At 68.6% G+C, this 170995-nt stretch carries 146 protein-coding genes and 1 pseudogene; 78 read left to right on the forward strand and 69 right to left on the reverse strand.

What is annotated here, in order from left to right; translation table 11 throughout:
• From E4A53_RS08180 to E4A53_RS08210, 7 genes are all read left to right on the forward strand, one after another.
• On the forward strand, nucleotides 1-302 hold a 302-nt coding region (locus E4A53_RS08180), incomplete at its 5' end, for an SPOR domain-containing protein (RefSeq protein ID WP_136162614.1).
• Between the two features lie 7 nt (nucleotides 303-309).
• Nucleotides 310-1317 (forward strand): beta-N-acetylhexosaminidase, encoded by a 1008-nt coding sequence (gene nagZ / locus E4A53_RS08185; protein ID WP_136162615.1) that lies wholly within the window; start codon nucleotides 310-312, stop codon nucleotides 1315-1317.
• 372 nt (nucleotides 1318-1689) lie between these two features.
• Nucleotides 1690-3087 (forward strand): TolC family protein, encoded by a 1398-nt coding sequence (locus E4A53_RS08190; protein WP_136162616.1) that lies wholly within the window; start codon nucleotides 1690-1692, stop codon nucleotides 3085-3087.
• Complete coding sequence (locus E4A53_RS08195) at nucleotides 3084-5186, forward strand: ATP-binding cassette domain-containing protein (RefSeq protein WP_136162617.1); 2103 nt, start codon at nucleotides 3084-3086, stop codon at nucleotides 5184-5186. The genes E4A53_RS08190 and E4A53_RS08195 overlap by 4 nt, the downstream gene beginning before the upstream one ends.
• A gap of 3 nt (nucleotides 5187-5189) precedes the next feature.
• The gene (locus tag E4A53_RS08200; RefSeq protein WP_136162618.1) at nucleotides 5190-6350 is read left to right on the forward strand and encodes an HlyD family type I secretion periplasmic adaptor subunit; all 1161 of its coding nucleotides are present in this window, start codon (nucleotides 5190-5192) and stop codon (nucleotides 6348-6350) included.
• A 265-nt stretch (nucleotides 6351-6615) separates the two neighbouring features.
• Nucleotides 6616-6864 carry a hypothetical protein gene (locus E4A53_RS08205; RefSeq protein ID WP_136162619.1) on the forward strand — a complete coding sequence of 83 codons (249 nt, stop codon included), beginning with the start codon at nucleotides 6616-6618 and terminating at the stop codon, nucleotides 6862-6864.
• 520 nt (nucleotides 6865-7384) lie between these two features.
• Nucleotides 7385-8284, forward strand: coding sequence for an HNH endonuclease (locus E4A53_RS08210; RefSeq protein WP_136162620.1), 900 nt, complete (start codon nucleotides 7385-7387; stop codon nucleotides 8282-8284).
• Between the two features lie 55 nt (nucleotides 8285-8339).
• Here the strand turns inward: E4A53_RS08210 and E4A53_RS08215 are convergent, their stop codons facing one another.
• Together E4A53_RS08215 and E4A53_RS08220 are read right to left on the reverse strand one after the other, a co-directional pair.
• Nucleotides 8340-8612 (reverse strand): hypothetical protein, encoded by a 273-nt coding sequence (locus E4A53_RS08215; protein ID WP_136162621.1) that lies wholly within the window; start codon nucleotides 8610-8612, stop codon nucleotides 8340-8342.
• 73 nt (nucleotides 8613-8685) lie between these two features.
• Nucleotides 8686-8964, reverse strand: a complete 279-nt coding sequence (locus E4A53_RS08220) for a hypothetical protein (protein ID WP_136162622.1) — start codon at nucleotides 8962-8964, stop codon at nucleotides 8686-8688.
• 170 nt (nucleotides 8965-9134) lie between these two features.
• Here E4A53_RS08220 and E4A53_RS08225 point away from each other — a divergent pair, with 170 nt between their 5' ends.
• From E4A53_RS08225 to E4A53_RS08255, 7 genes are all read left to right on the forward strand, one after another.
• Nucleotides 9135-10088, forward strand: a complete 954-nt coding sequence (locus tag E4A53_RS08225; protein WP_136162738.1) for an ArsR/SmtB family transcription factor — start codon at nucleotides 9135-9137, stop codon at nucleotides 10086-10088.
• A complete protein-coding gene (gene metF / locus E4A53_RS08230; protein WP_136162623.1) occupies nucleotides 10085-11026 on the forward strand; it encodes a methylenetetrahydrofolate reductase [NAD(P)H] in 942 nt (313 codons plus the stop codon). Before E4A53_RS08225 ends, metF begins: the two co-directional genes overlap by 4 nt.
• 34 nt (nucleotides 11027-11060) lie before the next feature.
• Nucleotides 11061-12119 (forward strand): homocysteine S-methyltransferase family protein, encoded by a 1059-nt coding sequence (locus E4A53_RS08235; RefSeq protein WP_136162624.1) that lies wholly within the window; start codon nucleotides 11061-11063, stop codon nucleotides 12117-12119.
• 37 nt (nucleotides 12120-12156) lie between these two features.
• Complete coding sequence (gene metH, locus E4A53_RS08240; protein ID WP_136162625.1) at nucleotides 12157-14775, forward strand: methionine synthase; 2619 nt, start codon at nucleotides 12157-12159, stop codon at nucleotides 14773-14775.
• 87 nt (nucleotides 14776-14862) lie between these two features.
• Nucleotides 14863-15816: a right-handed parallel beta-helix repeat-containing protein gene (locus E4A53_RS08245; RefSeq protein ID WP_136162626.1), complete on the forward strand. Its 954-nt coding sequence runs from the start codon at nucleotides 14863-14865 to the stop codon at nucleotides 15814-15816.
• Nucleotides 15817-15946: 130 nt separating this feature from the next.
• Nucleotides 15947-17977 (forward strand): protein-disulfide reductase DsbD family protein, encoded by a 2031-nt coding sequence (locus tag E4A53_RS08250; protein ID WP_239018216.1) that lies wholly within the window; start codon nucleotides 15947-15949, stop codon nucleotides 17975-17977.
• A gap of 35 nt (nucleotides 17978-18012) precedes the next feature.
• The gene (locus E4A53_RS08255) at nucleotides 18013-18627 is read left to right on the forward strand and encodes a redoxin domain-containing protein (RefSeq protein WP_136162628.1); all 615 of its coding nucleotides are present in this window, start codon (nucleotides 18013-18015) and stop codon (nucleotides 18625-18627) included.
• A gap of 51 nt (nucleotides 18628-18678) precedes the next feature.
• On the opposite strand, the gene E4A53_RS08260 is transcribed toward E4A53_RS08255, so the two are convergent.
• From E4A53_RS08260 to E4A53_RS08270, 3 genes are read right to left on the reverse strand one after another with little or no spacing between them, the layout of a single operon-like run.
• The gene (locus tag E4A53_RS08260) at nucleotides 18679-19527 is read right to left on the reverse strand and encodes a copper resistance protein NlpE N-terminal domain-containing protein (RefSeq protein ID WP_136162629.1); all 849 of its coding nucleotides are present in this window, start codon (nucleotides 19525-19527) and stop codon (nucleotides 18679-18681) included.
• Nucleotides 19514-21166 carry an amidohydrolase gene (locus tag E4A53_RS08265; RefSeq protein ID WP_136162630.1) on the reverse strand — a complete coding sequence of 551 codons (1653 nt, stop codon included), beginning with the start codon at nucleotides 21164-21166 and terminating at the stop codon, nucleotides 19514-19516. The genes E4A53_RS08260 and E4A53_RS08265 overlap by 14 nt, the downstream gene beginning before the upstream one ends.
• Nucleotides 21163-22029, reverse strand: a complete 867-nt coding sequence (locus tag E4A53_RS08270; RefSeq protein ID WP_136162631.1) for an NAD(P)-dependent oxidoreductase — start codon at nucleotides 22027-22029, stop codon at nucleotides 21163-21165. Before E4A53_RS08270 ends, E4A53_RS08265 begins: the two co-directional genes overlap by 4 nt.
• A 54-nt stretch (nucleotides 22030-22083) precedes the next feature.
• Here E4A53_RS08270 and E4A53_RS08275 point away from each other — a divergent pair, with 54 nt between their 5' ends.
• From E4A53_RS08275 to E4A53_RS08290, 4 genes are all read left to right on the forward strand, one after another.
• On the forward strand, nucleotides 22084-23325 hold the full coding sequence (locus E4A53_RS08275; RefSeq protein ID WP_136162632.1) for a threonine ammonia-lyase: 1242 nt from the start codon (nucleotides 22084-22086) through the stop codon (nucleotides 23323-23325).
• Nucleotides 23326-23444: 119 nt separating this feature from the next.
• Nucleotides 23445-24188 (forward strand): arginyltransferase, encoded by a 744-nt coding sequence (locus E4A53_RS08280; protein ID WP_136162633.1) that lies wholly within the window; start codon nucleotides 23445-23447, stop codon nucleotides 24186-24188.
• Between the two features lie 74 nt (nucleotides 24189-24262).
• Complete coding sequence (locus tag E4A53_RS08285) at nucleotides 24263-26584, forward strand: glycosyltransferase family 4 protein (protein ID WP_136162634.1); 2322 nt, start codon at nucleotides 24263-24265, stop codon at nucleotides 26582-26584.
• The gene (locus E4A53_RS08290; protein WP_136162635.1) at nucleotides 26584-27858 is read left to right on the forward strand and encodes a glycoside hydrolase family 130 protein; all 1275 of its coding nucleotides are present in this window, start codon (nucleotides 26584-26586) and stop codon (nucleotides 27856-27858) included. Before E4A53_RS08285 ends, E4A53_RS08290 begins: the two co-directional genes overlap by 1 nt.
• Before the next feature lie 4 nt (nucleotides 27859-27862).
• Here E4A53_RS08290 and mltG read toward each other — a convergent pair whose 3' ends face one another.
• The 5 genes from mltG to fabD form a co-directional block, all read right to left on the reverse strand.
• Nucleotides 27863-28825, reverse strand: coding sequence for an endolytic transglycosylase MltG (gene mltG / locus E4A53_RS08295; RefSeq protein WP_136162636.1), 963 nt, complete (start codon nucleotides 28823-28825; stop codon nucleotides 27863-27865).
• Between the two features lie 17 nt (nucleotides 28826-28842).
• Complete coding sequence (gene fabF, locus E4A53_RS08300; protein ID WP_136162637.1) at nucleotides 28843-30102, reverse strand: beta-ketoacyl-ACP synthase II; 1260 nt, start codon at nucleotides 30100-30102, stop codon at nucleotides 28843-28845.
• Nucleotides 30103-30226: 124 nt separating this feature from the next.
• Nucleotides 30227-30463, reverse strand: a complete 237-nt coding sequence (locus tag E4A53_RS08305) for an acyl carrier protein (RefSeq protein ID WP_136162638.1) — start codon at nucleotides 30461-30463, stop codon at nucleotides 30227-30229.
• Nucleotides 30464-30558: 95 nt separating this feature from the next.
• On the reverse strand, nucleotides 30559-31299 hold the full coding sequence (fabG, locus tag E4A53_RS08310; protein ID WP_136162639.1) for a 3-oxoacyl-[acyl-carrier-protein] reductase: 741 nt from the start codon (nucleotides 31297-31299) through the stop codon (nucleotides 30559-30561).
• Nucleotides 31300-31323: 24 nt separating this feature from the next.
• Nucleotides 31324-32262: an ACP S-malonyltransferase gene (gene fabD / locus E4A53_RS08315; RefSeq protein WP_136162640.1), complete on the reverse strand. Its 939-nt coding sequence runs from the start codon at nucleotides 32260-32262 to the stop codon at nucleotides 31324-31326.
• Between the two features lie 80 nt (nucleotides 32263-32342).
• Here fabD and E4A53_RS08320 point away from each other — a divergent pair, with 80 nt between their 5' ends.
• The 6 genes from E4A53_RS08320 to cysN all read left to right on the forward strand — a co-directional run bounded on the left by E4A53_RS08320 (nucleotide 32343) and on the right by cysN (nucleotide 37532).
• On the forward strand, nucleotides 32343-33125 hold the full coding sequence (locus E4A53_RS08320) for an acid phosphatase (RefSeq protein ID WP_136162641.1): 783 nt from the start codon (nucleotides 32343-32345) through the stop codon (nucleotides 33123-33125).
• A 185-nt stretch (nucleotides 33126-33310) separates the two neighbouring features.
• Nucleotides 33311-33703 (forward strand): 30S ribosomal protein S6, encoded by a 393-nt coding sequence (gene rpsF / locus E4A53_RS08325; RefSeq protein WP_136162642.1) that lies wholly within the window; start codon nucleotides 33311-33313, stop codon nucleotides 33701-33703.
• Nucleotides 33704-33717: 14 nt separating this feature from the next.
• A complete protein-coding gene (rpsR, locus tag E4A53_RS08330) occupies nucleotides 33718-33942 on the forward strand; it encodes a 30S ribosomal protein S18 (RefSeq protein WP_010125005.1) in 225 nt (74 codons plus the stop codon).
• Between the two features lie 12 nt (nucleotides 33943-33954).
• On the forward strand, nucleotides 33955-34569 hold the full coding sequence (gene rplI, locus E4A53_RS08335) for a 50S ribosomal protein L9 (protein ID WP_136162643.1): 615 nt from the start codon (nucleotides 33955-33957) through the stop codon (nucleotides 34567-34569).
• 147 nt (nucleotides 34570-34716) lie between these two features.
• The gene (cysD, locus tag E4A53_RS08340; RefSeq protein WP_136162644.1) at nucleotides 34717-35616 is read left to right on the forward strand and encodes a sulfate adenylyltransferase subunit CysD; all 900 of its coding nucleotides are present in this window, start codon (nucleotides 34717-34719) and stop codon (nucleotides 35614-35616) included.
• Entirely contained in the window at nucleotides 35616-37532 is a 1917-nt protein-coding gene (gene cysN / locus E4A53_RS08345; RefSeq protein ID WP_136162645.1) for a sulfate adenylyltransferase subunit CysN, read from the forward strand. Before cysD ends, cysN begins: the two co-directional genes overlap by 1 nt.
• 63 nt (nucleotides 37533-37595) lie before the next feature.
• Here the strand turns inward: cysN and E4A53_RS08350 are convergent, their stop codons facing one another.
• Genes E4A53_RS08350 through E4A53_RS08365 form a run of 4 tightly spaced genes read right to left on the reverse strand, consistent with a single transcriptional unit; the run spans nucleotide 37596 to nucleotide 41065 of the window.
• Nucleotides 37596-38192, reverse strand: a complete 597-nt coding sequence (locus tag E4A53_RS08350) for an ABC-type transport auxiliary lipoprotein family protein (RefSeq protein WP_136162646.1) — start codon at nucleotides 38190-38192, stop codon at nucleotides 37596-37598.
• A complete protein-coding gene (locus E4A53_RS08355) occupies nucleotides 38189-39139 on the reverse strand; it encodes an MlaD family protein (protein WP_136162647.1) in 951 nt (316 codons plus the stop codon). The genes E4A53_RS08350 and E4A53_RS08355 overlap by 4 nt, the downstream gene beginning before the upstream one ends.
• 7 nt (nucleotides 39140-39146) lie before the next feature.
• Nucleotides 39147-39959, reverse strand: coding sequence for an ABC transporter ATP-binding protein (locus E4A53_RS08360; protein ID WP_136162648.1), 813 nt, complete (start codon nucleotides 39957-39959; stop codon nucleotides 39147-39149).
• Nucleotides 39956-41065, reverse strand: a complete 1110-nt coding sequence (locus E4A53_RS08365; RefSeq protein ID WP_136162649.1) for an ABC transporter permease — start codon at nucleotides 41063-41065, stop codon at nucleotides 39956-39958. The genes E4A53_RS08360 and E4A53_RS08365 overlap by 4 nt, the downstream gene beginning before the upstream one ends.
• Nucleotides 41066-41179: 114 nt before the next feature.
• Between E4A53_RS08365 and E4A53_RS08370 the strand changes: the two genes are divergently transcribed.
• On the forward strand, nucleotides 41180-41851 hold the full coding sequence (locus E4A53_RS08370) for an HAD family hydrolase (RefSeq protein ID WP_136162650.1): 672 nt from the start codon (nucleotides 41180-41182) through the stop codon (nucleotides 41849-41851).
• 112 nt (nucleotides 41852-41963) lie between these two features.
• The gene (locus E4A53_RS08375; protein WP_136162651.1) at nucleotides 41964-43238 is read left to right on the forward strand and encodes an MFS transporter; all 1275 of its coding nucleotides are present in this window, start codon (nucleotides 41964-41966) and stop codon (nucleotides 43236-43238) included.
• A 1-nt stretch (nucleotide 43239) separates the two neighbouring features.
• Here E4A53_RS08375 and E4A53_RS08380 read toward each other — a convergent pair whose 3' ends face one another.
• On the reverse strand, nucleotides 43240-44553 hold the full coding sequence (locus E4A53_RS08380) for a spinster family MFS transporter (protein WP_206366278.1): 1314 nt from the start codon (nucleotides 44551-44553) through the stop codon (nucleotides 43240-43242).
• 234 nt (nucleotides 44554-44787) lie between these two features.
• Between E4A53_RS08380 and E4A53_RS08385 the strand changes: the two genes are divergently transcribed.
• Both E4A53_RS08385 and E4A53_RS08390 read left to right on the forward strand, forming a co-directional pair.
• On the forward strand, nucleotides 44788-46461 hold the full coding sequence (locus E4A53_RS08385; RefSeq protein WP_206366284.1) for a GMC oxidoreductase: 1674 nt from the start codon (nucleotides 44788-44790) through the stop codon (nucleotides 46459-46461).
• Nucleotides 46461-47081, forward strand: coding sequence for a gluconate 2-dehydrogenase subunit 3 family protein (locus tag E4A53_RS08390; RefSeq protein ID WP_239018200.1), 621 nt, complete (start codon nucleotides 46461-46463; stop codon nucleotides 47079-47081). The genes E4A53_RS08385 and E4A53_RS08390 overlap by 1 nt, the downstream gene beginning before the upstream one ends.
• A 7-nt stretch (nucleotides 47082-47088) precedes the next feature.
• On the opposite strand, the gene E4A53_RS08395 is transcribed toward E4A53_RS08390, so the two are convergent.
• The 7 genes from E4A53_RS08395 to E4A53_RS08425 are packed head-to-tail and all read right to left on the reverse strand — an operon-like array spanning nucleotide 47089 to nucleotide 55297.
• Nucleotides 47089-48009, reverse strand: coding sequence for a sugar phosphate isomerase/epimerase family protein (locus tag E4A53_RS08395; RefSeq protein WP_136162653.1), 921 nt, complete (start codon nucleotides 48007-48009; stop codon nucleotides 47089-47091).
• Between the two features lie 40 nt (nucleotides 48010-48049).
• Nucleotides 48050-48967 (reverse strand): sugar phosphate isomerase/epimerase family protein, encoded by a 918-nt coding sequence (locus E4A53_RS08400; protein WP_136162654.1) that lies wholly within the window; start codon nucleotides 48965-48967, stop codon nucleotides 48050-48052.
• A gap of 36 nt (nucleotides 48968-49003) precedes the next feature.
• A complete protein-coding gene (locus E4A53_RS08405) occupies nucleotides 49004-50212 on the reverse strand; it encodes a Gfo/Idh/MocA family protein (protein ID WP_136162655.1) in 1209 nt (402 codons plus the stop codon).
• 29 nt (nucleotides 50213-50241) lie between these two features.
• On the reverse strand, nucleotides 50242-51627 hold the full coding sequence (locus tag E4A53_RS08410) for an MFS transporter (protein WP_239018201.1): 1386 nt from the start codon (nucleotides 51625-51627) through the stop codon (nucleotides 50242-50244).
• A 38-nt stretch (nucleotides 51628-51665) separates the two neighbouring features.
• Nucleotides 51666-53114 carry a mannitol dehydrogenase family protein gene (locus E4A53_RS08415; protein WP_239018202.1) on the reverse strand — a complete coding sequence of 483 codons (1449 nt, stop codon included), beginning with the start codon at nucleotides 53112-53114 and terminating at the stop codon, nucleotides 51666-51668.
• A complete protein-coding gene (gene uxaC, locus E4A53_RS08420) occupies nucleotides 53111-54514 on the reverse strand; it encodes a glucuronate isomerase (protein ID WP_136162656.1) in 1404 nt (467 codons plus the stop codon). The genes E4A53_RS08415 and uxaC overlap by 4 nt, the downstream gene beginning before the upstream one ends.
• Entirely contained in the window at nucleotides 54515-55297 is a 783-nt protein-coding gene (locus E4A53_RS08425; protein WP_275401800.1) for a FadR/GntR family transcriptional regulator, read from the reverse strand.
• Nucleotides 55298-55408: 111 nt separating this feature from the next.
• Between E4A53_RS08425 and manD the strand changes: the two genes are divergently transcribed.
• The 7 genes from manD to E4A53_RS08460 all read left to right on the forward strand — a co-directional run bounded on the left by manD (nucleotide 55409) and on the right by E4A53_RS08460 (nucleotide 63643).
• On the forward strand, nucleotides 55409-56617 hold the full coding sequence (gene manD / locus E4A53_RS08430; RefSeq protein ID WP_136162658.1) for a D-mannonate dehydratase ManD: 1209 nt from the start codon (nucleotides 55409-55411) through the stop codon (nucleotides 56615-56617).
• Nucleotides 56614-56919 (forward strand): c-type cytochrome, encoded by a 306-nt coding sequence (locus E4A53_RS08435; protein ID WP_136162659.1) that lies wholly within the window; start codon nucleotides 56614-56616, stop codon nucleotides 56917-56919. Before manD ends, E4A53_RS08435 begins: the two co-directional genes overlap by 4 nt.
• Before the next feature lie 121 nt (nucleotides 56920-57040).
• On the forward strand, nucleotides 57041-59242 hold the full coding sequence (locus E4A53_RS08440; protein ID WP_136162660.1) for a TonB-dependent receptor: 2202 nt from the start codon (nucleotides 57041-57043) through the stop codon (nucleotides 59240-59242).
• A complete protein-coding gene (locus E4A53_RS08445; RefSeq protein WP_239018203.1) occupies nucleotides 59242-60141 on the forward strand; it encodes a sugar phosphate isomerase/epimerase family protein in 900 nt (299 codons plus the stop codon). Before E4A53_RS08440 ends, E4A53_RS08445 begins: the two co-directional genes overlap by 1 nt.
• Before the next feature lie 4 nt (nucleotides 60142-60145).
• A complete protein-coding gene (locus E4A53_RS08450; RefSeq protein ID WP_136162661.1) occupies nucleotides 60146-60643 on the forward strand; it encodes an ASCH domain-containing protein in 498 nt (165 codons plus the stop codon).
• The gene (locus E4A53_RS08455; protein WP_239018204.1) at nucleotides 60640-62544 is read left to right on the forward strand and encodes a pyrroloquinoline quinone-dependent dehydrogenase; all 1905 of its coding nucleotides are present in this window, start codon (nucleotides 60640-60642) and stop codon (nucleotides 62542-62544) included. Before E4A53_RS08450 ends, E4A53_RS08455 begins: the two co-directional genes overlap by 4 nt.
• A 25-nt stretch (nucleotides 62545-62569) precedes the next feature.
• Complete coding sequence (locus E4A53_RS08460; RefSeq protein ID WP_136162662.1) at nucleotides 62570-63643, forward strand: sugar phosphate isomerase/epimerase family protein; 1074 nt, start codon at nucleotides 62570-62572, stop codon at nucleotides 63641-63643.
• A gap of 153 nt (nucleotides 63644-63796) precedes the next feature.
• Here the strand turns inward: E4A53_RS08460 and E4A53_RS08465 are convergent, their stop codons facing one another.
• The gene (locus E4A53_RS08465; RefSeq protein WP_136162663.1) at nucleotides 63797-64288 is read right to left on the reverse strand and encodes a MarR family winged helix-turn-helix transcriptional regulator; all 492 of its coding nucleotides are present in this window, start codon (nucleotides 64286-64288) and stop codon (nucleotides 63797-63799) included.
• 222 nt (nucleotides 64289-64510) lie between these two features.
• Between E4A53_RS08465 and E4A53_RS08470 the strand changes: the two genes are divergently transcribed.
• The 5 genes from E4A53_RS08470 to E4A53_RS08490 all read left to right on the forward strand — a co-directional run bounded on the left by E4A53_RS08470 (nucleotide 64511) and on the right by E4A53_RS08490 (nucleotide 69042).
• Nucleotides 64511-65659 carry an amidase gene (locus E4A53_RS08470; RefSeq protein ID WP_239018205.1) on the forward strand — a complete coding sequence of 383 codons (1149 nt, stop codon included), beginning with the start codon at nucleotides 64511-64513 and terminating at the stop codon, nucleotides 65657-65659.
• The gene (locus E4A53_RS08475) at nucleotides 65656-66813 is read left to right on the forward strand and encodes an acyl-CoA dehydrogenase family protein (protein ID WP_136162664.1); all 1158 of its coding nucleotides are present in this window, start codon (nucleotides 65656-65658) and stop codon (nucleotides 66811-66813) included. Before E4A53_RS08470 ends, E4A53_RS08475 begins: the two co-directional genes overlap by 4 nt.
• Nucleotides 66814-66834: 21 nt before the next feature.
• Nucleotides 66835-67197, forward strand: coding sequence for a hypothetical protein (locus E4A53_RS08480; protein ID WP_136162665.1), 363 nt, complete (start codon nucleotides 66835-66837; stop codon nucleotides 67195-67197).
• On the forward strand, nucleotides 67194-67940 hold the full coding sequence (locus E4A53_RS08485) for an SDR family NAD(P)-dependent oxidoreductase (RefSeq protein ID WP_136162666.1): 747 nt from the start codon (nucleotides 67194-67196) through the stop codon (nucleotides 67938-67940). The genes E4A53_RS08480 and E4A53_RS08485 overlap by 4 nt, the downstream gene beginning before the upstream one ends.
• Nucleotides 67941-68034: 94 nt before the next feature.
• Nucleotides 68035-69042 carry a PfkB family carbohydrate kinase gene (locus E4A53_RS08490; protein ID WP_136162667.1) on the forward strand — a complete coding sequence of 336 codons (1008 nt, stop codon included), beginning with the start codon at nucleotides 68035-68037 and terminating at the stop codon, nucleotides 69040-69042.
• A 45-nt stretch (nucleotides 69043-69087) separates the two neighbouring features.
• Here the strand turns inward: E4A53_RS08490 and E4A53_RS08495 are convergent, their stop codons facing one another.
• A complete protein-coding gene (locus E4A53_RS08495; protein WP_136162668.1) occupies nucleotides 69088-71172 on the reverse strand; it encodes a S9 family peptidase in 2085 nt (694 codons plus the stop codon).
• Nucleotides 71173-71376: 204 nt separating this feature from the next.
• Between E4A53_RS08495 and E4A53_RS08500 the strand changes: the two genes are divergently transcribed.
• The 6 genes from E4A53_RS08500 to E4A53_RS08525 all read left to right on the forward strand — a co-directional run bounded on the left by E4A53_RS08500 (nucleotide 71377) and on the right by E4A53_RS08525 (nucleotide 78204).
• Nucleotides 71377-72027: a GntR family transcriptional regulator gene (locus tag E4A53_RS08500; protein WP_136162669.1), complete on the forward strand. Its 651-nt coding sequence runs from the start codon at nucleotides 71377-71379 to the stop codon at nucleotides 72025-72027.
• Nucleotides 72028-72079: 52 nt separating this feature from the next.
• Complete coding sequence (locus E4A53_RS08505; protein WP_239018206.1) at nucleotides 72080-74350, forward strand: S9 family peptidase; 2271 nt, start codon at nucleotides 72080-72082, stop codon at nucleotides 74348-74350.
• A 12-nt stretch (nucleotides 74351-74362) separates the two neighbouring features.
• Nucleotides 74363-76066, forward strand: a complete 1704-nt coding sequence (locus E4A53_RS08510; RefSeq protein WP_206366279.1) for a DUF885 family protein — start codon at nucleotides 74363-74365, stop codon at nucleotides 76064-76066.
• 269 nt (nucleotides 76067-76335) lie between these two features.
• Nucleotides 76336-76545: a cold-shock protein gene (locus E4A53_RS08515; RefSeq protein ID WP_136162670.1), complete on the forward strand. Its 210-nt coding sequence runs from the start codon at nucleotides 76336-76338 to the stop codon at nucleotides 76543-76545.
• A 331-nt stretch (nucleotides 76546-76876) separates the two neighbouring features.
• Entirely contained in the window at nucleotides 76877-77077 is a 201-nt protein-coding gene (locus E4A53_RS08520; protein WP_136162671.1) for a hypothetical protein, read from the forward strand.
• A gap of 278 nt (nucleotides 77078-77355) precedes the next feature.
• Entirely contained in the window at nucleotides 77356-78204 is an 849-nt protein-coding gene (locus E4A53_RS08525; protein WP_239018207.1) for an OmpA family protein, read from the forward strand.
• Nucleotides 78205-78254: 50 nt separating this feature from the next.
• Here the strand turns inward: E4A53_RS08525 and E4A53_RS08530 are convergent, their stop codons facing one another.
• The 8 genes from E4A53_RS08530 to E4A53_RS08565 all read right to left on the reverse strand — a co-directional run bounded on the left by E4A53_RS08530 (nucleotide 78255) and on the right by E4A53_RS08565 (nucleotide 86200).
• A complete protein-coding gene (locus E4A53_RS08530) occupies nucleotides 78255-79832 on the reverse strand; it encodes a phytoene desaturase family protein (RefSeq protein ID WP_136162673.1) in 1578 nt (525 codons plus the stop codon).
• Nucleotides 79829-80635, reverse strand: a complete 807-nt coding sequence (locus tag E4A53_RS08535) for an SDR family oxidoreductase (RefSeq protein WP_136162674.1) — start codon at nucleotides 80633-80635, stop codon at nucleotides 79829-79831. The genes E4A53_RS08530 and E4A53_RS08535 overlap by 4 nt, the downstream gene beginning before the upstream one ends.
• Nucleotides 80632-81225 carry a cysteine hydrolase family protein gene (locus tag E4A53_RS08540; protein ID WP_136162675.1) on the reverse strand — a complete coding sequence of 198 codons (594 nt, stop codon included), beginning with the start codon at nucleotides 81223-81225 and terminating at the stop codon, nucleotides 80632-80634. The genes E4A53_RS08535 and E4A53_RS08540 overlap by 4 nt, the downstream gene beginning before the upstream one ends.
• Nucleotides 81222-81725 carry an aromatic-ring-hydroxylating dioxygenase subunit beta gene (locus E4A53_RS08545; protein WP_239018208.1) on the reverse strand — a complete coding sequence of 168 codons (504 nt, stop codon included), beginning with the start codon at nucleotides 81723-81725 and terminating at the stop codon, nucleotides 81222-81224. Before E4A53_RS08545 ends, E4A53_RS08540 begins: the two co-directional genes overlap by 4 nt.
• 1 nt (nucleotide 81726) lies before the next feature.
• Nucleotides 81727-83058: an aromatic ring-hydroxylating dioxygenase subunit alpha gene (locus E4A53_RS08550; protein ID WP_239018209.1), complete on the reverse strand. Its 1332-nt coding sequence runs from the start codon at nucleotides 83056-83058 to the stop codon at nucleotides 81727-81729.
• Nucleotides 83051-83980, reverse strand: coding sequence for a PDR/VanB family oxidoreductase (locus tag E4A53_RS08555; protein WP_206366280.1), 930 nt, complete (start codon nucleotides 83978-83980; stop codon nucleotides 83051-83053). Before E4A53_RS08555 ends, E4A53_RS08550 begins: the two co-directional genes overlap by 8 nt.
• Nucleotides 83981-84150: 170 nt before the next feature.
• Nucleotides 84151-85152 carry an AraC family transcriptional regulator gene (locus tag E4A53_RS08560; RefSeq protein ID WP_168694336.1) on the reverse strand — a complete coding sequence of 334 codons (1002 nt, stop codon included), beginning with the start codon at nucleotides 85150-85152 and terminating at the stop codon, nucleotides 84151-84153.
• 130 nt (nucleotides 85153-85282) lie between these two features.
• On the reverse strand, nucleotides 85283-86200 hold the full coding sequence (locus E4A53_RS08565; RefSeq protein ID WP_206366281.1) for a helix-turn-helix domain-containing protein: 918 nt from the start codon (nucleotides 86198-86200) through the stop codon (nucleotides 85283-85285).
• Between the two features lie 281 nt (nucleotides 86201-86481).
• Between E4A53_RS08565 and E4A53_RS08570 the strand changes: the two genes are divergently transcribed.
• The 9 genes from E4A53_RS08570 to E4A53_RS08610 all read left to right on the forward strand — a co-directional run bounded on the left by E4A53_RS08570 (nucleotide 86482) and on the right by E4A53_RS08610 (nucleotide 95976).
• On the forward strand, nucleotides 86482-88734 hold the full coding sequence (locus E4A53_RS08570; protein ID WP_239018210.1) for a TonB-dependent receptor: 2253 nt from the start codon (nucleotides 86482-86484) through the stop codon (nucleotides 88732-88734).
• 22 nt (nucleotides 88735-88756) lie between these two features.
• Nucleotides 88757-89881, forward strand: a complete 1125-nt coding sequence (locus E4A53_RS08575) for a class II histone deacetylase (RefSeq protein ID WP_136162678.1) — start codon at nucleotides 88757-88759, stop codon at nucleotides 89879-89881.
• Between the two features lie 120 nt (nucleotides 89882-90001).
• Complete coding sequence (locus E4A53_RS08580) at nucleotides 90002-92212, forward strand: TonB-dependent receptor (RefSeq protein WP_136162679.1); 2211 nt, start codon at nucleotides 90002-90004, stop codon at nucleotides 92210-92212.
• A 45-nt stretch (nucleotides 92213-92257) separates the two neighbouring features.
• Nucleotides 92258-92647, forward strand: a complete 390-nt coding sequence (locus tag E4A53_RS08585) for a c-type cytochrome (protein WP_136162680.1) — start codon at nucleotides 92258-92260, stop codon at nucleotides 92645-92647.
• A gap of 31 nt (nucleotides 92648-92678) precedes the next feature.
• Nucleotides 92679-93839, forward strand: a complete 1161-nt coding sequence (locus E4A53_RS08590) for an amine dehydrogenase large subunit (protein ID WP_136162681.1) — start codon at nucleotides 92679-92681, stop codon at nucleotides 93837-93839.
• 7 nt (nucleotides 93840-93846) lie between these two features.
• Nucleotides 93847-94383: a MauE/DoxX family redox-associated membrane protein gene (locus tag E4A53_RS08595; RefSeq protein WP_136162682.1), complete on the forward strand. Its 537-nt coding sequence runs from the start codon at nucleotides 93847-93849 to the stop codon at nucleotides 94381-94383.
• Nucleotides 94383-95012, forward strand: coding sequence for a methylamine dehydrogenase accessory protein MauD (gene mauD, locus E4A53_RS08600; protein ID WP_136162683.1), 630 nt, complete (start codon nucleotides 94383-94385; stop codon nucleotides 95010-95012). The genes E4A53_RS08595 and mauD overlap by 1 nt, the downstream gene beginning before the upstream one ends.
• Nucleotides 95009-95527, forward strand: coding sequence for a methylamine dehydrogenase light chain (locus E4A53_RS08605; protein WP_136162684.1), 519 nt, complete (start codon nucleotides 95009-95011; stop codon nucleotides 95525-95527). Before mauD ends, E4A53_RS08605 begins: the two co-directional genes overlap by 4 nt.
• A gap of 5 nt (nucleotides 95528-95532) precedes the next feature.
• On the forward strand, nucleotides 95533-95976 hold the full coding sequence (locus E4A53_RS08610; RefSeq protein WP_136162685.1) for a c-type cytochrome: 444 nt from the start codon (nucleotides 95533-95535) through the stop codon (nucleotides 95974-95976).
• Between the two features lie 2 nt (nucleotides 95977-95978).
• Here the strand turns inward: E4A53_RS08610 and E4A53_RS08615 are convergent, their stop codons facing one another.
• The gene (locus E4A53_RS08615; RefSeq protein ID WP_136162686.1) at nucleotides 95979-96782 is read right to left on the reverse strand and encodes an SDR family NAD(P)-dependent oxidoreductase; all 804 of its coding nucleotides are present in this window, start codon (nucleotides 96780-96782) and stop codon (nucleotides 95979-95981) included.
• 132 nt (nucleotides 96783-96914) lie between these two features.
• Here E4A53_RS08615 and E4A53_RS08620 point away from each other — a divergent pair, with 132 nt between their 5' ends.
• From E4A53_RS08620 to E4A53_RS08640, 5 genes are read left to right on the forward strand one after another with little or no spacing between them, the layout of a single operon-like run.
• On the forward strand, nucleotides 96915-98051 hold the full coding sequence (locus E4A53_RS08620; protein WP_136162687.1) for an MFS transporter: 1137 nt from the start codon (nucleotides 96915-96917) through the stop codon (nucleotides 98049-98051).
• Entirely contained in the window at nucleotides 98048-99388 is a 1341-nt protein-coding gene (locus tag E4A53_RS08625; protein WP_136162688.1) for an amino acid permease, read from the forward strand. The genes E4A53_RS08620 and E4A53_RS08625 overlap by 4 nt, the downstream gene beginning before the upstream one ends.
• Nucleotides 99381-100664, forward strand: coding sequence for an aspartate aminotransferase family protein (locus E4A53_RS08630; protein WP_136162689.1), 1284 nt, complete (start codon nucleotides 99381-99383; stop codon nucleotides 100662-100664). Before E4A53_RS08625 ends, E4A53_RS08630 begins: the two co-directional genes overlap by 8 nt.
• A gap of 11 nt (nucleotides 100665-100675) precedes the next feature.
• Nucleotides 100676-101713 carry a phosphotransferase enzyme family protein gene (locus E4A53_RS08635; protein ID WP_136162690.1) on the forward strand — a complete coding sequence of 346 codons (1038 nt, stop codon included), beginning with the start codon at nucleotides 100676-100678 and terminating at the stop codon, nucleotides 101711-101713.
• 10 nt (nucleotides 101714-101723) lie between these two features.
• Nucleotides 101724-102341 carry a TetR/AcrR family transcriptional regulator gene (locus E4A53_RS08640; RefSeq protein WP_136162691.1) on the forward strand — a complete coding sequence of 206 codons (618 nt, stop codon included), beginning with the start codon at nucleotides 101724-101726 and terminating at the stop codon, nucleotides 102339-102341.
• 12 nt (nucleotides 102342-102353) lie between these two features.
• On the opposite strand, the gene E4A53_RS08645 is transcribed toward E4A53_RS08640, so the two are convergent.
• The 6 genes from E4A53_RS08645 to E4A53_RS08670 form a co-directional block, all read right to left on the reverse strand.
• Nucleotides 102354-102968: an isochorismatase family protein gene (locus E4A53_RS08645; RefSeq protein WP_136162692.1), complete on the reverse strand. Its 615-nt coding sequence runs from the start codon at nucleotides 102966-102968 to the stop codon at nucleotides 102354-102356.
• Between the two features lie 2 nt (nucleotides 102969-102970).
• The gene (locus E4A53_RS08650; protein WP_136162752.1) at nucleotides 102971-104167 is read right to left on the reverse strand and encodes a CaiB/BaiF CoA transferase family protein; all 1197 of its coding nucleotides are present in this window, start codon (nucleotides 104165-104167) and stop codon (nucleotides 102971-102973) included.
• A gap of 8 nt (nucleotides 104168-104175) precedes the next feature.
• On the reverse strand, nucleotides 104176-106053 hold the full coding sequence (locus E4A53_RS08655) for a hydantoinase B/oxoprolinase family protein (RefSeq protein WP_136162693.1): 1878 nt from the start codon (nucleotides 106051-106053) through the stop codon (nucleotides 104176-104178).
• A gap of 13 nt (nucleotides 106054-106066) precedes the next feature.
• On the reverse strand, nucleotides 106067-108115 hold the full coding sequence (locus E4A53_RS08660; protein ID WP_136162694.1) for a hydantoinase/oxoprolinase family protein: 2049 nt from the start codon (nucleotides 108113-108115) through the stop codon (nucleotides 106067-106069).
• A 17-nt stretch (nucleotides 108116-108132) separates the two neighbouring features.
• Complete coding sequence (locus tag E4A53_RS08665) at nucleotides 108133-109059, reverse strand: hydroxymethylglutaryl-CoA lyase (protein WP_136162695.1); 927 nt, start codon at nucleotides 109057-109059, stop codon at nucleotides 108133-108135.
• 87 nt (nucleotides 109060-109146) lie between these two features.
• On the reverse strand, nucleotides 109147-109803 hold the full coding sequence (locus E4A53_RS08670; RefSeq protein WP_136162696.1) for a GntR family transcriptional regulator: 657 nt from the start codon (nucleotides 109801-109803) through the stop codon (nucleotides 109147-109149).
• A 149-nt stretch (nucleotides 109804-109952) separates the two neighbouring features.
• On the opposite strand from E4A53_RS08670, the gene E4A53_RS08675 reads away from it, so the two are divergent.
• Nucleotides 109953-112445, forward strand: coding sequence for a TonB-dependent receptor (locus E4A53_RS08675; protein ID WP_136162753.1), 2493 nt, complete (start codon nucleotides 109953-109955; stop codon nucleotides 112443-112445).
• 98 nt (nucleotides 112446-112543) lie between these two features.
• Here the strand turns inward: E4A53_RS08675 and E4A53_RS08680 are convergent, their stop codons facing one another.
• The 8 genes and pseudogenes from E4A53_RS08680 to E4A53_RS08715 all read right to left on the reverse strand — a co-directional run bounded on the left by E4A53_RS08680 (nucleotide 112544) and on the right by E4A53_RS08715 (nucleotide 121693).
• Entirely contained in the window at nucleotides 112544-114433 is a 1890-nt protein-coding gene (locus E4A53_RS08680) for a toll/interleukin-1 receptor domain-containing protein (protein ID WP_136162697.1), read from the reverse strand.
• A gap of 9 nt (nucleotides 114434-114442) precedes the next feature.
• A pseudogene (locus tag E4A53_RS15095) lies at nucleotides 114443-114550 on the reverse strand (PEPxxWA-CTERM sorting domain-containing protein); the annotation flags it as partial.
• 1136 nt (nucleotides 114551-115686) lie between these two features.
• Nucleotides 115687-116061, reverse strand: a complete 375-nt coding sequence (mnhG, locus tag E4A53_RS08690; protein WP_136162698.1) for a monovalent cation/H(+) antiporter subunit G — start codon at nucleotides 116059-116061, stop codon at nucleotides 115687-115689.
• On the reverse strand, nucleotides 116058-116339 hold the full coding sequence (locus E4A53_RS08695) for a K+/H+ antiporter subunit F (protein WP_136162699.1): 282 nt from the start codon (nucleotides 116337-116339) through the stop codon (nucleotides 116058-116060). Before E4A53_RS08695 ends, mnhG begins: the two co-directional genes overlap by 4 nt.
• Nucleotides 116336-116824: a Na+/H+ antiporter subunit E gene (locus E4A53_RS08700; protein ID WP_136162700.1), complete on the reverse strand. Its 489-nt coding sequence runs from the start codon at nucleotides 116822-116824 to the stop codon at nucleotides 116336-116338. The genes E4A53_RS08695 and E4A53_RS08700 overlap by 4 nt, the downstream gene beginning before the upstream one ends.
• On the reverse strand, nucleotides 116821-118440 hold the full coding sequence (locus E4A53_RS08705) for a monovalent cation/H+ antiporter subunit D (RefSeq protein ID WP_136162701.1): 1620 nt from the start codon (nucleotides 118438-118440) through the stop codon (nucleotides 116821-116823). The genes E4A53_RS08700 and E4A53_RS08705 overlap by 4 nt, the downstream gene beginning before the upstream one ends.
• Nucleotides 118437-118781: a Na+/H+ antiporter subunit C gene (locus E4A53_RS08710; protein ID WP_136162702.1), complete on the reverse strand. Its 345-nt coding sequence runs from the start codon at nucleotides 118779-118781 to the stop codon at nucleotides 118437-118439. The genes E4A53_RS08705 and E4A53_RS08710 overlap by 4 nt, the downstream gene beginning before the upstream one ends.
• Nucleotides 118781-121693, reverse strand: coding sequence for a monovalent cation/H+ antiporter subunit A (locus E4A53_RS08715; protein WP_136162703.1), 2913 nt, complete (start codon nucleotides 121691-121693; stop codon nucleotides 118781-118783). The genes E4A53_RS08710 and E4A53_RS08715 overlap by 1 nt, the downstream gene beginning before the upstream one ends.
• A gap of 99 nt (nucleotides 121694-121792) precedes the next feature.
• On the opposite strand from E4A53_RS08715, the gene E4A53_RS08720 reads away from it, so the two are divergent.
• Nucleotides 121793-122062 carry a helix-turn-helix domain-containing protein gene (locus E4A53_RS08720; RefSeq protein WP_136162704.1) on the forward strand — a complete coding sequence of 90 codons (270 nt, stop codon included), beginning with the start codon at nucleotides 121793-121795 and terminating at the stop codon, nucleotides 122060-122062.
• 22 nt (nucleotides 122063-122084) lie between these two features.
• On the opposite strand, the gene E4A53_RS08725 is transcribed toward E4A53_RS08720, so the two are convergent.
• Both E4A53_RS08725 and E4A53_RS08730 read right to left on the reverse strand, forming a co-directional pair.
• Entirely contained in the window at nucleotides 122085-124478 is a 2394-nt protein-coding gene (locus E4A53_RS08725; protein WP_136162705.1) for a serine/threonine-protein kinase, read from the reverse strand.
• Nucleotides 124471-125031 carry an ECF-type sigma factor gene (locus E4A53_RS08730; protein WP_239018213.1) on the reverse strand — a complete coding sequence of 187 codons (561 nt, stop codon included), beginning with the start codon at nucleotides 125029-125031 and terminating at the stop codon, nucleotides 124471-124473. The genes E4A53_RS08725 and E4A53_RS08730 overlap by 8 nt, the downstream gene beginning before the upstream one ends.
• A 199-nt stretch (nucleotides 125032-125230) precedes the next feature.
• Between E4A53_RS08730 and E4A53_RS08735 the strand changes: the two genes are divergently transcribed.
• Together E4A53_RS08735 and E4A53_RS08740 are read left to right on the forward strand one after the other, a co-directional pair.
• A complete protein-coding gene (locus tag E4A53_RS08735; RefSeq protein ID WP_239018214.1) occupies nucleotides 125231-126088 on the forward strand; it encodes an SMP-30/gluconolactonase/LRE family protein in 858 nt (285 codons plus the stop codon).
• A gap of 151 nt (nucleotides 126089-126239) precedes the next feature.
• A complete protein-coding gene (locus tag E4A53_RS08740) occupies nucleotides 126240-126980 on the forward strand; it encodes a FadR/GntR family transcriptional regulator (protein ID WP_136162707.1) in 741 nt (246 codons plus the stop codon).
• 17 nt (nucleotides 126981-126997) lie between these two features.
• Here the strand turns inward: E4A53_RS08740 and E4A53_RS08745 are convergent, their stop codons facing one another.
• Nucleotides 126998-128803, reverse strand: a complete 1806-nt coding sequence (locus tag E4A53_RS08745; RefSeq protein ID WP_136162708.1) for an IlvD/Edd family dehydratase — start codon at nucleotides 128801-128803, stop codon at nucleotides 126998-127000.
• Nucleotides 128804-128830: 27 nt separating this feature from the next.
• Nucleotides 128831-129955: an aldose epimerase family protein gene (locus E4A53_RS08750; protein ID WP_239018215.1), complete on the reverse strand. Its 1125-nt coding sequence runs from the start codon at nucleotides 129953-129955 to the stop codon at nucleotides 128831-128833.
• A gap of 172 nt (nucleotides 129956-130127) precedes the next feature.
• On the opposite strand from E4A53_RS08750, the gene E4A53_RS08755 reads away from it, so the two are divergent.
• Nucleotides 130128-131405, forward strand: a complete 1278-nt coding sequence (locus tag E4A53_RS08755) for a sugar MFS transporter (RefSeq protein ID WP_136162710.1) — start codon at nucleotides 130128-130130, stop codon at nucleotides 131403-131405.
• Nucleotides 131402-134104: a DUF5695 domain-containing protein gene (locus E4A53_RS08760; protein ID WP_136162711.1), complete on the forward strand. Its 2703-nt coding sequence runs from the start codon at nucleotides 131402-131404 to the stop codon at nucleotides 134102-134104. Before E4A53_RS08755 ends, E4A53_RS08760 begins: the two co-directional genes overlap by 4 nt.
• Before the next feature lie 47 nt (nucleotides 134105-134151).
• On the opposite strand, the gene E4A53_RS08765 is transcribed toward E4A53_RS08760, so the two are convergent.
• The gene (locus E4A53_RS08765; RefSeq protein ID WP_136162712.1) at nucleotides 134152-136539 is read right to left on the reverse strand and encodes a glycoside hydrolase family 127 protein; all 2388 of its coding nucleotides are present in this window, start codon (nucleotides 136537-136539) and stop codon (nucleotides 134152-134154) included.
• Between the two features lie 157 nt (nucleotides 136540-136696).
• Between E4A53_RS08765 and E4A53_RS08770 the strand changes: the two genes are divergently transcribed.
• Complete coding sequence (locus E4A53_RS08770; protein WP_136162756.1) at nucleotides 136697-137365, forward strand: GntR family transcriptional regulator; 669 nt, start codon at nucleotides 136697-136699, stop codon at nucleotides 137363-137365.
• A gap of 55 nt (nucleotides 137366-137420) precedes the next feature.
• On the opposite strand, the gene E4A53_RS14780 is transcribed toward E4A53_RS08770, so the two are convergent.
• Both E4A53_RS14780 and araD1 read right to left on the reverse strand, forming a co-directional pair.
• The gene (locus E4A53_RS14780) at nucleotides 137421-138350 is read right to left on the reverse strand and encodes a Gfo/Idh/MocA family protein (protein WP_136162713.1); all 930 of its coding nucleotides are present in this window, start codon (nucleotides 138348-138350) and stop codon (nucleotides 137421-137423) included.
• Nucleotides 138347-139333, reverse strand: a complete 987-nt coding sequence (gene araD1 / locus E4A53_RS14785) for an AraD1 family protein (RefSeq protein WP_136162714.1) — start codon at nucleotides 139331-139333, stop codon at nucleotides 138347-138349. Before araD1 ends, E4A53_RS14780 begins: the two co-directional genes overlap by 4 nt.
• Before the next feature lie 387 nt (nucleotides 139334-139720).
• Between araD1 and E4A53_RS08785 the strand changes: the two genes are divergently transcribed.
• Both E4A53_RS08785 and E4A53_RS08790 read left to right on the forward strand, forming a co-directional pair.
• On the forward strand, nucleotides 139721-142654 hold the full coding sequence (locus E4A53_RS08785) for a TonB-dependent receptor domain-containing protein (RefSeq protein WP_168694338.1): 2934 nt from the start codon (nucleotides 139721-139723) through the stop codon (nucleotides 142652-142654).
• 73 nt (nucleotides 142655-142727) lie between these two features.
• Nucleotides 142728-144257, forward strand: coding sequence for a glycoside hydrolase family 27 protein (locus E4A53_RS08790; protein WP_206366282.1), 1530 nt, complete (start codon nucleotides 142728-142730; stop codon nucleotides 144255-144257).
• 6 nt (nucleotides 144258-144263) lie between these two features.
• On the opposite strand, the gene E4A53_RS08795 is transcribed toward E4A53_RS08790, so the two are convergent.
• The 6 genes from E4A53_RS08795 to E4A53_RS08820 form a co-directional block, all read right to left on the reverse strand.
• On the reverse strand, nucleotides 144264-146042 hold the full coding sequence (locus E4A53_RS08795; protein WP_136162717.1) for a DUF4231 domain-containing protein: 1779 nt from the start codon (nucleotides 146040-146042) through the stop codon (nucleotides 144264-144266).
• A 78-nt stretch (nucleotides 146043-146120) separates the two neighbouring features.
• Nucleotides 146121-146864 (reverse strand): DUF72 domain-containing protein, encoded by a 744-nt coding sequence (locus tag E4A53_RS08800; protein ID WP_136162718.1) that lies wholly within the window; start codon nucleotides 146862-146864, stop codon nucleotides 146121-146123.
• Nucleotides 146865-146873: 9 nt separating this feature from the next.
• Entirely contained in the window at nucleotides 146874-147095 is a 222-nt protein-coding gene (locus E4A53_RS08805; protein ID WP_136162719.1) for a hypothetical protein, read from the reverse strand.
• A 75-nt stretch (nucleotides 147096-147170) separates the two neighbouring features.
• Nucleotides 147171-148415, reverse strand: a complete 1245-nt coding sequence (locus E4A53_RS08810; RefSeq protein WP_136162720.1) for an N-succinylarginine dihydrolase — start codon at nucleotides 148413-148415, stop codon at nucleotides 147171-147173.
• The gene (locus tag E4A53_RS08815) at nucleotides 148415-149431 is read right to left on the reverse strand and encodes an arginine N-succinyltransferase (RefSeq protein ID WP_136162721.1); all 1017 of its coding nucleotides are present in this window, start codon (nucleotides 149429-149431) and stop codon (nucleotides 148415-148417) included. Before E4A53_RS08815 ends, E4A53_RS08810 begins: the two co-directional genes overlap by 1 nt.
• Complete coding sequence (locus E4A53_RS08820) at nucleotides 149428-150636, reverse strand: hydrolase (RefSeq protein WP_136162722.1); 1209 nt, start codon at nucleotides 150634-150636, stop codon at nucleotides 149428-149430. The genes E4A53_RS08815 and E4A53_RS08820 overlap by 4 nt, the downstream gene beginning before the upstream one ends.
• A 141-nt stretch (nucleotides 150637-150777) precedes the next feature.
• Between E4A53_RS08820 and E4A53_RS08825 the strand changes: the two genes are divergently transcribed.
• Complete coding sequence (locus E4A53_RS08825; RefSeq protein ID WP_136162723.1) at nucleotides 150778-152916, forward strand: malate synthase G; 2139 nt, start codon at nucleotides 150778-150780, stop codon at nucleotides 152914-152916.
• 54 nt (nucleotides 152917-152970) lie between these two features.
• Here the strand turns inward: E4A53_RS08825 and E4A53_RS08830 are convergent, their stop codons facing one another.
• The gene (locus E4A53_RS08830) at nucleotides 152971-153147 is read right to left on the reverse strand and encodes a YegP family protein (protein WP_136162724.1); all 177 of its coding nucleotides are present in this window, start codon (nucleotides 153145-153147) and stop codon (nucleotides 152971-152973) included.
• Nucleotides 153148-153239: 92 nt separating this feature from the next.
• Here E4A53_RS08830 and E4A53_RS08835 point away from each other — a divergent pair, with 92 nt between their 5' ends.
• From E4A53_RS08835 to E4A53_RS08850, 4 genes are all read left to right on the forward strand, one after another.
• Complete coding sequence (locus E4A53_RS08835) at nucleotides 153240-154028, forward strand: thioesterase family protein (protein WP_168694339.1); 789 nt, start codon at nucleotides 153240-153242, stop codon at nucleotides 154026-154028.
• A gap of 123 nt (nucleotides 154029-154151) precedes the next feature.
• Nucleotides 154152-154676 (forward strand): superoxide dismutase family protein, encoded by a 525-nt coding sequence (locus E4A53_RS08840; protein ID WP_136162726.1) that lies wholly within the window; start codon nucleotides 154152-154154, stop codon nucleotides 154674-154676.
• 105 nt (nucleotides 154677-154781) lie between these two features.
• The gene (locus E4A53_RS08845) at nucleotides 154782-155051 is read left to right on the forward strand and encodes a helix-turn-helix domain-containing protein (protein WP_136162727.1); all 270 of its coding nucleotides are present in this window, start codon (nucleotides 154782-154784) and stop codon (nucleotides 155049-155051) included.
• A 49-nt stretch (nucleotides 155052-155100) separates the two neighbouring features.
• Complete coding sequence (locus E4A53_RS08850; RefSeq protein WP_136162728.1) at nucleotides 155101-156816, forward strand: SulP family inorganic anion transporter; 1716 nt, start codon at nucleotides 155101-155103, stop codon at nucleotides 156814-156816.
• Here E4A53_RS08850 and E4A53_RS08855 read toward each other — a convergent pair.
• A complete protein-coding gene (locus E4A53_RS08855; RefSeq protein ID WP_206366283.1) occupies nucleotides 156778-158334 on the reverse strand; it encodes an MFS transporter in 1557 nt (518 codons plus the stop codon). The genes E4A53_RS08850 and E4A53_RS08855 overlap by 39 nt on opposite strands.
• A 75-nt stretch (nucleotides 158335-158409) precedes the next feature.
• On the opposite strand from E4A53_RS08855, the gene E4A53_RS08860 reads away from it, so the two are divergent.
• The gene (locus E4A53_RS08860; RefSeq protein WP_136162757.1) at nucleotides 158410-158877 is read left to right on the forward strand and encodes a low molecular weight protein-tyrosine-phosphatase; all 468 of its coding nucleotides are present in this window, start codon (nucleotides 158410-158412) and stop codon (nucleotides 158875-158877) included.
• On the opposite strand, the gene thpR is transcribed toward E4A53_RS08860, so the two are convergent.
• Nucleotides 158862-159395: an RNA 2',3'-cyclic phosphodiesterase gene (thpR, locus tag E4A53_RS08865; protein ID WP_136162730.1), complete on the reverse strand. Its 534-nt coding sequence runs from the start codon at nucleotides 159393-159395 to the stop codon at nucleotides 158862-158864. The two genes, E4A53_RS08860 and thpR, sit on opposite strands and share 16 nt — an antisense overlap.
• A 113-nt stretch (nucleotides 159396-159508) precedes the next feature.
• Here thpR and E4A53_RS08870 point away from each other — a divergent pair, with 113 nt between their 5' ends.
• Nucleotides 159509-160249 carry a Bax inhibitor-1/YccA family protein gene (locus tag E4A53_RS08870; RefSeq protein ID WP_136162731.1) on the forward strand — a complete coding sequence of 247 codons (741 nt, stop codon included), beginning with the start codon at nucleotides 159509-159511 and terminating at the stop codon, nucleotides 160247-160249.
• Nucleotides 160250-160351: 102 nt separating this feature from the next.
• Here the strand turns inward: E4A53_RS08870 and E4A53_RS08875 are convergent, their stop codons facing one another.
• The 6 genes from E4A53_RS08875 to E4A53_RS08900 form a co-directional block, all read right to left on the reverse strand.
• Nucleotides 160352-160966 (reverse strand): glutathione S-transferase family protein, encoded by a 615-nt coding sequence (locus E4A53_RS08875; RefSeq protein ID WP_136162732.1) that lies wholly within the window; start codon nucleotides 160964-160966, stop codon nucleotides 160352-160354.
• 46 nt (nucleotides 160967-161012) lie between these two features.
• Entirely contained in the window at nucleotides 161013-161882 is an 870-nt protein-coding gene (locus tag E4A53_RS08880) for a dienelactone hydrolase family protein (RefSeq protein ID WP_136162733.1), read from the reverse strand.
• 181 nt (nucleotides 161883-162063) lie between these two features.
• A complete protein-coding gene (locus E4A53_RS08885) occupies nucleotides 162064-164127 on the reverse strand; it encodes an alpha/beta hydrolase family protein (protein WP_136162734.1) in 2064 nt (687 codons plus the stop codon).
• Between the two features lie 96 nt (nucleotides 164128-164223).
• On the reverse strand, nucleotides 164224-164982 hold the full coding sequence (locus E4A53_RS08890; RefSeq protein WP_168694340.1) for an MBL fold metallo-hydrolase: 759 nt from the start codon (nucleotides 164980-164982) through the stop codon (nucleotides 164224-164226).
• A 91-nt stretch (nucleotides 164983-165073) separates the two neighbouring features.
• Nucleotides 165074-167392 (reverse strand): ATP-dependent Clp protease ATP-binding subunit ClpA, encoded by a 2319-nt coding sequence (clpA, locus tag E4A53_RS08895; protein ID WP_136162736.1) that lies wholly within the window; start codon nucleotides 167390-167392, stop codon nucleotides 165074-165076.
• A gap of 87 nt (nucleotides 167393-167479) precedes the next feature.
• Nucleotides 167480-167677, reverse strand: coding sequence for a DUF1192 domain-containing protein (locus E4A53_RS08900; RefSeq protein ID WP_136162758.1), 198 nt, complete (start codon nucleotides 167675-167677; stop codon nucleotides 167480-167482).
• Between the two features lie 88 nt (nucleotides 167678-167765).
• Here E4A53_RS08900 and E4A53_RS08905 point away from each other — a divergent pair, with 88 nt between their 5' ends.
• A complete protein-coding gene (locus E4A53_RS08905) occupies nucleotides 167766-168746 on the forward strand; it encodes an NAD(P)H-quinone oxidoreductase (protein ID WP_136162737.1) in 981 nt (326 codons plus the stop codon).
• 27 nt (nucleotides 168747-168773) lie between these two features.
• Nucleotides 168774-170995, forward strand: a 2222-nt coding sequence (locus E4A53_RS14635) for a TonB-dependent receptor (protein ID WP_168694341.1), incomplete at its 3' end; no start/stop codon positions are given.

A 170995-nucleotide genomic window follows, 5' to 3' on the forward strand; every position in this document is an offset into this window, starting at 1 on the left:
CCGCCACCCCGGCCAGACGGGCGGCGCCGGCCCCGGCGCCCGCCGCCACGCCGGCGGCGACGCGCGGCGGCGGATCGACCGTGCAGCTGGGCGCCTTCGGATCCGAAGCAATCGCCAACGCCGCGTGGAAGCGGATGGCGGCGCGCTTCGCCTTCCTCGCGCCGCTGACCCCGAACGTCACCCAAGCGACGGTCAACGGCAAGGTCTATTACCGGTTGCAGGCCAGCGCGCCGGGGCAGGCGCGCGACATTTGCGGGCGGCTGAAGGTCGCCGGGGAAAGCTGCATCGTCGTCGGCAATTGAGCGGGCAATGACCCCGGCCATCTTCGGCATTGCCGGCGAGGCGCTGTCCGCCGACGAGCGCGCCTTCTTCCGCGATGCCGACCCGGCCGGCTACATCCTGTTCGGGCGCAACACCGTGGCGCGGGACCAGCTGCGCGCGCTGACCGACGACCTGCGCGCGCTGTCCGGCCGCGAGCGCCTGCCGATCCTGATCGACCAGGAAGGGGGGCGGGTGGCGCGGATGAAGCCGCCGGAATGGCCGGCCTTTCCGGCCGCCGGGCGGTTCGACGCGTTGTACGAGGTCGCGCCGATCTCCGCGATCGAGGCGGCGCGCGCCAACGCCCGTGCGCTGGGCCTGATGCTGGCGGAGGCGGGGATCAGCGTCGACTGCCTGCCGCTGCTCGACGTCCGCCAGCCCGGCGCGTCCGACGTGATCGGCGACCGGGCGTTCGGCGCCGACCCGATGCGGGTGGCGGCACTGGGCCGCGCGACGCTGGACGGGCTGGCCGACGCGGGCATTGTCGGCGTCGTCAAGCACATGCCGGGGCATGGCCGCGCGCTGGTCGACAGCCATCACCTGCTGCCGGTGGTCGACGCCGATGCCGAGGCGCTTGAGAGCGACCTGGAGCCGTTCATCCGGCTGGCCGACGCGCCGATGGCGATGACCGCGCATGTCGTCTACCGCGCCTGGGACGCCGAGCGGCCGGCGACGCTGTCGCCGCGCGTGATCGGCGAAATCATCCGCGAGCGGATCGGTTTCGACGGGCTGCTGATGTCCGACGACGTCGACATGAAGGCGCTGTCCGGATCGCCGGCGGAAAACGGCGCGACGGCGGTGGCGGCCGGATGCGACGTTGTGCTCAATTGCTGGGCGCGGATGGACGACATGATCGCGACGGCCCGGCTGCTGCCGGCGATGACGGAAGCCGCCGCCCGGCGGCTGGAGCAAGCGATGGCGGTGCCGGCGCCGTCGGTCGCGCCCGCCGATCGCCCGGCGCTGATCGCCCAGCGCGACGCCCTGCTGGCGCTGGTCTGAGCGCCGTTTCGGACCGACGCCGCCGCGCGCGTGCCACAAGGCGCGCCGAGATTCGGACGAGGCCCGCGCCCGGTGCTGGCGCGGGCGATGGAATCGGGTTAACCACGATGCCGATCGGGATGCGTTCGACGATGAATCACCAGCAGGTCGCCAGGTTCACCGGACCGCCGAGGGGCGTGAGCATGAAGGGCGAGCCTATGGAACCAGCGGGGATCAACGGCGGTCGGGTGGAAGCCCGCTGAGCGCATTGGCGATGGGTGCGATCTTGACGTGTCGGCAAGGGTTGCCGGCTATGCGGGACCGGTGCCTGGCCGGGCGGCGGGTGATGGAGTTGCGAGTGTGGCGAGCGTGATCGGGGCGTTCGGACGGGCCGTGGGCGCGGGGGGAACCCGGCGCCTGGCCGCCGCATGCTGCCTGGCCGCGATCGTCTGGGCCGGGGCGCCGGCGATGGCGCAGGACGTGCCGGTCGCGCCGGCGCAACCGTCCGACCCCAAGCCGGCGATGGCGCCGCCGGCGCCGCCGATCCTTTACGGCCCGGTAGTTCCGGGCGAGGAGGGCGTGGCGGCGACGCCGCTGGCGCGGCCGCCGGCGATCAGCCCGGAGCTGGCCGCCGCTGCCGATGTCGCCGTCGACACCTATCCGTCGATCGCCGCCGCCAAGGCGCAGATCCGCGCCGCGCGCAGCGACATACGTGGCGCCAAGTGGCTGCAGTTCCCCAGCGTTTCGGTCGAGGTGCTCGGCTTCACCGGCGGGCGGCGGGCGATCACCGGCGACCGCGACATCACGTCCAACCTGGTCGTCGACCAGCCGATCTGGGCCGGAGGGCGGATTTCCGGCGGGATCCGCAAGGCGGAGGCGGAAAAGCTGGTTGCCGACGCGCGGCTGCTGGAGACGGTGCAGGACATCGAGCTGCGCGTGATCGACGCCTATTTCGCGATCGCCGGCGCGGCGCGCGAGGCGGCGATCCTGTCCGACAGCCTGGACGAGCATAACCGGCTGGTCGAATCGATCGCGCGGCGGGTGCAACAGGAGGTCAGCCCCAGCGCCGATCTGGACCTGGCCCGGTCACGCACCGCCCAGCTTGAGCAGGAACTGGCGACGGCGGAGGCGCGGCGGCAGGCGGCGCTGACCCAGTTCCGCGCGCTGGTCAGCGACCCGGGGTTCAACCTGGGCAACGTGCCCGCATATGACCCGATCGCCCATCACCCGGACCCGGCGCAGGCGGCGGAGCAGGCGCTGACCTGCAGCCCGACGCGGCAGCGCAGGCTGGCCGAGGCGCAGGTGGCCAAGGCCGACATAGACGTGGCGCGCGGCCAGTTGATGCCGCAGCTTAGCGCCGAATATTCGCGCAACGAGATTACCGGCGACCGCGTCGGCCTGGTGCTGCGCGCGCAGACCAGCGGCGGCTTTTCCGGCGTGTCCGCGCTGGACAGCGCGCGCCTCCGCCGGGATTCGGCGGACCTGGAGGTCGGCGCCGCCGAGCGGGCGCTGCGCGACGCGATCGGCGTCGACCTGGTCGAGAACGCATCGACGCGGGGGCGGATCGCCAGCGCCGGCACGGCGGCGCGCAATGCCCGGATCGTCACCGAATCGTACAAGCGCCAGTTCAACGCCGGGCGCCGTACCTGGCTCGACGTGATGAACGCGGTGCGCGAGGCGTCGTCGCTGGAGCTGGCCGAGGCGGCGGCGGAAGTCTCGGCGATGCAGACGGCGGCGCGGATATTGCTGCGCACCTGCCGCTGGCAGCCGGACGGCAGCGGCGGGCAATGAGCGGGCTGATCCACCTGATCCCGATGCTGGCACGGCAGCGCGGCATCGACCTGGACCCCGACTGGCACGGCGGGCTGGCCGACGAGGAGGGCGGGCTGGACGGCCGCGACGGGCTGCGCCGGCTGGCGACCCATGCGCGCTGGCCGGCGCCGCGCGCGCTGACCGGCCGGCCGAAGGCGGAGGCGTTTCCGCTGCTCGTCTACACCACCGCGCTCGGCTGGGCGATTGCCGAGCAGTGGGAGAATGAGGGCGAGATCCGCATCGCCACCGAGCGCGGCAGCGCGACGATGGGCTGGGACGACGACGCGACCTTCTTCGCCGTAGAGCTGCCCGATCCGGTGCGGCGCGGGGCGACGCCGAAGGCGATCGACATCTTCTGGCGCGCGATCCTGAGCCGCAGGGGGGTGCTGGGCAGCGCGGCGCTCGCCACCGTCGTCGCCAACATCATCGCGCTCGCCACCTCGCTCTATTCGATGCAGGTCTATGACCGGGTGATCCCGCGCGGCAATTTCGCGACGCTGTGGGTGCTGACCGTCGGCGTCGTCATCGCGCTGGCGATCGATTTCGCGCTGCGTTCCGTTCGGGCGCTGATGATCGAACGCGAGGCGGCGCTGATCGACACCGAGGTGTCCGAATTCTTCTTCGCCCGGTCGCAGGCGGTGCGGCTCGACGCGCGGCCGCCCGGCGTCGGCACGATGGCGAGCCAGCTGCGCGGGCTGGAGCAGGTGCGCGCGCTGATGTCGTCCGGCTCGCTGTTCCTGGTCGCCGACCTGCCGTTCGCGCTGCTGTTCCTGCTGGTCATCGCCGCGATCGGCGGAGTGATCGTCGTCGTGCCGCTGGTCACCTTCCCGATCGCGCTGCTGCTCGGCTGGCTGTTCGCCTGGGCGATCAAGAACGATACCGACAAGGCGCAGGTCAGCGGCAACCGCAAGAACGGCCTGCTCGTCGAATCGCTCGATTCCGCCGAGACGGTGAAGGCCAATCGCGGCCAGTGGCAGATGCTGGGGCGGTGGAACCGGCTGATGGACGAGGTCCATCATTACGAGGACCCGGTGAAGCGCTGGTCGTCGATGGCGGGCACGATCTTCAGCACGATGCAGCAGGGCGCCTATGTCGCGATCATCGCGTTCGGCGCGGTCGAGGTGGCGGCCGGCAACCTGACGATGGGCGGGCTGATCGCCTGCGCGATCATCGCCGGGCGGGTGAACGGGCCGCTGGTGACGATGCTGCCGGGCTTCATCGTGCAATGGGGCTACGCGCGGTCGTCGCTGCAGGCACTGGACGGGGTGCTTGCCCTGCCGATGGACGATGCGGCGGGGACGATCAGCCTGCGGCCGGAGCGGCTGAGCGGGCCGCTTCGGCTGGAGGGAGTGAAGTTCGCCTATCCCGGTACGCGCGACACGATCGACGTGCCGCGGCTGGAAATCCGCGATGGCGAGAAGCTGGCGATCATCGGCGGTGTCGGGTCCGGCAAGTCGACGCTGCTGCGGCTGATCGCCGGCCTCTATGCGCCGCAGGACGGGCGGGTGCTGATCGGCGGGCTGGACATGGGCCAGATCGCCACCGACGTCGTGCGCCGCCACATCGGCTATCTGCCGCAGGACTTCCGGCTGGTGAACGGCACGCTGCGCGACAACCTGCTGCTCGGCCTGTCCAACCCGGGCGACGACCGGGTGATGGAGGTGGCGCGGCAGAGCGGTTTCGCCCGCATGGTCGCCGCCCATCCACGCGGGCTGGACCTGCCGATATCGGAGGGGGGCAGGGGGCTTTCCGGCGGGCAGCGGGCGCTGACCGGGCTGACCCGGCTGCTGCTCGCCCAGCCACCGATGATGCTGCTCGACGAGCCGAGCGCCAATCTGGACCAGGCGACCGAAAGCGCGGTGTTCGAAGCGATCAAGGATCAGCTCGGCCAGCGCGGCACGATGGTGCTGGTCACCCACAAGCTGCAACTGCTGGCGCTGGTCGACCGGGTGGTGGTGATGGCCGGCGGCCGGATCGTCCTCGACGGGACGACCAGCGACGTGATCGCCCGGCTGGCGCCGCTGGCGCCGGCGCAGGTCGAGGGCGACGCCGCGCCATCGCTGACGGAGCAGGCCTGAGCCATGGATTACGCGCAGAGCCGCCGGGCCTCCACCTGGATCATCGTCCTCGCCGCGCTGGCGGTCGGCGGGTTCATCCTGTGGTCGCTGTGGGCGGAACTCGACCAGATCGCCCGCGCCCGTGGCACCGTGATCCCGACCGGCCGGGTGCAGGTGATCCAGAGCGCCGACGGCGGCGTCATCACCCGCATCCGGGTGCGCGAAGGCGACGCGGTGCGCAAGGGGCAACTGCTCGTTTCGCTCGACAAGGTGAAGCTGGGCGCGTCGGTCGACGAGGCGCGGGCGCGGGTGGCGGCACTGAAAAGCGCGATGGCGCGCATCCAGGCGGAGCTGTTCGGCCGGCCGCTGGCCTTTCCGGACGACGTGCAGGCCTATCCCGAATTCGTCGCCAACCAGCGCCAGCTCTACGCCCAGCGGCGGGCGTCGCTGGGCGCCGATATCGCCGCGCTGCAATCGCAGGGGCGGCTGATCCGCGAGGAACTGAACCTCAACATGCCGCTGGTCAGGAGCGGCGACGTCGCCCGGTCCGAGATCATCCGCATGCAGCGCAACGCCGCCGATGTCGACGGGCAGGTCGCCAGCCGCCGCGCCCGCTATCTGCAGGACCTGCAGGCCGAATATGCCAAGACGCAGGAGGACCTGGTCACCGCCGAGCAGTTGCTGACCCAGCGCGCCGACGCGCTGGGCAACGCCGACCTGCTGTCGCCGGCCGACGGCGTGGTCAAGAACGTGCGGGTGACGACGGTGGGTGGAGTGCTGCGCCCCGGCGACGAGATGCTGACGATCGTGCCGACCGGCGACGCGCTGATCGTCGAGGCGAAGGTGGCGCCGGCCGATATCGCCTTCGTCCGCGTCGGCCAGACGGCGTCGGTCAAGTTCGACGCCTATGACAACTCGGTCTACGGCGTCGGCACGGGGCGGGTGACCTTTATTTCGCCCGACACGCTGGTCGAGGAGCGGCCGGGCGCGCCCGCCGATACATATTACCGCGTCCATCTGGCCGTCGACACGGCGGCGATGCGGGCGCGGCGCGCCGGTGAGACGATCGCGATCCAGCCGGGCATGACCGCCACCGTCGAGATAAAGACCGGTGAGAGCACGGTTTTCCGCTACCTGACCAAGCCGATCACCAAGACGACGGCGGAGGCGCTGGGCGAGCGCTGACACTGATGCAGCCGGGCGGAGCGACTCCGGTGCCGCCGGGCGGACCGGGCGGCTGGCGCGTCAATCATTCGTTCACGATTTTCGGTGCATGGATGAAGTACCGCATTTTCCATGTGTCGCATCGGGGATACAGTTCGTCCCTAAACAGCGGCGCGGATACTATGCCGGTGGCAGAGTGGGCTCTTAAGGGGGTTGAATCGACGAGGATTCAATGCCACAGGCGGCCCGAAGTATTTTTGGATCGGGCCAAAAAGGGAGTTGTGTGATGATCAAGAAGACTGTGATGGCCACCGCGGCCATTCTGTCGATGGCGGTGATGCCGGCGTCGGCGATCGCCCAGTCGGCCTCGGCCGCTCGTCTTTCGGTTTCCAACGCGCGCGTCGCGGCGGCCACTGAGAACAAGAGCGAGCTGGCTGGCGGCGGCATCCTGATCGCTGCCATCGCGGCCGCCGCCGTGATCGCCGCGATCGTCATCGCCGCGGACAACAAGGATGACAAGCCCGCGAGCGCCTGAGCGCCCGGCTTCTCGTTTCAAACGAGATCAGGGAGTCGCCCATGCGGGGCGGCTCCCTTTTCTTTTGGGCGGTGGTCTTAGGCGGAGCGGTCGGCGGGCGTGAATGGCCGAGGGCGATCTCGATCACGATAACATAGCCTTGACCATCATCGACCGCCCTCTGTCCTCCATAACCACATTCTCGGTACCGAGTTGGCTCGCACACCACGGAACCTATGTGCAGAGAGCCAGTCCGCTCTTGAAAAATATTCCAGAGATGAATGAGGCGATCGTCCTGCCATAGCTTCGCGATCTTAGTCGTTGAGCATACGGGAAACCTCAGTGCGCTTTCAAAGCGACCGCGAGCTCCATACGTACGTGGCACCTGCCGACGCTTAATTCCAACAATGCGAGTCCGAGTAGCTGGTTTCTCATCCTGCATCCACAAGATGCGACGTATGTCCGTATTTGCGCAAACTGAAACCGTCGTTGGACATAAAAACCATTCCCAGCCAACCCGCCTTCGCACTATCAGTCTCGCATGGCGTTCGGCATTTTCATCCACCGGTCTGACTCGATTTACGACGATACGCCAGCCGAGCGTTATCAGTTTCCAAAGCAGTATCTTGAGCGAGCGCGGACGTGTGTCGGCGACTGGATTGTCTATTACGAACCGCGGAAGATTGCGGCCACTAAAGGCTATTACGCGATGGCTAAGGTGGAGCGCGTTATTACCGATCCATCAACTCCGCACATGTACCTCGCGCTGATTGAGCCTGGCAGTTACCTTGATTTCGTAACACCGGTCCCATTTTCTGATGTGAATGGGCCGATCGAGCGAGGTGTGCTCAACGAGGCTGGGCGTATTTCTGGGCGGGCCCAGGCGGCCGTTCGAGGTTTATCACCGAGTGACTTCGCCCGGATTGTTGCAGCCGGTTTGGCGGACGAAAATCCGCTTCTGCCACGAACGGACTTCGCGGTCGTCGAACCAGTTCTTCGTGAAGAGCAAGCTCCCTTTGTTTTCGATGAAGCGCGGGAGCGGGTTTCCGCGATTGTGTCGCGCGTTGTGCGCGATCGCGTGTTCCGACGGGTTATTTTGCGGGCCTATGATGAGCGCTGTGCGGTTACCGGGTTGAAGCTCATCAATGGTGGCGGGAGGGCTGAAGTAGAGGCGGCTCACATCCGTCCCGTCGAAGCTAACGGACCCGACATCGTGAGCAACGGCTTAGCACTTTCTGGAACTGCGCATTGGATGTTCGATCGCGGTTTGATTGGGTTGGAGGACGACATGCGAATCATTATTTCGCGGCAGGCCAATGACCCCGGCAGCATCCGATCGGTCATCAATGCCAGCGGCCGGATATTGATGCCGCAGAGAGAGGCGGATCGGCCGCATCCGCAGTTCGTTCGGTGGCATCGTGAGCATTGCTTCAAACATTGAGTTGGCCGTTTTTTGGCGGGAGTTATTATTAACCATTCGGTTTCGTAAGCGGCGGTTATTTTACCGGTAACCCCCTATGCCTGTCGGGCAAGCGTTCCGCGTGTCGGATGTGCGTGTTTCCGAGGACAGATTCAGCGATGGGCCGCCGGGCTGCGGTGTTGTCGGTGGCCGGCGTCGCGGTCTGTTCGTCGAGGGCGGCGGCGGCTTCGTCGAGGGCGCGGGCTTCGCCTACGGTGACGCCGCCGGGGCCGGGGGCGTTGTCCTGCTGTCCGCAGGCAGCGAGGCAGAGCGGCGCGAGGATGGCGAGCAGCGGCGGATGGCGGATCATCGCCGGTCTCCGGCAAAGGAAAGGGCCGCGACCCGGGTGGATCGCGGCCCTTATGAAATAAGGCGCTTGGCGCTTACTTCTTCAGCGCCTCACCGGCGTTGACCAGCGCGTTGCCGGCCGCATCGGCGGTCGCGTCGGCGGCGGCGCCGGCGTTGTCAGCCGCGTTGTCGATCGCCGAGAGGGCGTTGTCGGTCGCATTGTCGATGCTGCCCAGCGCGGCGTCGGTGGTGTTGGCGACATCGCTCGCGATGGCGTTGGCGGCTTCGGCGCTTTCGTTCTGCGCGCTGTTGGTGCAGGCGGCGAGGCCGAAGGTGGCGGCAGCGATCAGCGACGCGATAGCAATCTTCTTCATGGGCGAGTTCCCTCCCTGTTCAAAATCCTGCCCCTCGGAAGGCTCCCCGAGATAGCCTCATTTCTCTAGCGTCGTGGTTGTGCATTCGCAATCCCCCAGTTTCATTGCTTCCGCAGCCGAATTTCAGCTTCGTTGACGACATATAAAGAATTCTTTATATGATGGCCGCGATGGTTCCGCTGCTCGACATATTCCGCGCGATCGCCGATCCGACCCGCCTGCGCATCTTCGCGCTGCTGCGGGCGATGGACCTGTCTGTCGGCGAGCTGGCGCAAGTGCTGGGCCAGAGCCAGCCGCGCGTGTCGCGCCACGTCCGCATCCTGGCGGATGCCGGGCTGATCGTGCGGCGCAAGGAGGGTAGCTGGGTGTTCCTGAGCCTGGCGGAAGGGGCGGCGATGGCGCCGCTCGCCGCGCTGCTCGACAGCGACGCCGAGCGCGCGGGCGATGGGGCGGCGGCACAGGACGCCGAGCGGCTGGCCGCGGTCAAGGCCGATCGGGCGGCGGCGGCGGAGCGGTATTTCGCCGCCCATGCCGACGACTGGGACGCGATCCGGTCGCTGCATGTCGCCGAAAGCGCGGTCGAGGCGGCGATGGTCGCGCTGATCGGCCAGCGGCCGATCGGCCGGCTGGTCGACGTCGGCACCGGCACCGGGCGGATGCTGGAGCTGTTCGCCGGGCGGGCGAGTCGCGCGCTGGGCGTCGACCGCAGCCCGGAGATGCTGCGCCTGGCGCGTGCCAAGCTGAGCGAGCGGGCGATCGCCGGCGCCGAACTGCGCCAGGGCGACATGTATGCGCTGCCGCTGGACGACGGCAGCGCCGACACTGTCATTCTGCATCAGGTGCTGCATTACGCCCACCAGCCGGGCGTCGCGATCGCCGAGGCGGCGCGGCTGCTGGCGGCCGGCGGACGGGTGCTGATCGTCGATTTCGCCAGCCATGACCGCGAGGAGCTGCGCGCCCGCGACGCGCATGTCCGGCTGGGCTTCGACGACGCGCAGGTCGGCGGCTGGTTCACCGCCGCCGGGCTGGCGCCGGTACGAACGGAAACGCTGGAGGGTGGCGAGTTGACGGTGAAATTGTGGCTGGGCGAGCGCCCCGGCCGGTTGGAGGAGAAGGCGGCGTGACCCTGTCGATCGAGCAGCTTGCCGAGGCGCGGCGCGCGCTGGACGGCCCGCTCTTCGCCGATCTTTCCGGCGACGCGCAGGTGTCGTTCGAATTCTTCCCACCCAAGAGCGAGAAGATGGAGCAGCAACTGTGGGAGGCGATCGAGACGCTGGCGCCGCTGGCGCCGCGCTTCGTGTCCGTCACCTATGGCGCCGGCGGGTCGACGCGCGAGCGGACCCACGCGACGGTGGCGCGGATCGCCCGCGAGACCGGGCTGGCCGCCGCCGCGCACCTGACCTGCGTAGAGGCGTCGAAGGCGGAGATCGCCGAGGTGGCCGAGGCTTACTGGGCGGCGGGGGTGCGCCATATCGTCGCGCTGCGCGGCGACCCGCCGGTGATGGGCAGCCGTTTCGCCCCGCACCCGGAAGGCTATGAGAGTGCGGCGGCGCTGGTCGAGGGGCTGCGGCGGCTGCATCCGTTCGAGATTTCGGTTGCGGCCTATCCCGAATGCCACCCGGAGGCGACCAGCCTCGCGAGCGACATCGACAATCTGAAGCGCAAGCTGGATGCCGGCGCCGTTCGCGCGATCAGCCAGTTCTTCTTTTCCGCCGACGCCTTCTTCCGCTTCCGCGACGCGGCGGCGGCGGCGGGGATCGACACGGAGATCGTGCCCGGTATCCTGCCAGTGTCGAACGTCGCCCAGACCCGCAAATTCGCGGCGATGTGCGGCGCCAGCATCCCGCCGTGGATGGACCGGCTGTTCGAGGGGCTGGACGACCGCCCGGCGGCGCGCCAGCTTGTCGCGGCGACGCTGGCGGCGGAACTGGCCCGGCGGCTCTATGCCGGCGGGGTCAGGCATTTCCATTTCTATACGCTGAACCGCGCCGAGCTCGGCTACGCGATCTGCCACCTGCTTGGGCTGCGGCCGAAGCCGGCGGCGCGGGTCAAGGCGGCGTGAGGCCGCGGTACAGCCAGTCACCGGAGAGAAGAGCATGACCGAGACATCCGCCGCAGCCGCCCGGCTGCGCGCCGAAGCCGCCAAGCGCGTGCTGGTCACCGACGGCGCGTTCGGGACGATGATCCAGGGCTATCGCCTGACCGAGGCCGATTATCGCGGCGGCATCGACCTGAGCCGTGACCAGAAGGGCAACAACGACCTGCTGGCGATCAGCCGGCCGCATGTGATTGCCGAGATCACCGAAGCCTATCTGGCGGCGGGTTCCGACATCGTGTCGACCAACACGTTCAACGCCAACACGATCAGCCAGGCCGATTACGGCGCTGAACACCTCGTCCGCGACATCAACCTGGCCGCCGCGCAGATCGCCTGCAACGCGGCGCGCAACGCCGAGGCGGCGGACGGGCGGCCGCGCTTCGTCGCCGGGGCGATCGGCCCGACCAACAAGACGCTGTCGCTGTCGCCCGATGTCAACGACCCCGGCTATCGCGCGATCAGCTTCGACGAACTGCGCGACGTCTATCGCGAGCAGATGGACGCGTTGCTCGACGGCGGTGTCGACTTCATCCTGATCGAGACGATCTTCGACACGCTCAATTGCAAGGCGGGGATCGTCGCGGCGATCGAGGCCGGGCAGGCGCGCGGCGTCGAAGTGCCGCTGATGATCAGCTTCACCGTCACCGACATGTCCGGGCGCAATCTGTCCGGCCATACCGTCGACAGTTTCTGGGCGAGCATCCGCCACGCCAAACCGCTGACCGTCGGGCTGAACTGCTCGTTCGGGGCGCCGCAATTGCGGCCGCATGTCGTCTCGCTGGCGGCGATCGCCGACACGCTGATCATGGTCTACCCCAATGCCGGTCTGCCCAACGAGCTGGGCCAGTATGACGAGGCGCCGGAGACGACGGGCGGCTTCATCGGCCAGTGGGCGGACCAGGGGTTGGTCAACGTCGTCGGCGGCTGCTGCGGCACGACGCCCGAGCACATTCGCGAGATCGCCAAGGCGGTGACCGGCAAGCCGCCGCGCGCGGTGCCGAAGCCGCCGGTCCGTACTCTGCTGTCCGGGCTGGACCCGATGACCATCGCCGCTTGACCTTTTCTATCCCCGCATTGCCCGCAAGAAAGCCAAAATGACCCAGTCGACCGCCTCCTTCGTCAATATCGGTGAACGCACCAACGTGACCGGCTCCGCCGCGTTCAAGCGGCTGATCATGGCCGGTGATTACGTGAAGGCGGTGGAGGTCGCGCGCCAGCAGGTGGAAAACGGCGCCCAGATCATCGACGTCAACATGGACGAAGGGCTGCTCGATTCCGAGCTGGCGATGACCACGTTCCTGAAACTGATCGCTGCCGAGCCGGATATCGCCCGGGTGCCGGTGATGATCGACAGTTCGAAATGGAGCGTGATCGAGGCCGGGCTGAAATGCGTGTCGGGCAAGCCGATCGTCAACTCGATCAGCATGAAGGAGGGCGAGGAAGCCTTTCTGGAGCAGGCGCGCAAGGTAAGGGCCTATGGCGCCGCCGTCGTCGTCATGGCGTTCGACACCATCGGCCAGGCGGACACCAAGGCGCGCAAGGTCGAGATCTGCGGCCGCGCCTACGACCTGCTGACCGGCATCGGCTTTCCGCCGGAAGACATTATCTTCGACCCCAACATCTTCGCGATCGCGACCGGGATCGACGAGCACCGCCGCTATGCGATCGACTTCATCGAGGCGGTGAGCGAGATCAAGGCGCGCTGCCCGCACTGCCACATCTCCGGCGGCGTATCGAACCTGTCCTTCTCGTTCCGTGGCAACGAGCCGGTGCGCAGGGCGATGCACAGCGTGTTCCTGTACCACGCGATCAGCGCCGGCATGGACATGGGCATCGTCAACGCCGGGCAGCTTGACGTCTACGACACGATCGACGCCGAGCTGCGCGAGGCGTGCGAGGACGTGATCTGGGACAAGCGCGAGGACGCGACGGAGCGGATGATCGCGCTTGCCGAGCGCTATCGCGGCACCGACGCGGCGGCCGAGAAGCAGGCCGAGGAATGGCGCGGCTGGGAGGTCGCCAAGCGGCTGGAATATGCGCTGGTCAAGGGGCTGGACCAGCATGTCGTCGCCGACACCGAGGAGGCACGGCAGAACTACGCGCGGCCGATCGAGGTGATCGAGGGGCCGCTGATGGACGGGATGAACGTCGTCGGCGACCTGTTCGGATCCGGCAAGATGTTCCTGCCGCAGGTCGTCAAGTCGGCGCGAGTGATGAAGAAGGCGGTCGCCCACCTGCTGCCGTTCATCGAGGCGGAGAAGGACGAGAACCAGCGCGCGAAGGGCCGGATCGTGATGGCGACGGTCAAGGGCGACGTCCACGATATCGGCAAGAATATCGTCGGCGTCGTGTTGCAGTGCAACGGCTTCGAGGTGATCGACCTGGGCGTGATGGTGCCGTGGAACGAGATCCTGAAGACCGCCAACGAGAATGACGCCGACATGATCGGGCTGAGCGGCCTGATCACCCCGTCGCTGGACGAGATGGTGACCGTCGCCGAGGAGATGAAGCAGGCCGGCTTCACCATGCCGCTGCTGATCGGCGGGGCGACGACGTCGCGCGTCCACACCGCGCTGCGCATCGCCCCCGCCTATGACGGGCCGGTGATCCACGTCCTCGACGCCAGTCGCGCGGTCGGCGTCGCGTCGACGCTGGTCAGCGACACCAACAAGACGAAGTTCGTCACCGACACCGCCGCCGAATATGAGGCGATCCGGGTGTCGCGCGAGAACAAGGGGCAGAACGCGCTGATGGCGCTGGAGGACGCGCGCGCCAACCGCTTCGTCGCCGACTTCGCACTGAAGCCGCCGGCGCCGAAGCGGCCGGGCACCCATGTCTTCGACGACTGGGACCTGAACGACCTGCGCGACTATATCGACTGGACGCCGTTCTTTCGTGCCTGGGAACTGGCGGGCACCTATCCGGCCATCCTCGACGACGAGATCGTCGGGGAGAGCGCGCGCAACCTGTTTGCCGACGCGCAGGCGATGCTCGACACGGTCATCGCCGAGAAATGGCTGACCGCACGCGGCATCGCGGCGCTGTGGCCCTGCCGGGCCGAGGGCGACGACGTGCTGATCCGCACCGGGCCGGGCGGCGAGGGGCCGGAGGTACGCGTGCCGTTCCTGCGCCAGCAGATCGCCAAGCGGGAAGGCCGGGCGTCGATGTGCCTGGCGGACTTCATCGATCCCGAAGGCGACTGGATCGGCGGCTTCGCGGTCGCCGCCGGCCATGGCATCGAGCCGCATCTGGCGCGGTTCAAGGCGGAGAACGACGATTATTCGGCGATCCTGCTGAAGGCGCTGGCCGACCGCTTCGCCGAGGCGTTCGCCGAGCGGCTGCACGCTCATGTCCGCACCGAGTTGTGGGGCTATGCGGCGGGCGAGCAGCTCACCAACGAGGCGCTGATCCGCGAGCAATATCGCGGCATCCGCCCGGCGCCCGGCTACCCCGCCTGCCCGGACCACAGCCAGAAGGCGCTGCTGTTCCCGATGCTGGGCGGCACCGAGCGCGGCGGCCCGGCCGGGATCACCGTGACCGACCATTTTGCGATGGTGCCGACCGCCGCCGTTTCCGGCTTCTATTTCGGGCATGAGCAATGCGCCTATTTCGGCGTCGCCCGGATCGGCCAGGACCAGCTGGAGGATTACGCCCCCCGGCGCGGCGTCAGCCTGGAGCAGGCGGAGAAGTGGCTGCGGCCGAACCTGCGCTGAGCGGGCGGGGGCGCATTAACCCCGATTGTCCGGGGCGTTAGCCATATTGGCGCTCGACCGGTGCCGGTGGCGGGCGCAGAGCGGGCCATGGCCATTCGCTACCCACCGCTTGCCGTGGTCGTCCTGGGCGTTACCGTCGCCTTCCTCGGATCGCCGCTGGTCGCGCAGCGGAGCGGGCCGTTCACTATAGTCGAGAGCGGGCAGGGCTTCGCCCGGCTGGCCGATGCGGTGGCGGCGATCGGCGCGGGGACCGGCACGATCCTGATCGCGCCGGGCAGCTACCGCCAATGCGCGGTGCAGGAGGCGGGGCGGATCACCTATCGCGCGGCGACGTCCGGCACGGCGGTGTTCGAACGGACGGCGTGCGAGGACAAGGCGGCGCTGGTGCTGCGCGGCCGGGCGGCGACGGTCGACGGCATCGTGTTTCGCGGCATCCGCGTGCCCGATGCCAACGGCGCCGGCATCCGCATCGAAACCGGCGCGCTGAGCGTCGTCAACAGCATGTTCCTGGACAGCGAGCAGGGCATATTGTCCGCCGACGACCCGGCGGCGGCGATCAGCGTCGACCGATCGACCTTTGCCGGCCTGGGCCGCTGCGACCGGGGGCTGAGCTGCGCGCACGGCATCTATGTCGGCCATTACGGCGCGCTGAGCGTCACCCGGTCCCGCTTCGAGCGCGGCAATGGCGGCCATTACGTCAAGAGCCGCGCGCCGCGCATCGCCGTCACCGACAGCAGCTTCGACGACAGCGCCGGGCATGCGACCAACTACATGATCGACCTGCCGGCCGGCGCGACCGGTACGATCACCGGCAACACCTTCGTCCAGGGGCGGGACAAGGAGAATTACTCTGCGTTCATCGCGGTGGCGGCGGAAGCGCGCGAGCAGGTGTCTGCCGGGCTACTGATCGTCGGAAACAGCGCGTCGATCGTCCCTGGCGTCGCCCGGCGGACGACCTTCGTCGTCGATTGGAGCCATGAGGCGCTGCGGATCGAGGACAATCGGCTGGGCGCCGGGGTGGCAGCGTTCGCGACGCGGTAGGCGTGGCTGGGAGGATGGCGCCGGAAGCGCGGATTTGCGGCCTTTCATCCGGTTTGTGGGATTGACCTGCCGGCGGATTCGCGACACTCGGGGATGGATGCGGACAGGCTGCCCCCCCGGACCGTTGGCGATGTTGCTCGCCCTGCTCTTCGCGCTGATGCCGGCATCGCTGGCGGCGCAGGCCGACGGCCCGCACATTGCCGCGTCGCTGATCGCCGAGAGCGACACGCCCGCCGCCGGCCAGCCGGTGACGCTGGCGCTGGCGATGAAGCCGGAGCCGGGCTGGCATGGGTATTGGAAGAACCCGGGCGATGCCGGGGTGGAGACCAGGCTGGACTGGACCCTGCCGGCCGGGGTGACGGCGGGAGAATTGCGCTATCCCGTGCCGGGGCAACTGCTGCTCGCCGGGCTGATGCAGTATGTCTACGAGGCCGACTATGCCCAGCTCGTCGAGCTGACTATTCCGGCCGGGCTGGCGGCGGGGACGAAACTGCCGGTCAAGGTCGCGGTCGACTGGCTGGAATGCACCAACGAAGTCTGCGTGCCGGCGCGCGCCGACCTGGCGCTGACCCTGACCGTCGGCGACGGGCGGGTCGACCCGGCGCGGCAGACGCAGTTCGACGGCTGGCGCGCCAGGTTGCCGCGTCCGCTGGGCGCCGAAGCGCATTTCGCCCGTGTCGGCGACACGGTGCGGATCGCGGTGCCGCTGCCGGCGGCGGCGGGGGCCGACAAGCCCTATTTCTACCCGCTGACCGCCGACGCGATCGACTATGCCGCGCCGCAGACGGTGACGCGGTCCGGCGACACGCTGATCGTCGAGGCGAAGGCGGCGGCAGGCGCCGCCCACCCGGAACGGATCGCCGGGGTGCTGGCGATCGGCGACGGGCAGGGACTGGCGCTGGAGGCGACGCCGGGGGCGGTGCCTGCATCGGGCGAGGCGATAGGCGCGGAACGCCGGGCGACGGGCGGATTGGCGACGATCCTGCTGGCGCTGGGCGGGGCGCTGCTCGGCGGGTTGCTGCTCAACATCATGCCGTGCGTGTTCCCGATCCTGAGCCTGAAGGCGCTGTCGCTGGCCAAGGCCGGGGTCGATGAGGGCGCGGCGAAGCGCGAAGGGCTGGCCTATACCGCCGGCGTCGTCCTCGTCTGCCTGGCGCTGGGCGGGATATTGCTTGGCCTGCGGGCGGGCGGGGTCGCCGCCGGCTGGGCGTTCCAGTTGCAGGACCCGCGCGTCATCACCCTGCTGCTGCTGCTGGTCGCGGCGATCGCGTTCAACCTGGCCGGGCTGTTCGAACTGGGGACGATCGGCGTCGGCGGCGGGTTGGCCGAAAAAGGCGGTGCCGTCGGGGCGTTCTGGACCGGGGCGCTGGCTGCGTTCATCGCGACGCCGTGCACCGGGCCGTTCATGGGCGCCGCGCTGGGCGCCGCGCTGGTGCTGCCGACCGCCGCCGCGCTGGCGATCTTCGCCGGCCTCGGCCTTGGCCTCGCGCTGCCGTTCCTGCTGCTCGGCTTCGTGCCGGCGCTGCGCCGGATGCTGCCGAAGCCGGGGGCGTGGATGGGCACGTTCCGCCACATACTCGCGGTGCCGATGTTCCTGACCGCGCTTGGCCTGGCATGGATATTGGGGCGGCAGGCGGGCGTGAACGCGATGACCGTCGGGCTGCTCGCGGTGCTGGTCGCCGGGCTTGGCCTGTGGGCGGCCGGGCGGCGGCAGGCACGGGGCAGGGCGGTGTGGCCGGTGCTGGTGCCGGTGCTGGCGATCGGCGTCGCGATCGCCGCGTTCGTGCCGCGCGACGCGCCGGCGGCGGCGCAGGCCGCCAGCGCGGAGGGCGTCGAGCCGTTCAGCGAGGCGCGGCTGGCGGCGCTGACCGGCGAGGGGCGGCCGGTGTTCGTCTATTTCACCGCCGATTGGTGCCTGACCTGCAAGGTCAACGAGAAGGCGGCGATCGAGCGCGACGAGGTGCGCCGCGCCTTTGCCGGCGGCAAGGTGGCGGTGCTGGTCGGCGACTGGACCGACGGCGATCCGGCGATCGGCCGCTTCCTGGAACGGCACGGCCGCTCCGGCGTACCGCTCTATCTGTTCTACCGGCCGGGCACGGCGGCGCCGGAAGTGCTGCCGCAGGTGCTGACGCCGGAACGGCTGACCGGGTTGGTCGGTTAGACCATGGTTTGATGTCCCCAGCGGAGGAGAGGACTATGCGGATCGGGATGAGTGTTGCGGCGGTGGCCGCATTCATGATGGCGGTGCCGCTTGCGGCGCAGCAGACCACGGGCGCCCCTGCGCGCGATTTCAAGCTGACCAACGCCAACGGGCAGGTCGTGCAGCTTTCCAACTATCGCGGCAAGACGGTGGTGCTGGAATGGCACAACCCCGGCTGCCCGTTCGTGCAGAAGCACTATGACGCCGGCAATATGCAGAAAACGCAGGCGGCCGCGCATCGCGACGGGGCGGTGTGGCTGACGATCAATTCCGGCGCACCGGGCAAGCAGGGCCATATGACCGGGGCGGCAGCGAAGGCGCTAATCGCCAAGGAGAAGGCGCAGCCGACCGAATATCTGATCGACGAGCGCGGCGTGGTCGGCAAGACCTATGCCGCCAAGACCACGCCGCACATGTACATCATCGATGGCGACGGCAAGCTGGTCTACCAGGGCGGGATCGACGACAAGCCGACGACCGACAAGGCCGACATCGCCACCGCGCGGAACCATGTGCTGGCGGCGCTGGGCGAAATGAAGGCCGGCAAGGCGATCTCCGTCGCGGAGAGCCGCCCCTATGGCTGCGCGGTCAAGTATCCGGACGCCGACTGAGGACCGGAACGGGCCGGGTTCCGAGCGGGTGCCTGGCCCCGGCCCTGACTTTCAGGGCTGGCGGCTGAGCGGATAGGCGCGCAGCGTGTCGCTGGGCTTGTTGTCGCTGGTGCGGAACGCCCATTCGTCGGCGCCGGCCTGCTCGATGTAGAGGACAGGCGCGTCGGCGGCGTCGGGCTGCAGGCGCAGGACCCGGCCGGTGGCATCGGTGACCGTCGCCAGCCCGTCCGTCGTCGACGAACCGCGGCCGCGAAAGGCCTGGATCAGCCGGTAGCGGCCGGGGCCGGGCTCTGCCGCAAACGTCAGGGTGACGTCGATCGCCTCGCAATCGGGACAGGGGGTGCTGCCCGCGAAGGTCGCGCCGGCGGGAATGGGCGCCTGCGGCCCGCGGCAGGCATCGAGCACACGGCGGATCGCATGGCCACCCGGGGCTTCGACCGCGTCGCCGCCGGCGGAGACGGTGACGCGCGCGCCGGGCGCCGCGATCCGGTCGAGCAGCGGGTCGGCGAGCGGAATGCGTGCTTCCGCCCGGCCGCCGGCATTGCGGCCGGCATAGGTCTGGCCGGCGCCGCCGCTATCGATGCGAACGGCGTTGCCGGGCCCCTGCCGCAGGACGATAAGCGCGGCGCCGCGTGCATCGCATCGCACGGCAAGCGCGACATCCTTGTCGGATGCACCGTAGAGTGCGGCGGCGGCGGTGCCGTCGACCCGCGTCGTCCACGCCATCGGCGCTGGCGCCGGTTCGGCAGCATTGCCGTAATCGATCTCGACGACCGCATTGCCGCCGATCGTCTTGACCGCGCCGGCCCGCGCTTCCGGCGTCGCCTGCGGCTCGCGGTCGCAGCCGGCGAGCAGGGCGAGCGGCAGCGTGGCCAGCGCTGCCAGTCTATTTGCGGACATAGACACGCTGCCCTCCGATCCAGGTTTCGTCGACGCGCAGCGCCCGCAATTTTGCCGGCGGCAGGTCGAGCGGGTTGGCGTCGAGCAGCAGGAAGTCGGCGCGCTTGCCCGGCTCCAGACTGCCCAGCCGGTCGTCGGCGAAGCCGGCATAGGCGGCCTCGATGGTGAATCCGGCCAGCGCCGTTTCGCGGCTGACTCGTTCCTGCGGCTGCCAGCCGCCGATCGGTTCGCCGTTCGCGTCCTCGCGGGTGATCGCCACCGCCAGGCCGGGGAAGGGGTTGGCGGATTCAACCGGCGTATCCGAGCCGAAAGCAAGATGGGCACCGGTCTTGCGGATCGACGCCCAGGCATAGGCGCCGGAGAGGCGCGCCGGCCCCAGCCGTGCTTCCGCCATCAGCCGGTCCGACGTCTGGTGCACCGGCTGCATCGACGCGACGATGCCGTGCCGGCCGAAACGGGCAATGTCGGCGGGGTCGACGATCTGGGCATGTTCGATCCGCCAGCGCCGGTCGCCCTTGTAGGTTTCGGACAGCTCATCGATCGCATCGAGCAGTTGCGCGTTGGCGGCGTCGCCGATCGCGTGGACCGCGACCTGGAAATGGTCCATCGCCGCCCGGCTCATCAGGTTGCGTAGCCGCGCGTCGTCGAGAAAGCCAAGGCCGCGTTCGCCAGGCGCATCGGCATAGGGTTGTTTCAGCCAGGCGCCGCGCGAACCGAGCGCGCCGTCGGAGTAGAGTTTCACCCCGACCAGCCGCAGCCGATCGTCATAGAGCCAAGGCGTCGGTTCCGGCCCGGCGATGGTCTGCATCGTGTCGGTGCCATGGGCGTAGGCGATGATCCTGACCTTCAGCCGGCCGACGTCGCCGGCGCGGCGATAGGTCATCCAGTCGTCGAGCGTGGTGCCCATGTCGGCGATGCCGGTGATGCCGAAGCCGAGCAGGATCTCCTGCGCCTTGACGAGCGCCAGATCGCGGTCGCGCGGGTTTGGCGGCGGCACGACCTTGTCGACAAGCGCGCGGGCGGAGTCGACGAAAACGCCGGACGGCATAGCGCCGGCCTTTTCGATGCGGCCGCCGGCCGGCGAAACGGTTTTGGCGGTGATGCCGGCGGCTTTCATCGCCGCGCTGTTCGCCCAGCCGGCATGGCCGTCGACCCGGGCGAGCCACACCGGCCTGTCGGCGATGACCGCGTCGATGTCGGCGGCGGTCGGGAAGCGGCCGAGGCCCCATTTCTCCTGGTTCCAGCCGGTGCCGAGAATCCACGGCCGCGCCGGATTGGCGGCGGCGTAGGCGGCGATCTTCGCCTTCGCCTCGTCCAGCGAGCGGGTGTCAGACAGGTCGAGGGTCAGCGCGCTGAACCCGAGGTCCATGACATGGCCGTGCGCGTCAATCAGCCCGGGGATCAACGCCTTGCCCTTGCCGTCAAGGCGGAAATCCAGCTTGTCGGGTCGCTTGTCGTAGCGGTCGAGCAGCTTTGCGACCTTGCCGTCGGCGGTGATGAGCAGGCCGTTGAAGCGGACGAGCTTGCCTTCGGCGGTCAGCGTCGCGCCGTCGACATTGTCGATCAGGCCGTCGGCCAGCGCCGGCGCGGCGAACGCCGCCAGCGCCAGCAGCAGCGCCGCCTTCACGCCGGCGTTCATCCGCCGAGTCGCCGGATCAGCGCGCTGGTATCCTGCCGTCCGCCGCCCATCTTCTGCACTTCGGCATAGAACTGGTCGACCAGCGCGGCGACGGGGAGGGTGGCGCCGTTGGCCCGCGCCTCTTCCAGCGCCAGGCCGAGATCCTTGCGCATCCAGTCGATCGCGAAGCCGAAGTCGAAGCGATCCTCCGCCATGGTTTCCCAGCGGTTGACCATCTGCCAGCTCGACGCGGCGCCGCCGGAGACAGCCTCAAACACCCGGTCGAGGGCGAGGTTGGATGCCTGCGCGAAGCGCAGCGCTTCCGCCAGCCCCTGGATGACCCCGGCGATCGCGATCTGGTTGACCATCTTGGTGGTCTGGCCGGCCCCGGCCGGGCCGACATGGACGAGCCGCGCGGCATAGGCGGCGATCAGCGGGCGGGCGGCGTCGAGCGCGGCGTCGCTGCCGCCGCACATCACCGACAGCGCGCCCTTTTCGGCGCCCGCCTGCCCGCCGGAGACCGGCGCGTCGACGCAGAGCAGGCCGCGCGCCTCACCTTCCTTCGCCAGCCGCCGGGCGATGTGGGCGGAAACCGTGGTGTGGTCGACGAACAGCGCGCCGGCCCGCATCGCGCCGAACGCGCCGTCCGGCCCCAGCGTCACCGCCGCCAGATCATCATCGTTGCCGACGCAGGTGAACACCGCCGCCGCACCGGTCGCCGCCGCCGCCGGGGTCGGCGCCGCCCGGCCGCCGTGACGCGCGACCCACGCCGCCGCCTTTTCGGCGGTGCGGTTATAGACGGTGACGGAATGGCCCTTTGCGGCCAGATGCCCGGCCATGGGCGCGCCCATGACGCCGAGGCCGATGAATGCGATGTCGGTCATGAAAGGCGATTAACCCGTGTTTCCCCGGAGCGCCAGATGCGCTACGCGCGCCGCATGGCTACTGCATTAGAAACCCGCGAAACCCTTCCCGTGACCCTCGACGACGTGCATGGTGCGGCGGAGCGGATTATGGGCGCGGTGGTCCGCACCCCGACATTGCACAGCCAGACCCTGTCGCAGCTGACCGGCGCCGAAGTGTGGGTCAAGTTCGAAAACCACCAGTTTACCGCCGCGTACAAGGAACGTGGCGCGCTGAACACGCTGCTCCAGATGCCGGCGGAGCGGCGCGCCCATGGCGTGATCGCCGCATCGGCCGGCAACCATGCCCAGGGCCTGGCCTATCACGGCAGCCGGCTGGGCATTCCGGTGACGATCGTCATGCCGCGCCCGACTCCGACGGTGAAGGTGACCCAGACCGAGGGCCATGGCGCGACCGTCATCCTCCACGGCGAGACGTTCGACGCCGCCAATGCCCATGCCCGCGAGCTGGAGGTGGAACGCGGCCTGACCTTCGTGCCGCCGTTCGACCACCCGCACATCATCGCCGGGCAGGGGACGGTGGCGTTGGAGATGATGGCCGATGCGCCGGGCCTCGATACGCTGATCATCCCGATCGGCGGCGGCGGCCTGTTTTCCGGCATGGGCACGGCGGCGCGCGGGCTGAACCCCGCGATCGGCCTGATCGGCGTTCAGGCGGAGCTTTATCCGTCGATGTATGCGCGGGTGAAGCATGTCGACCTGCCGTGCGAGGGCGACACGCTGGCCGAGGGCATCGCCGTAAAGCAGCCGGGAGCAATAACCTCCCGCTTCGTCGAGCAATTAGCCGACGACATCGTGCTGGTCGGCGAACGCCATCTGGAAAAGGCGGTCGCGCTACTCCTGCAGATCGAGAAGACGGTGGTCGAGGGCGCCGGCGCCGCCGGGCTGGCCGCGCTACTCGCCTATCCGGACCGCTTTGCCGGGCAGAAGGTCGGCATCGTGCTGTGCGGCGGCAATATCGACACGCGGCTGCTCGCCAACGTGCTGCTGCGCGACCTGGCCCGTTCCGGCCGGCTGGCCCGGCTGCGGGTGCGGTTGCAGGACCGCCCCGGCGCGCTGTTTCACGTCGCCCGCATTTTCGACGAACAGCAGGTCAACATCATCGAGGTCTACCATCAGCGGGTGTTCACCACCCTGCCGGCGAAAGGGCTGATCACCGACATCGAATGCGAAACCCGCGACCGGGCGCATCTGGAACGGCTGATGGCCGCGCTCGGCACCGCCGGCTACGAGGTGAGCCAGGTCGAGCTGGCGTGAGCGGCGGAAGCCGGTTCTTAACCGTCTTTGATGGTAAACCGGCTTTTCAACTTTACGGGCGGTAAGGCATAGCGCAGCCAGATAGCGCGTATCACATTGCCCAGGGGTCGATCAGTCCGGTGACCGCACCGTTCCGCTTTCCGCGATTCTTCGTGACCAGCCCGGCGCCGTGCCCGTACCTGCCCGGGCGCAGCGAGCGCAAGGTGTTCACCGAGCTGAGCGGGCCGCATGCGGCGGAGATGAACGATGCGCTGAGCCGCATCGGCTTCCGCCGCAGCCAGGGGGTCGCCTACCGTCCGAGCTGCATCGACTGCCAGGCCTGCGTGTCCGTCAGGGTGGTTGTCGACGAGTTCCGCCCGAACGCGACCCAGCGCAAGCTGCTGCGCCGCGACGCCGACCTGGAAGTTACCGCCTGCCGCCCCTGGTCGACAGAGGAGCAGTTCGCGCTGCTCCGCCGCTACCTGACCGCGCGCCACCCCGGCGGCGGCATGGCCGGGATGGATGAGGCGGATTACGCCGACATGGTCGAGCAGACGCCGGTCGATTCCTATGTGATGGAGTATCGGGCGCCGGGGACGGACGGGAAACCGGGCCGGCTGGTCGGCGCCTGCCTGACCGACTATCAGGCTGACGGACTGTCGATGGTCTACAGCTTCTTCGAGCCGGAGGACGGTGTTTATCCCGGTCTCGGCAACCTGATCATCATGGACCATATCTTCCGCGCCCGCCGTGCCGGGCTGCCCTATGTCTATCTGGGCTACTGGGTCGCGGGAGCCAGGCAGATGCGCTACAAGACGCGGTTCCAGCCGATCGAGCGGCTTGGTCCGGCCGGCTGGGAACGCTTCACCCCGCCCCAGGACTGAGCCGACCGGCGGAACTTTCCGCCCGATCCGGCACTTACCCTTCGGGGGTGGCTGTCGGCTTGGGATCGGACTCTATGAAGATGGATTGGACGCACGACCAGTCGGTTGTGGTCGCGCAGCGCGCCATCGCGCGGGTTGCGCTGATCGGCAATTTCCCGCCGCGCAAATGCGGGATCGCGACCTTCACCGAGGGCGTGTACGATGCGCTGACCGCGGCGTTCCCGGATTGTGCGGTCGACGTGGTGGCGATGGTCGACCCCGGCGCCGCCTATGCCTTTCCCGACGCCGTCGGCATGACGGTCGCGCAGGACGATCCGGACGCCTATCGCCGCGCCGCCGACTGGCTGCGCGGGCGCGGGCCCGACGTCGTCTGCGTCCAGCATGAATTCGGCATCTACGGCGGGCCGGCTGGCGCCTGGCTGCTCGACCTGCTCGAGCGGATCGACGCGCCGGTCGTCACCACCCTCCACACCGTGCTGACCGACCCGAGCGCCGACCAGCGGCGGGTGATGATGGCGCTGGCTCGCCGCTCCGCCCGGCTGGTAGTGATGGCGGAGCGCGGGCTGGCGATCCTGCGCGACGTCTATGGCGTGCCGATCCACAAGATCATGGTCGTGCCGCACGGCGTGCCGGACGTGCCGCTCAGCCCGCCGGATGCGTTCAAGGCGGAGTTCGGGCTGGCGGGTAGGGAGGTGCTGTTCACCTTCGGCCTGCTGTCGCCCAACAAGGGGATCGAGCACATGATCGCCGCGATGCCGCGGATCGTCGCGGCGCGGCCTGATGCCGTCTACGTTGTGCTGGGCGCCACCCATCCGCACCTCATCGCGCGCGAGGGCGAGGCCTATCGCGAGCGGCTGGCCGCGCTGGCTGCGGCGCGGGGCGTCGGCGACCACGTGCGGCTGATCAACCGCTATGCCGACGACGCGGCACTGCTGCGCTATCTGGCCGCCGCCGACATCTATGTGACGCCCTACCTGAACATCGCGCAGATCACGTCGGGCACGCTCAGCTACGCGGTCGCGCTGGGCAAGCCGGTGGTATCGACGCCCTATTGGCATGCGGAGGAACTGCTCGGTGACGGCTGCGGTGTGCTTGTTCCCGTCGGCGATGCCGATGCGCTGGCCGATGCGGCGATCACCCTGTTGTCCGACGATGCGCGGCGCGCCGCGATCGGCCGCCGCGCCTATGCGGCCGGGCGGACGATGCTGTGGAGCCGCTTCGCCCATCGCTATATGCGGATGTTCCGCATGGTCGCGCACAAGCCGGACACGCTGGTGAAGCTGCGCCACGCGCCGGCGCCCGACCTGCCGCGCCCGGCGCTGGACGGGATGCTGCGGCTGACCGACGACTGCGGTATCGCCCAGCACGGCGTCTTCGCGCTGCCGGACCGCAACCACGGCTACTGCCTGGACGACAACGCCCGGGCGCTGATGGCGGTGGCGGATCTGTCGGTGCTGCCAGCGCCGGACGAGCGGTTGCCGCGGCTGGCGCGGACCTACGCCGCCTTCATCCATCATGCGTGGAACGAGGCGGCGGGGACGTATCGCAACTTCATGGGCTATGATCGCCGTTGGCTGGAGGCGGAAGGGTCCGAGGATTCGATCGGCCGTGGCTTCTGGGCGGTGGCGACGGCGGCCGGGGCGCGGTTGCCCGCCGATGTCACGCAATGGGCGAGATGGCAGACCCGCCGCGCCTTGCCCCGTGCCGCGCGGCTCGGCGCGCCACGCGCGCGCGCCTTCGCCCTGCTTGGGCTGAGCGCGCTGATCGCCGGGGGTGGTGGCGACGAGGCGGTGGTCGCCGCCGCCCGCGCGCACGCGGACGCGCTGGCGGCGCTGCTGCCTGCCGGCGGCGCTGAATGGCGGTGGTTCGAGGACGGTTTGAGTTACGACAACGCCCGGCTGGCGGAGGCTTTGATCCGGGCCGGGCTGGCGTTGTCGGCGCCGGGCTATGGCGATGCCGGGCTGGCGGCGCTCGACTGGCTCTGCCGGGTGCAGACCGGGCGTGACGGCGTGTTCCGCCCGGCCGGGTCTGACGGGTTCGGGCGCCGGCGGGAGATGCCGCTGCCGTTCGACCAGCAACCGCTGGAGGCGGCGGCGACCGTCGACGCCTGCGTCGCCGGCTTCTCCGCCAGCGGCGCCTGGCAATGGGTGGTCGAGGCGCGGCGGGCCTATGACTGGTTTCTGGGTGCCAATGACCACGACCTGGCGGTGGCGATCCCGTCGGAAGGCGATTGCCATGACGGGCTGACGCCGGACGGGCTCAACCTGAACCGGGGCGCGGAATCGGTGCTCGCATTCGTCCGCGCCACCTGCGCGATGCACGGCTTGCGCCATGTCGAGCGGCCGGCGCCGCCGGCGCATGCCAACGAGGAGAGAGAGCGGCTGGGGGTCGCCTGATGCCGCAGTTGCGCTACCTGCCGTTGCGGCTGCAGCCGGATGCGGCCCGCGTGGTCATCCGCCCGTTCCACGTCGCTGTCGAGCCGCGCGGGCTGAACCCGTCGCAGCGCGGCCGCGCGCAGCGGATCGTGGACAGCGTGCTGGCGATGGACGCGCGCAGTTGCCTTGCCGAACTGGGGCTGGTCTACCAGGACTTCGGCGAGCGGCACCGCGACATCACCGAGATATTCGAGCGGCGCTACCGCCAGATGGCGGCGGAACTGGACATGCCGGCGACGCTGCACGCGCCGTGCCGGGCGCTGATCGGCGCCTATTTCTGCCACGAATACTCCTATGCTGCCGCCGCGCTGATGAACCCGAGCATCGTGCCGCACCCCAACCAGTCCGGGCTGGCGGAGGGGGCGATGCGCTTCGTCCTGTCGCTGCGCGCGGTGGGGGAGGGGCATATCTCCTCGGTCGAGTTCCGCGAGGGTGTCGTCCACGCCGACGGCAATTTCGAGCTGGTGCCGCTGCCGCTGGTCGCGATGGCGGTGGAAGGCCAGGTGGAGCAGGACGTGGCGAGGCTGATGCGGGAACGCCGGACCGCGTTGTCGGGAACGGTGCTGTTCCCGGTGACCGCCGCCCAGCGCAACGGGCTGGAGGACCTGCGGCTGGTCCGCTTCGTCGAGGAGGACGGGCAGGCGACCTATTACGGCACCTATACCGCCTATTCCGGCACGGCGATTGCGTCGGAGCTGCTGACCACGGCGGATTTCAACATGCTGTCGCTGCGGCCGTTGAGCGGCGATGCCGCGCGCAACAAGGGCATGGCGCTGTTTCCGCGACGGATCGATGGGCGCTATGCGATGATCGGCCGGCAGGACGGCGAAAGCCTGTATTTCCTCCAGTCCGACGACCTGCTGCGCTGGGACGGCGGCGACTGGTTCGCCGGGCCGCTGCATCCGTGGGAACTGGTCCAGATCGGCAATTGCGGGTCGCCGATCGAACTGGACGAAGGCTGGCTGCTGCTGACCCACGGCGTCGGCCCGGTCCGCAAATACGCGATCGGCGCGATGCTGTTGGCCAAGGACGACCCGCGCAAGGTGCTGGCGCGCAGCGCGGTGCCGATCCTGTCCCCCGCCGACGACGACCGCGAGGGTTATGTGCCCAATGTCGTCTACACCTGCGGCGCAATGGCGCTGGGGCGGCGGCTGTTCCTGCCCTATGGCATCGCCGATTCGATGGTCGGATTCTGCTGGCTCGACATCGACGAACTGCTCGCCGAGCTGGTCTGAGCCGTCACATCTCGCCGCGGGCGCGGCGCAGCGCGTACCATTTGCGCACGTTCGCCTCGTGCTGGGCAAGCGTATCGGCAAAGACGTGGCCGCCGCTGCCGTCGGCGACGAAATAGAGCGCCGAGGTCTGCGCCGGATCGAGCACCGCGGCGATCGAGGCGCGGCCGGGATTGGCGATCGGCCCTTTTGGCAGCCCCGGTTCGGCATAGGTGTTGTAGCCGTTCTTCGCCGCCAGTTCCGAACGCAGGATGCGCCGGCCGAGCGGGCGGCCGAGGGTGACCGGGTAGATGACCGTCGGGTCGGCCTGCAGCGGCATGCCACGTTTCAGCCGGTTGGTGTAGACGCCGGCGACCATCCGCCGTTCCGACGGCTTGCTGGTTTCCTTTTCGACGATCGAGGCGAGGATCACCGTTTCCTCCAGCGTCGCGACGGCGATGCCGGGCTTGCGCGTGGCCCACAGCTCCTTCAGCGTCCGGTCCATCGCCGCCTGCATGCGCTTCATGACCGTCGCGCGCGCCTCACCGCGCTGGAAGCCGTAGCTGTCGGGTAGGATCGACCCTTCGGCCGGGATCGCGACCGGGCCGGTCAGCAGTTTCTGGTCGCGCAACCGCTCCGCCACCAGCACCGACGGCATGCCTTCGGGAATGGTGATCAGGCGCAGCACCGGCTTGCCGTGCTGGAGAATGTCGAGCGCGCCGGCGCCGCTGATCCCGGCGGGGAAGGCGAAGTCGCCAGCCTGGATCGGATCGTTTGAGCCGAGCAGCCGCGCCATCCGGTAGAATCCGTCGGCGGAGCGGACGATGCCGGCCTTTTCCAGCGCAGCGGCGGCGGTACGCAGCCGCGCGCCTTCGACAATCGTCACCTCCGCCGGCTTTGCCGAAGGGCCCGGCCCAAGCCAGCCGCGCCAGACGATGCCCCCGCCCGCCAGCAGCACCAGCAGGGCGGCGATCAGGATCAGGCGGCGCATGGCACCCCGCAGGTCGGCTAGAGCGCCTTCAGCACCAGGCTGGCATTGGTGCCGCCGAAGCCGAAGCTGTTGTTGAGGATCGCCTTGACCGACCGCTGCCTGGCAACGTGCGGAACGAGGTCAACGCCGGCGACGCCCTCGCTCGGATTGTCGAGATTGAGGGTCGGCGGCACGATCTGGTCGCGCATCGCCAGGATGCAGAAGATCGTCTCCACCGCGCCGGCGCCGCCGAGCAGATGGCCGATCGCCGATTTGGTCGACGACATCGACAGGCCGCCGATGTCGTTGCCGAACAGGCGGCGGACGGCGCCCAGTTCCAGCTCGTCGCCCAGCGGGGTCGAAGTGCCGTGGGCGTTGATATAGTCGATGTCGGACAAGGCGAGGCCGGATTTACGCATCGCCATTTCCATCGACCGGTAGGCGCCGGAGCCTTCCGGGTGGGGGGCGGTGACGTGATAGGCGTCGCCCGAAAGGCCGTAGCCGACGACCTCTGCATAGATTTTCGCGCCGCGCGCCTTGGCCCGCTCGTATTCCTCGAGCACGACGACGCCGGCGCCTTCGCCCATGACGAAGCCGTCGCGGTCACGGTCATAGGGGCGGCTGGCCTTTTCCGGTGTGTCGTTGAAGCCGGTGGACAGCGCGCGCGCCTGGGCGAAGCCGGCGATGCCGATCGGGCAGATCGCCCCTTCGGCGCCGCCCGCCAGCATCACGTCGGCATCGTCGAGCGCGATCATCCGCGCCGCGTCGCCGATCGAGTGGGCGCCGGTGGAGCAGGCGGTGACGACCGCGTGATTCGGCCCCATCAGCCCGTATTTGATGCTGACCTGACCGGAGATCAGGTTGATCAGCCGGCCGTGGACGAAGTGCGGCGAGACGCGGCGCGGTCCTTTCTCGGCGAGGACGAGCGATTCGCTCTCTATCCCCGGCAGGCCGCCGATGCCGGCGCCGATCGAGCAGCCGGCGCGCAGCCGGTCGGCCTCCGCCATGTCGGTCAGCCCGGCATCTTCGATCGCCTGGCCGGCGGCGTCGATGCCGTAGATGATGAACGGATCGACCTGGCGCTGGACTTTGTGGTCGACTCGCAGATTCGGGTCGAATCCATAGGGGTGGTCGGCTGGCTTCACCTCGCAGGCGATGCGGCAGGCATAGTCGCTGGCATCGAAGCGGGTGATGGTGCCCGCGCCGGATTTCGACGCGAGGATGTTCTTCCACGCGGTCTCGACATCGGCGCCGAGCGGCGTGACGAGACCGAGTCCAGTGACGACGACACGACGCATGGCTGGCACTCTCTCCGGTTTGACCTAAAGCGAAACGGCTCCCCGGCCCTGTGTTGTCCCGGGTCGGGGAGCCGTTTCTCGCGGGTTTCAGCGCGATCCGCGCGGTCGGCGGATGCCGCCGCGCTTAGCCCTTGTTGCTGTCGATATAGTTGATCGCGTCCTTGACGGTCGCGATCTTTTCGGCGGCATCATCGGGAATCTCGACCCCGAATTCCTCCTCGAACGCCATCACCAGTTCGACGATGTCGAGGCTGTCCGCACCCAGATCGTCGATGAAGCTCGCGTCCTCGGTGACCTTGTCCGCTTCGACGCCGAGATGCTCGACGACGATCTTCTTCACCCGGTCGGCGGTCTCGCTCATGGGAAGTCCTTCTGCTTGAAATGTCGTGTGTCGACCTAGTGCCGGGTCAGGACGCTGGCAAGCCCCGCTGCGTTCATCCGGCGTTCAGCGGCGGGTCAAAGCATTGCCATCCCGCCGTTTACGTGAAGAGTCTGGCCGGTGACATAGGCCGCCTCACGGCTGGCGACATAGGCGACGGCTGCCGCCACGTCCAGACCCTCGCCGAGTCTCCCCGCCGGAATCCGGCCGAGCAGCGCCTCTTTCTGGGCTTCCGGCAGCACGTCGGTCATCGCCGAATGGATGAAACCGGGGGCGACGCAGTTGACGGTGATTCCACGGCTCGCCAGTTCCTGCGCCAGCGCCTTGGTCATCGCGGTGAGCCCGCCCTTCGACGCGGCGTAGTTGGCCTGGCCGGGATTGCCGGTGGCGCCGACGACCGAGGTGATCGAGATGATTCGGCCGAAACGCGCCTTCATCATCGGCCGCGCGGCGGCGCGGGCGAGGCGGAAAGCCGCTTCCAGGTTGACGCGGATCACCTGATCCCATTCCTCGTCCTTCATCCGCAGAATCAGGTTGTCGCGGGTGACGCCGGCATTGTTGACCAGAATGTCGAGCGTGCCGCCGAGCGCCTCGATCGCGCGCGGCACCAGCCCGTCGACGGCGGCGCCGTCGGCCAGGTTGCAGGGCAGGATCGGCATGTTGCCGCCGCTGCCGGCCGCCACCGCGTTCAGCGCGTCCTCACGGGTGCCGGACAGCGCGACGCGGGCGCCCTGCGTGGCAAGCGCGGCGGCGATCGCCGAGCCTATGCCGCCCGATGCGCCGGTGACCAGCGCGGTCATGCCTGAGAGATCGAACATGCTGATTCCTTTCGTCCGCGTCGTTTACAGCGCCTTCGCCAGCGATTCGATGTCGTCCATGGTGATGATGCTGGCGGTCTCGACCTCTCCGGCCGCACTGCGCTTGACCATCGGGCCGAGCACCTTGCCGCCGAATTCGACGAAACGGGCGACGCCGGCCATCTCCATCGCCTGGACCGATTCGCGCCAGCGGACGAGCCCGGTCACCTGCTCGACCAGCAGCGCGCGGATGGCGTCGGCATCCGCGACCGGCGCGGCGGTGACGTTGGCGTAAAGCGGTACCAGCGGCGCGCGCAGCGCGACATCGGCCAGCGCCGCCGCCATCGCGTCCGCTGCCGGCTGCATCAGCGGGCAGTGGAACGGGGCGGAGACCGGCAGCAGGATAGCGCGCTTGGCGCCCATCTCCTTCGCCAGCGGCACCGCGCGCTCGACCGCGCTCTTGTGGCCCGAAATCACGACCTGCGACGGATCGTTGTCGTTGGCGACGCAGCAGACCTCGCCCTCGGCCGCGGCCTCGGCGATGGCCTTCGCCTTGGCGAGATCGGCGCCGAGCAGCGCCGCCATGCCGCCGACGCCGACCGGCACCGCCGCCTGCATCGCCTGACCGCGCAGCCGGAGGAGGCTGGCGGTCGTCGCCAGATCGAGTGCCCCGGCGGCGCACAGCGCGCTGTATTCACCGAGCGAGTGGCCGGCGACGAAATCCGCCTTGTCGACCAGGCGGATGCCGCCTTCCTGCTCCAGCACGCGCAGGGTGGCGATGGCATTGGCCATGATCGCCGGCTGGGCGTTCTCGGTCAGGGTCAGAGCGTCGTCCGGCCCCTCGGTCATCAGCCGGAACAGGTTCTGGCCGAGGGCATCGTCGACCTCCTGGAACACCGCCCGGGCGGCGGCGCTGGCCTCGGCTAGGGCCTTGCCCATGCCAACCGCCTGGCTGCCCTGCCCGGGAAAGATGAAAGCGCGCATTGAAAATCCTCTGGCTTGGAGGCACTCCGGGTAGAAAGCGGCGCGGATGCTGGCAAGGGGCGACCGCGAAGGAGGCAGGGATGAAACGATCGATTGCGGTGGTCATGGTGTTGGGCGCGATGGTGCTGCCGGCGGCGGCGGTGGTCGGCCAGGCGGCGCAGTCCGGCTACCTGCCGTCGGGCGCGTTCGACATATTGGCCGTGCTGCCGCCGGCGCCGGTGAAGGGCGAGGTCCGGTACGACGCCGACCGTCGGATTTTCAAGCGCACCCGTGCATTGCTCAATACGCCGCGCGGGGCGCTGGCGACCAATGACGTCGATTATTCGCCGCCGGCCATGCTGCGCGATTTCAGTTGCGCGGTCGGGGTGGCGCTGACCCCGGAAAATGCGCCGAAGACCACGGCGCTGATCGCCAGGGCCGGCGTCGATACGGCGAATCAGTCGCGTGTCGCCAAGGATTATTACAAGCGTCTGCGCCCCTACCAGATCGACAGGGGCCGCACCTGCCAGAACCCGGAAGAGCTGAAGCACAGCTTCGACTATCCGTCCGGCCACACCACCCGGGGCTGGACCTGGGCGGCAATCCTTGCCCAGGTCGCGCCGGACCGGGCGACACCGATCATGGCACGCGGCCGCGCCTATGGTGAAAGCCGGATCATCTGCGGCGTCCATAACGCCAGCGCGGTCGAGGCGGGGCGGGTGACGTCTGCCGCGACGCTGACGGCGGTGGCGACGCAACCGGCCTTCCAGGCCGACCTGGCGGCGGCACGGGCGGAAATGGATGCGCTGCGCGCCGACCCGGCGACCCCGCGCCCGGCCGCGTGCGAGGAAGAGGCGAAGCTGGTCGCGCAGTTCGTGCGCTAAGGCGTAGCGGCTGAGGCGGGACGCCGTCGCGCGGCCCCCTTGCATTTGCGGCCGGTTTCGGCCATTGGCGCCCGGTCCGGGCGGGAGGCGCTGCTTTTCCGCCCCGACTGTTTTGAACGACAGCCGGAGGGGCGCTCGTGATGGTCACGGCGTCAGCGATCGGCCAAGATAGGGAATATGCGAGCATGGCTCTTTACGAGCATGTGTTTCTCGCGCGGCAGGACCTGGCCCAGGCCCAGGTCGACGCGCTGGCGGAAGCCGCCACCAAGATCGTCGAGGACAATGCCGGCAAGGTGCTGAAGGTCGAGACGTGGGGCCTGCGCGGCCTTGCCTATCGCATCGCCCGCAACCGCAAGGCGCATTACGTGATGCTCGACATCGACGCCCCCGCCGGCGTCGTCGCCGAACTGGAGCGCCAGACCGCGATCAACGAGGACGTGATCCGCTACATGACGATCCGCGTCGACGCGCATGAGGCCGGTCCGTCGGTGATGATGCGCAAGAGCGACCGCGACAGCCGCCGCGGCGACCGTGGCGACCGGGGTGATCGCCCCCGCCGTGACCGCGACGACGCCTGAGGGAGTAGAGACACATGGCACGCCCGTTTTTCCGCCGTCGCAAGAGCTGCCCCTTCTCCGCGAAGGATGCGCCCAGAATCGACTATAAGGATGTCCGTCTGCTCCAGGGCTTCGTGTCCGAGCGCGGCAAGATCGTCCCGTCCCGCATCACCGCGGTGTCGGCCAAGAAGCAGCGCGAGCTCGCCAAGGCGATCAAGCGCGCCCGGCATATCGGGCTTCTCCCCTATATCGTGAAGTAAGGAGGGCCGGAGATGGAAGTCATTCTGCTCGAGCGCGTCGACAAGCTTGGCGCGATTGGCGATGTCGTCAACGTCAAGGCCGGCTTCGCGCGCAACTACCTGCTGCCGCGCAAGAAGGCGCTGCGTGCCAACGAAGCCAACCGTAAGGTATTCGAGGCCAACCGCACCCAGATCGAGGCGGACAATGCCGCGCGGCGGACCTCCGCCGAGGCCGATTCGAAGCATGTCGACGGCGCGTCGGTGACGCTGATCCGGCAGGCGTCGAACACCGGCCAGCTCTACGGATCGGTTTCGGTGCGCGACATCGCCGAGGCGCTGGTTGCCGACGGCAAGAAGGTTGCCAAGAACCAGATCGTCCTCGATCGCCCGATCAAAGCGATCGGCGTGACCACGGTTCGCGTCGTCCTCCACCCGGAGGTGGCGGTGTCGGTCCAGGTTAACGTCGCCCGCTCGCCGGAAGAGGCGGACCTGCAGGCGCAGGGCATCGACGTGATGGCCGAGATGTTCGAAAAGGATCAGAGCGGCTTCACCGAAGCCTTTGATCCCAACGCCGAACCGGGCACGATCGCGGCGGAGCCGGAAGCCGGCGCCGAGCCGGTGGAAGGCGGGGCGACGGCCGAGGCCTGATCGCCCCAGTTCACGTCGTGACGAAAGGCCGCGCGGTCCCGGTGGACCGCGCGGCTTTTTCGTTGCGGGCGCGTCATCGCTTGCGGATTGACCGGGGTTCAGAAAAACTTGCTCTCCAGCCGGCGCCGGGGCGTGTAGCGGGGGAATATGAGCCTGACCCATCTTGAGCGGCTGGAAGCCGAATCGATCCACATCCTGCGCGAGGTGGCGGCGGAGGCCGAGCGCCCGGTGATGCTCTACAGCATCGGCAAGGATTCGGCGGTGATGCTGCATCTGGCGCGCAAGGCGTTCTTCCCCGGCCCGCCGCCCTTTCCGCTGCTGCACGTTGACACGACCTGGAAGTTCCGGGCGATGTACGCGCTGCGCGACAAGGCGGCGGCCGAGGCGGGGGTGGAGTTGATCGTCCACCGCAATCCGGAGGCGGAGGCGCGCGGTATCAACCCGTTCGACCACGGGCCATTGCACACCGACATGTGGAAGACCGAAGGGCTGAAGCAGGCGCTGGACAAGCACAGCTTCGACGTCGCCTTCGGCGGCGCGCGGCGCGACGAGGAAAAGAGCCGGGCGAAGGAGCGGATCTTCTCGTTCCGCTCCGCCAACCACCGCTGGGACCCGAAGGCGCAGCGGCCGGAGCTTTGGAACCTCTACAATGCGCGCAAGGCCAAGGGCGAGAGCATCCGTGTGTTCCCGATCTCCAACTGGACCGAGCTGGACATCTGGCAATATATCCACCGTGAGGGTATCGAGATCGTCCCCCTTTATTTCGCCGCGCCGCGCCCGACGGTGGTGCGCGACGGGCTGATCCTGATGGTTGACGACGAGCGTTTCCGGTTTCGGCCGGGCGAGACGCCGGTCGATCGCTCGATCCGCTTCCGTACGCTCGGTTGCTACCCGCTGACCGGCGCGGTCGAGAGCAGGGCGGCGACGCTGCCCGCCGTCATCCAGGAAATGCTGCTGGCGACGACCAGCGAACGGCAGGGGCGGGCGATCGACCGCGACGGCGGCGATGCCAGCATGGAGAAGAAGAAGCAGGAGGGCTATTTCTGATGGCCGCGCAGCAGGACAGTTCCTACGCGCCCGACGCGCTGATCGCCGCGGACATCGACGCCTATCTGGAAGCGCACTGCAACAAGACGCTGCTGCGCTTCATCACCTGCGGCAGCGTCGACGACGGCAAGTCGACGCTGATCGGCCGGCTGCTCTACGACAGCAAGCAGATCTTCGAGGATCAGCTTTCGGCGCTGGAGGCGGACAGCAAGCGGGTTGGCACCCAGGGGCAGGAAATAGATTTCGCCCTGCTCGTCGACGGGCTGGCGGCGGAGCGCGAGCAGGGCATCACCATCGACGTCGCCTACCGCTTCTTCGCGACGCCGAAGCGCAAATTCATCGTCGCCGATACGCCCGGCCACGAACAATATACCCGCAACATGGTGACCGGCGCATCGACCGCCGACCTGGCGGTGATCCTGATCGACGCGCGCAAGGGTGTGCTGACCCAGACACGGCGGCACAGCTACCTGGCCCAACTGATCGGCATCCGCTCGGTCGTGCTGGCGGTCAACAAGATGGACCTGGTCGGCTACGACCGGGCGGTGTTCGACGCGATCGTTGCCGATTATCGCGCCTTTGCCGCCGGGATCGGCATCGACGATTTCGTCGCCATCCCGATTTCAGGACTGGCCGGCGACAATATCGCGGCCCGCTCGGCGGCGACGGCCTGGTATGACGGGCCGACGCTGGTCGATCATCTGGAAACCGTGCCGGTCGATGCCGAGGCGGATCGCGCCGGGCCGTTCCGGTTGCCGGTGCAATGGGTCAACCGGCCGAACCTGGACTTTCGCGGCTTTGCCGGGTTGATCGCCGGCGGCACGGTCAAGCCCGGCGACGCGGTGCGGGTGCTGCCCTCCGGCCGGACGTCGACGGTGACGCGGATCGTGACGATGGACGGCGACCTGGCGGAGGCGGGCGCCGGCCAGTCGGTGACGCTGACCCTGGCCGACGAGATCGACTGTTCGCGCGGCGACGTGATCGCCGCCGCCGGCGCGCCGCCGGAGGTGGCCGACCAGTTCGAGGCGACGATCGTCTGGATGGCCGACGAGGCGCTGCTGCCCGGCCGGCCCTACTGGCTGAAGCTGGGCACCCAGACGGTGACCGCCACCGTCCAGCCGCCGAAATACCAGATTAACGTCAACACGCTGGAGCACCTGGCGGCCAAGACGCTGGAGTTGAATGCGATCGGCGTCGCCAACCTGTCGACCGACCGGCCGATCGTGTTCGCGCCCTACAGGGACAGCCGGGCGCTGGGCGGGTTCATCCTGATCGACAAGCTGACCAACGCGACGGTCGCCGCCGGGATGCTGCATTTCGCGCTGAGGCGCAGCCAGAACGTCCACTGGCAGGCGATCGACGTCACCCGCGAGCGGCGCGCCGCGCTGAAGAACCAGAAGGCGAGCGTACTGTGGCTGACCGGGCTGAGCGGCGCCGGCAAGTCGACGATCGCCAATCTGGTCGATCGCAAGCTGACGCGGATGAACCGCCATGCCTTCCTGCTCGACGGCGACAATGTCCGCCACGGGCTGAACCGCGATCTGGGCTTCACCGACGCCGACCGGATCGAGAATATCCGCCGGGTCGGCGAGGTCGCGAAGCTGATGACCGACGCCGGGCTGATCGTCATCACCGCGTTCATCAGCCCGTTCCGCGCCGAACGGCAGATGGTGCGCGACATGATGGCGCCGGGCAGTTTCATCGAGGTGCATATCGATACGCCGCTGGCCGAGGCGGAGAAGCGTGACGTCAAGGGCCTCTACGCCAAGGCGCGCAGCGGCCAGCTTAAGAACTTCACCGGCATCGATTCGCCCTATGAGCCGCCGGAGGCGCCGGACATCCGCATCGACACGACCGGGATGAGCGCCGAGGAGGCGTCCGACCTGATCGTGGATTATCTGCTCGTCCACGAATAGCGGGTGTCGCGCAGCCGAGGGTGGATTGCCGCGGCGCTGCGCGTCTCGCAATGACGGGGAGGGCTATTGGGCAAGGGTGGCGCCGGTGATCCAGTCGGAGGCTTCGGCGGCGACCTGGTTCGCGGCCCGGTTGAGCGCGGCGCTGACCGCGCGGGCCTCGATCGCGGCGACTGGCACGCGCGCTTCGAAGCGGCGGGTTTCGACGCTGTCCTCGCGGGCGATGCTTGCCTCGTAGCGGACAATCGCCGTCTGGCTGTCCTCGTCGATGTCGAAACGGCTGAGCTCACCCGAAACGCGGAGGCCGGGGTCGAGCGCGAACTGGCGCGGACTGAGCACGCTGCGGCCGCTGCGCGCCTCGATCGTCTCGGACAGCAGGCGCTGGAACAGGCGGTTTGGCGCCTCCACCCATTGCGCGTCCTTGACGAAGGCGATGGCGGTGGCGCCGGACTGGACCGGGATGCGGCCGGTCGCCAGCGCCTGCGGCAGGGACGGGGTGAGGATGGTGATCGTCTCGCCCGACTTCGCGGTCAGGGTGCGGCCGGGCTCCGGGCTGGCGCTGGCGGTCAGGGTCAGCAACTCCTTTGGCGGCTCGCTGCCCAAGCTGATGCAGCCGGCGAGCGGGAGGCTGAGGAGCAGCAGGGCGGGGAGGATGGGCTTCATTTCTTCGGTCCCTTGTAATCGGGGAGCTTGCGGCTGCCGACCAGCGAGCCGGCGCCACCGTGATTGACCCGTTCGGCGACCGCGTTCAGCGATTCCGCCATTTCGCGCAGGTCGCGGATCAGCAGCCCGGCCTCCGGGATCGTCTGGTTGGAGAAGGCGCGGACGCCGGGCTGCGCCTGCTTGATCGTCGCGTCGAGCGTCTCCATGCTCTGCCCGGCGGCCTTCACCGTGCGGCGCAGCTCGGCGAGCAGCGGCTTCGCGTCGTTGGCGATCAGCGCGTTGGAGGTGCCGGCCAGCTTGCCGATCTCTTCCGCCGCGTCGCCGGCCTGCTGGATGGCGATGCGGGTCTGAGCGAGGGTGGCGGCGATTTCCGGTCCGCGATCGGCCAGCGCATCGGACAGGCGCTCGACATTGGCGAGGATACCGGCGATCGACGCCTGGTTCTTGTCGCCGAGCAGCTCGGTCAGCCGCTCAGTCAGCGTCGTCAGCCGCTCCAGTAGCTTCGGCGCGCTGTTCAGCAATTCGCCGAGTGCGCCCGGCTTGGTCGGGATGACCGGCACGCCGCCGGGGCCGAGATCGGTGATCGGCGGCGCGCCCTTGATCGCGCCGTCGAGCTGGATCTGCGACACGCCGGTGAAGCCGACGCCTTCGATCGTCGCGGTCGTTCCCTGGAGGATCGGGGTCTCCTCCTTCACCGATATGCGGACGCGGACGAATTGCGGGTCGTTGCGCCACAGCGCGATTTCCTTGACCTGGCCGGACGGCACGCCGGAGAAGGTGACCGACGAGCCCTTGGCGATGCCGTCGACCGCCTGCTTGAAGAACACGTCATATTCCTTTTCCGACCCGCCGGAGACGCGGGCGAGCCAGACGGTGAACACCAGCAACGCCGCAAGCAAAGCCAGTACAACGACACCGACGAGAACATGGTTCGAACGGGTTTCCATCAGCGCCTCATGTCCTGTCCGTCGCCGCCGGCCGGGCCGACTTCATCGCCGTCCGCCCGCGCGGGCCGTTGAAATATTCCTGTATCCACGGATGATCCAATGCGAGCAGCTCGTCGATCGTTCCGACCGCGATCACCTTGCGGTCTGCGAGCACCGCCACCCGGTCGCACAGCGCGTAGAGCGTATCGAGGTCGTGGGTGATGAGAAAGACCGTCAGCCCCATCGTCCGCTGCAATTCTCGGGTCAGCGTGTCGAAATTGGCCGCGCTGATCGGGTCCAGCCCGGCAGTCGGCTCGTCGAGGAACACCAGATCCGGATCAAGCGCCAGCGCCCGCGCCAGTGCCGCGCGCTTGGTCATGCCGCCGGACAGTTCCGCCGGGTATTTGGGGCCGGCATCGGCGGGCAGGCCGGCCATCACCACCTTGTAGGCGGCGATCTCGTCGAGCAGCGGCGGGCGGATGTCCGGGTAGTATTCGCGTAGCGGCACCTGGATGTTCTCGGCGACCGTCAGGGTAGAGAACAGCGCGCCGCCCTGGAACAGGATGCCCCAGCGCTTGCGGATGTCGAGCGCATCGGTGACGTCACGGCCGACCATCGATTCGCCGAACACTTCCACCGACCCCTCGACCGGGGTCTGCAGCCCGATGATCGCGCGCATAAGCACCGATTTGCCGGTGCCGGAGCCGCCGACGACGCCCAGTATCTCGCCGCGCCGGACGTCCAGGTCCAGCCCTTCGTGAACGACCTGTTCGCCGAACGCAGTCTTCAGGTCGCGCACCCGGATGACGACGTCCGCGTCGTCGGGGAGGACCGGGCTCATGTCCAGCCGACCCAGGTGAAGAACACGGCGAAGAAGGCGTCGAGGACGATGACGAGGAAGATCGCCTGGACGACGGCGGCGGTGGTCCTGAGGCCGACTTCCTCCGCGTCCGCCTTGACCTGCATGCCCTGGTAGCAGCCCGAGAGCGCGATGATGAAGCCGAACACCGGCGCCTTGATCAGCCCGACATAGAGGTCGGTGATCGGCGTCACCTCGCGGATGCGCTGGATGAAGGTGACGGGGGGAATATCGAGCGACGCCCAGCATAATATGCCGCCGCCGATAATCGCGACGATCGACGCATAGAAGCCGAGCAGCGGCATCATCACCACCGAGGCGAGGGTGCGCGGCAGCACCAGCGCCTCCATCGGCGATACGCCGATCGTCCGCATCGCGTCGATTTCCTCGGTCAGCTTCATCGTGCCGAGCTGGGCGGCGAAGGCGGAGCCGGAACGGCCGGCGATCATGATCGCGGTCATCAGCACGCCCAGTTCGCGCAGCGTCAGCCGCCCGATCAGGTTGATCGTGTAGATCTCCGCGCCGAACTGGCGAAGCTGGACGGCGCCCTGCTGGGCGATGACGATGCCGATCAGGAAGCTCATCAACCCGATGATGCCGAGAGCGGAGACGCCGACCACCTCGAAACGCTGGATCACCGCGTTGATGCGGAAGCGGGACGGGTGCGCCATGACATGGCCGATGGACAGGACCAGCGCGCCAAAGAAGCCGAGCAAGCCGAGCATCGTCCGCCCGGCGGTGGCGGTGGCGGCGCCGATTTCGTTCAGCACCTTGAACAGCGTCGGCGTCCGGTCCGGGCGCATGCGGACCGGTTGGTCGGCGCGGTCGACCTGCTCGATCAGCTTGCTCGCCTGATCGTTGGCGCCGATGATGGTCGCGGCGTGATCGGCGGCGAGCCGATGGACGATCCACGCGCCGATCGTGTCCATCCGTTCGACCTGCGACAGATCCAGCCGCGCCAGAGGGCCGGGTACCTGGCGCACCCGTTCGGGCAGGTCGCCGAGCTGCGACACGGTCAGCGCGCCGGTGAAACGCAGCGTGCGCTCCCCGTCCTGCTGGTCCTCCGTGAAGTCGGCGGTGGCAGCCATAAGGTTGCTCCTGCGGCATATTCGCTGGATCGGCAAGCGAACAAAAGGTTAGAAACGGCTTGACCCCTGCCGGGCTGCTGACGCGCCCCGCCCATAAACCACCGAGAGCCGTCGATGATCCGCCTCGCCATTTACGACATGGACAAGACGCTGACGCGGCGGGCGACGTTCAATCCGTTCCTGTGTCACGCGGTGGCACGGTTGGCGCCGTGGCGGGCGGTGTTCCTGCCCATCGTCGGCGTGGCGCTGGCCGCCTATGCGTTGAAGCGGATCGACCGCGGCCGGCTGAAGGAACTGAGCCAGCGCTGGTTGCTCGGACCGCATATCGCCCCGGCGAAGCTGGCCCCGCTCGCCGACGGCTTTGCCGAACGGACGCTCGCCACCAACATCTATCCGCAGGCGCTGGACCAGCTCGCCGCCGACCGGGCCGATGGCTATCGGCTGGTCCTCGCCACCGCGTCCAACCGCCATTACGTCGAGGCGATCGCCCGTCGGCTGGGGTTCGACGCGGTGATCGCCACCGACAGCATGATCGGCCTCGATTCCCGGGTCAGCGCGATGATCGACGGCGAGAACTGCTACGGCCCGGCCAAGCTGCGGATGATCCAGGCATGGATGGCGGGGCAAGGCATCGCCCGCGATGAGGCGACCATTCGATTCTATTCCGACCACGCCTCCGACGAGCCGGCGTTGGCGTGGGCGGACGAGGCGTTCGCCGTCAACGCGCATGATCGGCTGCGCCGGCTGGCCGCGGCGCAGGGCTGGCAGCGGATAGACTGGCGCTGAATCATTGAACGCGATATTGGTCTTGCCAAAGATGTAAGACCATGTTGTCCATCATAACGGACGATAAGTTGAAACCTAAAACATATTGATGATGCCGCGGAAGGGAATTTGAATGGCGGGCGCGATCGATCCGAAAGTTCAGTTGCGCCGGGCCGTCCTGGCCTCCGTGGTCGGCAATACGTTGGAATGGTATGATTTTTTTCTGTACGGCACTGCCGCGGCACTGATTTTTGGCCAGCTTTTCTTTCCCGTCGGCGATTCGCTGGCCAGCACGTTGGCGGCGTTCGGCAGTTTCGCCGTGGGTTTCGCGGCCCGTCCGCTGGGCGGGTTCATCTTCGGCCATGTCGGCGACCGGCACGGGCGCAAGGCGTCGCTGATCTGGACGCTGTCGATCATGGGGGTCGCGACCTTCCTGATCGGCATGCTTCCGACCTACGAGCAAATCGGCCTGCTTGCCCCGGCGGCGCTGCTGTTCCTGCGCATCCTGCAGGGGATTGCGGCCGGCGGGGAGTGGGGCGGCGGCGTGCTGATGATCACCGAGAACGCCCCTGCGCATCGCCGCGGCTTTTTCGGCGCGTGGAGCCAGGTGGGCGTCGGCATGGGATTCGTGCTGTCCTCCCTTGCCTTTTTCGGGGCGCAGCAGTTGCCGCAGGAGGATTTCATTGCGTGGGGCTGGCGCGTGCCGTTCCTGATCAGCATCGTCATCTTCTCGGTCGGCGTGTTCATCCGCTACCGGGTCAACGAGAGCGCCGAGTTCGGCAAGGTCGCAAGCGCGGAGCAGACCGCCGCGATGCCGTTCGTGACGCTGCTGCGCCGCCACCCGCGCGAGATGCTGGTGGGCATCGGTGCCCGGCTGGCGGAGAATTGCGGCTCGCACCTGCTGATCACTTTCTCGCTGTTCTACGCCAAGGCGATGGGGGCGCCGACCGACGTGATGCTGCTGGGCGTCGCCGTGGCGATGCTGGCCGACAGCATGATGATGCCGGTGTTCGGCGCGCTGTCCGACCGGCTGGGGCGCCGGCCGGTCTACATGTTCGGCGCCGTGTCGATGGCGCTGTTCGGCTATCCGTTCTTTCTGATGATCGGGTCCGGTGACCCGACGCTGATGATCGCGGCGCTGGTCATCGGCAACGGCATATGTCACGCGGCGATGGTCGGTGTGCAGCCAGCGCTGTTCAGCGAGATGTTCAGCACCGAGGTGCGCTATTCCGGCCTGGCGATGGCGCACGAGATATCGTCGCTGATCGTCGGCGTCGCACCGATGATCGCGACCGCGCTGTTCGCCTATTATCAGTCGGCAGTGCCGGTCGCGCTCTATCTGGCGGCGGTGTGCTTCGTTACCTTCGTCGCACTGTGTTTCGCCCGGCCGGCGGCGCCCGCCGCCTGAATCAGGCGGCTTCGCGCGCCATGAACCGGCGCATCGGCGCCATGCCGAGGCTGAGCAGCAGCACGCCGAAGATGCCGGCCCCTGCCGTCACCAGCGCGATCGAGGAGCCGATTGCCGCCTGCGAGCCGAATACCCGGTCGTTGAGCAGGCCGACCAGCGCCGAGCCGACCGCGAGGCCGAGCAGCGAGTTGACGCACAGGAACAGTGCCGAGACGCGCGAGCGCATCAGCGGCGGCGGCACGATCTGCATCACCGCGGCCGACGGCGGCATCGGGAAGGAGGCGAAGAACTGCGCGACGAGCAGCAGGCCGAGCGCAACCGGCAGCGACGGCGCGAACGGCAGCAGCGCGGCAGGCAGGATGACACCGCCGATACCGGCCATGCCGGCGCGAAACGGCGCGTCGCTGTGCCCCATGCGGTTCAACCGGTCGTTCAGCCAACCGCTGGTCAGTACGCCGCCGCCGCCGCCGATGATCGCGATGACGCCGAGATACAGGCCGCAGCTGGCCGGGGTCAGCCCGAAATTGCGCATCAGATAGGCCGGGGACCAGCCGAGCAGCGTGAACAGCGCCATCGCCGCCAGCGTGAAGCCGGCAAAGTGCGGCAGGAAGATGCCGCGTTCCGCCGACAGGAAGCGAAGGACGGCGGAGAAGGGCGGGGATGGCTCCACCGTCCGCCGGCCGCCGGCCGGCTCGTGTACGGTCAGCCCGATCACCAGCGCGAGCAGCAGGCCGGGCAGGCCGACGATCAGGAAAACCAGCTGCCACGGCTTGAATTCCATGCCGGCGATCATCCGCGGTCCGTCGCCGCTGACCATCGCGATCACCGATCCGCCGACGAGGAAGGCGATGCCGGCGCCAAGGAAGGAGCCGAGGGAGTAGAGCGCGACGGCGCGGCCCAGCTTCTCGCGCGGCATCAGGTCGCTGATCAGCGAATAGGTCGCCGGCGAAAGTGCCGCTTCCCCCGCGCCGACGCAGATGCGGGCGATGAACATCTGGGTAAAGCCGCGCGCCACGCCGCAGGCCGCTGTCGCCAGGCTCCAGAAGGCGACGCCGGCGGCGATGATCAGCGGTCGCGACGTCCGGTCGGACAAGGTGGCGATCGGGATACCCATCGTCGCGTAGAAGATCGAGAAGGCAAGGCCGTGGAGCAGGCCGAACTGGGTGTCGGTGATGCCAAGGTCTGCCTGGATCGGCCCGATCAGCAGCGCCAGGATCTGCCGGTCGATGAACGAGAAGATATACGCGACCATGCATAGCCAGACGACATACCAGGCGTGACGTTCCGAGACCGGGCTGCCGGTGGCTGTGGTCATATTTATCCTCCCCAATGACAGCGATTGACGCCTGTCATTACCGATGTTTGCCGATCGCGCGTGAAACGCAAGGTGCGAGATATCAAGAGTCAGGCCAGATTCTGAAATCTGCATGACATTAGTGGTAGACCAATATTGACAAGCCGGCGTCCGAAACACAAGGTTCCGTTTGGCGCCGGCGCAATGGTGCGGCGCCCTTCGTGCGGTTGGGAGGGATGCTTGAGCGACGCAACCATGTTCGACGCGATCGTCGTCGGATCGGGCATTTCCGGCGGCTGGGCGGCCAAGGAGCTGACCGAGGGCGGCGCGAAAGTGCTGATGATCGAGCGCGGCCGCAATGTCCGCCATGGCGAGGACTACACTTACGAACATGTGCCGCCGTGGGAGATGCCGTTTCGCGGCCTGGGCGACCGGCGACGGATCGCGCGCGACTACCCGATCCAGAGCCGCAGTCGCTCGTTCGACGAGGCGAGCGCGCAATTTTACGCCAATGACCGGGACCATCCCTATCAGGTCGAGCAGGGATCGGCCTTTTCCTGGCTGCGCGGCCAGCAGACCGGCGGCCGCTCGCTGATCTGGGGCCGGGTGGCGATGCGGCTGAGCGAGTTGAACTTTAGCGAGAACCGGCTGGACGGCCACGGCGTCGACTGGCCGATCCGCTATGCAGACGTCGCCAGATGGTATGACTATGTCGAACGGTTCATCGGCGTCAGCGGCAACAGGGACGGGATCGACAGCCTGCCGGACGGCCAGTTCCTGCCGCCCTTCGCGATGAACTGCATCGAGGAGCATGCCAGCAAGGCGATCAAGACCAACTTCCCGGGCCGCCGCTTGATCCATGCGCGCACCGCGGTGTTGAGTGAGGACCATGGCGGCCGCGCCAAGTGCCATTTCTGCGGGCCGTGCCACCACGGCTGCTCGACAGGCTCGTTCTTCAGCACCCAGAGCTCGACGTTGCCGGCGGCCGAGGCGACCGGTCGGCTAACCCTGCTCAACGACACGATCGTCGCCGGCATCGACTATGACCCGAAAAGCAAGCGCGCTACCGGCGTGCGGACGATCGACAGCAAGACCGGCGAGCAGCGCACGTTCACCGCCCGGTTGATCTTCGTCAACGCCTCGACGCTGGGCACGCTGCACATCCTGCTCAATTCGGTGAGCGAGGCGTTTCCGCGCGGGCTGGCGAACAGCAGCGGCGTGCTGGGCCACGGCATCATGGACACGATGAAGGGACCGGTGGTGACCGGAACCTTCGACGGTTATGACGGGTTCCAGCCAGTCGGCAACCGGCCGGCGGGCATCTATATCCCGCGTTTCCGCAACGTTGGTGCGAAGGACGCCGATTTCCTGCGCGGCTACGGCTTCCAGGGCGGTGCCTCACGAGCGCTGTGGACGCGCGGTGTCGACATGCCGCTGTTTGGTGCTGAGTTGAAGCAGGCGCTTCGCAAGCCGGGGCCGTGGCGGCTGATGCTGGCCGGCATGGCGGAGCCGTTGCCCAATCCCCGCAATCAGGTGTCGCTCGACCCGAAGGAAAAGGACAAGTGGGGCCTGCCGCAGCTTCGGGTGCGCTTTGCCTGGTCGGATAACGAACGCCGCATGGTCGACGATATTCTGACACAGGGCGAAGCGATGCTGCGCGCCGCCGGCGCGGTTCACATCGATAAGGTCAACGAGATCAAACCGGGCGGCGAGACCAATCACGAGATGGGCGGCGCGCCGATGGGGCATGACCCGGCGGGATCGGTGCTCAACCGGTTCAACCAGGCACACGACGTGCCGAACCTGTTCGTCACCGACGGTGCATGCATGTCGTCCTCGCCCTGCCAGAACCCGTCGCTGACCTACATGGCGCTGACCGCGCGCGCGGCCGATTATGCGCTGACCCGGATGAAGCAGGGGGCGTTGTGATGACAGATTCGATGGCAGCAGGCGAAAGGATCACGCTGACTCGCCGCGACATGGTGGCGGCCTTCACCGCGCTTGGCCTGGGCGGCATTGCGTCGGTGCTTGTCAGCGGGTGTACACCGCGTGGTGGCGACGAGGGGATCGGCGCGGCGCAGAAGGTGCTGCTTGGCGCGGTGGCGGAAACCATCATCCCGGCAACCGATACCCCCGGGGCCGACGCGGCCGGCGTTGTCGCGTTCATCGAGAAGATGGTCGATACGTGGCTGCATCCCGATGAGCGGACCCGCTTCCTTGCGGGCATGAAGCGGTTCGATGCCGATGTGCGACGGATCGCCGGCAAGGACTATGTGGAACTGCCGGCGCCGGAAAAGCTGCGCGTGCTGACGATGATCGCCGAAAAGGAAGCCCCGCCCGCACCGAAAGGGTCGGTGCCGGCCGATGGGCCGTTCGTCGCGCAGATGAAGGCGCTGACCATCTTCGGCTATTACACGTCGGAAGCCGGCGCGTCCGAGGAGCTGTCGCTGGATCTGGTGCCTGGCACGTACGACGCCTGCCACCCGATCGCGCCGGGCGATCATGCGCCGGCGCTGGGTGGCGGCAGCGTGTCGCTGCGCTTCCCCTGAGCCGGCGTCAGCCGATGGTACGGTGGAGATAGTCGATCGAGGTACGGATCGCCGCCATCGGGTCGTCGGCGCGGTCGATCTCGACCAGAATGTGCTCGATGCCGGCATCGTCGCAGGTCTTGATCAGCGCCGGCACGTCGAGTGTGCCCTGGCCGACCGGCGCGAAGTCGCCGTCGGCGGTGATGTCCTTCAGATGGCAGAGCTTGGTGCGGCCGGCATAGCGTTCCAGATAGGCGATCGGGTCGGCGCCGGCCTTGGTCGTCCAGTAGAAGTCGAGCTCGAACTTGACCTTATCGGGATCGGTGTTCTGCAGGAACAGGTCGAGGATGACGTCGTTGCCAACCTTGGCAAATTCGCGGTCATGGTTGTGGAAGGCGAAGACCTTGCCCTCCTTCGCACACATGTCGCCCAGCTCGTTGAACAGCTTGATGTAGGCGTCGATGGTCGGCCGGTCGGCCAGCTGACCGTCGAGCAGGATCGCCCACATCACATAGGTTTGGCCGAGAATCTTCGAGGTCTCGATCCCGTCCTCGAACGCCGCGCGGGCGTTCTTCAGCGAGAAGGTGTCGGCATAGACCTGCCGGTTGACCGCGGTGTCGACCTCTCGCTTCACCCAGCCGGCAAAAGACTTGTAGGTGGGGTTGGTGGGCGAGACGTGGTTGTTCGGTGAGGTCAGGCCGTAGCGGTCGAGGACGGAGCGGACATAGGCCGGATCGCGGCCGAAGCTGCCGGTGGTGCCGATTTCCTTGTAGCCCATCGCCGCGACTTCGCGCAGCGTGCCTTCGAAGTCCGTCTCCAGTGCCTTGATGATCGTCCCGCCCTGGAGACCCCAGCGGCGGGGCTTCTTGTCGGCGGCGAGCAGCGGGCTGAGGCCGGTGGCGGCGAGGGGGGCGAGGGCGGAATATTTGAGCAGGTCGCGGCGGTTCATTGAGACGGCCTTTCAGGCAAGGTGGGACGGTAAGGACGCGTCAGCCGATGGTGCGGTGGAGATAGTCGATCGAGGTGCGGATCGCCGCCATCGGGTCGTCGGCGCGGTCGATCTCGACCAGGATATGCTCGATGCCGGCATCGTCGCAGGTCTTGATCAGCGCCGGCACGTCGAGCGTGCCCTGGCCGACCGGCGCGAAGTCGCCGTCGGCGGTGATGTCCTTCAGGTGGCAGAGCTTGGTGCGGCCGGCATAGCGTTCCAGATAGGCGATCGGGTCGGCGCCGGCCTTGGTCGTCCAGTAGAAGTCCAGCTCGAACTTGACCTTGTCCGGATCGGTGTTCTGCAGGAACAGGTCGAGGATCACGTCGTTGCCGACCTTGGCGAATTCGCGGGCATGGTTGTGGAAGGCGAAGACCTTGCCCTCCTTCGCGCACATGTCGCCGATCTCGTTGAACAGCTTGATGTAGGCGTCGATCGTCGGGCGATCGGCGATCTGGCCGTCGAGCAGGATCGCCCACATCACATAGGTCTGGCCGAGGATCTTCGAGGTCTCGATCCCATCCTCGAACGCGGCGCGGGCATTTTTCAGCGAGAAGGTATCGGCGTAGAAGGTCATCACGTCGTTGTCGGGCGCCGCGCGGGTCACCCAGTTGGCGAAAGCCTTGTAGGTGGGGTTGGGCGCGACGTGGTTGTTCGGCGAGGTCAGGCCGTAGCGGTCGAGGACGGAGCGGACATAGGCCGGATCGCGGCCGAAGCTGCCGGTGGTGCCGATTTCCTTGTAGCCCATGGCCGCGACTTCGCGCAGCGTGCCTTCGAAATCCGCTTCCAGCGCCTTGATGATCGTACCGCCCTGGAGACCCCAGCGGCGGGGCTTCTTGTCGGCGGCGAGCAGCGGGCTGAGGCCGGTGGCGGCGAGGGGGGCGAGGGCGGAATATTTGAGCAGGTCGCGGCGGTTCATGGGAATGGCCTTTCGTACCGGGTTATCAGGTGAACATCAGCGTTGCAGATAGGGAAGGACGTCGACGACGCGGCGTTCGGCGGCGCTGAGATAACCGGCGTAGATGACCAGCATCACGTCCATCGCGAGCAGCAGGTCGCTGCGCGGGGGGCGGTTGTTGGCGACGGCGCCGATGAAGTCGCGCAGCTCGTCCGGGTATCCGGTTACCATGTCCTCGTCCGGCGCGGGGAAGGACCAGCCTTCCTTGGTCTCGGTCTTTTCGACCAGATATTCGCTGTCGAAATAGGCGCCGTCGGGGGTGTAGGCCTGGCAGGTGGTGTTGGGATTGATGTTCGCTGTCACCACCGCCTTCGAGCCGTGGGCGGCGATGTAATTGCGGATGCCGCCCATCCGGGTGTCGGTGGAGGTGAGCTGGGCGACCGAGCCGTCCTCGAAGGCGAGGGTAATCGTCGCCCAGTCCTCGACATCTTCCCAGCCGGTGACGATGTGCTTGCGCGCCTCCGCCTCGAAGGACGGGATCGCGGTCAGCTTCGCCACCTGGGCGCTGACCGAGACCGGGCGGATCGGCTTGCCGTCGCGGCGGCGGCCTTCCTCGTGCTTCAGGTGGAGGGCGGCGCCGATCGGATGGGCGCAGAGCCGGAGCAGCGAGCCGCCGCCCGCCGTCCGCCAGCGCCGCGAATAGGCGGCGTGCGAGCCGGAGTGCGATTCCTCGCCCTGGATGCGCAGCAGCGTCGAGCCGCTGGCCGCCATCAGCCGGTTGAGCTTGACGATCGGCGGGGCGTAGACCCAGTTTTCAGCGTAGCAGAAGGTGATGCCGGCGCGGGCGACGGCTTCCTCGACCGCGCGGGTCTGCTCCATCACCGCGTCGAGCATCGCCGCGCGCGAATAGCCGTCCGCCGTCCAGTCCGCCCCGGCGCCGTCGGGGCCGAAGAAGCCGCCCAGCGGCTTTTCGCAGATCACATGCTTGCCGCGCTCCGCCGCCTGCAGGACCAGCGGCACGTGCAGGTTGTTGGGCACGCACAGGTCGACGATGTCGATCGTCGGGTCGGCGAGCAGCTCGTCGGCGCTCGCGTACTGGCGGGGGATGCCGAACTGGGCGGCGAGCGCCGCCGCCTTCGTCGGATCGCGCCCGGCGATCGCCGCCACCTCGAACGCCTCGCCATAGACCTTCCGGTAGCTGGCAAGGTGGAAGTGTGCCGAAAATCCGGCCCCGATGATACCGATACGCACCGGCCTGGTCGTCATGTCATTCCTTTCCCGGGCGCGAAGCGCCGTTAGTCCCGCAGGGCGCGGCCGCGCGTTTCGGGCGCGAACAGCGCCGTCACGATGCCGATCAGGAACACCGCGCACATCGTCATCGCCGAGAAGCGCAGCGGGTCCGGCGCCGGCAGGCCGCCATAGAGGTGAGTGGTGAGATAAGCCGAACCGAAGCTGCCGATGGCGGCGGCGAAGCGGCCGAGATTATAGGCGAAGGAGACGCCGGTGCCCCGTGTCCGCGCGCCGAACAGTTCCGGCAGGTAGATCGAGAAGCCGGCGAACACGCTGAACTGCGCGGCGCCCATCAGCGGCATCATCCAATAGGCGTCCGCCGGGCTTTCCAGCCGCCAGTAGACGAACAGGGTGACGATGAGCGCCGCGCTGAACCCGGCGACGAAGGCGGGCCGCCGGCCGAAGCGCGCGGCGATCCACGAGAAGATCCACATGCCGATCGCGCCGCCCGCCATTTGCAGCATGAACGACCAGTTCTTGGCGCTGGCGACCGCCGCGGCGACCTGATCGGCCGGCAGGCGGGCGGAGAACCAGCCGGTGAACACCGCATGCTGCAGGTCGACGGCATATTCGCCGATCGCCCACAAGCCGACGACGCCGGCGACTGCGAGCAGCGTGCCGATCAGCAGGTTGTGCCGTTCATCCTGCTGGCGCAGCAATTCGCCGTAGGAGCCGAAAATTCCCTTGGGTAGTTGCCCTTCCGCCTTCAGTTTCAGCCAGGCGTCGGATTCGCGCAGACGCAGCGCCGACAGGATCGCGAGCAGGGCGGGGAGGGCGCCGATCGCGAACAGCCAGCGCCAGCCGTGAGCGGAGTCGATCCAGCCATGCGCGCCGAGCGTGTCGACGCCCATCTTGACGAAGGCGGCGCCGACATTGCCGAAGGTCGACAGGACCTGCAGCCCGGCGAGCATCGCCAGCCGCGCCGCGCCCGACATGGTTTCGGCGAGGATCGCGACCGCGAGGCCGAAGATGCCGCCGATGCCGAGGCCGGTGACGAAGCGCAGGATCGCGAATTCCTCGTGCGTGCGGCACAGCGCGGTCAGGCCGGTGCAGATCGAGTAGAGCAGGATCGAGATGGTCAGCAATCGGACCCGGCCGAAGCGGTCGCCGAGCGCGCCGAAGGTCAGCCCGCCGATGCCCCAGCCGACCAGGAACAGCGCGGTCGATGTCTTGGCGAACGCCTGCACCTCAAGGCTGCTCGCCGGCAGGCCCATCAGGTCGGCGAGGGCGGGGATCCGCGCCAGCGAAAACAGCCGCTGATCCATCGTGTCGAACAGCCACGCGCCGGAGACGACGGCGAAGACGAACCACTGGTAACGGGTGACCGTTCTCCACCAGGGCAGATCAGGATGCTGGGTGATCGTCTCTCTCCGGCCTGTGCGGTTTGCCACACATGTATGACCAAAAAACCCTAATCACTGCAAATTGGTCAGTCAATAGGAGCCGGGGCAGTTATTGCCGCGATCAGCCCGCGCGGATCACCGTCCATCAGCCGGGTCAGCGTGGCGGCGAGCGCTGCCGGCAGCGTCGCGCTGTTGCGGAAAGCGTCGGGGAACACACCGGATTCGCTGACCATGGCGGCGGCGACGGCGCGGGGATCGCCCGACATGACGCGCCAGATGGCGGCCAGGCGGCCGGCGAGCGGATCGTCGACCGGACGGCCGGCGGCGCCGCCGACGTGGACGATCCATGCGGCGAGGGCGAGAAGATAGGCGGGGCTGGCAAGGCCGCGCGCGTCGCGCTCGACCATCGCCGCCAGCCAGCGTTGCGGGATCTTCTGCGAGCCGTCGCTGGCGATCTGATCCAGCCGGTGGGGCAGGGCCGGGTTGTCGAAGCGGCGGAGCAGCGCGTCGGCATAGGCGCCGTAGTCAAGCCCGGCGGCCGGCGCCAGCGTCGGCATCGCCTCATCCTCGATCTGGCGGCGGAGCAGCGCGGCGAGGGCGGGGTCGGCGACCGCCTGGTGCACATAGGTGTGGCCGAGGAGCAGGCCGACATAGGCGAGCGTCGAATGGCTGCCGTTCAGCAGGCGCAGCTTCGCCAGCTCGAACGGGTGGACGTCTGCAACGATCTGGGCGCCGCCAACCTCCCAGCGCGGGCGGGGACCGGCGAAGCGGTCCTCGATCACCCACTGGCGAAACGGTTCGGTGACGACCAGGCCGTGATCGTCGACCGGCGCGCCGTCGCGGTCGGCGGCGGTGGTGCGCGGGACGATGCGGTCGACCATCGTGTTCGGGCAGGTCCAGCGCCGCTCGACGGGGCGGCCACGCCGGGCGAGGAAGGCGCCGAGCAGCCGGTCGAGCAGGTCACCGTTGCCCGACAGATTGTCGCAGGACAGCAGGGTCAGCGGCCCGGCGCCCTCCGCCTGCCGCCTGTCGAGCGCGGCGGCGAGATAGCCGAAGATGGTGCGCGGCGCCGCGCCGGACAGGTCGTGGACGATCGCCGGATCGTCGAACAGCAGGCCGTCGCCGGCCGGCTCGCGGTAATAGCCCTTTTCGGTGACGGTCAGGGTGACGATGTGGACGGCGGGGTCGGCGAGCGCGGCGATCACCCGTTCCGGCGCCTCCGGGGCGACCAGCACGGTGTTGATCGCGCCGATCAGCCGCCGCGCCGGGCCGGCGGCGCTGCGTTCTTCCACCATGTAGAGGCAGTCCTGCGGCATCAGCGCGTCGCGGGTCGATGGCGAGCGCAGCGACACGGCGGTGATCCCCCAGCCGGCATCGCCGGCGGCGAGCGCGTCATCGGTGTAGACCGCCTGGTGGGCGCGGTGGAACGCGCCGATGCCGAGGTGGACGATGCCGCTTGTCGCGCGATCGCGGGCATAGCCGAGCGGGGCGACGCCGGCGGGAACGCTGCCCGGCGACAGGCGCGGGCGGTTCACAGCCGGTAGGCCGATGTGACCAGCGTGCTGGTCAGGGCGAGGGCCAGCTCCGCCGCCTCGCCCTCGTCGATCTGATGTTCCGCGACCAGTTCGGCCAGGAAGCCGCAATCGATCCGCCGGGCGACGTCGTGCCGCGCCGGGATCGACAGGAAGGCACGGGTGTCGTCGTTGAAGCCGACGAGATTGTAGAAGCCGGCGGTCTCCGTCATCTGGCGGCGGAAGCGACGCATGCCGTCCGGGCTGTCGTGGAACCACCAGGCCGGGCCGAGGCGCAGCGCCGGGTAATGGCCGGCGAGCGGCGCCAGCTCGCGCGCGTAGGTCGTCTCGTCCAGGGTGAACAGGATGATCGTCTGGGCCGGATCATTGCCGTGCCGGTCGAGCAGCGGGCGGAGCGCGCCGACGAAATCGGTGCGGGTCGGGATGTCGGCGCCCTTGTCGCGGCCGAAGCGGGCGAACAGCGCGCTGTTGTGGTTGCGGAACGAGCCGGGGTGGATCTGCATGACCAGCCGGTCGTCGCGGCTCATGTCGGCCATCACCGTCAGCATATGGGCACGGAACAGCTCGGCGCGCTCCGGGGCGGGCGGGGTGGCGCCAGTCACCTCCGCGAACAGCGCCTCCGCCTCCTGCGGCGTCAGCACGGCGGTGGCGGCGGTCGGGTGGCCGTGATCGCTGGCGGTGGCGCCGGCGGCGATGAAGGCGGCCCGGCGCTGGCGCAGCGCGGCGAGGTAGCCGGGGTAGGACAGACAGTCCTCTCCGGTCATCTCCGACAGGCGGGCGAGGTTGGCGGTGAAGCCTTCGTAATCCGGGTCGACCACCGGATCGGGGCGGAAGGTGGTGATGACCCGGCCGGGCCAGCCGGAGGCGCGGATCTTCGCATGATGCGCGAGCGGGTCGAGCGGCGATTCGGTCGTTGCCAGCGCGGCGATGTTGAACCGGTCGAACAGCGCGCGGGGGTGGAAGGCGGGCTCCGCCAGCCGCTCGGCGATCCGGTCGTAATAGAGGTCGGCGGTGTCGGGCTCCAGCCGGACGGCGAGGCCGAACACCTCGCTGAACACCCAGTCCAGCCACAGCCGCGACGGGGTGCCGCGGAACAGCGGGTAATGCCGGGCGAAGATGTGCCAGGCGGCGCGCGAATCGACCGGCGCGCCGCCGATGCCCAGATCCTCCAGCCGAACGCCCTGGCTGTAGAGCATGCGGAAGACATAGTGGTCGGGCGTGATCAGCAGCGCGGTCGGGTCGGCGAACGGCGCGTCGTCTGCGAACCACGCTGGATCGGTGTGGCCGTGCGGGCTGACGATCGGCAGGGTGGCGACGGCTTCGTACAGCCGGCGCGCGATCGCGCGCACGCCGGGGTCGACCGGAAACAGGCGGTCCGGGTGGAGGACGAGGGGCGTGGCCATCTAGATCGAGACGACGCGCACGAACCGGTCGCGGGTGCTGCGCGCTTCCCGCCGGGCGCGCTCGATCGCTTCTTCCTCGGTGGCGAACAGCAGATGCTCGATCACCGCGCCGAGATGCTCGCGCATCGCGGTGCGGGCGCGGGCCGGGTCGCGCGCCTGCAGCGCCTCGACGATGCCCATATGCTCCTGCATCACCGGCTTGACCTGGGCGCTGCGCGCCTTTTCGTGGAGCAGCGCGCATTCCGGCGCGGTCTGCCGCATTTCCCAGAAGGTCTCGATCGTCTTGGCGATCGCGGCGTTGCGGGTGGCGCGGGCGATCAGCGTGTGGAAATCGCGGTCCGCCTCCTCCGCCGCGGCGGGGTCGCCGGCCGCGTCCATCCGCGCGACGAGCAGCGGCAGCTCGGCCAGTTCCTCGTCGGTGATGTTGGTGGCGGCGAGGGCGGCCGCCTCCCCCTCGAACAGCAGGCGGGCCTCGGTCAGCTCGAAGGCGGTGACGCCGAAGCCGGGGGCCTCGCGCTTGCCGGTCTGGCGGCGGACATAGGCGCCGGAGCCGACCCGCACCTCGACGACGCCCTGCACCTCCAGCGCAATGATCGCTTCGCGCACCGTCGGGCGGCTGACGTTGAATTCGGCCGATATCTCCCGCTCCGCCGGCATCCGCCCGCCGACCGGGTATGTGCCGTCGTTGATGCGGTCCATCAGCTTGTGCGCGATCTCCCGATAGAGGCGCTGCGAATCCGCCGGGGACTCAACGTCGCTTTTCTCGCTCAGAACCTGGTGCACGGGGCCTCCTTCGGGTGTTAGGATTATTGGTCTAACACGATGCATAAACTTGACAGACCAATATTGTCAGGTCAAGACGCATGACCATAACCGACTTCGCGGGGAAGAGCCATGAGAATTGATGCTGCGAGGGTAATCGTCACCTCGCCGGGCCGGAATTTCGTTTCGGTAAAGATCGAGACGGATCAAGGCGTTCACGGCGTGGGCGACGCGACCCTGAACGGCCGTGAGCTGGCGGTGGCATCCTATCTGCAGGATCACGTGCTGCCGTGCGTCGTCGGGCGCGATCCGCGCCGGATCGAGGATATCTGGCAATATCTGTATCGCGGCGCCTATTGGCGGCGCGGGCCGGTCACCATGTCGGCGATCGCCGCGGTCGACATGGCGCTGTGGGACATCAAGGCCAAGATGGCCGGCATGCCGCTCTACGACCTGCTGGGCGGCAAGAGCCGCGACGGCGTGCTGGTCTATGGTCATGCCAATGGCGCCGACATCGCCGAGACGGTCGACGAGGTCGGCCGCTATCTGGGGCTGGGCTACAAGGCGGTGCGCGCCCAGTCCGGCATCCCCGGCCTCGCCGCCGCTTACGGCGTCGGGCGCGGCAAGGATTATTACGAGCCGGCCGACGCCAGCCTGCCGTCCGAGACGGTGTGGGACACGCGCAAATACATGCAGTTCGTGCCCAGCCTGTTCGACAAGCTGCGCGAAACCTACGGGCAGGGGCCGCAGCTGCTGCACGACGTCCACCACCGGTTGACGCCCATGGAGGCGGCGCGGCTGGGCCGGGCGCTGGAACCGTACGACCTGTTCTGGCTGGAGGACGCGACCCCGGCGGAGAATCAGGAGGCGTTCCGCTTGATCCGCGAAAACACGGTGATCCCGCTGGCGGTGGGCGAGGTGTTCAACAGCATCTGGGACTGCAAGGACCTGATCCAGAACCAGCTGATCGACTATATCCGGGTGCCGGTGGTGCGTGCCGGCGGCATCACCCACCTGCGCCGGATCGCCGACCTCGCCGCGCTGTACCAGGTGCGGACCGGCTTCCACGGCGCCACCGACCTGTCGCCGGTGACGATGGGCGCGGCGCTGCATTTCAACGCCTGGGTGCCGAATTTCGGCATCCAGGAATATATGCGCCACACGCCGGAAACCGACGCCGTCTTCCCCCATGCCTATCATTTCGAGGACGGGCTGCTCCACCCCGGCGACACGCCCGGCCACGGCGTCGACATCGACGAGAAGGAAGCGGCGCGCTTCCCCTACAAGCCCGCCTACCTACCGGTCACCCGGCTGGAAGACGGCACGATGTGGAACTGGTGATGCGGGCCGCCCGGCCGGTGTTGCGCGGCGCGGTGCCGGTCGCGGTGCTGCTGGCCGGCGCGGCTATCCCGGCCGCGGTGCCGGCGGGCGGACCGGCGCCGGCCGACATGGCGGGGCGGCAGGCGTTCGAGCGCGGCTGTTCCGGCTGCCACGCGCTGGATGTCGCCGTCGCGCAGCCGCACAGCGCGGGCGAATGGGCGGCGATCGTCGACATGATGGTCGCCCGCGGCGCGGCGCTGTCGGACGCCGATCAGGACGTGATCATTGCCTATCTGGCCCGGCACCATGCACCAGGCCGATAAACAGGACTTACCACTCCATCAAATATTGACAGGCCAATTATTCCACTATAGGCAGATCAGGTCTTACACGTAGGTTAGGCCGACTTATTCGATCGGCAAGAAATCCAAGGGAGGGGCTATCATGCGGAAATTCCTATCGACCAGTGCGCTGTGCTCCGCAGCGGCCTGTCTTCTGGTGCCGGCGGTGCCGGCCTGGGCGCAGGCTAGCGCGAGCGGCGACGACGGCCTGGCCGACATCATCGTCACCGCCGAGAAGCGCCCGAGCATCGCGCAGCGCACCTCGATCGCGCTGACCGTGGTCGATGCCGAGGCGCTGAAGCGCCAGGGTGTCGGCAACGTCGCCGACCTGACGACGCTGACGCCGAGCGTCAATTTCGCGACCAACGGCCCCTCGTCGATCGTCACGATCCGCGGCGTGTCGAGCCGCGACACCAACCAGCTTGGCGACCCGGCGGTTTCGATCAGCATCGACGGTTTCTACCTGCAGCGCGCGCTGGGCCTGAACGCCGCGCTGTTCGATCTGGAGCGGGTGGAAGCGCTGCGCGGGCCGCAGGGCACGCTGCTCGGCCGCAACGCCACCGGCGGCGCGCTCAGCATCGTCTCCGCCAAGCCGCTCGACCATTTCGCCGCGTCGGCGACGGTCGAATACGGCAATTACGACACGTTCAACACCCAGGGCTTCGTCAACATTCCGCTGGCCGAGGGCGTCAAGATGCGCGCGTCGTTCCAGACCCGCGACCGTGACGGCTACCGCAACAACGCGCCGGGCCGGGATGCCGACGACGAGCACAGCAAGGCCGCCCGCATCCACGTCCAGTTCGACCCGACACCGGAGTGGACGCTGCTGATAACCGGCGAATATGCGCAGACCGACGGCACCGGCCCGGGGCTCCAGGCGATTCCGTGGCGCTACATCGCCGGTACGACCAATGTCGACTATTCCAAGCCGCCGATCCCCAATGACGGCAAGACTTTCCCGTCCCCGCCGGGGCAGTTCCTGCGGACCCAGACGGTCAATTTCCGCTGGAACACCAGCTATGATTTCGGCCCGGCGTCGATCACCTATCTGGGCGGTTACCGCGAGTTCAAGCTGGACAGGCTGAATGGGCTGGGTGCGCCGTTCGGCACGGCACGCCAGAATTTCTCGTTCGACCAGTCGGAGCGCCCGAATTCGTGGAACCACGAATTGCGGATCACCTCCGCGCAGGACCAGCCGCTGCTGTGGCAGGCCGGCCTCTATCACTTCAGCGAGAAGAACAGCACCCAGTCGCTGTTCGCCGATTTTCCGGGCAGCCCGGGCCTGTTCGGGCCGGCGAACTACCTGCAGATCTTCGTCAAGCCGGACCTGTTGCTGAAATCGTCGGCGGCGTTCGGCCAGGCATCCTACGCCGTCACCGATACGCTGCGGCTGGAGGCGGGCCTGCGCTATTCCAAGGACAACAAGCATAACCTGAGTGCGACCAACCTGGCGACCAACGTCGGTAATTACATCGCCACCGGTGTTATGACCCCCTATGTTTCGAACCCGCCGACGGCGACCGAGATTGCATCGAGCAAGGTGACCTACCACGCGGCGGCGAACCTGCAGTGGACGCCGCAGAACCTGCTCTATGTGAAATACGACACCGGCTACAAGGCGGGCGGGTTCACCGACCTGAACCCCTATGGCCCGGAATCGCTGACCGCCTATGAGATCGGGTCGAAGAACCGCTTCCTCGGCAACACGCTGCAGATCAACGCTTCGGCGTTCCTGTACGACTACAAGAACCAGCAGGTGCAGCAGCAGATCCAGCTGCCGTCGGGTGGCGTCGGCACCGGCACGGTCAACGCCGGCAAGTCGAAGATCTACGGCGCTGACCTCGACCTGATCTGGCAGCCGAGCTCGGCCGACCGGTTCGACTTCTACATCGCCTACCTCCATGCCCGCTTCAAGGATTTCGTCGTGTTCAGCGGCGGCAACCAGCAGCTGGCCGGAAACCGGCTGCAGCAGGCGCCGGACTGGACGATGAACATCGGCTACGAGCACACCTGGGATGTTGGCGACGGCACGCTGACCGCGCGCGCCCAGACCCATTACGAAAGCAAGAGCTACTTCACCTTCTTCAACTTCGATGCCGACAAGCAGTCGGGATACCACCGGTCTGACGTCACGCTGACCTACCGGGCGCCGGACGACCGCTGGGCGCTGGAAGCCTATGTCCGTAACCTCGAGGACAAGCTGATCCTCGCCTATGCGGACGTGACGGGCTCGACCTGGGGAACCTATCGCTACACCTACCAGGCGCCGCGTACGTTCGGTGCGCGCCTGACGGTGAACTTCTGATGGGCGGCGCGGGGATGGTCGGCCGCCGCGGGTTCCTCCACGGAGCCGGCGCGGCCGCGGTCCTCGCCGCCGGCTTCCCGGCGCGGCTGGAGGCACGCCGGGCGTTTTCGCCGCTGCTCGGCGCGTGGACGTCGCTCGACAATGCCGGGCTACTCGCCGGTGCCGGCTACGGCTTCGTCGAGGAGGAGGTCGACCGCTTCCTCGCGCCCGGCCAGGACGAGGCGGCGTTCGAGCGGATACTGGCCGGGGCGGCGCAGCAGCCGCTGCCGGTGCTGTCCTGCGTTCGTTTCCTGCCGCCGGACCTGCAGAGCGTCGGCCCCGACGCCAATCACGACGGGATCGCCGCCTTTTCCGAAATCGTCTTTCGCCGGGCGAAGCGGGCCGGAGTGCGCTACATCGTGTTCGGAAGCCCGCGCTCGCGCAGGGTGCCGGACGGTTTCTCGCGCGATGCGGCGAAGGCGCAGCTTGCCGCGCTGGGCAGGATATTGGGGCCGATCGCCCAGGCGAACGACGTCACCGTCGTTCTGGAGCCGCTGAACCAGAGCGAGACCAACTTCATCAACCGGGTCAGCGAGGGGGCGGAGATCGTCCGCGCCGTCCGCCACCCGCATTTCCGCTTGATGGCCGACCTGTTCCACATGAAGACCGAGAACGAGGGGCCGGAAAGCATTCTCGCCAACGGCGACCTGCTGCATCACGCGCAAATCGCCGAGAAGCAGGGGCGGCGGGCGCCCGGCGTCGGCAATGAGGATTTCATCCCCTATTTCAAGGCATTGTGGGATGTGGGCTATGCCGGACCGCTGTCCGTCGAGTGCATCTGGTCCGACATCAATGCCGAGGCGCCGCTGGCCAGCCGGACGATAACGGCGCAGATCGCGCAACTCGTGAAGGCCGGGTAGGGCGATGCTGGCGGCCCTTTTGCTGCTCGCCGCGGGCAGCGCCCCGATCGGCACCGTCGACGCGTTCCTGGCGAAGGCGCGGGCCGAGGCCAGCCTCGATCGCGTCAGCACGGTGCGGACGATGGGGCGCAACGCCGATATTTCCCGCCGGATCACCGAGCAGGTGCTGGCCGGCGAGAAGACGATGACCGTCGCCCGGCTGGCCGAGTTCGCCGAGCGCGGCTGGAAGGTGCCGAAGGCGGGCGATGTCGTCCTCGTCGTCGACTTCGACGGCCAGCCGGCCTTCCTCTACCGCGTCATCGCCGCTGAAACCGTGCCGTTCGCGGCGATCAGCGCGATGCATGTCGTCGGCGAGAGCCCCGGCCTGCGCGACGTCGAAAGCTGGCGCGCGGCGCACCGCAAGGCCTGGCAGGCCGCGCTCGACGGGCTGACCCCGGCCGAGGCCGACGCGCTGCCGGTCGTCTGGCAGCAAATCGCGCCGATCTACCCGGTGGCGCGGTGAGGCGAGCTGCGCGCATGGCGGCGGTGCTGCTCGCCGCCGCGCCGTGCGCCCTGTTTGCCGCGCCGCCCGGCGACTGGCCGACCTACGGCCACGACAAGGGCGGCCAGCGCTTCTCGCCGCTCGACCAGATAACCCCGGCCAATGTCGGCTCGCTGGCGGTCGCCTGGACCTATCACATGAAAACCGGCGGCGAGGGCACGCGCTTTCGCGGGTCGCAGGCGACGCCGATCGTCGTCGACGGGCGGATGTTCGTATCCACCCCCTATGGCCGGGTGGTGGCGCTGGACCCGACGAGCGGGCGCGAGCTGTGGGTGGCCGAGATCGCCGGCGCCCCGCCGTCGCTGCGCGGCGTGGAATATTGGGCGGGCGATGCCGCGACGGCGCCGCGCCTGTTCTTCGGCACCCGCGACGGGCGGCTGCTGGCGCTCGACGCCGCGACCGGCAAGCCGGCGGCCGGCTTTGGCGACGGTGGCGCCATCGACCTGAAAACGCCGGAGATATTGGGACATGAATCGCTGGAGGCGCTGAGCGGCAAGGCCGCCGGGCCGGCCGGCGTCTACGGCATGACATCCCCGCCGATCGTGTGGGGCGACCTGGTCATCACCGGCGGCGCGACGCAGGAGGTGCCCGTCCACGGCGCGTCCGGCGACGTGCGGGCGTGGGACGCGCGCACCGGCAAGCTGCGCTGGACCTTCCACGCGATCCCGAAGCCGGGGGAGCCGGGCCACGACAGCTGGGCGCCGGGCAGCGCCGAGGGGCGGTCCGGCGTCAACGTCTGGGGCTTCATGACCGTCGATGCCGAGCGCGGCATCGTCTACATGCCGTTCGGCGCGCCGGCGTGGGACCGCTATGGCGGCGACCGGCCGGGCGATAATCTCTACGGCAGCTCGCTGGTCGCCGCGGATGCGCGGACCGGGCGCTATCTGTGGCATTTCCAGGCCGTCCACCACGATATCTGGGACGTCGACCTGCAGGCGCCGCCGCTGCTGTTCGACGCGCGCGTCGGCGGCAGGACGATCCCGGCGGTGGCGATCACCACCAAGAGCGGGCTGCTGTTCATGCTCGACCGGACGACCGGCGAGCCGGTCCACCCGATCGAGGAGCGGCCGGTGCCGGCGAGCACGGTGCCGGGCGAGAAAGCGGCGCCGACCCAGCCCTTTCCGGTCAACACGCCGCCACTGGCGCGCAACAGCTTCGCGCTCGACGACATTGCCGACCTGACGCCGGAGCACCGCGCCTTCTGCACCGACCTGGTCGTCGGCAAGGGGGCGGTGTTCGGCGGGCCTTACCTGCCGCTGGCGCTCGACCGGCCGACGATTTCCTTTCCAGGATTGCAGGGCGGCTCCAACTGGGGCGGCGCGGCGTTCGACCCGACATCGGGCCTGCTGTTCCTCAACACGTCCGACCTGGGGCAGGTCAGCTCTCTGGTCGCGGCCGAGCCGGGCAGTCCGCTGCCCTACAAGCTGGGGCCGCTGAACAGCCGCTTCCAGCAGGGCGAGACCCGGCTGATGTGCCAGAAGCCGCCGTGGGGGCGGCTGAGCGCCGTCGACACCGCGACCGGCAAGGTCGCCTGGCAGGTCAGCCTGGGGGTCAGCGACACCCTGCCGGAGGGGCTGCGCGACACCGGGCGGCCGAGCGCGGGCGGGGCGATCGCCACCGCCGGCGGGCTGGTGTTCATCGGCGCGACCGACGACAGCCGCTTCCGCGCCTTTTCGTCGCGGACCGGCGAGGCGTTGTGGACATGGCGGCTGCCCGCGTCGGCGCATGCCACCCCGGTCAGCTATCGCGGCGCCGACGGGCGGCAATATGTCGCCGTCGTCGCCACCGGCGGCAGCCTGCTGTTCAGCGCGATCGACAGCGACGCGATCGTCGCGTTCGCCTTGCCGGCGGACAAGCAATGACCATCTTGGAGAGGAAGGAACGGGCATGACCGTATCGCGTCGGGATTTCGGGCGCTTCCTGCTGGCGGCGCCGGCGGCCGGGTTGTTGCTGCAGCCGTCTGCGCTGATGGCCGGCGCGGCGCGGCGCGGCGGCAAGGCGAAGGCGCGCAAGCCCAATTCGAAATGGGCCGGCGTGCAGGTCGGCCTGAACGTGCCTTACAGTTTCGGCACGCGCACCGCGATGAACGCCGAGACCATCCTCGAGCGCTGCGTCGCGCTGGGGGTGAGCGCGGTCGAACTGCGCGGGCAGGCGATCGAGCTGTCGCTTGGCCTGCCGCAGGACCTGGTGCTCGGCCCGGCGCCCACCGACTATACCGCCGTCTACGAGACCGGATCCGGCCTGCCGGAGGCGCCGGGCAACGCGATGGCCGCGAACGCGCCGACGCGCACCCGGCTGACCGAAGCGCAGATCGCCACCTATCGCGAGGCGGCGACGCGGCTCAGGGCGTGGCGGATGACGGTGCCGATGGAGCGGGCAGCGGCGATCCGCGCCGAATACGAGAAGGCCGGCGTCCAGATCGGCGTCGTCAAGTTCGACGGCATCAGCGAGATGGTGCCGGAGGAATACGACTACATCTTCCGCCTGGCGAAGGCGCTGGGCGCGCGCACCGTATCGGGCGAATTCTCGATGCGGGCGGCGGAGCAGATGGCGGCGCCGGCCGAAAGGCACGGCATCTGGGCCGGACTGCACAACCACCTGGCGGTGACGCCGGAAATCTGGGAGGCGGCCTTCGCCAAGGGGCGCTACATCGGCGCCAATGTCGACATCGGCCATTATTTCGCCGGCAACGGGGAATCGCCGTTGCCGTTCATCGCGCGCTACCCGGAGCGGATCACCCACCTGCACGTGAAGGACAAGACGCGCGACAACCGCAACGTCCATTTCGGCGAGGGCGACACGCCGGTGAAGGAGATCCTGCAGGCGATCCGCGACAACAAATGGTTCCATATCCAGGCGACGATCGAATACGAGATCCCGCTGCCGGCGGAGGCCGACCGCGACACCGAATTGCGCCGGGCCATCGATTACTGCCGGCGCTGCCTGCTGAACGAGGTTTGAGGGCGCGGGGGCGGGCGGCCGGGGCGGCCGCGCGGACCCGACCCTTGAACACGCCGTGCCGTTTCGCCCGGCGTCATCTGTCCCCATACTGGGCGGCTGCCGAAAGGCGGCCGCCCTTCTTTTCGTATAGGACGGGAAAAGGTCACGGGGCCGTCAGCGCATCAGGCCGGACGCCAGCTTTTCGAGCAGGCGGTTGAGGGTGGCGATCTCGCTTTTCTTCATGTGGCGGAACGCTTCCTCGTAGAGGCGGTTGGCGGCGGCCCAGGCCTTGGCCCCGGCGTCCTTGCCGGCGTCGGTCAGCATCACTTCAGTGACGCGGCCGTCGCTTGGCCGCTGACGGCAGACGACCAGCCCGTCCGCTTGCATCCGCTGGACGATCTTGGTCATCGTCGGCAGCTTGGCGATTGCGTGGTCGGCGATCTCGCTGACGCTGGCGCAATGTTCGAGGTGGAGGACCATCAGCACCCGCCAGCGCGGGATGTCGAGGCCGATCGCCTTCAGCGCCTGTTCCATGTTGCCGAGATAGCGGCCGTTGGCCCGCGCCAGCCAGTAGAACGGCCAGGTCCGGAAGGAGAAGTCGCGGGGCGCCGCCCCCGGCTCCGCTCGTGACCGGCCGGCCGAATCGACCGGGACAGTCGTACTCATGTCCATGGGACTCCTGCGGAAAATGGCGATCGGTGATAACTGCGGCCGGTTAGGGCCGGCGCCAGTCTAACGGGCGGCGGTAGCGGCCTGTCAAGCCGGAAACGACGGTCAAACCGGGGTTTGCATCGCAAGGACGGGCAGGGGCGGTTTCCCGGGGCATCAAGAAATTTACTTGACTAATCACGTAATGTAGCTTGTGATGGCGCTATCGAGAGCAAGAGGGTGAGAGGCAGGCAGATGGGCGCGATCCTCGTCGAGGAACTGGCCCTGGGCGCGGGGGAGACGGCGGTCGTGGTCAAGGACTCGATCGCCGTGGCCGGTTACCCGACTCGCGCCGGCAGCCGCGCCCTAGCCGATGCGCCACCCGCCGCCGCCCACGCCGCCGTCGTCCAGGCGCTGCTCGACGCCGGCTGCCGGATCACCGGCAAGGCGAACATGCACGAACTGGCTTACGGCGTGACCGGGATCAACGGCTGGACCGGCACGCCGGTCAACCCGCGCTACCCGGACCGGGTGCCGGGCGGGTCGTCGAGCGGATCGGCGGTCGCGGTCGCGGCGGGGTTGTGCGATTTCGCGCTGGGTACCGACACCGGCGGCTCGATCCGCATCCCGGCGATCTGCTGCGGCCTGTACGGGCTGAAGCCGACATTCGGCCGGATCGGCCGCGACGGCGTGCTGCCGGCGGAATCGTCGCTGGATTGCGTCGGCCCGTTCGCGCGCAGCCTGGCGATGATCGAACGGGCGATGGCGCTGCTCGACACTAGTTTCCACGCCGAAGCCGCCGTCGCGCGGCCACGGATCGGCGTCGTCGCGGTGACGGCGGACGCGCCGGTCGCACAGGCGGTTGCCGCGCGGCTGGCCGCTTCGCCGGTCGAACAGGTGCCTGTCGCCTTGCCCGGCATGGAGGCGGCCTATGACGCCGGGCTGGCGATCATCGCCGCCGAGAACTGGCGGGCATTCGGCCATCTTGCCCGGTCGCCGCTGCTCGGCGCCGATGTCGGCGAGCGGTTGCGTGCCGCCGAGGCGGTGACCGCTGAACAACTGGCGCGGGCGGAGACGGTCCGCGCCGCGTTCGCCGCCGAGGTCGATGCGGCGCTCGACCGGGTCGACGCGCTGGTGCTGCCGACGATGCCGGGCCTGCCGCTGACCCTGGCGGCGGCGGCGGACGCGCGCGCGACGATCGGCTCCACCGCCTTCGTCCGGCCGTTCAACCTGTCCGGCCACCCGGCGCTCAGCATGCCGCTGACGACGGCGGACGGCCTGCCGGCCGGTTTGCAGATCATCGGGCGGCGCGGCGGCGACGCCCGGCTGTGCGCGGTCGCCCGCGCGCTCGACATCGTAACGGAACAATCAGGAGGAGCAGACCAATGAACTATGTGGAGGCCGGGCGGCCGGTTGCCGCCGACGCGGCGGACCCGTTCGCGCCGCTGCTCGCGGAGATATCCGCCCGCCGGGCGGAGTTCAGCGAGCAGCAGCAGTTGAGCGAGGACGTCGTCGAGAAGCTGCGCGCGGCCGGGGTGTACCGCGCCCTCGTGCCCCGCATCTTCGGCGGCGACGAGTGCTCGCCCGCCGATTTCCTGCGGATGATCGAGCGCATCTCGATTGCTGACGGATCGGCCGGCTGGGTGGCGAGCTTCGGCATATCGGTGCTGTACCTGGCGTCGCTGCCGATGGAGACGCTGAACGAGATCTACGGCAACGGACCGGACGTGATCTTCGCCGGCGGGCTGTTCCCGCCGCAGAAGGCCGAGGTCGTCGACGGCGGGCTGAAGGTCACCGGCAAATGGAAGTTCGGCAGCGGATCGACCGGCGCCGACCTGATCGGCGTCGGTATCAAGGTCGACGGCGGCCAGAATGCCGGCCTGCCGCGCATGGCGGTGATGCCGGCGAAGAAGGTGAAGGTCGTTCCCAACTGGGAGGTCAACGGCCTGAAGGGCACCGGCAGCCACGACCTGGTCGTCGAAGGCGTCGTGGTGCCGGAAAGCTGGACCTTCATCCGCGGCGGCAAGGCGACGCTGGACGGCCCGCTCTACCGTTATCCGTCGATGGGCTTTGCCGCGCAGGTGCTGGCGGTGGTCGGCCTGGGCGTCGCGCGGGCGGCGCTGGACGAGATCACCAGCATCGCCGGCGGGCGCGGATCGATCACCGGCGCGCCGGTGCTGGCCGACCGCGCCTATGTCCAGATCGAGATCGCCAAGGCGGAAGCGGCGCTGCGTTCGGCCCGCGCCTTCTTCTACGAGGCGACCGAGACGGCCTGGCAGAAGCTGGTTGCCGGAGAGACGCTGCCGATCGAGGACATCAACCTGATCCGCCTCGCCGCCAGCCATGTCGCGCGCGTCGGCTCCGATGTCGCCGGCATCGCCTACAAGCTGTCGGGCACCACCGGCATCTACACCGCCCACCCGATCGCCCGGCACCTGCAGGACGCGATGGTGGTTGTGCAGCACGCCTTCCTGTCCGAAGGCACCTGGCAGAGCGCCGGCCGCGTGCTGCTGGGGCTGGAATCCGCCCCCGGCTTTCCCTGATCGACCTGAGAGAGGACCAAGATGACCGATACTACCCAGAAGCCGATCCGCGCGCTGTTCTGCGCGGCAGTGACCCAGAATTTCTTCGACCTGCCCGCGTCCGAGATTGGCGCGGTGTGGGCGGCGACCGGCGAGATGCTGAAGGGCATCCGCGCGATTCCCGGCGTGACCATCCTCGGCACGCTCGACGATGACGAGACGATGGTCGGCACCTCGCCCAACGGCTGGCCGTGGACCTTCTACATCATGGCCGACGTGGCGGACCGGGCCGCCGCGATCGCGGTGTGCAACCTGTTCCGCACCACCCCGGTCGGCGAGTACCGGCTGTGGAAATACATGCGGATCGAGGCGCGGCTGGGCCGCGAGCTGGTCATCCCGGCATGAGCGAGGGCGCGCCACAGGCGGCGCTGGTCACCGGCGGCGCGCAGGGGCTGGGCGCGGAGATTGTCCGCGCCCTGCACCGGGCCGGCTACCGCGTCGCGATCGGCGATATCGCGGAGGCGGCGGCGCTGGCGGCGGAGCTTGACCCGAGCGGTGCCACCGCCTTCGGCCTTGCCCTCGACGTGCGCGAACAGGCGGGGTTCGAGGCGGCGCGCGACCGGATGGTCGCCGCCTGGGGCGGGGCGGACATACTGGTCAACAACGCGGTGATGACCGTGGCGCGGCCGGTGCTCGACATTCCGCCGGAGGAGTTCGACGCGGTGCTGGCGGTCAACCTGCGCGGCACCTTCATCGGCAGCCAGGTGTTCGGCCGGCATTTCCGCGACCGTGGCTATGGCCGGATCGTCAACATGGCGTCGCTGGCGGCGCAGAACGGCGGATCGGCGACCGGCGCGCATTATGCCGCGTCGAAGGGCGCGATCATCACCCTGACCAAGGTGTTCGCCCGCGACCTGGCGGCGCACGGCATCACCGTCAACGCGGTGGCGCCGGGGCCGCTCGACCTGCCGTCGGTGCGGGCGATCGTGCCGGCGGACAAGCTGGACGGGCTGATCGCAGGCATCCCGGCCGGGCGGCTGGGCGACCCGGCGTTCATCGCCGACATCGTCGTCCAACTCGCGTCGCCGGCGGCAGCCTCCGTCACCGGCGCGACCTGGGACGCCAATGGCGGGCTGTACATGCGCTGAGCCGGGCGGGGCGGCGCTACGGTTTCAGCCAAACGAATGCTGCACGCCGGGGCGATTATCTTGCTATGCGGATCGCCCCTCTCAAGGATCGAATATGGCGCGCATACTGTGTTTCGGTGAAATCCTGCTCCGCCTGGCCGCGACCGGCGGCGACCTGCTGGTGCAGAGCCGCAGCCTGGCGGTGCATGTCGGCGGGGCGGAGGCCAATGTCGCCGCCGCGCTCGCCCAGCTTGGCCATGACGCGGCGGTGCTGTCGATCCTGCCGGATTCGCGGCTGGGCGACGCGGCGGTCTCGGCGCTCGGCGCGCGGGGCGTCGATACCCGGCGGATCGCGCGGCGCCCCGGCCGGATGGGGCTGTATTTCTTCGAACCCGGCGCCGGGGCGCGGGCGGGCGAGATCGTCTACGACCGCGCCGGATCGGCCTTCGCCGACGGGCTTGGCACGGCGGTGTGGGACGACGCGCTGCCCGGCGGCGGCTGGCTGCACCTGTCCGGCATCACCCCGGCGCTGACCGCCGTCGCGGCGAACGCGACGCTGGCGCTGGCCCGCGCCGCGCGCGCCGCCGGCTTGCGCGTGTCTTTCGACTGCAATTATCGCCCCAGCCTGTGGCAGGCATCGGGCGGCGACGCGCCGACCATCCTCGGCGCGCTGGCGGCGGAGGCGGACCTGCTGTTCGGCAATTACCGCGACGCGGCGCTGCTGACCGGCGCGGCGTTCGACGGCGACGGGCCGGAGCGGCGGCGCGCGGCGGCCGAGGCGCTGTTCGCCGCTTTCCCGAACCTGACGACGATCGCATCGACCAGCCGCCATGTCGACGGCGCCGACACCCACCGGCTGTCGGCGCGGATCGATACGCCGGACGATGTCGTCCAGCTCGACGAGACGGCGCTGACCGGCATCGTCGACCGGATCGGCGGCGGCGACGCGTTCGCCGCCGGCGTGCTGCACGGGCTGGCGACCGGCGGCGACCCGGCCCGCGCCGCCCGGCTGGGGCTGGCCGCCGCCGTCCAGAAGCATTTCATCTCCGGCGACGTGTGGATCGGCGACGCCGCCGGCCTCGACGCCTTCGTCATCGGCGGCACCGGGGACATCCGCCGGTAAGTGGACCTGTGGGCTCCCGCTTTCGCGGGAGCCCTTTAGTGCGGGCTATTTTCCGGTGAAGTGGCGGTCGTACCAGGCGATCGAGCGCTGGGTGAAATCGGCGAGGTGCTGGGTTTCGCGCATGCCGTGGCCCTCGCGCGGGTAGCGCAGCATCACCGCTTCGACGCCGACGTCGTAGAGCGCGGTGAAATACTGCTCGATCTCCGCCGGGTTGACCAGCAGGTCGTTGTCGCCGTGGCTGAGCAGCACCGGCGTCTTGACCTGATGGACGAAGCGGATCGCCGAGCGGCTCCACAGCATGTCCATGATGCCGCCGGTATGCGGCTTGCCGAAATATTCCTGCTCCAGATAGTCGTGGTAGACCGACATATAGTTGTGGCTGACCAGGTTGGAGATGCTGGCCCACGGGATCGCCGCCTTGAAGCGCGGCGTCTGGGTGATGACCCAGTTGGTCAACTGGCCGCCATAGCTGGCGCCTTCGACGCCAAGCCGCTCCGGGTCGATCCACGGGAATTGGGCGAGCGCCGCGTCGACGCCGCGCAGCACGTCCATCGCCTCGCCGCCATTCTGGTCGCGGGCGATGGCGTTGGCGAAGGCCTGGCCATAGCCGGTCGAGCCGCGGTAGTTGACCATCAGCACCGCATAGCCATGGGCGGCATATGCCTGCGCCTTGTGGACGAAATTCGGCCCCTGCTGGCCATGCGGGCCGCCGTGGATGTTGACGATCATCGGGTGGGTACGCGCCGCCGTGCCGGCGCCGACCCCCGGCGGGATGGTCAGAAACGCCTCGATTTCCCGGTCGTCATAGCTTTTGAAGGTGAAGGCGCGGGTTTCGGCGACCGCCTTGCCGCGCAGCATGTCGGCATTCAGGTCGGCAAGCTGGGTCGCCTTGCCGCCGGGGCGCAGCACGTAAAGCTGCGGCAGGTTGGCGGGCGTTGCCATCGCCGCGACGATGCTGCCGCTGCGTGCGACGGAAAAACCCATGACCGAGCCGCGCGTGCCGGCTTCGGGGCCGATGCGCTCGGCGGTGCCGCCGGCGGCGGGCAGGCGATAGAGGCCGACGTTGCCGCGCGACTGGACGGTGAAATAAAGGTGGCGACCGTCCGGGGACCATTGCGGGCGGCCCTGGACGTCGTCGATCCCGGCGCCGAGGTCACGGCGCGCGCCGGTGGCGACGTCCAGCGTCCAGACATGGGGGTTCTCCATGTTGGTTTCGGACGAAGTGACTGGGCGCATCAGGCCGGAAAAGGCGATGGTCCTGCCGTCCGGCGAGAAGCTGGCGGCATATTCGACGCCGCGCGTCTGGCTGAGCCGCCGGATCGCTTTCGTCCCGACGTCGATCGTGAAGATGTCGAAATTGTAAGTGAAGTCCTGGTCCTTTTCCGGGTTCTGCAGGAACAGCAGCGTCCGGCTGTCCGGCGCCCAGTCGATCGAATGCTCGTAGCGGTCGCCGTCGGTCAACTGGGTGACGGTGCCGCCCGCCACGTCGACGACGAACAGATGCAGGCGCTTGTTGTCATTGAACCGTTCCGGCCAGCCGCGCGCTGGGCGATACCAGTAGCGGGTGATGATGATCGGGTCCGCTTCCATCGGCGGTTCGGTCGACGGCACGGCGGAGACGAAGGCGATCTTGCTGCCGTCCGGCGACCAGGCGAAATCCTTGCTTGCGCGCGGCAGCGGGTGGTTGCTGTCGTCGACTGGGGCGAGCAGCCGGGCGTTGCCGCCGCCGGCGTCGGCGATCATGATGCCGTCACCGCCGCGCCAGGCGACGCGCTTGCCGTCTGGCGCCCAGCGCGGCGTGCCGCCGGCGACGCCTTCCGCGCTGCCCCAGGGTGCCGCCTTGCCGGTGGCGACGTCGGCGCTCCAGATCCGGGTGTAGGGCATGCCGACGCGATCGCCGTACTGAACGGCGAACAGCACGGTGCGGCCGTCCGGCGACAATTGCGGGTCGCTGGCCGATTTCAGGTAGAACAGGTCGGCGATCTCGATCTTCGGCGAGGCCGTGCGCGGCAGGACGGTACTAATCCCGGTTTTTTGAAGCTCTTGCGCCGTGGAAGGCAGCGGCAGGGCGAGCAGCGCGACGGCGGCGATGCCGACCATGAAGCGCAGATATCCTGATCGTTCCGGCATATTGACCTCCCCCTTTTTAAATAGCTATGTCAGAAATCTATATTGTGTAATAGAAATTGCCAGCGGAAATGTGCACGACTGCGGGAGGAAGGAGAGAAGGGCGCCGCAGGCCGGGCAGCGCGTAGAGCGCCGCTATCATTGCCTGTTTATCACAAATTTTATACAGAGCCGTCCGCAATCCCCCATTTTCACATTGGTTTTCGCATGAGCCTAGTCGTCCGCAATCTTTCAGAGCAGCTGGTGGACCTGGTCAGAGACCGTATCCTGTCCGGCGCGGTGCTGCCGAACAGCGCGATCCGCCAGGACGCACTGGCCAGCGAACTGGGCATCAGCAAGATCCCGCTGCGCGAGGCGCTGGCCCGGCTCGAGCAGGAAGGGTTGCTAATTTCGCAGGCCAATCGCGGCTTCTTCGTCCGTCCGCTGTCGGCGGAGGAGGCGGAGGAGGTGTTCGCTTTGCGCCTGAAGCTGGAACCGGACGTAATGGTGCTGAGCGCGGAACGGGCGACCGCCCAGCAGCGCAAGGCGGCGAAAGACGTGTTTGCTTCGCTGTATCAGGTGACGGAGGCCGGCGGCGCCGGTGTCGCCGCGTTCAACCGCGCCTTTCACATGGCGCTGCTGCGGCCCGCCGGCCAGCCGATCGTGCTCGGCATATTGCGGCGGCTGCACGTGATGGCCGACCGCTATGTCCGCAAGCATCTGGAGCCGCTGGGCCGCGACGAACGGGCGAATGAGGAGCATCGCGAGATACTGGCGATCTGGTTGGCGCGCGACCTGGACAATATCCGCGTGCTGACCGAGCGCCACCTGGAAAAGACCCGCGACGACCTGCGGCAGCAGCTGACGATCGAGAGTTGACAAGCTTTTTTGCGACCAGAATACCGTATACGAAATTGCTCGAGGGGTGGGGATGATGCGACGGCGCTTCGGATGGTCGGCGTTGTTCGGGCCGGTATGCGCCGGCGCGATGGCGATGGCGGTGACGACGACCATGGCGGCGGCGCCTGCGCAGGCGGGGCCGTTGACGCTGGAGGCGATCTACGGCGCTGAGGCGGTACAACTGGAACCGCGGCTGGTCAGCAAATGGCTGGGCCGCGATGCCTATACGGTGATCGAGCCGGCCGCCGGCGGCGGTGTCGACATCGCGCGCTACGACACAGCGTCGGGCGCCCGTTCCATCCTGATCGCCGCCGCCGCGCTGATCCCGCCAGGCGCGGACAAGCCACTGGCGGTGTCCGACTATGCCTGGTCGCCGGACGGCCGGCGCGCGCTGCTGTTCGTCCGCAGCGCCGAGGCGCGCCGCAACAATCCCGTCGGCGACTACTGGCTGTTCGACCTGGACAGCAAGGCGCTGCGCCGGATCGGCGGCACGGCGCCGGCGCTCAGCCTGCTCTATGCCGAATTCTCGCCGGACGGTCGGTCGGTCGCCTATGTCCAGGCCAACAATCTGTATGTCGAGACGCTGGCTGACGGGGCGGTGCGCCGGCTGACCACGGACGGCAGCGACCTGCTGCTGAACGGCCGCGCCGACGTGGCATATGAGGAGGAGTTCCGGCTCGGCAAGGCCTTTGCCTGGAGCCCGGATTCGCGCCGTATCGCCTATTGGCAGTTCGACACGACCGGCATCGGCACCTTCTACATGATCCGCAATACCGGCGGCGTCTATTCGACGGTGATCCCGCAGCAATACCCGAAGCCGGGCACGACATTGTCGGCGGTGCGGGTCGGCAGCGTCGCGGTCGACGGCGGGGCGACGACCTGGTTCGCCGTCCCCGGCGACCCGCGCCAGACCTATATCCCGCGCATGGACTGGGCGGCGAACGCCGACGAGGTGCTGATCCAGCACGAGAACCGGCTGCAGAACCGCAACGCCGTGCTGCTCGGCAGCGTCGCGACCGGGGCGGTGCGCGAGATCTTCGTCGATTCCGATGCGGCGTGGGTCAACGTCAACGACGACCCGCAATGGCTGGCCGGCGGCCGCGCCTTTACCTGGCTCAGCGAGCGCGACGGCTGGCGCCATCTGTATGTCGTATCGCGCGACGGCACGCGGGCCGAACTGCGCACGCCGGGCGCCTTCGACGTGGTCAGCGTGCAGAATATCGATCTGGCCGGTGGCCATGTCTATTTCATCGCGTCGCCCGAAAACGTCACCCAGCGTTACCTGTATCGCGCGACGCTGAGCGGCAAGACGCGGGTCGAGCGGCTGACCCCGGCGGCGGAGCCGGGGTTTCACGCCTATGACATCGCCCCTGGCGCGCGCTGGGCGTTCCATACCGTATCCCGTTTCGACAGCCCGCCGGTGACCGACGTCGTCAGCCTGCCGGCGCACCGGCCGGCGCGGACGCTGTCGATCAATGCGGCGATGCGCGCCTTCGTCGGCGCGGCGGACAAGGGCGCGGCGGAATTCTTCCGGGTCGATATCGGCGGAGGTGTCGCGCTCGACGCGTGGATGATGAAACCGCCCGGTTTCGACCCGGCCAAGACATATCCGCTGCTGATCTACGTCTATTCCGAACCGGCCGGGCAGACGGTGCAGGATAGCTGGGGCGGCGACCGCTATCTGTGGCACCTGATGCTGACCCAGCGCGGCTATCTGGTCGCCAGCATCGACAGCCGCGGCGCCAATTCCCCGCGCGGGCGCGACTGGCGCAAGAGCATCTACCGCCAGATCGGCATCCAGGCATCAGCCGATCAGGCGGCCGCGCTGCGCGCAATGATCGCCAGCCGCCCCTATATCGACCCGGCGCGGATCGGCGTCTGGGGGCGCAGCGGCGGCGGTGCGATGACGCTGAACGCGATGTTCCGTTACCCGGAACTGTACGCGACCGGCATCGCCATCGCCTCGCCGACCGACCAGCGGCTGTACAACGCGATATACCAGGAACGCTATATGGGCCTGCCGGACGACAATGCGAAAGGCTATGCAGACGGTTCGCCGATCAACTTCGCACAAAATCTGAGGGGTAAGCTGCTGGTCATCCACGGCACGGCGGACGACAATGTCCATTACCAGAATCTGGAGCAATTGGTCGACCGGTTGATGGCCCACGGCAAGCAGTTCTCGATGATGGCCTATCCGGACCGGACCCACGGCATCAGCGAAAAACCGGGCACGCGGCTGCATCTGCAGACGCTGATGACCGATTATCTGAACGACAACCTGCCGCCGGGCGGGCGGTAAAGGAGACGGGCGATGGCGCGGCGTGACGGGGCGAGGCGGGGCTGGCTGGCTCGGGCAACACTGGTGGCAGGGATGATGATGGCAGGATTGATCGCGACGCCGGCGCTGGCCGCCTCCACCGGGTATGACGCGCTGGCGAAGCTGTTCGACGAATGGCGCACGTTCGAGCGGCCGGCGATGGCGGACGGGGTGGCCGATTACGGCACCGCCGCGATGGCGCGGAAGGCCGCCGGCCTGGCCGCGTTCCAGGAGAAGCTAGCCGCCATCCCGACCGCCGGCTGGACTGAGGCCGAGCTGGTCGACCACCGGCTGGTCGCGGCGGAGATGAACGGCCTCGATTTCGACCTGCGGGTGCTGCGGCCGTGGGCGCGCGACCCGGCCTTCTACGTCAGCGTCTGGCCGGAGCGCTCCGACGTGCCGTCGCGCGAAGGGCCGGTCTCCTTCCCGGAGATCGAGCTGTATGCCTATAAATTCCCGCTCGCCAAGACCGACCAGGCGGTGCTGACGCGGCGGTTCGCCGCGATCCCCGGTTTCCTGGCGCAGGCGCGCGCCAACCTGAAGGACAGCACCGCGCGCGACCTGTGGGTCTACGGCACGCAGAGCCTGCGCAACCAGGCGGAGGCGCTGGCCCGGCTGGAGGCGGGGACGCTGACCGTCACCACGCTGGAGGGGGCGTGGAACGCCAACCTGAACGGCGCCAGCCCGGCGCTCAGCACGGCGGTGGCGAAGGCGCGGGCGGCGACGGAGGATTTCGTCCGCTGGCTTGAGGCGGAGGCGCCGGGCAAGACCGGGCCGTCGGGCGTCGGCAAGGAGAATTACGCCTGGTATCTGAACAACGTCCACCTTGTTCCCTATAGCTGGGACGACGAGGTCGCGTTGCTCCGCCGCGAGCTGGAACGCGCCCATGCGACGCTGAAGCTGGAGGAGCACAACAACCGCGCGCTGCCGCCGCTGCTCCCCGCCGACGACAAGGCCAGCCTCGACCGGCTGGCGGCCGAGCGGCTCGACCGGTTCGTCGCCTTCCTCGTCGATGACGGCATCATCCCCGACAAGCCCTATCTGAAGGAATCGCTGGTCCCGCAGACGGTGCGTTTCGTGCCGCCGGGCGAGCGGCAGTTCTTCGCCCATGTCACCCACCGCGAGCCGATGTTGCTCTACGCGCACGACTATCACTGGATCGATCTGGCGCGGATGCGCGACGAGCCGCATGCCAGCCCGATCCGCCGCCGGGCGCTCTTGTCCAACATCTGGGACAGCCGGGCGGAGGGCTTCGCCACCGGCTTCGAGGAGCTGGTGATGCATGCCGGGCTGTACGACGACAATCCCCGTGCCCGCGAACTGGTGTGGATCATGCTCGCCAACCGCGCGGCGCGGGGGCTGGCGTCGCTCTACGTCCAGGCCAATCTGTGGACGCTGGAGCAGGCCGGGCTGTTCCAGGCGGAATGGACGCCGCGCGGCTGGGCAGGGGCGCGGGATTCTCTGACCACGTTCGAGCAGCTATTGTACCTGCGCCAGCCGGGCTACGGCACCAGCTATGTCTCCGGCAAGCTGCTGTTCGACCGGCTGATGACCCGCTTCGCCCACGCGCAGGACAAGGCCGGCAAGCCGTTCGAGCTGCGCGAGCTGATGCGCCAGTTCAACGACGCCGGGATGATCCCGACCACCGCGATCGAGCAGGAACTGGCGCCGCCCGGCACACCAACGCTGGGGGAATAGCGGCGGCGCGCCCGATTGCGGGTCGCAATGAAATGCGCGCACCCCCATCGTAAAGGCGTGAAGAACCGGGACGGGGCCCAAATAATATTGGGAATTTCCCAATAGCGTCCCGGCGTTTCTTGACTTTTGCGCGTCTGATGCCCATAAACAGGACGCTAACGTCGCCTGCGACGGAATTTGACGCTTCAGGCCGATCCTTCCTTTCTCACGCTACAAGCTCCGTCGGTATTTCGCCGGCGGGTCATCTTCGTGTTTGCGAAGGACACATCATGCCTATTGGTACCGTTAAATTCTTCAACACCGAAAAGGGTTTCGGTTTCATCAAGCCGGACGACGGCGGCACGGACAGCTTCGTCCACATCAGCGCCGTCGAGCGAGCCGGCATGACCACGCTTCGGCAGGACCAGCGGGTCACCTACGAGATCGAGACCGACCAGCGCGGCCGGTCTTCGGCGGTGAACCTGGAGGCCGCCGGCTGACCTGTCGGCCGTGACGACTGCCGGCCCCTGGGCAGAGCGCGGGGCTTTCCCGGCGCGCCTGCACAGGGGCCGGGTTGCTACCTCGACCTCGACCGTGGCCGGGGTTTTCATCCACCCATGCGCGCCAGACGGCCGTATTTTAGGGATATCATGCGTTTTCCAATTCGTTTTTCACCTCACACACACGAACCGAGGCCGGCGGCAAGGCCGCCGCATCGCCTCAGCATTCATCGGAAACCAGCCGTTTCCGGCACCACTCTGTCCCGCCGCGCCCTGCGCCGGGCGGTGGCCGAAATGATCGACTGATTCCTCCAATCAGGAGAAACGCGCCGTGTCCGTCACCAGCAGCTTCTATCTCGCCCGCGCCATAGATTGCGCCCGCGAGGCCAGCGCCACCGACCTCGCCAATGTGCGCGAGCGTTGTCTGCGTTCAGAGGCGGCGTGGCGGGCGATGGCGGAACGCGTGCTGCGTACCGAGGCGAGCCGCTCTAAGCGCGAGGCCGAAAGGGCACGGGATACCGCCGGCGGCTGATCGCCGCGTCCGCGATCGAATTCCGAACGGCAGGCAGGGGCGCAGGCCCGGCAGACTCGGTTTGCCGCACGATCCTCTCCGATCGGCGGCAAACCGGTTCGCTGTCGAAACCGTTCATCCACGAGACAGTTTGGCCGGAACAGTCAGCGTATTCCGGTTGCCGAACCCGCCGAGGCGGGCGGCAGCCGGGCAGTATTCGCGCATCCGCGCAACCAGCTATCGTGTCTTGAAGGAAGAACGCAATGGGTATCGCCGTCACAAGGCCAACATCTCTCGTCATGTCCGCACTGTTCGTGCTGGCGGCGCCGGGCGCCGCGCTGGCGCAGGAGGCCGTCCAGGCCGACAGCGCCGAACAAATCAACGTCTACGGATCGCCGCCGGCGGACCTGACCGGGCTGCCGGAAGGGCCGGCGATCGAAGGCATCATTTCCGCGCGCAGCGGCGGAAGGATGCAGGTTACCGGTGCCGATGAGACGAACACGACGGTCGCGCTCAGCGAGGGCACCGAAATCCGCGGGCGTGGCGGCTTCCTCGGCATGAAGCGGACGCCGCTCGCCGCCGACGCGCTGCTCAACGGCCTGCCAGTCACCGTCGAGACGGTGCAGTGGGGCGGGGGGCTGCTGGCCAGCCGGATCCGGCTGAAGGACGCCGATCTGAAGACCGCGGCGATGATCCGCAGCGGCACCGCCCAGGGCTTTGCCGAGCAGAGTGCGGCGACCGAGGCGCTGCGCGGCCGGATGGGCGATATCGACCAGTATAACGTGAAACGGACGACCAACGTCTATTTCGACACCGGCAAGTGGCAGTTGTCGTCGGCGGCGGCGAGCGAGCTTTGCGCCACGGTGCGCGAGGCGGAGGCGACGAACAACGCGCTGCTGCTCGTCGTCGGCTACACCGATTCGGTCGGCAACGAGGATTACAACCAGGTGCTGAGCGAACGCCGCGCCGGCCGCGTCGTCAACTACCTGCAGCAGCAGTGCCGCTGGGCACCCTACCGGATGCTGACGCCGACCGGCATGGCGGAGGCCGACCCGCTGGCCGACAACGAAACCCCCGAAGGCCGCGCGCAGAACCGCCGGGTTTCGGTCAACATCCTGGTCAGCAAGGCGGTCGACGGCCTGCAGTAAGCCGGACGGGGCGGGCGGTGCCTGGCCCCCGGACGCCCTTCGTTTTCGGTTCAGCCGATCGCCTGGGCGACCAGATGGCCGGATACGCCGCCCAACCCGGGTCCGGGGTGGGTGGAGGCGCCGATCTGGTAGAGGTGCCTGATCGGTGTCGCATGGCCGCGCGCGGCGGCGAATGGGCGCAGCAGGTGGAACTGGTCGACCGAGCAGACGCCTGAATAGGGGTCGCCGCCGACGAGGTTGATGTTGTGCGCCTCAAGCGTATGCGGGCCGAGCACCGTCATGCCCAGCATCGCCGTGTCGAGGTTGGCGATGTGGGCGCCGAGCCGGGCGACGATCCGCCGCGCATAGGCTTCGGCGATCGCGTCGGTCCAGCGGCCGTCCGCCGGCGCCGCGATCTCGCCGGCCGCGTCGCCGCGAATGACGCGGGGCAGTTCCTGCAACTGGATCCACAGCAGCGAAGCGCCGGGCGGGCAGCGGGACGGGTCGGCATCGGCGGGCTGGCCGACGACGATCGTCGCCTCCGCCGGCAGCAGGCCGCGTTCCGCCTCGTTCACCGCGCGCGATACGCCGTCCAGCCCCGGCGTCAGGTGGAGCAGGCCGACCCGGCCCAGTTCCGGGTCCGCCCAGCGCGGCGGCTCCGACAGAGCGATGTGGATCTGCATGCAGCCCCGGCCGTAGCGATAGGCGGCGGCCTGCCGGCGGATGTCCGGCGCGACCGGCTGGCCGGCCAGCAGCCGCTCGTAAAGCTGGGTCGGCGTGACGTTGCAGACGACGGCGCGGGACGCGGCGAAGCGGCGGCCGTCGGCGGTGACGACGCCGCGCGCTCTGCCGCCCACGACGGTGATGCCGGTGACGTCGGCGTCGGTCAGCACGGCGCCGCCGCCCGCCTCGATGATGCGGCGGAAGGCGGTGACGATGTTGGCGCTGCCGCCTTCGACGAACGGAATGCCGACCATTTCCAGCGTGAACATCACCACCTTGGCCATCAGCGCCGAAAAACTGCTTTCCGGGCCCAGCCCGACATGCAGCACCCACGGCGCGATCAGCGCGCGGACAAGATCGGAGCCGAAGGATTGTTCCAGCCAGTCGCGCACCGGCAGCAACCCGCCGGCACCGAACCCGGCCATGCCGTCGACCCCGCGCCGGAACAACTGCCCGCCGAGGAGCTTCAACGTTGCGGCGGAGCGCGGTTCCTGCCCCAGCAGGCCGAAGATCAGCGGCGCATCGCGCTCGATCTGTGCCATCGCGGCGGCATGGGCGGCGCCGTCGCCCCGGTGGAGCGTGTCGAACGCGGCGACGTTCTCCGCCCGGGCCTGGCGCAGCAGCAGCGACCGGCCGTCGGGCAGCAGCACGCCGGTCGGCACAGCCGCCGGTACCATCCGCACCCCTTCCGCCGCCAGCCGGGGCTTCAGCGCCGGGTAGAAAGGGGTGGTGACGAACAGCGGATAGGACATGGAAAACAGGTCGTGGCGATAGCCGGGCAGCGTCACCTCCCCGGTGCGGATGCAGCCGCCGGCGACGGCCGCCCGTTCCAGCACCAGCACGCGCCGGCCCCTGCCGGTCAGTTCGGCGGCGCAGACCAGCGAATTGATGCCGCTGCCGACGATCACCACGTCATAATCGCTCATTCGCCCGCCTCCTCGAACCCGGTCTCCTCAAACCACGCCGCCGGCGACCGGCCCTGGTCCGGCCCCAGCATGGTGAAGCCGCCGTCGACGGCAATGTCGGTGCCGGTGATGAACCCCGCCATGTCCGAACAGGCGAACACCACTGCGTCGGCCACGTCGCCGCCGCGTCCGGCCCGGCCGAGCGGGTGGAGCCGCGCCGCGACGCGGTCGGCACGGGCTTCGTTGCCGGCGCGCGCCGCCAGCGCGGGCGACCATGTCCAGGCCGGGGTCACGGAGAGCACGCGAATGCCGCGCGGCGCCAGCGTCGCGGCGGCGTTGCGGGTGAACTGGGCGAGCGCCGCCTTCGATGCCGGGTAGAGCGCCCGTCCGGCCGCGCCATAGCGTCCGCCGACGCTGGTGATGTTGACGATGACGCCGCGCCCGTCGGGCAGATGGGCCATCGCCGCACGGGTCAGCATCGCCGCGCCGACAAGGTTGACGTTCAGCGTTGCCAGCCATTGCTCGCGGGTCGAATCCAGCCCGGCATCGGCGTAGATGCAGGCGTTGTTGATCAGCGTGTCGACATGGCCGAAGCGGGCGATCGCGGCGGCGACGGCGGCGGCGATATCGGCATCGCTGGTCAGGTCCGTCCGCACGAACAGCGCGCCTTCGCCCAGTTCCGCCGCGACCGCCTCGCCCTCCGCCACGCCGCGGCCGAGCAGGACGACGCTGGCACCGGCGCCGTGCAGCCGCCGGGCGATATCGGCGCCCAGCCCCTGCGTCGCGCCGCTGACGATCGCGACGCGGCCGGCGAGGGCGATCATGCCGCCTCCGGGGGGAACAGGCTGTCCACCGACGCAACATCGCCGATCAGGGCGATGTTGAACAGCGCCGCGTCGTGGACCTCCGGCCGGGCGGCGGAGCAGGCGTCGGCGGCGACGACGACTTCGTAGCCCATGTCGGCGGCGTGACGGGCGCTGTGCTCGACCACCGAATTGGTGGCGACCCCGGCCATCGCCAGCCGGGTCGCGCCGAGATCGCTCAGCACCGCTTCCAGCGGGGAATCATAGAAGGCGTTGACCCGGCCGTGGGTGACGACCGCCTCGCCGGCCAGCGGCTCCAGCCCGGCATGCCAGTCGACGCCCCAGCTGCCTTCCTCCATCGCCCCGGCGGCAACGACGTTGCGGAAAATCGGCGCGTTGGTCCGCACGCCCGCGTGCCCGGCGGGAAAGGCGATGCGGACATGGACGATCGGCACGCCGGCCCGCCGGGCGCCGGCCAGCAGCCGCGCCGCCGCCGCGACTACCGCGTCGCGCCGGTCGCTGCCCTCGGCGACGCCCAGCCGGATGCGCCCGTCCGGGTGCAGCACCTCATTCTGGTAATGCAGCGCCAGCAACACGGTGCCGCTGGTCACAGGAACGCTTCCAGCGTCGCGTGCACCTCCTCGCTGTCGATCAGATCGATCCGCTTCTCGACGATGGCGAAGCCGTCGCCGCGCGGCAGCAGGCGGTGGGTGTAGAAGCCGGAGAGCAGCCGCTGCGGCAGCGACAGCCGGCTTTCGGCCATCAGAAAGGTGGAATGGACGACGGTTTCGCCCGGCACCGTCGCGGTGCCGAGGCGGATATTGCCGACGATCCGGGCGGCGTGGACTTGTGGCTGCTGCGACCAGGCGCGCTTTTCCTCCAGCCGGCGGGCGCGGACCTCGCGCATCATCGCGTCCTCGTAGAACAGCGAGACGTGGTTGATCGGATCCGGCTGGTCGGGGCGGAGCGGGGCCCAGTACATGCCGTCGGGGGTGAACAGCTCCAGCCAGTCGAACCAGCGCCGCTGGTCGAGCAGCGCTGCTTCCTCGAACAGGAAGGCAGTGACGGCGGCGAGGATGTCGGCCGGGGACATGGTTGCGGTCGCGCTCATCTCAGGCCTCCTCGCCCATATATTCGGCCCAGGCGCGAAACTGGTTGCGCATCGGCAGCTCGCTCAGCCCGCCGCCGGTGTAGCGGCCGTTGCCGTCGCCCTGCTCGCGCCCCGCCTCGCGGTGCAGGCTGACCCAGTCGCCGCCGTCGGTCGCCAGCCCTTCCTGCACGCGGGCATAGACCTCGATGTCGTCGGGCATCACGTTGGACGACGGCGAGTTGACGATGTTGGCGTAGGTGATCGAACGCTGGAAATAATCCTCCGGCGCGCCCTTCAGGCGGAAGGTGTAGATCTCGACCAGCGTCCGGTCGACCGCGATCGGCCGGATCACGCGCAACTGCTGGAACGAGGTGTGCGGCGCGCAGCTTGGGTAGATGATCGAGTTATGGCGTTGGACGGACAGGATTTCGTGCGCCTTTTCCGGCCCGTGCACCGCCTCCAGCGCCGCCTGGTGGCCGAGCGACACCGGGTCGGTCGGCGGGGTGAAGATCGCGCCCATGTAGCTGTGGCCGCGGTCGTAGGCGACCATCTCCAGCGCCCCCCAGAAATCATAAGGCTCGCCATTGCCTTCGATGATGTGGAGCTGGAACGGCATCTGCCCGCCGTCGCCGCGATGCTGATACTCGGCGCGGGCGGCGTTGACCGCGCTTTCGTGGGTGACCATCGGGTGCGACGTATCATTCAGATTTTCGAAGAAAATCTTCCAGTTCGACCGTTGCCAGACGCGGAACACGCCCCCGGCGACCTCGACCTCCCCCTCCGGCGCGCGGTCGCAGAAATTGTCCAGCGTCAGCCGGATGCCGCCCAGGAACTCCTCCAGCGACGGCCCGTCCTCCGCCAGGCTGGCGAAGACGAAGCCGCGATAGCTTTGCTGGCGGGGCACTCGCCGCACGGAGAATGCCGGGTCGCGCAGGTCGAAGCGCGTATCCTCATACCCCTCCCGCGCCGGCACCGACAGCAGCCGGCCGTCGCAGCGGAAGTTCCAGCCGTGGAACGGGCAGCGCAGGAAGCGCCCGGCATTGCCGCACGGCTGGGCGAGCAGCTTGGCGCCCTTGTGCGGGCAGCGGTTGAACAGGACATGCGGCTTGCCGTCGTCGCCGCGCACCATCACCACCGCCTCGCGGCCGATCAGCGCCTGATGATAGTCGCCGACGTTGGGGATCTGGCTTTCATGGCCGACATAGATCCAGGCCCGGCCGAAGATGCGGTCCATCTCCAGCTCGAACAGGCCGGGGTCGACATAGACCGACTTGTGGACGCGGTCCGGTTCGACCAGCGTATCGATGGCGGGCAGTTGGCGGGTCATCCTATCCTCCAGCAGAATATCAGGCATCGAGCACCAGCCGCTCGCCCCTGGCGCGCGACACACAGGTGCAGATCAGTTTTCCGGCGCGTTTCTCGCGCTCGCTCAGGTTCATGTCGCGATGGTCCGGCTCGCCATCGATCACGTCGGTGACGCAGATGCCGCATTCGCCGCGCCGGCAGTCGAACAGCGGATCCAGGCCGATCTCCTCCATCACCTCCAATATCGTGCGGCCGACCGGCACTTCCGCCGTCTTGCCGCTGCGCGCGAAGACGGCGGTGAACGGGCGGTCGCCGGCCCGCGGATCGTCGGCGCCGAACAGCTCGAAATGCAGGCGCGCATCCGGCCAGCCGGCCGCCTTCGCCGCCGCCAGCGTCGCCGCGATCAGCGGGCGCGGCCCGCAGACATACAGGTGCCGGCCCTCGCGCGGCCCGGCGACCAGCGCGTTCAGGTCAAGCCCCTTCGCCGGGTCGCCGCCGTCGCACACCAGCCGCGCGCCGGGCATCGCCGCCACCTCGTCGGCATAGGCCATCGCCGCGCGGTGGCGGCCGGCATAATGGATCTCGGCGCCGCGCCCGCCCAGCGCGCGGGCCATCGCCAGGATCGGCGTGATGCCGATGCCGCCGGCGATCAGCAGGGTCTCCGTCGCCGTCGTGACCAGCGGAAAGTCGTTGCGCGGGCTGCCGACGCGGATCGGGTCGCCGGCGCCGAGGCTGTGCATGAAGCGTGATCCGCCCCGCCCATCGCCGCTCAGCGCCACCGCGATCCGGTAGACGCCGGTCTCTCCCGGCGCATTGACCAGCGAATAGGCGCGCATGCCGGATCGGCCGTTAGGCAGGCGCACCTCGCATTCGACATGCGCGCCGGCTGAAAAACCGTCGAGGCGTTGCCCGTCGGCCGGGGCCAGCGCGAATTCCCGCACCGCCTCCGCCCGCTGGGCCGCCTCAACCACTCGCATCGGCCTCAACACGCACGGCACCTCTGTCGTCGGGCGGGGACGCCCGTGATCTGCTGCTGTCGACATCATGGCGGCCGGGCGGCGGCGGACAACGCCGCCGGCTGGTCAGTTCGCGCAGGGTCTGTCCGAAAACGGAAGCAATCCGACGGCGGCGGTGTCCGGCCTCAGGCGGGCAGGGTGCGCCGTGCGCGATCCAGCGTCGCGTGGGGCGGTTCGCCGAAGCGGTCGCGGTAGAGGCTGGAGAAGCGGCCAGGGTGGCGGAAGCCGACGCAGGCGGCGACATGGGCGACGGTGGCGGCGCGCCCGCTCGCCAGCCGCATCCGGGCTTCGTCGAGCCGGGTCTGGCGCAGCCATTCGATCGGGCTGCTCGCCCGGAAGCGCCGGAATGCGGTGTGGAGGGTGCGCGCGCTGACGCCGGCGGCCGCCGCGATACCCTCCATGTCGATATCGTCGCCCAGATGGCGGCGCATGAAATCCTCCGCCCGGCGCAGATGATAGGGCACCGCTGCCCCAACGGGCGCGGTGGCCGTGTCGTCCGCATGGTTGAGCAGCAGGTGGTGCGCCAGCATCTCCATGGCCAGCGCGCCGGTGGCATCGTGGGCGGAGGAGCCGGCGGCCGGGTGGGCGATCAGGTAGCGGGCGAGCGCGATCATCGACAGGCCGGTGCTGCTGTCCAGCGCGAAAGTCGTGTCGAACGCGAAGCGCGCCGGCGCGGGCCGGCCGGTCAGCGCCTCCGCCGCGCGGATCAGCGTCGCCCGCTGGATCGGGATGATCAGTTGCTCGCAGTCCGCCGACCAGCGCAGGCTGCGCTGATCGAGCGATTCCAGAATCAGCCCGTGGTCCGCCGGGCAGGTCGTGATGCCGCCGGCATGCTCGACCTGGATCCAGCCGGACAGCACCAGTTGCAGCATGACGAAGCCGGAGGACGGCTCCGGCCTGACCGCGACTTCCGACCCGTAGCGCAGCTTGACCAGCGACAGCCCGCCGACCGGCATGCGGCTGAGGCTGGCGTCGCAGCGGCGGCCGGGAGCGGCCAGTTCCATCTCGTGCGGGCACAGCACGCTGGCGACGCCGGAGCATATCGCGCTGGGCGTGTGGCCGGCGAACACCTGGAAGGCGTCGAGCCGGCCCGCATCCAGGCGCAATGCCGCCAGCGCCGCCGTCATGGGCAGCCTCGCCGTCGGCATGGGTTGGAAAGCGGCATCCTCATCCTCTCGCGCGGCGCAATCCGCCGTTGGCCGGCCGTGCATTAGGCGGGCAGGGCGGGCTGCCTGTCAAGCCGCCACGGCCTGCGCCTCAGCGCCGCAGGGTGCTGGGCGGGACGCCGAACCGGCGCTTGAACAGCCGGGTGAAATGGCTGCTGTCGTTGAAGCCGGCGGCGTAGGCGATCTGGCCGATCGAGCGGTAATCCCCGCTGGCGGCGAGCCAGCGCCGCGCCTGATCCAGTCGCAGGTCGCACAGCCAATGGCCCGGGGTGGTGCCGGCTTCCGCGAACAGGCGATAGAGGCTGCGGCGCGACAGGCCGAAATGCCCGGCGATCGCCTCTACATCCAGCTCCGGATCGCCGACCCGCGTTTCCACCCAGTCGCGCATGCGGGCGATGGCGGCGTCAGCGCGCGCGCGCGACAGGCTCCTGTCGGCCGGGCGGTCCTCCAGGGCGCGATCGAGCATCGCCATGGTGACCGACAGGGTGACGGCACTGTCGCGCGCGTCGCAGGCGTCGCCGCCGTTGGTGAAGGTGCGGATCATGCCCGACAACATCCGCCCGACGCCCTGCTGGCCGGAAATCGGCACGGCGTAGAGCCGGTCGGCGTCGGCGCGCAGTTGCGTGACCATCTCGCGCGGCGCGCCCAGCACGACGGAACGGTTGCGGGCCGGTGCGTCGATGATGCACGGCGCGCGCGAATCCATCAGCACCATGTCGCCACCGGCCAGCGCGACCTTGCGGTCGTAATGGTCGACGACCAGCTCGCCGATGAGCGGCATGAGGATGAACGCACGGGCGGACCATTGCTCGGCAAGGGCGGGGCGGATGCTCCTGACCGCGCGTGCGCGGATCAGGAAGCCGTCGAACGGGCCGAGCGCGACGGGGGCCAGCGCGCCGGCGGCCTGCCCGTCGGTGGAGGTCGGTTCGGTCTCGAACGCGCCGTATACTGCCTTCAGCGAACGGGCGAAGCCGGCGAGGCCCGTTGCTTGTGACCTGGATTCCATCATCCACTCCGCCTTTGAAGAGAGGCAAAGGCCGTCATCGACCGGGCGAACAGCGCGGCATTGTTCGGATGAATCGGATCGATTTCAAGTAAATTCGGCGAGGGGCCAGGCGGGGCGCCGGGCTGGCACCCAGAGACCGGAGATTGGCACGGACGGACGGGACAGCGCGTCCGGCACCGTGGCACAGCGCGGGGGCAGCCGGCCGTGCGAAACAGGCCGGAACGATAACAGACCGAAGGGCGGCGGCGGACCGCCAGGCCCTTCAGGTAAAGAGGGGATGGCATGTGAGGACCCGTTACGCCCTGATTCTATGCAGCGGCCTGACCGTGCTGGCTGCGCCGGCGCTGGCCCAGGAGGCCGCCGATACGGATTCGACGGATATCGTCGTCACCGCGCAGAAGCGCGCGCAGTCGGTGCAGGACATCGGCATCAGCATCACCGCGATCGGCGAGGACGAACTGCGGCGAAGCCAGGCGACCGACATCGGCACGCTGGCCAACCAGATATCGAACGTCGTCGCGACGACCAGCTCGAACCTGCCCGCCTTCACCGTGCGCGGCATCGGCCTCAACGAATTCGCGTCGAACTTCGACTCCCCGGTCGCCGTCCATGTCGACGAGGTGTACAAGAGCAAGCCCTACATGGCGACGGTGCCGTTCTACGACATTCAGCGGGTCGAGGCGCTGAAAGGGCCGCAGGGGACGCTGTTCGGCCGCAACACCACCGGCGGGTCGGTCAACTACTACACCGTCGAGCCGCAGTTCGATTCCTCCGGCGGGATGAACCTGTCGATCGACAATCACGGCCGCGGGCGGATCGACGGCTTCGTCAACACGATGCTTGGCGAGCAGGCGGCGGTGCGCGGCTCCTACTTCGTCTCGCAGGGCCATGGCGGGCCGTACCGCAACCTGCTGACCGACAGCCGCTGGGGCAGCCCCAACCAACTGGCCGGGCGGCTGCAGCTGAAATGGCAGGGGGAGGGCACCACAATCCGCCTGATGGGCTACGGCTTTCGCGACAAGAGCGAACTGGCGCCCTACAAAAGCCCGGGCCTGTTCAACCCGGACGGGACGCTGTGCCCGCAGGTATTCACCGGCGAAATCCAGCGGCGGCGCGACTCATGTCTGAAATTCGGCCCGTTCGTGCCGGGGCCGAGCCCCCTCGGCCTGAGGGAATCGCAGAGCATCCGCACCTTCGCCGCCGATACGCCGTGGAAGGCCGACAACAGCGCCTATGGCGGCTATGCCCGGGTCGAGCAGGAAGCCGGGCCGCTGACCCTGACGTCGATCACCGCGTTTGACTATTTCAAACGCGATCAGGTCGACGACCCGGACGACACGCCTTACGTCACCACCAACCAGAACCTCTACAGCCGGATCAAGCAGTTCTCGCAGGAATTGCGGGCGACCGGCACGTTCGGGCGGTTGAACGTCTTGGTCGGCGGTTTCTACGAACATGACTCGATCCGCGACGTGGCGAGTGCCAATGTCGGGGAGAACCCGCTGGTCGGCCTGCCGCCCTTCGCGCCGCGCCTCGCCGCCGCCTTCACCCAGAAGGTGCGCTCGCTGGCGGTGTTCACCAATAACGAACTGGCGCTGACTGACACGCTGTCGATCGTCGCCGGCCTGCGCTACACCAACGACAAGACCTCGCTCGACGCGAGCAGCTATCTGGGCGCCGACGATCCGACCGGGCCGACGCATATCGTCTCGCCGGCGATCCCAGTGTCCGACCTTGTCGACAGCCGGACGGACGGCACGACGTCCTTCCGCCTCGGCCTCAACTGGAAGGCGTCGCCGGACCAGCTATTCTACGCGTCGATCTCCCGCGGCTTCCGCAGCGGCGGCTACAGCGTGCCGTTCGGCGGCGTGATCACCAGCTTCGATCCCGAAAAGCTGACCGCCTACGAGATCGGGTCGAAATCGCGGCTGGCCGGGCGAACGCTGGACCTGAACCTGTCGGCCTTCTTCTACGACTACAAGGACCTGCAGACCAACGTCGACGATCCGCTGTCGCCGCTGGTGCCGATCACCCGCAACATCGGCGGATCGCGGACCTACGGTGCCGAGGCGGACCTGACGTGGCGGCCGACGCCGACGACGCTGCTGCGCGTCGGCGGCAGCTATCTCGACGCGAAATACCGCAACACGGACGCGGTCATCACCACTTATGCCGGGCCGATCGCGCTTGACGGCAAGCGGCCGGTCAACACGCCGAAATGGTCGGCGCAGGGCCTGTTGCAGCAGAGCGTACCGGTCGGGCCGGACCTGGACCTGATCGGCAGCACCGATTTCAAGTATATCGGCGCGCGCTTCCTGGAATCGACCGGCCAGATCTTCGATCGCGCGCCGGCCTATTGGGTGCAGAATGCCCGGTTGGCGCTGTCGAGCCGGACCGGCGGCTGGGAAGTGGCGCTGTGGGGCAAGAACATCTTCAACAAGGAATATCTGACCTACATCAACAATGTCAGCTTCTTCCGTATCGAAATCTACGGCGAGCCGGTGTCCTACGGGCTTTCCGCGTCGTTCAAATTCTGATGCCGGCAGGGAGCCAAGCCGCATGACCACCGGTTTCTACACCAGCGAGCGGACGTTCTGGCACTGTGTCGGCATGCAGGCGCTGTTCCTGCCGATCGGCGGCTGGGTGCAGCCGCCGTCCGGGGTGGCGGGGGCGGACACGCCGGATTCCAAGCGCCGGCTGCTGTCGCTGATCCAGGCGAGCGGGCTGATCGACCAGTTGAAGGTCGGCGGACCGGCACCGATCGGCGACGCCGACCTGCTGCGCGTTCATACCGCCCGCTATATCGAGGAATTCAAGGCGGTCAGCGCCGCGGGCGGCGGCGACATCGGCGATTTCGCGCCGTTCAGCGCCGGCGGGTTCGACATTGCCTGCCTGTCCGCCGGGCTGGCCGTCGCGGCGGTCGACGACGTGCTGTCGGGCCGGGTCGACAATGCCTATGCGCTGTGCCGCCCGGCCGGGCACCATTGCCTTGCCGACCGATCGATGGGCTTCTGCGTCCTCGCCAACATCCCGATCGCGCTGGAGGCCGCGCGGGCGCGGCATGGGGCACTGCGCGCGGCGGTCATCGACTGGGACGTGCACCACGGCAACGGCACCCAGGCGATCTACTACGACCGGGCCGACACGCTGACCATCTCGCTCCACCAGGAGAATTGCTTCCCGCCCGGCTATAGCGGCGCCGACGATCGCGGCAGCGGCGCGGGCAAGGGGTGCAACCTGAACATCCCGCTCGCGGCCGGCGGCGGGGACGACGCCTATCGCTACGCGTTGGAAACGCTGGTCGTGCCCGCCGTCGAGCAGTTCCGGCCCGATTTGATCGTGATCGCCAGCGGCCTCGACGCCGGTGCGGCCGACCCGATGGCGCGGATGCTGGCGCATAGCGAGACGTTCCGCGCGATGACCGAAGCCGTGCTCTCGCTGGCGGCGCGGCTGTGCGGCGGGCGGGTCGCCGTCGTCCATGAGGGCGGCTATTCCGAAGCGCTGGTCCCGTTCCTCGGCCTGGCGATCGTCGAGGCGCTGAGCGGATGCCGAACGACTGTTACCGATCCGACACTCCCCATCTGCATTCCGCAGCAGCCGGGGCCGACGGCGAGCGCATTCCACCGCGCGGTTATCGACGGGATTGCGCGGAACTGGCGGGAATGGAGCGAGAATAAAGGATGATTGCGCGGATCCGGATTGCGGGCAGCGAGCGGCTAATAGTTGAATATTCATGTTGACAGCGGAAGCGATTCTCCGACACACTCTCCCCAACACGGCAAACGTGACAACAAGGGGAGATGGATGATGCGAGCGAGCAAGGCGGCTATCAGCCTGCGTGTCCTGGCGGTGGCGGGGCTTTTCCAGTTTGCGAATCCGGCGCTGGCGCAGAGCGCGACCGCGCCTGCCGCGAGCAGCGGCGAGGGCGACATCGTCGTCACCGCGCAGAAGCGCGAGCAGAGCATCCAGTCGGTCGGTCTCGCGATCAGCGCGATGGGGCAGCAGAGCCTGGCCGAGATGGGGCGGCAGGACATGTCCGCCCTGGCGGCCAAGGTGCCGAGCCTGCAGGTGCTCGCCTACAGCCCGACCCTGACCGTGTTCAACATCCGCGGCGTGTCGCAGAACGACTTCGCGGATTCGCAGGAGGCGCCGATCGCCTTCTACAATGACGAGGTCTACATCAGCGCGCTCGGCGCGATCGCCGGCCAGACCTATGACCTGGAGCGGGTGGAGATGCTGCGCGGCCCGCAGGGCACGCTGTTCGGCCGCAATGCCACCGGCGGCCTGGTCCAGATTGTTTCGGCCAAGCCGACCCGCGAACTGGACGGGTTCGTGACGCTGACCGGCGGCAGCTACGGCCAGTTCGCGACGGAGGGGGCGATCAGCGGGCCGCTGAGCGACCGGCTGCGCGCGCGCCTGTCCTTCACCAGCGACCATCACGGCGGCTATATCGACAATACCGCCGGCAAGGACATCGGCAATTCGAAGTTCTACGCCGGGCGCATCCAGTTGGCCGGCGACGTCGGCGACGGTGGCGAATTCACGCTGAAGCTGCAGGGGCTGCGCAACAATGACGAGCGCAGCGGCGGCCTCTACAGCCACCGCACCGCCATTCCCAATGCCGACGGACTGGGCGAATATGTCGCGCGGACCGACGACCCATACGGCACCTGCACCGGCTGTGACCTGTTCGGCTATGTCCAGCCGGGGGATGACATCTTCAAGGTCGGGTTCAACGGCCCCAATTACTTCAACCGCAGCTACTGGAGCGCGACGCTGCGCTACGTGCAGGATCTGGGCGGCGTCACCCTGACGTCGATCTCCGACTACCAGCACCTGAAGAAGCGTTATGCCGAGGACGCCGACATGTCGCCGGCGCCGATCTTCCAGTACTATACCGCGCAGAACCTGGATCAGTACTCGCAGGAGTTGCGCCTGTCGGGCAGCAACGACCAGGTGAACTGGGTGGTCGGCGGCTATGCGATCAAGATCAAGAGCCGCAACGAGTATAATACCGACCTGTCCAGCATCGGCCTGGGCGAGATTTACGGCGGTACGCTGGACACCGTGTCCTTCGCCGGCTTCGGCCAGATCGAGTATGCGCTGACCGATCAGGTCAGCCTGATCGGCGGCATCCGTTATTCCGCCGACCGCAAGACCTACGACTTCACCCACGCCGAGAACGGGGTGACCGATTTCACCTTCAACCGGGCCAGCGTCGGCAAGCTGGCGCGCCAGCATTTCAAGGATTATTCGGGCAAGGTCGGCGTCAATTTCAAGCCGAGCGAGGATGCGCTGCTCTATCTGAGCGTTAATCGCGGCATCAAGGGCGGCGGTTTCGGCACGCCGGCCTTCCACCCCGGCGACCTGTCGACGATCCCGTTCAAGGAAGAGGTGCTGACCGACTATGAAGGCGGCGTGAAGCTGACGCTTGGCGGCACGTCCCACCTGAACCTGTCCGCCTTCTATTACGACTACAAGGACTATCAGGCGTTCGAGCTGGTCGGCATCTCGCTGGCGATCCGCAACAAGGACGCGACGATCAAGGGGCTTGAGTTCGAGTTCAACACCCGCCCGGTGCCGGGGCTGTTCCTCCAGACCTTCGCGACCCTGCTTGACAGCAAGGTGAAGGGCGTCGTCCTGCCATCCGGCCGGGTCGCCGACACGCGGATGCCGCAGGCGCCGAAGCTAAGCATCGGCGCGCTCGGGCGCTACGAGTTCGATCTCGGCACCGGCAAGCTGGCGCTGCAGACCGACTGGAAATACGACAGCGCGCTCTATTTCTCGACGTTCAACGCGCCGGTCGACCGCCAGCCCGGCCGCGTCGTCGGCAATGTCCGCGCATCCTACGCGTTCAACGACCGGTGGGAGGTCGCGCTGTTCGCCAACAACGTGACCGACAAGGCCTATCGCCTCTACAATCTCGATCTGTCCGGGCCGTTCGGCTTTACCCAGCAATCCTATGCGCGGCCGCGCTGGATTGGCGGGAGCCTGACCTATCGTCTAGGTAGCTAGGGGCAGGGTGACTGTGGCTGTATGGCAGGGAGTGGGAGAATGGTGATGACGGCAGGGCGTATCTTTCCTGTCATCCGGTTGGCGGCGGGCATTGCGGCGCTGTGCAGCGTGGCGCCGGCCGCGGCGCAACAGGCGGCAGCGGGGGCGACCTTGTTCAAGCGCTGTGCGATCTGCCATTCCGTCACGCCGGGCAAGGGCGTGACGCTGGGCCCCAATCTCGCCGGTATCGTCGGGCGCAAGGCGGGCGCGCAGACGGGCTTCACCTATTCCAAGGCGATGGCCGGCGCGCCGTTCAAATGGGATCAGGCGAAGCTCGATGCGTTCCTGGCGCGGCCGCAGGCTGTGGTGCCCGGCAATCGCATGGCCTTTGCCGGCATGTCCAACACGGCGGAGCGGGCGCAGCTTATCGCCTATTTGAAAACATTGGGCAAATGAACGGCCGCCCGGCGGCCACGGGAGGAGCGTGATGAACATCTGGCGCATTGCAGCTTCCGCGGCCCTGGCCGCCGCCATCGTGCCGGCGGCGGCGCTGGCGCAGACCGAAGAGCTGAAAAGCGAGGAGATGTACCAGGTCGAACTGGCCGACCAGATGCGCCCGCATTGGGTGTGGGTGAACGACGTGTCCTTCACCCGCCCGCTCGACGGCCGCGCCTATCTGCTCGACGCCGACAGCGGGCAGTTCCTCGGCATGGTCAGCGGCGGCTATGCGCAGGGGCCGTTGCAGATCACCCGCGACGGCAAGCGCTTCTCGATGGTTTCGACCTATTATTCGCGCGGGACTCGTGGCGAGCGCACTGATGTTGCTACGTTCTATGACATCAAGACGCTGGACCAGACTGGCGAGGTGGTGATCCCGCCCAAGCATTTCATCAGCCTGCCGATCCTGTCGACCGCGCGGCTGAGCGACGACGACCGGTTCCTGCTGGTTTACAATTTCACCCCCGAACAATCGGTGTCGGTCGTCGACGTCGCCGCCGGCAAGCTGATCGGCGAAACCGCGACGCCGGGCTGCGCGCTGGTCTACCCGGTCGCGCCGCGCCGGTTCTTCATGCAGTGCAGCGACAGCGCGCTGCAGGCGGTGTCGATATCCGAGGCCGGTGCGCTTTCGCTCGATGCGACGACGACCAAGCTGTTTTCCGACGACGACCCGGCCAACGAAAAGCCGGTGCGGATCACCCCGGCCGAGTGGCTGTTCATCACCCGCGACAGCGAGGTGCGGATCGTCGACGGGTCCGGCGCGGTGCCGAAGGTCAAGGCGAAGTGGAGCCTGCTCGACAAGGATACCGCCGAATGGCGGATCGGCGGGCTGCAGCCGTCCGCCTATCATGCCCGCTCGGGGCGCCTCTACACGCTGATGCATGTGGGGGATCGCGATACCCACAAGGACCCCGGCACGGAGGTGTGGGTCTATGACGTCGCCGCCGGCAAGCGGGTGCAGCGGATCAAGCTGGACGGGCCGGCAACGGCGCTGGCGGTCAGCGAGGATGCGGAGCCGCTGCTCTACACGGTGATGTTCGGGGTCGACGAGCTGGCGGTCTACGATGCCCGCGACGGGACCAAGCGGCGCGGGATCACCGGCCTCGGCAATTCGCTGAGCGTGATCCAGCCGGCGCCGGTCGCGCCGTGAGCGGGTGATGCTCGACCCCTTCCTTCTGCTCCTCGCGCGGGCGGCGCTGGGCGGGCTGATGCTGGCGGCGGCGCTGCACAAGCTGAGTGAGCCGGCGCGCTTCGCCGACGCGGTCGACGGCTATCGGCTGGTGCCGGCGCCGCTGATCCGGCCGACGGCGTGGGCGATCATGCTGGCCGAACTGGCGGCGGCGCTGGCCGTGCTCTGGCCGGTCGGCGAGGCGTGGCGGGCGGGGCTGGGCGGTGTCGCCGGGCTGATGCTGGCCTATGCCGCTGCGATGGCGATCAACCTGCTGCGCGGGCGCAGCAATGTCGACTGCGGCTGCCTGGGCTTCGGCGCGGCCAAGCGGATTCGCTGGGCGATGGTCGGGCGCGGCGGGGCGCTGGCGGCGGTGTCCGCGCTGGTCGCCCTGGCGCCGGCGGCGGTGCGGCCGCTGCTGTGGATCGACTGGTTCGGCGTGGGCGTCGGCCTGCTGTGCGTGCTGTTGCTCTACATTGCGTTTGACGCGATCATCGGGGCGCCGTTGCGGGAGAAGGCCCGGTGATGACTGCCCTTGTCATTGCGGTATGCGTCCAGTGGGTGCTGATTGCCGTGCTGTGCGTCGGGCTGGTGGTGCTGCTGCGCCAGGTTGGGATGCTGCACGAGCGGCTCGGCCCGGTCGGCGCGCTGACCCTGCCGGGCGGGCCGAAGGCGGGCGATGCCGCGCCGCGGATGGCGCTGCGCGCGATGGATGGCCGGACGGTGACCGTCGGCGGCGCCCATGCCGCCGGCCGGTCGACCCTGCTGTTTTTCCTGTCGCCGACCTGTTCGGTCTGCAAGACGCTGCTCCCGGTGGTGAAAGGCATTGCGCAGGAGGAGCGGAAGGCGCTGGACCTGGTGCTGGCCAGCGACGGCGACGAGCCGTTGCAGCGGCGGATGGTCGCGGATCACGGGCTGGAGGCATTTCCGCTGCTGCTGTCGACCGACCTTGGCCTGGCCTATCAGGTATCGAAGCTGCCCCATGCGGTGCTGATCGCGCCGGACGGCACGGTCGCGGCCAAGGGGCTGGTCAACAACCGTGAGCATCTGGAAAGCCTGTTCGAGGCGCGCCGGCAGGGCGTCGCGTCGCTGCAGCAATATCTCAATCGTGAACGGGCCATCCCCGAGGGGATCGAAACGAGGACGGTAACATGAACAGACTGGACCGGATCACCGAAGCGCTCGCCCGATCGGCGGCGCGGCGCCTGTCGCGGCGCAGTTTCTTCGGGCGGCTGGGCGCGGCGATGACGGTGGCGACGGTGCCGCTGCTCCCGGTCAGCCGCGCCGCCGCCGAGCGTGGGCCGCAACCGCCCCAGCCGCAGGAAAAGGGCGATCCGGCCAATTGCGACTATTGGCGCTATTGCGCGATCGACGGCTTCCTCTGTTCGTGCTGCGGCGGATCGATGTCGTCCTGCCCGCCGGGGACGGAGCCATCGCCGATCACCTGGGTCGGCACCTGCCGCAACCCGGTCGACAACAAGGACTATGTGATCTCGTACAACGATTGCTGCGGCAAGAGCGCGTGCGGCCGCTGCGAGTGCAACCGCAACGAACGCGATACGCCGGTCTATCAGCCCGCCGGATCGAACGACATCAACTGGTGCCTCGGCACGCAGAGCGGCGTCGTCTACAACTGCTCGACCGCCGTCGTGCTCGGCGCCGCCAGCTAGCGCCGATGCGCGGGCGCTCCGCCGTGCCGTGGGTCGCCGCCCCGCTGCTGGCGGTGGCGGGTGCGGTGCTGGTGACCGGCGCGACCGCGCCGCAGGACCGATCGCCGCGAACCAATTACGCGCTGCATTGTCAGGGGTGTCACCTGCCGGATGGAAGCGGCAAGCCCGGCGCGGTGCCTGACATGCGCGGCGAACTGGGGCGGCTGGCCGCCATTCCGGGCGGACGGGAGTTCATCGTCCAGGTGCCGGGTACCGCCAGCGCCAAGCTCGACGACGCCCAGGTAACCGCGCTGCTCAACTGGCTGGTCCCGGCGATGGGGCCGCCGGTGCCGGGCGGGTTCAGGCCGTATAGCGTCGAGGAGGTCGGCCGGCTGCGGCGCCAGCGGCTGAAGCAGGTCGAGCCGCTAAGGTCCGAACTGGGCCGGGCGATCGCCGCGCAGCGGCGGTAGGGCTATTTTTCGACGATCTTGTCGAAGAAGGTCATGCCGACATTGGCGATCAGCGAGCCGCCGTCGACCGCCAGGATGGCGCCGTTGACGAAGGAGGCGGCGGGGCTGAGCAGCCAGGCGATCGCCTCCGCCGCCTCGTCGGCATGGCCGGCACGGCGTTGCGGAACATGTTCGCTGACCTTGGCGTAGGCGCCTTCCAGATCGTCGGCGATGTTCATCGTCGCCATTTCCTCGTCGCCCATTTCGGTGCGGATCCAGCCGGGCGCGACGATATTGGCGCGCAGCCCGTCACGGGCATGTTCGTAGGCGATCGCCTGGGTCATCAGGGTCAGGCCCGCTTTTGATGCGGAATAGGCGGCAAGCCCCGGCCCGGTCTGCACCGCGCCGACCGAGGTGATCGAGACGATCGCGCCCTTGACCGCCAGCAGGTGCGGCAGCGCCGCCTGGGCGAGAACGAATGGCCCGGTCAGATTGATCGCCAACTGCGCGTCCCAGTCCTCCAACCGCATCTCGGCGAACGGGACGGTGATGATGATGCCGGCGTTCAGCACCAATCCGTCGAGCCGGCCGTAATGGGCGACGACATCGGCGATCAGCTTGCGCGCCGCTTCCGGGTTGCCGATGTCGGCGACGAACGGGGTGATGCCGCCGGCCGCCGCTACCGCCTCCAGCGCGGCAAGCCGCCGCCCGCAGATGGCGACGCGGTAATCGCGGGCCAGTCGCCGCGCGGTGGCGGCGCCGATGCCGCTGCCGCCGCCGGTCACCAGGACGACCGGCTTGTCCCGATCGGCGCCATGTTGGCTCATCTTCGCCTCTCCCTGCTTATGAATAGGAACGTATTCGAGTTACGTGGATGTGTCGAGCGCAATTCTGTGGACAGGCTTTCTATCCTTCGATAAAACTCGAATCTATTCGAGATAATAATGGGCGGGAGGGGTATGCGCGCGGGAGATATCGCGCCGCTGATCGGCGGCACCTTCCTGGCCATGTATCCTATGATGGCGACGCCGATCCTGGTCGGCGGGCTGGTCGATTGGGCGGGGCTGTCCGGCGAGCAGGCCGGGTGGATCGGCACGATCTCGATCGGCGCGGTGGCGCTGGCGTCGATGCTGCTGCCGCGCCTGCTGCACCGCCACCCCGGCCGGGCGCTGCCCTTCCTGTTCGCGACGATGCTGGCGCTTGGCTATGCCGGCTATTCGTTCGCCGCCGGTTTCCCGGCCTTCGTGGCGTTGGCGCTGGTCACCGGTATCGGCTCCGGCGGGCTGCTGGCGGCGATGGCGATGCGGATCGCCAAGACCGCGCAGCCCGACCGCGTCTACGGCATCATCTATGCGACCGCGTCGATCGTGTTCGCGGCGCTGCTGTTCGCGCTGCCGCCGCTCGGCGAAGCCTGGGGTATCCCGGCGGAGTTCCGGCTGCTGGCGCTGGTCGCCGTCGCGGTGATGCCGCTGCTCGCGCGGCTGAAGGCCGATGTGGCGCCTGTGGGCGTGGAAGGCGGCGGCGCGACACGGCGACCGTGGGCGATGATCTGGACGGTGGTACTGGTGATGACCATCGCCTTTCCGCTTTACGGCGGTGTCTATGCCTTTTCGGAGCGGCGCGCGGTCGACATCGGCCTTGGCGCGGCGGCGATCGGCGGGGCGCTGGCGGCGGCGACGGTGATGACCGTCGTCGGCGCGCTGCTTGTCGCCTGGGTCGGCACCCGCCCCGGCCGCACGCTGCCGACGATGGCGACGATGGCGGTGGCGACACTGTCCTACGGCCTGGTGCTGGGGGCCGCCACGCCGCCATTGTTCCTGGCCGGGATGCTGGCGTTCGGGCTGATGCAGATGGCGCTCAATTCCTATTTCTTCGGTCTCGCCTCGACGCTTGACCGCGAGGGGCATGTCGCGGCGGCGCTGCAGGGCTATTCCCTGATCCCCTACGCGCTGGGCGCCGGGCTGTTCGGCAGCCTGGCGGGGGACGGGAATATGCGCCTGCTGGCCTGGCCGGCGGTGGCGATCAGCGTCTTCGCGGCGCTGATCCTGCTGCCGATGCTGATCCGGCTCGACCGGCAGGGCGAGGCGGCGGCGTGAGCGGGGAACTCGCCCGCGCGGCGATCGGCTGGCGGCAGATCGCCGGCCTCGGCGTCGCGCTGGTCGTCGCCGGCCAGTTCACCGGCTGGAACTACGGGCTGGCGGCGGGCGGCTGGGCCAACATGGTGGCGGCGACGCTGCTGATGGCGGTGCTGTGCTTCGGCCTGGCGCTGTGCGTCGCCGAGCTGTCCGCCGCCCGGCCGAGCGCCGGCGGACTCTATGTCTATTGCGAGGCGGCGTTCGGCCCGTTCGCCGGCTATGCCGTCGGCTTCGCGGTGTTCGCGGCGCTGTCGATCAGCACCGGCGCGGCGGTGCAGTTCGTTTCCGCTTATTGCGAGCACGCCTTCGGCTTTGGCGGCTGGCCGCTGAAGCTGGCGCTGTTCGCCGCGATCATCGCGCTCCACGCCCGTGGGGTGGGGGAGGCGATGCGCTGGATGGTCGGCGCCGGCGTGCTGGCGGTCGTCGCGATCGGGCTGTTCGACATGACGATGCTGCCCTATTTCGATCCGGCCAAGCTGACCGTCGACGGCCGCCCGCCTGCCGTCGACCTGGCAGGGGTGATCGCCTGCATCCCGTTCGCGATCTGGCTGTTCATCTCGGTCGAGCAGACCGCCGCCGCGTCGGAGGAAGTACGCGACCCGGCCCGTGCGATGCCGCGCGGGATCATCGCCGCGATCGTCATCCTGCTGCTGTCGGCGCTGAGCGTGCTGCTGCTGGCGGCCGGAGGCGGCGGTGTCGCCCAGGTCGGCGCCGCCGACGACCCGATGCTGGCGGCGATGACCAGCCCGCTGGCGCAGGGCGGGCCGGGGCCGATGGTCATGATCGTCGGCGCGGGCGGAATGCTGGGGCTGGTCGCGACATTGTTCTCGCTGATCTACTCCGCATCGCGCCAGTTGTTCGCGCTCGCCCGCGACGGCCACCTGCCGGCGGTGCTGGCGCGGACCAATCGGCGCGGTGCGCCCCATGTCGCGCTGCTGCTGGTCGGCGCGATCGGCGTCGCGATGGCGTCGGTCCGCCCCGAAAGCATCCTGCTCGCCGTCGTGCTGCTGCTCAGTGCCTCCTACGTCGTGCTGCTCGCCGCGTTCATCCGCCTGCGCCGCCGCCAGGGCGATCTGCACCGCCCGTTCCGCGCATGGGGCGGGCAGGTGACCGCCGCGCTTTGCCTGTGCCTGGCGCTGCTGGTCTGCGTCGCCTGCTTCCAGGTGGAGGTGCCGGTGCTGGTTGGGCTGGCACTGCTGCTGGGCGCCGCCGGGCTTTGCTATCTGTGGAGCCGCCGTCACCGGGCGCCGGCTTCTCCCGCCTTTGTTTCGCCGATGGAAAGGTCGTCCGATGTCTGATGATGCTGTGCTGCTGGAGCGGCGCTTTCGGGTTATGGGCCGCAACGCGCCGCTGTTCTACGACCGGCCGGTGCATCTGGTGCGCGGCAGCGGCGTATGGGTGGAGGATGCCGACGGCCGGCGCTATCTGGACGTCTACAACAACGTGCCCCATGTCGGCCATTGCCACCCGCATGTCGTGGAAGCGATCGCCCGGCAGGCGGCGACGCTGAACCTGCACACCCGCTATCTGCACGAAACCGTCGTCGCCTATGCCGAGCGGCTGACCGCGACCTTCGCCGAGCCGCTGGACGCGGCGATCTTCACCTGTTCGGGCACCGAATCCAACGAACTTGCGCTGCGGCTGGCGCGCTATCGCAGCGGCGGGCGCGGCATCATCGTCAGCGATTTCAGCTATCACGGCAATTCGGAGACGCTGGCGGCGGTGACCACCTGCTTCCCGGTGCCGGAGCCATTCCCCGCCTTTGCCCGCAAGGTGCCGGTGCCCGACCCCTATCGCGACCGGCAGGGGCGGGACGACGCGGCGCTGGGCGACCTGTTCGCGGCGAAGATCGCCGAGGCGGTCCGCTCGCTGAAGGCGGAAGGGATCCCGCTCGCCGCGCTGCTGATCGACACGCTATTCGCCAATGAGGGGCTACCGGAGCCGGTGCCCGGCTATGTCGCCAAGGCGGTCGCCATCGTCCGTGAGGCGGGCGGCCAGTTCATCTGCGACGAGGTTCAGGCCGGCTTTGGCCGCACCGGCGACGCGATGTGGGGCCACCAGTTGAGCGGCGTCACGCCGGATATCGTCACGCTCGGCAAGCCGATGGGCAATGGCCACCCAATTGCCGGGGTGATCGCGCCGGCCGAACTGATCGATTCCTTCGGCAAGGCGGCGACCTATTTCAACACCTTCGGCGGCAATCCGGTGTCGGCCGCCGCCGGCATGGCGGTGCTCGACGTGATCGAGGATGAAGGGCTGCTGGAGAACGGCCGCCGGGTTGGCGCCCATGTCCGCGCCGGGCTGGAGCGGCTGAGGACGCGTTATCCGATCATCGGCAACGTCCGGGGCAGGGGGCTGTTCTTCGGCATCGAGATCATCGCCGACGCGGCCGAGAAGACGCCGGATCCGGCGCGGACCAAGCGGCTGGTCAACATGATGCGCGACCGGGGCGTGCTGCTCAGCCGTATCGGGCGGTACGACAATATCCTGAAGATGCGGCCGCCGATGGTGTTCACCACGGACGATGCCGATCTGCTGCTGGCGACGCTCGACGACGCGTTCGCGGCGCTGTGAAAGGCCCGGTGATGCCTGATTTCTACGCATTGCCGGACGCGGAGCAGGCGGCGCTGCTGACCGGCCTCGCCCGCCATGCGCTGGCGCGGTGGGATGGCGCTTTCGACACACCGGAACTGGTCAAATATCGCGAAAATGCCGTGTTCTCCGTCCGCCATGCGGACGGTGGGCGGGTGGCGTTGCGCGTCCACCGCCACGGTTACCATTCCGACGCGGCGCTCCATTCGGAACTGCACTGGATGCAGGCGCTGGGTGCGCGCGGCGTCGCGGTCCCGCCGATCGTGCCGGCGGCGTGCGGCAGCATGTTCGTCACCGTCACTGCGCCCGACATTCCCGAACCGCGCCAGGTCGACATGCTCGGCTGGATGGCGGGGACGCCGGTCGGCTCCGCCGAGGATGGGCTGGTGCTTGATCCGGCGGCGGCGGAGCGGCTGTATTTCGACGCCGGGGCATTGGCTGCGACGGTGCACCGGGAAACCCGGGCGATGCGGTTGCCGGACGGCTTCGTGCGCCATGCCTGGGACGAGGCCGGGCTGATCGGCGCGCAGCCGCTGTGGGGGCGGTTCTGGGACCTGGCGATGCTGACCGAGGCCGACCGAGCGCTGCTGGCCGAGGCGCGGGCGCGGGCGGCACGGGACCTGAGCGCCTTTGGCCGGACGGCGGAGAATTACGGGCTGATCCATGCCGATTTCGTGCCGGAGAATTTGCTCAGCGAGGCAGGGCGGCTGAAGCTGATCGATTTCGACGATTCCGGCTTTGGTTGGCACATGTTCGAGCTGGCGACCGCGCTCTATTTCAACATCGACGAGCCGTTCTACCCTGCGATCGAGCGGGCGCTGTTCGCCGGCTATCGTTCGGTCCGGCCGCTGCCGGCGGCGGAGGAGACGCTGCTGCCGCTGTTCCTGTTCCTGCGCGGCACGACCTATCTGGGGTGGATCCAGACCCGGCCGGAAACCCAGACGGCGCGTGAGCTTGGCCCGATGCTGATCGCGCGGATCCGGCAGGTGGCGCGCGCCTATCTTGCCTCGCCCCCGCCCGCGCCGGCATAGGGCGGGCGCAATGAACGCGGGACGGCCAGCAAACACTCAGGCGCGCGGGCGCAAGCGGCGGGACGCGCTGCTCGGCGCGGCGCGGCAACTGCTGGCCGAGCGCGAGAGTGACCAGATCACCCTGGTCGACGTCGCCGCGCGCGCCGGCATCCCGAAAAGCTCCGCCTATCATTTCTACGCCGACGTGCTGGAACTCTACAACGAACTGGTCACCGTGCTCGACGCGGAACTCCAGCAGGCGATCGTCCGCCCGATCGGCCCGGTCGAGGGGTGGGAGGCGCTGATCGGCGTCGTCTTCGACCGCGCCGCGCTGTTCTTCGCCGAACACCCGGCCGCGCAGCAACTGATGCTCGCCTCGCAGACGCCGCCGGCGGTCAAGCGCTCCAGCCGCCGCGCCGACATCAAGACCAGCGGCCTGATCGAGCAGCATATCGATGCGCAGTTCGTGATGCCCGACATCCCCGACCGCAGCCGCATATTCTTTCACGCGGTCGAGGCGGCGGACCTGATGTTCGGCCTGTCGCTGTTCCAGTACGGCGCGCTGAAACCGGTGATGGTCGAGGAGGCGAAGAAAATGTCCTGCGCCTATCTCGGCCTATACATCCCGCGTTTCCTGCCGCGGCGGTAGAGCGGCGCGCGGTCAGCCGCGGGCGAGGATGCGCCGGGCCTGATCCTCGTCGACGACCTCGGCATATTTGGCCTGAAGATCGAACAGATTGGCGTCGTGCTGGGCGGCGCCGCGATCGGCGCAGCCGTCGCGTACCACGAACGGCGCGAAGCCGTTCTGCAACGCGTCGAGCGCGCTCGCGCGGACGCAGCCGGAGGTCGAGAATCCGGTGATCAGCAGCGTATCGATGCCAAGCGTGGTCAGCATCGGCGTGAGCGCGGTGCCGAAGAAGGCGGAGGCATATTGCTTGGTGACGACGATGTCGCCGGCCGCCGGGGTCAGCGCCGGCGGAAAGGCGCCGAGTGGCGACCCCGCCTGGAATTGGGCGAGCGCCGGCACCTTGCGGTAGAACAGCCCGCCGTCGACGCCGCCGGGCGCATAGACGACGCGGGTGAAGATGACGGGTGCGGCGGCGGCGCGTGCTGCTGCTGCCAGCCGCGCGGTTGCCGCCACCGCCGCTTCGCCGTCCAGGAACAGCGACGAGGCGGGGTCGAGATAGGCCATGACCATGTCGACGACCAGCAGCGCCGGGTGCGCGCCGGGGGCGAGCGTGCCGCTGAACGGATCGACGGAGCCGGGGGGCGCCATCGTCAGATCGCGCCCTGCGCCTCAAGGGCGGCGAGCGCGGCGGCGTCCAGCCCGAGGAGCCTGCCGTATACCTCCGCATTGTCCTGCCCGACGCGCTCCGGCGCGGGGGTGCGGACGCCGCCCGGCGTTTCGGAGAATTTGGGGAAGCTGTTCTGCATCGTCACCTTGCCCCAGCGCGGCGTGTCGACCTCGACCAGCGCCTCGCGCGCGGCGAAATGCGGGTCGGCGATCATCTCCGGCGCGCGATAGATGCGGCCGGCGGGGATGCTGTGGGCGATCATCGCCGCTTCGACCTCGTCGACGCTGCGGGCGCTCGTCCATGCCTCGATCAGCGCATCAAGCTCCGTCTGGTGACGGCCGCGCGAGACGTGATCGACATAGCGCGGGTCGGTCGCCAGTTCGGGACGGCCCATCGCCTGGCACAGCCGGGCGAATACCGCGTCCTGATTGGCGCCGATCAGATAATCGCCGTCGCCGCACTTGTAGACGTTGGACGGTGCGATGCCGGGCAGCACCGAGCCGGACCGTTCGCGGATGTAGCCGGATTTCTGGTATTCGGGGACCAGGCTTTCCATCACCTGCAGCACCGCCTCGTACAGCGCGGAATCGATCACCTGCCCACGGCCGGTGCGTTCGCGCGCGTGAAGGGCCGCGAGCGCGCCCATGCAGCCGTAGGTTGCCGCCAGGCTGTCGCCGATCGACACGCCCATGCGCGACGGCGGCCGGTCCGGGTCGCCGACGATATGGCGCCAGCCGCCCATCGCCTCGCCGATGCCGCCGAAGCCGGCGCGCCCGGAATAGGGGCCGGACTGGCCATAGCCGGAGACGCGCACGATGATCAGCCGCGGGTTGAGCGCATGGAGCACGTCAGGGCCGAGCCCCCATTTTTCCATGGTGCCGGGCTTGAAATTCTCGATCAGGATGTCGGCGGTCGCCGCCAGCTTGCGCGCTAGTTCCTGCCCCTCCGGCATGCGCAGATTGGCCGACACCGCCTTTTTGTTGCGGGACACGACTTCCCACCACAGCTTTTGTTCGCCACGGCCCCAGTTGCGCATCGGATCGCCGGCGCCCGGCGGCTCGATCTTGATCACCTCCGCGCCCATATCGCCTAGCAACTGGCCGCAGAACGGCCCGGCGATCAACTGGCCGAGCTCGACCACGCGAATGCCGTGCAGCGCCCCCTGCTGTTCCTCCATCATCCTTTCTCCTAACCCGCCGTCGCCGGTTGCGGCCGCCATGCCGGCTGCCGTGGCGCGGGGAGGCCGGTTTCCGCCTCGCACCGGGCGCGCAGCGTGTCGATGTCGGGGCCGAAATCGAATATCGGCAGCGGGCCGCCGCGCCCGGCGCGCATTTCGGCACGCAAGGCGTCGGTCCCGGCCTCGTCCACCGCACCGTCGGCGAGCACGACGCCGTAGCGCCGCGCGCCGTCCGCTGTCACCAGCCCCTGATGCCATTCGCGCGCGACCAGCGCCGGGTCGCGCTCCAGCGGGTCGCCCCAGCCGCCGCCGCCCCAGGTGATGTAGTGCAACTGGTCGCCGGCCTCGACCTGAAGCTGTTCCAGCTTGTTGCCGACGATGGTCTGCGTGCCGTCCGCTTTCTCCAGTATCTTGCGGGCGCGGGCGCCGGGGGCGCCGCCGTTGACGCCCCAGGGCGGCACGAACCAGCGGTCGTCGTGGATCGCGATCACCCCCGGCTCCAGGAAGCGATAGGTCATGTGGATGCCGTTGCCGCCGCGGTGCAGCCCGGCGCCGCCCGAGTCCGGCGCGGTTTCGTACCGCTCGATCCGTAGCGGGAAATAGCGTTCCAGGAACTCGTTGGGCACGTTGGTGAAGCCGGGCCACAGCGAATGGCCGTCCGGCCCGTCGCCCAGCGGCCGGCCCGGAATGCCGCCGAAGCCGATCTGGAACAACTGGAACCACTGCCCGCCGGCATCGACGCCGGAATAGAACAGGTGGGGGCTGGACGAAAAACCGGCGGCGTTCAGGAATTCAGGCGTCTTCTGCCCCAGCAGGCCGCCCAGTATGTCGAAGATGCGGCCGAGCGCATGGGTCCGCCCCGACAGCGCCGCCGGGAAGCGTGGTTTCAGCAGCGAGCCTTCCGGGATGCGGACCTCGATCAGATCGTAGAAGCCGTCGTTGAACAGGATCTGCGGATCGAACACCATGATCATGTAGATGCCGAAGAACATCTTGAACATGTTCTCGTTCAGATAGAAGTTGATCGAGGCATCCGATTGCGGGTCGGTCCCGTCGAAATCGAGGATCACCCGGTCGCCTTCGCGCCGCATCGTGCATTTGATTCGGTACGGGCCGTAACCCATGCCGTCGTCGCAGATGTAATCCTCGAAGCTGGCCGGTTCCTCGCTGATCGAGCTGGCGATCAACTGCTTCATCGCGCGGTGGTTGCGCTGCAGAAGCTCCTGCGTCGCCGACACGTACAGATCCTCGCCGAACCGGTCGCTCAGCTCCAGCAGCCGCCGTGCCGCGACCCGGCACGATGCGATCAGCGCGTTCAGGTCGGCCATGCACCAGTCCGGCTTGCGCGTCTGATGCATGACCAGCCGGACGAGGTCGGCATTGTATTCGCCCTTGCGCCAGATCTTCACCGGCGGGATGCGCACGCCTTCCTCGAAGATCGAATGCGCGTCGATCGGCATCGACCCGGCGACCTTGCCGCCAATGTCCGATTGATGGCCGAACATCGCGGTATAGGCGAGCAGGCGGCCGTTCTTGAACACCGGCAGCAATACCAGCCAGTCGTTGGAATGGCTGATCGCGCCTTCGACCGAATAGGGGTCGGACAGCAGGAACAGGTCGCCGTCCTCGACCGTGCCGTCATAGCCGGCGAGGAAGCCGCCGATGAACGAGCCGAACTGGCCGACGATCATCCGCCCCTGATGGTCGGCGATCAGCGGGAAAGCGTCGCCCTGTTCGCGGATGCCGGGCGACATCGCGGTGCGGACGAGGGTGGCGTCCATTTCGATCCGCGCGTTGCGGAGCGCGTTCTCGATGATGTCGAGGGTGACCGGGTCGATCTCGACGCCGACGAAAGGGGTAGGGTTCGACTGGACGATGGTAGCGGGCATGGTCGCGCTCCCTTCAGGCCGGGTTGATCAGGATGTTGCCGACATGGTCGACCCGGCCGGCGTGACCGGTTTCGATCAGCGTCGTCGAATCCAACTCGACGATGATCGCGGGGCCGGGGATCACGTCTCCGGCGCGCAGCCTGGCGCGGTCGTAGATCACCGCCGGCTGGGCGCGGCCGTCCATCCACAATTCGTGGTCGCGCAGCTTCGCGGCCGAAGGATTGCCGTCGCCTGCCGGAATTTCCGGCGCCGGCAGGGCGAGGGGCGGACCCATCGCCACCGCGCGCAGGTTCACCAGTTCATGCGCGGTATCCATGTTGAAGGTGAACAACCGGCGGTGTTCCTCGTCGAACCGGCGGGTGATGCCGGCAAGCCCGTCGCGCCGCAGCGTGTCGGCATCGATCGCCAGCGGCACCTCGAACGCCTGTCCCTCATAGCGAACATCGATTTCGAACAGGCTGGTGACCGCGGCGTCGTCGATGCCCTCGGCGGTCAGTTCGGCGCGGGTCTGCGCCGCCATCTCGTCGAGCAGGGCGAGCACCTCCGCCTCTTGCGTGTCGGCGAAGCGGCGGGAGAAGCTGCGCGCGGTTTCGGTCCGCATCCGCGTCGTCGCGTCGCCGAGCGCGCACAGCACGCCGGGCGACACCGGCGCGACCGCCGGCCAGCTGCCCATCAGCCGCGCGACGGCATTGACGTGGAGCGGCCCGGCGCCGCCAAAGCCCATCAGCGCGAAATCGCGCGGGTCATAGCCCTGCTGGACGGAGATCATCCGCAGCGCGCCGAACATGTTCTCGTTGACGATGTCGATGATGCCGCGCGCCGCTTCGAACAGGCCGATGCCGAGCGCGTCGGCGATCGTCTGCACGGCGGCGCGGGCGCCGTCGCGGTCAAGCTTGAACGTGCCGCCCAGCAGCGCTTCGGGCAGGTAGCCGAGCACGACGTTGGCGTCGGTGACCGTCGGCAGCGTGCCGCCCCGGCCATAGGCGACCGGGCCGGGCGCCGCGCCGGCCGATTGCGGACCGACGCGCAGCGCGCCGGTCAGTTCCGGCACATAGGCGATCGATCCGCCACCGGCGCCGACCGTCTTGACGTCGAGCGACGAGGCGCGGACCGATAGGTGGCCGACCTCCGTCGTCCGCACCCGGCGCGGTTCCAGATTCTCGATCAGCGCCACGTCGGTCGAGGTGCCGCCGACGTCGAGGGTCAGGATGTTGTTCAGCCCGGCGTGGCGGCCGACCCACAGCGCGCCGGTGACGCCGCCGGCCGGGCCGGACATCAGCAGCGAGACCGGGTGCTCCTCCGCCTTCTCCGACGACATCAGGCCGCCGTCGGAACGGAGCAGGGACAGGGTGCCGGCAACCCCGGCGTCGCGCAGCCGCCCGCGCAGGTTGTGGACGTAGCGGCCGACGACCGGGCGCACCGCCGCGTTGGCGACAGTGGTCAGCGTGCGTTCGTATTCCTGCATCTCGGGCAGGACCTCGTGGCTGAGCGAGATCGGGATGTCGGGCATCACCTCTCGCGCTATCTCCGCCACGCGGCGTTCGTGGGCGCCGTTCAGATAGGCGTTGATCAGCGACACGGTGAGCGCTGTCACGCCCTGCGCCTTCAGCTTCTCGAGGCCGGCGCGGATGTCGGTATCGTCGACCGGGCGGACCTCGTCGCCCTGCGCGTCCATCCGGCCCCTGACCTCGACCGTGTCCTCCAGCGCGGCGAGCGGTTCCGGCTTCGGCCAGACGATCCACCCCGCCAGGCCGCCGGGCACGTAGCTGCGCGCGATCTGCAGGATCTGGCGATAGCCTTCCGTCGTCACAAGTCCGACGCGGGCGCCCTTGCCCTCCAGCATCGCGTTGGTGGCGACGGTGGTGCCGTGCAGGAATGTCCGCACCGCGCCGGGCGCGATGCCGGCGGTGGCGCAGACCGCCTCGACGCCGGTCAATATGCCTTCCGAGCTGTCGTGCGGCGTCGACAGGGTCTTGTGCCGCCAGAACGCGCCGCTCTGTTCGTCGAGCAGTAGCAGATCGGTGAACGTCCCGCCGACATCGACGCCTAGACGATAGGCCATGGACTCCATCCCCTCCGTTATATGGTGGCGGGGCGTGGGAACGCCCCGGCCTTGCCGACCATGCCCGGCAATGGCTTGCCGATCACGCCGGTGAACCAGTCGGCCGTGCCGATCAGGCTGTCGAGCGTCAGTCCGGTGGAAACGCCCGAGCGTTCAAGCATGTAGACGACATCCTCGGTCGCGACGTTGCCGGCCGCACCGGGGGCGAAGGGGCAGCCGCCCAGCCCGCCGAGCGAGGCGTCGACGATGCGCGCGCCCGCATTCACCGCCGCCCAGACATTGGCGATGCCGGTGTTGCGGGTGTTGTGGAAATGGACGCGCACCGGCACCGGCGCGATCGCGCGCACCACGCGATCGACCAGCCGCGCGACGGCATCGGGCACCGCGACGCCGATCGTGTCGGCCAGCGCCACTTCCCGTGGGCCGGCGCTCGCGGCCTGCTCGGCCATCGCGACGACATGGTCCTCGGCGACCTCGCCTTCGAATGGGCAGCCGAACGCCGCGCCGATGGTGATCTGCCCGGACCGCCCCCCCGCCTGCGCTGCCGCGACGATCCGCATCGCGACATCGAGCGATTCGGCGCTGGTCTGGCCCTGGTTGCGCAGCGCGAAGGCGTCGGTAGAGACGCAGACCGCACCCAGTTCGTCGATACGGGTGGCGAGCGCCCGCTCGGCGCCACGCATGTTGAGGACAAGGCCGATATAGGTGACGTCGGGGCGCTCGGGCAGCGCCGCCGCGACCGCCTCGGCATCGGCCATCTGCGGCACCCGGCGCGGGTTTACGAAGCTCGCCACCTCTATGCGCCGCCCCCCGGCCGCCAGCATTCGTTCGATCAGCGCGACCTTGTCGGCGGTTTCGACCAGCGCTGCCTCATTCTGCAGGCCGTCGCGCGGGCCGACCTCGACGATCTCGACTGCGGCGGGGGGCTGGGGCGCACTGGGCATTCGGCGGGTCTGGTCCACGATTGAGTGTTGCATTGTTTGTATACAAATCGCCGATGCGGCGGGTCAAGCTTCCACCGGGGCCGGTGCTCAGCGCTTGCCCGGCCGCTGGTGGAAGGCGTCGTGATAGGCGTGGAAGGCGCGGCGGATGTGCGAGGTCATCACCGCGCGCGCCCAGTCCGGATCGCGGCGGCGGAAGGCGACGATCAGTTCGTCATGCTCGGCGCGCGATTGCTGTATCTGGCCACGGTCGTATTGCCGCGCGGTGCGGGTAACCACCGGCTGCTCGACGATGCCGGCGAGCAGGTCGGCCAGGCGTTCCGAGCTGGCGCCTTCGAGGACGATCGCGTGGAAGGCGCGATTGTGATCGAGGAAAGCGGACACATCGGGCGGGTCCGCCTGCGCCGCGGCATCGATCGCGCGGTTGTGGGTGCAGAGCTGCTCGATCGCCGAGTCGCTGATGCGGAGGGCGGCGCGCGCCGCAGCATAGCCTTCCAGCATGCTGCGCAGCACGAATCCTTCCTCGATCTCGTCCAGAGACCATTCGGCGACGAATGTTCGCTGCGATTCGTTGCGGCGGACGTAATGCTCGCCCTCAAGCCGCCGCAGCGCGTCGCGAACCGGCGTTCGCGACACGCCGCAGGCGGCGGCGAGCTGTTCCTCGCGCAACTGGGCGCCGGGAACCAGCGACCCGTCGAGGATCGCGCCGCGTATATGTTGATAGGCCCGGTCGGACGCCTTCGTCATGCTGCCCTCCACGCTCCCCCATGCGTCGCCATCACGGACGCTTGACGATGGTTATTTGTATACAATAATGTCCTGCCTGACAGACGCAAGGCTGTGGAGCACGCGCGCACCCCGGCGTTCATGCCGGGATCATCGGAGGGGGAGGCATGATGCCGATCAAAGGACCTGGTTTCTTTCTTGCCGGAGTTTCGCTGCTTGCTGCCGCCGGCCCGGCGCTGGCGCAGGGAGAGTCGCCGGCGGCCGGCGACAGCGGCGAGATCGTCGTCACCGCCCGCCGCGTATCCGAAACCCTGTCGCAGGTGCCGGCGTCGATCACGGTGCTGACCACCGACACGCTGACCCGCGCCAACATCCAGAAGGGCGAGGATTTCGTGAAGCTGACCCCCGGCGTCACGATCGTCACCAACACCGCCGACGCCGGCGACACCCAGATTAACATTCGCGGCATCAACGGCGCGCGTGACGCGGAAAGTTCCGTCGCGCTGGTCGTCGACGGCGTGCTCAAGACCAACACCGCACAGCTCAACCAGAACCAGGGTACGCTGCGCCAGGTCGAGATATTGAAGGGGCCGCAGGGCGCGCTCTATGGCCGCAATGCCGCGGCCGGCGCGATCGTCATCCAGACGGTCAGGCCGACCGACCAGTTCAGCGGCGCCTTCCAGGCCAGCTACGCGAACGAAAAGACGGTCAGCGCCAGCGGGCATGTCGCCGGCCCGCTTGGCTCCGGCATCGGCTTCGTCCTGTCGGGCGACTACCGGACCACCGACGGATTCTACCGTAACCTGTTCCTCGACCGGAAGGTGGTGGACGACCAGGAAGCCTGGAATGTCGACGGCCGGATACTGGCTGAAGTCGGCGATGCGACGACGATCGACCTGAAGGCGCGGTACGGCGAGCTTCACGGCGCGTCGATCAACTTCAATTCGTCCTTCCACATCCCCGCGCTGGGCGGGGCCTTCTATGAAGATGTCAACGCCCATCCGTTCCGCTTCTATTCGAACATCCGCCCGACCAACAACCAGAAGACGGTCGAGGCGTCGATCAAGCTCGATCACGATTTCGGGCCGATGACGCTGACCGCCTGGGCGCTGTACAGCGACATCAAGAACAACCTGACCGCCGACGGCACATCGGCCGACTTCGCCCGTTATATCGCCGCGGCGAGCGCGGACGGCGCGGCGGTGGTCGACAGTTGCTTCGCGTCGACCGCGGCGCTGACCGGCTTTCCGGTCAACCCGCCGGGCATGATCGGCCAGATCCCGGTGCCGTTCATCTTCGCGCCGGCGGATGGGTCTGTGTTCGGCGCCTATTCGCCGACGACCTGCGACGGCACCCAGTATCAGCAGCGCGACCAGCGCGACATCAGCGCCGAGATCCGCCTGGCGTCGAACGGCGACAACCGGTTCAACTGGCAACTGGGCGGTTATTACCTGCATATCGACCGGACCACCGCCGTCAGCCTGGGCGGCGACACCGGGCAGGGGATGATCCCCGGCTTCTACAACCCGCCGGGCTCGGTCAATCCGACCTCGCAGCTTTTTGCCGACAAGTTCCGCACCAACGTCTACGCCGCCTTCGCCTCCGGCCAGTTCAAGTTCACCGACACCGCCGACCTCGGCGTCGCGCTGCGTTACGATGTCGAGCAGCGCCGTGCCCGCAACCTGGTGCCGATGGCGCTCGATCCGTTCACCGGCGGGCCGATCAACCCGGGGCAGGCGAACGGACCGATCGGCCCGAAGAGCGCGACCTTCAAGCAACTGGAACCGAAGATCACCTTCCGCTGGGCAATGGCGCCGCAGGCGAATTTCTTCGCCAACTGGGGCGTCGGCTTCAAGTCGGGCGGTTTCAACAACCAGGGGTCGGCGGCGATCGTCGACCAGAATTTCAACGTCGCGCCGATCGACGCCGGCGTGTTGATCAACGACCAGTTCCGCAAGGAACGCTCAAGCGCGTTCGAGGCCGGCTTCAAGGGGCGGATCGGCCCGGTCAACTACAACCTGGCCGGTTATTACACCCGCGTCCGCGACATGCAGTTCTTCGAGTTCTTCGTCGGCAGCTTCGGCCTGCTCCGCGTCGTGTCGAATATCGACCGGGTCGACATCAAGGGCGCCGAACTGAACGTCGATGCGAAACTGGTCGACGGCTGGACGGTGTTCGGCGCGTTCAACGTCACCGATTCCGAGATCAAGAAGAACCAGTCGCGGCCCGACACCGTCGGCAACAAGTCGCCCTATACGTCGAACTACACGATCAACCTCGGCACCCAGATGATCGCGCCGCTGCACGACGATCTCGACCTGGTGTTCCGCGCCGATTACCGGATCACCGGCCCGACCTGGTTCCACACCGTGCAGAACCAGGAGAAGGCGACGATCTTCAGCGCGCTGCTGCCGATTTCCGCGCTGCAATTGCCGGCGGCGGTCGGCAATGCGGTGTACGACGTCAACCGGCGCGCGGCGTTCGGCGTGCTCGACCTGCGCTTCGGGCTGGAAGGCCGCAACTGGCGCGCGACGGTGTTCGCCAACAACTTCCTCGACCGCAAATATCTGAACGAGGTCATCCCGGCGATCGAGTTTGGCGGGTCGTTCATCTCGCCCGGGTCGCGCCGGCTGTGGGGGCTCGAGGTCGGGTATAAATTCTGAATTCCGGGGGGCGGCGCCGGGTTCCGGCGCCGCTAGAGTCTGTCCGCTCTAGGTGGCACCAGCGGGCCGATGCCGTTTCCGCTTCAAACAGGCAAACTCTAACGTCCCTGCATCCCGGTGCAGACCGCCGCCATCGAGCGGGTGTAGTTGGCCTCCGGCCCCAGCGTCTCGCCCAGGATCCGCATTCCGGCCGCGCAGTCGGTGCGCGCCTCCGCATGGCGCCCGGCGCGATTAAGGATCGTCGCGCGGTTGACCAGCAGGTCGCCGTGGTTGGCGTGAAGCTTGCCGTAGCTGACGTCGTAATTGTGCCGGGCGTCGTCGAGGATGCGGAGCGCCTCTTCGGTGCGTCCGCGTTCGGATTCGACCAGCGCCAGATACACCTCGGCGATGCCGATCAGATAGTGCGGGCGGCCGAAGGCGCGGCGGTAGATCGCGATCGCCTGATCCAGCGACTGCCGCGCTTCGGCCAGCCGCTTCTGCCCGTGGAAGATCTGCCCCTGCATCGACAGCGCGTCGGCGATCGTCCGGTTGTCCGGATCGAGGACGGCGCGTTCTATCGCGAGGGCGTTGGTGATGTAGCGGCCGGCGTCGTCCAGCTTGCCGGCCATGAACGCGTTCTGTGCCAGGGTGAACCAGCTTTGTCCGGTCGCCAGATGGCGGGGGCCGAGCGCGCGCTGGTTGATCGCCAGCGCGGCGCGCAGCGAGCGTTCGGCGGCAGCGAACTGGCCGTCGTCGGAAAGCAGCAGCCCCCGGTTCTGCAAGGTCGTCGAGATCTTGGCCGGCGGCGTGTCCGGCGTGGCGCGGTAGAGGGCGAGCGCCTGGTCGAAGGCAGCGACGCCGCGCCGGGTGTCGCCGCCCGCGGTGTGGATCATTCCTTCGATCACCGCGGCACGGGCGGCCTGATCCGCATCGCGCGCCGGGGCGTGGGCCAGCGCGGCCTTCGCCGCCGCGACCGTCGCCAGCGCTGCGTCCAGCCGGCCGAGCTGGAGATAGGTGGTCGCCAGCGTCAGCCGTGCGCTGGCGCCGTCGGCGCCCGCCCGCTGGATCGCCGGCATCGACCGCTGGATTGTTCCGCGCGCCTCGTCGAACAGGCCGAGATTGTTGTAGGCCTGCCCCAGCGTCGACACCAGCCGCGCCTGAACCACCGGCTGGCCGGCGAGTTCGCGCCGCGCCCGCGCCGCGCCGCGATCGAGGATGGTGAGGGCGGATATGGTGCGCGGGTTCTCGGTCGCCGGGTTCGACAGGGTGAAGGTATCGATCAGATAGTCGGATGCGGCCCGGGCGGTCGCCGTCTCCCGTTCCGCCACCAGCCGCTGTTCGTTCGCTTCGATCCGGCGGTCGTTGGCATAGAGCGCAAGGGCGGATGTCAGCAGCATTCCAGTGCTGGCTGCGCCGACGGCGATCATCAGCCGCCGCATCCGCCGCTGGGTTTCGCGCTGGACAAGATCGTCGAGAGACAGGCCGGTCAGCCCGGCGACCAGCTTGAGCGCGGCCAGTCGCTTGCCGTCCGCCTCGGCGCGCAGGTCGGCGGCGATCGGCTCGGCCGGCTGATCGGATACCGCGCCGTCGATGAGCTTGAAGCGCAGGGCCGGTGGAAAACATTCCTGCCCGGCGGTTTCCGGTGTGGCGGACGCATAGGGTTCGCCGCCGGTGATCAGTGCCAGCACACGCTGCTCGCCATGCATGCGCTTGAAGGTCGCGATCTCCTCGTTGACCCACGGAGAGCGCGCCGAAGCCGGCGAGCAGACGACGATCAAAAACAGCGATTCGGCTAGCGCGGAAGTGATCGCTTCGCCCAGATCCGCCGCCGCCGACAATTCGTCGCGGTCACGGAAGATCGGCGTCAGCCGCGCCGGGACCGGGCCGAATGCCGTTGGCCGGCCGACCAGCTTTGATGGGACGCGATAGGTCTCAAGCGTGCGGTGAAGCCAGGCCGCAACGCGCTTGTCGCGATGGCTGTAGCTCAGGAACGCGCGGTAACGCGGCACCGCGGGCGATCAGGTGGCGAGGGCCGCGCGCCGTCTACGCATGGCGCCGACCAGGCCGAAGCCGGCGATCAGCATCGCCCAGGTGGCCGGCTCCGGCACGCCGGTTGCCAGTTGATAGGACAGCACACCGTTCTTGAAGCTGGGTAGCTGGAAGGTGAAGCTGTCGAAGGCGAGCGAGCCGTCGGTGGCGGCGTCGAGCGTACCGAAACCGCGCAGCAGCGCCGGATTGGTGCCGCCGCCCCGGCCGATCGGGTCGCCGAACGAGCTGTAGGCGATGATGCAAGCGGCGGTCAGTTGCTCGTAGCATTGCGAGCGGGAGAAGCTGGCCACTTCTGTCTCGTAGGTGAAAGTGGAGGACTGGCCGGGCTGGAGCAGCACGCTGTCGGGGAAAGCGACGAGAATGTCCGTCGTGTCCCAGGCGAAGCCGAAGCTGTTGTCGCTGCCCGGCGTCGAGGTCATCTGAAAGCCGCTCAACGCCAGCGCGGCAGCATCGAGGTCGCTGACCAGGATATTGGTGCCGGAGGCGGCATCGTGGACGAGCGCGACGCTGCCGGTCAGTTTGTAAATGGTGCTGCCGCCGCCGGTGATCCGGAAGGAGAAGGACGCGCCGGCCAGCACGTCGCCGACCGGGTCGCGCCCGTCGACGCTGAAGTCCTGAAACATGCGGAAATCGCCGGGGAAGCTAAATCCCGGGCCGCAGCTGTTCAGGTCCTGCAGGCAGCCGGCGCCGACGTACAGACCCAGCCCGGCCGGCGTGATCGTCGAGTGCAACTCCGGCCGCACGGCGATGCTGCCGTCGTTGGTGAAGCTGACGTCGATGACGGTGCGCGACGTTGCGTAAGTATAGGCCCCGCCCGCCGCGTTGCCATTCTGGAACTCGACGACGCCGACGCCGACATTGGCGGTCGAGGCGAAGCTGGCGCCGGACCCGAAGCCGAGATCGCCGCTCTGCTCGCCGATCTTGTGGCCGGTATATTGGCGAATGTCCGGATCGCCGTTGACATTCGGGCGGAATTGCAAGGTTGCGCTGGCTTCGGTGACCACGCCGGTGACTTGTGCGGACAGTGGCGCCGGCACGGCGATTCCGCCGAACAGACAAGACGCAACGATAACCGTCGACGCGCGCATAACGATGTCCCCCTGAGCGGGGAAGAGTATAGGAAACGGCTTGTTAATCAAGGTACGAATGCCGGTCGCCAACAGGCCGTTTTCCCGCTGGGGGACAGATCGCCCCGCGCGCCGGTCGCGACGGATCAGGCCGGCAAGTCCGCGTCGCCTTCTTTGCGGGTGCCGGCGGCTTCCGCCGCGGCCTGTTCCTCCCGGTCGCGGTAGAGGGCGGCGCGGGCGAGCAGCATCAGCGTGACCGGCGTCGTCGCGGTGACGAACAGCGCGATCAGTATCTCGTGCAGCACCGGGCGCGCCTGGAGCACCGAGAAGCACAGGGCGGAGGCGACAAGGATGCAGGCGACGCCGGCGGTGGTGCCCAGGGTGGGCGCATGGGCGCGCTGGTAGAAGGAGCCCAGGCGCAGCAGGCCGACCGAGCCGATCAGCGTGACCGCGGCGCCGAGAAGGACGAGGAAGGCGACGATGATCGCCGCCCAGGCGGGCAGATCCGGTGCCTGGATCATTCGATAACCTCCCCGCGCATCAGGAATTTCGCCAGCGCCACCGTGCTGGCGAAGCCGAGCAGCGCGATCACCAGCGCCGCTTCGAAATAGAGGGTGCGGCCGGTCTGGATGCCGAAGGACAGCAGCAGCAGCATCGCGTTGACGTAGAGCGCGTCCAGCCCGAGCACCCGGTCCTGCGCGCGCGGCCCCCGCGCCAGCCGCCAAGCGGCGCAGGCCATGGCCAGGCCGAGCAGCACCTGCGCGGTGGTGATGGCAAGGGCGAGGAGCAGGGTGGTCATTCGAAAATGTCCATCAGCAGGCGTTCGTAACGGGTCTTGATCAACGCGATCAGCGCCTCTTCGTCGATCAGGTCCAGGACATGGATCAGCACCGTGCGCCGGGCCGGATCATGGCGCATCCACAGCGTGCCGGGCGTCGCGGTGATGATGATCGCCAGCATCGCCAGCCCGTAGCGGCTGCGCATGTCGATCGGCAGATTGACGAAGCCCGATGCGCGCGGCCGGGTGGCCGGGAACAGGATGATCCGCGCGACGGCGAGGTTGGAGCGGACGATATCGGCGAACACGGCGATCGCCAGGCGCGGGATGGCGCGGGACAGCCTGATCCGCAGCGGCAGCGGGCGCAGCGCCGCCAGCCCCTTGGCGGCGATCAGCGCGACCAGCGTGCCGAGCAGAAGATGGCCGGGCGACAGCGACTCGTTGAGCAGCAGCCACAGCAGAACGAGGGCGGCGATCAGCCAGGGATTGGGCAGCCGGCGGCTCATGGCAGAACCGCCCCGCCGTTCGCGCCCGGGGCATCCAGCACCGCGCTGGTGTAGAGCGCCGCGTCGCCCAGCGTGCGGGCGGCGCGTTCGATATACTCCATCACCGCGCCGGCCTGGACCATCAGCGCCAGGCAGAGGGCGAGCAGGATACCGATCGGGATCGCCTCGACGATGCTGAGCTGCAGCTGCGGCCGCTCCGTCGGGGTCCATATCAGGTCGATACCGGCACGGGTCATCGCCACCACCGTCGCCAGCCCGGACAGGATGATCAGCGTGATCAGCGCCCAGACCGCCGCCGGCACGCTGCCGTCGCCCTTGAGCAGGCCGTCGATGATCGTGAATTTGGCGATGAAGCCGGACAGAGGCGGCAGGCCCGACAGCAGCAGGGCGCAGAAGATGAAGCCGCCGCCGAGCACCGCGATCGTCGCGGGAATGGCGATGCCGATCTCGTCCTCTTCCTCCTCCAGCGCGCCGATATATTCGTCCTCGAAAACCGGCTCGGCGATGGCCTGGACGGCTTCGTCCTCGCCGCCGCGCCCGATCGGCTCGATGATCAGGTAGAAGGCGCTGACCGCAAGCGTCGAACTGACGAGGTAGAACAGCGCCGCCGCTACCACCGTCGGCCGCCCCGTGCCGAGCGCGGCGAGCAGGATGCCGGTCGAGATCAGCACGTAATGGCCGGCCAGCCGGACCAGCGTCTGTGACGACAGCACGCCGAGCGTGCCGTAGAGGATCGTCGCCAGCCCGCCGAACAGCATCCACTCGTCGGCGAAATCCGCCGCCCGCCCGGCGCCGTCGCCGAACAGCAGCGTCGTCAGCCGCAGGATCACGTAGATGCCGACCTTGCTCAGGATGGAGAACATCGCCGCGACCGGCGGCGCGGCGGCGGCGTAGGTGCTGGGCAGCCAGAAGCACAGCGGCCACATCCCCGCCTTGACCAGGAAGGCGGTCCCGAGGATGGCGGCGCCGCCTTCGAGCAGCATCAGATCCTCTCGCGGCACCAGCGGGACACGGGCGGCGAGATCGGCCATGTTGAGCGTGCCGGTGACGCTGTAGATCAGGCTGACGCCGATCAGGAACAGCAGCGAGGTGGCGACGTTGATCGCCACATAGTGCAGCCCGGCCTTGGCGCGGGTGGTGCCGGACCCATGCAGGACAAGGCCGTAGGACGCGGCCAGCAGCACTTCGAAGAACACGAACAGGTTGAAGATGTCGCCGGTCAGGAACGCGCCGTTGACCCCCATCAGCAGCAGCAGGAACAGCGCATGGAAGCGCGGGCCGGCGCGGTCCCAGCGGGCCAGCGCATAGAAGAGCGAGGTGAAGCCCAATATGCTGGTCAGCAGCAGCATCAGCGCCGACAGCCGGTCGACGACGAGCACGATGCCGAACGGGGCGGCCCAGTCGCCGAGCCGGTAGACCAGCGGCGCCGCCGCGACGCCATAGGGATCCGTGGCGCGCAGCAGCGCGATCGCGATGGCGAGCAGCGCGCCGGTCGTCGCGAAGCTCATCCAGCGTTTCAGCTTGCGGCGGCGCTCGTCGAACAGCAGCGTCGCCGCGCTGACCACCAGCGGCAGCAGGATCGGCGCGATCGCCAGATGGGCGGCCCAGCCGCTCACTGATCCCGATCCTCGCCGTCGACATGGTCGGTGCCGGTCAGCCCGCGCGAGATCAGCAGCATGACCAGCAGCAGCGCGGTCGTCGCGAAGGCGATGACGATCGCGGTCAGGACCAGCGCCTGTGGCAGCGGATCGGCGTAGAGGCTGGCGTCGACGGTGTCGCCGCGCGCGATGATCGGCGGCGCGTCGGTGCGCAGGCGGCCGGAGATGAGGATGAACAGATTAACCGCATAGGATAGGAATGATAGGCCAAGAATGACCTGAAACGTCCTCGGCCGCAGCAGCAGCCATACCCCGGACGCAGTCAGTATGCCGATGGCAAGGGCGAGGACGACCTCCATCAGGCGTCATCCTCCGTTTCCGCCGCCGGGTGGGCGGGGCGGGGGACGCGGATCGACTGGTGGGCGAGTGCGATCAGCACCACCACGGTTGCGCCGACGACCAGCGCGAACACGCCGATGTCGAACAGCAGCGCGCTGGCGACCGGGACGGTGCCGAACAGCGGCAAGTCGACATAGCGGAAATAGGAGGAGAGGAACGGGTGGCCGAACAGCCATGCGCCGGCGCCGGTCAGCGTCGCCAGCAGCAGACCGATGCCGATCCAGCGCAGTGGACGGATGATCAGTTGCGATTCCACCTGACGGGTGCCCTTCGCCATGTACTGGATCAGGATCGCGATCGACATCGCGATGCCGGCGGCGAAGCCGCCGCCCGGGGCGTCATGGCCGCGCAGCAGGATGTAGATGGCGAAGACGATGATGATGGGGAAGGAAATCTCCATCATGATGCGCGGGATCGCCAGATAGTCCGCCACCGTGTCGCCGATCTTGCGGTCGGCGTGGGCGTCGTCAAAGGCGTTCTGCACCCGTTGCTGGACCGGCGCCTTGACGCTTTCCGGCGCCGGACGGAAGCGGCGCAGCAATGAGAAGACGGTCAGCGCGACGATGCAAAGAACGGTGATCTCGCCCAGCGTGTCGAAGCCGCGGAAATCGACGAGGATAACGTTGACGACATTGGTGCCGCCGCCTTCGACATAGGCGCGTTCGAGGAAATAGCGGGCGATGCTGTCGGGCGCCGGCCGCGTCATGATCGCGTAGGCGACAGCCGCCATGCTGAGGCCAGCGGCGATCGCGATCGCCAGGTCGGTGGACCGGCGCAGCAGCACGCTTGGCGGCCAGCGGTTGCCGGACCACATTTCCGGTAGCCGCTTCGGCAGCCAGCGCAGGCCGAGCAGCAGCAGCACGGTGGTGACGATCTCGACCAGCAACTGGGTGATGCCGAGGTCGGGCGCCGACAGCCAGAAGAAGCTGATGCAGGTTGCGAGGCCGGCGCCGCCCATCAGGATCAGCGCGGCCAGCCGGTGGTATTTCGCCTGCCACGCCGCGCCGATCGCGCAGGCGCCGCCGATCAGCCAGATCAGCGCGAAGGCTGGGTCGATCAGTGTTCCCGGCGCCTCCCCCAGGCTGTAGCCGAAATGGACGAAAGGCAGGCCGCCGGCGACCAGCGCGATGCACAGCAGCAGGCGCAGTTGCGGCTGCAGGCGCACCGTGCCGACGACCGCCTCGCAGGCCCGCGCGCCGGCGACGATCGCGCTCATCACCGCTTCGAACGTCTTGCGGCCCTTCAGCCGGCCGACGACCGGCGAGGATTTGGCCTCGTTCAGCGGCGTGCGGTAGATCAGATAGAGGACGGTGCCGCCGATCAGCGCGACGAGGCTCATCATCAGCGGCTGGCTGAAGCCGTGCCAGATCGCCAGGCTGTAGGCCGGGGTCTGCTCGCCGAGGATCGAGCGGACCGCGGTGGCGAGGTACGGGCCGATGGTCAGCGCAGGCAGCACGCCGACGACGAGGCAGGCGAGGACCAGGATCTCGACCGGCAGCCGCATCCACGGCGGCGCTTCGCCCGGCACGCGCGGCAGATCGGTCGGCGGCGGGCCGAAAAAGGTCTGGTGGATGAAGCGCAGCGAGTAGAGAACCGCGAAGGCGCTTGCCACCGTCGCCAGATAGGGCAGCGCCTCGTCGATATAGGTGCCGCTGTGTTCGGCCAGCGCCTCTGCCAGGAACATCTCCTTCGACAGGAAGCCGTTCAGCAGCGGCACCCCGGCCATCGCCGCCGCCGCGACCATCGCCAGCGTCGCGGTGATCGGCATCGCGCGGTAGAGGCCGCTCAGCCGGCGCAGGTCGCGGGTGCCGGTTTCGTGATCGATGATTCCGGCCGCCATGAACAGCGACGCCTTGAACGTCGCGTGGTTGACGGTGTGGAAGATCGCGGCGACCAGCGCGAGCGGACTGCCCAAACCTAGCAGCAAGGTTATCAGGCCAAGATGACTGATCGTCGAATAGGCGAGCAGCCCTTTCAGGTCCTGTTGGAAAATCGCCGACCAGGCGCCGAGCAGCAGCGTGGCGAGGCCGGTGGTGGTGACGAACAGATACCATTCGTCGGTGCCGGACAGCACCGGCCACAGCCGCATCAGCACGAAGACGCCGGCTTTCACCATCGTCGCGGAATGGAGGTAGGCGGATACCGGCGTCGGCGCCGCCATTGCGTGCGGCAGCCAGAAATGGAACGGCACCTGCGCGCTCTTGGTGAAGGCGCCGATCAGGATCAGGATCAGCGCCGGCGTGTAGAGGCCGCTGGCTCGAACCCGGTCGCCCGACGCGAGGATCGTGTCGAGGTCGTAACTGCCGACGATCCGCCCGAGCAGCAGCGCGCCGACCAACAGGCAGACGCCGCCGGCGGCGGTGACGACGAGGGCGATGCGGGCGCCGTCGCGCGCGCTCTGGTTATGGTGCCAATAGCCGATCAGCAGGAAGGAGAAGAGGCTGGTCAGTTCCCAGAAGAAGATCAGCTGGATGATGTTGCCCGACAGGACGACGCCGAGCATCGACCCCATGAAGGCGAGCAGGAAGGAAAAGAAGCGCGGCACCGGGTCCGCCGACGACATGTAGTAGCGGGCGTAGAGGACGACGAGCGCGCCGATGCCGAGGACGAGGAAGGCGAAAAGCCAGGCCAGCCCGTCCAGCCGGATCTGCAGGTTCAGCCCCAGCGACGGCAGCCACTGGATCTGTTCGTGCACCACGCCGTTGCCGGACAGCGATGGGTAGAGCGCTATCAGGATCACCAGGCCGACCAGCGCGATCGTCCCCGCCAGCGCCGCCGCGGCGTTGCGGGCCCAGGTCGGCAGGAAGGCAGCGGCCAGACTGCCCAGAAACGGTAGAACGAACAGGATGAAGAGCGGCCATTCTTCGAGCATGGGCTATGGCTGCGCTTCGAGGTGCATCGTCGACCTTTGACTCTTGCTGGATTCCGGCCATTATGGTTGACTTTGCTGTCCCGAGGCAAGAGGCCAATCATGATATTGTTGCCTGAGCAATGTCGCGCCGCGCGCGGGTTGCTCAACTGGACGCAAGCGGAGCTGGCCTGTTCGGCCGGCATTTCCCGCAGCACGGTACGCGATTTCGAAGGCGAGCGGCACGAACTCCACCGTGCGACCGAGGACCGGCTGATCCGCGCGCTGGAGGCGGCGGGCGTCGCGCTGTTGCCGCCGGGGTTCGAGGGGCCGGGTGTGCGGCTGCGCTGTGGCGGCGCCGCGCCGGCGGCGCCGCAGCGGCTGCACGGCTGAGCCGTCGCGCCGGCCGGCCGGCCTATCGCTCCAGCGTTTTCGGCCAATCGGCGCGGCGCGGGCCACCGTCGCAATAGCGCGCGACGAGCCCGGTGACCTTGGGCAGGCTGGTCGCGCGGTCATAGCCGCTGAGCTGACCGGTTTCGGCGGAGCCACCGTAGATCGTGCGGGCTTCCCGCCAGTTGCGGCACGCGCCAGCCAGGTCGCCACCGTTGTAATGGTTGACGCCGAGCGTTTCCAGCGTCGCCGCCATGCTGCGCCGGGCGCCGGGGGCGTCGCCGGCGCGGGCGACGAGCGCGCGGTGTGCGGCCATCGCCTCCGCCTCCACCGCATAGCTTTCGGCAAAGCGGCCGGTGTCGGCGAGGACCTGCGCGTAGACTTCGCCGCACAGCGCGACGAGTTGCGCGCCGCCGGCGTCGCCGGGATCGCGCGCCGCCGTGGCGCGGGCGAGCCGCATCGCCTCGCCGATCGCGGCCAGTGCCTCCGCATCGCGCTGGCTGGTGCGGTGAACGACGGCGCTGTACCAGAGCGAAATCGCCAGCTTCCGCCGCAGGGACGGGTCGTCGGGGTGGCGTTCCAGCATCCGGCGGTTGAGCGCGACGGCACGTTCGAGCGCGGCGCGCGCCTCGTCGCTCCGCCCCGTCCGGTGCAGATTCTCGCCGAGCAGGCGCAGGTTGGCGGACAAGGACGCCAGCACGTTCTTGTCCGCCTGCAGCGCTGCCGGCAGCGCGCGGATAAACGTCTCTACCTGCTGATGGCCGGCCGCGGCCGCTGCGAAGTCGTTGTCCCAGTTGTAGCTTTCCGCCTCCGCCTGCAGCGCGACCGCGAGCTGTCGCGCCGTTTCCACATCGGGCGGCCGGATCGTCTCCAGCAGGCGGCGGGCGGTGACCGCCTGCCTGCGCGCGGCGGCGATCGCGTTGTTGTTATAGAGGTTCACCCCCGCCTGCTCGACCAGCAGCATGGCGTAGGCGCGTCGCGCGCCGGGGTCGCCCGGGTTCGCTTCGTGGAGCGGCTTCAGGATCGATTCGGCGCGGGCGAGCAGCGCGTTGGCGTCCTGATAGCGGCCGAGCTGCCCGGCCTGTCCGCTGCCCGTCACCTGGGCGAGACGCAGGAAGCCAAGCCCCGCTTCCTGGCGGACGTCGGCGGGCGCGTGCGGCATTGCCGCCAGCGCCTCCAGATAGGCGAGGCTCGACTGGGCCAGCGTCTGGCGCGCCTGCGTCGTGCCGCTGACCGCGCTGACCTGATCGAAGGCGTCGAACAGCATCGTCCGGGCAATCGCCCGGGTCTGGGCGAAGCGCCGGTCGGCCTCGGCGCGGGCCGCCTGCGCGCGGATGTTGGCGAGCACGATCATCGTGACTGCGCCGATGACCAGCAGTACGGCCAGCGCCGCCGCCGCGACGCCGATCGGGTGGCGGGCGGCGAATTTGCGCGCGGTATAGGGCCAGCCGGCGTCCATCGCCGCGACCGGGCGGTTGCCGCGCCAGGCGGCGACGTCGGCGCGCAGCGCTTCCGCCGTCGGGTAGCGGGCGGACGGCGCGTCGGCGGTGGCGCGCGCGACGATCGCCCGGCGTTCCGGCGTGTCGCCCTCCACCAGCCTGTCGAGCAGCCGGCCGAGGGAAAAGATGTCCGCCGCGGTCGTCGTCTCGCCGCCGGCCAGCCGCTCCGGGGCGGCGAAACCCGGGGTCAGGCTGAGGCTGCCGACCGGGCTGCCGAACGGGCGTTCGACGTCGCCCTCGATGACCTGTGGGCGGGCGATGCCGAAATCGATCAGCTTCACCGTCCCGTCGCGGGTGACTAGCACGTTGGACGGTGTGATGTCCCGGTGGACGATCAGGTTGTGATGGGCGAAGGCGACCGCGCCGCAAACGTCCTCGAACAGGCCGAGGCGGGCATCGCGGTCGAGCGCGTTGTCGTGGCAATAGGCAAGGATCGGCTCGCCGTCGACCAGCTCCATGATGATGTAGGGGGCGCCGTCCTCCGTCGCGCCGCCGTCGTAGAGCCGGGCGATATTGGGGTGTTCCAGCCCGGCGAGCGTCTGGCGCTCTCGCTCGAACCGCTCGATCAGCCGGTCTGACAGCAGGCCGGGCTTGATCAGCTTGATCGCCGCCTGATGGGCGAAGTCGCCCCGGTCGCGCTCGCCGCGATAGACGGCGCCCATGCCGCCGCGCCCGATCCGCTCGACGATGCGGTAGCTGCCGACCCGTTCGGGCAACCGCTCATCCTCCATCGCATCGACCGCACCGCCGGTCTGCAGCGCGGCCATCTGTTCGGCCGCGAGCGTCGCCTTGACCCGGCGCAGCACGGTTTCCGGTTCGTGGGTCTGTGCTTCGATCCAGCGGTCGCGCTCACGCGCGGGCACGTCGGCCAGTGCCTCCAGCAGGCGAAGGACCCGGCGCTCCGTGCCCGGATCAGTCACCGAACGCCGGGTTGATCAACGCGTCCGCCAGCCAGGCGCGCGCGGCGAACCAGCGGCGTTTGACCGTCGCCTCCGACACGCCGTAGACGGCGGCGATGTCGGCAAGGGTCATGCCGCCGAAATACCGCATCTCCACCAGTTCAGCGAGCTTCATGTCATAGGTCCCCAGACGCTTAAGCGCATCTTCGAGGGCAATCAGGTCATGCCGCTGTTCGCCTTCGACGCGGGTGGTCAGCTCGACCTTGAAATGCCGGCGCTTGCCGGCCCGCTTCGCGCGGGCATGATCGATCAGGATGTTGCGCATCAGCCGTGAGGCGAGGGCGAGGAAATGGGCGCGGTCGTTGATGCCGATATTGCCCTGGCGGACCATCCGCAGCACCGCGTCGTTGACCAGATCGCCGGTCGACAGCGACGCGTTCTGCTCGCCGCGCAGTTGGGCGGCGGCGATCTGCGACAGGGCGGGGTGGAGCAGCGCGACGAGCTGATCCCGCGCGGCGTCGTCGCCCTGGCGCCACGCCGCGAGCAACCGGTGGGAACTTTCCGTGTCGGCCATCATCACCCCCTGGTCGGCTGGGCAGAGCTATGAAAGCCGAACGGATTCGGCAAGCGGGAAGCACCCTGCCGTAGCCGCCGTGCCGTTTCGGGACCGACCGCGCAAACCGGTCATATGCCGCAGTCAGGGGATTGAAATCGCGGCCGCATCCGGCCGGTGGAGGGATGACAGGCCGGCCGGTTTGTCATACGAATGAGCCGTGGATTACGCGATCATCCCGCGCGAGCGGCGCGACCTGCTCGGAGAAGGGCCGCTATGGTGCGCGGGGCGCGGCATGCTGCTGTGGGTCGACATATTGGCGCCGGCGCTTCACCAGCTCGACCTTGCCGGCGGCGAAACGCGGACGTTCGCGTTCGACGAGCCGATCGGCTGGGTCGCGGAGCGGGCCGGCCGCGCCGATTTCGTCGTCGGCCTGCAAAGCGGCTTCGCGGAATTGTCGCTCGACCCGTTCCGGATAGAGCCGATCGGCGACCCGGAGCCCGACCGGCCGGGCAACCGCTTCAACGACGCCAAGGTCGATCGCTGGGGGCGGATCTGGGCCGGGACCAAGGACGACAGCGGTGCCGGCAATCCGGGGGCGCTGTACCGCCTCGATCACGACAAGCGCTGGGCGCGCTGCGACGACGGTTACGGCGTCACCAACGGCCCGGCCTTCTCGCGCGACGGCCGCATCCTGTTCCACACTGATAGCGACCGGCGGACGATATACGCGTTCGACATGGGCGATGACGGGAGCATCGCCAATAAGCGCGAACACATCCGCTTCGCCGACGACTGGGGTTACCCGGACGGGATGACCGGCGACACCGACGGGTGCCTGTGGGTCGCCCATTGGGACGGCGGGCGGATCAGTCGCTTCGATCCCGAAGGGCAACTGGAGCGGTCGATCGCGCTGCCGGCGTCGCGGATCACCAGTTGCTGCTTCGGCGGACCTGGCCTCGACCGGCTGTTCGTCACCTCGGCGGCGCTCGACCGACCGGACGAGCCGCTGGCGGGGGCGCTGTTCGAGCTTGCGCCCGGCGTCCGCGGCGTGGCCTCGTCGGCCTTTGGCGGATGAGGGGAGCAAAGACAGCGTGCCGGAAAGGGGCATCCTGCGCGTTCCGTAACGTCCGATGGGTTGACGGCGTGGCGCGACGGCTTGCCATCCGGCCTCTGGCCCTTCATTGCGCCATCCGACGGCCTGAATTGGGCGCGGGGATGGGGATGGCATGACCAAAGGGCGTCAGGGCTTCGGCTCGGGTGGACGAAAAGGGCCGGGGGCCAATCGCATTCATGGCGCTATCGCACATGATCTGGGGGTTGCCATCCTCGGCGGTCGCTATGCGTCGGGCGACACGCTGTCCGGAGAGATCGAGTTCAGCGAGCATCTGAACGTATCGCGCAGCGCCTATCGCGAGGCGATCCGCATCCTGTCCGCCAAGGGGCTGGTCGAAAGCCGGCCCAAGACCGGGACCCGCGTCAGCCCGCGCAGCAACTGGAACATGCTGGACCCCGACGTGCTGGCCTGGGCGTTCGAGAGCGAACCGAGCCCTGCCTTTATCCGCGATCTGTTCGAACTGCGGATGATCGTCGAGCCGGAAGCGGCGGCGCTGGCCGCCGAGCGGCGCACCGGCCAGCAGCTGTCGCGCATGGGCCATGCGCTTGAACGGATGGCCGAATTCGGGCTGGCGACGGTTGAGGGGCGCGATGCCGACCAGCAGTTCCACCACACCGTGCTGGAGGCGACGCGCAACGAGCCGCTGATGTCGCTGTCCAGCTCGATCGGCGCCGCCGTCAGCTGGACGACGGTGTTCAAGCAGCGCGCCCGCCGCCTGCCGCGCGACCCGATGGACGAGCACCGCGCGCTGTACGACGCGATTGCCGACGGCGACCCGGTCACCGCGCGCGAGGCGATGCGTGAGCTGATCCGCCTGGCGCTGGCCGATACCGAGATGTCGCTGGACGGGTAGGGCGCCGGCGTTGGCCCTCAGTGGCTGTCGCGGGGAATGCCGCGGGTCTGGGCGATGCGCTGGTGGCGTTCCGACCCTTCGAGGATCGCGCCGGTATCGAGCTGGCCGACCAGTGCGCGCTGGATTTCCTGCCAGGGCGTCTGCGATTCCGGATAGGGATAGCCGCCCTGTGCGGCGAGCGCGGCGCGGCGCGCCTCCAGTTCCGCATCGTCGACGAGCATGTCGGCGCGGGCGTTGCGCAGGTCGATGCGGACGCGGTCGCCGGTGCGCAGCAGCGCCAGCCCGCCGCCGGCCGCCGCTTCCGGCGCGGCGTTCAGGATCGACGGCGACCCGGACGTGCCGGACTGCCGGCCGTCGCCGATGCAGGGCAGCGAGTGGATGCCCTGCCGGATCAGGTAGTCGGGCGGGCGCATGTTCACGACCTCCGCCGCGCCGGGATAGCCGATCGGCCCGGTGCCACGCATGAACAGGATGCAGTGGGCGTCGATCGCCAGCACCGGGTCGTCGATCCGCGCGTGATAGTCCTCCGGCCCGTCGAACACGATCGCCCGCCCTTCGAACGCGTCCGGGTCGTCCGGGTTCGACAGGTAGCGGGCGCGGAATTCGTCGGAGATCACGCTGGTCTTCATGATCGCGTTGGCGAACAGGTTGCCGCTCAGCACCATGAAGCCGGCGTCGGAGCGCAACGGCTTGTCGAAGGGCAGGATCACCCGCTCGTCGATGCTGGCCTTGCCGGCGCAGTTCTCGCCCAGCGTACGGCCGTTGACCGTCATCGCATCGGCGTGGATCAGCCCCTGCTCGATCAGCGCGGCGACCACCGCCGGCACGCCGCCGGCATGGTAGTAATCCTCACCCAGATATTCGCCCGCCGGTTGCAGGTTGACCAGCACCGGCACCTTGTGCCCGTGCGCCTGCCAGTCGTCGAGCGACAGATCCACCCCCATGTGGCGGGCAATCGCGGCGAGGTGGATCGGTGCGTTGGTCGAGCCGCCGATCGCCGAATTGACGACGATCGCGTTGAGGAACGCTTCCCGCGTCATGATGTCGGACGGCTTGATATCCTCCTGCACCATATCGACGATGCGCATGCCGGTGCGCCACGCCATTTCCTGGCGGTCGCGATAGGGGGCGGGGATGGCGGCGGAGCCGGGGAGTTGCATGCCGAGCACTTCCGCCAGCGAGTTCATTGTCGTCGCGGTGCCCATCGTGTTGCAATAGCCGGTCGAGGGCGCCGACGATGCGACCAGTTCGATGAAGCGGTCGCGGTCGATCTCTCCGGCCGCCAGCATCTGCCGCGCTTTCCAGACTATGGTGCCGGATCCGGTGCGCTCGCCCCGGTGCCAGCCGTTCAGCATCGGGCCGACCGACAGCGCGATCGCCGGGATGTTGACCGTCGCCGCCGCCATCAGGCAGGCTGGCGTCGTCTTGTCGCAGCCGATGGTCAGCACGACGCCGTCGATCGGGTAGCCGTAGAGGATCTCGACCAGGCTCAGATAGGCCAGGTTGCGGTCGAGCGCGGCGGTCGGGCGCTTGCCGGTTTCCTGGATCGGGTGGACCGGGAATTCCAGCGCGATGCCGCCGGCGCTGCGGATGCCTTCGCGGATGCGGTCGGCCAGCACCAGGTGGTGGCGGTTGCACGGGCTGAGGTCCGATCCGGTCTGGGCGATGCCGATGATCGGCTTGCCGGAGCGCAGTTCCTCCAGCGACAGGCCGAAGTTCAGATAGCGCTCCAGGTAGAGCGCGGTCATGTCGATATTGTCGGGATTGTCGAACCACGCGCGCGAACGCAGCGCGCGCGGTGGTATAGGGTCGGGGTCAGTCATTATGAGGGCTTCTCCGCACGAACAGGCTTAGCGCTGGCTGGTGGTGAACCGATAGACGGCGCGGTTGCGATAGACCGCGCCGGGGTCCAGGCGGGCGGAGCCGAACGCCGGCTGGTTCGGCGTGTCGGGAAAAAGCTGCGGTTCCAGCGCCAGCCCGTCGCTCTGCCGATAGACGCGGCCGCTCTTGCCGGCGACCGAGGCATCGAGGAAATTGCCGGAATAGAATTGCACGCCCTTCTGGTCGCTGAGCAGTTCCATCACCCGGCCGGATGCCGGGTCCTCCAGCCGCGCGGCAAGGCGTGGCGTGCCGCCGGCGGTGCCGTTCAGCGCGTAATTATGGTCGTAACCGCGCCCGTAGAGGATCTGCTGGTCGCTGGCGTCGCGGATGCGGGCGCCGATCGCCGTCGGCGTGCGGAAATCGAACGCCGTGCCGGCGACCGGCCGCAGCGCGCCCGTCGGGATCCGCGTTTCATCGACCGGGGTGATCGCGTCGGCGGCGATGGTCAGCACATGCCCCAATATGCTGGTGTCCGACCCCTCGCCGGCGAGGTTGAAGAAGCTGTGGTTGGTCAGGTTGACGATCGTCGGTTTGTCCGTCCGCGCTTCGTAGGTGATCGCGAGGGCATTGTCCTCGTCCAGGCTGTAAGTGGCGGTGACGGTCAGCGTGCCGGGATAGCCTTCTTCCCCGTCGGGGCTGACATAACGCAGGACGACGCGCGCCGCCGGGCCGGATTCGACCGACACGACCGTCCACGCGACTTTGTCGAACCCCTTGCGCCCGCCGTGCAGCGAATTCGGTCCGTCATTGGTGGCGAGCGTGTAGGCCCGCCCGTCGAGGGTGAAATGGCCGCCGGCGATGCGGTTGGCATAGCGGCCGACGCTCGAGCCAAAATATTTGGGGACGGCGACATAGTCGTCGAGTTTCGCGTAGCCGAGCACGACATCGGCGCGCTTTCCGGCACGGTCGGGCACCTCCAGCGCCTGCAGGGTGGCGCCGTAGCTGATGATGCTGGCGGCGATGCCGCGGCCGTTGGTCAGGGTGATCCGCTCGATCGCGGTACCGTCGGCAAGGGTGCCGAACGGCGCGCGGCTCGCTTCCGCTGCGTGCGCAGCGCCGGCCAGCGCCGCCGCCGAAGCGCCGGCCGCTAACATACGGTATAGCCCTTTCATGTGTCGGTCCTTCCCCGAAGTGAACAATTGCGCCGGCGTCCGCGACAGCGCGTTGACCGATCCGATAGGTTCATATACTCAGACAAATAAAGGGATGGCAATCCCGTTGCGCGCAAAGCGACGGGACCGTCCATAGGCAAGGGGATGGCGGCACATGGCGACAAGCGGCGGCACCGTTTCGGCGGCGGGGGACGGCCCTGGTAGTTACCGCCCGGCATTGGCGCTGCTCGCCAGCCTGTTCTTCATGTGGGGTTTCATCACCGTCATCAACAACACGCTGCTGCCGCATCTGCGCAGCGTGTTCGACCTGAACTACACCCAGACGACGCTGATCGAATCGGTATGGTTCATCGCCTATTTCACCGCATCGCTGCCTGCAGCGCGGCTGATCGAGCGAATCGGTTACAAGCAGGCGATCGTCGTCGGCCTGCTCGTCATGGCCGGCGGGGCGCTTATGATGATCCCGGCGGCGCGGATCCCGTCCTATGGCGTGGTGCTGGCGGCGCTGTTCGTCATCGCGTCCGGCATCACCCTGCTCCAGGTCGCCGCCAACCCCTATGTCGCGGTGATCGGCTCGCCGGAGACCGCATCCGCCCGCCTGAACTTCGTCCAGGCGTTCAATTCGATGGGCACCACCTTCGCGCCGCTGTTCGGCGGCTACCTGATCCTTGGCCGGAGCATGTCGGGCAATACGGTGGAGGGCGCGGCGGCGCTGACGATGGAGCAGCGGCTGGCCGATGCCCAGTCCGTCCAACTGCCCTATCTGATCGTCGCAGCGGTGCTGGCGCTGCTGGCGACCGTCATCGCCCGCTACAAACTGCCCGAGCTGGGCGGCGCCACCCGACGGGTCGCGCGGAAGGAGCGCGCCAATCATTCGCTGTGGCGCCATCGCAACCTGGTGTTCGGCGTGCCGGCGATCTTCATCTACCTGATCGCCGAAATCGGGGTCAGCAACCTGTTCATCAATTTCGTCTCCGCGCCGGACATCGGCAACCTGACCCATGCGGAGGCTTCGCGCTACCTGTTCCTGCTGTGGGGCGGGATGATGGTCGGGCGTTTCGCCGGCAGCTACCTGATGCGGCACACGGCGGCGGAGACGATTCTCGCCTGGGCGAGCATCGGCGCGTTCGTGGTGATGATGGTGACGGTGCTGTCGAACGGGCCGCTGGCGATGTGGGCGTTGATCTCGGTCGGGCTGTTCCATTCGATCATGTTTCCGACGATCTTCACCCTGGGCATCCGCGGGCTGGGGCCGTTGACCGAGGAGGGATCCGGGCTGCTGATCATGGCGATCGCCGGCGGGGCGCTGGTCATCGTCCACGGCAAGCTGGCCGATATGTGGGGGCTGCAGCTATCCTTCCTGCTGACAGCCGCCTGCGAGCTGTATGTGTTGTTCTACGCGCTGTGGGCCTGCCGGCCGCGAAAGGCATGAAGGGCGGCGCCTCGCTGGCCGCGCTGGCAGCCCTTCTGTGCCTGGGGGCGGCCGTGCCGGTGGCGGCGCCCGACGCGTTAACGGGGGAGGCGGCGGCGGACGCGACGATGCGTTTCGCCGCCGCCGGTTTCACCGTGACGCTCGACCGCGCCGCCCAGACGCTGATCGCGCTGGTGCCGGGCGGGGTGGACGGGTTCGACTTCGCGCCGTCCGACCGCTTGGCCGCGCGGCGGGGCGACGGCTATCATCACCTTGGCGACATCGCCCTTCGGCTGCGGCGTGTGGGTGAGGGCGAATGGCGCGATTATTCGACCGCCTCGCGCCGACTGCCCGTGCGGGCGCTGCCGGCGGCGGGCGCGGTGCGGGCGGCGGCGGACCTGACCCCCGCTCTCCCCGCCGGCTTGCCGCTGCGCATCGAGCGGCGCTGGCTGGTGGCGGATGGGCATCTGGCGCTGCGCTTCACCCTGTCCAACCCCGGCGACCGGGCGATCGAGATCGGCGGGCTTGGCCTGCCGATGGTGTTCAACAACATCCTGACCGACCGCTCGCTGGCCGAGGCGCATGGCCGCGCCAGCTTCGCCGACCCGTCGATCGCCCGCGATGCCGGCTATCTGCAGGTGACGCGGCTGAACGGCGCCGGGCCGGCGCTGGTCGTGGTGCCGGAAAAGGGAACGCCGTTCGAGGCGTACAAGCCAATCGAAGATGGCACCAAGCGCGGCCAGACGTTCGAGGGATTTTATGCCTGGATGGTCGCCAGCCGCGCCTTCGCCGAGCGCGAGTGGAAAGGCGCAGAGCCGTGGAACGCGCCGACCGCGCTGGTCCTGAAGCCAGGCGAGCGCCGCGAGATCGGGGTGCGCTTCCTGCTTGCCCCCGGCATCCGCGCGATCGAGCCGGTGCTGGCCGCCGCCGGGCGGCCGGTCGCCGTCGGCATCCCCGGCTACGTCGTGCCGACCGACCTGCCGGCCGATCTGTTCCTGAAGGCGGCGCAGCCGGTCAGCGCGATCACGGTTCACCCCGAAGGCGCGCTGGAGGTGACGCGGGCGGCGGCGGTTAACGGCTGGGCGCGGTATCGGGTGCGCGGGCGGGCATGGGGGCGGGCGCGGCTGACCATCCGCTATGCCGACGGTTCCGACCAGACCATCGCCTATTTCGTCACCAAGCCCAGCGAACAAGCGGTGGCGGACCTGGGGCGGTTCCTGACGACGCGGCAATGGTACGACGACCCGGCCGATCCGTTCCGGCGCGGGCCGTCGATCATGAGCTATGACCGCGAGGCGGATGCGATCGTCCTGCAGGACCAGCGGGTGTGGATCGCCGGTCTCAGCGACGAGGGCGGGGCCGGGGCATGGCTGGCGGCGATCATGAAGCAACTGGGCGCGGCGGAACCCGGCGAGGTGGCGAAGTTCGAGCGCTTCGTGACGGGTACGCTCGACGGGCGGTTGCAGGTCAACGAAGGGCCGCTGCGCGACGGCGTGCGCAAGAGCCTGTTCTTTTACGACAGCAAGGTAGCGCCGGGGCGCTACGATCCGGCGATCGACTGGTCGACCTGGGCATCATGGGACCGCAAGCAGGCGGATTCGGTCGTCCGCTCGTTCAACTATGTCCATGTCGCCGCCGCCCATTGGGTGCTCTACCGGCTGGGGCGGTATCGGGAAGGGCTGGTCAAGGCGCACGACTGGCGCTGGTATCTCGACCGCGCCTACCGCACCGCGCTGGCGATGCCGCGGCTGGCCCCGCAATACGCGCGCTTCGGCCAGATGGAAGGCGATGTGTTCATCGATATCATCGACGATCTGCGGCGGGAGGGGATGATGGCGCAGGCCGGCGCGCTGGAGGCGGCGATGCGCGTCCGCGCCGACGCCTGGGCCAAAGAGGATTATCCGTTCGGCAGCGAGATGCCGTGGGATTCGACCGGCCAGCCGGAGGTCTATGCGTGGATGCGGCGGCTCGGCGAGACGGCGAAGGCGGAACTGACCCGCGAGGTCATCCTGGGCTACGACCCGCTGATCCCGAGTTGGGGCTATAACGGCAATGCCCGGCGCTATTGGGATTTCCTCTACGCCGGCAAGGACAAGCGGATCGAGCGGCAGATCCATCATTACGGTTCCGCCAACAATGCAATCCCGCTGTTCGACGCCTATCGGCGCGACCCGGCCGACATCCACCTGCTGCGCGTCGCCTATGGCGGGTTGATGGGCACGCTGACCAACATCGATCAGGACGGGTTCGGATCGGCCGCTTTCCATTCCGACCCGGACCATATGCGCTTCGATGCCTATAGCGGCGACTATGGCACCGGCTTCTTCGGCCTGGCCTATGCGACGGCAGCCTATCTTGTCGATCATCCGGCGTTTGGCTGGATCGGTTTCGGTGGGCTGGTGGAGCAGGGCAGGGCGACGGTCGGCATCGTGCCGCGCGACGCGTTCCGCAACCGGCTGTTCATCGCGCCGGCCGGCCTGTGGCTGACCCTGGACGCCGGGCGCTTCAGCCGGGTAGATTATGCGCCGGCGAGCGGGCAAGTGACCGTCCGCCTGGACCCGGCGGAACCGTCGACGCCGACCGCCTATCTGCGGGTCGAGACGACGGTGGCCGGCAAGGCGGCGTATCGGCCGGCGAGCGACACCGTGAAGCTGCGTGGCGCCTATGTCGTGCCGCTGACCGCCGATGGCGCGACGATCACCCTGAGCGCCGGGCGGTAGCGCTTCATCCGTGCTCCTGCTTTCGCAGGAGCGCAGGTGGTCGCGGATTAGCTGCGCTGGGCTGGCGCCGGGGTGAAAAGGCGGCAGCCGTAGACCGGGCCGGCGGTGTTGCCCGGCTCCGGCTCGAAGCGGATTTCGATACTGGTCTTGCCGCGCGTAAGCTCCTCCGGGATCGGATAGTCGACGTCGAAGAACACCGGCTTGTCCGGCCGCAGCCGCTGGCTGGCGATGCGTTTGCCGTCGACCAGGATATGGAACAGCCGCGCGCGCTCGTCCGCCCAATAGGTGGCCTGCAGGGTGAGCGGGCCGGGGCGTGTTTTCATCCGGAAGGCGAAGAAGCCGCCGGTGCGGGCATCGCGGCCGTGGCGGCCGCGATAGGTGACCGGATAGGAGATTTCCGACTTCAGCTCATGGTCGCGCTCGGGCTGCATTTCGCCCAGGTGCATGACGTCGACCGAGCGGGCGGCAAGCTCGTTCAGCCGCGCCTGTTCGGCGGCGAAGGCGACTTCCTCCTTTGCCCATTGCGCGTCGTCGAAACGGCGGAAGTAAACGGCGCTGCGCCGATGGTAGTTCTTGTAGAACGGGCCGAACTGCATATCGCCGGGGCGGCCAATGCCGACGCTGCGGTAGGCGGCCTGTTGCGGCGCGACCGGCTGGAAGCCGGCGAGCAGGTCCTGCCCGACGAGCGCCGGCGCCGCCTGCGCGAACGGCTCGTCGGCCGGGCCGAGATCGGCGGCCAGCACCATCGGCCCACGCAGCAGCGCGACGACGCTGTCGTCGCCCGGCGTCGTTTCCAGCCGCAGGGCAAGCGGCAGGGTCAGCGCGACGCTGTCCCCCGCCTTCCAGCGGCGGCGGATGATGGCGTAGCCGGCATCGCGCAGCACCGTCGCCGGCTTGCCGTTGACCGCGATCGCCGCGTCCTTCGCCCAGCCGGGGATGCGCAGCGCCAGCGCGAAGCTGGCCGGCTTGCGCAGGCTGTCGAGGGTGATGGTGACGGCGCCGTCATAAGGGTAGGCGGTGGCGAGCGTCAGCGCCGCGCCGCGTGCTTTCCAGTCCAGGCGCGAGGCGATGTAGAGGTTGACGAACAGCGTGTCGTCGCCCTGCCACCAGATGGAATCACCGTGCTTGGCATGGCTTTCCATGCCGGAACCGACGCAGCACCAGAAACTGTCCTCCGGCTCCGAGAATTCGCGGCGGATGCCCGACATCAGCGGCGTCATGTAGGTGAACATGCCGGTCGCCGGGTCCTGCTGCGCCATCACGTGGTTGAGGTGGGCGCGCTCGTAATAGTCGAACAGCGCGCCGTCCGGTTGCCAGCCGAACAGGTGGCGGGTCAGCTTCAGCATGTTGTAGCTGTTGCAGCCCTCGCAGGTCTGCTCGGTGATGTGGCCGGCGATCGTCCGCGGCTCGGAGAAATACTCGCGGTCGGCATTGCCGCCGATCACATAGCTGTGGTCGGTCGTCACGATCTGCCAGAAGAAGCGCGGCGCGACCGCCTGTTCCGGCTTGCCGGTCAGCTCGTGCAGGCGGGCGAGGCCGATCAGCTTCGGGATCTGGGTGTTGGCGTGAATGTTGGCCAGTTCGTCGCGCCGGGCGGCAAGCGGATCGAGCACGCGCTTGTGATAGATGCGCTCGGCCAGCCGCAGCCAGCGGGCGTCGCCGGTGCGGGCGTAGAGTTCGGCGAAGCTTTCGTTGATGCCGCCGTGCTCGCAATCGAGCACGGTCTGCACCTGCGCGTCGTCGAGCGCGGCGAACACCGTGTCGATATAGCCGCCGAGCGCGACAGCGACCGCGATCGCCTGGGGGCTGCCGCCGCATAGCTGGTCGACGTCCATCAGCCCGGCGAACAGCTTGTGCCAGTTGTAGAACGGAACCCAGCAGCCGTTCAGGTCGAAGCCCGCCGAACGGATCTCGCCGCGCATGATCTCCGGAAAAATCTCCTTGCCGTCGACGATCGTGCCGTCCTTGCGCTTGCGGGTGAAGCCGGCGACATAGCCGTCGCCCTGCGCTGCCTGGGCGCGCGCCAGCTCGCCGACGATGTAGACGGCGCGCGTCTTCGCCTCTGCGTCGCCGGTCTGGGCGTGGAGCAGGGCGAGCGCGGTCAGATAGTGGCCGAGCGTGTGGCCGGCGATGGTGTCGCGTTCCCACCCGCCATAGGGTTCGCCCTTCGGCTCCAGCCCGGCGAACTGGATGAAGTTGTGCAGCAGCCGGTCCGACGACAGGCTGAGCAGGTAGCGGCGATTGGCTTCGACCGCGTCGAGGAACGGCGACGGCAGCAGGCGCACGTCGGCCAGCGGCAGCGGCGCGGCCTTGCCGGGCAGGGCGGTGGCCGTCGCGGCGCGCGCGGCGGCGGCGGGCAGTGTGGCGAGAAAGGCGGCCCCGGCGACCCCGGCCAGCAGGCGGCGGCGGCTGGTGTCAAAGCTGGCTTCGTGCATCATGCCCTCATTTGTACGACATTTGATATTTGATAGACTGCCGTTGCCGCAATGACAACCGTGCAGTAGCGATTAAAACATGCCTTTAAGATAAATGTTTATCAAAATGCAGACGCGTAATATTGTCAGAGTTAAGTGGCGAAGCGAAGGAAGGAATATGGAATTAGTCGTCGCAACGCTGTCCGAGCGAATTTTCACTGTCATCCGTGATCGAATCGCCCGTGGCGAGATAGAGCCGGGCGAACCGATCAGCCAGAGCGGGTTCGCTCGCGAATTTGGGGTCAGCCGGATTCCGTTGCGCGAGGCGCTGTTCCGGCTGGAGCAGGAAGGGCTGCTGGCGTCCGAAGCGAACAAGGGGTTCTTTCTGCCCCAGTTGTCGGCGGTCGAGGCGGAGGAGATTTTCGCGCTGCGGTTGAAGATCGAGCCGGATGCGATCGGCAGGGCCGCGGAAGTGGCCGGGCCCGCCGATCACGCAGCCGTCCGCCAGGCGCTTTCCGCGCTGGCCGAGGCGGTAGTGGCCCGTTCCCGGGCGATCACCACGTTCAGCCGCGCGTTCCATCTGGCCCTGGTCCAGCCCGGTTCAACCCGGATCACCATTCGTATGGTCGAACGGCTGCATGTCCTGTCGGCGCGTTACGTGCGCAAGCATCTCGAACCGGTCGGCAGGGCGCAGCGGATGCTGACCGCGCATCGCAAGCTTGCCACCGCCTGGCTCGCCGGCGACGGCGATCGGGCCGCGGCGTGCGCCCGCGAGTGCCTTGTCGACACGCTGGACGGCTTTCGGCGGCAATTCGTGCATGAGAGCGAGGCGGCCGACGCCGCCTGAACCGGCGGCTTAGCCCTGTTCGATCGGTGCCGTTTCCGCCTGAAGCGGACAAACTCTAGGCGAATGCTTCCACCGCCACCCGACGCGTGGCTAGGAAGGCATCGGCGACGTGGACCAGCGGGGTCACGTCGACATCGCAGGCGCCGTTTGCGGCGATCAGCGCCGCGAAGCGGGCGTAGAGGCCGGGATATTCCGCCTCCGCGGGGCATGGCTGGTCGATGCCGGCGATGCGCAGGGCGCCGCCTCCGCGGCTGATCTCCAGCCTGCCGTCGTCGGTCTCGACGGTGATGTCCCAGCTTTGCGGCCCGACCTGCCGCCAGTCGAACACGGCGGTGATCGGCGTGGCGTCGGCATCGGCAAAGCGCAGGTCGGCGGCGATCGGTGCTTCGCGATTGGCCGGGAAGGACAGGGTGCCGCCGGTCAGGAAGAACGGCGCGGGCAGGATGCGCGTCGCGATCGACAGCGCGTTGATGCCGGGATCAAACACGCCGAGGCCGCCCGCTTCCCAGATCCATTGCTGGCCGGGGTGCCAGTGGCGGACATCCTCCTTCCACACGACCGCGACCGATCGGACCCGCCGCTGCGCCAGCCAGGCGCGCGCCGGCTCCACCGCCGGGGCGAAGCGCGAATGCCAGGCGGCGAACAGCGTGCGTCCGGCCCGCTGCGCGCAGGCGATGAGATCGGCGACTTCGGCGACGGTGGCGCCGGGCGGCTTTTCCAGCAGCACGTGCAGGCCGCGCGCCAGCGCCGCGCGCGCCAGCGCATGGCGCTGCTGCGGCGGCGTGCACAGCGCCACCGCCGCCACCTCCGGGTGGGCGTCGCACAGCGTGTCGATGTCGGGATAGTGCGGAACGCCGGCGACGCCGTCGTGATGGCCGACCGTTGCCGCCAGCGCGAAGGCGGGGTTGCCGGCGATCGCCGGAAGATGCTGGTCTCGCGCGATCTTGCCAACGCCGACGATCGCGATCGGTATCGGCCCGGTCACAGCGCCCGCACCGCGACCGGGGCGTCCGCCGCGATCGCCAGCGGGTTGCGCAGCGGCCAGCGGAACGGTTCGGCGGCGATCTCGAAAACGTCGCCGGCGCGAGTGGTCACGCCGTTGCCGAAGGACAGGGTGGCGGTGCCGAAGAAATGGACATGGACGTCGCCCGGCCGGCGGAAGGCGCCGTATTTGAAATGATGCGCCTCCAGATTGGCGATGCTGTGGGCCATGTTGGATTCGCCGGACAGGAAGGGCTTGTCCCAGATCGCCTCGCCGTCGCGCAGGATGCGGCTGGTTCCGGCGACATGATCGGGCAGTGGGCCGGTCAATAATTCCGGCCCCAGCGCGGCGGGGCGCAGCTTCGAATGGGCGAGCCAGAGGTAGTTGCCGCGTTCGGTCACATGATCCGAAAACTCGTTGGCGAGCGCGAAGCCCAGGCGCAGCGGCGTGCCGTCGCGACCGATCAGGTAGACGCCGGCGATTTCCGGCTCTTCGCTGCCGTCCAGAGCGAAAGCGGGCGAAACCAACGGCGCACCGGGGGCGGAAAGGGCGGATCCGTCGCCCTTGTAGAACCATTCGGGCTGAACGCCGGCCGCACCGGGCGCCGGCTTGCCGCCTTCGACCCCCATCAGGAACATCCGCATCGAGTCGGTGGTCGCGGTCGCAGCATCGCGGTGCATCTTGTCGCGCCCCTCGGCCGAGCCGAGATGAGTGAGGCCGGTGCCGGTCAGCAGCAGATGGGCGGGGTCCGGATGATCGATCGGCGAGAGCACGCGCCCTTCGGCCAGCGCCGCGCCGATGTCGACCGCCTCGCCGGACGCCAGCGCCCGGGCGCGCTCCGCCAGCGTCGCCCCCGAATCCGCGGCGTCCAGCGCCAATTCATACACGGTCGAAGGACCGGACAGGGCGTAGGCGCCCGCGTCCGTCGCCAGCGCGACGCGGCGGTTGCCGCCCTGATGCCGATATTGAATCAACGAGAGTGTCACAGCCCATCCTCCCGCGCCGAAGCGTCCTGCGTGGCGATGCGATTCGGGTATCGCGCGGTGGTGGTTCTGTCGATGGCCATACGGGATTCCTCTCCTGAGAGCGGCGTCTATAGCGAATATTACTCGGACAATAAATAGGTGCACGCGAGCCATCGCGTTGCTGCGGACGTGAGAGCGATTCGCGGATTAAGGTACTGAATCCCTATAAAATCTAGTAGTTTGTGTGGATATCCGAATAGTTGCAAACGCGAGTAATGTGCGGGGCCCTGCAAAAGCTGGGGTTATCCGGAGAACGTATAATTTATTTGATTTATTTTGTCGGACATGTTCATTGTCCTCCGCTGCGTGCAACGACGCGCATTCGATCGCTAAAAAATGGGGGACGTCATGACAGGATTCTCGACCACGCGCTGGCTGACCGGCGTTGCGGCCGCCGCGACCGCGACCATGCTGCTGCCGCCGGCGGCGCTGGCCCAGCCCGCGCCGGACGACGACGTGATCATCATCACCGGATCGCGCATTCCACAGGCCGGGCTGAAAAGTGTCAGCCCGATCACCACGATCGATTCGGCGGAGGTCAGGCTGCAGGGCACGACGTCGGCCGAAACGCTGCTCAACAGCCTGCCGCAGGTGTTTCCCGGCCAGTCGCAGACGTCGAACAACGGAGCGACCGGCATCGCCACCGTCGACCTGCGCGCGCTGTCGCCGGTCCGCACGCTGGTCCTGGTCGACGGCAAGCGGCTGATGCCGGGCGATCCGACCTTTCCGGTCGCGGACATCAACGCCATTCCGGCGGCGCTGATCGAGCGGGTCGAGGTGGTGACCGGCGGCGCTTCCGCCGTCTACGGGTCCGACGCGATCGCCGGCGTCGTCAACTTCAAGATGAAGCGCAACCTGAACGGCGTAGTGCTCGACGCGCAATATGGTTTCTACCAGCACGGCAACGACTTCGCGGACGCGCAGCGGGCACTGGCCGACAGGAATTTCCGGATCCCGCCGTCCAATATCTCGACAGGCGGCAACTACACCTTGTCGGGCGCTTTCGGCACCAATTTCGCCGACGGGCGCGGCAACGTCACGGCCTACGCCGTCTATCGCAAGGCAAACGCCGCGTTCCAGCGCGACTTCGACTTTGCGGCATGCGCGATGGTCGGGCCGAAGCCGCCGCGCAACTGCGGCGGATCAAGCAACTACAACCGGTTCATCGTCCAGAATCCGGCGCCGGCCGGCACGGCGCCGGATGCGGACTTTTTCGCACTGACGGATGGCACTCTTCGTCCGTACGACAGCGCGACGGACCAGTATAACTACACGCCGATCAACTACTTCTCCCGCCCCAACAAGCGCTATCAGTTCGGCGCCTTCGCCCATTACGAGGCGACGCCGGCGATCGAGCTGTACGGCGACGTGATGGTCACCGCCGACCGCTCGACCTACCAGATCGCCGAAAGCGCGCTGTTCCTGGGCACCGGCCCGTCCAACGGCGAAATCCTCGTTGGTTGCGACAGCCTGCTGCTGACCGCCGACCACCGCCAGAAGCTGTGCACCAATTTCGGGCTGGCGCCGACGGACCAGGTCCGCCTGCTCGTCGGCCGCCGCGCGGTGGAGGCGGGGCCGCGCTTCTACAACCTGAAGCATGACTCGCTGCGTATCGTCGGCGGCGTGCGCGGGGCACCAATGGAAGGGTGGAATTACGACGTCTACGGCCAGTACGGCCGCACCGATTATATCCAGCGTCAGAACGGTCAGTTGTCGCGCAGCCGGGTGATCAACGCGCTCGACGTCGTCAACGACGGCGGGACCGTGAAATGCCGGTCGGTCGTCAACGGCACCGATCCGGCCTGCGTGCCGCTCGACCTGCTCGGCGGACTGGGTGCGTGGACGCCGGAAATGCTGAATTACATCACCACCGACAGCTTCCAGACCGGCGTCACGACCGAGAAGGTGGTCAGCGCCTCGCTGGCCGGCAATCTTGGCACCTACGGGCTGACCATGCCGTGGGCCGACGACGGCGTCGGCATCGCGATCGGTTATGAGTATCGGGACGAGCGGCTGAGCTACAATCCGTCGGCCACCGACAAGGCCGGCGACATCTTCGGCGGCGGCACCCTGCACGAGCTGCCGCGCAGCGGGTTCAGCGTCAGCGAGTTCTACGGCGAGGTTAGGGTGCCGATCATCCAGGGCCAGCCGTTCGCCGACAGCCTGACCTTCGAAGGCGGCTATCGCACTTCCGACTATTCCAGCGCAGGGCAGGTGAGCACCTACAAACTGGCGATGGACTGGGCGCCGATCCCCGATGTCCGCTTCCGCGCCAGCTACCAGAAGGCCGGGCGCGCGCCGAACGTCCTCGAACTGTTCAGTCCGCAGCTGAGCGGGAATTATTCCGGCGTCGACCCCTGTTCGGGCCCGACCCCAACAGCCACGCTGGCCCAGTGCCAACTGACCGGGGTGACCGCGGCCCAGTATGGCCACATCACCGAATGTCCGGCCCGCCAGTGCACGTCGATCGGTGGCGGCAACCCGGCGCTCGATCCGGAAAAGGCACGCTCGATCAGCCTGGGCGCGATCGTCCAGCCGCGGGCGCTGCCCGGCTTCGTGATGTCGCTCGACTATTACGACATCAAGGTGACGAACGTCATCGGCGTGATCGGCGCGGCGACCATCGTCAACAACTGTATCCAGACCGGCGACCCGCTGTTCTGCGCGCGCATCCAGCGCAACCCGAACGGCCTGCTGTTCGGCGGCACCAACAACGACGTCGGCGTTCTCGACACCAACGCCAATCTCGGTTTCATCCGGGCAAAGGGGCTGGACGTCGACGCGTCCTATCGCACGACGATCGGCAATCTCGGCTCGCTGAGCTTCAACCTGCTCGGTACCTATGTCGACAGCTTCGAGACGGAAGGGCTGCCGGGCACCGGCAGCTATGACTGCTCCGGGCGCTTCGGCACGGTTTGCGGCGTGCCGCAGCCGCACTGGCGCCACAGCCTGCGCACGACCTGGACGTCCGATTTCGGCGCCGAGCTGTCGCTCAACTGGCGCTATATCGGCAGGTCGACATTCGACGGCAACGTCGTCGGCGATCCGTTCCTCAGCCAGGGGACCGATGAATACAACATCCCGTCCTACAACTACTTCGACCTGTCCGGATCCTATACCTTCAAATTCCTGACCTTGCGGGCGGGGGTCAGCAACATCTTCGACAAGACGCCGCCGGTGCTGAACGGCGACCTCAATACCAACCAGAACGGCAATACCTATCCCCAGCGTTACGACGGCATGGGCCGGACGATTTTCGTCGGCGCCACGGCCCGGTTCTAACCTCTCTCCCCTGCCGCTGCCGACCCTGCTAGCGTGGTCGGCAGCGGATTTTTTTCGCGAGGTGGCAATGCTGGTGCGAACCCTTCCCCTGCGGCTGGCCGTGCCGGTTCTTGGCGCATGCAGCCTTGTCTTGACCCCCGCGGTCGCCCGCGTTGCCCCGACCAATACGATCGAGGGCATCTGGGTCATCGGCGAGACGCCGCCCTTCCCCGGCCTGCGCATGGCGCGGATCGAGCGCCGGGGCGACACGCTTTCCGGCACGATCACCACCGATTGGTACGGCGACATGCCGATGCAGAACCTGCGGATGGACGGCGCCGTCGCGTCGTTCGAGATCGACAACGGCAATCCGCGCCTGGGCGCGAAGACGTGGACGGCCACGCTCAGCGGCGGCACGCTGCGGATCGCCGGCGATGTCTGGCACCAGCATGTCGACGTCGCGGCGGTACCGGGCACGGAGGCGCAGGCCAGGGCGCGCGCCTTTCCCACCTATCCGCTGCCGGCGCTGCGGGCTCTGCCGGACAACGGCTTGGCGCGCACGCCGCCGATGGGCTGGAGTAGCTGGAATAAGTTCGCCGCGGAGATCGACGACAAGACAGTGCGGCAGATCGCGGACGCGATGGTCGCGTCCGGCCTGCGCGATGCCGGCTATGTCCACATCAACATCGACGACGGGTGGCAGGGCAAGCGCGACGCGCAGGGCGTGCTGCAACCCAACGCCAAATTTCCCGACATGAAGGCGCTGGCCGACTACGTCCACGCGCGCGGCATGAAGCTTGGCATCTACAGCTCGCCGGGGCCGAAGACCTGCGCCGGCTACGAAGGCAGCTACGGCCATGTCGAGCAGGATGCGCGGACCTTCGCCGCCTGGGGCATCGATTATCTGAAATACGACCTGTGTTCCGGCGAAGGCATCTACCGCACGCCGGAAGCGGTGAAGGCCGCCTATCAGCAGATGGGCGCGGCCCTGCAGGCGAGCGGCCGGCCGATCGTCTACAGCCTGTGCCAGTACGGGCGGAACGATGTCGGCGCCTGGGGGCGTGCCGTCGGCGGCAATCTGTGGCGGACGACCCGCGACATTGAGGACACCTACGAATCGATGGCCAAGATCGGCTTCGACACCAACGGATCGCCCGAGCATGTCGGCGTCGGCGGCTGGAACGACCCCGACATGCTGGAAATCGGCAATGGCGGGATGACGCCGGACGAATATCGCAGCCATATGGCGTTGTGGGCGATCCAGGCGGCGCCGCTGATCCTTGGCCATGACGTGCGGGCGATGGACGCGGAGACCCGCGCGATCCTGACCAATGCAGCGGTGATCGCCGTCGACCAGGATGCGCTCGGTGCGCCGGGGGTCAGGATCGGTGGGGAAGGGGCGCTCAGCATCTGGCGCAAACCACTGGCCGACGGCTCCTACGCGCTGGCGGTGTTCAACCGTTCTGCGGCGCCGCTGGCCTCGACCCTGTCCTTCGCCGCATTGGGGCTGACGGCGCCGGAAATGGTGACGGAGCTGTGGGCGGGGCGGCAGGTGGCGGTAGCGGACGGCGCGCTCCCGCTGGCCCTGCCACCGCACGGGACGATGTTGTTCAGGGTGCGATAGTTCGGCTCAGGACGGGATCGCCAGCTTGCGGTGGGTGTAGGTCGACCGCCATTCGCCGAGGTCGGCGAGCATGATCGCGGCGGCCTGTTCGGTAGCGCGGGCGGCGAGCGAATGATCGAGGTCGTCGGCGCGGAGCATGGCGGCGATCTGTTCCAGCCGGCGGGCTGTTTCGGCCGAGCGGCCGGCGGTTCCGGCGAAGTCGCCGGCGCCGCGAATGCCGAAGATGCCGGCGCCGAGCGTCGGGAATGCGGCGGAGAGCATGCCGAGGATCGGTGCGACCTCCTTCGTCGCCTTGTAGGCGAAGACGAGGCCGCCGAGCGTGCCGAGGCCGGTCAGGATGGTCAGCGCGAACAGCGCCATCCCCAACCGGTGCAGCCGGTGGTCGAGCCGGTGCATCTGCCCGGCCGAGCGGCGGTTGTAGGCGACCTGGTCGTCCAACTCGTGCGCCGCGACATGCCGCGCGAGGCGGGCGAGGGCGCCGGTGCCGTCCAGCGTCGGCGGCACGCCAAGGGTGCGCCAGATCGCCTGGACATACCAGTCGGTCCAGCGGCGGGTGCCGCTGCGCGCGCGCAGGGCGAGGTTGCCGGCGCCGAGCAGCTTCAGGCTGCGCAGCGGGCGAAGCTGTTCGGCGAGGAAGCGATAGTCGAGCCAGCGCCGGTGCCATTCGCGGCGCGTGCCATAGGCGGTGTTGGCGATAATCGCCGCGATGACGACCAGTTCGGCGACCAGCAGATAGAGCTTCTGCCCCGGCAGCAGCCCGGCGATCAGCGACAGCAGCACCGCCAGTGCGGCGCCGGCGAAGTTCAGCACGACGCCGCTGCGGAACACGTTGGCGTAATGCTGGGCGAGCCCGTCGGCCCAGGCGAAGGCGGATTCGAGCCGGTCCATCCGGGCGAGCGGCCCGCAGGTAACCTCCGCCCCCTGCCGATAGGCGGCCCAGTCGCGCCGGGCCGCGTCGGCATAGGGCTGGCCGCGAAAGCTGGAGCGGCGCAGCGGCTGGACGCCGACCGCCGCCAGCATCAGCGCCCATTCCGGGCGCCAGCGGGTGCGCAACTCCTCCTCCGCAAGGAAGATGTCCAGTTCCGGGCCGTCGGCCGGCGGGGCGACGAGCGTGCGGATCAGCGTCTCCAGCGCGGCATCGTCCAGCGGGCGCTGCGGCGCTTCGTCCCGCCGCAGGAAATCCGAAGCCATCGCGCCGAAGCCGGACCACAGGATGCGCGGCCCGCCCGCCGCCTTGCCGGTCGGCAGGTGGATGACCGGAACACCGCGGCGCACCGCGAGGTCGAGGATGTCGGCGGTGCCGCCGCGGCCGCGCGCATCCTCTCCGTTCCACGCGGCGACGAGTATGTCGCACTGTGCGACCGTCGCTTCGCCCGCCAGGATATAGCCGTGTGGGCCGTGGCTGCGCAGGCCGGGCAGTGCGTAGGCCGAATCGGCGCGGTCGAGCAGGGCGTGGAAGGTGGCGAGCGCCGGTCCCTTGAAATCCTCCGCATAGACGGCGGGCGGGAAGGGCAGCACCGCGTGTAGCGAGAAGCCGTGGCGCAAGGCGGCCTCCGCGGCGGCCTGATCGGCGCCCTCGGCGAGCGGCGACACCAGGGTCAGCGCCGGCGGCCGTTCGCCGAACAGGGCGGCGTGGTCGCGCCCGATCCTGGTGGTGATGCGGGCGATGGCGGTGAGCAGTGCGTCGAGCGCCGTATCGAGCGCGTCGCGCTCCGCCGCCGTCAACGACCGGTGCCCGGTGATACCTAGGCTGAGGGCGAGTTCCGGGCGTGGCGGGTGGGTCACGTCGCCATCGTTATCAGCCCGCGCGGCGGACGGCGAGGGCAAGCTGCGGAAAGCGCGCGAAAAGAAAGGCTGCGCCGCTCAGCGCCCGACCAGCCCGATCAGGGCCTGAGCCGCGGCTGGATTGCGGACCTTCGCACCGGCGATCATGAAGGCGAATACGTCGCCGCGCGCCGCCCAGCCGCGCAGCCGATCGGCGATGTCGGCCAATTCCCCGGTATCGTAGCCGGTTTCGACGTCTTCGCGTGTCGCCTGAAAGCGGGCGTAGGTGAAGGCGCCGGTCGCCTCGTCGATGGTCGGTGCATCCGGCTTGTCGGCGTAGACGATGGCGACGCCGGCCTTGCGCGCCAGCGCGTAGAACGCCGGGTCGACGAAGCTTTCATGCCGGACTTCGACCGCGTGGCGCAGCTTCAGCCCGTCGACGCTGTCGGGCAGCAGCGCCAGGAACGCGCCGAAATCATCGGGGTCGAACGCCTTGGTCGCCATGAACTGCCACAGGATCGGCCCCAGCTTGTCGCCCAGTTCGGCAATGCCCTGGCCGACGAACTTGGCGATCGAGCCTTCCGCTTCCGCCAGCACCCGCCGGTTGGTGCAGAAGCGCGACGCCTTCAGCGCATAGATGAAGCCGTCCGGCGCCGCTTGCGCCCATTTGGCGAAGGTCGCCGGTGTCTGGCTGCGGTAATAGGTGCCATTCACCTCGATCGCGGTCATCGCGCGGGTGGCGAAGGTGATTTCCTGGCTGTGTGGAAGTCCTTCGGGAAAGAACGTCCCGCGCCACGGCTCGTAGGTCCAGCCGCCGACGCCGATGCGGATAGTGCCGGTCATGCCGCAGGTTTAGTGCAGATTGCGAGCGTAGGCGAGCGCGTCGAGCATCTTGCCCCCGGCCATGAATACCGCGCCGGTACAGGCGAGGAACAGCAGCTTGCCGCCCCAGCCGGGATATTGGGTGAGGTAGACATGGCCGCGTTCGACCGCGCCGACCGCCAGTGCGTAGATCACGATATAGGCTTCGAAGCGGGACTTGATGGTGAAGAGGCGGGCAACCTTGGCAAACATGTCAATGGCGTAGCAAGGAGCGGGCCAGAACGACGGCCCGGCGAGTCGCGCGGCGTCAACATGGTAAACTGTCAACTAATCCGACAGGGCGGTGGTCAGGTCCAGCGCGTCGAGCAGGCGGGCGCGGGCGGACAGGATGTCGGCGACCAGCGCCGGATCGGTCAGCGCGGCGGGGTCGATCGACTCCGGCCAGGCATGGCGGACCAGGGCTTCCAGCCGGTCGATCTTTGCCTCGTCGAGCAGGAAGCGCGGATCGACGGTATCGGGGTCGGCGACGACGCGCAGGCGCAGGCAGGCCGGGCCGCCGCCATTGGCCATCGACTGGCGGACATCGACGAAGATCAGCCGGCGGATCGGGCCGTTGCCGGCGACCAGCTCGGCGAGGTAGCCGCCGACCGCATCGTGGTCTCGCGCCTCGACCGGCAGGATCAGCGCCTGCTCGCCGCCGGGCAGGGTGACGAGCTGGGCATTGAACAGATAGGTGGCGATCGCGTCGGCCAGGCTGACCCTGGCCGCCGGCACCTCGACGACCTGCACCGCCGGCAGCAGCCGATGCAGGTCGGCGTAGAACGCCTCCTTGTCCGAAAAGGCCTGTTCGTGGGCGAACAGCGTCAGCCGGTCGGCGACGGCGACGACATCGTTGTGGAACGCGCCGGCGCCGATCGCCTCCGGCGCCTGTTCGACGAACAGCGTGCGTTCCGGGTCAAGCCCGTGGCGGGCGGCGACCGCCTGCGACGCGACCGCATGCTGGCGCGCCGGAAAGCTGCCGCCGCTGCGCCCGAACACGAACACCTCGACGCCGGGCGCGTCATGGGCCGGGCCGAGGCGCATATGGTTGGCGGCGCCCTCGTCGCCGAGCGGCGGCGGCACCGGCTCGTGCACGGCAAAGGCGGGGTGGGCGAAGGCGATCCGCAACTGGCGCAGCGTGTTCGGCCATTCATGGCTGCGATGCGGCATCGTCACCAGGTTGGCGACGGTCAGGTGGCAGCGGCCGTCGGCGGTGTCCGGCGCCGGGGAGACGGTGGCCGCGTTGGCCGTCCACATCGCCGCCGCCGACATCGCCCAGGCATCGACCGGCGCATGGCTGACGCCCAGCGCGTCCAGCCAGCGCGTGTTGGGGCGCGGGTGCGGCAGCAGCAGGCCCTGCGGCAGGCCGAGCGCCAGATTGGCCCGCATCTTCGCCAGCCCCTGCAGCGCGGCGGCGCGCGGATAGGACAGGGCACCGGCGTTGCGGGCCGAGGCCAGGTTGCCGACGCTCAGCCCGGCATAGTTATGGCTTGGCCCGACCAGCCCGTCGAAGTTGATCTCGACCAGCGTCATCAGCGGCCGACATGGGTGATCGTGTCGCCCTCGGCAACGCCGAGCAGCGCGGCGCCGGCCGGGTCGATCGCCACCTGCCCGTCGGCCCGCTCCTCAACCAGCGCATAGGCGGCGCGGAACGAGGCGAGGCGGCCGGCGGCGACCATCCGGCGCTGGCCATTGCCCGCCGCGCCGCCCGCTGCCGCGACCTTCGCGTCGACCGCCTCGGCGACGGTGCGAATGGAATCGGTGCGTGCCTCCATCGTCGGTCCGCCGTCGAAGATGTCGACATAATGCTCGTGCAGGAAGCCTTCCGTTTCCAGCATCCGCATCGCGGCGCGGCCGGTCGGGTGCGGCTTGCCGATCACGTTACGCGCGCTTTCCGGCAGCATCGCGGTGTAGATCGGGTGCTTCGGCATCAGGTCGGCGATGAACTGGTTGCCGTGGATGGCGTTGAATTCGTCCGCCTGCTGGAAGCTCATGCCGAAGAAGCGGCCGGCCAGTCCGTCCCAGAACGGCGAGCCGCCGGCTTCGTCGATCACCCCGCGCAGCTCCGCGATCACCCGGTCGGCGAAGCGGGCGCGGTGCTGGCGGATGAACAGGTATCGGCTGCGGGCGAGCAGCATGCCGAGGCCGCCGGCCCGCTCGCTCGGGTGGAGGAACAGGCCGCCGACTTCGCTCGATCCTTCGAGATCGGTGCTGAGCGCCAGCATGTCGGCGCGGAACGTGCGGCCCAGTTCCTGGCTGATCTGGGTCAGCGTGCCCATACGGTAGCTGTAGAACGGCCAGTGCCGGCCGATTTCGGCGAAGATCTGGCAGGTGCCGCGCACTTCGCCGGTTTCCGCATTCTCCAGCACCAGCACGAACAGGTCCTCGCCGCGTTCCTCGGTGGCCAGCGCCTGGGCCGATCGCTCCAGTTTGGCGGCCAGCGCCGGCTTGTCGGCCGGCAGGTTGGTGAAGCCGCCGCCGGTCAGCTTCGCCATTTCGTACAGCGGTTGCAGGTCGTCGGCGCGGGCCGGGCGGATCAGGAAGCTCATGGCCGCCCCCCGCGCGCGATGCGGAGGATGGCGAGCGCCGACAGCATGGCGCGTTCGGGCAACGATTCGGGTATCAGATATTCCTCCCCTGAATGAATGGCGCCGCCACGCACCCCCATGGTGTCGACGACCGGAATGCCGCAGGCGGCGATGTTGTTGCCGTCGCACACCCCGCCGGTCGCCCGCCAGGCCACCGGGATGCCCAGCGCCGCGCCGCAGTCGCGGACCAGCGCGAACAGCCGCTCGGCGGGCGGATCGAGCGGCTTGGGCGGGCGACCGAAGCCGCCGTGGCGGTGGATCGCCACCTGATGTTCAGCCGCAACGGTGACGACGAGCGAGTCGAGCGCCGCCGCCGCGTCCGCCTCCGCTTCCGGCGTCGCCGGGCGGAAGTTGACGCGGAGGACGGCATGGTCCGGGACGACGTTGTTCGGCCCGCCGCCGTCGATCCGCGCCGGGTTGACCGACAGGGTGGCGCTGGTCAGCGCCTTCAGCCGGACGGCAAGGTCAGCCGCCGCGACCAGCGCGTTGCGGCCGTCGGCGGGGTTGCGGCCGGCATGGGCGCTCTTGCCGGTGACGATCAGCGAGAAATTACCGCTGCCCGAACGGGCGCCGGCCAGCGTGCCGTCGGGCAGCGCCGGTTCGTAGGTGAAGGCGGCGGCCTTGCCGGCGGCGGCGGCGGCGATCAGCGCGGCGGAGGAGGGGGAGCCGACCTCCTCGTCGCTGTTGATGACGACTTCATAACCCAGCCGGTCGCGCTCCGGCGCTGTCTCCACCGCGCGCAGGGCGGCGAGCATCACCGCGATGCCGCCCTTCATGTCGGCCAGGCCGGGGCCGTTGATCGTGCCGTCGGCCATCGGCGTGATCGACTGGAACGGGTGATCCGCGCCGAACACGGTGTCCATATGGCCGGTGAACAGCATCTGCACCGGCGCGTCCGGGCGGACGCGAAGGTGCAGGTGGCGGCCGTGGGCGACGGCGCCGATCCGGCCGTCGGCGGCAACCGCGTCGACCGGCGCCGGATCGACCAGGGTGACGGTGCCCGGCAGGGCGGCGAAGGCGTCGGCGAGCAACCCGGCCATCCGCCCCAGCCCGGCCAGGTTGCGCGAGCCGCTGTTGACCGCCGCCCATTGTTCCACTTGCGAAAGCATCGGGGCCGCGGCCGCCGCGTCGACCGCGCCGCGTTCGATCGTCTCAAGGGATTTCATCGATATGGCATAGGCCAGCGGCGGCCGGCGACCAAGGGGGCGCGCCCTGCGTTCCGCAAGTTGTTTCGCCTGCGAGGCTTGCGAGCAACAGCCATTGTCAGGCATGGGCGCCCGGTCGAACGGAGCATGAGGGGGGAGTTGATGACGGAGTATGTTGCGATAGCCGGCCTGAAGGTCGCCGCGCCGCTTGCCGATTTCGTCAATCGCGAGGCGTTGGCCGGTGTCGGGGTGGACCCGGATGCCTTCTGGCGGGGCGCCGCGGCGCTGCTTGAGAAATTTGCTCCGGAAAACCGCGCCCTTCTCGCCACCCGCGACCGGCTGCAGGCGCAGATCGACGCCTGGCACGATGCCCGTGCCGGCCAGCCGGTCGACCATGCCGCCTACCGCGATTTCCTGCGCGAGATCGGCTATCTGGTCGACGTGCCGCCGGCTTTCTCGATCACCACCGGGAATGTCGACGACGAGGTCGCCCGGCTGGCCGGGCCGCAGCTCGTGGTGCCGTCGCTGAACGGCCGCTTCGTGCTGAACGCCGCCAATGCGCGCTGGGGCAGCCTGTACGACGCGTTCTACGGCACGGATGCCTTGCCGGGCACGGCGGCACCGGGTGGTTATGACGCCGCGCGCGGCGCGCGGGTGATCGCGGCGGCGCGCGCCTTCCTCGATTCCGCCGTGCCGCTGGTCGAAGGCAGTTGGACCGATCCCGCCGGCTTGGCGATCGCCGGCGACCGGCTGGTGCCGGCGCTGCGCGACCCTGACGCGCTGGTCGGCTGGCGCGGGGCGGCGGAGGCGCCGGACTCGGTGCTGCTGCGCCATAACGGCCTGCATATCGAGATCGTCGTCGACCGTGGCCACCCGATCGGCCGCGACGACCGCGCCGGCATTGCCGACGTCGTGCTGGAAGCGGCGCTGACCACGATCGTCGACCTGGAGGATTCGATCGCCGCCATCGACGCGGAAGACAAGACCGCCGCCTACGCCAACTGGCTGGGCCTGATGCGCGGCGACCTGACCGCCAGCTTCGAGAAGGGCGGGCGGACGATGACCCGCGCGCTGGAGGCGGACCGCAGCTGGACCGCGCCGGGCGGCGCGACGCTGACCCTGCCGGGGCGCAGCCTGCTGTTCGTCCGCAATGTCGGCCATCTGATGACCAACCCGGCGGTGCTGCTCGCCGATGGATCGGAGGCGCCGGAGGGGGTGCTCGACGCGCTGTTCACCGGGCTGATCGGCCTGCACGACGTGAAGGGGCTGGGCCGTTTCCGCAACAGCCGCACCGGTTCCATCTACATCGTCAAGCCCAAGATGCACGGGCCGGACGAGGCCGCCTTCACCAACCGGCTGTTCGACGCGGTCGAGGATATCCTCGGCCTCGCGCGCAACACGATGAAGGTCGGGGTGATGGACGAGGAGCGCCGCACCTCCGCCAACCTCGCCGCCTGCATCGCCGCGGTCAGCGAGCGGATCGTGTTCATCAACACCGGCTTCCTCGACCGCACCGGTGACGAGATCCACACCTCGATGCGGGCCGGAGCGATGATCCGCAAGGGCGACATGAAAAGCGCCGACTGGATCAGCGCCTACGAGGCGCGCAACGTCGCGATCGGCCTTGCCTGCGGCTTTTCCGGCCGCGCCCAGATCGGCAAGGGCATGTGGGCGGCGCCCGACCGGATGGCCGACATGCTGGCGCAGAAGATCGCCCACCCGAAATCCGGCGCCAACACTGCCTGGGTGCCCAGCCCGACGGCGGCGACGCTGCACGCGCTGCATTACCACAAGGTCGACGTGTTCGCCCGCCAGCGCGAGCTGACCGGCGCGCCGGTGCCCGGGGTCGACCAGTTGCTGTGCATCCCGCTCGCCGGCGGCACCAACTGGTCGGAAATGGAGATCGCCGAGGAACTGGACAACAATGCCCAGGGGCTGCTCGGTTACGTGGTGCGCTGGATCGACCAGGGCGTCGGCTGCTCCAAGGTGCCGGACATCAACGATGTCGGGCTGATGGAGGATCGCGCGACGCTGCGTATCTCGTCGCAGCATATCGCCAACTGGCTGCTGCACGGCGTCTGTTCGGCCGAGCAGGTCGATGCCGCGCTGCTGCGCATGGCGGCCAAGGTCGACGCGCAGAACAGCGGCGACCCGCACTATCGGCCGATGGCGCCGGACCCGGCCGGCAGCATCGCCTTCCAGGCGGCGCGCGCGCTGGTGTTCGAAGGGACGACGCAGCCAAACGGCTATACCGAGCCGCTGCTCCATGCCTATCGTCAGAAGGTGAAGGCGGCCGCCTGATCGCCTGACGGCGGCCTTGGCCCCCGCGCCGGCGGCGCGGGGGCGGCAGCTGGTTCAGCTATTGTCTTCGACCGGCGCGTCCGGCCCGTTCTTCTTGATCGAGTCTATCGCGTTCAGCGCCGACCCCTTGCTGGAATAACCCTCGGTCGAGAACATCACTTCGGAATTATATTTGAACCGGACCCGGAATTCACCGGCCTTGTCCTTATATACCTCGAACTTGTGAGCCATTCCTGCTCTCCTCTAACCACGGAGCGGCCAGCCTATAACACTGTCCGGCTGGCGCAAGATGCATGGTGGCATATCGGTCGAAGGAACGGCGCATGGCTGGCTTGAGCGAAACGATCGCGGCAATGGCGGAACGGGACGGCGCCTATCGCGCGGCGCCCGGCGCCGACTGGCGGCAGGGGCAGACCCTGTATGGCGGCCTGTCGGCGGCGCTGGCCGTCCATGCGGCGGACCGGGCCTTTCCGGATCTGCCGCCGCTGCGTTCGGCGCAATTCGCCTTTGTCGGCCCGGCGGCGGGCGCGCTGGCCTATCGTCCGTCGATGGTCCGGCGGGGCAAGTCGAGCGCGTTCGTCGCCGTCGCGGCGGACGGGGAAGCCGGGCCGGCGACGCAGGCGCTGCTCTGCTACGGGCGGGCGCGGGATTCCGCCTGCCGCTACCATGACGTGCCGATGCCGGCGGTGGCCCGCCCCGACGACGGCGTGCCTTTCTTCACCCGGCCGGGCGTGCCGGGCTTTTCCGGGCATTTCGATGCGGTGCTGGTCGACGGCCACCCGCCGGCGAGCGGCGCCGAGCGGCCGCTCCTGCGCGTCTGGGTGCGCCACCACGATGCCGGCCCGCCGGACGGCGCGCTGGCGCTGATCGCGCTCGGCGACGCGTTGCCGCCGCCGGCGCTCAGCCTGTTTCCGGCCTTCGTGCCGATCAGCACGATGACCTGGTCGGTCGAACTGCCGCCGAACGCGGCGATGCCAGGCGCCGGCTGGTACCTGTTCGAATCACGCGGGGAGGTGGCTGACTACGGCTACGGCATACAGGACATGAAGCTGTGGCACGCCGACGGCCGGCTGGCGTTGATCGGCCGCCAGACGGTGGCGCTGTACGGCTAGGGGAGGGAGGCGGCACCTTGCGCCTGCTGCCCCCCGACCTTAGGCGAGGAAAGCGTGGAGGGCGGCGGAGCCGTTTGCGGCCGCGATTGTTGTCGTCGCGTGCTTCTGGAAGGAGAGACGAAGATGAAGATCAACCTGATTGCGCTGGCCGCGGTGTCGGCCCTGGCCCTGACGGCCGCGGCCAAGCCAGGGGTCGCCGCAACGGCGACCGCCACGGTGACCGCTGCCGACGGCACCGCGCATGGCACGGTGACCGCGACGCAGACGACGACCGGCCTCGACGTCGTCTACACCGCCACCGGCCTGACCCCGGGCGAACACGGCGTCCACGTCCACACCGCCGGCAAGTGCGACGCGCCCGATTTCGCCACCGCGGGCGGGCACTGGAACCCGACGGGCAAGATGCACGGCAGCATGAACCCGCATGGCCCCCATGCCGGCGACCTGCCGAACCTGACGGTGGCCGAGGACGGCACCGGCACCATTCGCTTCACCATTCCCGGCGCCACGCTGAGCGGCGGCGAGGAAGCGATGCTGGATGCCGACGGCGCCGCATTCGTCGTCCACGCCGGGCCGGACGACCTGAAGACCGATCCCGCCGGCAATAGCGGCGGCCGCATCGCCTGCGGGACGTTCAGCGCAGGCTGATCCGGCGATGGGGGGCGGCGGTAGCCATGTTAAAACACGCTATATTGATGTTCTAGACATTAGTATTGATGCGATGTATCAGTGCGGCCGTCAGGTGGAACCGCTATGATGACCGCTGCGCAAATGCGGGCGGCCCGCGCCCTGCTCGGGATCGACCAGCGCCAGCTGGCCGAATTGTCCGGCGTGTCGCTGCCGACCATCCAGCGGATGGAAGGCAGCGACGGCAACGTCCGGGGCGTCGTCGACACCCTTACCAAGGTGGTCGCGGCGCTCGATGCCGCCGGCGTGGAGCTGATCGGCGACAACGCCGTCAGCCGCGAAGGCGGCCGCGGCGTGCGCCTTCGGGCGGCGAAGGGCGCGGGCGCTTCCTTCTGACGACAGGCGCGACGCGTCACCGCGCCGCTGGTCACGAAGGCGAAGTGGCATGGTTGCGCATATCCGAAGCCCCGGCTTCATCGAGATGTTCACGCCGAAGCTGCTGGTCGTGCTGCACGAAGGCTATGGCTGGCGCGCGCTGCGGGCGGACGCGCTCGCCGGGCTGACCGTCGCGATCGTCGCTATCCCGCTGTCGATGGCGATCGCGATCGCATCGGGCGTCACGCCGGATCGCGGGCTGTACACGGCCATCATCGGCGGCTTTCTGGTTTCCGCTCTGGGCGGCAGCCGGTTCCAGATCGGTGGGCCGGCGGGCGCGTTCATCGTCCTGGTTGCCGCAACGGTCGCCGCCCACGGCGTCGACGGCCTGCTGATCGCCACCTTGCTGTCCGGCCTGATCCTGATGGCGGTCGGGTTGCTGGGGCTGGGCACTTTCATCCGCTACATCCCGTATCCGGTGACGGTCGGCTTCACTGCCGGCATCGCTGTCATCATCTTCGCCAGCCAGCTGAAGGACCTGCTCGGCCTGACGCTCGCCGGAGTGGAGCCGGGGCCGTTGCTGCCCAAGCTGGTTGCGCTGGCGCAGGCGGCGCCGACGATCAATCCGGCGTCGGTCGCCGTTGCGCTGCTGTCGATCAGCCTGATCGTCGGGGTCAGGCGGTGGCGCCCGCACTGGCCGAACTTCCTGATCGCGGTGGTGCTGGCGGCGATCGTCGCCGTCGTCCTGCACCTGCCGGTGGAGACGATCGGATCCCGCTTCGGCGGCATTCCGCGTGCCCTGCCGGCCCCGGCGCTGCCGGCGATCTCATTCGACCGGGTGGTCGCGCTGCTGCCGGCGGCGGTGTCCTTCGCCCTGCTCGGCGGCATCGAGAGCCTGTTGTCCGCAACCGTCGCCGACAGCATGACCGGGCGGCGGCACCGGTCCAACTGCGAGCTGGTCGCGCAGGGCGTCGCCAACATCGCCTCGCCGCTGTTCGGCGGTATCTGCGTGACCGGCACGATCGCCCGCACCGCCACCAACGTCCGCGCCGGCGCGCACGGGCCGGTGGCAGGGATGTTCCACGCGCTGTTCCTGCTGCTGTTCCTGCTCGTCGCCGCGCCGCTGGCTGCCTATATCCCGCTTGCCGCGCTAGCCGGGCTGCTCGCCGTCGTCGCCTGGAACATGGCGGAGAAGCACCAGATCGCGACATTGCTGCGGGCGTCGCGCGGCGATGCGGTGGTGCTGGCCGTCACCTTCGCGCTGGTCATATTCCGCGACCTGACCGAGGGCATCGTCGTCGGCTTCGCGCTGGGCGCGCTGCTGTTCCTCCACCGTATGGCGCAAGCGGTGGAGGTCGATGAGGCGGATCGCGCCGAACTGGCGGGTGCGGAGCGGGTGCCTTACGACCCGACGCAGGCGACTGACCGCGATGTTGTCGTCTACCGGATATCCGGCGCGTTTTTCTTCGGCGCGGCAGCCAGCGTCGGCGCCGCGCTCGACCGCATCGGCGAGCAGCCGAAGGCATTCGTCCTCGACATGTCGGACGTACCGGTGCTCGATTCGACCGCCGCCGCGACGATCGAGGGGTTCGCCCGCAAGGCGCGGCGGCGCGCGGCGCCGGTCTATCTGGCAGGCGCCCGCCCGACGATCCGCCGCGCGCTGATTGCCCACGGCCTGCGCCCGCCGCTAGTCCGCTATCGCACCCGCCCGGCTGACGCGCTGGCCGCCGCCCGCCGGGCGATCGGCTCAGACCGGCTCGCCGGCGGCGCGGGCGCGGTCGCGTAGCGTCGCCTCCGCCCGCGGCACCAGCCGATAGGCAAGGACCAGCGCGGCGATCGACAGCGGCGCGACCAGCAGCAGCGACAGCACGCCGGTCGCCAGGTCGCCCGACCATGCCGATACCCGGCCGGCCATGTAGGGGCCAAGCGCCAGGCCGATCAGCGTCGTGCCGATGAAGAAGGTGGCGGTCGCCGCGCCGCGCATTCGCGGCAGGACAAGGTCTTGCGTCGCCGCCGCCGCCGCGCCCAGCGCCGCGCTCGACAGCCCGACCATCGGCAAATGGAGCGCGTAGAATAGCGTGACGCTGCCGGTGGTGAAGCTGGTGATCATCAGCGGGATCGGGGTGATGGCGCCGATCAGGATGACGGCGATTCGTCCGGCCGGGTTGTTCCGCCGCCACCGGTCGGCCAGCCGGCCGCCGAGCACGACGCCCAGGAAGCCGCCGGTTGCGCCGGCGCCGCCGACGACCAGCCCCGCCACCGCCTTCGATACGCCGAAGCTGCGTTCCAGATAGGGCAGCGACCAGAAGCTGACCGCATAGGCGGTGAACGCGATCAGCCCATAGCCGACGACAACGAGCAGGAAGGCCGGGCTGCCCCAGATCAGCGCGAAGGCCGGGCGGTCGCGGGTGCGAAGCGCCGCCGCCCAACTGAACACCGCATAGGCGCCGACGCCGACCGCGACCCACTGTGCGCCGTCGCCGGTCGCGGCGATCAGCGACCAGGCCAGCGCCGCGATCCCCAGGCCGCCGGCGACGTTGACGGCAAGCGGCCCGATCCCCCGCCGCGCCGCGCCGATCAGGGTCAGCGGCGGGATGACGGTCAGCAATTCGTCGAGAAAGCCGCGAAACGGCCGTTCGGTCGGCGGGGTGAGGATGCCGTCGGCCAGCCCGCGCGGCGGCTCGCGCAGCGTCGCCACCCACAGCGCCAGCAGCAGGCCGGGCAGCCCGACCGCCAGGAATGCCGCCTGCCAGCCGACCAGCCCGAGCGGCCCGCCGCCGGGAAAGGCCAGGTTCCAGTTCTGGACGATGGCGCCGCCGATGAACAGCGACAGGCCGCTGCCGATGTAGATGCCGGAGGAATAGACGGCGAGGGCGGTCGCCCGCTGGCTGCGCGGGAACCAGTCCGACAGCAGCGAATAGGCGCAGGGCGATGCCGTCGCCTCGCCGATGCCGACGCCGATCCGTGCCGCTGCCAGCTGCCCGCCGGTGCGCGAGAAGCCGGACAGCGCCGTCATCGCCGACCATAGCGCCAGGCCGACGGTGATCAGCCGCACGCGGTGCCAGCTATCCGCCAGCCGGCCCAGCGGAATGCCAAACAGCGCGTAGAACACGCCGAACGCGGTGCCGTAGAGGAAGCCGAGATCGGCATCGCCCAGCCCCAGGTCGCGCTTCACGTCCTCGGCGAGGATGCTGAGGATCTGCCGGTCGATGAAATTCAGCGTGTAGACCGCGACCAATATGGTGAGGACATAGCGGGCATAGCCCGCATCCGCCTGCGAGGTTGCCTCGTCGGCCGCCGCCATCATCCCCCCTCGCTTGCTCCGCTGTCGGGTGAACGCTAGCAGGCCGGGACGGTCGAACGGAAGGGGTTGGGTGATTTGGTCAGCGCGGTGTTGTTCGTCTGCCTCGGCAATATCTGCCGCTCGCCGCTCGCCGAGGCGGCATTGCGGGCGGAAGCAGCGGCGCGCGGTCTGGACCTGCTGGTCGATTCCGCCGGCACCGCCGGCTGGCACCACGGCAAGGCGCCGGACCCGCGCGCGCAGGCGGTGGCGTTGCGCCATGGCATCGACATTTCCGGCTATCGCGCGCGGCAGGTGACGGCGGCGGATTTCCGCCGGTTCAGCCATATCGTCGCGCTCGACGCCGACAATCTGGCCGACCTGCGCGGCATCGCCCCGGCCGATGCGACCGCGCGCATCGGCCTGCTGCTCGATTTCGTCGCTGGCCGGGCGGGGCAGACGGTCGCCGACCCCTATTACGGCGACGATGCCGGTTTCGATGTCACCTGGGCGGATGTGACCGCCGGCGCGCGGAGCATCGCCGACGCCGCTCAGGCGAGCGGATAGCGCTGGATCGCCTCGTAGCGGCTGCCGCCGTGGCCGAGGTGGCTCTGGAACAGGTAGAAGGCATCGACGGCGAATGCCGGCCCGGACAGCCCGGCATGCGCGGCGAGGAAGCGGTCCGCCATGCCGCCGGACCGACCGAAGCGGGCGAGGGTGATGTGCGGCAGATAGGCGCGGCCTTCCGGCGGCAGGCCGATGCGGACCAGCGCCCGTTCCACCTTCGCCTGCAGATGGGTGATCCGCTCCTGCGGGGCGATGCCCGCCCACAGCGCCTCTGTCCTGCCCTTGCGCTCGAACAGGCCGACCCCGGCCAGCGTCAGCGCGAGCGGTGGATGACGCAGGCCGCCGAGCGCGGCCGCGACGTCGTCGGCCACCCGCCCGTCGACCTCGCCCACGAAGCGCAGGGTGATGTGGAGTTGCGAATCGTCCTGCCAGCGGGCGCCGGCGACCCCGCCCATCATTTCAAGCAGATGGGCGCGGATCGCCGCTGGCGGACGGATGGCGACGAACAGACGGTGCATGACGGGTGGCCTCCTGTTCCGCCTTTATGTCCGGTTTCGCTTGAAAGCGCGGCGCAATCCACCGATATTGCGCCTATCCGGCCCAGACGGTCGGGCAAAGGAGTTTACTAACAATGGCAAACTGGTCTGATCCCCGCACGACCGCCCTCGGCCGCACGGCGTCGACCACCGCCGATGCCGCCTTTGATGCGGGCCTGCGGTCGTACATGCTCGCTGTCTACAACTACATGGCCTCCGGCGTGCTGCTGACCGGCATCGTCGCCCTGCTGTTCGCATGGGGCGGCGCCGAATCGCCGGCCGCGCAGTTGTTCCTGAACGGCGGCATCCTGAAATGGGTCGTCATGCTCGCGCCGCTCGGCGTGGTGATGTGGCTCAGCTTCGGCATCAACCGCATTTCCGAAGGCACCGCGAAGGCGCTGTTCTGGGTCTATGCGGTGCTGATGGGCCTGTCGCTGTCGACGATCCTGCTGGTCTATACCGGCGCATCGGTCGCGCAGACCTTCTTCGCCTCCGCGGCGGCCTTCGCCGGCCTCAGCCTGTGGGGCTACACCACCAAGAAGGATCTGTCGGCGTTCGGCACCTTCCTGATCATGGGCGTCGTCGGCCTTATCGTCGCGATGGTCATCAACCTGTTCCTGAAGTCGAGCGGGCTTGACCTGGTGATCAGCGGTATCGGCGTTCTGCTGTTCGCCGGCCTGACCGCCTACGACACGCAGAAGATCAAGAGCATGTACTTCCACCTGCAGGGCTCCGACTTCATCGGCAAGTCGGTGGTGATGGGCGCGTTGACCCTCTACCTCGACTTCATCAACCTGTTCCTGTTCCTGCTGCGCTTCATGGGCGACCGCCGCTAAGCGTCGGGGACATGGCGACACGGGAAGGCCCGGCGGATCGCTCCGCCGGGCCTTTCCTTTTGGAATGCTTCGTGCGGGCCGGCCGACGGCACCACGACGTCGCTATTTGGCCGTCGCCGCGTCGTCCAGCGCGCTGGCGCGCAGATGTGCCGGGCGTTTCGCCAGCCGCGCCGCATAGGCGATGAACGCGTCGCGTTTCGGCATCGTGCCGAACTGGACGCCCCACATCACCTGCGCGCCGACATAGACGTCGGCGGCGGAGAAGCGGTCCCCGGCGACATAGGGGTTGGCGGTGATCGCCTGCTCCAGCACGTCCATGGCCAGATCGTAGTTGCCATAGCCGGCCAGCCGCCCCTGTTCCGCCGTCGGATCGAATTTCAGCGCGTGGTTGGTCACCGCCTGCTCGACCGGGCCGGCGGCGAAGAACAGCCAGCGGTAATAGGCGCCGCGCGCGCCGGGCGGCGGGGCCAGTCCGGCGTCGGGAAAAGCGTCGGCCAGATAGGCGCAGATCGCCGCGCATTCGGTGATGACGGTGGCGCCGTGGACCAGCGCCGGCACCTTGCCCATCGGGTTGATCGCCAGATAGGGATCCTGCTTCATCGTCGACGCGTAGTCGAGGATCTCGGCGCGGTAGGGCGCGCCGACCTCCTCCAGCATCCAGCGGGCGATCCGGCCGCGCGACATCGGGTTGGTGTAGAGAATCAGTTCGTCGGCCATCGCATCGCTCCTTCGGTTGCGGTCGGTTCGGGGGCAAACAGCCCGGTCAGCCCTTCAGCAGCCGGTCGAAGAAGGCGATCGTCCGGTCCCATGCGAGCTTGGCGGCATCGGCGTTGTAGCGTTCGGCCGAACTGTCGTTGTTGAACGCGTGGTGGACGCCGGGATAGTCGTGGACGATCACCGGCTTGCCCGCCGCCTTCAGCGCCTCGGCGAACGGATGGGCGGTCTGGGCGACGCGGGTATCCAGACCGGCGAGTTGCAGCATCAGCGGCACCTTGACCTTCGCCGCTTCCTCCGGCGCCGGAGCGGGGCCGTAATAGGACACGGCGGCGGCCAGGTTGTGCGCACCGGCGACCGCCAGCCGGTCGACCATCGCGCCGCCCCAGCAGAAGCCGACGACCCCGGCCTTGCGCTCGGCGGCGAAGCGGGTGAAGGCGGACTGGGCGTCGCGGGTGGCGGCGGCGATGTCGAGCTTGCCGATCATCTCGCGGCCCTTGTCCTCGTCGGCCGGGGTGCCGCCGTCCGGGGCGAGCAGGTCGACGGCAACGGCGGTGTAGCCGGCCAGCGCCACCCGCCGCGCGACATCGCGGATATGCGGGGTCAGCCCGCGGTTTTCGTGGATGACAACGACCACCGCCTTGCCCGGCCCGGCGGCCGGATCGACGACATAGGCGCGCATCGCCCGCCCCGGCGCGCTGTCCCACTGGACCATGCCGGCTTTCAGCCGCGCGTCGCCCTCGGCGATGATCGCGGCGGCGGCCGGGTTGGCAGCGATGGCGGCCAGCAAGGTTTCCGCCGCCGCCGCGCTGCCGGCGAGCAGGGTCAGTTCGCGCATGAAGCGGCGGCGGTCGCGTCCCTCATGCGTGAAGTGATCGTAAAGGGCGATGGCGCGGGCGCGGAGTTCGGACGGGTGCATGGCGGGCCTCCATGATGGGGCGATGGCGCCCGCAGCCGTCATCGCCAGCGTGGCGAAGCCATCCGCATCGCGGCACGGGCTTCCGCGTGCCGCCGGCGCTCCGCCGCCTCGCCATGTCGGGCCGGGCAGGAGGACCGATCCTACCCCAATTCGCCGTTCGCCGAAACCGCGTCCGGCGTCGCTATTGCGCCGGCGCCTGCCATTTCGGCTTGTTCCGGTACTGGTCAAACCAGGCGATGATCGCCGAAGCCTTGGCCGCCGCCTGCGACGGGCGGGCGGCGATGCCGCCATGGCTGGCGCCCGGCACCTTGACCAGCGCCGTCGGCACGCCGCGCAGTTGCAGTGCGGTGTAATATTGCTCGGATTCGCTGACCGGGGTGCGGTAATCCTCGGCGCCGACCACGACCATCGTCGGCGTCTTGACGTTGCCGACCAGCGACAGCGGCGACCGCGCCCAATAGCCCTGCGGGTCCTCCCACGGGAATTTGTCGAACCAGTATTGGTGGTACATCGGCGCGCCGTCCGACGTCAGCGAGAAGCTGGCCCAATCGATCACTGGCTTCTGGGTCACCGCCGCCTTGAACCGGTCGGTCTTGCCGACGATCCAGGCAGTCAGCACCCCGCCGCCGGAGCCGCCGGTGACGAACAGGTTGTCGGTATCGACATTGCCGGCGGCGATCGCCGCGTCGACCGCGCTCATCAGGTCGCCGTAGTCGTCGCCGGGATAGGCGTGGTGGATCAGGTTGGCGAATTCGGCGCCGTAGGACGTCGATCCGCGCGGGTTGGTATAAAGCACGATGTAGCCGGCCGCCGCATAGAGCTGATAGTCGGTCGAAAAGGCCGGGGCGTAGGCGGCGAACGGCCCGCCGTGGATCTCCAGGATCAACGGGTATTTGCGCGCCGGGTCGAAATCGGGCGGCGTCACCATCCACGCGTCGATCCGGCGGCCGTCGGCGGCGGTGACCGCCAGCGGCTTGACCTGGCCCAGCGCCTTGCCGCCGAGCAGGTCGCGGTTGAGGCGGGTCAGCCGCCGCGCCTCGCCGCCCTTGCTGACCGAGACGTCGGCCGGGTTGAGCGCGTCGCCGGAGGTGAAGGCGACGGTGCCGTCGCGCGCGACCGAGAAGCTGCCGCCAGTATAGGGCCGGTCGAGCGCCGATCCGCTGAGGCCGCCGGCGACCGGGCGGATGCTGCCGTCCAGCCCGACGCGGGCGACCTTGGTCTCGGCATGATCGTCATAGACGACGAAGATCGCCTTGCCGTCCTCGGCCCAGGCGAGATCGTCGATGCTGCGATCGAGATTGCCGGTCAGCAGGCGGCTGCCGCTGCCGTCGCGGTTCATCACGTAGAGGCCGACATTCTGGTAGCCGAGATATTTGTCGTCGAAGCCGAGATAGGCGATCGAGCGCCCGTCCGGCGAGACGACCGGCGCCGCGTCCGGCCCGTCGCGGCTGGTCAGCGCCGTCAGCGCGCCGCCGGCGACGTCGAGCGCGTAGACTTCCGAATTGAGCGGCTTGCGTTCCCAGTCCTTGTGGCGGTTGGTGCTGAAATAAAGGGTGGCGCCGTCCGGCGACCAGGACAGGGGGCCGCTGTCGTTCAGCGCGCCGAAGGTCAGTTGGCGCGGCGCGCCGCCGTCCGCCGACACGACGAAGATATGGTCGAAGCCGGGCTTCAGATAGCCGGCACCGTCGGCGCGGTAGGTGAGGGCGGTGATTACTTCCAGCGGCGGCGCCCATTTCGCCCCCTCCGGCTTGGCCGGCGCCTTGCCGAATTTCGCCGCGTCGTCCGGTACGGCGGTGATATAGGCGATGCGGTTGCCGTCCGGCGCCCAGGCGATCGCGCTCGGGCTGTCGGGCAGGCCGGTGACCCGGGCGGTGGCGCCGCTTGCCATCCAGCGCACGTAGAGCTGCGGCGCGCCGCCGTCCTCCGCCGAGACATAGGCCAGCCGCTTGCCGTCGGGCGACCAGCGCGGGCTCATATGGGCGCCGGGGCCCGCGACCAGCGGCATCTGTGCGCCGCTGCGCACGTCGACCAGCCAGATTGTCGCGCGGGCGCGATCGGTCATCACGTCGTTGGAGCGGCGGACATAGGCGATCTGGCTGCCATCCGGGCTGATCTGCGGGTCCGACGCCACTTCCAGCGAAAACAGGTCGGCGCCCTGGAATGTCCGGACCGGCCCCTCGGCCGGCGCGGCGAGCGCGGGCGACAGGGCAAGGGCGGCAAGCGGCAGAAAGGCGATGCGGATCATGGGAATCCCCCCTGAGGACAGGGGGCGACACTCTCCGCAATTCGCGAGGTTTGGCAAGGGGGTACGGCTCGAACTGGTCCGCTTGAAGCGGAAATTCTAGAGCGCGGCGAGCAGGGCGCGGGTCCGGCCGATGGCGTCGCCGCCGATGCGGCCATGGCCGGGAATGATCGTGCGAATATGCGGATAGCGGGCCGCCACGCGTTCCAGGCTGTCGCGCCACGCCGGTACCGACGCGTCTGCAAGATTGCCGATGCTGTCGGCCGCCGCGTCTTTCAGGAAGCAGCCGCCGAACAGCAGGCGCTGATCGGCGTCCCACAGCACGATATTGTCCGAGCTGTGGCCGGCGCCGGGGTAATAGCATTCCAGGCCGAAGGCGGCTTCGGCGAAGGGTGCGGGCAGGGCCTGCGCCGACTGCGTTCCGTCGTTCAACAGAGCGCGGGTCAGCGGCAGCATGTGGACGGGTATTCCGGCGCGCTCGAGGACAGGCAAGGCTGCCGCGCGATCGGCGTGAAAATGGGTGATGATGGCGCCAGAGGGCATCCGGCCGAAGGATCGCTCGCACCACGCGATCAGCGCTCGCCCCTGTGCGGGCGTCCAGCCGGGATCGACAAGGGTGAGGGCGTCGCCATTGCGATGGACCAGGCCGTTGGCCGGATAGATCACGCCGCCGTCGATCGGCGCGGTGGTGGTGAACAGCCAGGTGTGGCGGTCGATCCGCTTGATCCACAGATCGTCGGTGATCGCGGTCATGCCGGTGGCGCCAAGCGCGGATGCGGTTGGCGGGGCCGCGATCAGGCGGACGGGAAGGGCAACCGCCGCCAGGCCGGCGATACACGTACGGCGGGAGAGAAGCATCGGTGCGCTATGACATGCCGGCGCGATCGGCGCGAGGGTGCTGCGACAGGCCGTGCCATGGCCCGGCGTCCACCGGGCCATGGCGATCGGCTCAAACTTTGACCTTGGTCCTGTCCGCGCCGCCTTTCTTGCGCGGCTTCTTCGGCGCGGCGGCGGTGATCTCGAAGGTCAACGCCCCGTCCTTCAGGTGAACCTTGACCTCGCCACCGTTGACCAGCTTGCCGAACAGCAACTCTTCGGCCAGCGGCTGCTTGATCTTCTCCTGGATCAGCCGGCCCATCGGCCGCGCGCCGTAGAGCTTGTCGTAACCGCGCTCGGTCAGCCAGCCCTTCGCTTCGTCGTCCAGGGTGATGTGGACCTCGCGGTCGGCCAGCTGCAGCTCAAGCTGGAGAATGAACTTCTCGACCACCCGCGAGACGACTTCCGGCGGAAGGTAGCTAAACGGAACAATCGCATCCAGCCGGTTCCTGAATTCCGGCGTGAACATCTTGCGTACCGCTTCCTCGTCCTCGCCCTCGCGCGTGACGTTGCCGAAGCCGACCGCCTCGCGCGCCATGTCGGACGCGCCGGCATTGGTCGTCATGATCAGGATGACGTTGCGGAAATCGACGGTCTTGCCGTGGTGGTCGGTCAGCTTGCCGTTGTCCATCACCTGCAGCAGGATGTTGAACAGGTCCGGGTGCGCCTTCTCGATCTCGTCGAGCAGCAGCACCGAATGCGGCTGCTGGTCGACCGCGTCGGTCAGCAGTCCGCCCTGATCGTAGCCGACATAGCCGGGCGGCGCGCCGATCAGCCGGCTGACCGAATGCCGCTCCATATATTCGCTCATGTCGAAGCGCTGGAGCGGAATGCCCATGATCGCGGCGAGCTGGCGCGCGACCTCGGTCTTGCCGACGCCGGTCGGGCCGGTGAACAGGTAGTTGCCGATCGGCTTGTCCGGGTCGCGCAGGCCGGCCCGGCTCAGCTTGATCGCCGATGCCAGCTTCTCGATTGCGGCGTTCTGGCCGAACACCACGCGCTTCAGATCGGTCTCCAGGCTGGCCAGCGATTTCTTGTCGTCGCTCGACACCGATTTCGGCGGGATTCGCGCCATCGTCGCGATCACCGCCTCGATCTCCCTGGGGGTGATCACCTTCTTGCGTCGCGACGGGGCGACCAGCATCTGCATCGCGCCGACCTCGTCGATCACGTCGATCGCCTTGTCGGGCAGCTTGCGGTCGTTGATGTAGCGCGCCGACAATTCGACCGCCGATTTGATCGCGTCGGCGGTGTATTTGACGCTGTGGTGGCTTTCGAATGCCGAACGCAGCCCGGCAAGGATCTTCACCGTATCCTCGATCGACGGCTCGTTGACGTCGATCTTCTGGAAACGGCGGAGCAGCGCCCGGTCCTTCTCGAAATGGTTGCGAAATTCCTTGTAGGTGGTTGAACCGATGCAACGGATCACCCCGCCCGACAGCGCCGGCTTCAACAGGTTGGAGGCATCCATCGCCCCGCCGGACGTGGCGCCGGCGCCGATCACCGTGTGAATCTCGTCGATGAACAGGATCGCGTCGGGCAGCTTCTCCAGCTCCGACACCACCGCCTTCAGCCGTTCTTCGAAATCACCGCGATAACGGGTGCCGGCGAGCAGCGCGCCCATGTCGAGCGAATAGATCACCGCCGGCTTCAGCACGTCGGGCACGTCGCCCTCGACGATCTTGCGCGCCAGCCCCTCGGCGATGGCCGTCTTGCCGACGCCGGGGTCGCCGACATAGAGCGGGTTGTTCTTCGACCGGCGGCAGAGGATCTGCACCGTCCGGTCGATCTCGGCATTGCGGCCGATCAGCGGGTCGACCCGGCCTTCCATCGCCTTGGCGTTAAGGTCGACGCAGAACTGCTTGAGCGCACTTTCATTCTTCTGCTTGCCGTCGGTCTTGGCGGCTCTCTCTTCCTCGGCGCCCTTGACCTCGCGCGCCTCGGGCGGCTGGCCGCCCTTGCCGACGCCGTGGCTGATGTAGCTGACTGCGTCGAGGCGGCTCATGTCCTGCTGCTGCAGGAAATAGACCGCATAGCTCTCGCGCTCCGAAAACAGGGCGACGAGCACGTTGCCGCCGGTCACCTCGTCGCGGCCGGAGGACTGGACGTGGAGGATCGCGCGCTGGACGACGCGCTGGAAGCCGGATGTCGGCGATGGATCGGTCTCGCCCTCGACGCGCAGCGCCTCCAGTTCGGTGTCGAGATAGGTCGTCACCTGGTCGCGCAGCTCGTTCAGGTCGACGCCGCACGCCGCCATCACCTTCGCCGCGTCGGCATCGTCGATCAGCGCCAGCAGCAGGTGCTCCAGCGTCGCATATTCGTGGCGGCGGCCGGACGCTTGGGTCAGCGCCCGGTGCAGGGTGGCTTCAAGCGTGGGGGCAAAGGACGGCATTCGGTTCACTCCTCGGGGCCGGCAATGCGGCGCGGCCCGTTCCTCACTATGTCGGAAGGCGGGGCGCGCGCATCAAGGCCGGCGGCCTCATCGCCTGAATAGCGCGTCGGCGCTTGCCCGGTGGTTAACCGCGCCTTCCAGCTTGCCGCGCGTTCTGGCGATTTCCGCCTCCAGCACGGCGATACGTTCGTGCAGCTCCGCCACCGACAGCGGATCCAGATCCTGCCGCGTGGCGAGCACCAGCGGATCGGGCGGACGGGCGGGGGAAAAGTCGTCCATGTCCATGCCGGGAATGTTGACCCGATCCCCGGCGCTGTCAATAACGGCGCCGCTGCAAGACAGGGGAGCAAAGATGGTTTCGCCGCCCGCAACCATGACCGCGATCGACCCGGAAGAAGCCGGCGGGCCGGAGGTGCTTCGCCCGGTCGAGCGGCCGGTGCCGCTCCCTGGCGCGGGCGAGGTGCTGATCCGCGTCGCCGCCGCCGGCGTCAACCGGCCGGACGTGATGCAGCGGCGCGGCCTCTACCCGCCGCCGCCCGGTGCGCCGTCGATTCCCGGGTTGGAGGTCGCCGGCACCGTGGTCGCGCTCGGCGATGGTGTTGCCGGCGTCGATCCCGGCGCCAGGGTTTGCGCCCTGGTCGCCGGCGGCGGCTATGCCGGATATGCGGTGGCGTCTGCCGGCCAGTGCCTGCCGGTGCCGCCGGCCCTGTCGCTGGTCGAGGCGGCGGCAATGCCGGAAACGCTGTTCACCGTGTGGACCAACCTGTTCGAGCGCGCCTATGCGGTCGACGGCGACGTCGTGCTGGTCCATGGCGGTACCAGCGGCATCGGCACGATGGCGATCCTGCTCGGCCGATTGTTCGGTCTGACTGTCATCGTTACCGCCGGAAGCGACGCGAAGTGCGCCCGCGCGCTGGAGATCGGCGCCGCCCACGCGATCAACTATCGCGAGACGGATTTCGTCGAGGCGGTGAAGGAATTGACCGGCGGGCGCGGGGTCAACGCGGTGCTCGACATGGTCGGCGGCGACTATGTCGCCCGCAACATCGCCTGCCTTGCGCCGGACGGCCGCCATGTCTCGATCGCCATCCAGCGCGGCGCCGAGGCGACGGTGCCGTTATGGGCGGTCATGCGCCGCCGGCTGACGCTGACCGGCTCGACGCTCAGGCCCCGTTCAGGTGAGTTCAAGGCATTGGTGGCCGACGAGCTCCGCCGCGAGGTGTGGCCGCATGTCGAGGCCGGGCGGCTGAAGCCGGTCATCGATTCCACCTTCGCGCTGGCGGAGGCGGGCGCGGCCCATGCCCGGATGGAGAGCGGGGAACATGTCGGGAAGATCGTCCTTACCGTCGCGTAGGGGCGGCAGGGCGGAGTAGGGCGTTCGATGACGAGGTTTGCGGCGCGGCTGGCGGCGGCGCTTTTGCTTGGCGTGTCCATGGCGGCACAGGCCGCCCAGCCCGCAGAGGGCGGGATGGATGCCCTTCCCGACGAGGAATTCGACGAGGAGATTGTCGTCACCGGCCAGAAGCCGCGCGGGTCGGTGATCGGCGACATCCAGCCGGAACTGCAACTGAACGCCGCCGATATCCGCGCCTATGGCGTCGCGACGATCGCCGAGCTGCTCGACGAACTATCGGCGGAAACGCGCAGCGACCGGGGCAGCGGCGGCGCGCCGGTGGTGCTGCTCAACGGCAAGCGGATTTCCGGCTTTTCTGAGATCCGCGACATTCCGACCGAGGCGATCCAGCGCACCGAAATCCTGCCGGAGGAAGTGGCGCTGAAATACGGCTACCGCGCCGACCAGAAAGTGGTGAACATCGTCCTGCGCCGCCGGTTCCGCGCGACGACGGCGGAGGCGGACGGCCGCACCAGCACCGACGGCGGCGGTACCGCCGTGCAGCTTGAAGGGACGCGCTTCCAGATTCGCGGCGACAGCCGGCTGAACCTCAGCGTCGAATATCGCCATGCCGATGCGCTACGCGAAAGCCAGCGCGACCTGGTGTCGCGCGCGGTCGGCGCGCCCTTCGCCGCGGCCGGCAATGTCGGCGCGGCGGGCGGTGGAGAGATCGATCCGGCGTTGAGCACGCTGGCCGGCGCGCCGGTGACCATTGCCGGGGTGCCCGCCGGCGCGGCGGGCGGCGTACCGTCGCTCGCCGATTTCGCCGCGACCGCCGGCACGCCCAACGTCGACGACGTCACCCGCTACCGGACGTTGCGGCCGGCAAGCGAGCAGCTTTCGTTGAACGCGGTGCTCAGCCGCACGGTGCTCGGCAATGTCTCGGCCACGGTCAACGCCAGCCTCGATGTGACCGGCAGCGATTCGCTGAACGGCCTGCCCGGTGTCAGCCTGACCCTGCCGGCGGCCAGCCCGTTCTCGCCGTTTGCCGACGATGTCACGCTCTACCGCTATCCTGGCGGATTCGGACCGCTGCGCCAGCGGATGCGCGGCGTTTCCGGCCACGCCGGGGTGGCGCTGAGCGGGATGCTCTCCGACTGGACGTGGTCGCTGACCGGCAATTACGACCATGGCGAAAGCCGCACGGTCAGCGATGCCGGGCTGGACGCCGGCGCGCTGCAGGCCCGCCTGTCGGCCGGCGACCCGACCCTCAACCCCTATGGCGTCCTGCCGGACGGGCTGATCGCCAGGCGCGCCGCCAACCGGGCGCGCGGCATTTCGGATAGCGGCACGCTGGAACTGGTGGTCAGCGGCGCTCTGGCGCGGCTGCCGGCCGGGGCGGTGACGACGACGGTCAAGGCCGGCGGTGCGGCGACAGGCTTCGAAAGCCGGTCGTGGCGGAACGGTATCGCCACCGCCGGTAGCCTGTCGCGCGAAACCGGGTCCGGGCAGCTCAACCTCGACCTGCCGATCGCCAGCCGGCGCAACCAGGCGCTCGCGGCGCTCGGCGACCTCAGCGTCAATTTCAACGCCGCCGTCGATCAGGTGTCGGACTTCGGCACGCTGACGACGATCGGCTACGGCGCCAGCTGGTCGCCGACCCCGGCGCTGCGGCTGATCGCGTCGGTCACCGACGACGAAGCGGCGCCCGGCATGCAGCAGCTCGGCAACCCGGTGGTGCTGACGCCCGACGTGCGGATCTTCGACTATATCCGCGGCGTAACCGCTTCCGTCACTCAGATCGACGGAGGCAACGCCGCGCTGCTTGCGACCAACCGGCGGGTGGTCAAGCTCGGCGCCAACCTGAAGCCGACCGACAGCCTGACGCTCAGCGCCAATTTCATCAACCGCCGCACACGTAACCCGGTGGCGGCGCTGCCGGCGCCGACGGCGGAGATCGAGGCGGCCTTTCCCGACCGGTTCCTGCGCGATGCCGACGGCGTGCTGGTCCAGGTCGATGCGCGGCCGGTCAACTTCGCGCGGCGCAGCGGCAGCGAACTGCGCTGGGGGTTCAATTTCTCCCGGCGGCTGAAGACATCCGAGCGCGTGGCCGAGGCGCTGCGCGAGGCGGCGCGCGAGCGCTGGGCGGCGATGGCCGCCGCTCGCAACGCGGCGGGGCAGGGGGCACAGGGGCAGGAAACGCATGAGCCGGGGGCACAGGGTCAGCGGCGCGGGCCGGGCGACGGGCCGGGGCGCGGCGCCGGTGGCCC

It is taken from the genome of Sphingomonas flavalba (assembly GCF_004796535.1).
Classification (GTDB): domain Bacteria; phylum Pseudomonadota; class Alphaproteobacteria; order Sphingomonadales; family Sphingomonadaceae; genus Sphingomonas_L; species Sphingomonas_L flavalba.

Bases quoted from the DNA above. Each gene is read 5' to 3' on its own strand.
- nagZ (WP_136162615.1), top strand. From the start codon at position 310: ATGACCCCGGCCATCTTCGGCATTGCCGGCGAGGCGCTGTCCGCCGAC.
- E4A53_RS08195 (WP_136162617.1), top strand. From the start codon at position 3,084: ATGAGCGGGCTGATCCACCTGATCCCGATGCTGGCACGGCAGCGCGGC.
- E4A53_RS08200 (WP_136162618.1), top strand. From the start codon at position 5,190: ATGGATTACGCGCAGAGCCGCCGGGCCTCCACCTGGATCATCGTCCTC.
- E4A53_RS08205 (WP_136162619.1), top strand. From the start codon at position 6,616: ATGATCAAGAAGACTGTGATGGCCACCGCGGCCATTCTGTCGATGGCG.
- E4A53_RS08210 (WP_136162620.1), top strand. From the start codon at position 7,385: ATGGCGTTCGGCATTTTCATCCACCGGTCTGACTCGATTTACGACGAT.
- E4A53_RS08215 (WP_136162621.1), bottom strand. From the start codon at position 8,612: ATGATCCGCCATCCGCCGCTGCTCGCCATCCTCGCGCCGCTCTGCCTC.
- E4A53_RS08220 (WP_136162622.1), bottom strand. From the start codon at position 8,964: ATGAAGAAGATTGCTATCGCGTCGCTGATCGCTGCCGCCACCTTCGGC.
- E4A53_RS08225 (WP_136162738.1), top strand. From the start codon at position 9,135: ATGGTTCCGCTGCTCGACATATTCCGCGCGATCGCCGATCCGACCCGC.
- E4A53_RS08235 (WP_136162624.1), top strand. From the start codon at position 11,061: ATGACCGAGACATCCGCCGCAGCCGCCCGGCTGCGCGCCGAAGCCGCC.
- metH (WP_136162625.1), top strand. From the start codon at position 12,157: ATGACCCAGTCGACCGCCTCCTTCGTCAATATCGGTGAACGCACCAAC.
- E4A53_RS08245 (WP_136162626.1), top strand. From the start codon at position 14,863: ATGGCCATTCGCTACCCACCGCTTGCCGTGGTCGTCCTGGGCGTTACC.
- E4A53_RS08250 (WP_239018216.1), top strand. From the start codon at position 15,947: ATGTTGCTCGCCCTGCTCTTCGCGCTGATGCCGGCATCGCTGGCGGCG.
- E4A53_RS08255 (WP_136162628.1), top strand. From the start codon at position 18,013: ATGCGGATCGGGATGAGTGTTGCGGCGGTGGCCGCATTCATGATGGCG.
- E4A53_RS08260 (WP_136162629.1), bottom strand. From the start codon at position 19,527: ATGTCCGCAAATAGACTGGCAGCGCTGGCCACGCTGCCGCTCGCCCTG.
- E4A53_RS08265 (WP_136162630.1), bottom strand. From the start codon at position 21,166: ATGAACGCCGGCGTGAAGGCGGCGCTGCTGCTGGCGCTGGCGGCGTTC.
- E4A53_RS08270 (WP_136162631.1), bottom strand. From the start codon at position 22,029: ATGACCGACATCGCATTCATCGGCCTCGGCGTCATGGGCGCGCCCATG.
- E4A53_RS08275 (WP_136162632.1), top strand. From the start codon at position 22,084: ATGGCTACTGCATTAGAAACCCGCGAAACCCTTCCCGTGACCCTCGAC.
- E4A53_RS08285 (WP_136162634.1), top strand. From the start codon at position 24,263: ATGAAGATGGATTGGACGCACGACCAGTCGGTTGTGGTCGCGCAGCGC.
- E4A53_RS08290 (WP_136162635.1), top strand. From the start codon at position 26,584: ATGCCGCAGTTGCGCTACCTGCCGTTGCGGCTGCAGCCGGATGCGGCC.
- mltG (WP_136162636.1), bottom strand. From the start codon at position 28,825: ATGCGCCGCCTGATCCTGATCGCCGCCCTGCTGGTGCTGCTGGCGGGC.
- fabF (WP_136162637.1), bottom strand. From the start codon at position 30,102: ATGCGTCGTGTCGTCGTCACTGGACTCGGTCTCGTCACGCCGCTCGGC.
- E4A53_RS08305 (WP_136162638.1), bottom strand. From the start codon at position 30,463: ATGAGCGAGACCGCCGACCGGGTGAAGAAGATCGTCGTCGAGCATCTC.
- fabG (WP_136162639.1), bottom strand. From the start codon at position 31,299: ATGTTCGATCTCTCAGGCATGACCGCGCTGGTCACCGGCGCATCGGGC.
- fabD (WP_136162640.1), bottom strand. From the start codon at position 32,262: ATGCGCGCTTTCATCTTTCCCGGGCAGGGCAGCCAGGCGGTTGGCATG.
- E4A53_RS08320 (WP_136162641.1), top strand. From the start codon at position 32,343: ATGAAACGATCGATTGCGGTGGTCATGGTGTTGGGCGCGATGGTGCTG.
- rpsF (WP_136162642.1), top strand. From the start codon at position 33,311: ATGGCTCTTTACGAGCATGTGTTTCTCGCGCGGCAGGACCTGGCCCAG.
- rpsR (WP_010125005.1), top strand. From the start codon at position 33,718: ATGGCACGCCCGTTTTTCCGCCGTCGCAAGAGCTGCCCCTTCTCCGCG.
- rplI (WP_136162643.1), top strand. From the start codon at position 33,955: ATGGAAGTCATTCTGCTCGAGCGCGTCGACAAGCTTGGCGCGATTGGC.
- cysD (WP_136162644.1), top strand. From the start codon at position 34,717: ATGAGCCTGACCCATCTTGAGCGGCTGGAAGCCGAATCGATCCACATC.
- cysN (WP_136162645.1), top strand. From the start codon at position 35,616: ATGGCCGCGCAGCAGGACAGTTCCTACGCGCCCGACGCGCTGATCGCC.
- E4A53_RS08350 (WP_136162646.1), bottom strand. From the start codon at position 38,192: ATGAAGCCCATCCTCCCCGCCCTGCTGCTCCTCAGCCTCCCGCTCGCC.
- E4A53_RS08355 (WP_136162647.1), bottom strand. From the start codon at position 39,139: ATGGAAACCCGTTCGAACCATGTTCTCGTCGGTGTCGTTGTACTGGCT.
- E4A53_RS08360 (WP_136162648.1), bottom strand. From the start codon at position 39,959: ATGAGCCCGGTCCTCCCCGACGACGCGGACGTCGTCATCCGGGTGCGC.
- E4A53_RS08365 (WP_136162649.1), bottom strand. From the start codon at position 41,065: ATGGCTGCCACCGCCGACTTCACGGAGGACCAGCAGGACGGGGAGCGC.
- E4A53_RS08370 (WP_136162650.1), top strand. From the start codon at position 41,180: ATGATCCGCCTCGCCATTTACGACATGGACAAGACGCTGACGCGGCGG.
- E4A53_RS08375 (WP_136162651.1), top strand. From the start codon at position 41,964: ATGGCGGGCGCGATCGATCCGAAAGTTCAGTTGCGCCGGGCCGTCCTG.
- E4A53_RS08380 (WP_206366278.1), bottom strand. From the start codon at position 44,553: ATGACCACAGCCACCGGCAGCCCGGTCTCGGAACGTCACGCCTGGTAT.
- E4A53_RS08385 (WP_206366284.1), top strand. From the start codon at position 44,788: ATGTTCGACGCGATCGTCGTCGGATCGGGCATTTCCGGCGGCTGGGCG.
- E4A53_RS08390 (WP_239018200.1), top strand. From the start codon at position 46,461: ATGACAGATTCGATGGCAGCAGGCGAAAGGATCACGCTGACTCGCCGC.
- E4A53_RS08395 (WP_136162653.1), bottom strand. From the start codon at position 48,009: ATGAACCGCCGCGACCTGCTCAAATATTCCGCCCTCGCCCCCCTCGCC.
- E4A53_RS08400 (WP_136162654.1), bottom strand. From the start codon at position 48,967: ATGAACCGCCGCGACCTGCTCAAATATTCCGCCCTCGCCCCCCTCGCC.
- E4A53_RS08405 (WP_136162655.1), bottom strand. From the start codon at position 50,212: ATGACGACCAGGCCGGTGCGTATCGGTATCATCGGGGCCGGATTTTCG.
- uxaC (WP_136162656.1), bottom strand. From the start codon at position 54,514: ATGGCCACGCCCCTCGTCCTCCACCCGGACCGCCTGTTTCCGGTCGAC.
- manD (WP_136162658.1), top strand. From the start codon at position 55,409: ATGAGAATTGATGCTGCGAGGGTAATCGTCACCTCGCCGGGCCGGAAT.
- E4A53_RS08440 (WP_136162660.1), top strand. From the start codon at position 57,041: ATGCGGAAATTCCTATCGACCAGTGCGCTGTGCTCCGCAGCGGCCTGT.
- E4A53_RS08445 (WP_239018203.1), top strand. From the start codon at position 59,242: ATGGGCGGCGCGGGGATGGTCGGCCGCCGCGGGTTCCTCCACGGAGCC.
- E4A53_RS08450 (WP_136162661.1), top strand. From the start codon at position 60,146: ATGCTGGCGGCCCTTTTGCTGCTCGCCGCGGGCAGCGCCCCGATCGGC.
- E4A53_RS08460 (WP_136162662.1), top strand. From the start codon at position 62,570: ATGACCGTATCGCGTCGGGATTTCGGGCGCTTCCTGCTGGCGGCGCCG.
- E4A53_RS08465 (WP_136162663.1), bottom strand. From the start codon at position 64,288: ATGAGTACGACTGTCCCGGTCGATTCGGCCGGCCGGTCACGAGCGGAG.
- E4A53_RS08475 (WP_136162664.1), top strand. From the start codon at position 65,656: ATGAACTATGTGGAGGCCGGGCGGCCGGTTGCCGCCGACGCGGCGGAC.
- E4A53_RS08480 (WP_136162665.1), top strand. From the start codon at position 66,835: ATGACCGATACTACCCAGAAGCCGATCCGCGCGCTGTTCTGCGCGGCA.
- E4A53_RS08485 (WP_136162666.1), top strand. From the start codon at position 67,194: ATGAGCGAGGGCGCGCCACAGGCGGCGCTGGTCACCGGCGGCGCGCAG.
- E4A53_RS08490 (WP_136162667.1), top strand. From the start codon at position 68,035: ATGGCGCGCATACTGTGTTTCGGTGAAATCCTGCTCCGCCTGGCCGCG.
- E4A53_RS08495 (WP_136162668.1), bottom strand. From the start codon at position 71,172: ATGCCGGAACGATCAGGATATCTGCGCTTCATGGTCGGCATCGCCGCC.
- E4A53_RS08500 (WP_136162669.1), top strand. From the start codon at position 71,377: ATGAGCCTAGTCGTCCGCAATCTTTCAGAGCAGCTGGTGGACCTGGTC.
- E4A53_RS08505 (WP_239018206.1), top strand. From the start codon at position 72,080: ATGATGCGACGGCGCTTCGGATGGTCGGCGTTGTTCGGGCCGGTATGC.
- E4A53_RS08510 (WP_206366279.1), top strand. From the start codon at position 74,363: ATGGCGCGGCGTGACGGGGCGAGGCGGGGCTGGCTGGCTCGGGCAACA.
- E4A53_RS08515 (WP_136162670.1), top strand. From the start codon at position 76,336: ATGCCTATTGGTACCGTTAAATTCTTCAACACCGAAAAGGGTTTCGGT.
- E4A53_RS08525 (WP_239018207.1), top strand. From the start codon at position 77,356: ATGTCCGCACTGTTCGTGCTGGCGGCGCCGGGCGCCGCGCTGGCGCAG.
- E4A53_RS08530 (WP_136162673.1), bottom strand. From the start codon at position 79,832: ATGAGCGATTATGACGTGGTGATCGTCGGCAGCGGCATCAATTCGCTG.
- E4A53_RS08535 (WP_136162674.1), bottom strand. From the start codon at position 80,635: ATGATCGCCCTCGCCGGCCGCGTCGCGATCGTCAGCGGCGCGACGCAG.
- E4A53_RS08545 (WP_239018208.1), bottom strand. From the start codon at position 81,725: ATGAGCGCGACCGCAACCATGTCCCCGGCCGACATCCTCGCCGCCGTC.
- E4A53_RS08550 (WP_239018209.1), bottom strand. From the start codon at position 83,058: ATGCCTGATATTCTGCTGGAGGATAGGATGACCCGCCAACTGCCCGCC.
- E4A53_RS08560 (WP_168694336.1), bottom strand. From the start codon at position 85,152: ATGACGGCGGCGCTGGCGGCATTGCGCCTGGATGCGGGCCGGCTCGAC.
- E4A53_RS08565 (WP_206366281.1), bottom strand. From the start codon at position 86,200: ATGATGGAATCCAGGTCACAAGCAACGGGCCTCGCCGGCTTCGCCCGT.
- E4A53_RS08575 (WP_136162678.1), top strand. From the start codon at position 88,757: ATGACCACCGGTTTCTACACCAGCGAGCGGACGTTCTGGCACTGTGTC.
- E4A53_RS08580 (WP_136162679.1), top strand. From the start codon at position 90,002: ATGATGCGAGCGAGCAAGGCGGCTATCAGCCTGCGTGTCCTGGCGGTG.
- E4A53_RS08585 (WP_136162680.1), top strand. From the start codon at position 92,258: ATGACGGCAGGGCGTATCTTTCCTGTCATCCGGTTGGCGGCGGGCATT.
- E4A53_RS08590 (WP_136162681.1), top strand. From the start codon at position 92,679: ATGAACATCTGGCGCATTGCAGCTTCCGCGGCCCTGGCCGCCGCCATC.
- E4A53_RS08595 (WP_136162682.1), top strand. From the start codon at position 93,847: ATGCTCGACCCCTTCCTTCTGCTCCTCGCGCGGGCGGCGCTGGGCGGG.
- mauD (WP_136162683.1), top strand. From the start codon at position 94,383: ATGACTGCCCTTGTCATTGCGGTATGCGTCCAGTGGGTGCTGATTGCC.
- E4A53_RS08605 (WP_136162684.1), top strand. From the start codon at position 95,009: ATGAACAGACTGGACCGGATCACCGAAGCGCTCGCCCGATCGGCGGCG.
- E4A53_RS08610 (WP_136162685.1), top strand. From the start codon at position 95,533: ATGCGCGGGCGCTCCGCCGTGCCGTGGGTCGCCGCCCCGCTGCTGGCG.
- E4A53_RS08615 (WP_136162686.1), bottom strand. From the start codon at position 96,782: ATGAGCCAACATGGCGCCGATCGGGACAAGCCGGTCGTCCTGGTGACC.
- E4A53_RS08620 (WP_136162687.1), top strand. From the start codon at position 96,915: ATGCGCGCGGGAGATATCGCGCCGCTGATCGGCGGCACCTTCCTGGCC.
- E4A53_RS08630 (WP_136162689.1), top strand. From the start codon at position 99,381: ATGTCTGATGATGCTGTGCTGCTGGAGCGGCGCTTTCGGGTTATGGGC.
- E4A53_RS08635 (WP_136162690.1), top strand. From the start codon at position 100,676: ATGCCTGATTTCTACGCATTGCCGGACGCGGAGCAGGCGGCGCTGCTG.
- E4A53_RS08640 (WP_136162691.1), top strand. From the start codon at position 101,724: ATGAACGCGGGACGGCCAGCAAACACTCAGGCGCGCGGGCGCAAGCGG.
- E4A53_RS08645 (WP_136162692.1), bottom strand. From the start codon at position 102,968: ATGGCGCCCCCCGGCTCCGTCGATCCGTTCAGCGGCACGCTCGCCCCC.
- E4A53_RS08650 (WP_136162752.1), bottom strand. From the start codon at position 104,167: ATGATGGAGGAACAGCAGGGGGCGCTGCACGGCATTCGCGTGGTCGAG.
- E4A53_RS08655 (WP_136162693.1), bottom strand. From the start codon at position 106,053: ATGCCCGCTACCATCGTCCAGTCGAACCCTACCCCTTTCGTCGGCGTC.
- E4A53_RS08660 (WP_136162694.1), bottom strand. From the start codon at position 108,115: ATGGCCTATCGTCTAGGCGTCGATGTCGGCGGGACGTTCACCGATCTG.
- E4A53_RS08665 (WP_136162695.1), bottom strand. From the start codon at position 109,059: ATGCCCAGTGCGCCCCAGCCCCCCGCCGCAGTCGAGATCGTCGAGGTC.
- E4A53_RS08670 (WP_136162696.1), bottom strand. From the start codon at position 109,803: ATGACGAAGGCGTCCGACCGGGCCTATCAACATATACGCGGCGCGATC.
- E4A53_RS08675 (WP_136162753.1), top strand. From the start codon at position 109,953: ATGCCGATCAAAGGACCTGGTTTCTTTCTTGCCGGAGTTTCGCTGCTT.
- mnhG (WP_136162698.1), bottom strand. From the start codon at position 116,061: ATGATCCAGGCACCGGATCTGCCCGCCTGGGCGGCGATCATCGTCGCC.
- E4A53_RS08695 (WP_136162699.1), bottom strand. From the start codon at position 116,339: ATGACCACCCTGCTCCTCGCCCTTGCCATCACCACCGCGCAGGTGCTG.
- E4A53_RS08700 (WP_136162700.1), bottom strand. From the start codon at position 116,824: ATGAGCCGCCGGCTGCCCAATCCCTGGCTGATCGCCGCCCTCGTTCTG.
- E4A53_RS08710 (WP_136162702.1), bottom strand. From the start codon at position 118,781: ATGGAGGTCGTCCTCGCCCTTGCCATCGGCATACTGACTGCGTCCGGG.
- E4A53_RS08715 (WP_136162703.1), bottom strand. From the start codon at position 121,693: ATGCTCGAAGAATGGCCGCTCTTCATCCTGTTCGTTCTACCGTTTCTG.
- E4A53_RS08720 (WP_136162704.1), top strand. From the start codon at position 121,793: ATGATATTGTTGCCTGAGCAATGTCGCGCCGCGCGCGGGTTGCTCAAC.
- E4A53_RS08730 (WP_239018213.1), bottom strand. From the start codon at position 125,031: ATGGCCGACACGGAAAGTTCCCACCGGTTGCTCGCGGCGTGGCGCCAG.
- E4A53_RS08740 (WP_136162707.1), top strand. From the start codon at position 126,240: ATGACCAAAGGGCGTCAGGGCTTCGGCTCGGGTGGACGAAAAGGGCCG.
- E4A53_RS08745 (WP_136162708.1), bottom strand. From the start codon at position 128,803: ATGACTGACCCCGACCCTATACCACCGCGCGCGCTGCGTTCGCGCGCG.
- E4A53_RS08750 (WP_239018215.1), bottom strand. From the start codon at position 129,955: ATGTTAGCGGCCGGCGCTTCGGCGGCGGCGCTGGCCGGCGCTGCGCAC.
- E4A53_RS08755 (WP_136162710.1), top strand. From the start codon at position 130,128: ATGGCGACAAGCGGCGGCACCGTTTCGGCGGCGGGGGACGGCCCTGGT.
- E4A53_RS08760 (WP_136162711.1), top strand. From the start codon at position 131,402: ATGAAGGGCGGCGCCTCGCTGGCCGCGCTGGCAGCCCTTCTGTGCCTG.
- E4A53_RS08765 (WP_136162712.1), bottom strand. From the start codon at position 136,539: ATGCACGAAGCCAGCTTTGACACCAGCCGCCGCCGCCTGCTGGCCGGG.
- E4A53_RS08770 (WP_136162756.1), top strand. From the start codon at position 136,697: ATGGAATTAGTCGTCGCAACGCTGTCCGAGCGAATTTTCACTGTCATC.
- E4A53_RS08785 (WP_168694338.1), top strand. From the start codon at position 139,721: ATGACAGGATTCTCGACCACGCGCTGGCTGACCGGCGTTGCGGCCGCC.
- E4A53_RS08800 (WP_136162718.1), bottom strand. From the start codon at position 146,864: ATGACCGGCACTATCCGCATCGGCGTCGGCGGCTGGACCTACGAGCCG.
- E4A53_RS08805 (WP_136162719.1), bottom strand. From the start codon at position 147,095: ATGTTTGCCAAGGTTGCCCGCCTCTTCACCATCAAGTCCCGCTTCGAA.
- E4A53_RS08810 (WP_136162720.1), bottom strand. From the start codon at position 148,415: ATGACGCTGGTCGAGATCAACTTCGACGGGCTGGTCGGGCCAAGCCAT.
- E4A53_RS08815 (WP_136162721.1), bottom strand. From the start codon at position 149,431: ATGAGCTTCCTGATCCGCCCGGCCCGCGCCGACGACCTGCAACCGCTG.
- E4A53_RS08820 (WP_136162722.1), bottom strand. From the start codon at position 150,636: ATGAAATCCCTTGAGACGATCGAACGCGGCGCGGTCGACGCGGCGGCC.
- E4A53_RS08825 (WP_136162723.1), top strand. From the start codon at position 150,778: ATGACGGAGTATGTTGCGATAGCCGGCCTGAAGGTCGCCGCGCCGCTT.
- E4A53_RS08830 (WP_136162724.1), bottom strand. From the start codon at position 153,147: ATGGCTCACAAGTTCGAGGTATATAAGGACAAGGCCGGTGAATTCCGG.
- E4A53_RS08835 (WP_168694339.1), top strand. From the start codon at position 153,240: ATGGCTGGCTTGAGCGAAACGATCGCGGCAATGGCGGAACGGGACGGC.
- E4A53_RS08840 (WP_136162726.1), top strand. From the start codon at position 154,152: ATGAAGATCAACCTGATTGCGCTGGCCGCGGTGTCGGCCCTGGCCCTG.
- E4A53_RS08845 (WP_136162727.1), top strand. From the start codon at position 154,782: ATGATGACCGCTGCGCAAATGCGGGCGGCCCGCGCCCTGCTCGGGATC.
- E4A53_RS08850 (WP_136162728.1), top strand. From the start codon at position 155,101: ATGGTTGCGCATATCCGAAGCCCCGGCTTCATCGAGATGTTCACGCCG.
- E4A53_RS08855 (WP_206366283.1), bottom strand. From the start codon at position 158,334: ATGGCGGCGGCCGACGAGGCAACCTCGCAGGCGGATGCGGGCTATGCC.
- thpR (WP_136162730.1), bottom strand. From the start codon at position 159,395: ATGCACCGTCTGTTCGTCGCCATCCGTCCGCCAGCGGCGATCCGCGCC.
- E4A53_RS08870 (WP_136162731.1), top strand. From the start codon at position 159,509: ATGGCAAACTGGTCTGATCCCCGCACGACCGCCCTCGGCCGCACGGCG.
- E4A53_RS08875 (WP_136162732.1), bottom strand. From the start codon at position 160,966: ATGGCCGACGAACTGATTCTCTACACCAACCCGATGTCGCGCGGCCGG.
- E4A53_RS08880 (WP_136162733.1), bottom strand. From the start codon at position 161,882: ATGCACCCGTCCGAACTCCGCGCCCGCGCCATCGCCCTTTACGATCAC.
- E4A53_RS08885 (WP_136162734.1), bottom strand. From the start codon at position 164,127: ATGATCCGCATCGCCTTTCTGCCGCTTGCCGCCCTTGCCCTGTCGCCC.
- E4A53_RS08890 (WP_168694340.1), bottom strand. From the start codon at position 164,982: ATGCTTCTCTCCCGCCGTACGTGTATCGCCGGCCTGGCGGCGGTTGCC.
- clpA (WP_136162736.1), bottom strand. From the start codon at position 167,392: ATGCCGTCCTTTGCCCCCACGCTTGAAGCCACCCTGCACCGGGCGCTG.
- E4A53_RS08900 (WP_136162758.1), bottom strand. From the start codon at position 167,677: ATGGACATGGACGACTTTTCCCCCGCCCGTCCGCCCGATCCGCTGGTG.
- E4A53_RS08905 (WP_136162737.1), top strand. From the start codon at position 167,766: ATGACCGCGATCGACCCGGAAGAAGCCGGCGGGCCGGAGGTGCTTCGC.